The sequence below is a fragment of the Ferruginibacter paludis genome (assembly GCF_030409685.1).
Lineage (GTDB): Bacteria > Bacteroidota > Bacteroidia > Chitinophagales > Chitinophagaceae > Ferruginibacter > Ferruginibacter paludis.
Window position 1 is genome coordinate 461,373 of record NZ_JAUFQJ010000004.1, and the last position, 230,686, is coordinate 692,058.

Annotated in this window: 171 protein-coding genes and 2 tRNA genes (2 of these 173 only partly in view); 63 read left to right on the plus strand and 110 right to left on the minus strand. The window is 42.3% G+C overall.

What is annotated here, in order from left to right; genetic code table 11:
• On the plus strand, positions 1 to 467 hold the end of the coding sequence (locus QWZ08_RS07705; RefSeq protein WP_290336740.1) for a CHAT domain-containing protein. Its footprint begins 2,302 nt before the window's first position; 467 of the gene's 2,769 nt are visible here — the last part of the coding sequence; its start codon lies off the left edge, out of view; it ends in the stop codon at positions 465 to 467.
• A 26-nt stretch (positions 468 to 493) separates the two neighbouring features.
• On the opposite strand, the gene QWZ08_RS07710 is transcribed toward QWZ08_RS07705, so the two are convergent.
• Both QWZ08_RS07710 and QWZ08_RS07715 read right to left on the minus strand, forming a co-directional pair.
• Positions 494 to 1,471, minus strand: a complete 978-nt coding sequence (locus QWZ08_RS07710) for a Gfo/Idh/MocA family protein (RefSeq protein ID WP_290336741.1) — start codon at positions 1,469 to 1,471, stop codon at positions 494 to 496.
• Between the two features lie 29 nt (positions 1,472 to 1,500).
• Positions 1,501 to 1,989 carry a GNAT family N-acetyltransferase gene (locus QWZ08_RS07715; RefSeq protein WP_290336743.1) on the minus strand — a complete coding sequence of 163 codons (489 nt, stop codon included), beginning with the start codon at positions 1,987 to 1,989 and terminating at the stop codon, positions 1,501 to 1,503.
• A gap of 37 nt (positions 1,990 to 2,026) precedes the next feature.
• On the opposite strand from QWZ08_RS07715, the gene QWZ08_RS07720 reads away from it, so the two are divergent.
• From QWZ08_RS07720 to QWZ08_RS07765, 10 genes are all read left to right on the plus strand, one after another.
• The gene (locus tag QWZ08_RS07720; RefSeq protein ID WP_290336744.1) at positions 2,027 to 2,152 is read left to right on the plus strand and encodes a hypothetical protein; all 126 of its coding nucleotides are present in this window, start codon (positions 2,027 to 2,029) and stop codon (positions 2,150 to 2,152) included.
• 89 nt (positions 2,153 to 2,241) lie between these two features.
• Complete coding sequence (locus QWZ08_RS07725) at positions 2,242 to 3,012, plus strand: MlaE family ABC transporter permease (RefSeq protein WP_290336745.1); 771 nt, start codon at positions 2,242 to 2,244, stop codon at positions 3,010 to 3,012.
• Between the two features lies 1 nt (position 3,013).
• Positions 3,014 to 3,793, plus strand: a complete 780-nt coding sequence (locus QWZ08_RS07730; protein ID WP_290336746.1) for an ABC transporter ATP-binding protein — start codon at positions 3,014 to 3,016, stop codon at positions 3,791 to 3,793.
• A gap of 4 nt (positions 3,794 to 3,797) precedes the next feature.
• Positions 3,798 to 4,805, plus strand: a complete 1,008-nt coding sequence (locus QWZ08_RS07735; RefSeq protein WP_290336747.1) for an MlaD family protein — start codon at positions 3,798 to 3,800, stop codon at positions 4,803 to 4,805.
• A gap of 132 nt (positions 4,806 to 4,937) precedes the next feature.
• The gene (locus tag QWZ08_RS07740; RefSeq protein WP_290336750.1) at positions 4,938 to 5,678 is read left to right on the plus strand and encodes an outer membrane lipoprotein-sorting protein; all 741 of its coding nucleotides are present in this window, start codon (positions 4,938 to 4,940) and stop codon (positions 5,676 to 5,678) included.
• A 2-nt stretch (positions 5,679 to 5,680) separates the two neighbouring features.
• Complete coding sequence (locus tag QWZ08_RS07745; protein WP_290336751.1) at positions 5,681 to 6,898, plus strand: ABC transporter permease; 1,218 nt, start codon at positions 5,681 to 5,683, stop codon at positions 6,896 to 6,898.
• Between the two features lie 188 nt (positions 6,899 to 7,086).
• Complete coding sequence (locus tag QWZ08_RS07750) at positions 7,087 to 8,301, plus strand: ABC transporter permease (RefSeq protein WP_290336752.1); 1,215 nt, start codon at positions 7,087 to 7,089, stop codon at positions 8,299 to 8,301.
• An 11-nt stretch (positions 8,302 to 8,312) separates the two neighbouring features.
• Positions 8,313 to 9,038, plus strand: coding sequence for an ABC transporter ATP-binding protein (locus QWZ08_RS07755; RefSeq protein ID WP_290336753.1), 726 nt, complete (start codon positions 8,313 to 8,315; stop codon positions 9,036 to 9,038).
• Positions 9,035 to 10,189, plus strand: coding sequence for a hypothetical protein (locus tag QWZ08_RS07760; RefSeq protein WP_290336755.1), 1,155 nt, complete (start codon positions 9,035 to 9,037; stop codon positions 10,187 to 10,189). The genes QWZ08_RS07755 and QWZ08_RS07760 overlap by 4 nt, the downstream gene beginning before the upstream one ends.
• A 294-nt stretch (positions 10,190 to 10,483) precedes the next feature.
• Positions 10,484 to 11,947 (plus strand): coiled-coil domain-containing protein, encoded by a 1,464-nt coding sequence (locus QWZ08_RS07765; RefSeq protein ID WP_290336756.1) that lies wholly within the window; start codon positions 10,484 to 10,486, stop codon positions 11,945 to 11,947.
• 37 nt (positions 11,948 to 11,984) lie between these two features.
• Here QWZ08_RS07765 and QWZ08_RS07770 read toward each other — a convergent pair whose 3' ends face one another.
• Positions 11,985 to 12,242, minus strand: coding sequence for a hypothetical protein (locus QWZ08_RS07770; RefSeq protein ID WP_290336757.1), 258 nt, complete (start codon positions 12,240 to 12,242; stop codon positions 11,985 to 11,987).
• A gap of 65 nt (positions 12,243 to 12,307) precedes the next feature.
• Complete coding sequence (locus QWZ08_RS07775) at positions 12,308 to 12,601, minus strand: hypothetical protein (protein ID WP_290336758.1); 294 nt, start codon at positions 12,599 to 12,601, stop codon at positions 12,308 to 12,310.
• Positions 12,602 to 12,885: 284 nt separating this feature from the next.
• Between QWZ08_RS07775 and QWZ08_RS07780 the strand changes: the two genes are divergently transcribed.
• A complete protein-coding gene (locus QWZ08_RS07780) occupies positions 12,886 to 15,525 on the plus strand; it encodes a zinc-dependent metalloprotease (protein WP_290336759.1) in 2,640 nt (879 codons plus the stop codon).
• Between the two features lie 946 nt (positions 15,526 to 16,471).
• On the opposite strand, the gene QWZ08_RS07785 is transcribed toward QWZ08_RS07780, so the two are convergent.
• Positions 16,472 to 18,880 (minus strand): glycoside hydrolase family 9 protein, encoded by a 2,409-nt coding sequence (locus QWZ08_RS07785; protein ID WP_290336760.1) that lies wholly within the window; start codon positions 18,878 to 18,880, stop codon positions 16,472 to 16,474.
• A 390-nt stretch (positions 18,881 to 19,270) separates the two neighbouring features.
• On the opposite strand from QWZ08_RS07785, the gene QWZ08_RS07790 reads away from it, so the two are divergent.
• Positions 19,271 to 20,446 carry a BamA/TamA family outer membrane protein gene (locus tag QWZ08_RS07790; RefSeq protein ID WP_290336761.1) on the plus strand — a complete coding sequence of 392 codons (1,176 nt, stop codon included), beginning with the start codon at positions 19,271 to 19,273 and terminating at the stop codon, positions 20,444 to 20,446.
• A gap of 156 nt (positions 20,447 to 20,602) precedes the next feature.
• Here the strand turns inward: QWZ08_RS07790 and QWZ08_RS07795 are convergent, their stop codons facing one another.
• Entirely contained in the window at positions 20,603 to 23,785 is a 3,183-nt protein-coding gene (locus tag QWZ08_RS07795; RefSeq protein ID WP_290336762.1) for a reprolysin-like metallopeptidase, read from the minus strand.
• 738 nt (positions 23,786 to 24,523) lie between these two features.
• Between QWZ08_RS07795 and QWZ08_RS07800 the strand changes: the two genes are divergently transcribed.
• Both QWZ08_RS07800 and QWZ08_RS07805 read left to right on the plus strand, forming a co-directional pair.
• Positions 24,524 to 27,505 carry a sensor histidine kinase gene (locus tag QWZ08_RS07800; RefSeq protein ID WP_290336763.1) on the plus strand — a complete coding sequence of 994 codons (2,982 nt, stop codon included), beginning with the start codon at positions 24,524 to 24,526 and terminating at the stop codon, positions 27,503 to 27,505.
• The gene (locus QWZ08_RS07805) at positions 27,502 to 28,254 is read left to right on the plus strand and encodes a LytR/AlgR family response regulator transcription factor (protein ID WP_290336764.1); all 753 of its coding nucleotides are present in this window, start codon (positions 27,502 to 27,504) and stop codon (positions 28,252 to 28,254) included. The genes QWZ08_RS07800 and QWZ08_RS07805 overlap by 4 nt, the downstream gene beginning before the upstream one ends.
• A 33-nt stretch (positions 28,255 to 28,287) precedes the next feature.
• Here QWZ08_RS07805 and QWZ08_RS07810 read toward each other — a convergent pair whose 3' ends face one another.
• Positions 28,288 to 29,442, minus strand: coding sequence for a metallophosphoesterase family protein (locus QWZ08_RS07810; protein ID WP_290336766.1), 1,155 nt, complete (start codon positions 29,440 to 29,442; stop codon positions 28,288 to 28,290).
• Positions 29,443 to 29,663: 221 nt separating this feature from the next.
• Between QWZ08_RS07810 and QWZ08_RS07815 the strand changes: the two genes are divergently transcribed.
• Positions 29,664 to 31,379, plus strand: coding sequence for a hypothetical protein (locus QWZ08_RS07815; protein WP_290336767.1), 1,716 nt, complete (start codon positions 29,664 to 29,666; stop codon positions 31,377 to 31,379).
• Positions 31,380 to 31,408: 29 nt separating this feature from the next.
• Here the strand turns inward: QWZ08_RS07815 and QWZ08_RS07820 are convergent, their stop codons facing one another.
• Entirely contained in the window at positions 31,409 to 32,671 is a 1,263-nt protein-coding gene (locus tag QWZ08_RS07820; protein WP_290336769.1) for a DUF2264 domain-containing protein, read from the minus strand.
• 105 nt (positions 32,672 to 32,776) lie between these two features.
• Between QWZ08_RS07820 and QWZ08_RS07825 the strand changes: the two genes are divergently transcribed.
• From QWZ08_RS07825 to QWZ08_RS07840, 4 genes are all read left to right on the plus strand, one after another.
• The gene (locus tag QWZ08_RS07825; protein ID WP_290336771.1) at positions 32,777 to 34,504 is read left to right on the plus strand and encodes a tetratricopeptide repeat-containing sensor histidine kinase; all 1,728 of its coding nucleotides are present in this window, start codon (positions 32,777 to 32,779) and stop codon (positions 34,502 to 34,504) included.
• Positions 34,505 to 34,564: 60 nt separating this feature from the next.
• Positions 34,565 to 35,200 (plus strand): response regulator, encoded by a 636-nt coding sequence (locus QWZ08_RS07830; RefSeq protein ID WP_290336772.1) that lies wholly within the window; start codon positions 34,565 to 34,567, stop codon positions 35,198 to 35,200.
• Between the two features lie 231 nt (positions 35,201 to 35,431).
• Entirely contained in the window at positions 35,432 to 36,193 is a 762-nt protein-coding gene (locus QWZ08_RS07835; RefSeq protein WP_290336774.1) for a hypothetical protein, read from the plus strand.
• 430 nt (positions 36,194 to 36,623) lie between these two features.
• Positions 36,624 to 38,936 (plus strand): GH92 family glycosyl hydrolase, encoded by a 2,313-nt coding sequence (locus QWZ08_RS07840; protein WP_290336776.1) that lies wholly within the window; start codon positions 36,624 to 36,626, stop codon positions 38,934 to 38,936.
• Between the two features lie 119 nt (positions 38,937 to 39,055).
• Here QWZ08_RS07840 and QWZ08_RS07845 read toward each other — a convergent pair whose 3' ends face one another.
• The 10 genes from QWZ08_RS07845 to QWZ08_RS07890 all read right to left on the minus strand — a co-directional run bounded on the left by QWZ08_RS07845 (position 39,056) and on the right by QWZ08_RS07890 (position 51,899).
• Positions 39,056 to 40,015 carry a hypothetical protein gene (locus QWZ08_RS07845; RefSeq protein ID WP_290336777.1) on the minus strand — a complete coding sequence of 320 codons (960 nt, stop codon included), beginning with the start codon at positions 40,013 to 40,015 and terminating at the stop codon, positions 39,056 to 39,058.
• Positions 40,016 to 40,141: 126 nt separating this feature from the next.
• Entirely contained in the window at positions 40,142 to 41,059 is a 918-nt protein-coding gene (locus QWZ08_RS07850; RefSeq protein ID WP_290336778.1) for an SMP-30/gluconolactonase/LRE family protein, read from the minus strand.
• A gap of 109 nt (positions 41,060 to 41,168) precedes the next feature.
• Positions 41,169 to 42,167, minus strand: coding sequence for a family 43 glycosylhydrolase (locus tag QWZ08_RS07855; RefSeq protein WP_290336779.1), 999 nt, complete (start codon positions 42,165 to 42,167; stop codon positions 41,169 to 41,171).
• Positions 42,168 to 42,187: 20 nt separating this feature from the next.
• Positions 42,188 to 43,555 carry a glycoside hydrolase family 27 protein gene (locus tag QWZ08_RS07860; protein ID WP_290336780.1) on the minus strand — a complete coding sequence of 456 codons (1,368 nt, stop codon included), beginning with the start codon at positions 43,553 to 43,555 and terminating at the stop codon, positions 42,188 to 42,190.
• Between the two features lie 38 nt (positions 43,556 to 43,593).
• A complete protein-coding gene (locus tag QWZ08_RS07865; RefSeq protein ID WP_290336781.1) occupies positions 43,594 to 45,909 on the minus strand; it encodes a PDZ domain-containing protein in 2,316 nt (771 codons plus the stop codon).
• Positions 45,910 to 46,142: 233 nt separating this feature from the next.
• Positions 46,143 to 48,623, minus strand: coding sequence for a glycoside hydrolase family 95 protein (locus QWZ08_RS07870; RefSeq protein WP_290336782.1), 2,481 nt, complete (start codon positions 48,621 to 48,623; stop codon positions 46,143 to 46,145).
• Positions 48,624 to 48,737: 114 nt separating this feature from the next.
• Positions 48,738 to 49,181 (minus strand): DinB family protein, encoded by a 444-nt coding sequence (locus QWZ08_RS07875; protein ID WP_290336784.1) that lies wholly within the window; start codon positions 49,179 to 49,181, stop codon positions 48,738 to 48,740.
• 69 nt (positions 49,182 to 49,250) lie between these two features.
• Positions 49,251 to 50,267: a zinc-binding alcohol dehydrogenase family protein gene (locus QWZ08_RS07880; RefSeq protein WP_290336786.1), complete on the minus strand. Its 1,017-nt coding sequence runs from the start codon at positions 50,265 to 50,267 to the stop codon at positions 49,251 to 49,253.
• 6 nt (positions 50,268 to 50,273) lie between these two features.
• Complete coding sequence (locus QWZ08_RS07885; RefSeq protein ID WP_290336787.1) at positions 50,274 to 51,719, minus strand: alpha-L-fucosidase; 1,446 nt, start codon at positions 51,717 to 51,719, stop codon at positions 50,274 to 50,276.
• A gap of 21 nt (positions 51,720 to 51,740) precedes the next feature.
• The gene (locus QWZ08_RS07890; RefSeq protein WP_290336788.1) at positions 51,741 to 51,899 is read right to left on the minus strand and encodes a hypothetical protein; all 159 of its coding nucleotides are present in this window, start codon (positions 51,897 to 51,899) and stop codon (positions 51,741 to 51,743) included.
• A gap of 245 nt (positions 51,900 to 52,144) precedes the next feature.
• Between QWZ08_RS07890 and QWZ08_RS07895 the strand changes: the two genes are divergently transcribed.
• Entirely contained in the window at positions 52,145 to 53,026 is an 882-nt protein-coding gene (locus QWZ08_RS07895; RefSeq protein WP_290336789.1) for an AraC family transcriptional regulator, read from the plus strand.
• Between the two features lie 279 nt (positions 53,027 to 53,305).
• On the opposite strand, the gene QWZ08_RS07900 is transcribed toward QWZ08_RS07895, so the two are convergent.
• From QWZ08_RS07900 to QWZ08_RS08035, 28 genes are all read right to left on the minus strand, one after another.
• Entirely contained in the window at positions 53,306 to 53,653 is a 348-nt protein-coding gene (locus QWZ08_RS07900) for a hypothetical protein (protein WP_290336790.1), read from the minus strand.
• A 315-nt stretch (positions 53,654 to 53,968) separates the two neighbouring features.
• Positions 53,969 to 54,745: an SGNH/GDSL hydrolase family protein gene (locus QWZ08_RS07905; protein ID WP_290336791.1), complete on the minus strand. Its 777-nt coding sequence runs from the start codon at positions 54,743 to 54,745 to the stop codon at positions 53,969 to 53,971.
• 110 nt (positions 54,746 to 54,855) lie between these two features.
• Positions 54,856 to 55,794, minus strand: a complete 939-nt coding sequence (locus QWZ08_RS07910; RefSeq protein WP_290336792.1) for an SGNH/GDSL hydrolase family protein — start codon at positions 55,792 to 55,794, stop codon at positions 54,856 to 54,858.
• A gap of 8 nt (positions 55,795 to 55,802) precedes the next feature.
• Positions 55,803 to 57,254: an alpha-L-fucosidase gene (locus QWZ08_RS07915; protein ID WP_290336793.1), complete on the minus strand. Its 1,452-nt coding sequence runs from the start codon at positions 57,252 to 57,254 to the stop codon at positions 55,803 to 55,805.
• 131 nt (positions 57,255 to 57,385) lie between these two features.
• On the minus strand, positions 57,386 to 58,729 hold the full coding sequence (locus QWZ08_RS07920) for an alpha-L-fucosidase (protein WP_290336794.1): 1,344 nt from the start codon (positions 58,727 to 58,729) through the stop codon (positions 57,386 to 57,388).
• 108 nt (positions 58,730 to 58,837) lie between these two features.
• The gene (locus tag QWZ08_RS07925; protein WP_290336795.1) at positions 58,838 to 60,199 is read right to left on the minus strand and encodes an alpha-L-fucosidase; all 1,362 of its coding nucleotides are present in this window, start codon (positions 60,197 to 60,199) and stop codon (positions 58,838 to 58,840) included.
• 398 nt (positions 60,200 to 60,597) lie between these two features.
• The gene (locus tag QWZ08_RS07930) at positions 60,598 to 62,748 is read right to left on the minus strand and encodes an FN3 associated domain-containing protein (RefSeq protein WP_290336796.1); all 2,151 of its coding nucleotides are present in this window, start codon (positions 62,746 to 62,748) and stop codon (positions 60,598 to 60,600) included.
• An 83-nt stretch (positions 62,749 to 62,831) separates the two neighbouring features.
• Positions 62,832 to 63,860 (minus strand): 6-bladed beta-propeller, encoded by a 1,029-nt coding sequence (locus QWZ08_RS07935; RefSeq protein WP_290336797.1) that lies wholly within the window; start codon positions 63,858 to 63,860, stop codon positions 62,832 to 62,834.
• Between the two features lie 262 nt (positions 63,861 to 64,122).
• Positions 64,123 to 65,571: a DUF1501 domain-containing protein gene (locus tag QWZ08_RS07940; RefSeq protein ID WP_290336798.1), complete on the minus strand. Its 1,449-nt coding sequence runs from the start codon at positions 65,569 to 65,571 to the stop codon at positions 64,123 to 64,125.
• A gap of 3 nt (positions 65,572 to 65,574) precedes the next feature.
• Positions 65,575 to 67,896: a PSD1 and planctomycete cytochrome C domain-containing protein gene (locus tag QWZ08_RS07945; RefSeq protein WP_290336799.1), complete on the minus strand. Its 2,322-nt coding sequence runs from the start codon at positions 67,894 to 67,896 to the stop codon at positions 65,575 to 65,577.
• Between the two features lie 245 nt (positions 67,897 to 68,141).
• Positions 68,142 to 68,609, minus strand: a complete 468-nt coding sequence (locus QWZ08_RS07950; RefSeq protein ID WP_290336800.1) for an SRPBCC family protein — start codon at positions 68,607 to 68,609, stop codon at positions 68,142 to 68,144.
• Positions 68,610 to 68,638: 29 nt separating this feature from the next.
• The gene (locus QWZ08_RS07955; protein ID WP_290336801.1) at positions 68,639 to 70,951 is read right to left on the minus strand and encodes a GH92 family glycosyl hydrolase; all 2,313 of its coding nucleotides are present in this window, start codon (positions 70,949 to 70,951) and stop codon (positions 68,639 to 68,641) included.
• 31 nt (positions 70,952 to 70,982) lie between these two features.
• The gene (locus tag QWZ08_RS07960) at positions 70,983 to 71,834 is read right to left on the minus strand and encodes a glycoside hydrolase family 16 protein (protein ID WP_290336802.1); all 852 of its coding nucleotides are present in this window, start codon (positions 71,832 to 71,834) and stop codon (positions 70,983 to 70,985) included.
• A gap of 93 nt (positions 71,835 to 71,927) precedes the next feature.
• On the minus strand, positions 71,928 to 73,271 hold the full coding sequence (locus QWZ08_RS07965; RefSeq protein WP_290336803.1) for an alpha-L-fucosidase: 1,344 nt from the start codon (positions 73,269 to 73,271) through the stop codon (positions 71,928 to 71,930).
• 29 nt (positions 73,272 to 73,300) lie between these two features.
• Complete coding sequence (locus QWZ08_RS07970) at positions 73,301 to 74,719, minus strand: glycoside hydrolase family 125 protein (protein WP_290336804.1); 1,419 nt, start codon at positions 74,717 to 74,719, stop codon at positions 73,301 to 73,303.
• 73 nt (positions 74,720 to 74,792) lie between these two features.
• A complete protein-coding gene (locus tag QWZ08_RS07975; protein ID WP_290336805.1) occupies positions 74,793 to 77,258 on the minus strand; it encodes a carboxylesterase family protein in 2,466 nt (821 codons plus the stop codon).
• Between the two features lie 58 nt (positions 77,259 to 77,316).
• A complete protein-coding gene (locus tag QWZ08_RS07980; RefSeq protein WP_290336806.1) occupies positions 77,317 to 78,618 on the minus strand; it encodes a vanadium-dependent haloperoxidase in 1,302 nt (433 codons plus the stop codon).
• Entirely contained in the window at positions 78,615 to 81,995 is a 3,381-nt protein-coding gene (locus QWZ08_RS07985) for a VCBS repeat-containing protein (RefSeq protein ID WP_290336807.1), read from the minus strand. Before QWZ08_RS07985 ends, QWZ08_RS07980 begins: the two co-directional genes overlap by 4 nt.
• A gap of 187 nt (positions 81,996 to 82,182) precedes the next feature.
• Positions 82,183 to 83,523: a c-type cytochrome gene (locus tag QWZ08_RS07990; RefSeq protein WP_290336808.1), complete on the minus strand. Its 1,341-nt coding sequence runs from the start codon at positions 83,521 to 83,523 to the stop codon at positions 82,183 to 82,185.
• On the minus strand, positions 83,498 to 84,094 hold the full coding sequence (locus tag QWZ08_RS07995; protein WP_290336809.1) for a redoxin family protein: 597 nt from the start codon (positions 84,092 to 84,094) through the stop codon (positions 83,498 to 83,500). The genes QWZ08_RS07990 and QWZ08_RS07995 overlap by 26 nt, the downstream gene beginning before the upstream one ends.
• A 168-nt stretch (positions 84,095 to 84,262) precedes the next feature.
• A complete protein-coding gene (locus QWZ08_RS08000) occupies positions 84,263 to 85,927 on the minus strand; it encodes a SusD/RagB family nutrient-binding outer membrane lipoprotein (protein ID WP_290336810.1) in 1,665 nt (554 codons plus the stop codon).
• 41 nt (positions 85,928 to 85,968) lie between these two features.
• The gene (locus tag QWZ08_RS08005) at positions 85,969 to 89,262 is read right to left on the minus strand and encodes a SusC/RagA family TonB-linked outer membrane protein (protein ID WP_290336811.1); all 3,294 of its coding nucleotides are present in this window, start codon (positions 89,260 to 89,262) and stop codon (positions 85,969 to 85,971) included.
• Between the two features lie 41 nt (positions 89,263 to 89,303).
• The gene (locus QWZ08_RS08010; protein WP_290336812.1) at positions 89,304 to 90,449 is read right to left on the minus strand and encodes an ROK family protein; all 1,146 of its coding nucleotides are present in this window, start codon (positions 90,447 to 90,449) and stop codon (positions 89,304 to 89,306) included.
• A 401-nt stretch (positions 90,450 to 90,850) separates the two neighbouring features.
• Entirely contained in the window at positions 90,851 to 92,083 is a 1,233-nt protein-coding gene (locus tag QWZ08_RS08015; protein WP_290336813.1) for an ROK family protein, read from the minus strand.
• 217 nt (positions 92,084 to 92,300) lie between these two features.
• Positions 92,301 to 95,108, minus strand: a complete 2,808-nt coding sequence (locus QWZ08_RS08020) for a family 78 glycoside hydrolase catalytic domain (protein ID WP_290336814.1) — start codon at positions 95,106 to 95,108, stop codon at positions 92,301 to 92,303.
• A gap of 66 nt (positions 95,109 to 95,174) precedes the next feature.
• On the minus strand, positions 95,175 to 96,959 hold the full coding sequence (locus QWZ08_RS08025) for a glycoside hydrolase family 36 protein (protein ID WP_290336815.1): 1,785 nt from the start codon (positions 96,957 to 96,959) through the stop codon (positions 95,175 to 95,177).
• A gap of 115 nt (positions 96,960 to 97,074) precedes the next feature.
• The gene (locus QWZ08_RS08030; protein WP_290336816.1) at positions 97,075 to 97,734 is read right to left on the minus strand and encodes a DUF6891 domain-containing protein; all 660 of its coding nucleotides are present in this window, start codon (positions 97,732 to 97,734) and stop codon (positions 97,075 to 97,077) included.
• A 51-nt stretch (positions 97,735 to 97,785) separates the two neighbouring features.
• On the minus strand, positions 97,786 to 99,759 hold the full coding sequence (locus QWZ08_RS08035) for a glycoside hydrolase family 97 protein (RefSeq protein ID WP_290336817.1): 1,974 nt from the start codon (positions 99,757 to 99,759) through the stop codon (positions 97,786 to 97,788).
• A 169-nt stretch (positions 99,760 to 99,928) separates the two neighbouring features.
• Here QWZ08_RS08035 and QWZ08_RS08040 point away from each other — a divergent pair, with 169 nt between their 5' ends.
• The gene (locus QWZ08_RS08040) at positions 99,929 to 100,738 is read left to right on the plus strand and encodes a M48 family metallopeptidase (protein ID WP_290336818.1); all 810 of its coding nucleotides are present in this window, start codon (positions 99,929 to 99,931) and stop codon (positions 100,736 to 100,738) included.
• A 656-nt stretch (positions 100,739 to 101,394) separates the two neighbouring features.
• Here QWZ08_RS08040 and QWZ08_RS08045 read toward each other — a convergent pair.
• The 5 genes from QWZ08_RS08045 to QWZ08_RS08065 all read right to left on the minus strand — a co-directional run bounded on the left by QWZ08_RS08045 (position 101,395) and on the right by QWZ08_RS08065 (position 106,367).
• A complete protein-coding gene (locus QWZ08_RS08045) occupies positions 101,395 to 102,387 on the minus strand; it encodes a hypothetical protein (RefSeq protein WP_290336819.1) in 993 nt (330 codons plus the stop codon).
• Positions 102,388 to 102,425: 38 nt separating this feature from the next.
• Positions 102,426 to 104,486 (minus strand): tetratricopeptide repeat protein, encoded by a 2,061-nt coding sequence (locus tag QWZ08_RS08050; RefSeq protein ID WP_290336820.1) that lies wholly within the window; start codon positions 104,484 to 104,486, stop codon positions 102,426 to 102,428.
• A gap of 42 nt (positions 104,487 to 104,528) precedes the next feature.
• Positions 104,529 to 105,200 (minus strand): hypothetical protein, encoded by a 672-nt coding sequence (locus QWZ08_RS08055; RefSeq protein ID WP_290336821.1) that lies wholly within the window; start codon positions 105,198 to 105,200, stop codon positions 104,529 to 104,531.
• Between the two features lie 208 nt (positions 105,201 to 105,408).
• Positions 105,409 to 105,876, minus strand: coding sequence for a hypothetical protein (locus QWZ08_RS08060; protein WP_290336822.1), 468 nt, complete (start codon positions 105,874 to 105,876; stop codon positions 105,409 to 105,411).
• Positions 105,873 to 106,367, minus strand: coding sequence for a hypothetical protein (locus tag QWZ08_RS08065; protein ID WP_290336824.1), 495 nt, complete (start codon positions 106,365 to 106,367; stop codon positions 105,873 to 105,875). The genes QWZ08_RS08060 and QWZ08_RS08065 overlap by 4 nt, the downstream gene beginning before the upstream one ends.
• A gap of 227 nt (positions 106,368 to 106,594) precedes the next feature.
• On the opposite strand from QWZ08_RS08065, the gene QWZ08_RS08070 reads away from it, so the two are divergent.
• Positions 106,595 to 106,894: a GNAT family N-acetyltransferase gene (locus tag QWZ08_RS08070; protein ID WP_290336825.1), complete on the plus strand. Its 300-nt coding sequence runs from the start codon at positions 106,595 to 106,597 to the stop codon at positions 106,892 to 106,894.
• Between the two features lie 668 nt (positions 106,895 to 107,562).
• Here QWZ08_RS08070 and QWZ08_RS08075 read toward each other — a convergent pair.
• From QWZ08_RS08075 to QWZ08_RS08105, 7 genes are all read right to left on the minus strand, one after another.
• Positions 107,563 to 111,048, minus strand: coding sequence for a PAS domain S-box protein (locus QWZ08_RS08075; RefSeq protein WP_290336826.1), 3,486 nt, complete (start codon positions 111,046 to 111,048; stop codon positions 107,563 to 107,565).
• A 750-nt stretch (positions 111,049 to 111,798) separates the two neighbouring features.
• Positions 111,799 to 112,371 (minus strand): sarcosine oxidase subunit gamma, encoded by a 573-nt coding sequence (locus QWZ08_RS08080; RefSeq protein WP_290336827.1) that lies wholly within the window; start codon positions 112,369 to 112,371, stop codon positions 111,799 to 111,801.
• Positions 112,372 to 112,385: 14 nt separating this feature from the next.
• On the minus strand, positions 112,386 to 115,085 hold the full coding sequence (locus tag QWZ08_RS08085; RefSeq protein ID WP_290336828.1) for a glycine cleavage T C-terminal barrel domain-containing protein: 2,700 nt from the start codon (positions 115,083 to 115,085) through the stop codon (positions 112,386 to 112,388).
• Positions 115,082 to 115,387 (minus strand): sarcosine oxidase subunit delta, encoded by a 306-nt coding sequence (locus tag QWZ08_RS08090; RefSeq protein ID WP_290336831.1) that lies wholly within the window; start codon positions 115,385 to 115,387, stop codon positions 115,082 to 115,084. Before QWZ08_RS08090 ends, QWZ08_RS08085 begins: the two co-directional genes overlap by 4 nt.
• An 11-nt stretch (positions 115,388 to 115,398) precedes the next feature.
• Entirely contained in the window at positions 115,399 to 116,664 is a 1,266-nt protein-coding gene (locus tag QWZ08_RS08095; protein WP_290336833.1) for a sarcosine oxidase subunit beta family protein, read from the minus strand.
• The gene (locus QWZ08_RS08100) at positions 116,661 to 119,084 is read right to left on the minus strand and encodes a GcvT family protein (RefSeq protein WP_290336834.1); all 2,424 of its coding nucleotides are present in this window, start codon (positions 119,082 to 119,084) and stop codon (positions 116,661 to 116,663) included. Before QWZ08_RS08100 ends, QWZ08_RS08095 begins: the two co-directional genes overlap by 4 nt.
• Entirely contained in the window at positions 119,084 to 120,298 is a 1,215-nt protein-coding gene (locus QWZ08_RS08105) for an aromatic ring-hydroxylating oxygenase subunit alpha (RefSeq protein WP_290336835.1), read from the minus strand. Before QWZ08_RS08105 ends, QWZ08_RS08100 begins: the two co-directional genes overlap by 1 nt.
• Positions 120,299 to 120,603: 305 nt before the next feature.
• On the opposite strand from QWZ08_RS08105, the gene QWZ08_RS08110 reads away from it, so the two are divergent.
• Genes QWZ08_RS08110 through betA form a run of 3 tightly spaced genes read left to right on the plus strand, consistent with a single transcriptional unit; the run spans position 120,604 to position 125,229 of the window.
• A complete protein-coding gene (locus QWZ08_RS08110; protein WP_290336837.1) occupies positions 120,604 to 122,097 on the plus strand; it encodes an amino acid permease in 1,494 nt (497 codons plus the stop codon).
• Between the two features lie 7 nt (positions 122,098 to 122,104).
• On the plus strand, positions 122,105 to 123,568 hold the full coding sequence (gene betB / locus QWZ08_RS08115; protein ID WP_290336839.1) for a betaine-aldehyde dehydrogenase: 1,464 nt from the start codon (positions 122,105 to 122,107) through the stop codon (positions 123,566 to 123,568).
• A 14-nt stretch (positions 123,569 to 123,582) separates the two neighbouring features.
• Complete coding sequence (gene betA, locus QWZ08_RS08120; protein WP_290336842.1) at positions 123,583 to 125,229, plus strand: choline dehydrogenase; 1,647 nt, start codon at positions 123,583 to 123,585, stop codon at positions 125,227 to 125,229.
• A gap of 534 nt (positions 125,230 to 125,763) precedes the next feature.
• Here the strand turns inward: betA and QWZ08_RS08125 are convergent.
• The 3 genes from QWZ08_RS08125 to QWZ08_RS08135 form a co-directional block, all read right to left on the minus strand.
• Positions 125,764 to 125,847: transfer RNA gene (locus QWZ08_RS08125), tRNA-Leu, on the minus strand.
• A 250-nt stretch (positions 125,848 to 126,097) separates the two neighbouring features.
• Positions 126,098 to 127,204, minus strand: a complete 1,107-nt coding sequence (locus tag QWZ08_RS08130; RefSeq protein ID WP_290336844.1) for a DMT family transporter — start codon at positions 127,202 to 127,204, stop codon at positions 126,098 to 126,100.
• Positions 127,170 to 127,982, minus strand: a complete 813-nt coding sequence (locus QWZ08_RS08135) for a 2,3,4,5-tetrahydropyridine-2,6-dicarboxylate N-succinyltransferase (protein ID WP_290336845.1) — start codon at positions 127,980 to 127,982, stop codon at positions 127,170 to 127,172. The genes QWZ08_RS08130 and QWZ08_RS08135 overlap by 35 nt, the downstream gene beginning before the upstream one ends.
• 273 nt (positions 127,983 to 128,255) lie before the next feature.
• On the opposite strand from QWZ08_RS08135, the gene QWZ08_RS08140 reads away from it, so the two are divergent.
• Positions 128,256 to 129,407: a glycosyltransferase family 4 protein gene (locus QWZ08_RS08140; RefSeq protein ID WP_290336846.1), complete on the plus strand. Its 1,152-nt coding sequence runs from the start codon at positions 128,256 to 128,258 to the stop codon at positions 129,405 to 129,407.
• On the plus strand, positions 129,404 to 129,976 hold the full coding sequence (locus QWZ08_RS08145; RefSeq protein ID WP_290336847.1) for an L-threonylcarbamoyladenylate synthase: 573 nt from the start codon (positions 129,404 to 129,406) through the stop codon (positions 129,974 to 129,976). Before QWZ08_RS08140 ends, QWZ08_RS08145 begins: the two co-directional genes overlap by 4 nt.
• A 1-nt stretch (position 129,977) precedes the next feature.
• On the opposite strand, the gene QWZ08_RS08150 is transcribed toward QWZ08_RS08145, so the two are convergent.
• Both QWZ08_RS08150 and QWZ08_RS08155 read right to left on the minus strand, forming a co-directional pair.
• Positions 129,978 to 130,571 (minus strand): porin family protein, encoded by a 594-nt coding sequence (locus QWZ08_RS08150; RefSeq protein WP_290336849.1) that lies wholly within the window; start codon positions 130,569 to 130,571, stop codon positions 129,978 to 129,980.
• A 78-nt stretch (positions 130,572 to 130,649) separates the two neighbouring features.
• Positions 130,650 to 131,600 carry a hypothetical protein gene (locus tag QWZ08_RS08155; protein ID WP_290336851.1) on the minus strand — a complete coding sequence of 317 codons (951 nt, stop codon included), beginning with the start codon at positions 131,598 to 131,600 and terminating at the stop codon, positions 130,650 to 130,652.
• Positions 131,601 to 131,893: 293 nt separating this feature from the next.
• Here QWZ08_RS08155 and QWZ08_RS08160 point away from each other — a divergent pair, with 293 nt between their 5' ends.
• Both QWZ08_RS08160 and QWZ08_RS08165 read left to right on the plus strand, forming a co-directional pair.
• Complete coding sequence (locus QWZ08_RS08160; RefSeq protein ID WP_290336853.1) at positions 131,894 to 133,645, plus strand: DEAD/DEAH box helicase; 1,752 nt, start codon at positions 131,894 to 131,896, stop codon at positions 133,643 to 133,645.
• Positions 133,646 to 134,000: 355 nt separating this feature from the next.
• Positions 134,001 to 136,172 (plus strand): T9SS type A sorting domain-containing protein, encoded by a 2,172-nt coding sequence (locus QWZ08_RS08165; RefSeq protein WP_290336854.1) that lies wholly within the window; start codon positions 134,001 to 134,003, stop codon positions 136,170 to 136,172.
• A 72-nt stretch (positions 136,173 to 136,244) separates the two neighbouring features.
• Here the strand turns inward: QWZ08_RS08165 and QWZ08_RS08170 are convergent, their stop codons facing one another.
• The 6 genes from QWZ08_RS08170 to QWZ08_RS08195 form a co-directional block, all read right to left on the minus strand.
• A complete protein-coding gene (locus QWZ08_RS08170) occupies positions 136,245 to 137,036 on the minus strand; it encodes a hypothetical protein (protein ID WP_290336855.1) in 792 nt (263 codons plus the stop codon).
• Positions 137,037 to 137,327: 291 nt separating this feature from the next.
• The gene (locus tag QWZ08_RS08175) at positions 137,328 to 138,734 is read right to left on the minus strand and encodes a hypothetical protein (RefSeq protein ID WP_290336856.1); all 1,407 of its coding nucleotides are present in this window, start codon (positions 138,732 to 138,734) and stop codon (positions 137,328 to 137,330) included.
• Between the two features lie 91 nt (positions 138,735 to 138,825).
• Complete coding sequence (locus QWZ08_RS08180; protein ID WP_290336858.1) at positions 138,826 to 140,181, minus strand: hypothetical protein; 1,356 nt, start codon at positions 140,179 to 140,181, stop codon at positions 138,826 to 138,828.
• A 217-nt stretch (positions 140,182 to 140,398) separates the two neighbouring features.
• On the minus strand, positions 140,399 to 142,291 hold the full coding sequence (locus QWZ08_RS08185) for a hypothetical protein (RefSeq protein ID WP_290336859.1): 1,893 nt from the start codon (positions 142,289 to 142,291) through the stop codon (positions 140,399 to 140,401).
• Positions 142,292 to 142,469: 178 nt separating this feature from the next.
• On the minus strand, positions 142,470 to 144,965 hold the full coding sequence (locus QWZ08_RS08190; RefSeq protein WP_290336861.1) for a tetratricopeptide repeat protein: 2,496 nt from the start codon (positions 144,963 to 144,965) through the stop codon (positions 142,470 to 142,472).
• A gap of 78 nt (positions 144,966 to 145,043) precedes the next feature.
• A complete protein-coding gene (locus tag QWZ08_RS08195; protein ID WP_290336863.1) occupies positions 145,044 to 146,951 on the minus strand; it encodes an OmpA family protein in 1,908 nt (635 codons plus the stop codon).
• A gap of 158 nt (positions 146,952 to 147,109) precedes the next feature.
• Between QWZ08_RS08195 and QWZ08_RS08200 the strand changes: the two genes are divergently transcribed.
• From QWZ08_RS08200 to QWZ08_RS08215, 4 genes are all read left to right on the plus strand, one after another.
• Positions 147,110 to 149,074 carry a tetratricopeptide repeat-containing sensor histidine kinase gene (locus tag QWZ08_RS08200; RefSeq protein WP_290336865.1) on the plus strand — a complete coding sequence of 655 codons (1,965 nt, stop codon included), beginning with the start codon at positions 147,110 to 147,112 and terminating at the stop codon, positions 149,072 to 149,074.
• A gap of 92 nt (positions 149,075 to 149,166) precedes the next feature.
• On the plus strand, positions 149,167 to 151,104 hold the full coding sequence (locus QWZ08_RS08205; protein WP_290336868.1) for a tetratricopeptide repeat-containing sensor histidine kinase: 1,938 nt from the start codon (positions 149,167 to 149,169) through the stop codon (positions 151,102 to 151,104).
• Between the two features lie 244 nt (positions 151,105 to 151,348).
• Positions 151,349 to 153,331 carry a tetratricopeptide repeat-containing sensor histidine kinase gene (locus QWZ08_RS08210; RefSeq protein ID WP_290336869.1) on the plus strand — a complete coding sequence of 661 codons (1,983 nt, stop codon included), beginning with the start codon at positions 151,349 to 151,351 and terminating at the stop codon, positions 153,329 to 153,331.
• Between the two features lie 35 nt (positions 153,332 to 153,366).
• Positions 153,367 to 153,984: a response regulator gene (locus QWZ08_RS08215; RefSeq protein ID WP_290336870.1), complete on the plus strand. Its 618-nt coding sequence runs from the start codon at positions 153,367 to 153,369 to the stop codon at positions 153,982 to 153,984.
• Positions 153,985 to 154,145: 161 nt separating this feature from the next.
• Here the strand turns inward: QWZ08_RS08215 and QWZ08_RS08220 are convergent, their stop codons facing one another.
• Positions 154,146 to 155,438: an MFS transporter gene (locus QWZ08_RS08220; protein WP_290336871.1), complete on the minus strand. Its 1,293-nt coding sequence runs from the start codon at positions 155,436 to 155,438 to the stop codon at positions 154,146 to 154,148.
• Between the two features lie 362 nt (positions 155,439 to 155,800).
• Positions 155,801 to 156,547: an SDR family oxidoreductase gene (locus QWZ08_RS08225; protein WP_290336872.1), complete on the minus strand. Its 747-nt coding sequence runs from the start codon at positions 156,545 to 156,547 to the stop codon at positions 155,801 to 155,803.
• A 348-nt stretch (positions 156,548 to 156,895) separates the two neighbouring features.
• Here QWZ08_RS08225 and QWZ08_RS08230 point away from each other — a divergent pair, with 348 nt between their 5' ends.
• The gene (locus QWZ08_RS08230; RefSeq protein WP_290336874.1) at positions 156,896 to 157,330 is read left to right on the plus strand and encodes a nuclear transport factor 2 family protein; all 435 of its coding nucleotides are present in this window, start codon (positions 156,896 to 156,898) and stop codon (positions 157,328 to 157,330) included.
• A gap of 76 nt (positions 157,331 to 157,406) precedes the next feature.
• Here the strand turns inward: QWZ08_RS08230 and QWZ08_RS08235 are convergent, their stop codons facing one another.
• A complete protein-coding gene (locus QWZ08_RS08235) occupies positions 157,407 to 157,616 on the minus strand; it encodes a hypothetical protein (RefSeq protein ID WP_290336876.1) in 210 nt (69 codons plus the stop codon).
• A 433-nt stretch (positions 157,617 to 158,049) separates the two neighbouring features.
• Here QWZ08_RS08235 and QWZ08_RS08240 point away from each other — a divergent pair, with 433 nt between their 5' ends.
• The 4 genes from QWZ08_RS08240 to QWZ08_RS08255 all read left to right on the plus strand — a co-directional run bounded on the left by QWZ08_RS08240 (position 158,050) and on the right by QWZ08_RS08255 (position 161,260).
• Positions 158,050 to 158,340, plus strand: a complete 291-nt coding sequence (locus QWZ08_RS08240) for an RNA polymerase sigma factor (RefSeq protein WP_290336878.1) — start codon at positions 158,050 to 158,052, stop codon at positions 158,338 to 158,340.
• A 331-nt stretch (positions 158,341 to 158,671) separates the two neighbouring features.
• The gene (locus tag QWZ08_RS08245; RefSeq protein ID WP_290336879.1) at positions 158,672 to 159,466 is read left to right on the plus strand and encodes an MlaE family ABC transporter permease; all 795 of its coding nucleotides are present in this window, start codon (positions 158,672 to 158,674) and stop codon (positions 159,464 to 159,466) included.
• A gap of 13 nt (positions 159,467 to 159,479) precedes the next feature.
• Positions 159,480 to 160,244, plus strand: a complete 765-nt coding sequence (locus QWZ08_RS08250; RefSeq protein WP_290336882.1) for an ABC transporter ATP-binding protein — start codon at positions 159,480 to 159,482, stop codon at positions 160,242 to 160,244.
• A gap of 8 nt (positions 160,245 to 160,252) precedes the next feature.
• On the plus strand, positions 160,253 to 161,260 hold the full coding sequence (locus tag QWZ08_RS08255; RefSeq protein WP_290336883.1) for an MlaD family protein: 1,008 nt from the start codon (positions 160,253 to 160,255) through the stop codon (positions 161,258 to 161,260).
• 201 nt (positions 161,261 to 161,461) lie between these two features.
• Here the strand turns inward: QWZ08_RS08255 and QWZ08_RS08260 are convergent, their stop codons facing one another.
• Positions 161,462 to 163,345, minus strand: coding sequence for a M61 family metallopeptidase (locus QWZ08_RS08260; protein WP_290336884.1), 1,884 nt, complete (start codon positions 163,343 to 163,345; stop codon positions 161,462 to 161,464).
• 280 nt (positions 163,346 to 163,625) lie between these two features.
• Between QWZ08_RS08260 and QWZ08_RS08265 the strand changes: the two genes are divergently transcribed.
• Entirely contained in the window at positions 163,626 to 164,387 is a 762-nt protein-coding gene (locus tag QWZ08_RS08265; protein WP_290336885.1) for an alpha/beta fold hydrolase, read from the plus strand.
• Between the two features lie 158 nt (positions 164,388 to 164,545).
• On the opposite strand, the gene QWZ08_RS08270 is transcribed toward QWZ08_RS08265, so the two are convergent.
• From QWZ08_RS08270 to QWZ08_RS08315, 10 genes are all read right to left on the minus strand, one after another.
• Positions 164,546 to 165,340: an ATP-binding cassette domain-containing protein gene (locus QWZ08_RS08270; RefSeq protein WP_290336886.1), complete on the minus strand. Its 795-nt coding sequence runs from the start codon at positions 165,338 to 165,340 to the stop codon at positions 164,546 to 164,548.
• A complete protein-coding gene (locus tag QWZ08_RS08275; RefSeq protein ID WP_290336888.1) occupies positions 165,337 to 166,179 on the minus strand; it encodes an ABC transporter permease in 843 nt (280 codons plus the stop codon). The genes QWZ08_RS08270 and QWZ08_RS08275 overlap by 4 nt, the downstream gene beginning before the upstream one ends.
• Before the next feature lie 161 nt (positions 166,180 to 166,340).
• Entirely contained in the window at positions 166,341 to 168,107 is a 1,767-nt protein-coding gene (locus QWZ08_RS08280; protein WP_290336889.1) for an OmpA family protein, read from the minus strand.
• 241 nt (positions 168,108 to 168,348) lie between these two features.
• On the minus strand, positions 168,349 to 169,341 hold the full coding sequence (locus QWZ08_RS08285) for a hypothetical protein (RefSeq protein ID WP_290336890.1): 993 nt from the start codon (positions 169,339 to 169,341) through the stop codon (positions 168,349 to 168,351).
• A gap of 115 nt (positions 169,342 to 169,456) precedes the next feature.
• Complete coding sequence (locus QWZ08_RS08290) at positions 169,457 to 170,077, minus strand: hypothetical protein (protein ID WP_290336892.1); 621 nt, start codon at positions 170,075 to 170,077, stop codon at positions 169,457 to 169,459.
• 114 nt (positions 170,078 to 170,191) lie between these two features.
• Complete coding sequence (locus tag QWZ08_RS08295; protein ID WP_290336894.1) at positions 170,192 to 170,383, minus strand: hypothetical protein; 192 nt, start codon at positions 170,381 to 170,383, stop codon at positions 170,192 to 170,194.
• Positions 170,384 to 171,100: 717 nt separating this feature from the next.
• Positions 171,101 to 172,417: a DUF2231 domain-containing protein gene (locus tag QWZ08_RS08300; RefSeq protein ID WP_290336895.1), complete on the minus strand. Its 1,317-nt coding sequence runs from the start codon at positions 172,415 to 172,417 to the stop codon at positions 171,101 to 171,103.
• A gap of 431 nt (positions 172,418 to 172,848) precedes the next feature.
• Complete coding sequence (locus tag QWZ08_RS08305; RefSeq protein WP_290336896.1) at positions 172,849 to 173,955, minus strand: NHL repeat-containing protein; 1,107 nt, start codon at positions 173,953 to 173,955, stop codon at positions 172,849 to 172,851.
• A gap of 742 nt (positions 173,956 to 174,697) precedes the next feature.
• Positions 174,698 to 176,224: a DUF1501 domain-containing protein gene (locus tag QWZ08_RS08310; RefSeq protein ID WP_290336897.1), complete on the minus strand. Its 1,527-nt coding sequence runs from the start codon at positions 176,222 to 176,224 to the stop codon at positions 174,698 to 174,700.
• 3 nt (positions 176,225 to 176,227) lie between these two features.
• Positions 176,228 to 179,458, minus strand: coding sequence for a DUF1553 domain-containing protein (locus QWZ08_RS08315; RefSeq protein ID WP_290336898.1), 3,231 nt, complete (start codon positions 179,456 to 179,458; stop codon positions 176,228 to 176,230).
• Between the two features lie 346 nt (positions 179,459 to 179,804).
• Here QWZ08_RS08315 and QWZ08_RS08320 point away from each other — a divergent pair, with 346 nt between their 5' ends.
• From QWZ08_RS08320 to QWZ08_RS08330, 3 genes are all read left to right on the plus strand, one after another.
• Entirely contained in the window at positions 179,805 to 180,077 is a 273-nt protein-coding gene (locus QWZ08_RS08320) for a hypothetical protein (RefSeq protein WP_290336899.1), read from the plus strand.
• Between the two features lie 12 nt (positions 180,078 to 180,089).
• Entirely contained in the window at positions 180,090 to 180,506 is a 417-nt protein-coding gene (locus QWZ08_RS08325; protein WP_290336901.1) for a PIN domain-containing protein, read from the plus strand.
• 101 nt (positions 180,507 to 180,607) lie between these two features.
• The gene (locus QWZ08_RS08330) at positions 180,608 to 181,135 is read left to right on the plus strand and encodes a hypothetical protein (RefSeq protein ID WP_290336903.1); all 528 of its coding nucleotides are present in this window, start codon (positions 180,608 to 180,610) and stop codon (positions 181,133 to 181,135) included.
• A 130-nt stretch (positions 181,136 to 181,265) separates the two neighbouring features.
• On the opposite strand, the gene QWZ08_RS08335 is transcribed toward QWZ08_RS08330, so the two are convergent.
• Entirely contained in the window at positions 181,266 to 181,433 is a 168-nt protein-coding gene (locus tag QWZ08_RS08335) for a hypothetical protein (protein WP_290336905.1), read from the minus strand.
• Between the two features lie 448 nt (positions 181,434 to 181,881).
• Positions 181,882 to 182,445 (minus strand): transposase, encoded by a 564-nt coding sequence (locus tag QWZ08_RS08340; RefSeq protein WP_290336908.1) that lies wholly within the window; start codon positions 182,443 to 182,445, stop codon positions 181,882 to 181,884.
• Between the two features lie 156 nt (positions 182,446 to 182,601).
• Between QWZ08_RS08340 and QWZ08_RS08345 the strand changes: the two genes are divergently transcribed.
• The 4 genes from QWZ08_RS08345 to QWZ08_RS08360 all read left to right on the plus strand — a co-directional run bounded on the left by QWZ08_RS08345 (position 182,602) and on the right by QWZ08_RS08360 (position 189,791).
• Positions 182,602 to 183,084, plus strand: a complete 483-nt coding sequence (locus QWZ08_RS08345) for a hypothetical protein (RefSeq protein ID WP_290336909.1) — start codon at positions 182,602 to 182,604, stop codon at positions 183,082 to 183,084.
• 600 nt (positions 183,085 to 183,684) lie between these two features.
• A complete protein-coding gene (locus QWZ08_RS08350) occupies positions 183,685 to 187,128 on the plus strand; it encodes a T9SS type A sorting domain-containing protein (RefSeq protein ID WP_290336912.1) in 3,444 nt (1,147 codons plus the stop codon).
• A 676-nt stretch (positions 187,129 to 187,804) separates the two neighbouring features.
• Entirely contained in the window at positions 187,805 to 188,830 is a 1,026-nt protein-coding gene (locus QWZ08_RS08355; protein WP_290336914.1) for an NAD(P)/FAD-dependent oxidoreductase, read from the plus strand.
• A gap of 409 nt (positions 188,831 to 189,239) precedes the next feature.
• Complete coding sequence (locus tag QWZ08_RS08360; protein ID WP_290336916.1) at positions 189,240 to 189,791, plus strand: hypothetical protein; 552 nt, start codon at positions 189,240 to 189,242, stop codon at positions 189,789 to 189,791.
• A 271-nt stretch (positions 189,792 to 190,062) separates the two neighbouring features.
• Here the strand turns inward: QWZ08_RS08360 and QWZ08_RS08365 are convergent, their stop codons facing one another.
• Together QWZ08_RS08365 and QWZ08_RS08370 are read right to left on the minus strand one after the other, a co-directional pair.
• Entirely contained in the window at positions 190,063 to 190,671 is a 609-nt protein-coding gene (locus QWZ08_RS08365; RefSeq protein WP_290336917.1) for a hypothetical protein, read from the minus strand.
• 306 nt (positions 190,672 to 190,977) lie between these two features.
• A tRNA-Ala gene (locus tag QWZ08_RS08370) sits at positions 190,978 to 191,053 on the minus strand.
• A gap of 146 nt (positions 191,054 to 191,199) precedes the next feature.
• Between QWZ08_RS08370 and QWZ08_RS08375 the strand changes: the two genes are divergently transcribed.
• The 10 genes from QWZ08_RS08375 (at position 191,200) to QWZ08_RS08420 (ending at position 201,666) form a co-directional block, all read left to right on the plus strand.
• Entirely contained in the window at positions 191,200 to 191,943 is a 744-nt protein-coding gene (locus tag QWZ08_RS08375; RefSeq protein WP_290336918.1) for an LOG family protein, read from the plus strand.
• Between the two features lie 277 nt (positions 191,944 to 192,220).
• Positions 192,221 to 194,611 carry a heavy metal translocating P-type ATPase gene (locus QWZ08_RS08380; protein WP_290337135.1) on the plus strand — a complete coding sequence of 797 codons (2,391 nt, stop codon included), beginning with the start codon at positions 192,221 to 192,223 and terminating at the stop codon, positions 194,609 to 194,611.
• A 209-nt stretch (positions 194,612 to 194,820) separates the two neighbouring features.
• Positions 194,821 to 195,000: a cbb3-type cytochrome oxidase assembly protein CcoS gene (ccoS, locus tag QWZ08_RS08385; RefSeq protein ID WP_290336919.1), complete on the plus strand. Its 180-nt coding sequence runs from the start codon at positions 194,821 to 194,823 to the stop codon at positions 194,998 to 195,000.
• 22 nt (positions 195,001 to 195,022) lie between these two features.
• Complete coding sequence (gene ccoN / locus QWZ08_RS08390) at positions 195,023 to 197,149, plus strand: cytochrome-c oxidase, cbb3-type subunit I (protein WP_290336920.1); 2,127 nt, start codon at positions 195,023 to 195,025, stop codon at positions 197,147 to 197,149.
• Between the two features lie 3 nt (positions 197,150 to 197,152).
• Positions 197,153 to 197,347 (plus strand): CcoQ/FixQ family Cbb3-type cytochrome c oxidase assembly chaperone, encoded by a 195-nt coding sequence (locus QWZ08_RS08395; protein WP_290336921.1) that lies wholly within the window; start codon positions 197,153 to 197,155, stop codon positions 197,345 to 197,347.
• 10 nt (positions 197,348 to 197,357) lie between these two features.
• Positions 197,358 to 198,524, plus strand: coding sequence for a cbb3-type cytochrome c oxidase N-terminal domain-containing protein (locus QWZ08_RS08400; protein ID WP_290336923.1), 1,167 nt, complete (start codon positions 197,358 to 197,360; stop codon positions 198,522 to 198,524).
• A gap of 2 nt (positions 198,525 to 198,526) precedes the next feature.
• Complete coding sequence (ccoG, locus tag QWZ08_RS08405) at positions 198,527 to 200,023, plus strand: cytochrome c oxidase accessory protein CcoG (protein WP_290336924.1); 1,497 nt, start codon at positions 198,527 to 198,529, stop codon at positions 200,021 to 200,023.
• Between the two features lie 48 nt (positions 200,024 to 200,071).
• The gene (locus QWZ08_RS08410) at positions 200,072 to 200,503 is read left to right on the plus strand and encodes a FixH family protein (RefSeq protein WP_290336925.1); all 432 of its coding nucleotides are present in this window, start codon (positions 200,072 to 200,074) and stop codon (positions 200,501 to 200,503) included.
• A 1-nt stretch (position 200,504) separates the two neighbouring features.
• Positions 200,505 to 201,245, plus strand: a complete 741-nt coding sequence (locus QWZ08_RS08415) for a sulfite exporter TauE/SafE family protein (protein ID WP_290336926.1) — start codon at positions 200,505 to 200,507, stop codon at positions 201,243 to 201,245.
• 40 nt (positions 201,246 to 201,285) lie between these two features.
• Positions 201,286 to 201,666 (plus strand): hypothetical protein, encoded by a 381-nt coding sequence (locus QWZ08_RS08420; protein WP_290336928.1) that lies wholly within the window; start codon positions 201,286 to 201,288, stop codon positions 201,664 to 201,666.
• Between the two features lie 3 nt (positions 201,667 to 201,669).
• Here QWZ08_RS08420 and QWZ08_RS08425 read toward each other — a convergent pair whose 3' ends face one another.
• From QWZ08_RS08425 to msrB, 5 genes are all read right to left on the minus strand, one after another.
• Complete coding sequence (locus tag QWZ08_RS08425; RefSeq protein WP_290336930.1) at positions 201,670 to 202,722, minus strand: response regulator; 1,053 nt, start codon at positions 202,720 to 202,722, stop codon at positions 201,670 to 201,672.
• Between the two features lie 36 nt (positions 202,723 to 202,758).
• Positions 202,759 to 204,027 carry a PAS domain-containing sensor histidine kinase gene (locus QWZ08_RS08430; RefSeq protein WP_290336932.1) on the minus strand — a complete coding sequence of 423 codons (1,269 nt, stop codon included), beginning with the start codon at positions 204,025 to 204,027 and terminating at the stop codon, positions 202,759 to 202,761.
• Positions 204,028 to 204,096: 69 nt separating this feature from the next.
• Positions 204,097 to 204,855: a molybdopterin-dependent oxidoreductase gene (locus QWZ08_RS08435; RefSeq protein ID WP_290336933.1), complete on the minus strand. Its 759-nt coding sequence runs from the start codon at positions 204,853 to 204,855 to the stop codon at positions 204,097 to 204,099.
• Between the two features lie 19 nt (positions 204,856 to 204,874).
• Positions 204,875 to 205,582, minus strand: coding sequence for a cytochrome b/b6 domain-containing protein (locus QWZ08_RS08440; RefSeq protein ID WP_290336935.1), 708 nt, complete (start codon positions 205,580 to 205,582; stop codon positions 204,875 to 204,877).
• Positions 205,583 to 205,781: 199 nt separating this feature from the next.
• Positions 205,782 to 206,261 carry a peptide-methionine (R)-S-oxide reductase MsrB gene (msrB, locus tag QWZ08_RS08445; protein WP_290336937.1) on the minus strand — a complete coding sequence of 160 codons (480 nt, stop codon included), beginning with the start codon at positions 206,259 to 206,261 and terminating at the stop codon, positions 205,782 to 205,784.
• 128 nt (positions 206,262 to 206,389) lie between these two features.
• Here msrB and QWZ08_RS08450 point away from each other — a divergent pair, with 128 nt between their 5' ends.
• Positions 206,390 to 206,554, plus strand: coding sequence for a DUF6728 family protein (locus QWZ08_RS08450; protein WP_290336939.1), 165 nt, complete (start codon positions 206,390 to 206,392; stop codon positions 206,552 to 206,554).
• Here QWZ08_RS08450 and lpxB read toward each other — a convergent pair.
• The 3 genes from lpxB to QWZ08_RS08465 form a co-directional block, all read right to left on the minus strand.
• Positions 206,540 to 207,676 carry a lipid-A-disaccharide synthase gene (gene lpxB / locus QWZ08_RS08455; protein ID WP_290336941.1) on the minus strand — a complete coding sequence of 379 codons (1,137 nt, stop codon included), beginning with the start codon at positions 207,674 to 207,676 and terminating at the stop codon, positions 206,540 to 206,542. The genes QWZ08_RS08450 and lpxB overlap by 15 nt on opposite strands.
• Before the next feature lie 211 nt (positions 207,677 to 207,887).
• Positions 207,888 to 210,080 carry a glutamine synthetase III family protein gene (locus QWZ08_RS08460; RefSeq protein ID WP_290336943.1) on the minus strand — a complete coding sequence of 731 codons (2,193 nt, stop codon included), beginning with the start codon at positions 210,078 to 210,080 and terminating at the stop codon, positions 207,888 to 207,890.
• A 111-nt stretch (positions 210,081 to 210,191) separates the two neighbouring features.
• The gene (locus QWZ08_RS08465) at positions 210,192 to 211,340 is read right to left on the minus strand and encodes a hypothetical protein (RefSeq protein ID WP_290336944.1); all 1,149 of its coding nucleotides are present in this window, start codon (positions 211,338 to 211,340) and stop codon (positions 210,192 to 210,194) included.
• Between the two features lie 215 nt (positions 211,341 to 211,555).
• Here QWZ08_RS08465 and purL point away from each other — a divergent pair, with 215 nt between their 5' ends.
• Positions 211,556 to 213,793 (plus strand): phosphoribosylformylglycinamidine synthase subunit PurL, encoded by a 2,238-nt coding sequence (purL, locus tag QWZ08_RS08470; protein ID WP_290336945.1) that lies wholly within the window; start codon positions 211,556 to 211,558, stop codon positions 213,791 to 213,793.
• A gap of 10 nt (positions 213,794 to 213,803) precedes the next feature.
• Entirely contained in the window at positions 213,804 to 214,598 is a 795-nt protein-coding gene (proC, locus tag QWZ08_RS08475) for a pyrroline-5-carboxylate reductase (protein ID WP_290336946.1), read from the plus strand.
• Positions 214,599 to 214,641: 43 nt separating this feature from the next.
• Here proC and QWZ08_RS08480 read toward each other — a convergent pair whose 3' ends face one another.
• The 3 genes from QWZ08_RS08480 to tgt form a co-directional block, all read right to left on the minus strand.
• Entirely contained in the window at positions 214,642 to 215,733 is a 1,092-nt protein-coding gene (locus QWZ08_RS08480; RefSeq protein WP_290336948.1) for an LptF/LptG family permease, read from the minus strand.
• A 130-nt stretch (positions 215,734 to 215,863) separates the two neighbouring features.
• Positions 215,864 to 216,574 (minus strand): OmpA family protein, encoded by a 711-nt coding sequence (locus tag QWZ08_RS08485; protein ID WP_290336949.1) that lies wholly within the window; start codon positions 216,572 to 216,574, stop codon positions 215,864 to 215,866.
• A gap of 205 nt (positions 216,575 to 216,779) precedes the next feature.
• The gene (tgt, locus tag QWZ08_RS08490; protein ID WP_290336950.1) at positions 216,780 to 217,919 is read right to left on the minus strand and encodes a tRNA guanosine(34) transglycosylase Tgt; all 1,140 of its coding nucleotides are present in this window, start codon (positions 217,917 to 217,919) and stop codon (positions 216,780 to 216,782) included.
• Between the two features lie 217 nt (positions 217,920 to 218,136).
• Here tgt and QWZ08_RS08495 point away from each other — a divergent pair, with 217 nt between their 5' ends.
• From QWZ08_RS08495 to QWZ08_RS08505, 3 genes are all read left to right on the plus strand, one after another.
• Entirely contained in the window at positions 218,137 to 219,270 is a 1,134-nt protein-coding gene (locus tag QWZ08_RS08495) for a glycosyltransferase (RefSeq protein WP_290336951.1), read from the plus strand.
• Positions 219,271 to 219,316: 46 nt separating this feature from the next.
• Complete coding sequence (rsmG, locus tag QWZ08_RS08500; protein ID WP_290336953.1) at positions 219,317 to 219,931, plus strand: 16S rRNA (guanine(527)-N(7))-methyltransferase RsmG; 615 nt, start codon at positions 219,317 to 219,319, stop codon at positions 219,929 to 219,931.
• 127 nt (positions 219,932 to 220,058) lie between these two features.
• Positions 220,059 to 220,694 (plus strand): response regulator, encoded by a 636-nt coding sequence (locus QWZ08_RS08505; protein ID WP_290336955.1) that lies wholly within the window; start codon positions 220,059 to 220,061, stop codon positions 220,692 to 220,694.
• Positions 220,695 to 220,749: 55 nt separating this feature from the next.
• Here QWZ08_RS08505 and QWZ08_RS08510 read toward each other — a convergent pair whose 3' ends face one another.
• The 12 genes from QWZ08_RS08510 to QWZ08_RS08565 all read right to left on the minus strand — a co-directional run.
• On the minus strand, positions 220,750 to 221,271 hold the full coding sequence (locus tag QWZ08_RS08510) for a GNAT family N-acetyltransferase (protein WP_290336957.1): 522 nt from the start codon (positions 221,269 to 221,271) through the stop codon (positions 220,750 to 220,752).
• Positions 221,272 to 221,293: 22 nt separating this feature from the next.
• Entirely contained in the window at positions 221,294 to 223,216 is a 1,923-nt protein-coding gene (locus QWZ08_RS08515; RefSeq protein ID WP_290336958.1) for a M1 family metallopeptidase, read from the minus strand.
• 54 nt (positions 223,217 to 223,270) lie between these two features.
• On the minus strand, positions 223,271 to 223,936 hold the full coding sequence (rsmI, locus tag QWZ08_RS08520) for a 16S rRNA (cytidine(1402)-2'-O)-methyltransferase (protein WP_290336959.1): 666 nt from the start codon (positions 223,934 to 223,936) through the stop codon (positions 223,271 to 223,273).
• A gap of 113 nt (positions 223,937 to 224,049) precedes the next feature.
• Positions 224,050 to 224,295, minus strand: a complete 246-nt coding sequence (gene purS, locus QWZ08_RS08525) for a phosphoribosylformylglycinamidine synthase subunit PurS (protein ID WP_290336960.1) — start codon at positions 224,293 to 224,295, stop codon at positions 224,050 to 224,052.
• Positions 224,292 to 225,062, minus strand: a complete 771-nt coding sequence (locus QWZ08_RS08530) for a CDP-alcohol phosphatidyltransferase family protein (protein ID WP_290336961.1) — start codon at positions 225,060 to 225,062, stop codon at positions 224,292 to 224,294. The genes purS and QWZ08_RS08530 overlap by 4 nt, the downstream gene beginning before the upstream one ends.
• Before the next feature lie 6 nt (positions 225,063 to 225,068).
• Complete coding sequence (locus tag QWZ08_RS08535) at positions 225,069 to 226,361, minus strand: aminopeptidase P family protein (protein ID WP_290336962.1); 1,293 nt, start codon at positions 226,359 to 226,361, stop codon at positions 225,069 to 225,071.
• A 139-nt stretch (positions 226,362 to 226,500) separates the two neighbouring features.
• The gene (locus QWZ08_RS08540) at positions 226,501 to 227,154 is read right to left on the minus strand and encodes a 3-oxoacid CoA-transferase subunit B (protein ID WP_290336963.1); all 654 of its coding nucleotides are present in this window, start codon (positions 227,152 to 227,154) and stop codon (positions 226,501 to 226,503) included.
• Between the two features lie 34 nt (positions 227,155 to 227,188).
• Positions 227,189 to 227,887 (minus strand): CoA transferase subunit A, encoded by a 699-nt coding sequence (locus tag QWZ08_RS08545; protein WP_290336965.1) that lies wholly within the window; start codon positions 227,885 to 227,887, stop codon positions 227,189 to 227,191.
• A gap of 19 nt (positions 227,888 to 227,906) precedes the next feature.
• Entirely contained in the window at positions 227,907 to 228,401 is a 495-nt protein-coding gene (locus tag QWZ08_RS08550) for a DUF4296 domain-containing protein (RefSeq protein ID WP_290336967.1), read from the minus strand.
• The gene (gene porD, locus QWZ08_RS08555) at positions 228,401 to 229,324 is read right to left on the minus strand and encodes a type IX secretion system protein PorD (RefSeq protein WP_494337711.1); all 924 of its coding nucleotides are present in this window, start codon (positions 229,322 to 229,324) and stop codon (positions 228,401 to 228,403) included. Before porD ends, QWZ08_RS08550 begins: the two co-directional genes overlap by 1 nt.
• Positions 229,317 to 230,510: a bifunctional phosphopantothenoylcysteine decarboxylase/phosphopantothenate--cysteine ligase CoaBC gene (gene coaBC / locus QWZ08_RS08560; protein ID WP_290336970.1), complete on the minus strand. Its 1,194-nt coding sequence runs from the start codon at positions 230,508 to 230,510 to the stop codon at positions 229,317 to 229,319. The genes porD and coaBC overlap by 8 nt, the downstream gene beginning before the upstream one ends.
• Before the next feature lie 71 nt (positions 230,511 to 230,581).
• Positions 230,582 to 230,686 carry the 3' end of a DNA-directed RNA polymerase subunit omega gene (locus QWZ08_RS08565; protein WP_290336972.1) on the minus strand. The gene runs 237 nt beyond the window's last position, so the window shows 105 of its 342 coding nt (coding positions 238-342); its start codon lies off the right edge, out of view; the stop codon is at positions 230,582 to 230,584.

Below are 230,686 nucleotides of genomic sequence, written 5' to 3' on the forward strand. Positions count from 1 at the left end.
CTTCTATGTTGTTGTCGGAACTGATTACAGACCGAAAACCTATTACGCAGCTAGTTGTGCTATCCGCCTGCGAAACGGCCAATGGAAAACTGTATGAAGGCGAAGGCATATTTAGTTTTAACCGCGGTTTTGCGGCGCTTGGTATACCGGCCGCAGTCAGCACTTTATGGTCAGTTGAAAACGAATCGACTTATAAAATCACCGAATTATTTTATAAATATTTAGCACAGGAACTGCCAACAGATATCGCGTTACAAAAAGCAAAACTGGAATTTATCAGCACCAGTACATCAAAAGAAAAAACACTGCCATATTACTGGGCCGGACCAATATTAACAGGCAAAGTGGATACGATTATCATTAAAAAAACCACACCGTGGAAAACAATTTTAATCGCAGGTATTGCGCTGCTGGCGGGCGCATTTACAACAAAAAAATACTTGTTAAATAAGAGGAACCGGGGATAGCCCAATAAAAGCAGCCAGCATGATCACTAATAGTTAACACCTGCCTGCTGCAATACTTCATCCATTATTTTACTGATGAGCAATGTTAACTGGTGTGGCACTTTAGGACTTTGAAGCAGCCCGTTATCCAGGCAATACATCACTTCTTTTATTTCATGTTCAAAGCCATTGCTTTGATGCGGCATATCAAAATCCTGCTGCGTTCCATCATTTAAATGCACCGTAATAGCAGTGGCCTTAAACCAGGGATTGTGAATTTGAATGCGGCCCTTTGTTCCGATGATCGTTGCTTCTATGGGCGTATTAAAGTCAATTGTGGAAAGCAAATGCGCTGACTCACCAGCGGGATATTGCAACAGAATACTGGCATAGGTATCCACACCGGTTTCCGCCAGTTTGAAAACCGATTTAATAACAGAAGGCTCACCGAAAATAAGTGCTGCAAGAAAGATGGGATAAATACCAATGTCCATTACTGAACCACCACCCAGGGCCTTGTCGAATAACCTGCTTGCGGGATCAAACGCCGCGAAAAAACCAAAGTCTGCCTGGAGGTATTGCGGTTCACCGATGACGCCTTCTTTGATCAAGGACAAAGTTTTTTCTATAAAAGGCATACAACGGGTCCACACACCTTCCATTAAAAACAAATTGCTTTTGGTTGCAGCAGCAATCATTTCGGCAGTTTGTTTTGGTGAAAGCGACATCGGTTTTTCGCAAAGCACCGGTTTATTATGTTGCAAACACAGCATAGTTTGATTGTAATGAAACGCGTGCGGTGTTGCGATATAAATGATGTCCACATTTGCATCCTTTACCAATGCATTGTAATCAGTAAACACAACTGAAGCATTGAATTTCGCCGCATATGCATCGGCCTTTCCGGCATCCCGGGACGCCACAGCGTACACTTCCGAACCTCCTGTTTCACTCAAAGCGGTGCAAAATTTTTCAGCAATTCTGCCTGCACCTAAAATACCCCATCGGTAATTTCTTTTTATCATAAATTTTGTATCAAAGTTGCTATTAAAATTTATAAACCTCTCAGCATCCATTTGCTGCACCCAAAGTGAACGCTGTTTCCCAACGGTCCGTCCAAATAATGGAAGCCGAATTTTTCGTACACTTTAATGGCCTGTTGCAACTCGGGCATTGTTTCAAGGTACATCTTTCTATACCCAAAGTCCCGGGCTGCATCAATACTCTTATCAATGATCATTTTACCAACACCTTTTCCGCGGGCAAATGGCAGCAGGTACATTTTTACCAGTTCGCAGGTGTCCTCCGGCAAACCCTTTGTTGGATACACTCCCCCACCGCCGGCGATTACTCCGTCGATGGATGCAATATAATACACGGATAAAGGCTGCTGAAACAACTCAAATAAATGATCGGTTTCCTCATCGTAATAAACAGTTCCCGGATGATTGGCACCAAATTCCTTCAGCGTGCTCCTGATGATTGCAGCGATGGCTGCATTGTCATTTTTTTCAATTTTTCTGATCTGTATATCCTGTTGCATAAACACTCCTCGTGTAAAAATTAAAAATGTTGATCTTATGTTTCAAATAAAGTTTCCTTTTAAAATATTGGTAAATATAGAACAACTGAAAAAAATCATTGCTGCTAATTTATACAATGATACAATTGGTTTTACGGTTAAAACCCTGCAGGCAGGGAATTGAAGAAAAGCTGATTAAGATCAATCTTTTACCTGATTAAACTATGCAGAAAATATTTTAAAAGTGAATATTTTGACAGTTCAAATTAAGTCATGGTATTGCCAGCAGAGATCCGCTCTTTTTTATCCGAGGCAGGTGAGCTTTCCAGGTTCACCGGCCGCTTCTTCAGCCAGGCATTCAGACCCCGCTACGAGTTGTACGAGTTTACCAGGCAGTGTTATTTAATCGGCTATAGTTCGCTTCCCCTGATTGGCTTAACCTCTTTTATTATGGGGCTGGTGCTTACCATGCAACTCCGTCCGTCAATGGTAGACTATGGTGTGGAATCAGAACTACCTTCCATCGTAGGCATTGCCATCGTCCGGGAGATAGGCCCGGTTATCAGCGCCTTAATATTTGCAGGAAAAATCGGCAGCAGTATCGGGGCAGAGCTGGGTTCTATGAAAGTAACAGAACAAATTGATGCCATGGAAGTGAGTGGTACCAACCCTTTTAAATACCTGGTGGTAACAAGGGTTTTTGCGGCAACCCTAATGCTGCCCGTATTGATTATCCTGGGCGATACCATTTCATTATACGGCTCCTTTCTCGGCGTAAACATCCGTGGTACTACCAGTTCGCACTTGTTCTGGACACAGGTGATAGACAGCCTTGCCTTTAGTGATGTACTACCCGCATTTATAAAAACTTACTTTTTTGGTTTTGCTGTTGGCATCATCGGCTGTTATAAAGGCTACAACAGCAGCAAGGGAACAGAAGGGGTAGGAAGATCAGCCAACTCTGCAGTGGTGGTAGCATCGGTAATGGTTTTTGTGATTGATTTATTGGCCGTACAAATAACAGACCTGCTGGGTCTTAATTAAAATGCCTGAAGAAGCAACGATAGTGCAATCAGATCAATTGATTTCAGCAGATGCTGCAAATGCTGTAAGCATTCTGCACCTGTATAAATCTTTTGGAAACAACCATGTGCTGATTGATTTTAACCTGGCAATTAAAAAGGGCGAAAGTGTGGTGGTGCTGGGCAAATCCGGTTCAGGCAAATCAGTACTGATAAAATGTATCATCGGCCTGCTGAAGCCGGATAAAGGCACCATTGCAGTATTTGGAAAAAATGTGTCGGAAATAAAAGAAGAAGAACTGGACAAACTACGTGCAAAAGTTGGTTTTCTTTTTCAAAGCAACGCCCTCTACGATTCAATGACTGTGAGGGAAAATTTGGAATTTCCATTGCGCCGCCACTGGATAAAGGTATCGCAGGCGGAAGTAAATAAAATGGTTTTGGAGGCACTGGATGATGTTGGTCTCGCACATACTGTAGATATGATGCCGGTTGAATTATCCGGCGGTATGCGGAAAAGAATTGCACTGGCAAGAACCCTTATATTAAAGCCGGAAATTATTTTGTACGACGAACCAACCACAGGCCTGGACCCGATAACAGGCAAAGAAATTATTGATTTGATGAATGATATCCAGGAGAAATACAACACTACTTCCCTCATCATTTCGCACGATATGAATTGTGTTCGGATGACCAGTGACCGGGTGGTAATTTTAGTAGAAGGTAAATGTTATGCGAATGATACCTGGGATCGGCTGCAACAAAACAAGGATCCTAAAGTGAAACAATTTTTTGAATAACGATATGCCACGAAAAAAAATAAATACAATCAAACTGGGCGCATTTGTGCTGACAGGTTTGCTGGCCCTGGTACTGCTGTTGTACATGATTGGCAAGAATCAGAATTTGTTTGGGTCTACCTATGTTTTAAAAGCCAGGTTCGAAAATATCCAGGGACTGGTTGCCGGCAATAATGTGCGTTATGCGGGCATACAAACAGGCACGGTAAAAGTTATCAATATTGTTGATGACACCACCATTGAAATAGTTATGCTCATTGAAAAGCGGATGCTGAAAATCATCCGGAAAAATGCGGTAGTATCCATCGGCACGGATGGGTTTGTGGGCAACAAAGTTGTCAACATCAGTCCTGCCCGGCAACGGTCGGATATTGCGCAGGAAGGAGATATTCTATTATCTAAAAAATCAGTCGCGACCGATGATATGCTGCAGCTGCTTTCAAAAACAAACACGGATATTTCTGTAATTGCTGCCGAATTAAAAACAACCGTGCAACGCATCAACCAAAGCGATGCTTTATGGAGTTTGCTGAATGATAAATCCATTCCGCAGAATATCAGGCTTGCTGTTGCCAATATTCGTTCGGCCACCGACAAAGCCAACAACACAGTCGCCAGCTTTCAAGCTGTAGCATCGGATATACAGCAAGGAAAAGGATCGGTAGGAACGCTTTTAAAAGATACCGTTTTTGCCGCCAACCTGAACGAGGCGATCTTAAAAATAAAATCTGTTGGCGGCCAGGCCGACTCATTGCTGTACGAAATAAGTACCATGGTAGCTGGAATAAAAGAGGATAAGGACAATGGCAATGGCACACTGCATGCACTTTTTAAAGATTCCGGCATTGTGATAAAATTAAATGCCAGCCTGGACAATATACAAAGAGGCACGGATGGTTTTAACCAGAATATGGAAGCGCTGAAACACAATTTTCTTTTCCGCGGCTTTTTTAAAAAGCAAGCCAAACAGCAGGAAAAAGAAAACAAGTTAAAGAACACCGCAAGTCAATGATTGCAGCGACCTGATTTTTTATCACTTCATTTTTATCAGCCGATTTTTATAACTAAAGTCAATGCCGCCGATGATTTCAGTCAGCATAACTGTATGCATGATGCCTTACATTAGTCTCCATAAAAGCATGCAATGAAGTTTGTACTAATCGCAATGGCCTTTTTATTTCCGCAGTTGTTACTATCGCAGGATGCCAGAGAAATTGTAAGAAAGGCAGATGAAAAAATGCGGGGTAATACCATGCAGGCCGAAATGATCATCAGAACCATCCGCCCCACCTGGAGCCGGGAGATGCAATGCAAAACCTGGATGAAGGGAAATAACCTGGCAATGATCTTGCTGCTATCGCCGGCAAAAGATAAAGGCATCGCCTTCTTAAAAAGAAAAAAAGAAGTATGGAACTGGATGCCTTCACTGGAAAGAACCATTAAGCTGCCACCCTCAATGATGAGCCAAAGCTGGATGGGTACTGACTTTACCAATGATGACCTGGTAAAGGAATCTTCTGTAGTGGAAGACTATACACATACCATTATTGGTGATAGCAGTATTGACAGCCGTTCCTGCTATATCATCCAGATGATACCCAAACCACAGGCCGCAGTGGTGTGGAGTAAAGTAATTATCTGCATTGATAAAAAAGATTTCCTGGAGTTGCACAGCCGCTTTTACGACGACGAGGGCAAACTGATTAACACCATGAACAGCTACGATATAAAAATGATGCACGACCGGCTGATCCCCACCAGGTTTGAAATGATACCGGCTGACAAGAAGGGTCAAAAAACAGAAATGATCTATAAAAATATTCAGTACAATAATCCCATTGACGATAATTTTTTCAGTACAGATAAAATGAAAACCATCAATTAATTATGTGGCTGCTGCAATTGGCATGGAAAAACATGTGGCGAAACCGCTACCGCACCCTCATCACGATGGCCGCTATTTTTTTTGCTGTTATTTTATCTGTCATTGCCAGCAGTTTAAAAGAAGGCATTTTTAATAACCTGGTAAAAAATGTGGTGAGTTTTTATACCGGCTATGCGCAGGTACACAAACGGGGCTATTGGAACGAACAAATACTCGACAACAGTTTTGAAACTGCTCCTGCAACAGAACAAAAAATTTTGCGGCAGAAAAATGTTGCCGGCATCACTCCCCGCCTGGAATCATTCGCACTGGTTTCGTCCGGCGATGTTACCAAAGGAAGCCTTGTAGCAGGCATTGACGTTGAAAAGGAAACTGCCATCACCGGGTTAAAAGACAAGCTGGTACAAGGTATTTATTTAAAAAGCACTGATACCGCTATACTGCTGGCCCAGGGACTTGCAGAACGGCTGAAATTAAAAGTTGCAGATACGGCCGTACTGATTGGCCAGGGGTATCACGGAGCCACTGCCGCTGGTAAATATGTTGTAAAGGGCATTGTAAAATTTGGTTCGCCGGAGCTGAATGATAAAGCGCTGTTTATGCCGCTGGCTGCCGCACAGGACTTTTACAGTGCCTATGGTATGGTAACTTCCTATGTGCTTTCGTTTAACAATACAGCTGCGGCAGAGGCTTCAGTTATAGCCATGCGATCATCGATGGACAGCAGCTATGAAGTGATGAGCTGGGGCGATATGATCCCGGATATTAAACAGCATATTACTGCAGACAGCAATAACATGAAGTATGTACAGGGCATTTTATACATGCTGATTTGCTTTGGCATTTTCGGCACGCTGCTGATGATGATGGTAGAAAGAAAATTTGAAATAGGCATGCTGGTAGCCATTGGTATGAAGAAAATAAAACTCATGGTGCTGCTGACTGTTGAATCTATACTAACCGTATTTGCCGGCTGTATCATCGGCCTGCTGGTCAGCATTCCGGTTATATACTATTTAAACAGGCATCCGTTGCGGATTGGTGGCGAAACGGCCAAAGCATATGAACGCTTTGGGTTTGAGGCCATTTTCCCCACTTCAACCGATGCTGCCATTTTCATCAACCAGGGATTGGTAGTGATTGCAATGGGGTTGCTTATTTCGCTTTACCCGGTGTATAAAGTAATCCGGCTGAACCCAGTTGCCGCAATGAAAAAATAAAAAAATGATGTAACCGGTTGTTGTATTGCTATTAAACACTTGTCGCACTCTTGTACAGCAGGTTCTTATTGAGCTTTCCCCCCGGGGCACAAAGCGCAAAAAGTACAAGTGAGCCGATAGCTATCAGCTGACACAACGATGATCATCAGCATTATAAATACCGGTTAAAAAAAATAAAAAATAACAAAATGATTTTTATAATGGCCTGGCGCAATATCTGGCGCAATAAAATGCGGAGCATTGTAATCATCCTTTCAATAGCTATTGGATTATTTGCAGGCATCGCAGTGCTGGCCTTGTACAAAGGCATGATGAAAAGCCGTGTACGTGCGGTGATTGACGCGGAGGTGGGGCACCTGCAATTGCACAACAGGCATTTTAAAAAAGACTTTGAGCCGGCTTTTGTTATACCCGGTGGTGTTGCTGTTTTAAAATCCATTACGGCAATGGCCGGCGTTAAATCAGCTGCGCCAAGAAGCATTACCAATGGCATGCTCGCTACCACCACCGGCAGCGCCGGCGTACAAATCAATGGTATTGTGCCACACCTTGAATACGCCACTTCGCAACTGAAAAATAAAATCATTGAGGGCAAGCCATTTGATACTGCGAAGCAAAATGAAGTGATGATTGGTAAAAAACTGGCCACCAAAATGAAAGTCAAAACCAGGTCGAAACTGGTGCTGACCTTTACTGATACTTCGGGCAATATTGTATCCGCCGCTTTTAAAGTTGCAGCAATTTATCAAAGCGATAACGCCCCGCTGGATGAAAGAAATGTATACGTCACCATGACCGACCTGAATGCATTACTCTCCATTGGCAATGCTTTTCATGAAATAGCGGTGCTGCTGAACAACGACAACGAAGTAAAAAACATGCTGCAACAATTACAAAATAAATTTCCTGTTTGCCAGGTAGAATCGTGGCAGGAAATTTCTCCCGAAACGGATCTGCTGGTGAAAACCACCGACCAGTATTCTTATATCATCATGGTCATTATCATGTTTGCGCTGGCGTTTGGCATCATCAACACCATGCTGATGGCCATACTGGAACGCACAAGGGAAATCGGCATGATGATGGCGCTGGGCACCAGCAAAATAAAAATATTCAACCTTGTATTGCTGGAGACTTTCTTTTTAACACTCGCCGGCACACCTGCAGGGTTGCTGGTGGGCTGGCTGCTTACGGGTTACTACACTAAACATGGGCTCGACCTATCGGGCATGGGCCGCGACATGATGAGCAGCTTCGGTTTTAACACCATGATTTACCCTGAATTTCCCTGGGATAAATTAACCGGTATCCTGCTGATTGTTTTCTGCACCGCCATCCTGTCCTGTTTGTTTCCGGCCATCAAGGCATTGCAATTAAAACCTGTTGACGCATTAAGAAATTAAAAGCAACCTATATGAACACGGTAATAGACGCACATAATATCAGTAAAGTATATAACCCCACCACCATACCGGTGTACGCGGTAAATAACGTTCACCTGCATTTGCAAAAAGGAGAATTCACCGCACTTGTAGGCCCTTCGGGTTCAGGTAAAACAACCTTACTGAATATGATTGGCGGGCTGGACCGGCCTGATGAAGGAAACATTTTTATCAATGGTATTGATATTACAAAACTATCGGCAAACGAGCTGATCAGTTTCCGCTTGCAAAATATAGGCTTTGTCTTTCAGTCTTTCAACCTGATACCGGTATTAACCGCAAAGGAGAATGTGGAGTTTATTATGCAATTGCAAAAAGCCAGTAAACAGCAGCGGGAAGAAAGAGTAAAAACACTGTTTGCCCAGATAGGTTTGCAGGATAAACTCAACGAACGGCCTTCCAGGCTGTCTGGCGGACAACAACAGCGGGTGGCTGTGGCAAGGGCGCTGGCCTCCCGGCCGCAGTTTGTTTTAGCAGATGAACCTACCGCAAACCTGGATACAAAATCTGCTTTTAACCTGCTGGATATTATGGCCAGGTTAAACAGGGAAGAAAATATTACTTTTCTTTTTTCTACGCACGACCAGCGGGTGATCGACAGGGCCAGGCGGGTGATTACCCTGGTTGATGGAAGGATCGTACAGGACACCGCCGAGGTATCTACCCAACATGAAGAAGCAGCTGCTGTAAAAACATGATCAAACACTTAACCATATTTTTCTGCTGCTTTGCTGTATTGCAGGCGTCCGGCCAGGACACGGCTACCCTTCCCAAAAAATTAACCATCAATGGTTATATCAAAAATTTGCAAACCCTTAGTTTTGACCAAAATTTCGATCACCTTATTTCAGGTAACCTGCTACACAACCGCCTGAATGTAAAGTGGAAACCATCCGGCAAATTAACGGCTGTAACAGAAATACGTAGCCGCCTTTTTTGGGGAGAACAAGTAAAGGTTACGCCGGGATTTGCAGCACAACTGCGGAACGACAATGAAAAACTAAACCTCCAGCAAGTGTGGATTGATAAACCTTCCCTGGTTTTGCATACAAACGTAGAACGGCTGTATGCAGACTGGAGCAATGAAAAATGGAATATACGGTTAGGAAGGCAGCGGATCAACTGGGGCATTACCACCAACTGGAATCCAAATGATATTTTTAATACTTATAACTTCCTGGATTTTGATTACGAAGAACGCCCCGGCATTGATGGCGCAAAAATAGAACATACTTTCAGCAGCGGACTTAAAACAGCATTGGCATACACCAATACCGGTAAAAAAGAGGGCACTGTAGCCGCCATAAAATATGCGGTTAATAAATGGAACTATGATATGCAGCTGATTACCGGCTGGTATAAAAATCATCCTACTATTGGGGCAGGCTGGGCTGGCCCTGTTAAAGATGCCGGTTTTAAAGGTGAGGCTCAATATTTTTTTGCCGGCGGGGATTCTGCCGGTCACTTCAACATTTCGCTGGAGGCCGATTACATGTTTAAGAAAGGCTGGTATGCAAATATTGGTGTGCTTTACAACAGCCAGGGTTTGTATCAGCCCGTCTCCAACTGGCAAATTATTAATCTTAAGCTATCCCCGGAAAACCTGATGCCAACCAAATGGAATATCCTGGCTACCACCAACAAAACATTTACACCTTTGCTTTCTGCCAATATCAGTTTGCTGTTTGCGCCCGGCACCAACCTGCTCATTTTATTTCCGGCGGTGCAATATAACCTGGCTGCCAACCTCGATGTAAACCTGGTGTGGCAATCTTTTTTTGTGCAGCAAGCACAACATTTTGAAGCAGAAAATCACCAGTGCTTTTTACGGTTTAAATGGAGTTTTTGACCGGAAGATAAAAAATAAACGCATGCCCGTTATACCCCCAAAGAGCAGCGGATATTGTTAAGTTTCGTGCAGGTATTTGCGTTACTGCTGCGCTATGTTACTCGCCACATCCAATTTCCCCGTTGCAGCCGGATAGTATTTATTCCGCGGAGGCTCCAGATAATTAGTTGCAGATATTTCATTGAGGAGCATTACACCCACGGGTACAATTACAGAATTTGTCAGTACTATTTTTGAATTCGGAACTGTTGATAGCCTACATTTACATCCGCAGCAATGCAAAAAAATATGCACATGGACGGTAATCTTGATAATCTTAAACGACTGCTCGAAAGCATCAAAACAATTGGCTTTTGGGACCGGCTTTTTGGCTGGAGAAAAATCAACAATCAATTGATGGATGCAGCTGCCGACCTGCAAAAACTGGTTTCAAATAATGATAATTTAAAAGCCGGTCTTTACAACCTCGAAGCAGTTAACAACGGGCTTAACAAAGACCTGGCAATTAAAATTGAGTTGCTTATAAAAAACAATGCAGAGGTGGAAAGACTGCATTCAACAGCCCAAACTTTAAACAGTACCATATCCAGTTTTACCGCCGACCTTTCTGCCGCCAAAGAAAATATAAAAGGCCAGGAAGCACAGATCAATCAGCTTTATACAGACAATGCACTGTTAACAGAAAAGAACAGTCAGTTACATGCCGAAAACAAAAGACTGACCGAAAATGCCGGAACCAACACACAGACAATTTCAGCCCTCGCCCAACGAAAGAATGAGATAGAGATTGAACTGGCTGAAATAAAAAAAGATATACAACATGTACAGCTTGAATTAAGTGAAGTAAAAAAACAAAACATACAACTCAGCAGTGATGAAGCCTTCCGGCAACAACACCATTCCAGTTCACTGGCATCGCTGACAAAAATTCAGGACCAAATACAAACAGAACGCAGCAGGGAAATTGAAGAAAGAAATAGTAAAGCAATTGAACACATCAGGCAATTAAAAGAAACCTGGAACCGGCACCAGGATAGCGCAAAGAATAGCATCAAATCCATCTGCCAGAAGCATACGGTGCAGTATATAGAAAAAGTGCCGTTTAAAGGTGAGCCAGATAATACCTTACTGATATGTGATGAATACATTGTTTTTGACGCCAAGAGCCCGGGCAGCGATGATCTTTCAAACTTCTCCAACTACTTAAAAGACCAGGCTGAAAAAGCAAATAAATATGCCAAACAGGAATTGGTGAAATCGGATATCTTTTTTGTTGTGCCCTCCAATACGCTCGACTTTCTAAATACGTTCGTTTACCGGCATGGCGATCATAATGTGTACATCATTTCTGCTGATGCTTTGGAGCCGGTAGTGCTGGCATTAAAGAAGATTGAAGAATACGAATTTGCAGAGCAATTAAGTCCGGAAGACAGGGAAAATATTTGCCGGGTGCTGGGCCGTTTTGCACATCTCTCAAAAAGAAGAATACAGGTGGATAGTTTTTTTGCAAAACAATTTATAGAGCTGGCCTACAAATGCGAAACTGATTTACCAAAAGATATACTGGACAGTGTAATTGAATTTGAAAAGGCGGAGAAGCTAAATCCACCGCAGGAGAAAAGGATAAAATCAATCCCTATTGCTGAGCTGGAGAGTGAACATAAAAAAATTAAACAGGAAGCGGAAAGCAAAGGCATATTGATGGAAGATGAAAATATTTTTACAAGCATTAATGAACTGCCATTGTACAAAAAATAAAAGAACTTCACCACCTAAAAAGTGTAATCAACTGGTATTAAAACCGCCTGCCCAACACAAGCGACAAGTGAGAAATATTATCTCCGTTGGTATCTATTTGAAAACCCGCCATTGTTCCCAGTTGCAGCCGGTTTCTAAATGTGTAATTGTATTGCAGCTGAAGGCTTGCGCCGGCAGCATATGTTCTTTGTGGTGTGGTATTTACAATATACAGTACCGGCATTGGCAGTCCTGTACCGGCAGGATAAAGTATCCCCAACTGATCAAAATAGGAGGACGATTGAAGCCTTACCAACCCGCCAGCCTTCAGTTGAAATTCGTGCCGGCTGGTGCGAATGAAACTATAGCCTGCCAGACATTCTATTTGAAAACCGGCAGTCGTATACCTGAATGATCCGTCGTTTGTGTGCCCCGTGGATCAGTATAATAAAGCGGCTCTGCCCCGTCATGAATCGTGCCTCCCAATGCAATTGTCCAGGAAAGTTTCTTACGGAAGTATTTTTCGTATGCGACAGCAAAGCTCACTCCCTTATTATCACCGGTACTATGGGTACTGCGTCCGGCAGCAATTTCAATGGTGTGTTCAGGAAGTTTTATTTGTGCAACCAAAGTATTTGAAACAAACAGCAGGGCGAGGAATAACAATGTTTTCATATTTTATTTTTTGCAGGTTTGAATTATCACGTAATGATGAAAGCTGCTAATCAACACGTTACTTTTTATATTGTTGATATTACAACATATTGAAGATAAGGCGTTCTTTTAATGAAGATACAAGGTTATGTTATTAGTGCCTTTTTTATCCACATTAACACAATAAAAACATTGCTTTTCTGCTTTACCATCTATATTAGTAACTGTTCTTTATTCTACAAAATATATCGTGCATCATTTGCGGCAATTGAATTGTGATGAACGATTAAAACCTATAACCAGGCATGGGAAAGTTGTACAGTAATAAGTTAATTGCAGGCGTTATTTGTTGCGTTCTTTTTACATCCTGCTCATTGGTAAGAAAAAACAGCGGCCGGTCGCAAAGCACGGCTTCTTTCGAAATAAAAACGGACCCCTACTATCAACCCAAAAAGAAATCTTTTTTTGAAAACCTGCTCAAACAGGGCACTGCCAATAAAGGCCTTTGTAACATCTATAAAAAAGACGACCGCTTCTATTTTGAAATACCCGACTCGCTTTTTGAAAAAGACATCCTGGTTGTGAACCGCATTGCCAGGGCAGCTGCACAGGTAAGGCCCGATCATGAATACGCAGGTTATGGGGCCGACCAGATTGGTGAAAACGTAATCCAGTTTTATAAAGGCACCAACAATAAAATATTTATCAAAAAGATTGATTATTCCGGCAGCCGTGCTGCGGACTCCAGTGATAACGGTATGTTCAGGGCCGTATCCAATTCCAACCTGTCTCCTATTATGGCGGCCTTTGATATCAAAGGTTATGGGCCCGACTCTTCCAGTGTACTGGTTGATATGACAGATTATATCAACAACGACAACGAACTTTTTTTCTTCAGCGGTCAGCAAAAAAGGCTGTATAGTTTAGGCGGCCTGCAAAACGATAAATCGTATGTGCAGGGTGTTTCTTCCTTTCCGCTGAACATAGAAATAAAAACCGTAAAAACTTTTTCAAACGGTAATTCGGGTATGGCGCAGTCTATGCCCTATTTAACGTATGAGCTCAATACCTCCATGGTGCTGCTGCCAAAAATACCCATGAAGGCCAGGGCGGTGGATGAAAGGGTTGGTTATTTTGGAAGAGGTTATGTTGATTTTGACATTCCTCATCCGCAGGGCTTCAATGGCACCTGGCTGGTAACCCGCTGGAGGCTGGAGCCTAAAGAAGAAGACCTGGAAAAATATTACCGGGGCGAATTGGTAGAACCCAAAAAACCCATAGTTTACTATATAGACCCGGCCACGCCCAAAAAGTGGGTGCCGTATTTAATACAGGGTGTAAATGCCTGGCAAAAAGCGTTTGAAAAAGCTGGCTTTAAAAACGCCATTTATGCACAGGAAGCACCGTTAAACGATCCTGAGTGGAGCCTCGAAGATTCGAGACACAGTGCCATTGTTTACAAAGCTTCCTGGGTACAAAACGCCAGCGGACCAAACGTAAATGATCCACGCACGGGCGAGATACTTGAAACGCATATCAACTGGTATCATAACATCACCGAAATTCTGCATGACTGGTATTTTATACAGGCTTCACCAAGCGACACGGCCGCCCGCAAAATGATTTTGAGCGACAGCCTGATGGGTAAATTAATAACGTTTGTCTGCAGTCACGAAGTAGGCCATACGCTTGGGCTGGCGCATAATTTTGCTTCTTCTGCCACCGTGCCGGTTGATAGTCTGCGTAGCAAAAACTGGGTGGATTCCAATGGCATTTGCCCTTCCATTATGGATTACGCCCGTTTTAATTACGTGGCCCAACCCGAAGATTGTATGACCGAACAGGAACTCATTCCCCGCATCGGCGCCTATGATGAATGGGCCATTGACTGGGGCTACCGATGGTTACCGCCTATGAAAAACGCAGCCGCAGAAAAAGAGTATTTAAATCAATGGGTAATAAAAAAGCTGGAAGACTCTTCATTATTATACGCCTACAGCGGCTCCAGTTGCCAGGCAGAAGATTTGGGTGACGATGCCGTGAAGGCAGGAAAATACGGCATTAAAAATTTAAAACAGATACTACCCCAATTACTAAACTGGGCAAAGTTGCCAGACGAAAATTATGACGCCGCCGGTAAAATGGAAGATCAGCTGATGTACCAGTATAAACGCTATTTATCGCATGTGAGCCAAAGTATTGGTGGCCGTTATTTAACGCCCAAAACCGTGGAGCAAAAAGGCAATGTGGTAGACTACGCAGACCGCAGCAAACAAAAGGCGGCCGTTAATTTTTTGCAGGAAGAATTATTTAAAACACCCAGCTGGCTATTCAATAAACAATTGTATGCAGCAACCGGTGGTGCAGGTTATATGGATGTGCTGAACATTCAGAAAGATGTATTGAATGAAATCATGTCGCCCCGTATCATCAACCGCATGATTTATTTGCAGGCATTACAACCGTCCAAAGCCTACACGCCCAACCAGTTTTTTACCGATCTTGAAACCGGCATATGGTCAGAGTTAACCACCAATAAACCAGTTGATCTGTACCGCAGGAATTTACAAAAAGCTTATGTGGCGCAGTTATTAAGCCTGCAGGATGGTATAGAATCAGCCCAGGGCAATAGTTATGCTGCTGATTTGGGCATGATCGATTTACTATCTGTTTTAAAAGCGCATAAAGCACAATTGGCAAAAAAGATTGACAGTGCCTTATCAATGTGCAAAGACGAAGAAACAAAGTGGCATCTGGCAGATATAGCAGGCAGAATCAAAAGCAGTTCAGCAATCGGTTCGCAAAACTCCACCCGCCCGGCCAGCAACAACGCATTCAATCAACAATCTTTACAAGATGCCATGCGGGATGAGATTCCCACACTTGAACAAAAAATGCAGGCAAAGCAAACCAATTGCTGGGGCAGAATGGATCAAGAAAAATAATTGTCCGGGCCAAGAAGTTTTGTGGTTCTGTGTAGGCGTCGCACTCTTGTACAGTTGTTTTTTATTGCGGCTTTGGCGTTCGGATTTAACAAGTCCTCCTTTATTTGATAAATTCTTTAATCGCAACTTCAGCCGACTTTCTTTTGATGTTGGCTCTTGTTAATTTATTGCTTTCGCCTCCACAGCCAGCGGGCTGCCTAACTGGAACGCCGCTGCTTTGCTTCTTTCAAAAAAATGATCCGCCGCGGCGGATTTTTTTAGTTCCGGCAATCCGGAACCGTTGCAAAAGAGGCGGCTTATCCATTACTGTTTTCAGCCCGAGCCAGTAACTTGTAAGCTTCTACAGTTAGCCCGGCAGCAATTTGTACTTAAGCCGTAACAAGTCCAACAATAGAATTACTAAAGCTGAAACCACTTTGCACAAAAGCTACACAAAGCTGCAAGCCAGCAACGGGCTGTATTCGTTGCTGGCTTGACTTTTTTTTGTTACTTTTTTTGTGTCAAGACAAAAAAAGTAAAGTAAGGATCAACAATTAAATAAATATCTGCAAGTTAAATACAGAATAAATCCAGCTGGCGCAGGGCTCTGACAGTAAGTCCTCAAAATCGTTGAGCCAATCAAATTCCGACGATTAAAAAGACACTTCCCATCTCAGCAAAAGCCGCTGTTGTGTCTCATGACCAACAGCCGGAACGTTGAATCGCCAATTACGTTGAATTCGCCTTATACTTGATAATTTAGATTCGCAATATTAGAATGCCCGCACATTATTGAACATATCATCTTGCGCAGCTTCGGTTGTTGGTCAGGAGACACAACAACGGCGCCCGAGGGACATGGAAATTATTTGAATTGATGAGCTAATACCAACAACGGCAAAAAAAATTGTGGCATAGCGGTATATTTTCGGTAGTTGATTATGAGTACTAAAGTAGGGCTTTGTTTTTAATCCTTCAAAATCGCTGCCACCAACCACATCACACCGGCTGTAGTATGCGTCCATATCTCTTTGTACGTAGCGTTTACCTGCATGGGCATGTAAGGCTGGTCTTCATTTTCAAAGGTTTCAATTCCTACCGGTACGGCTCCTGCTACGTCGCCGGCATAGGCTCCATACAGGGGCGGATAGTCATAGCCATCACCATAAATAGTACTCATGGCAAAAGGATTATAACCGACAATATATTCCAGTTGCCTCGTAGCTATCTTTTTTAATTCGGGATCACCTAATACACCGGATAAAAGAAAAGCTGCTTTGGCTTTTCCCATCAGCACCGCATGAAAGCCACGGAACTGGTATGCCACCGGAAAACGGCGCAGGTAAAAATTGCCACCCAATGGAATACCATTTTTTACCTGTGCATTGTACTCTTCCATCGAAGGCATGCCCACCTGGTCACCTTCATGATAAATACCTGTGAAATCGGCGTTGTTTAATTCATAGACAGCGGCAGGCAAAATACCGTAAGGTGATGCCAGCTTTGCAATAGCATGCAGGTAGTCTGCATAGGCCTGGCAGGAAGCTTTCCATGCAACCGCATCCGCATGTTGTGGTGCATCGGTCAGCAACATGGTCAGCCCTTGTATCATCAGCTCTTCATTGCTGCGATGAAAAAATTCCAATATGCGTTTCTTTTGTCTCGATTCATAAAAAAATCCATGCAGCGGTACTGACCAATCAGTACGTCTTCCTTTTTGCTGGCAATCCATCACAACATGCGCATACTGAACTGCCCAATCCAGGTAACGTTGTTCCTTTGTGAGGCGGTACAAATGCATGGCAGATACCGTTGCCTGCGCATACAATTCTGTTTCATTTTTACTGGTTGCAAACATGCCCAGCATATCATTGGCAAAAGTAAAATCTTCAATGGCACTATTGCGGCACCAGCGTGCAAATACCGTGTCGGTCTCTTTGTAAAATGGAACGGCCATGGCACAGTAAGAAGCTGCGATAAAATTATCAAACGGGTTGTTGGTAGCCTTGCCTTCAATATCATCTTTGGTGCCGGCGATGTTATCCGTCCAGATACCAATGATCAATCCGCCTTCGCGGTAGCCATCGCCAAAACGCGTGCTTATTGTCCAGTTCAACCCCCAGCGTGCTTCTTCCAGCAGGCGCTCATACAATTGCTTGTTTTTGTTTTTAACCGAAGCTGCCAGTTGCAGCATCGCCATGCCACCACGGGCGGTGTTCCCCACGCCCTGTGTTAAATCTGCTGCATCATGCCAGCCGCCATTCACTGCTATTTTTCTTCCATCAGGATGAACACAAAAAACATCCTGGTGACAGGCCTGGTGAATGCCGGGTTGGTCGTAACCACATCTTTCTGCATAAAAGAAATTGAGTGTATGCCATGCCGTCGCCAGCCAGGCATCATCGCCGATTGCAAAGGGTTTGGTTTGGCGGTTGCCTGTCTTCAGTGTGTAATATCCGGGAGTATTAAACGAGCTGAAATCCAGCTGCACAAAACCACTATCCATTTTTTTCCCTTCTCCTTTAAACATCACTTTATTTTTTTCATTGAGCAGCTGAAAAGTAGTGCCGGTGGTATTTTGCACCAGTGCCTGTTTGGACGCATTGCTTGTATAACCACTATGACTATAAGCAATTGCATCTTTCCTCAAAGTAAAACCCCTGCTGTTTTCAGGCTCCACTTTTTCTATGCGCATATCATCCACATATAATTTCAATTTATCAGCAGCACCTTTTGGTGAACCTGTCAGCATTATGTTGACAGAAAAACCGGTTACCGAATCACGGTATAAATCGGGCATTTCCCAAACAATGCGATGCCATTTGCCGGGATAGATTGTTTCAAAATGCTGACCTTCAAAACGGCCGGGCGTGGGCATGATATGTTTACCACCGTTGTATAAAGTACAGCCTACAAAAACAGAATAGAAGCCCGGCGCATCGGCATATACCCAAACAGAAAAGCGGTTGAAGCCGGTTAAATTTTCTCCATTTAAAGGCCGGATCATTTCTGCAGAAGCATAACTTCTGTTGGTTGGATTTTTTATGGCAAGAGAAGCAGGCGTTTCCAGCACGATGCTGCCGCTTGCTGATTTTGTAATATCATGATTGATATGGATTGTACCAGGTCCATTAATCTTTAACGCATAAAAGTCATCAGCCAATGGTAAAATCCTGGATTGTTCCACCGGCTTTTTTAACCACCTGGTCAGCCCCGCATTGGCAGGGTCATTTTTCATAACCGTCTTCAGGTATTGACTTTCCTCCAGTTGTTTTTGTAAAGCAGGATCCTGGGCGGTTGCTTTTTTGGCAGTTAAAATAAAACAGCATTGAAATAGAAACAGGATCCGAAGAAATTGATGTACAGGTAAATTCATAATAAAAAATTGGTTGTAAAGATCATCGTTTTTGATAACTATTTACTGAATTAAACAACCATGAAAACTGTGCTTGCCACAAGGATTTACCGGCACAAATAATTAGTTTGAAATTTACGGAAGTCAGGACAGAGAGTTTAGCCTCCGCCAGGCCCGGTCGTTTTGGTTTAAAATTTGTTTTTTGCTATTGCGATGAACGAAAATAAAATAATAGATAAGCAGATATTAATATCCCCAAACCGTAATTCTGTACGTTTAGTTGTGATGCCAATAGCAGTGTTATTAATGCTGCTATGCAGCAGCAACTATAGTTACAGCCAATCGATGCCTGTTGATATAGTGAAGGTGGATTCGTTACACCATCCGGAATTAAAACCTGAATTTACAGTTATGAAACCAGTGAGTGAATATGATGTAGCTGACCTGGGTCGGGACATTTTTTACCCAAAGGGGAAGCTGAAGGTAAATAATAAGAAACCATCGGGCATAACGGTGATACCCAATATTGCAGCCAACCCTACTATTGGTTTTCAGATAGGCATTAAGGCAGTGGCCGGCAGAAAACTGGGACTTGATCCTGCCACTTTTATGTCGGTGGCCGCTACATCCATTTCCATTACAACCAAAGGCATCATCTATTTTTATATCAACCACAATATCTACACGCCGGGTAACAAATGGAACCTGCAGGGCAGCCTTGTGACAGCTAAAAGTGTAACACCTGATTTTGGATTGGGCATCGGCGAGGGCTCCGGTAAAACCGACGCTGATTTAGTGCTGAGTAACCCTACCCGAAAGGGGTATGTGCTGCATTCGCTGTATTTTAACTTCAGGGAAAAAGTGTATAAAGAAATACAAAAAAATCTCTTTGTTGGGGCAGGCGTTTCGTTCGAAATAAGAAAAAATATTGAAGACAGGTTACATGGTGCTACAGCCTTAACACCCTACAATATTTACAGCGACCAACATGGCTTTAACCGCGATCATTACAGTTCCAACGGCCTTTTATTGAATGTACAATATACTACCCGGGACAACCAGAACCGTGCCTATAAAGGCATGTATGCCGATGCAGGTTTTCGGTTAAATCAAACCTGGCTGGGCAGTTCAAAAAATGCATTGCAATTTTTAACGGACTTTAGAAAATACTTCTCCCTTTCATCCAATCACCCGGAGCATGTGTTGGCATTCTGGAACTGGGGGTCCTATTTAGTTAGCGGCGTACTACCTTACCTTGAGATAGCTGGTACGGGAAAAGATGCCGGATTCAGAAGTGGCCGTGGTTATACTGTTGCCTATTTCAAAGGCACGCAATACAATTACTCCGAAATGGAATACCGTTTCCCGATAACCAATAACAAGTTTTTAAGCGGCGTTGGTTTTTTCAATATGCAAACCGCCAACGATGCATTCGGTACAAAATTATTTGAGCGATGGCAACCCGGCGGTGGCGCTGGTTTACGGGTACTGTTCAATAAACACACCCGTACCAATCTCTGTTTGGATTATGCGTTTGGCAAATACGGTTCAAAAGGGTTTTTCCTGGGCTTGAATGAAGCATTTTAAATTATAACAATTAACGTGAAAGTCAATTACCTGATGATCGACCATTTTATACAAACTACTTTTCACAATTTCATCGTTTTAAAAAAATAACCCCGGAAGCAATGCATGCCAGCCGGGGTTAAAAAACCGACGATTCAAATCATAGAGATTTGCTGCCTACCTTTTCATGGTCTTAATCAATTTCATTTGCTGATGTTGTTTGCCTTGTATTAACTGTACAAAATAACCGCCCGGTGCATAACCCGATCCAATACTGGTTGTTGAATTGGCATTCACGGTTTTTATTTCCAGTAGTCTGCCATACACGTCGGTTACTTTCATTACAACTTTTTCTGTTGAATTATTACTCTTTACCACCACATTAAAAATGCCCGTGCCGGGATTTGGAAATACCTTGCCTTCAAGACCCGCAACATTTTCCTGCGCCGGTAAAATTCTTACCACCGCGAGGCTGTTATCATGATTGACAATCACATGTGTCGAGTCCATGCTTTTATTTCCGCAGTCGTCGGTTGCTGTAATGAAGATGGTATAAATCCGGCCATTACCTGTCCCGGCTCTTTCAGCCCGGATAGATACCTGGTGGTTATCCTGCACAATCCAATCGGGGGCAGTATCGCCATCACCTGTGCCATTCACCGGCTCATTGCTTGCAACCTTTAGTGCAGTCGTTACTTTTGCAGGCGGTGAACAGTTGTCCACAGCTGTGTACCCAATGAGCACTTTATTCATTTTATGATCGGGAGGCCATAAAGAGGAAGGCGTAGCAGTAATGTTAGCAATTACCGGTGCAGTTGTATCCTTAACAGTAATAAGCTGGTTGTGACTGGTTGAATTGCCACAATCATCTGTCAGTGTCCATTTCCTGGTAATGGTTTCGTTACCAACACAACTGCCTGGTACAGGTGCTCCATCTGTAAATACGGCATTCAGGGTATGGTCACAATTATCTGCTTCATCCGTAACGTCTCCTGTAACACTTACAGTAACATTCTGATTGCAATTCGCATCTTTATAAATAGTAATAGCTGGTGGTGCTGTAAAAGTAGGCGGAGTTTTGTCGGTTACCGTAATGGTTTGGTTATGAACAGTAGTATTGCCACAGTCATCTGTAAGTGTCCATTTCCGGGTCATGATTAATTCGCCTTCGCAAGTACCGTTAGCGACTGCATCAGTGAAAGTAGCATTGAGCGTAGCATCGCAGTTATCTGCTTCATTGGTTACATCACCTGTTGTTGCAACCGGCACAGTGTAATTACAGTTGGCATCTTTAAATATTGTTACATTGGGCGGAGCAGTAAAAGTGGGCGGTATATTATCTCCCGTGGTAAAATTGACGTTTGAAATATCGAAGAAAACATTGCCAATGGCTTCTACTTTTATGCGGGCCTGGTTGCTGATTGTGCATGGTATTGTAACGGGGGCCGAGCCATTATTGGGAGTACTTGCAACCAGCACAGTTGGAAAAGTATTTCCGCCATCTGAAGACATCAGTATTTTTACATTGGCAACATTTACAGGTGCCACATTGGTATTGGCAACATCCCATGTAACCGTATGTACCCCCGGGCACCAGGCAACGGCCGTGTTCGGCGATGTTACCACAAATGGGCCTGAGGCACCGTCTACATTCAAAGAAACCGAAGCATATGCGACTCCACCACCACCGGCCCTGTTATCACGGGCAGTAAGCCTGAAATTTAAAGTACGGGTATAGCCGGGCAATATCTCCCCCAGGGTTTGTGTGTTATTGAGTATATCTGACAATTTAGGAAACGTTCGGGTAGGCAAATTACCCGGCGGAAAAAATCTGAATATGGGTGCATTGCCACTGGGTGAGTTGGGAGCTCCTGCCGGCCCCAGGTCGAACTCTTCGTATTCAAAAGTCAGTGGGTCACCGTCGGGATCAGACCCTGAACCGGTTAAAGTAAAAGGCGTACTTTTTGGAATGGTAAATCCACCGGGGCCGGCATTTACAGCAGGTGCATTGTTACCTGTAGGCGTTGCAACACCGCAGGCACTCGCCGTGCCTGTAGAAGTGTATGCCACGATATCATCAAAACTTTTAGACGCAAAAAAAGCATCACTGTGTGGCTGCAAGTCATCACTGCCGCATATACCGGCATAACTCATTATGGTGGTTCCACTGCCGGGTTCATAGGCTGAGCCCGCCGCATATTGCCCCGCCGAACAGGAACCCTGGGTACCATTCCAGGTATGCGGGCAGTTAAACTGGTGCCCCATTTCATGTGCTACATAATCAATATCAAAAGGATCTCCCACAGGGCTGCTGTTACCTGTAACACCATACGCTTTAAGGGAATTATTACAAACAGAATTATTTACGGCACAACCGCCGGCGCTCATGGCAAACAAATGGCCAATATCGTAGTTGGCGCTTCCGGTAACGGCGTCAATATTGGTTTGGTTCTGCGGACGAAGATCACATGCACCTGATGCCGTGTATGGGTCGCCCGCTGCGGTAAGATAAATCAATGCATCATCGCCCGCTATGATATTCATATGTACCGATACTTCTTTTTCATACACACCATTCACGCGGTTCATGGTAGTCACCATTGCCGCCAGTGCAAGCGCTTTGGTACCCCCTTGAAATGTAGTATAATTATGATCTGCAGCCAATGCAAGCCTGTAAGTATGTAACTGCGTGCCTGATGAAACCAGTTCTTTGCCTGCATAATCTGGTACTTTTTTTTGCGGGGCTGATTTCATCTTAAGTATATCCTCTCCGGATGCCTCTTCTGAAAAATTTTTACGGCCGGCCGGCACAAAATCTTTTTTATAATAACTGATGTAGTTAGCCACGTCTCCTTTGCTGTAAGGATCGATAAAGACAGTACCTTTTGGTGATAGAATCATGGCATGAAAACCTTTGGGTGTCCAGTCAAAACGAACCGTCGCCGCAGGATCTTCAATGCCCTGGCCCGAGTAGGTTTTTATTTCCGGGTATTTTTTCATCAGCGCAGGTTCCATAACAGGCGATTCCACTACCCTAAAATTTTGATACGATCCGTCGGGCATTGGCAGGGTGATCGTTTTGCCTGAATTACGAATTGCAACGCTGCTTTCCATCGGAAGTGATTTTAACAGACTTTTCAGTGTTGACTGATTCAGTGCGACTGTTCTGTAAACACGGGGTACAATCATGCGGGCACCCTGTGCAGCCCTTATTTTTGTTTCTGCAACATCCGACCATAAGGATTTTTGCTGTGCGGATGCAGGTGTACTTATAAAGATCATGAGAACGATGGCGGGCAAACATGATTTTAGCCCGTGCTGCAGTATTGACTTTTTTGAAAATAAAAATTCTGATTGCATAATTAGAATAGTTTAGAATGACCAATTTTTGATTAATTAAAAACGTACAGAATGATTACCAGGGGAAGCTGTAAGATGTGCGATCTACGAGTGTCAAGATATAGTATTCAAATACCAAATGCAATAGTTCTTAATAAATATCCTGAATTTATTTTTTAATGCAACTCAATACCCGTAAGGGTTACATCAAATTACCACTCTTAAAAATCTTATAAACTACCTGCAATGGAGTACTTCAGCATAATATAAATTTGGACCAATTATTTTTTTTACCAGATACATGTCAAATGCTACCGGTTATAAAAAAAGGCAGGTGATCGTTTTTATACGAACGCCCTGTCAGGATGAATTTACTTTAGCCGGTAGAAATTGCGGTCAAGGCAGGAAGGGCAAATCAATCAATACAATTTTTCATTTCCTGCCCGGGGGCAAAAATGAAAAATTGATTGTGTGAGTGTAAGTTGGATGAAAATTATCGGCAACATAGGGTCCAGGGAGTAACCTGTAATCGTTTAGTATTACATGTGTACATCCCCGGAAATATTGTTAGTAGTACAAATCAGGTTGGTAAATCAAATATAGCACTCAGATTAAACTGAAATACTCTCAGTTTTTATTTGTCATTTATTAACAATATCCGTACAGGTTTTGTACATAACCGCAATAATTAGTCAGGCAGGTTTCATGCTGATAAAAAATTCTGCAGCAGAAATAATTTTGCATGTTATCTTTAAATGAATGAAGTGCTATTTAATCCTCATTTGCTGCCTTGCATTTAACATTGCTCCACTTAACCTGTCTGCACAAGAAAAGGAATATATCTTTAAAAACTTTACCCAGGAAGAAGGATTACCAAGCAATGAAGCCTACTATATTTTTGAAGATTCCAGGCATTATATATGGATAGCCACCGATCTCGGCGTAGTAAGGTTTAATGGTAAAAAAATCGAACAGTTTGACTTGCCTGATAAGGTTGTTTTTAAAATTAAAGAAGACAGTAAAGGCAGGATATGGTTCTTTTCACACACTGCTCAATTGGCTTATTTTGAAAATGAAAAAATACATCCGTACAAGTTCAACGCTGAGATCAGGAGCCGGATTAAAAAAATAGAAATTATAGAGGCATATGTAGACAGTGCTGATAACATTACGCTTAATTCAAGTATTGATTCCAATTACGTTATATCTGCGTCTGGCCATATTACTTCATATAATTACGCTATTGTTCAACATATCTCAACTGAATTTAAGCTTAACTATTTAAGTGAAAAAAACTATTCTGTTCAAAAAACAATTTCTGGAGCATGGGGCTCTGACACTTTGCTTCTGCATATAAATAATGGCTCCAAGGTTACCTCCTATACAATTCCAGTGAAATTCCCTCCCACTCCGCACTATGGAGTTGTTGCCAATAATAAAAAGGAAATATATTTTTTTGGCGGAAAAACATTGATAAAACTAAAACAGGACGGTTCATATGTGTTTCAACAGATGGCAAATGACATCCTTAGCCTGCGATTGGATTCAGGTAATCTTTGGGTTGGCATGAGAAAGGGCGGAGCTTTACTATTGGATGCCTCTTCATTGCAGGCAACTGAAACTATGGTATTCACTAATAAAAGCGTCTCTTCCATCCAGTTGGATTATGAGGGTGGGCTTTGGTTATCAACTTTGGAAAACGGCGTCTTTTATATTAAAAACACACAAATAATTCACGCCAAAATCGATAGCAAAGAAAATCCTGAAATACTAAGAATGTTGAATGTTAATGATAGTATGCTGATTTATGCCAATTCATCAGGTATATTTAAATTTAATAAAATGAAAAGCTATCCCTTATGGAAGCTCAAAAATTATTCGACAACAGATTTGCTTATAGATAAAAAAGTACTATACTATTTGGGCGGGGTGTTTATTAGAAGAAATATATTTAAATCAACTGACCCTTACTTTCGATACTTTTATTTGTTAGCCTCAACCGCAGAAGGAATCTTAAAAAAAAATACAATAATTTACTCAGACGGCAACTCGGTAGAGAAATATAAAAGCAGTTTCGATCCTGATAAAAAATTAATCTCTGTTATTGATACCAATTACCTGCTTTTTGGTAAACAAATTTTAGATAAACCATCTAAACTATTCTTTGACATCTATTCAAACATTTGGGCAGGTAACAATGATGGCCTGTATAAATCTAATAGTGGTAATGATACATTAATAAAGTTCAAAGAATCGTCGCCACTTTTAAGTAACGGCGTAAACTGCATCAGGCAAATGCAAAATGGCATAATGATACTTGGCATACGCCAGGGTGGAATCGCCTTACTAAAAGATACAAACATCATCGGTACGATTACTGAATCAACCGGACTGCCAAGCAATAAAATTAAATACATATTACCCATCGGAAATAAATTATGGGTGGCAACAGCAAAAGGAATTTCAGTTATAGTGATTACTGGCTATAATCCTTTAAAATATACCATTACCCAAATAGGAAAAAACGATGGCTTTTTCAATCTAACGATCAATCAGCTGATAAAATATAAAGACAATATAGTTGCTGCTACAAGTAGCGGACTGTATTTTATTAACGAACCCGACAAATTTTTGGATAAAGTTCTGCCCGTAATTCCTTTTTATATTACTTCTGTAAGCACCAGTAGTACCGATACAAGCGCTGTAAATGCCATCAGCCTGCCATATTCAAAAAACAGGTTGCTGATAAAATACAGCGCCGTAAGTTTTAATGTGGCAGATGAAATCAGCTATCTATACCGGCTCGATAACTCAGATAGTACCTGGTCTGCCACAACTAATAATGAATTGCTGATAGACAATCTTAAACCGGGCACTTACAACTTTCAGATTAAAGCGGTTGCCTTGCACCAGAAAAGAAGCTCTGAAATTATAACACTAAAAATTACGATTGAAAAACCATGGTGGCAGAATAACTGGCTCAGGTTAATTTTAGCCATCTTACTGCCTTTGTTAGTCTATATCTACTTTAGAAAAAGAATAGAAAAAATAAGAAGAGAAGAAAAAAGAAAAACTACTTTATATGGAAGGATACATGAACTGGAACAGGCTGCCTTTCGCTCACAAATGAATCCGCATTTTATTTTTAACTGTCTTACTTCTATACAGCAGTTAATACTTAAGGGAAACAAAATGGAAGCAAGTGAATACCTTGTAAAATTCTCCCGTCTCATCCGGAAAACCATGGATCTGTCGCTTGTTCCTTTTATTACAATTAACGGTGAAATAGAATACCTTACTGAATATTTGATGCTGGAGCAACTAAGAATGCCGGGCCAGTTTACTTATAAACTGACAGTTGCAAACATTGATGAGCCGGATAAAATGCAAATACCGAACATGATGCTGCAACCATTAATAGAAAACAGCATCAGGCATGGAATTAAACCCCTGGAAAACAGGAAAGGGATGCTAACTGTTCATTTTGAATTGAACCATGAATTTGTAAAATGTACTGTTACGGACAATGGTGTGGGCAGAGACAACATCAACGATTTTAAAAATAATCTGTATGCTGAACATAAAAGTCACGGACTGGATATCATCAAAAAAAGACTGTCTGTGATTACCGAAATCAACCAGTTGGAAATGGAATTTGAAATTAAAGATTTGCACCTGGATAATGGCCTTTCCGCAGGTACACAAGTTATTATACAATTGCCATATAAATATAAAACATGATAAAGGCGGTACACATTGAAGATGAACCAAGAAACATCGAACTACTGGAAACGATGATACAACAGCATTGTGCTGATGATGTGACATTGATTGGCAATGCAAAGAATATACCCGATGCAATCAAACTGATAAACAGGCTTAAACCCGACCTGGTATACCTTGATATTGAACTAAACAAAGGCAATGCGTTTGAGCTGCTGGATCAGTTACCCGATATCGATTTCCAGGTGATATTTATTACTGCTTATAATGAATATGCTGTAAAAGCATTTCGCCACAACGCGGTAGATTATTTATTAAAACCCATCAGTATTGCCGAGTTGCAAGAGGCCACTGCAAAGGCTATTGTAAAAATAAATTCCTTATCCGTTAACACCGACATTCTTAAAGTGCTAAAAGACCTTAAATCAAATTTTAGTCATAATAAGATAGGCTTACCGGTTACCGATGGCGTTATTTTTATCAATAAAGATGAAATAGTAAGTTGCGAAGCAAAGGGAAGTTATACCCTCGTATCGCTGGAAAATAAAAAGAAAATAACCTGTAGCAAAACACTGAAGGAACTGGAACAACTTTTACCCGAATCTAATTTTATAAGGGTGCACAATTCATGGGTGATAAATACCCAGTTTTTAAAAAAATACTACAAAGGTAAAAACAGTTACATGGAAATGGAAGACGGCAGCACCGTAGCCATCTCCTTTAGAAAAAAGGGCGAAATTTTATCGTTTTTAAAACATCTGGAATAAAGCTAATTTTTATCAAACATGCCATGCTATTGCCTAATCTCCTGTCTGCTTATACGTAAGTTTTTTACCCGGTGTTACGCTAAATCTTTCAACCACATGCGCATCTGCTGCTTTGTCTGTTGTATACTCGTGTGCGATGGAAAAATATTCACCTGTTAACTGCGGGCCATGCTCTTTCCTTTCAATCACCAATTTTAAAAATCCATGTTTATTATCACAATAGTTAGCAAGTACAACATTTTTAAACAAAGGATGATCACCCGAAAACTGTGGATTATCCAATGTAGCCACAGGATGCAATTCATCATATCCACCGGCACCGGCCACTATATAGGTAGTAGTAAACCCATCAGGATAGGTTTTCAGAAACCGCTGGTAACTGTGCACATGTCCGCTAAAAACCGCATCTGGTCTAACGCCTGTTTGAAAAAATGTTTCTTCCAAAAATTCAATCATGGCAATACTTGAACTATGGTTAATATCCGCTGAATAAGGTGAGTGATGCATACAAACGATCAGCATTTTGTCTGGATGTTGCTTACCGGCAGTAACTAACTCTTCAGCAAACCAGGTACATTGTTCTTTGGTAACAATTCCATATTTAGGCACATTAGTATATAACCCGATGATAGTTGCCAGTGGTGTTTCCATCGTCCAGTAAATATTGGGTTGCGTCATACCTGGCCGGTCTTTTATCAAACTAAAATCAACAGGCTGTTGCACCGGTGAACAAAACACTTTTACAAAAGGCTCCAGGCTTTTATAAGGCTGTACAGCGGCCGGATTCACATCACTATCGTGGTTGCCGGGTATCGCAAAAATTGGCGCTGGATATTGTTGGTAGGGAATAAAAAACTGCCGGTCATATTCTGTTACCTCCCCGTGATTATATACTACATCTCCCAGGTGATAAAGAAATTGAGGCGGTTGATTTTCAGATTCCGCACATTGAAGCGCCATCGCATTGGCCACCAGACGGGTAAACTCCGGGTTGCGTAAGCTACCCGTATCCCCCACCATGTGAAATATAATTTTTTCGCTATGGATATCCGGGATAATACTTTTGATATCGAGGTGAAACGGGTATACCCCAACAGGCCCGGGCAGTGGCTTAAATTTATAACTATCATCTGGTTGATCTTTTTTATACACCGGGGTTTTATACCGGCTACTCCTGTCTGTACTCATGCCGTAAAGTAACGAAAAACACCAACGAAAAAAACGGATGAGAAAAATTTCAACATTGCATACAGAAAAACGATCCCCCGCGTTCTATAATCCCGCAAAGTTGTAGCGAATACAAATTGCCAGCTGCTTTACACCACATGCGGAGGAGCTTTGTGTAAAGCTGCTGTTTACGCTGCGTTTGCAGCAAAAATATTTTTATCTTCAATACAAATTGACTCTGTATGAAAAACGTATTATTCACGCCCGTACTTATACTTTGCGTGCTGGCACTTGTAGCAGGCAAAGCTTTTTACAAACCCGTTGCCGCTGCCGCTGAAAAACATGATGTCATTTCCTGCGGTTTTCCTGCAACCGGTGTAACGGCCGGGGATAATGGCAAATTTATTTCACTGTTGCCGGGATGGGGACATTACAGTTATGCTATCAGCACCACCAATGACAGTGCCCAAATATATTTTAACCAGGGACTTAACTTTTATTACAGCTATCATTTCAGGGAGGCATTGGCTTCTTTTAAAGAAGCCACCCGTTTTGATAACAATTGTGCCATGGCTTATTGGGGCCAGGCCCTTGCCATGGGGCCTTACTACAATAATAATTATTATAAGATGGGTAATGAGGTACCGGCTGTATTGAAAGATATGAACAAACATATGCCTGGTGCAAGTGAGAAAGAAAGAGAATTAATTAAGGCTATGCAACTAAGATACTCTGCCGATACAAGCAACTCAGACAGGCCTCAGCTGGACAGCAATTATGCGGCAGCTTTGCACGCACTGGTAAAGCAGTTTAGAAGCGATGATGATATCAAAGCCCTGTATGTAGATGCAGTTATGCTGCAACATAAATGGGATTTCTGGAACAATGATGGCACGCCAAAAAGCTGGACGCAGGAGCTGGTAAACCTTTGTGAAGGTATTATACAGCGGCAACGTTTGCACCCTGCTGCACTGCACTATTATATTCATCTTACTGAAGCCTCGCATGAGCCGCAACTGGCCCTGCGCAGTGCGGAAATATTAAAAGATGCCATGCCCGGTGTGGCACATATGGTACATATGGCTACACATATGTACCAGCGCAACGGCCTTTTTGCAAAAGGTGTTTCAGTAAACGAAGATGCCAATACGGCAAACAACACAATAGATGATCTGGCACCCAATTTACACATCGGTAAAAACAATATGGTGCATGTGTATGCAGTTCAGTCATTTTGTGCAATCAATGCAGGAATGTACAGCAAGGCGGTGCCGTTGTACCAAAGAGCAAAAAACAGGATGCTGGCACTGGCAACAGGTATTGATAAAGATCCGCATAGCCAGGAAGTGTTGATGCTGCCGGTACTGGCCATGGTTCGGATGGGAAAATGGGAGCAGATATTAGCCACACCCAAACCAAACGAAAACTGGAAATACGCAATGATACTGGATGATTTTGCAAGGGGATTATCAGAGGTGCACAACAAGAATATAGCTGCCGCCCGGCAATTGCTGGATCATCTGCAGACAGGCATGCAGGATACGATGCTGGCTATCCGTTCAATACCTTTTAACGCACCCGTACAAATGGCCCGCATAGCAGCCGGAATATTAAAAGGTGAAATTGATTATGCGCAAGGAAATACCAACGATGCCATCAACGCCTTGAGAACCGCTGTAGAAGAAGAGGACAAGCTCATTTACCGCGAACCTCAGGAATGGGTGCTGCCTGCAAGACAATACCTGGGTGCGTATCTTTTAAAAATGAAGCAACCTGCCGCTGCAGACAAAGTATACCGGGAAGATCTGCTTGCCAACCCCAACAACGGCTGGTCGCTGCTTGGCTTGTACCAAAGCCTGTTGGCAGAAGGTAAAAAAAACGAGGCTGTACTTTATAAAGACAGTTATATTGCGGCTTTTAAGGATGCAGATATTATGCCGTCAGCTTCTGTATATTGAGGTGGATGGAGGATACTGCTAGTATTATTTCATTCCACGGCGTGGTCCGCAGGTACATCCTGGCCTGACCATATTTTTACTGATGTCCAGGGTACAGCAGGTGTATTCCAAAAATTATCTGTTGCAGGCAATCCTAAAGGTAAAAATATTTGCGTGCAGAGATACTCACTGCCGGTGTTGATATAACCTTCTGCCAGCCCAGGTTGCGAACCGCATAGCCCAATATTGAGCCAGCCTTTTTCAGTAAATGTTGCAGGCGCATCCAATGTTTTTTTAATAACCGCTGTTAACGCACACCGTATTTGTGCCGGACTTAATTCTGCAGGCAGCTGTTTGTTGTAAGCCATATTGGCAAGATGATGAAAGGCACCGCCACGGTAAGTGATGGATCTTCCCGTCACCGGAAAACTCCCGTCTGTATTAATCATTCTTTCCTGCACCACGGCATAACGCCGGGCTATTTTTTGCAGTGTTGGTGCAAGGGCCTGATAACTGCTGTCTTTTTTATTTACCACATCAACAATGCATTGCAGGTAAGGCTGAATAACATAACTGTTATAATAATCCAAATGAAATTGCATGCCATCCGAAAACATGCCATCACCTGTATACCAATGGCTGGCAAATTCTTTTACTGCATAATCAATCCGCATTTTATCATAGGGCAACTGATACCTGCAAAAGAAAGTTTCAATCATGGCACTAAACAACAACCAGTTACTGTAATATGGTACGGTGTTGCGGGTTGATAGAAAAGCTGCTTGTAGGTTGTGCTTTGTAGCAGCATCTGCCTGTTGCCATAACCAGGGGCAGCGGATTAAAGCCAACGACAAAAAAGAGGCATCTACCAACGACTGTGTGCCGGTAAACAACAGGAAATCTTTTGCCGTTGGGTTCACTGCATTCGTCAATGCCTGTGACGCCAGCTGCCTGAATTCATTCTGCAACTTTTTTTCTTCTGCATCGCATTCCTGCAACTGAAGCCAGGGCGCTATTCCGCAAAGTGTTCTGCCAAATGCTTCAAGGTACGCTGCTTCAGTTCTGGCTTTTTTATTATCCACTTTTTCTGACAATACCACCGGCATATTTTCTTTTAAGGTATTGCCGGCGAGATTGACTAAAACAGGCCGAGCGATTTTATCCAGGTAACCAAGCCAGAGCTTTCTGTCTGTAACGGGTAACGGAGAATTAGTTTGGGCTGCCATGCTTTTTACGAAAAAAATCACGATGGATAAAAATACTACCCGTATCATCGTTTTGTAATTTGATAAATTATACCTGCTATATGCCATTGTATGTTTTTTTATTGCTACTATATGTTTTATGTAAAGGCGTTGCTTGTTTTCTACAACTGAGAAGAAACTGGGTTTATGTGTATATTGTTATTACATTTATACATGAACATTGCAAAAAGCAATACAGGCTTCGGCTTCATCTTTCTTCTTTTTTATGCAGCCGGGTATGCTCAAAATAGTGAAACCGATTCCTTAAAAAAATTATTACAAACGCAAAAGCAAGATACCAATAAAGTAAACCTGCTGTCAGAAATCAGCTTTGTTTCTTTGGCTTCGCTTCCGGACACTGCTGTATTGTATGCGCAACAGGCATTGCGTTTAGCAGAAAACCTGCGGTATCAACCCGGTGTTCTGAATGCAGCATTATCGCTGACAGACGCTTATACAACTACCGGCAATTACCCAATGGCAATCGATTTTGGCTTTAAGGCGCTTGCCCTTGCAAAAGAAACAAACCTGCCACTCAACATGATTTGGGCCAATGCACGACTGGCCCAATGCTACTATTACCTGGATGACTACAGTACCAGCTTGCAATACGACCGCAATATTTTTACAATTGTTGACAACTCTTTTCCTGATAGTATTGCATTTATCTGTACCGATCTTTCCCGCGTGTTTGATGGAATGAATCAACCAGATTCTGCATTACTTTATGCTCAAAAAAGCTTTAAACAGATTAAGGCATGGCATTATGAAGGATGGTATACAGTAATATATCCAGTGCTGGGAAATGCATTTGCTGGTATGGGCTTGTATGATTCAGCACTTATCTATTACAGAACGGGTATACCCGTCGCCGTAAAAAATAATGCCACCACAGATATTATTGATAGCTACAACGGCATTGCCAAAGTGTATAAGGCAAAAGCCAACCCCGATTCCGCCATTTGGTATGCCAATAAAGTATTTGCAGAAAAAACAGCCATCTCTTATCCCATTGGTTTGCTTAAGGCTGCCAACCTGCTAGCCGAAATGTATGAATTAAAAAAAAATCCGGACAGTACATTAAAATACCTGCGACAAGCAATAAGCATAAAGGATAGCTTATTCAACCATAACAAAACAGTCGCTATTCAAAATCTTGTTTATAAAGAGCAGGAAAAACAGCAGGCCATTACCGCTTCCAGGTTAAAATTGCAAAACCAGTTTTGGTTATTCCTTTTGCTGGCAGGGGCCGTTGCCGCAGTGACGATTGCGGTGATCATCTTAAAAAATAAACGGCAACAGCAACTGCAGGACATGCGTAATAGTATTGCAGATGATTTGCACGATGACATTGGTTCAACGCTTAGCAGCATTAGCATTATGAGCGAACTGGCAAAAAACAAATCACCGGAAGCTGCATCATTGCTGAATTCTATTGGGGAAAGCGCATTGAGCATTCAGGAGAACATGAGTGATATTGTGTGGGCGGTGAATCCCAAAAATGACCGTTTTGAAAACATAGTGCAACGCATGAACCAGTTTGCTTCAGAAATGCTTGATACAAATAATACACAGCTGGATTTTTCAACTTCACCGGATCTTATGGCTTCCAAACTCACGATGGAGCAACGCAAAAACTTGTATCTTTTTTTTAAAGAAGCAGTTAATAACGCAGCAAAATATGCACATGCCAAAAATGTATGGATCAACATAGGTAAAAAAGAACATCATATAAAAATGATTATCCGTGATAATGGAAAGGGCTTTGATACGTCGCAACAATACGATGGTAACGGAATGAGCAGTTTGAGAAAACGAGCGGCAGATTTAAATGCCTCACTGAAAATCCGTTCTATAATAAACGAAGGAACTGAAGTACAAATTAGTTTTAAAATCACCTGATCAGGTAAGGGTAGTTGATTAAATAGAAGCATTTCTTTACGAACGATATATACAAGCGGGATGGAAATTAAGGTAGCAATATTTGAAGACAATAAAAAACTTAGGGAGAGTTTGAAAGAGCTGATCAACACTGCAGGTATGGTGTGTACCGGTGCGTTTCCGGATGCCGCCAATCTTATCCGCAACATTACGTTTTCCATGCCGGATGTTGTATTGATGGACATACACATGCCGGGCATCTCCGGAATAGAAGCCGTACAAATAATCAAAGAAAAATTTCCTGCTGTACGGATCCTGATGCAGACGGTGTTTGAAGACGATGATAAGATATTTGCTGCTATCTGTGCAGGTGCATCCGGTTATATGCTGAAGAAAACAACACCGCAAAAAATGCTGGAAGCTGTTGAAGAAACTTACCAGGGTGGCGCTGCCATGAGCCCTTCTGTTGCCGGCAAGGTACTGCAGATGTTCCGGTCGCAATCCAGTATTGCAAAACATGAATTTATTCAGTTGTCTGAAAGGGAAAAAGAAATTTTAGGCCTGTTGGTAAACGGCAAATCTTACAAAGCAATTGCAGCAGCATGTTTTATTTCTGCCGATACTGTAAGTACCCATGTGAGGCACATCTACGAAAAATTGCACGTACATTCCAAAAGTGAAGCCGTTGCAAAAGCCATCAAACAAAAATTAGTTTAATTGTTTTCTTTCTTATCATCGCCGGCAACGTATTAATAAGTGTTGTTGATAAGCGCTCCGAAATTATCAGGGGCTATTCAATTTCAATCTACAACTATCCGCTCCTTTCAATTATTCCTTTTTTCCTCATCAACAATCAGTAAAATCACCAATTCAGGTGATTGTCGGCATACGGCTGATGCCGGTACCTTTGGCCATTACTATTTCAACCACTGTCTAAAATAGTGTTTCATGAACCAATGCACTACGGGATCGAATGAGGGTAATGTTGTACAATTAAAGCATGATAACAAAGTAGTAACAGCATCCGCACAAAGAGGTAAGTATTTTTTTGTGATAATGGCATCTATTTTCCCTGTCATTTCACTTATTGGTTTTATCCCCAGCTACGTTGCCATGAATGCAGGAGAATTCAACATTCACTGGTCTGCGCATGTGCACGGTGCTTTAATGGTTAGCTGGCTGATAGTTTATATCCTCCAAAGCTGGCTGGCTTTAAAGGGCAACTTTAAATTCCACCGTGCACTGGGCTTATATGCCGCAGGGCTTGGTATCATTATCTGGTGTTCTATGGGCGTTGCATCTGCCCATGCGCTGATAGGCAACGCGGTTCCGGCAGATAGCTTTCTGTTTGATATTTTGCTGGTACAATTATACATTATGCAGGTATTTGGGTTCTTCTTTACCTGGGGCATTCTGGTAAGAAAAAACGGCCCGGCCCACAAGCGGTTGCTCTTTTTAGCAACACTGGTGCTAATGCAGGCTGCCATCGATCGCATGCCCTGGTTGCAAGCCGGCGCCTGGCCCTTTATCTGCCTGGATCTGATGCTTATTCCGCTTTTTATTTACGACTGGATTACACTAAAACGCATTCATCCTGTTACATGGACCGGCCTGCTGGTTTACATCGCTGCGCAGGTGGCCGTTACTACCACATTTGGTTCACCGGCATGGCATACGTTCTGGTTTAATTTGGTGAGTAGATTTTATTAAACAAGTGAGCAGGCTAGCGTTCCGCACAACCTCGACACATTGTTCAAAATAGTTGATTTTTGCTCGTCCTCATAGTTAAAAAATTACCCCGTTTTATACGGCAGCATTATCAACATCGAATTTGCCTAAAAGGAATCCATTGCAGGCGACCGAAGCTCTTTTGCATTTGAATTTTACAGCAATTGGTTCAACATTGCAATTGTATTTTGCCCAGCCTTTTCCGCCGGGATAAATGAATTCTAAACCAGGATCCGCATAGATTTTTATAACCCGCCGGCAGGTTCCTGCATTCAACAATAACTTTTGAAGTATCAGAAAATTAAGTCAATTTTAGCCGGACGATTTATATCTCTTTATCAGAAACATATATTTCTCTAAAACGAACTTCATAAATTTAAACCACTTGATATACTTGCTCCTCCGGCTAATTATGAAAAAAATATCTCTACCAGCAAACAGGGTCTTATTGATTTTTTGTCTTGCCGCATTCCTGCTTCCGGCAACAACCTTGTGCCAGCAACACAAGCTGCCGCCACAAAAACAACCTGTTGATTACGTAAATATTTTCACCGGTACTTCCAATGCCCGCTGGATGCTGGGGCCCTATGCAAGTGTGCCTTATGGTATGATACAACTCGGACCGGATAACCAGGATGCAGGCTGGATGAGCGGCTACGATTATTCTATTGCAAACGTCACCGGCTTTAGTCACCTGCATGCGTATAACATGGCAGGGTTAATGATTATGCCTGCAGTGCAGGACTTCACCAATACGCCCGGATCTGCAACAAGTCCTTATCGTGGCGCAGGCGCAGGCTTTCATTCCCGCATTGAAAAGCAAACGGAAAAAGCTTCACCTGGTTATTATTCCTGCTTTTTGTATGATGCGGATTGCCTGGCAGAGATGACTGCTTCCACGCATTGCGGCTTTCACCAATACACGTTTGCTAAAAATGAAGAAGCCCGTATTTTACTCAGCCTGCTTTTTCCCACGGAGATGAACGCGGGGGTAAGTAATGGAATTATCCATAAAGTAAATGATAGTTTGGTAGAAGGATCGGTGGATATCAACAATGACCAGTACACACTTTATTTCTCCATCCAGTTCAGTAAACCATTTAAATCTTTGAATGGCTGGCTGGGCAATAAAATCCAAAAAGATGTCGCAGCGATTTCCGGCGATGGCAACGTTGGCGGCTTTGTAAACTTTGATGTACGCGATAAAGAATCCATTCAATTAAAGGTGGGCTTATCACTGGTGGATTTGGCCGGTGCAAGGAATAACCTGGCCACCGAAATGGATGGCTTTGGCTGGAACTTTACAACGGCAAGGCTTGCTGCCAGGAATCAATGGAATAATTTGTTGTCGAAAATTACTGTAGAAGGAGATGAAGCGAACAAGGCAAAATTCTACACCAACTTATACAGAAGCTTTTCAAAACAAACCTGGAGCGATGCTGACGGCAGGTACCGGGATCCTAAAGAACTCATTCAGCAGTTACCGGCCAACGGTAAAATGTATGGCGGCGATGCTTTCTGGAATTCTTACTGGAATTATAATTTCCTGCTCTCCACCATTGCACCTGATATGATGAACAATTGGGTAAAGACAGAACTGGAGTTGTTTGATAAAACCGGCTGGACGAGTGATGGCCCCACGGGTTTGGAACATACCGGTATCATGGAAGTTACACACGAAATTGCGCTGATGGTAGCCGCGTATCAAAAGGGCATTCGCAACTACGACCTGGATAAATTTTACAAGGCCATCATTCACAATGCAAAAGAGCAGGGAGGACGAACAGAAAAATCAGGCACAGCAGGCATGGAAAAGCTGGATTACTTTACCCGCCTGGGTTACGTGCCTTATGAAATTGAACGCTCCTCCCGTACGCTGGATTATGCGTACACCTTTTATTGCACTGCACAACTTGCCCTTGCATTGGGCAAGCAGGATGATTATGCGTATTGCATGAAGCTGTCACAAAACTGGAAAAACCAGTTTCATCCGGAATTAAAATGGCAGGTACCAAAAGATTCCATGGGCAACTGGGAAAAAAATTATGATCCGTTTAATGGCAAAAACTGGATTGAAGGAAATGGCTGGCAATACACCTGGTATGTTCCGCACGATGTACCCGGATTGATAGAAATGATGGGTAAAGATCTTTTTAATCAGCGGCTGGAAGAAGGATTTAAAAAAGCAGCAAAACATAATTATACTGCTTATGCATTCGACCGGCACCAGGACAGCAGTTTTGAATATTATGTCAATCATGGTAACGAAGAAAATATGCAGGCGGCCTGGTTGTTTAACTATTCGGGTAAACCCTGGTTAACACAATTATACACCCGAAAAATAATAGATGCCTTTTATGGAATGACGCCTTATAAAGGTTGGGAAGGCGATGAAGATGAGGGGCAGATGTCTGGCTGGTTTGTAAATACCGCCATGGGATTTTTTGAGATGACCGGTGGTGTGGAGAAAGATTCAAAAGTAATGTTGACCGCTCCCTTGTTTGATAAGACAACTATCTGGCTGGATCAAGAATATCACGCAGGTAAAAAATTTGAAATCATTACTCAAAACAATTCAGCCAAAAATATCTACATACAATCCGTAACGCTGAACGGTAAAAAAATTAATGAGCCCTGGATTTATTTTAGCGATATTACTAAAGGTGGAAAGCTGGTGTATTTGTTGGGTGATAAACCAAATTATGGATGGGGAGTTAAACGATAATGGATACAAACATTTTTTAATACTGAATTTTCGGTAAAAATCCCGGGAGTTATTTTCTATTCATTAACGCTATTTCCACCAAAGAAACGTAAACCCTTAAAATTAGGCAGATTAAATCTTTAAGTTATCAAGGATTGGTCTATGATATTCTTTAATTCAAAGTTTCCATTTTGGTCAACAAGAGATTGCATTAGTGGCATGCATGAAATATTGTAAAAATTTGATGAACTTTTTATTATTTCGTAAAGAACTACGGCATCAAGTTTCAAGTATCCACTATCAACAATTTCTTTGGTCAAAACAATATTGATTCCATGATTTTCAGTTGTTGCACTTGAATATAAAATACCGGTTTCTTCACCATAATATTTTCTAATGGCAAAGTAAAAAGCATTTGTTAATAGATAGTTACTATCTGTATCATTTACCTTACCGGCACATTGCGAGAAATATCCATAAAACATTCTACACTTGACTTGATCCTCCTCGTTAAAAGCTGAGTCAAGAAATTGATCAAAATGATAAATAATGTTTCTCATGTGAACACTTTTTTTTAAAGCTTCATCAAAAAATGCTAGTGCAACCAGTTTAATATGTTTTTGCACTATCCATTTACCAATTGTAAAAGACTTATGCTGCCAATTACTTTCTTCGTCAAATATTTCTTTACAAGTTTCAGTTATAGTTGTTAACGCGCCATTTACATTTGGACCACTAATTGGTGCCGTACAATAAAACATAGCCTCATTTGCTCTATTAAATCTTCCAAGACTAATAACCTCAGGCTTTGTAGAATTATAACTTATTTCTGATTTAGTTGTAAATAGGTTTGAAATATTTTCTCTTGCCCGTAACACAAATGTGTCATCATATTTGTGTAATGGCAATGGCAATCTACTAATCAGGTCATAACATACCGTCTCTAAAAAAAGGGACGAAGGATTTAATTTTTTAACCTCATTTTTTAAGGAATCTACCAATGACTCAATAGTTTCAAAGGATGTGTTGATTTTCATTTTCAAATCCTTTCCGTCCTTTACTAAATCTTCAAGAGAAAAAAACTCATACTTATTTTCCATAGTAGTAAATTATCCATTCATTTCGTCAATCCTTCCAGAGTCTACAGTTACAATAATAAAATGTTTCCAATGCAAAGTCAGCAATTCAAGCATCAGAAAAAAGTTATATAAGAAATCAGCCTGCACTCACTCCTCCCCGTTCACAGCCATCTGCAAAGTATACACCGATTCAGAAGCAGTGATCAGCAGCAAGTCACGACGTTGACCACCGAAGCATAGGTTGCCTACCCATTTGGAAGGCACAGGTATGTTGCCCAATTTTACGCCTTGCGCATTGTACACGGTTACGCCCACACCAGCGAGATAAATATTGCCTTCCCTGTCAATCGTCATCCCGTCGGAGCCCTGGGCTGCAAAGAGTTGGCGGTTGGATAAACTACCGTCTGCATTAATTTGGTAGCGCCAGGTTTTATTATCGTTGATGTCGGCCACATACAGCGTCTTACCATCTGCCTTGCCTACAATGCCATTGGGCTGTATCAATGTGCTATCAACGATCACGGCTTTGCGGCTTCCTTTTGGCAGGTAGTACACATAACAACCTTTCATGTCGGGTTTCTTTCGTTGCCAGTAATCACGTTGATAATAGGGATCGGTAAAATAAATACCGCCTTTTTTATCCACCCACAAATCATTGGGACCGTTTAATTTCTGGCCTTCAAAATTATCCAGCAATACGGTTACCTTCTTTTTCAGCGTAATGGCACGCAGTTCGTTCTGTTCATCGGCACAGGCAACGATGCGTTGCTGTTTATCAAAATACAAACCATTGGCACGGCCGGTCTTGTCCATAAACAAAGACAGCTTTCCATTGATATCATATTTCCATATTTTATCATTGGGCTGATCGGTAAAATAGATATCGCCCTTTTTATCCACCGCCGGGCCTTCGGCAAATGCAAATTGCTGTGGCAGTTTTACCAGTGTGGCTCCGGGCTTTACTACCGGAATGGAATTGAGTGTTGCATCCGTACTTTGCTGACCAAACGCCGTAAAAGTTAACAATGCGACAAACGTAAAAAGCAGGTATTTTTTAGTGTACATCTTTTATAAAATGAATTTTATTTGATACAGTAAATATCGGGTAAACTTAAACCAATAAAAAAGGATGTCTTTAAAATTGTTACGCTACCAGCCATTTATTTTCTTACAATCACTTTATTAATTTCTTCACGCCACCTGGTTTTACTTTTAGAATATTTCCATTGGCATCAAATTGCAGGCTGTCAATACACAATTGCCTTAGCACATAGGCTTTATTTTGCGGATGAATACGGTGGTATAAAATATAATCCTGTCCCTTAACGGTAAACACGGTATGGTGGCCGGGGCCATAAGTTGTACTGTCGTTTGATGTGGATAATATTGGATCATTTACCCCAGCTGTAAACGGGCCAAAGGGCGTGTCGCCTGTGGCATATCCAACCTGGTAGGTAGCATCAATGGCTTTACCTTCTGAAAACATCAGGTAGTATTTTCCTTTTCGTTTTATCATGTGCGGTGCTTCAAAATAATGGGGCGGCGTTACCTCTTTTGGCAAGCCGTCAAACGTTACCATATCCTGCTTTAGTTTTACTGCCATACAGTGGCCATTCACCCAGTTAAATCCAGAGCCCCAGTACAAATAACCAGCACCATCGGTATCCATAAACACATCCGCATCTATGTTGTGTACTTCGGGATAATCATTTTTTGCAACCAGCGGCGAATTATCCGCCTTTAAATTTTTCCATGGGCCAAGGGGCTTGTTGCTCACCCCTGCCCACACTTCACTGCCTACGGAAACATACATATAAAACTTTCCACCGGGGCCTTTTGTTACCGAAGGTGCCCAAACCTTTGAATCGCCGGAAGTTGGACTGGTACAGGCTTTTTTGGTGGGCCAGTTAATATGGCGGCGGATAAATTTTTTAAAATTGTTGGTTTCAAATACCGCTACTTCATCGCCGCCCCATGGATCAATGGTGGCATAAATAAAATAAGTATCGCCTTCTTTTACAATGGTTGGGTCTGCAAAATAGCCGGGCAGTATCGGGTTGGAAATAAAATTTTTATTGGTTTGTGCAGTAACAATAAACGCAGCGCTGCAAAAAATTACAGCAAATATTGCTGTATAATAATACCTGCGTTTGGTTATTTGTTGGTTGATCATTTTGGATTGTTCTTTAAAATTTATTTAACTGTTAACCGCAACAACACCGATGCATGCGGATTTAATTTTTGTGTGTACTTTTTCTTAAATGAACCAAGGTCAGTCTTCTTCCATAAATCTCTCACCCCAACACTGCCCTTTAATTTAAGAGAAGCTAAATCAAGTACAACGTCATGCGCATTGTCGCCGATGTTAAAAAGACCGACATACAAATCTTTACTGCCTTGTACATTGGATACCCAGATCATACTGCCATCCTGCTTGTACAACTGCTTTGGGTTTTCGCCTTGTTGGTTTACCGCAAGCACTTCGGCATTTGTAAATAATTTCAGTTCCAGTTCCCGGTTGTCCGGCATGTTACCGCCCAGCATTAAGGGCGAACGATAAATGCACCAGAAATTCATGTGCGTATACAATTCATCTTCTGTAAAACGGCTGTATCGCTCAGGGCCAACAGGGCCACGCTTGGAAAGTTTGCCAATCTGTATCATGTCACAATCCGGCCAGTGCCCCGGACCGCCAGTGCCTTCCCAGCTTTTGGCGTAATTGAACATGTGTAACACCATCTCCCAGTTGTCCCAGAAATCATCGGCCATGCGCCACATGCTGGCATGTTTGGTTACATGATCTTTTGCCGATAAAGCCGTTTCGCCGGGCGAAATACTTAACGGCATCGGCCTGCCGGAAGCTGCAATGGCTTTCTCATACCCTTCTATTTCAGCAGTACGATAAGGCCTTGAGATATCATCTACTTTTATAAAATCAACACCCCAGGAAGCATACAATTGAAGTATTGAATTCAGGTATTCCTGTGCGCCCGGCTTGCTCATATTCAAGCCATACATGTGGTTCATCCAGGGGCAGGTAGAGCTGGTGTCAGCAATCATATCCGCCGTGATGCCGTTGGTACCCATCACCGGGGATTTTGCCCACACAGCCTGCCGTGGAATACCCCGCATAACATGAATACCAAATTTTAACCCGAGTGCATGCACATAATCGCCCAATGGTTTAAAACCGTTGCCACCAAAAGCAGAAGGAAATTTCGTTGGTTGCGGCATCAGCCTTCCCCATTTGTCCATCGTTAACCAGGGCACGTAAGATCCATCTTCCAGTTGCTTTTGAAAAGGATTGCCAATGGTGCTGCCTACAGGATTATCATAACTCCATAAAAAATCCACCACTACATATTGCCAGCCGTATTGTTTTAAATTGTTGGCCACATAATCTGCGTTGGCTTTTACCTCATCTTCATGCACCGCCGAACCAAAACAGTTGTAACTGTTCCAGCCCATGGGCGGGGTTTGTGCCACCTGGCAGTTAGCAGTGGTATACAGTGCGAGCAAAATTATAATTGCCATCCAAACTTTTGTTCCGTAAATTTTCATGTGTTGTTTATTCTTTTGTTATTGGCTATCCGGTGTTACTATTTAAAATAAATGGTGATCTTTTTTTCTGCCTGGTTGCGGATGATGGTGCATTCCGCACTCCCCATCCATTTAATATTTTGATAGGTTTGCAATAAATCGCTGATGGCTTTGAGAGGTGTGTTATCCAATTTAATTATTACATCCCCTTTTTGCAAATTACTTTTTGTTGCAAGGGCTTTTTCAGGTAACTCTACCAGCATGGCGCCATGATTGTCGTGCATGCCTGCAGCAGAACGTTCACCCAATGTTTCAATATTTTTAAAGCGTGCACCCAACCATTCAATGGTACTTACCTTTCCGGATGCAATATCGGTAAACAATGGCTTGATTGCTGGAGATGCTGCTTTCTTTTTCAATGCAGGTGATGTTACTCCCACATTGTCGTCAACGTTTTTAAAGCCGGTTTTGAATGCGGCAGAACCTGCCTTGATTGTATAATTGCCAACTGCGGCATTCACAAATTGAGCATTTCCTGCAAGACTATTTTTATCAAGACCTAACTGTTGAGCTTTTTCTAATCCGCCTTTGGCAAGAAAGAAATTATAGTTAATGGATTTACCCCAGTTGTTCATTAAAATGGGCGCATAGGCAGTGCTGACAATGTTGTGTTCAAAAATATCGCCGCTGTTTTTTAACCATACGTGCGGATGAAAAGTATTGTTGATGATAATATTATTGGTTACAGTACGATGATAGCCTTCCCGCAATTTCAATCCGCCATTTAAACAAATATTATTATAGATAAGGTAATTGCTGCTGCCATCATCCAGGTCGATATCCCAGCCATGATCGCATTGAAAACGATTGTTGCGAAGGATGTTTGGTACAATCACATCCAGCAATTCTATGCCCGGCCTTGCTGCTACTATACTATCAATAACAGAACGGTCCGGGCTCCAGAACCTGTCACGCCCCCAGGAATTAAAAGCGCCGTGGTCGCCGGTTTCCAGCACGGTATTGAATACATCATTGAACTCAATCACATGACCGCCCCAGCAACCGTCACCGATGTTGATACCCGACCGGGGTGTGTTGTAAATGGTATTGTGACTAACGGTGATGCATGCCGCCATGTCGATTTCAACACCAGCCACCTGTTTTTCAATCGTGCCGATATGGTGAATTAAATTATCCTGCACCAAACAGTACTGCGGGTAATCAGTTGATTTTGGACCCGGCGTAAAATCCATTTCATTCCAGGGAACAGACAACTCGTATCTGAAAGCCGGCGATCGCACTGCAGCTGGATTACCAACAAATACCACCCCACTGGCTCCAATATCACGGATTTCGTTGTGGTGTATGGAATCGTTTTTATTGTAATTGCTTAGCAAGATGGCATTACCTCCAAGTCCGGAAAAACTGCAGTTGGTGATGTGGATATTTTCTGTTCCGTCAAGCAGGATTGCGCCGCCGCGATAGATTGTCCAGTCGCTGCGCAACAAGGGTTCTTTCGTTTGCATAAAGCTGCGGCTGGTAGCAGTAAACGCAATATTTTGAATAGCAATATTTTTTACCGGTTGATGAGCATTGCCCATGATGTGCAGTAAATCGGTTAGATGACTTACTTCAAACTGGGCCTTTTCAACAACGGCTCCGCGTGGTGGATAGCAATACAATATTTGTGCATTGTTATCGTACCACCATTCGCCAGGCGCATCCAATTCTTCCACAATATTTTCTACAAAACGATATTGAGGATGCATGGGTGCAGGCCGGTTGTTTTGCCAGCCGCCTTCGTAACTCAGTTTACCGTCATTTGTTTTACCGGTAATTAAATAATGAAAATCGCCCCACTCGCCCTCGTGCAACGCATGAATAAATCCGCCTTGTGGGTGTTGCCAGTTGCGTACTCTTTCGTCGCTGATGGCATCGGCAGCGGTACCATTAAATACCCTTGCAGTGGAATCATAATTTGGATAACGGGCCATTGGCAGGTTCTTTCCATTCATCAACAATCTGTCGGGCTTTTCATTTAACACGATGTGCGATTGAAGTATGCCATTTTTATACGGCTGCCATTTCGGTGTAATTTTTTGTGCACCACTAATGGTAACTTGTTCATTTTTATAACCGCGGATGGTAAGGGAATGTGCCTGATAAGAAGCTGCCGTTATGCCAATGGTTTTATCCAGGTAATATACGCCTTTTCTTATTTCAATCACTACGTCTTTACCAGTTAGCGTTATGGCTTTAGCTATCGCTGCCGCAGGCGATTGAAATGGTTGGGTGATTGTTCCGGAGTTAGTATCGTTGCCATTTAATGCTACCAATAATTTTATTTGCCCGCTACAATTAAAAATGCATTGCATGAAAATTATTAGTAAGCAATTTCTTTTGATCATACGATTTGTGGCTGACAGTTACATTTTATTAAGGTGATGTAAAATCTGCGCAAACCTATAGGATTTTGTTGATACATTCTTCTCGTCACAACTTGCTTAAATCCTATAGGTTTATGGTGAGCCCGCAGATTCATTTTGAGAATGTCTTCGCAATCACCTGAAACATTTAATGGAAAGTAAAATCCTCATGATATTTTGTATTATTTTTTACCTCCGGGCACAATAACATAACTTTTGCCTTTTTCTGAATTGAAAGATAAATAGTAGCCATTATTATCTGCAACAGATTTTGCGGCAATACCCTCAATACTAAAGGGAATCGCAGCTCTTACTTTACAACTGCCACCAGTATTTGATTTGATCACCCCACCGGTTAACGAATGATTTTTCCAGTTGATGGACACTTCAAAATTGCCTCTTGCTTTTAAACCTTTAATGCTACCCTGTTGCCAGGCGTCGGGCAAGGCAGGCAATAGATGCAGTTCGCCTAAATGGCTTTGCAGCAACATTTCGCTGATGCCGGAAATACCACCAAAATTACCATCAATCTGGAAAGGCGGGTGTGCATCAAACAGGTTGACATATGAGCCGCCGCCATTGGCGTAATTGGTACCATCCTGGCCGGTGAGGTGCAACAATTTCCCGATCATTAAATAGGCATGGTTGCCATCCAGCAAACGAGCCCAGAAATTGATTTTCCAGGCAAGACTCCAGCCCGTGCCGGCGTCGCCCCTCAGCTCTAATGTCTTCTTTGCAGCGTTGGCCAGGTCGGGCGTTAGCACCGGTGATATCTGGTTGCCGGGATATAATCCAAACAGGTGCGAAACGTGGCGGTGGTGCGGATCTACATCTTCCCAATCTTTATACCATTCCTGTAAGTTTCCTTTTTTACCGATGTGAAAAGGATACAACTTTTCTTTTTTTGCCATCAACAGGTTTCTATATTCAGTATCTTCATTCAGTTCTTTAGACGCATCAATCAGGTTACTGAATAAGTCGCGGATGATGGACATGTCCATAGTGGTTGCAATAGAAGCAGCACCTTCTTTTCCCTTGTCGTCAATAAAACTATTCTCAGGCGAAAATGACGGTGCGGTTACCAGGTAGCCATCTTTGTCTTCTACCAAAAAACTAAGACAAAATTCAGCCGCTCCCTTCATCAACGGGTAAGCATATTCTTTCAAAAATTTTTTATCCTTTGTAAAGCTGTAATGCGTCCATAAATGTTGCGATAACCAGGGTGAACCCATCGTCCAGTTGGCCCACATGGGGTCGCCTTTGCCAATATCCCCTACCGGGTTGGTGAGCGCCCATATATCACTGTTGTGATGCAAAGCCCAACCCTTAGTATGATAAAATTCCTTTGATGTTATCTTTCCCGTAGTAGCAACATTGCCGATAAAATCCATCAGGGGTAAATGCATCTCCGAAAGATTAGTTACTTCGGCTGGCCAGTAATTCATTTGTACATTGATGTTGGTGGTATAGTTGCTGCTCCATGGTGGTTGCAGTTCCTTGTTCCAGATGCCCTGCAAATTAGCGGGTACACCCGGCGTGCGGGAACAACTGATGAGCAGATAGCGGCCATATTGAAAATACAACGTTTCAAAAGAAGGATCTTTAGCGCCTTCGGTGTACCCCAGTAAACGCTCGTCCGTTGGCAAGGCTGCGTTTTTATTATTCACCGGCGTAGCCAATGTAAAATTTACCCGGTTAAAAAAATGATGGTAGTCGGACTGGTGGCGGTTGAGCAGCAATGTCCAGTTCTTTTTTGCAGCGCCTGTTAAATAGTTTGTCGCAATTTTATCTTCATCCTTTCCTTCTGAATCCGGGCATTTATCAAACCCGTTAAAACTGGTTGCTGCAGACAATAGGATCAATACATCCGTACCATTTTTAATAGAGATGCCCTTTTCATCTGTGGTGATGGCAGCCTCTTTGCTGATGGCTTTCACCCGCCATTCAAAGCGCATGCCCCTGCAACCAGCAGGATCAATTTCATCCACCGCATTTTCAGTACCTACATATACAGGTTGAATATGTGAAGGCACTTTTCCCTTCATCGCAATTTCATTGTTGCTGATGATGGATTGCTGGTATTTCAATAAGCCGCCCGTACCAATGGTGAAATTTAGCTGCCCCGGTTTACTGGCTGTTAAATGAATGGCAATTACCTGGTCGGCCCCGGAGCTGATAATTTGCCGCGTGAAAACCGTACCGTCCGCGGTATACCGGGTGGTGGCGATCGCATCGCTGATATTGAGGTCACGGTAATAACCGGTAATGTTACTGTCTTTTAATTGCTGATGAATTTTTAAATCGCCCAGCGGCAGGTAGCTCTCTGAGTAGTACCCCTGCATGCCTTTGGCATATTGATAAGCACTGTCATAATGCTCGCCGTTGAACAAGGCCTGTCTTGCCTTTAATAAATTGTCATAGGCACCGGGGTTCACATTGGTCCTTACCGGCCCACCTGCCCACAAGGTGGCTTCATTTAATTGAATCAGTTCATTGGCCGCACCGCCAAATATCATGGCGCCCAAACGCCCATTGCCGATGGGTAAGGCTTCCGTCCATTTTTTAGCCGGTTGTTTATACCATAACTTTTCACCCGGCTGTGCCTTCAATCCATCAGCAACAGCAAGCAATACAATGCAGCTAACAAGCAATCGTTTTATCATCCTTTTCTTTTTTCTGTGTAAGACAACGTTCGTTTATATGTTCTTCAAATACAATGAAGACCTGTCAAAAATAACCAACTATGTGGTGATGTAAAATATTCCTTTCAGCTGTTGCTATCTTTTCCAAAAGATATAATCGGTAAGTGGCGGATCAATTCCCGCCTGCCTTAATTCCAAAGCGATCTGCCCCCGGTGATAAGTAGAATGGTTTATTACCTGGAAAAGTATTGTCTTTATACTGTTGGTAAAAGGGGCACCTTTAGAAGTAGTATAACCTATCATCTCTTCCAGATCACGGCTGTTTAATATCCGCACGCTATGATCGATATTTTCCCGGTTAATCTTTCCAAAGTCACTGGCAGTGTGTAGTTGCCATATGCCGTAGTGCACTTCGCTTTTGGTAATCCTGGCGTTCCACACGTGATGGGCATTCAGCAGGTGGCTAAACAGCCTTATTACATTGGCAGGTATTTTTTCCCCCTGGCTACCGATCAAATCAATCAATTGCTGATTGGTGTCGTTACTATATTGAAAAAGTTCTGTAAAAAAGTTTTCCATTGTACATTATGTTGATGCGATATATTATTCGCCTTTAAATATACAACACCGGTCACGATAATTGCACGCCTACTCCATTTCCACCATGGCTTTAATAACCCCTGTAGCCGGTATCAGCCAACTGTTAAACACTTCTTTTACTTCCGAAAACTTCGCCCGGTGCTTAATATAATTGGCCGGATTTACCAGGCCACTTTTCATCGCTGCCATTACCGTTTCAAAATCTTTTCGGGTGGCATTGCGGCTGCTCATTAAAGTAGATTCCCGTTTATGAAATTCGGGATGACTGAAACTAATCTCGTCCTTTTGCAGGCCGATTAGGACAAACCTGCCGCCGTGCGCCAGGTACTGCAAGGCATTGTTGATGGCCTGGCGGTTGCCGGTCGCGTCAATTACCACCGTTGGCATGTCGTTGTTCGTGATGGCTTTCAGTCTTTGTATCACATTGTCTGATGCAGCATTGATGGTATGTTCAATGCCCAATTTCTCCCGGCAAAACTGCAGCCGCTGGTCGTTGATATCGAGTGCTATTACCGTAGCCCCTGCAATCCGGGCAAATTCCATGGTACCCAAACCTATAGGGCCGGCACCAATCACCAACACAAATTCTCCCGCCGCTATGTTTGCCCTGCGCACGCCGTGGGCGCCAATGGCCAGCGGTTCAACCAATGCCAGCTCATCATAACTTAATCCATTGCTTTTTAACAGTGAATAAGATGGCACTGATACATACTCCGCCATACCCCCATCGCTGTGTACGCCAAATACGTTGATTTGTGTGCAACAATTGGGCTTGCCGTTGCGACAGGCAATGCAGCTACCGCAGTTGAAATAAGGAATGATGGTGATGGCTTCACCCGGCACAAATCCTTCGGCACCATCAGCTTCAATTAAATCTCCCGACAGTTCGTGCCCTAAAATTCTCGGGTAAGAAAAATAAGGCTGGGTTCCTTCAAAGGCATGCAGGTCGGTACCGCAAATGCCAATTCGTTTTATTTGTACAATGGCGTGGCCGGGTGTTAATACCGGTGGCACCATTTCTTTATAGTCAAAAGCTCCGGGTTCAGTGCATACCAATGCTGTCATGAAATGCTATTTTTTTAAATTTATTTTATACGTTACCGCGTTTTGCGATGGATAATTTTTGGATGGCTTAATTACCAACGCATCGGCTTGCTGCGACCAGGAAACTTTTTCGGTACTGCCTACCATTTCTACGGATGCGATGGTACCATTGCCGGCTTTTACCCCCAATGCTTTTACGATGGTGTTGGTTGTGGGTAATCCCATGGCTATGGCATACAAAATGTCTCCCTTGGTAGTAAACCGGATATCCTGTGCAGTGAATGGCTTTTTCTGATCTGCAAAACTTCCACTCGCAGATTCTGTGGGGCCTTCGCCAAATATTTTCCAGGGACGGGTGCCGTAAATAGCTTCCCCGTTTACTTCCAGCCATTTGCCTGTACCGAGTAAGGTTTGTGTCTCTTCATCGGTGATGGTACCATCCGGGCGTGGCCCGATGTTCAGCAACAGGTTACCATTTTTGCTGACAATATCTATCAGGTTAGTGATAACATATTTGGCGTCTTTAAAGGTATTGCCCGCCGCATAGCCCCAGGAGTTGTTGCCGATGGCATCATCCGTTTGCCAGGCCAGTTGCCGGATACCCGCCAGTTTACCCCGCTCCAAATCAAGCACGGCAGTTCCATCCGGGTATGAAATATTTTTATAGTTTACCACCACCCCTTTGTTCCATTCAAGCCCTTTGTTGTAGTAGGAAGCAGCAAACGATTTACGGTAAGGATCCATGGCGGGTTGCTCTATCCACCAATCAAACCAAAACAATTGCGGCTGGTAATTATTCACCAGCTCTGTGTTGCGCAGCAACCAGTCATTCATGTATTCCGCAGAAGGTGTCTCATTTTCTTCCCTTGCCGGGCCGTAAAAGTCACTGAACTTATCATCCAGCACATCCGATGGAAACTTGCGGCCACCATTCATAAAAAACCAGTGTTCTATCCGGTGAGAAGACAATCCAAAAACCAATCCCTGCTTTTTTATTTCCGCTGCCAGTTCACCAATCACATCTCTTTTGGGACCCATTTCAAAAGCATTCCATTTAGAGTAGGCCGTTTTATACATGGCGAAGCCGTCATGGTGTTCCGCTACCGGTACCACATATTTTGCACCTGCTTTTTTGAAAAGTTCCACCCACTGCTGCGGGTTAAATTTTTCTGCTTTAAACAGGGGGATAAAATCCTTGTACCCAAATTTTTCCTGGCTGCCATAAGTGGCTACATGATGTTTGAATTCGTCTGATCCCTGCTGATACATTTGCCTCGGATACCATTCAGACGCAAAGGCAGGTACCGAGTAAACACCCCAGTGAATGAAGATGCCGAACTTGGCATCGCGAAACCAGTCAGGCGTGGTGTATTTTTTTAACGATTCCCAGGTTGCCTGGTATTTTTCCTGTGCCTGTAATGTGGTGGTAACGCAGCAAAACAGTAGTACGAAAAATAAAAAAAACTTTCTCATGCACTTATTCTTTTTAGATTATTAAAACAGTTGATTGAATGATTGCTGAATACCTGCCAGTGTTTGTGAAAGCTTCCCCTGCGTAAGACATACCCGGACACCCGCACATAAACGCAGGCTGCTATTGTCGCACAAAAGGCAGGCGCCCAGGTATGCACTACTTGTAAATTGGTTTTTCATTAAGTACAATTTATTTCCGGTGATTTTACACTACAAAAAGGAAAAGATGAAAAGGTAAAATATTGCTACTCCCGGCAAATTTCCTTTTTTTACAATCGTCGTCGCCCCCGTCAGTAAATGGAGGCATTCTTTATGGCATCGTGTTTAAAGTGTAAACTTACTTTTAAGCATTGATTTATCCTGCCATTTTATTTTCAAAGACTGATGGTATATTACCCTAACTTAGTTGCCTGTTACTGCAATGTATGAAACCAACTTTACGCCAGATTACCACCACCCCCGAAGCTTCTTTTCTAGTACGGAAAGATGTAGGCGAAAGCATGCTCAACAACTGGCACTATCACCCGGAAGTTGAATTGTTGTACATTAAAAAAAGTTCAGGCACCTGGCTGATCGGCGACCATATTGGTAATTTTGACAATGGTGATATGGTTTTGATTGGCGCCAATTTACCGCATTGCTTCCGGCACGAGTATCCTCACATCAATAAAAAAGGAATTGCACCTGGCGAATCTATCTGCATCAAGTTTGTACCCGATATTTTCGGCAGCACTTTTTTACAGCTGCCGGAAACCAAGGCCATCAGGCAGCTGTTATCCAAATGCAATACAGGATTAAAAATAACAGGTAAAGCAAAAAACAGTCTGCCCCTGACGATTGAAAAAATGTTGACCGCTACTCCCGGGATGAAACTGGCTTACCTGCTTTTTTTGTTAGAAGAAATTGCAACCAGCAAAGAATACCTTCCCTTGTCCTCTGCAGGGTTTATGCTATCGGCGGGTGATACCAATAAGGATAAAATAAAGCTGGTGTTTGAATACACGTTTAATCGCTACAACGAAAAAATAAGCCTGCCGCAAGTGGCAGCTATATTGAACATGACGACACCTTCGTTTTGCCGCTACTTTAAAAGCAAAACCAATAAAACCTATATCCAGTTTCTGATGGAAGTGAGAATAGGCTTCGCCTGCAGGCTGTTGGTGGAAGATGAAAAAAATGTATCGGAAGTATGTTATGAATGCGGATACAACAACCTGTCGCACTTTAACAAGCAATTTAAAACCATTACTAAAAAAACGCCACTGGGATATAGAGGGGATTATTTAAAGATGAAGATGGGGAGTTAGTGGGTGAGATTAAATCATGGGGCCGGCACCACAAAACTGAAAACGTCCAGGTCGAGTCTCTGCACTGGTTATGATGCCTTACAATTCTTTACATGCTGCTGGACTTGCCGACCTATCAGTACGGTACCATCAGATTGCCATAGACAATTTTATTGGTAATGCGAGCACTTTTCCTTGTTAGTCGTCGAGTCCTGCAACCATTGCTGGTTGCGAACTTCAGTAACTTGGGCAGAGACTCGCCCGGGAAATCACTGGATGGAGGCCCGAAGCGGAAAAAAATTATTTATATCTGACTGCTTGTACTGTCAAACCAGGCTGTTTAAAAAAAAGCAATGTGTCTCTAATTGGATTTCTAATCACATGAATGTTTTCAAACTTTGCTTGATTTTCCGGAAGATTAATAATCATGTCATCACCTACGATTTTATAGGAATAAGCTTTTGAGTGTTCAAAATAATAAATAGAATCCTTCCTAATTTCCCACACAGGCCTGCTGTCGCTGGCCCCTCCCCATTTCCCTATAAGTGTATTATTGACAGAGTCTTCAAAACTGATTTTTTGATTTTGTTTTCCATTTTCAATACAAGAAGAGAAAAACAAAATCGAAATTAAATATACAAGTTTCATAATCTGTTTGCTTTTTATAATTACTTAGGATAAATATAATCAGGGGTACTTTATGGACAGGAAAAGTATCCGTCGCCGGCTCCGTACTTGGCTCTATTTTGCCATTACCAAGCACCTTGTCTGTATATCCAGTTTGTCTGTCATAAATTATGGCACTCTTTTTTACCAAACTGGGTTAAGAACTTCGTCCTGGGGTTTTCACGGCATACACCACAAGTAGCTGTTAACTTCCGTGAAACCCCGACCTTGAATACGTTTGGAAGCTAAAACCTTCAAGATGGAGTTTGCTGACAAAACCACTAAGAAAAAAATCGATTATCTGATGAACTTTAATTTTCTGCTCACTTGCTTTGTCCATTCCCTCGCCATCAACTCATGCCCTGCAGGCATTGGGTGTATGCCATCCCATATCCAGTAATCAGCCGGAGCTTTTGACAAAGCTTTATCAAAGGCAGTTTGAAATTCAACAAACACGGCGTTGAATTCTTTGCTTAGCTTCTTCGCAATTACCCGACGTTGTTTCATTTCTGCTGAATACTCGTCCCACCTTTCTTTTATTCTACCCACAGGCAAAATAAATGGCTCGCCAATTACGAGCTGTGTATCGGGCAAAGCTTGTTTTGTTTGTTGTAAAAGTTGGCGGTAATCCTGTTCAAACTGGCCGGCGGTAAAATATTTGTCTCCATGCATGAGTGCATCCACATCATTGATGCCCACTAAAATGCTCAGCAGGTTGGGTTGTATATCGATGGTGTCGGTTTGCCAGCGTGCTGCCAGGTCGGGCACTTTGTTGCCGCTGATGCCGCGGTTAAAAAAATGAAATCCTTTCGAAGGAAAATCATACCAAAGCTTGCTTGCAATGATATACTGGTAACCATGCCCCATCACGTGGTTCCAGTCTTTGTCCCTGGTGCGGTTACCATCTGTTATAGAATCGCCCTGGAATAAAAAAGTAAAGCCATCGCAATCTTTATTGGTATTGGTTATAAGGGGTGATGCAAAGATGGTTGTAGCGGGTAACATAGCCAACGCTCCGAGGCTTGCTGCCTGCTTTAAAAAGTTTCTGCGCTTGCATGCTGCTTCATTGCTCATTGGATATATTTTAAGTACAACAATTTTATTTCTTTCGGCATTTAATTATGGAAGATGACGACCTCGTTTTATAAAGGCCTTTTATTCCAGGCTGGTGTACCTGTTTCCCATTATTTTTTGCCTGGAATCAATACTTCAACTGCTGACAGCATCGATGCTGCTTTTGCCTGCGCTTCTCTCAAAGGCAATCCGGTGGCCATTCCCGGGCGGGTGTGTTTGGTTGCCGTGAGCCAGGCATCCCTTAACATGTTCTGTCTTTCTGCAACAAGCGCCAGTAGTTTTTTTGCATCCCCTGATTGTTGCAGGCTTGTTGTTATACTGACCGATGAAGCAACTGTTTTAAAACCCAGAAACAATAAAATTTGTTGGGCCATTATCCAATGCCCTGTTTCATCGGGATGCACCCCGTCTTGTGCCAGTGCAAAATTTGCATCCAGTTTGCGGTGCTCCTCAAGGTATTTTTTCATTGGATAATGAATATCAATTACCTGCCATCTGGATGAATGTATTTTACTCAACAACCAATCTGAATAGGTGTCCAGCACTTTTGTATAGCCAATACTTTTACCTTTTACTTCATCATAATCCGGTGGCGTTAAGTGCACGATTCTTGCTCCTGCTTTCACCACTTCGTCATGCAGCCAGTTGATACCCTCTTTAAATTTTTGAAACCTTACGGAATCCAAAGGCATATAGATACCATCATTCATTCCATAACAAGCGAATACCAAATCGGGCTTTGTTTGCTGCAATACACGATGCAGCCGCTCATGTAAATCCGGTCGTGGAAATTTTCCATCCGCATGCCCCGGCTCGGATAAGCCGGATACTGTTTCACTTGGCAAACCAACATTGATGATTTCGAAATGTCGCCCCGGATACTGAACCCGCAGGTACGCTTCCACATCGTTTACATACATGCCAGCCCACGTAATGCTGTTACCGATAAACAAGATTTTTCTTGTTGTCTTGTTAATCACCTGCGCAGTTGCCATCGTATATACAAGACTTAAACAACACCATACAATAATCGCATTAAGCTTCTTCATTTTTTAATTTACAAGGCATTTTTTATTTGTAACACAAATAACTCAGCGGCTACCTCGCCGGGTTTTAACGCAGACAGATCAACGATGGTATCCTGCCCCACCTGTTTAATTTTTAGTGATTTAGTACTTCCTAAAATAGAAACGGAAGCTCCTGCGGCTACTTTAAAATTGCGCAGTTTTATTTGCGGTTTGTAGCTGGGTATAATGCAAAATAAGTTCCTGCCTTTGGTAGTAAAAAAAGCTTCTACATTGGCATAATCCTTTTTTGGTTTTACCAGCTCTGCAATACTGTAACCCGCCATAAAAGCCTCGCCTTTCTTCTCTGGCTTTTTGCCGTCGCTCCATTCGTACGGTTGTTTATATGCTTTGGTGCCGTAGATCGCTTCGCCGTTTGTTTGCAACCATGCGCCCATGTCTTCCAGGCGCTGCTGCATAATTACTGGTATGCGGCCATCGGCTGTAGGCCCGATATCCAATAACAGGTTACCGCCTCTTGATACAATATCTGCCAGCATCAAAATCAGGTCGTGACTGCTTTTATAATCTTCTAATTTTTCATTGCGGTTATAGCCATACGAGTGGCCAATTCCCTGGCTTTCTTCCCAGATAACACTGGCATCCATTCCACTTCCATACTCTGATGTGGAGTAAGTAGCTCCGGTATTTTTGCTGCGGGTATTGTTGCCCCAGCGGTCATCTACCACTACTTCTTTTGCTACCGGAGATTCATTGAATAACCAGGCCAGTAGCTCTTCACTTTTCCATGCTGTGTCAGATAATTCCCATTCGCCATCAGAGAAAATTACAGACGGTTTGTATTTTGTTACGAGGTCTTTAAACTGTGGTATCATGTGTTCTGATACATATCTTTTTTTATCCGTTAACCACAAAGGATTGAACCATTCATACAGGGAATAGTAGTAGCCCATTTTTAACCCGGACTTTCTTACAGCTGTACTCAGGTCGCCAAGCAAATCGCGTTTAGGCGTGCCTGTTACTGCATTCCAGGGCCGGTTCCAGTCGCGGTCAGCTTCAGCACTGTTCCATAAACAATAACCTTCATGGTGTTTGGAAGTTAACACTACATATTTAGCACCCGATTTTTTGAACACATCCGCCCATTGATCCGGGTTGAACATCTCCGCTTTAAATTGTTTTTCAAATTGCGGGTAGGTAAAATCAGCTCCATAATTTTTATTGTGAAAGGCAGTGAAGTTGCTATCCTTTTCCTGCAGGCGATACCAGTACCACTCCGCATAACTATCGCCGCTGTTGGGTATTACAGGCGCATAAGCAGGCACCGCATACACGCCCCAATGAATAAAAATGCCAAACTTATCCTGCTGAAACCATTCGGGCATTTTGCGGGTATTAAGCGAAGCCCAGTTGGGTTGAAAGGTTTGCGCAAAGACCGTGCAAAAGGCAAACAGCGTAAAAATCAAAAAGTGTATTTTTTTCATCTTCATTTTTATTTAAAGCGTGTTATTGTGAATTGTCAATAGTCAATGGTCGATAGTCAATGGTCAGCGTTAGCATTAGCTCCGCTCACTCACTATTCACTATTGACCACTCACCACTCACTACTGACCATTCACTTTATCACCGGTATTTGTTCCGCATTTTTATCCAGCTCCAGCACTATAACTGAACTTACAGCATCAGGCAATTCTTTGGGTAAATCAATGATTATGGGCGAAGCTGTTTCCTGTTTAAAAGTGACTGCGGGGCCATTCAGGAAATGCGCTTTTATAATTTTTATTCCCGGTAAAAGCGGCAGTTCCGGTGTGGCTGCTTTTCTTTCAAAAATATGCAGGTAAATGATGTTGCCTTTTCTTGTTGCAGCATAAGTTTCATTGGGATAATAAGGACCGCCCTTTGTACCATAAATGGAAGCACCATATTTTTTCAACCAACCGCCCATCTCCTTCAAACGGTTTACCTGCCTGGCTTCCATCCTGCCATCCATCATCGGACCCACATTAAAAAGCAGGTTGCCATTGCCGCCAGCGGTTTTGACCAGTGTCTGTAAACATTGCTTCAGCGACTTCATTTCATCATTTGGTTTCCATGCCCATTGGTTACAAATGGTGATGCAGCTTTCCCAAGGATCGTCCATATTCAATGCACCCACTTTTTGTTCCGGCGTGAGATAATCGCCTACAGACTCTGATGAAAAAGCAATGTGCTCACCTTTGCCCAACCGGTTGTTGATGATTACATTTTTATCAAGACTCTTAATGTACTGGTAAACATCCACTGCATATTCCTTTGTCCAGGGCTTTTCCCAGTTGCCATCAAACCAGAGCATGTAGGGTTTGTATTGTGTAATCAGTTCCTTTAATTCTTTCTTAATTGTACCAACAAAACGGGGCATATTACCGGGTACATTTTTGGTTGAATCGTGCGGACTGTGCACCGGGTAATCCGCATCGTGCCAGTCTAACACCGTGAAATAAATACAAAAGGCAATGCCCTGCTTTTTGCAAGCCGCGGCAAGCTCACCCACAATATCTTTTTTGAAAGGCGTATGCATGATGTTGTAGTCAGAGGCTGCTGTAGGCCATTCGCAAAAGCCATCATGGTGTTTGGCGGTGATGGTGACATATTTCATTCCAGCATCTTTCGCAGCTTTTACCCAGGCATCTGCATTAAATAATACCGGGTTAAATTCTTTATAGAGGTTGTCATATTCTTCAGTAGCTACTTCACTTCCGCGGCTCCAGCCAATCTCTGTACCACGTAAACTCACCGGGCCAAAATGTATGAACATGCCAAAACGCTTGTCCATAAAACCATCAATAACTGCTTTAGAAGTTTTAATGCCGGGCGCCAATTGCTGCGCTTGCACGGAGTAAAAAATCATTGAAAGAACAACAGCTAAACCAGCCATTGCAAGCGTTCGCTTGTTGTTCCCGTGTTGTCTTGCTGTTAGCATGGCTGAAAATATTTTATTATGACGGCAGCATTTGAAATGTAACGCTGTCGCTTTGTAATTAAGATAAATAAATCCGGGCTTGTTTACTTGGACAATAAAATCAGTCAATCAATTCACAGTTAATTCCACCACCGGAATTTCGTACACAGGCTTTTTCTCAGGCAATGTTAACAGGATGTCATTGCCTTGTTCCATCATCTTCAGCTCCGAATTATCATGCAGAAACTGGGCATATTTTATCTTGCCTTTGTAACCCGTCAACAATAATTTACCATCGGTGGGATAGTCAAACAAATGCACGTACAGGCGTTTTGCAGCTGCGTTGTAGGTTAGTTTATCATTTGAAGGAACCTGGTAAGTGTCAGGTGCAAAGCTGCAATAGTAAATAGATTTGTTGTTGGCATGCATCCAATGCGAAAGACTGTCCAGTGCGTTGTTGGCGCGGTAATCAAATTCGCCCCTGGCAGTTGGACCAACATTTAAAATCAGGTTGCCGCCATTGCTGGTGGAACTGATCAGCAGGTCGAGCAACTGGTGGTGTGTCTTCCATGAGTTTTCGTCACGGTAATAACCCCATGAGCCGGAGAACGTCTGGCAGGTTTCCCATGTTTTGCCTTTGTATTTTGCAAGCTCTTCCGGGCTTACCTGTTCGGGTGTATCAAAGTCTTCACCGTCAGCATAATCGCCCAGGTCAAGCCGGTTGTCTACAATAATGCCTGGCTGCAGTTTTCTTATTTGCTTTATCAGCGCTACGGAATTCCAGTCATTTTTGCCCTTACCATATTTTTCCGGATAAGAAAAATCAAGCCAGAGAATATCAATTTTACCATAGTTTGACAACAGTTCCGTTACCTGGTTATACAGGTAAGTGCGGTACTTCGCCATATCTCTTCCCTTGTTCAATCTTGCGTAAGCCGTATCGCTGTCGGTAAGCGGCCGTTGCGGATGTACTTTGTCAATTGGAAAATCAGGATGATGCCAATCGATCAGTGAATAATAAAAACCAATCTTTATTCCTTCTGCTCTAAAAGCATCTACATACTCTTTTACAAGGTCTCTTTTTGCGGCAGTTTTGGTGGCTTTGTAATCGGTGTATTTGCTGTCGAACAAACAAAAACCTTCATGATGTTTCGTGGTGAGTACGGCGTATTTCATACCCGCTGCTTTTGCTTCCTTCGCCCATTTTTTAGGTTCAAAAAGATCGGGATTAAACTCATCAAAATATTTTTGGTAGGTTTCGTTGGTAATGCGTTCCTGGTTTTTCACCCACTCATGCCTGGCAGGCAACGAATACAAACCCCAGTGAATAAACATGCCGAAACGGGCGTCTGTCCACCATTGCATGCGTATTACTTTTTGCGCCGGTGTTTCATTGCTGAGGGATGGTTTGGTTTGAGCATTGATTGGATTGGCAACTGTTGATAGCAATACTAACAACACATAGAAGGCAATGGGTAATAGTTTTTTCATGCAGTTTAATTTAATATTTTTTTAAGAAATGATTGACGATATCTTTTCATTACTTAATGCCGTTCAGCTAGAAGTAGTAACAGCACCAATCCCTGTAGTCAAACGAGTCGTATTGTGGCTTGGAAAGTTAAACACTTCAAATAAATACAAAGATCTTTTCTATTTGAATAGTCGCCTCCTCAGCCGGCGGGCTGCGTAACTGGAACGCCGCTGCTTTTGCTTCTTTCGAAAATTTGCTTCGCATTTTTCAAATTCCGGCAAGCCGGAAACGTAGCAAAAGAGGCGGCTTATCCAGTTACTGTTTTCAACTCGAAGAACGATTGAAGAGTCTTCTTTTTCTGCCAGTTTAACACAAAGAATAAAAGCTTTTCAAATTAAAGACCTACTACAATATTCACTTAATTTAAAAAAATCTCATCCACAAAAATCCAACCCTTATCACCCTTGCCCCGATGCCAGAGTGGTAATTTGGGAACAGGTACAACTACCACTTTTATGTACTTTTCTTTCACCGCTTCAAATGCCAGGTCGTACCCTTTTAAATAAGCAGGCGCCACCTTATCCGGCTGCGTTGGATTTATTTTTTTCAATAGACGGAGATGGGCCAAATCATTGCCAGCCCAGACTTCCAGCTGTTGTGGCGGCATAATATAGCCATCGATATTGATCAAACTGCTGACTGTAACCGAAGAAATAGTTTTGAGCGTATCAAAATATAAAATGGCTTGCATAGGTGCACCCCGATAACCGATCCATTTACCGCTTCCCTGGTTCAGATCACCTTTCTGTGCATCAGACAATATTGTAGCCGGCATCGATTTATACGGCACGTCCGCCGAAGCTTGTATAAAACGAATGGAATCAATTTTAAAACCGGCTTTGTAAAAAGTTTTCTCTACTATATCGCTGCTGATCCATCCTGTTTTATAAGCCTTTGCTTTTACTGTAATATTTTTATCGAGCATTACATCTCCTTTATAAACAGGTGACGAAATGCTATCAGGATCTTTACCGTCCGTAGTGTACCGGATAGTAACGCCTCTTACAAAATGTTTTAGTTTCAAAGGCGTAGGTTGTAACAGCACCTGTTCTTCATTTTCAACCATTGGTTTGTTTAATTTTATAACAATGGTATCACCTGTAAAGCCCGTTTCTATTTTGGTACTTTTAAATTGCTTTTCAATTGCTGCTAAATTTTCAGACTGTGCCGGTGTGCTCCAAATGTACAACTGGCTTAGTTTTGGTAAAGAGGTCAATACATTTAAGCTGGCGGCATTTACACCTGTACCGGATAACGACAACTGTTTTAACTCTTTCAGTGCACCCAGTGCTTTTAAACCTTTTCCTTTAATATTGGTGAATGATAAATTAAGTTTACGGAGGTTGGTGAATTGGGCGATAGTTGCCAAATCATCATCCTGCACAGGCATTTTATTTAAGTTAAGCGTAACGATCTGTTCTTTTACCGCCAGCAATTCTTTCAGTTGCTCCGGCTTAAATTGTGCCGCACCAAAAAACTGTACACCCAATGCAGGCGAGCCTAAAGACAATGGTGCCACCAGCCGGTAATTATTGCGCAGTTCTTTTATTTTGTTTTCATCCGCAGGTTTAAAAGTATAGTCGTCTGTTTCGATTGTGTTAAATAAAGCCGTGGCTATCGTGCGGAGTGTATCCGTTGCCGGTAATGCCGCAACTTTGGCTGTGTCGTTGGCACCCATTTTTAACCAGTGATATAAAATGCTGATCTCATCACCCGTCAGCTGCGGTTTGCCAAGTGGTGGCATGTGCTTTTTATTTTCTTCCGGCAGGTGGATCCGGTTCATCAGCAATCCCAAATCGGGTTGCGTCATATCCCATAAGGCGCCATCCTTACCACCTTTTTTTAATGCCGAAAATGATGCCATCACCAGTTCGCCCTTTGCTTTTTGAGGGTTGTGACAACTGACACATTTGGCTTTAAAAATCGGCTGCACCATGTTGGCATAGACAAAGGCGTCTTCAAATAATACGGGGGCTTGCTCCTGGTCTTTTGAAACCGGCGCCAGTATAAAGTTATCTCCGTGGGTTATATCTGCACCAAGGTGACCGGTAATGATAACAGATGCAACCCCAACTACAGAAGCCATTACCAGTATAGCTTTGCTGCGTCTTACGCTGTTACGGAAATTATACCAGCCAAGTGATAATAACGAAACGATGATACCGCCCCATTTATGCCAGGCCACGACTTCCTGCGTATAACCGTTTTCTTTCGAGAGTAATAATCCCATCAACGCACTGATGACAGAAGTGATGGAAGCCAGCAATAACAGACCATCGCCAATGGATTCCTGTTCAGTTGAGGATGATTTTTTTAAGCGGGCAACCACTTCCCAAAAAATGCATAGCAGGAATAACACAATGGGAAAATGCAGCAGCAAGGGATGCATGCGGCCGATGGTTTGCACCCACGGTGGAACAATTAATCCCTTCTCAAAAATTAATAAAAATACCAGCAGGCAATTGAATGCAAAACTGGTATTGTACAAAATGGTTTTCCACCGCTGCATATTTTTTATTCAATTTTATTCTTCTTACAATACAGTGCCCTACTGCTTTTTGCAGTTATTTTAAATCAAAAAAGAAACGTGCTTTATACAACCGGGGATAACTTATAAGGATATACTTTACCCGAATTCCATTGTGCGATGTACAGATTTTCTTCATCATCTATACATACATCATGAGGATAATCAAAATATTTGGTGGCCTGTTTCATCTCCTGTAGTTTGTTGTCGATATACATCGGTTCGCTGCCACCAAGGTTAGATACAACCTTAAAATTTTTGTCCAGTATCGTTACGAAGCCTGATTGTTTCCAGAGGTTTGAATTGCTTTGCAACACCGCAGAGTATAAGTATTCTCCTTTGATCACCGGGCGGCAAACCCATGCGCCGGGCAGCGGAATGGTATCTATATATTCGCCATTGAAAGTATATCTTTTAAAGGCATTCTGCTGACGGGAGGTTACCAGTAAACAAGGCTTTCTCGCATCCCTGTTATCAATGCAAACTCCATGTGCGTTCAGTAAATGTTTCGGTTCATCACCCCTGCCACCAAAATGGCTGATGTAGCGCCCGCTTGCATCGTAGCGGATGATGAAATCTTTTCCATATCCATCGGCTACATAAATATCGCCATTGGCAGCAATGGCAGTCTCTGTTGGAACGTATTCTTCTGCCTTGGTATATTGTCCTGTTTCTTTGGGATAATTCAGCGTGAGCAGCACCCGTCCATCCAGGGTGGTTTTAATTACCTGGTGGCGGTTGTTATCGCAGATAAACAATACTTCCGTTCCATTTTCATTGAAGATGGTGAGCCCGTGTGCACCGGGATATTCGCTTCCCCAGGTGTTTAGTAATTTGCCTCCTTTATCATAAATAAGCACATTGTTTTTTATTTCATTGGTGAGCAAAATAATCCGGCCCTTGCTGTCCTGCACCATTTCATGGCAATCATTTACCGGGTTGCGTGCCACATCCGCCTGACTCCAATGGTTGTTGAGGCGATAGCGTTTGTTGCCCTGGCCAAGCACAGGATCATCATAAAAAGCCTGGGATGGCTGCATGATAAGTCCGGCTGCTGCGATGGAAGAAGTTTTGATAAATGTTCTGCGGTGCATATGGGTTATTTTTATGAGGTTAATTTTATTAAGCAATCTTACCAACCCCGTCAGCGGTTAAAAACCCTGACGGCGTTTGTTGAATAATATTCAATTAAGCGGTATAGGTTTCAAACAAAAGTCTTTTAAAGTCTTCACTAATCGGCTGTTCCTTCCTCAACGCCGACGGGGCTGAAAGCCGCCGACGTGGTTATGTTACCCCCACCCTCCGTCCGTTCACTCCCGGTCTGACCTGCGGTGCCGACCGGGAGTGAACGGAGTGCTACGCCACGATCCCCTTGACCACATTACCAGCCACATCCGTTAACCGGTATCGTCTGCCCAAATGTTTAAAGGTTAGCTTTTCATGATCAATGCCCATCAGGTGCAATACCGTAGCATGAAAATCATTTACATGCACCGGATCTTTGATGACGTTATATCCAAACTCATCTGTTTCGCCGTATACGCCGGGCTTTACGCCACCGCCTGCCATCCAGATGGTAAAGCACCTTGGATGATGATCGCGGCCGTAATTTAATTTTTCCAGTTTGCCCTGGCAATAATTCGTGCGGCCAAATTCTCCACCCCAGATAATGAGGGTTTCGTCAAGGAGGCCCCGTTGTTTTAAATCGGTAATCAATGCTGCCGAGGCCTGGTCGGTATCCATACACTGACCCTTGATTTCGTTGGGTAAACCACCGTGGCTATCCCAACCCTGGTGATACAATTGCACAAAGCGAACACCACTCTCAGATAATTTTCTTGCCAGCAAACAGTTGGCGGCATAGGTGCCGGGTATCAGGCAATCCGGACCGTATAGTTTTACAATATCTTCAGGTTCTTTGCTAACATCTGTAATTTCAGGAACCGCTGTTTGCATGCGGTAAGCCATTTCATATTGTTGTACTTTGGCGTTGATCTCGGGGTCGCCAGACTCCTGGAATGTTTGCGCATTCAGCTCTTCCAGCTTATCCAGCATCTTTCTTCTGTCTGCTTTATCAATACTTTCGGGATTGTTAAGATACAACACCGGGTTATCGCCACTGCTGAACTGCACGCCCTGGTGAACAGAATCTAAAAATCCATTGCTCCATAACTTTGAATATACGCCCTGTCCATTGCCTTTGCCTTTTGACAACAGCACACAAAAGGCAGGCAGGTTTTTATTCTCGCTACCTAAGCCGTAACTAAGCCAGGAGCCCATGCTGGGGCGGTTACCCACCTGTGCACCGGTTTGAAAAAAGGTAAGTGCCGGGTCATGATTGATGGCTTCGGTATGCATGCTTTTTACAAAACATAAATCATCCACAACCTTAGAAGTATAAGGCAACAATTCACTGATCCATGCCTTGGCCTCACCATACTGGTTGAACCTGAAAGCAGTGCCAGCCAAAGGAAATTTCTTCTGGTCTGCCGTCATACCTGTAAGACGCTGGCCCATGCGGATGGACGCAGGAAGATCCTGGCCAAACATTTCGTTCAGCTTCGGTTTGTAATCAAACAAATCCAGTTGGGAAGGTGCTCCATTCTGAAAAAGATAGATGATCCTTTTTGCTTTGGGCGCAAAATTGGGCAGGCCGGCCAGCAACATTTCTTCATCGCTTTTGGCACCGAATAAATCCGGTATCAACAACGATCCCAATGCTACACTACCAATGCCTAAGCTCATTCTTGACAGAAACTTACGCCGGTTCATACCCAGCCCATGTTCCAGAATACGTTTATCCATAACTTATGTTTTTATAATGGCCTCTTCCATATTGTACATCATACTGATTGTCTTCATCAATGCAGCCGTTGTATTGGCTTCCACATTTTTATCCTGCGGATATTCACCGGCATTTAAAGTTGTATTTGCATTCAGTTGCTTCTGCTGAAATTGTTTCAACTGGTCATCAAAATAAGATTTCAGGATGTCCATTTCTTTGGTACCAGCTGTTCTGCAAATGATACGGTGAAACGCTTTTTTTATCTTTTCTTCCGGTAATGATTTTTCTTCCATCAGCTTTTGTGCAAATACCCTTGAAGCTTCCAGTACGGTGGGATCATTCATCATCATCAATGCCTGCAGAGGCGTATTGGTTTGGGTACGTTTTACTTCGCACTGGTCACGGTTACTGGCATCGAATAAAATCATGCTGGGCGGTGGAACAGTTAATTTTATAAAAGTATACATGCCTCGCCGGTACAGCGCTTCACCTTTATCCTGTTTGTAAGTGGCCAGCTCTCCCCTGCCCGAACTTGCCATCTCCCAAAGGCCTTTTGTTTGGTAAGGCTTTACACTTGGGCCGCCGATTTTATCTACCAGCAAGCCGCTGCTGGCGAGTATAATGTCCCGTACAAATTCTGCTTTTACTTTCATGCGGGGTGCACGGCTAAGCCAGATATTTTCCGGATCCTTTTTATAGTTTTCATCTTTTACTTTGCCTGACTGTCGGTAGGTCGCAGATGATACAATTTGCTTGACGAGTCGCTTTACGTCCCAGCCATGTTCCATAAAATCTACCGACAGCCAATCGAGCAATTCCGGGTGTGTGGGCAGTTCGCCCTGCATACCGAAATCACCCGCTGTTTTTACAATACCACGGCCAAAAATTTCCTGCCAGATATGATTTACAAAAACCCTTGCCGTAAGCGGATTGTTCTGGCTCACCGTCCAGGCTGCCAGACCGAGGCGGTTACGTGGTGTGGCTACTGTATCAAAGGGCATTACCGCTTTTATTGCAGAAGGCATTACTTCTATTGTTGGCTGATCGTACACACCGCGGTTGAGGATATATGTTTTACGCATGGTATCCCGTTCGCCCATCACAGACACTGTCATGGCACCCGTATCTTTTTTATTGATAAACGTGAGCACGCTTCTAGCCTCTGAATCGCTGATATTTAAAATAGGATTTTTTGCAGGCTTTGAAACCGATACATCGCCTTCGTAGCCTACCTCTTTCGTGTTATTAAAAAAGGCAAATAACTGGTAATATTCTTTTTGAGAAATGGGATCGTATTTATGATCGTGGCACTGGGCGCACTCTGCTGTTAAACCTAAAATGCCTTTGGTGTAGGTTTTGGTTTTATCCAGAATATAGCTGATGCGGTATTCTTCCGGCACAACTCCTCCCTCTTCCGTGTATTTGTGGTTACGGAAAAATGCGGTAGCCAATACTTCTTCCTTATTGGCTTTGGGCAACATATCACCCGCTATTTGCCAGGTAAGAAATGTATTGTAGGGAAGGTTTTCATTAAAGGCATGAATCACCCAATCCCTCCAGGCCCACTGTGTTCTTACATTATCATCCTGGTAACCATAGCTGTCTGCGTAGCGTGCGATATCCAGCCAGTGTACCGCCATTTTTTCTCCGTATTCAGGCCGGCTCAATAAAGTATCTATCAGCACATCATACGCATTGGCGTTTTTATTGGCCATAAAATCATCCATCATTTTTTCTGTTGGTGGTAGGCCCGTTAAATCCAATGACAGTCTTTTTAATAACCTTTCTTTATCCGCTTCTTCATTCATGGAAACGCCCGCAGCTTCCTGTTTCGCAATGATAAAATTGTCAATTTCATTTTTTACAACTTCTTTATTTTTGACTGCAGGAACCGGTGCCTTAACAGGTTTTACAAAAGCCCAATGCGGCTCGTATTTAGCACCTTCGCTGATCCATTTTTTAAACAGGGCAATTTCATGGGCTGATAAAACACCGAGGTGAGAAGATGGTGTTGGCATCTGGTAACCAGTATCCAAACTGGAGATGCGTTTATATACTTCTGATTCTTCCGGCTTAAACGGAACAAATGCAAAAGCGCCTTTGGTTTCCTTCAACGGTTTGAATGCAGAGTCAGGAATATCAAGCCGCAAACCGGCTTCTCTTTTATTTACATCCGGACCATGACATTTAAAACATTTATCAGATAAGATCGGGCGGATATGAAAGTTGTAACTCACCTTATCCGGCATTGTTCCGGCAATGCTGCTGTTATTATTCATACAGGCCAGCCAGCCGACAACAGTTATAATTAATAAGGCAAATACGCCCAATATTTTAAATTTCATACAGCTTACTTTTACAATTCAATCTTTTATTCGTCAATATAATTCAACTCAAATAAATCAACTGTTCAGTGGCCGGTATGGCGTACCGGCGGTGGCGTTTAATAAAGCAATCATTTGTCAATAATAACACTAATATATCCTTAAGGTTTCCTTTCTATTAACCAAGTCTGCCTTAATTTTAATATTCGATTTTAAAGTCAGACATTAACCCCGCAGCTAATGAAAGCTATTGCAACTTGAAGACTTTACAAACCATATGTCTGAGATCGTTCAATTTCCACATTTCTTTTCAAATCAACCAACCGCTGTTTCACGTTCTTTTGTAAGTTACGTTTTATTAAAATTGTTGCCAAATTGAAAGGAAACCGGAGTGAAAAGGAATATAAAAATATCACCTCCGTTTTGTTGTCACTTATTTTCCTGAAGGTCCAGGATCCCAGGAAGGATGCAAATAGAAAAGGCCCCCGGGTCATTTTAATGGCTGTCACCAGGGGCCTGTTAAATGTAATGTATTCCGTCACCATACCCATGCCGTTTTTAGCTACGCAAAATGCCCTCGCTCCTTTACCCGCGTGCTCCGCGCCTTCTATCAGATCCGCCTTTTTTAAAAAGGTATCCCATTGCAGCCGTTTGCGGTAATCCTGGGTAAAGTCAAAAATTGTTACTGCATTCTCGTCAATGATTATCTTTTCCGAAAATTTTATTGCATGCATTTGGCTTGTTTGCCCGGCTATTCAGCTGGTTACTTTTTGTCTTTTGAAAAAGAATAAGGTGCATCTGCCTCCTTAATTCCTCTTTGTTTATTCGGGGTGGCACCCATCAAAAACTGCAGGGTTCCACCCTTCTGTAAATCGAAATGGCTCAGCCAGTTTTGACCAATTGTTTTGCCATTTAACTGCAGGTTTTGCACATACAAATTTTGTTCGCTGTTGGCTGGTGCATTGATCTGTAACAGTTTGCCGTTCTCTAATTTTACAGACAGTTTTTTAAATAAGGGTGCTCCCAATACATACTGGTCGGTACCCGGACAAACAGGATAAAAACCCATAGCGGAGAATACATACCAGGCGGAGGTTTGACCATTGTCTTCATCACCACAATAACCATCAGGTGTAGGCTTGTACAGTTTATTCAGCGACTCTCTTATCCAGTATTGTGTTTTCCAGGGCTGGCCGGCATAATTATATAAATAGATGAAATGCTGTATGGGCTGATTGCCGTGTGCATATTGTCCCATGTTCATGATCTGCATTTCACGGATTTCATGAATGGTGCCCCCGTAATAACTGTCATCAAAAACCGGTGGCATTACAAAAACAGAATCCAGCATTTTTATAAACGATTCCTTTCCGCCCATGAGTGTTTTTAATCTTTCAATATCATGAAAAACGCTCCAGCTGTAATGCCAGCTATTGCCTTCTGTAAATGCATCGCCCCATTTAAAAGGACTGAACGGTTTTTCAAAAGCACCATCCTTATTTTTTCCCCGCATCAGGTTGGTTTCTTTATCAAAAAGATTATTAAAATTCTGGCTGCGTTTTGCGAAGAGGTCAATTTCGCTTTGCGGGCGTTTCAATGCTTTTGCCAGCTGATAAATACTAAAATCATCAAAGGCATATTCAAGTGTACGGGCAGCATTTTCGTTGATCTTTACATCGTATGGAACATAGCCCAGTTCATTGTAATATTTAACACCCGTGCGGCCTGTGCCTTGCGGACCTTCATTCTCCGCGCCATGCAACAGCGCCTGGTACAAAGTATGGATATCATAACCACGAAGGCCTTTTACATAAGCATCGGCTACAATAGAAGCGGAATTGTTACCCACCATCACGTTACGGTAGCCGGGGCTTGACCACTCGGGTAAAAAACCACCTTCTTTGTAACTGTTGATCAAGCCTTCCTGCATCTCTTTATTTACAGATTGAAATACCAGATTTAAAAATGGATACAGTGCCCGGAAGGTATCCCAGAAACCAGTGCCAGCGTACAGATACCCCGGCAAGGTGTTACCGTTGTAAGGACTATAATGAACTATTTTTCCTGACGCATCCACTTCGTATTGCTTTTGAGGAAACTGCATGGTTCGGTAAAGACAGCTGTAGAAAGTTCTTGTCTGGTCAACCGTGCCACCTTCTGCAATCAGCCTGCCCATTTGCTTATTCCATATATCGCGGGCTTTTTGTTTGGTAGCATCAAAAGAATCTTTACCTAATTCGTGTGTAAGATTTTGTTCCGCCTGTTCAAAACTGATAAATGAGGAAGCCACTTTTACATTCACTTTTTCGCCTTTGCCAGTTTTAAAACCGATGATGGCACCGGCATGATTGGCCGTTAACTCCAATGTATCTTTTACCAGGTTACCATCCCGCCAGGATTGCGCAATAGAAAACTCCTTATCAAAAATAACCACAAAATAATTTTTAAAATTCTGCGGAACACCACCGCTGTTGCGGGTTGTGTAGCCAATTATTTTTCTCTCCGAAGGAATTATTTTGATGTACGATCCTTTATTAAACGCATCTACCACAATAAAAGCACTATCCGTTTGGGGATAGGTAAACCTGAATTGGGCTGCCCTTTCTGTTGGTGTTATTTCTGTTGTTACATCCGCGTCAGCGAGGTAAACGCTGTAGTAATAGGGCTTCACAATTTCCGCTTTATGAGAAAACCAACTTGCCCTGTCGTTCTGGTTAAACTTTAATTTACCGGTTACAGGCATAATGGAAAATTGTCCATAATCGTTCATCCAGGGTGATGGCTGGTGGGTTTGTTTAAAGCCGCGGATCTTATCTGCCCCATAAGTATACTGCCATCCGTCGCCCATCATACCCGTTTGAGGCACCCAATAGTTCATACCCCATGGAACAGAAATGGCGGGATAAGTATTGCCATTGGAAAGATCCGGTTTAGAGTCGGTGCCCATTAATGGGTTTACCCAATCCACCGGGTCAGTTACTTTTGTTACTGTCTGTCCAACACCTCTGGTTGCTATACTAAAGCAAATCAACAACAAACCCGCCTTTACTACACTATACCTGCTTACATTATCCATACTATATTTTAGTTTTTTTATACCTGTTATATTAATGCTTCTTTTTATAGAATCTTACATAGTCTACTACAAATTGTTGCGGCAAAACCGCATCGTCAATCGGGCCGGGCCACTCTGCACCCATGGCCAGGTTAAGCAATAAATAAAATGGTTTTCTGAATGGGTTGTTATTTCCCTTGCCGGCAGAATCAATTACAAAATGATGATACAACTGATCATCAAAATAAATATCCATGGCATCTTTGTCCCATTCCAAAGCATATACATGAAAATCATTTTGCAAAGCTGTGGAGGTTGTTTTGCTGCCACTTGAACGGTGACCAGTTGCAGCAGATGAATCAGCAAAATGAATGGTACCATAAATATCCTGCGGATGATTGCCGATAAATTCCATGATGTCAATTTCGCCGGCACCCGGCCAGCCAATTCTTTCCCGGTCAATGCCCAGCATCCAGATGGCAGGCCAGATTCCGCCCCCATGCGGCAGTTTTGCTTTTACTTCAATACGCCCATACTGCCATTCGGCCTTTTGGTTGGTGTTGATACTTGCAGAAGTGTACTGTGTCAGCGAATCTTTTTGTGACCAGTTATTGGAGCCCTTCACGTAATCACTATTGGAATAGGTTTCTTTTTTACCGGTAATAGTTAGCACACCATTTTGCACCCAGGCATTTTCGCTTCGGGCATTGGTATAATATTGCTGCTCCTGGTTGCGCACATGCCCGTTTTCGTAATTCCATTTGTTTGGATCGGGCAGGCCTTTGTAATTAAACTCTTCCCGCCAAACCAGCTTCCAGCCTTTCTTTTGCTGTGCATTGGCATTGGCAGCAACACAACAAATAACAAGGACAAAATAAAATTGTATAGTGAATTGATTTTTCATAACTGTATTAAAAAAGCCGAAATCAAAGTACGCAAATACCAGCTTAAGAGTTGTATTCAATACTGATCATTTGCTATTCATAACTGAATAAGTTTAATTCAACCCACCCTGGCCACGGTATAATCTTACCGGCTTATCCAATGTAAGTTTAAGCACGGTCATGTATTCGTCCCGGACATTTTCAGGCACATTGATAAACACCAACCCTGGCACCGGGCTCCAGGAAATTTTGCCCACCACTTTAGGTTGTAAATGGGTTGAAGTACCAAGCACCTGTATATCTTTGATGTCATTCACCAGGCCTTTTACCATTACATTGCCCGCTGTTTGTGCTGGTAAAAAAAGATACAATGTGGTTGAATCTTTGGTGATGGTCGTTGGTCCGTAAAAGTGGCCCTGCGGTAGACCGGCAAGGGTATTAAAAATAGCTTCGCCGTTCTTCTTATTCCACTTACCCAGTTCTTTTAAAATATGCACCTGTTCTTCGGGTATGGTACCATCTGCTTTCGGGCCGATGTCCAGCAACAGGTTTCCACCGTTACTCACTGCATCCACAAAAATGGTGATTATTTCAAAAGGTGTTTTGTAAGCGGTATCATCGGGATGATAACCCCAGTTATTATTGGTTGTCATGCACAGTTCCCACCAGTTATACTTTGGTTTGCTAACCGGAAAATTTTGTTCAGGTGTTTCATAATCACCATAGCCCTGCAGCCTGCCATTGATGATGGCATTAGGTTGTATCGCCAGTATTTGTTTCCGTACATCGGCTGACTGCCATTCATCGGCGCTCTTTTCCCAGTCGCCGTCAAACCACCACAGGTCAGGCTTATAGGCCGTGTTGATTTCATTGATCTGGCTTTGAAAAAAATGCTGAAAGCGTTTCCATCGCTCCGGTTGTTCTGCAATTTTATAGCGGTTGGTATCCTTCATAAAACCCGGGTAGTCGGGATGACTCCAATCCAATAAAGAAAAATAAGCGCCTCTTTTAATGCCCTGTTCATCCAGTGCTTTATAAAATGGCCCCAGCACATCCCGCTTTGCAGGAGTATTATTCACCACACTTAAATGTTTTTGTCTGGTGGGCCACAAAGCCATACCATCATGGTGTTTGGTGGTGATGACCGCATACCTTGCGCCCGTTGCTTTTATCAGACCTGCCCATGCCTGCGGATCATATTTCGATGCGGTAAATCCCTTCATTTGTTTGATGTAATCTGCGTAGCTTATTTTTTTATTGTAGAAGCTCCAGCTTTCATCAACACCATTTACAGAATACATGCCCCAGTGAATAAAGATGCCCAGTTTGGCATCAGCAAACCATTGCATTTTACTGCGGATAGAATCCGGATTTATTTTTTGCTGTGCGTTTGTATTCGTAAAAAACAATAACAAGGCAAGCGAAATACAAAATGTATAAAAGCATTTTTTTATCATGTCGGTCAGCAGTTTTTAATTAAAAATCATTACGTTAATAAATGTGGCTTTGCCTGGTACACTTCCCACAACAATTCGCCAAAAATAGTATTGGCCCAGGCAAACCATTTGCGGGTAAAATTATTGGCATCATCTTTTTGGAAAGACTCATGCATAAAACCAGTACTGCCATGCGTTTTACGCAGCATCTCAATACAGTGCTTAATTTCCGTATCATTGTTACTGGTTAATCCACGCATAATGATGCTTAGCGGCCATATCATATTCATGCCTGCATGCGGACCGCCAATACCTTCCGCAGCTTTGCCTTTAAAGAAGAAAGGATTATTGCTGGATAACAATAATTTACGGGTGTTGATATAAACGGGATCGGTATTTTTAACCGCATTTAAATATGGCAGCGATAATAGGCTCGGTACATTCGCATCATCCATTAAATTAAAACTTCCAAAACCATTTACTTCATACGCATAAATTTTTCCGTATTGCGGATGATTGATGACAGCGTATTGCTGCAACGCTTTGTCTACTTCGCTTGCGAGGGCTGTCAACTCATTCGCCAAACCATCATCTTTAAAAATTTGTTTTACCATGATGGATGCCTGCCTTAAACTTACTACCGCAAAAAAGTTGGAGGGAATGAGGAAAGGAAAAACAGTTGCATCATCACTGGGGCGAAACATAGAACAGATCAACCCAACAGGTTTTACCGGGTAACCATAGCCGCCCAGCGGAACGCCATCTGTAGCCCAGGCGGTAGTGCGTTGAAATGTGTAAGTACCGTTGCCTGTTTTGCGTTGTTGTTCTTTAAATGTTTTTAAAATTAATTGAATGGCGTTTTTCCACTGCCCGTTAAAAGGAGTTGTATCGCCGGTTTCTTTCCAGTAATTATATGCCAGCCGGATGGGATAACAAAGCGAATCAATTTCCCACTTCCGTTCGTGTATGCCGGGTTGCATCGTGGTAAGATCACTCTTCCATTCACTCACTTTATTTTCGTCTTTATAAAAAGCATTGGCATAGGGATCTTTTAAAATGCATTTTACCTGGCGGTTGATAACGCCGGTAACTAACTCCTGTAGTTCTTTATCTTTTTTCACAAATGCCAGGTAGGGCCAAACCTGTGCCGTACTGTCCCGCATCCACATGGCATCAATATCGCCGGTAATAACATAGGTATCAGGATTACCATCCACCATTTCAAAGTCAACCGTTGTATCCAGCGTGTTGGGAAAACAGTTTCCAAACAACCAGCCAAGTTCCTTATTTTTTACTTTCGATTGAAATTCAGTAATGGCAGCTTCCACCGCTTTGCTGTGAAATTTTCTTTTGTCATACGGTATTCTTACTACGGGAAATGCAGGATCAGCTTGTGCGAAAGAAAAATTTTTCATCATTAGTCCGGCGCTTAATAAACCGGCACTTTTAATAAATTCGTTGCGTTTCATACTTATTTTTTAAATGCTTTTTAGGTTAACTATCGAATTAGTTTTATTGAGGCCGGAGCAATGACAGTGCATATTACTGCTGCAATTTGAATTCTTCGCTATCCAATTTCCATTCATTATTAAAAAAACCTGCCATTTTCACAGCGTGTGCACCTGACTGCAGCATATCAATATTATAGATCATAAAATCAGGAAAGCCACTTGCTCCCGCAAAATACTGATTTGCTGAGGCAGCCTGCATCCCTTTCAAGCCAGTTCCGCTTATTACAGCTACTGAAGTTATAAAAGAACTCTTTACCGGCCATACAAAATAAGCACCAAGGTCGCCGCCTCTCCACACTTTGTTGCCTGCAGTAATTTTATTTTTTTCCACCAGGATCGGGCAATCATTCAGCAATTCTTTCCAGGCTGAGTTTGTATTGCTGTTACCAAAAAGTACAATGCCCCTGTCCTTGTATTTCGTTAACGAATATGCTTTATCTGCTATCACATCAACTGCTCCATTGCCACGGTAATACCAGGTTTCTGCATCATACCTGGCTTTATTTAAACTCCATTCGTTTTCTTGCTTATCACCAGCAGTACCATATACAAATACCATATTGTGATTGAACGCTTCCTTAAAGGTACCATACCGGTGCGGTCCCTTCTCATTTAAAGATGGCGCTGCTCCTGCTACCCATTTGTTCTGCCTTAATTCCAGTATAATACTATCGTTGGCTGATACCGTAGTGTATTTTATAGTATCCGACTTATCAAGGCTGATACTGACTGTTGTGTTAGCGCCCAAATCTTTGAGACTGAATTGCAGCATGTGTATATTTTTTGTGGACCCGGTTATCTTATTGTGCCTTCTGTCACGAACCAATTTTAAATTACTGTACTGCAGCGGATGTTGCTGCTGAAGGATAGAAGCCCAGCGATAAGTGGAGGAAATACCAGGACTGGAAGTGGTAAAATCAATTTGATTAACGGCAGTATCAGCCAGCCTGGTATGCCATTTAAAAAAATCAAACAATGGCTTCCAGTCAACACTCTGGTCACCAAACCAATGCTCGCCGCCTGAATATTCATAGTAGTTGAAATCAGGATGAAAAGCTGCCAGCAACTTTTTCATTTGCCGGGCATAATTTACAGAAACAACTTTATCGGAATCGCCGTGCAAGATATAAACACCAAATGGTTTATAGTTATTGGCAAGGCTGATCACATCACTCTGGTTGCCCGCCCGCAGTAACATTTGTTCAAAAATATCTTTACTGCTGTCCGGAATTTTTCCATCCGCAGAGCCATAATCTTTTAAGGTTGGATAACCTGAACAGGGTGCAATAGCCGCCCAGTTGCCGGGATAAGCAGCACCTAAAAACCAGGTACCATGTCCGCCCATGGAGTGACCGGTGAGATAGATACGTTGTGGATCTGGCTTAAATTTTTCTTTGGCAAGATTGAGTACTTCCAGTGCATCCAGCCTGCCCCAGTCTTCCCAGTTAAAACCCCGCGGACGCCGGTTAGTGGCTGCTACCAGTGTTCCCCAATCTTTGGATTGGTATGCTTTTGCCTGGCCTATTGCTTCCACACCTGCACCATGAACAGATAAAAACAAGGCTGCATTATCCTTTGTTCCGTTTAATTGAGGTGTAACTGAATAGTATTGCAAACTGCCATCCACCTGGCTTCTAAAAGTAGTGCTGTATTTTGCTGATGAATCTACTGCTTCAAGGATGAATTGCTTTTCATCAACCGATTTATTTTTATTCTGAAGGGTTATACTACAATCATATTTGCCTGTGCTGCTTATGTCTCTGGCATCAAAATTAAAAATCACTTTTCTTGATGACATCGCCGGTATTACCGGTGTATTGGTGAGCAAAGTTTTACCGGATACGATTGATTTTAACTGGTAATTTTTTAAGTCCTGCAAACCGGAATTAATGATCACCACAGCTCCCTGCAAAACACCATTTTGCTTATTCAGAACCACATGCGGCATAGTAGAATCTGCGGTACTGATCATTACAGGTTTTTCAGGAAAGATGATAGCAGCACTTGTTTGAAAGTAAGTGCGCACATACAATTCATTCAGCCCCTTTTTTAGTGTAACCGGAATGTACAGCCAACCTGCGCCATACGGATCACCTGCATGCAATACACCATTAAAATATACGGCGCTATTGCCCTTAATGTTCAGCAGCACATTTTGGTGACGCTTTGCAGTATAAGTTAAATACAGGTATCCGCCCGCGCCGAAACGCCTGCTTTTGAAAACGCCGGCACTGTCTGCGGCTATTGCTGTCCATGTTATTCGATTTGTTGCACTATCCTGCTTAGCTGTTGTTAAAGCCTGGGGCTTTTGTAAAGTCTGGTTATATAACTGCCAGGCCACCGTGTCAATATAAAGCGCTTCACGGCCGTAATGATGTACACCATTTACAAACAAGCCTTTTGTAAATACATAAGTTTGCTGTCCACTTGCAAACTGGTAACCGAATAACAAAATCAATAAAATACTTTTATTCATCATCGTTTTTTTAACCTTCATTGCAACTATTATTGATTCTAATATTTTTTTTAATCTTCTGAATTCTCACCTTCCAACATCATTGCATTTTAATTTTCCCTGTGATCCACTCACCTAAATTGTTCCCCTGTTTTTGTCCGTTTTCAATGGCTGCCCTGTAATGGATACCACCGTACAAACGCGAAATAGCCGCTTCGTTACAAGCTTCTGAAAAGGAATTAAAATGCTTTACAGGTAACCCAAACTCAACTTCGGTATCATCGTCAAAACCGATTGCTTTACCAAAGAAATGGTTGAGCACAGTAGCTGCTGCGGTTGATATAACACTGTGACCGCTGGTGTATTCAGGGAAGGGTGGAGTTTGTAACAATGGCCGCCAGCTTTCATCCATGTATTTGTTGATATAAGTCTCCGGGCGAATAATATTGCTCCTGTACTTTTCATCCCAGCAAATTATAAATCCGTCAAATAATGCAATGGCCGTAAGCGAATATGCTGCAGCTGCTTTCATCATCGTAGCATTGGTACTGCGGCACACAACGCCGGCTATAGACATCCAATGACCACCCGGTGATATTTTTTTTGTTGCAAAATTCAGGTGGCCTTCGGTGGTCACGGCAAAAGGGTTGCAATCCCAAAAGCTGGCAATGGCAATATGTTGGGCAGATAAATGGCGGGTTGTATCATACACTTCCAATACCTGCCGGTAAAATGAACTGTTGGTATCCTTACTGAAAGGCAACGGAAGCTCAGGGCGGAACTGGCTGGCAGAATCCAGTACCAGTGGCCTTATCCGGTTCCAGTTAGGTTCAACCGCCGCCATGTACACCGGCGGTGTCGGCATCCATTTGCCTTCCTGTTTTAAATAATTATAACGCCTTAAACTTCTCGTTTCTTTATACTTGTCTTTTGCCGCCCATTGCATAACAGCACTGGCTACCTGCTGACCATACAATACTGAAGCATCATATTCCTGCCTGCTTATTTTTTTATTTTTATACCATTGCAAAATTTGAGTGATGGAATCCTGCAGGAGGGCTTCTGAAAAAACAAGATTTTTACCAGTGATTAAAAAAGCATTTACCGCCGCAAGAGAAGCACAGATCTTATATTTACAAACCGGTATTTCGGGAAAAGAATTCAGCTGCGTGTACATGGAACGATACGCTTTATTTTGTTTTACCAACACTTCGTATGCGGCGATATTGGTGTAGGCATAGATGCGGCTGGCAACCGGCGGAGAAAAAATATCGTGTATGATAACATCTGTTAAAGCCTTTTGTGCCCGGTGTAATGGCGTCGCATCTGTTTCCCATGCCCTGGTTTGCGCATTGGACAGGTACGGCATTAATAATACTATGATCACTATTAATTTTCTCATTTACCTGTTGCTTTTAAAACCTGCACGGTGTCATTATTTTTAGCCACTATAATGAGTGTTTCACCTGATTTATTTTTTATAGCAGTCATGGCCCTGACATCCCCATCAATGTAAACACCGGACAGTGGCGGATCGATGACCGAAAAATGTTGGTTACCCATACCTTTCATCAACAGGCCAAGACTTGCATCTGACCGGCCCAACTGAACACGATAAGAGAAATAATTACCTCCCGATAAAATATCTTTTTTTCCGTCGCCATCAAAATCAACAGGTGTCAATCCAAATATTTTCGATTCCTGTGCCTTCAGCGGCAAAGGCTTAAAGGAAAAATTGTTATGCCCATCATTGTATAAAACACCTGAAGCCAGTTCATCGCAGTAAAGCACCCGTGCCTGCCGAATCTTTTCTTTGGAAAAGATATCGTTGATGGTAGCATCTGCATAATCTTTGTACTTAATGTATTTTTTCTTGAGGGGCGAAACCTGGTCAAGTAATTCATCCCTGGAGGCCATGGGATAACTTTTGCCCTGGATATAATAACACATCACCGGGTCAAGGGTGCCATTATCATCAAAGTCGTTTACATACAATTGCAACGGTTGCTCTTTACTGGTTTTTGAAAACTGATCGTTGTAGCCGCAGTTACCCAATAAAAAATCTACGTCCCCGTCGCCGTCAATATCAGTGGCTGTAAGCGCCGACCACATGCCATTCAGATTTTTTAATCCCGATGCAAGTGAAATATCTTCCAGGTTTCCTTTGTTATTATTAAAGAGCATTACGGGCATCCAGTCTCCGGCAATAACCAGCTCCGGAAAATGATCATTGTTAATGTCGACCCATTGTGCAACAGTAACCATTCCGGATTTTTGCAATGCCGGGCAGATTGAAGCGGTAACATCAGTAAAACGAACAACTCCATGTTGGGTATCGTTGCGCAACAAGTAACTTTCTGAAGGTAACGGAAATGAGCCCGGCACTCCCCTGCCACCTACAAACAAATCGAGGTCGCCATCATTATCAAAATCTCCCACTGCAATAGCTTGTTTGCTGCTGAGCATGGCAGGCAGTGCATCTATATTTTTGACGAAGTTTCCTTTACCGTCATTGATGTATAACCTGTCAGCATATTCGGGCGACTGATCCGCATACTCGTTGCCGCCACTTACCACGTACAAATCCAGGTCACCATCTTTATCGGCATCGAAAAAAACAGCGTTTACATCTTCACTTGCTGAATCATTTATCCAGGCCTGTTGCGGGGCTTCCACAAATATATCATTCTCCTTTTGCAGGTAAAGAATGCCCGCCTGGCCTATCGCTCCACCAATAAAAATATCTTCCAGCCCGTCGCCGTTTACATCCCCTTTCGCTAATGCAGGCCCTTGTTTTGATAACTGGTATGGCAGCAATACTTCGTCTTTAAAATCGATAAAGTTGTTTTCAATATGTTTAAAACGGATGCCCGATTTCTCCGTGATATCGGTAAACATTTTTGGAACAACAATTCCTGGTTCAACTTTCTTTATGGAAGCTTCCGATTGTTTTAATTCAATTACTGTATCCGTTTTTACATCCGTAAAAATGTTTGCTTTACCATCGGGCCATTCAACTGCAAGTTGCCTGATCGTATCGTTAAGCGGAAAGCCAAATAAGAGTTCCTGCGCAACTGTTGACTGGTAACTTCTCACCGGGTATAACTCGAGGTATTGTTTTGTACTGCTTGTTGTGAGGGTTGCTTTTGCGCCATACGCTTTTGTGTTTACCCCATCTCCTTTAAACCGAAGTTTGATGAAATGCGCCGGCATTATTTCATGGGCATTGTTTCGATACACCATCGCAGGCTCATTATTATTACACACAACCAAATCGAGGTCGCCATCATTATCCAGATCAGCATAAACGGCTGCGTTGGAAATAGTAGGTTTGCTGATACCCCAGTCAATGGTTTTATTTGAAAAACTTAAATCGTGGTTATTTTTAAAAATGTAATTGCTTAATTTATTGGAGGGCATCAGCTTAACCAGGTCGTAGGTTTGGTAATTTAAGTTGCCCGATTTTAACGCCGCGGCTTTGGCATCTGCTACGGAGTATTTTAAAAAATCCATGTCGGTAAAATCACGGAGATAACCGTTGCTTACAAAAATATCTTTCCAGCCATCGTTGTCAAAATCAGCCAGTAAACCACTCCAGCTCCAGTCTGTGTTTGATACACCGGCCATTTGCCCTATCTCACTAAAACGAAGGTTACCCTTGTTATCAACACCTTCATTTAACTGAAGCATGTTGCGCATTTGCTGATGATGGTAACCGCTGTCGAGCAGCAGATGATACTGATCGTATTCATCCGGCCCTTTCAGCAATTTCTGCCGGTGATTATCTTCGGGTAACATATCCAGTGTAAACACGTCGGGCCTTCCATCGTTGTTATAGTCGGCAATATCCGCTCCCATAGCGTATTTGGAGATATGAGCGAACGATTTAGCCAAAGATTCGGTAAAACTTCCATCTTTATTATTGACGTAAAAACAATCTTTTTCTGTGTAATCGCTGGTGGTATAAATATCCGGCCAGCCATCATTATTCAAGTCACTGATGGTTACACTTAAGCCAAAATTGAGTGCGTTATTTACAATCCCCGCTTGTAAAGTAACATCTGTAAAATGCATATTGCCTTTGGCGTCGCGGTCATTTCTAAATAAGCGGTTACCAAAACTAAAGTCGGGAGTTGACCGTATCTTCTTTGTATTGATAAACGGATTGTAAGTATGGTTGCTATGATTCAGCAGAAACATATCAAGGTCTCCATCTTTATCATAATCAAAAAAAGCTGCCTGCGTAGATTGAGTGCCCGGTGCATTTAATCCGTAATCCCTGGCCATCTCTTTAAAATAAGGAAGCCCGTCTTTCAAACCCTGGTTAATAAATAATTCATTGCAAAGTTTTTCGGGGTCATCATACTTACCCGAATGGCAAACGTAAATATCCATTAATCCATCACCGTTTACATCTGCAATGCTTACGCCAGTGCGCCAGGTACCGTTGCCTGCAACGGCTGCAGAGGCAGTAATATCAGCAAATTTAAAATTGCCTTTGTTTAAAAAAAGTTTGTTAGCGGTAGTGTTCCCGGAAAAGAAAATATCGTTCAGCCCGTCGTTATTAAAATCGCCAACGCCCACCCCTGCGCCATTGTAGAGGTATTCGTAGCGCATTACATTTAAAGAATCATCCTCCTCTATCGAATTTAAAAAAGATATTCCTGTCTCCTTTTCGTTCATCAATGAAAACAAGCTTGTTTTTTTTTGTTGTGCAAACAAGGTATTGGAGCAGGCTGATAAAAGCAAAAAAGCTATAAAGGGCAATGTTTGCTTCATTAATTAATCATATTGGTTATCTTATAAAATTGCATACTCAATTTGTTGTATAAAATATTGTCCGGGCCGGGAAGCCTTGTGGTACATTCTTGCATCGCCCTCTTGTACCACATCAACCTGTTGTACTTTAGCCTGCTGACTTGTGCTCCTTGTCGGCTGATGATCCGTTTTTTGTTATGCAGCAATGCTATTCCAATTCTATTTTTTCATCTCCTTCTTCGTAAGGCAAATACACCATTAGCAAAGTCAGCATTTCATCTGTTGATATCATGGAGCTTTCTGAAAAAACGGTGCGGGGCGGATTACGCGGATTTGCCGGGTTTTCGGCAGTGTTGTCGTAGGTTCCTTCAATATGCATCACAGAACCTTTTGGCACTTTCAGCAAATGTTTTAACCGGTAAATTTCCTGCCAGCGAAAATCCCATTCCGGGATAGACACGAGCTTACTTGTATCTCCTTCCTGCGAAACAAGGTAGGCTTTAAAACTTTTGCCGATGTAATGCATATGCGGCCAAACATACATGATAGATACATCCGCGCCAGGGTTAGTAACTTCCAACGTGAATGATTTTTTTTCGTTGGCCTTAATATAAAAAATCGGCGTTATCTGTTTTTCACCAATGCCACCCGAACCAAAACTGATCACCTTAACCTGTCTTGTAACAGGTGTTTTTTTGAAAAAAAGATTTACCTGTGAAAAACTTTTTTCATCCACTGCGCTGGGTGCAAAATGAACGGTTAAAAGGATCACACCACGCTTTGGCATTATCCATCCAAACTCTTTTGGATAATACTCGTAAGTTGTACCGGGTATCCATCCGCCATAATAAGTCATTACTTTTTTATAAGGCCTGTATTGATCCAGTTTAGTATGATCATCTTCCGATAAATTTACAGTAGCATCCGTTTTATAAATATTGATAGAAGTATCTGCTACGTCATGTATGGCATAGTTGGCATGATGAATCAGCTTTTTATTATTACTGTAAAACTCGATGGCTTCAATGTTTTCAGCATCTTTTAATTCAAAAGGAATTTTAAAAATAGCGAAACGTTCTTTGTTATCTCCCCTTACTAAAAAACTGTCAGCCATTTTTAAAACCATGTCGGGCTTGCGGCTATATGTTGTAAAACTCGTAAACTCAGGCGTTGCAGCCACCTGCTTTACTTTCGTTCCCTGCGGCGCTTTATTATCTATCCATTGCACCAGTAAACTAATTTCTTTTTGAGACAATGATCTGTCATTTGCAAAATGTACATAGCTATTGTCTGCCTTCCATGGCGGCATATAACCACTTTGCACAACATCTTTTATAAAAGACACTCTTTTGCTTACATCTTCGTAACCCAACAACGAAAAGGGTGCGCCGCCGCCGGGATGGTGGCATGGGGCGCATTTGGTTTGAACAATGGGAGCAATGTCATTGTAGTAAGTTAACTGCTGAGCCTGTAGTATAGAACTATTCAGCAAAAATAAAACCAGGTATAAAAAGTTTTTCATTTTAGTAATCATTGATTCTGCACCCATACGCTTTTGTTTTTTTGATAGTTACGTCTGCAGGCTGCAGGCTTTGTTCTATGGCATTCTTTACATAATGTTTTGAAGCCAATATTTTCTTTTTACCGAGGCCCTGCACCCAGTCATCAATAGCGCCGGTATAAATAAGATTGCCTTTGTTATCCAGCAAAATGGCCTGCGGTGTTACAGTTGCATTTAAATAACGGGTTAATGACAGTTTTGTGTCAATTAATATATTGAATGTGGTAAGATACTTATTTTGAAAAGCCATCACATCTTTTGAAGAATACGCATTGCCGGAAACAATGCCGTACACGGCAACGCGGTCTTTAAATTGTTCGTGAAGCTGGTTTATTGTCTTGGTATAATTCTGACAGAGTGGACATTCCGGTGATAAAAAAATAAACAGGGAAAGTGCTTTATCATCCAGGTGAATGACCGTATTTTTTTGAAGGCTGATATCTGTTAAGTCGCAAGAACCGACTTGATTAAAAATGGTAAGGGAATCTTTAGTTAGCTGCGCATGCAGACTATAGGTGGTAAAAATCAGGCACAATATTGTAAGTGGTCTTGTAAGCATGTTTTGACAACCATTTTATAACACAATTTAATTTATCTCTGTGACTAAGTTAAGAAATGATACAGACTGTAATTGTTAAATGAAACGGAATAGTGATACACTGATTTCAAAGAGTATAAAAAGATAACTCCAGGCAAAACATGCGGCCTGGAGTTATCTGAATAAAATTTATTTTTTATCCCACCAAACACGACCGTACAGGTCATCTATAGCGGTTCCAAAATCAGGGTCTGCTTTCATATTATCCAAAGCAGCCTGTTTGTTTGTTGCATTTAAATCACTTGTAGACGGAGCGCTGATTGCGGCTCTTCTTGGGATCTGGTAAAGAGTACCATCAATCATTATATTTTCATTAGCCAAAGCGGTTGTTGCATTTGGATAGCCCGTTCTTTTATACAGCGCCCATGCTTCGTTGGGTTGCTTAAAGAAGTTAATATAGGATTGTATTGCAATTTGCTCCAATGCTTTCGGAGCACTATACATAATTGCGGGAGAAGCTTTATAAGCTGTCAGTTCACCAGCCGTTACTGCTGTGTAATCTTCCAGCTTAGCGTCTGCAGCTGCCTTATCATAGAAAGATATTGAAGCATCGATACCGGCATAATACAAAGCCTGGGCATCTTCAGTAGTAATACCTTTTGCGGCTAATTCAGCACGCATAAACAATTCATCCGCATAAGAAATTAAAGGAAAGAAATTTTTTCCTGTACCGCCACCGTTTGCAGGCTGAAACATTCTCCATTGCAAATAAGAAACCGTATCCAGTGCCAGGTTATCATCTACCTTCTTTTGCACAAACCAGGAGCTTACGGTTTTTACAACGTCTGGGCTTACCGGTGCTCCTACGTACTGCCTTGCACTTACAATAGTACCTGCAGGATATAGTCCTTTGGCAATGGCTGCATTCATATTAGCCTGTGTATAATTGTTCTTTTTATAAAACAGGCGCAAGCGTGGATCGCTTTGTGCGAACATAAAATCCACCGTTGGCTTCGGAGCCCTGAATTCGTCAGGAGCCCAGTTGCCGCCGGCAGTAAAACTTACATCAGCATAAAACACCCAGCCCTCTGCATTGCTTGTCATCAGGTTGGATGCATCTGCAATTACTTCCTTAACAATCGCTGTAGCTGTGGCTTCGTCTCTCTTCATCAGGCGCATTGCCATTCTTAAACGAAGAGCTGAAGCAGCCTTTGCCCATAGAGCCACATCGCCGTGAAAATAAAGATCATTTTTACCAAGACTTACCTGTGCTGTAGCTGGCGGAGCTTTCAACAAAGCAATCACTTCCTTTAAGCGCTTATCCCACAAGGCGTATAATTCCTGCTGCGTTTCATATTTAGGAGTAAGGGTGCCACCATACCGTGCCTGGAAAGCTTCTGTATAAGGTAAGCTTCCGTTTATATCTGAAACGTAGAAAGCATAATATATCTTGGGAATATCAGCGATGGCATTTATCTGATCGTACTTTGGTTTTTCTGCATCGGGCAATTTGCTGATCAAAACCTGTACATCCGTTAAGACAGATCCCAGCGTTGGATAAAATACTCCATAACGCGAATTAAAATTACCCACGGTTTTCAGTGTTACTGAGCCATTTCCTGCGTTAGCAGTGGATTGTTGAGTCCAGAACATGATGCGGCGGTAGTTATCATAAAATTGCTCAAAATCTTGCCCATGGGCCTGGATGGCAGCATTTAGAAACTGCTCTTCCGGTTTAATGGAATATAGTACACCAGGGTCGGTGTTTAATTCGACAAATGCCGATTTTTTACAACTACCCAATGCCAGGGAAACAGCCAGGATAGCTAAGTATGAATATTTATAAAATTTCATTTTTATTAAAATTTAAATTATTAAAAGATATTGCCTGCGAATTAAAAACCTGCGAGCAACGATACCGCCATTTGACGCTGGTAAGGTCCACCGCCAGTTTCAGCAAATGCGCCGGGGCGGCTTGAATAAATTGATTCCGGATATATATGATCCTTGGTGGTAGTATATAAGTAAATAATATTTCTACCTGAAACATTTAACCGAAGTCTGTTGATTTTTAATTTACTGATAGTACTTTTTGGAAAGTCATAACCAAAAGAAACCTCACGCAATGCAACCCAGGTATTATCAAAAACAGAATATTCACGGATACCTGTGCCCCAGCTTGCTATACCTTCGTAATAATCCAAAGCTGCAATTGGCTTTTTAAGTCCCTTGCTAACAGCATCAGCATAAGTTAATCCACTTACATCAATATTATTAATGATGGTGTTTTTCCCAAAAACGCCTTCTGGTATAATACCATCATTGCGCTGAACACCATTGGCGTCAGTATAGGCTATACCACCGTGTTCTGCATCACGACCAAATAAAGTACTTTGATAGTTACCATATTCAGATCCATACTGATGAGTTGTTGAAGCGATCTTTCCACCCACTTTCGCATCTACCTGTATAAACAGGCTGAAGCTTTTATACCTGAATTCGTTGATGTTGCTAACCAGGTATTTTTCCATTGCAGAACCAAGAATTTTTTCTCCCTGTCCGTAGGCACCAGAGCGCCAGTAAGTTCCATCCTGCTGCAATAATTTTTGGTTTGTTTGTGGATCTCTGGCATAGGCATAAGTACTTACAATAGTACCAAAATCTTCACCTACTTTGGCTACCGAACGAACGTCGTTTCCGAAAGCCAGGTCAAGGTCTCTGCTGTCTGTACCAGGATAAAGCGCTATGATCTTATTCCGGTTACGGGTAAAGTTTACCGTAGTGGTCCACTCAAAATGCTTTGTGCGGACTGGCACTCCGGACAATAATATTTCTACGCCCTTGTTCTGAATATTACCTGCATTAATTAAACGGCTGTCAATACCACTTTCTGGCGGCGCATTTAACTGTATGGTTTCATTCTTGGTGTTCTTTTTATAGGCAGCAACATCAATCCTTAAACGGTTATTAAAAAAACGAAGATCCACGCCTATTTCGGTTTCAAAAGCTCTTAAAGGTACCAGGTTGAGGTTACCAAGACTATTGCTCTGAAAGCCGTAACGGGGAACAGATGTGGCGCCAAGGTCTGTATAGTTGCCATTTAAAACATAGTTTCCACTGGACGTAGTGTAAATTCCTGTACCGGCTCCGGTAATACCATAACTGGCTCTTAATTTACCGAAAGAAAGAAAATCAAATTGTTTTTTATCTTTCAGCAATTCTGTAAATAACCATGAAGCACCAATTGACGGATAATTATAAACATAAGTGCCATGACCGTCAGGATAAGTTAAGGTAGAGTTCCAGTCACTTCTAAAACTACCTGACAATGTCAGCATTTCTTTCCAGGTTATATCACCATAGGTATACAACGCATCCAGCCTGCTTTGCGGGTATTTGCCTCCACTCACGTCTAACGCATTTTTACTATTGGAAAGTGCAAAAATATCGGCATTCTTAAAGCCTCCATTAGTATTTGCAGATAATTGCGTACCACCAAGTCCGCGTTGTGTTTCACCACCAGCCGACAGGCTGAATTCCAGATTGTTTGTAATCTTCCTTGTTGCAGTCAATAAGGCCTGTAATCTGGCGTCTTTTCTGTTTGAAGTATACAAAGCATATCGTCCAAAATTGTTGCTGTTAAAGCCGGCTCCATCGCCACGTTCTTTAGTTTCCTGGTTAACATCATAACTATTCACGTTACCCCGCATCAGCAAGCTTAACCATGGCGTTATGTTGGCAGTTATATCAAGATTTGCCAAAAGACTATTTTCCTTTTGAGCAACATTGGTTTGGTAAATACTCCACATGTCATCAGTGATAGATCCACGCAAATAAGGAGATTTTTGCACGCGGCCGCCATTTACAGCATCAATATAATTTGCGAATAGATTGTCTATAGGAAAGTTGCGTGAATTTGAGTAGGCGAGTCTGTATAATAAACTTCCCTGACCACCTTGCTGCATTGGATTTTTAGAAACAGTTGCGGCATAATTAATAGAAAAATCCATGTTAATTAATTTGCCCACTTTTTGGGTAGCTCTCAACGCAAAACTATTCCTGTCAAACTTATTAGTAGATACGATGCCCTGCTCAGCTGATTTTGTATAAGAAAAACGCACGGTGGTTTTATCGTTGCCGCCTTCAACAGACACATTGGTGTTATTAATTAAACCTGTCTGGTAAAGGTCCTTCATGTTATTTGGCTTATAAACACGGGTTACTCCATCCGCATCAATAACAGTCTGTCCGGCGAACTTTGGACCAAAACTATAATAGGGAGCATAATCATCATTGGGAATAATATCTTTTCCATCTGAATTTTTTGCAAAAGTCGGGCTGTTACCGCCACCATATTCATTTTGAAAATCAGGAAGTCTGTACACTTTATTCCAGGTAGTTGTTTGATTAAGCGTGACACCCAGGCCCGGCCTTGCCTTACCCTTTTTTGTTGTAATCAATATTACGCCGCTTAATGCCTGTGATCCGTATAAAGCACTCGCTGCAGATCCTTTCAATACAGTCATGCTTTCATAATCGTCGGGATTAAGATTTTTCATCTGGTTACCAAAGTCCCTGTTATCGCCCCACGAATCAGCACCTGATGCGCCCGGTTGAATCAATACTCCATCAATAACATATAAAGGCATGGTATTGCCGCTAAGGCTTGAATTACCCCTGATACGGATACGTGAACTTGATGAAGGTCCGCCTGCACCCTGATTGACCATAACGCCTGCAATTTTACCTTGCAAAGAGTTTACTACGTTCACAGTGCCTGCCCTTGCAAGTTCAGCTCCACCTACTGATTGTATAGCATAAGGAACTTTCAGAGAACTCGTTCTTGTACCGAAACCTGTTATCACAACTTCGTTCAATTTGCCAACCGCACCTGATAATTCTACAGTCAAATAATCTTCCTTACCAACATTAACCTGCTTAGTAGTATATCCAACACTACTGAAAATCAATACCGCATCAGAAACTGGTACCGATATTTTAAAATTCCCCCTGGAATCCGCTGCTGCATTCGATTTAGTTCCACTTAAATTAATCGATACGCCCGGAATTGCATTACCGGCACTGTCCCTGACTGAGCCCGTAATAGTTTTTCTCTGTTGGCCTAAAACAGTACCGCAGCAAATGCATAAGAGCAGAAGCGGCAGTAAGTGTGAAATCGTTTTTTTCATGTTGTGTTGTTTTGCTTTAAATAATAAAAAATTGGGTATTTCTATAGTTGACTAAGTTCAAATCCAGTTGTTTCTTCTTTTAAAAACGATATCTCGTTATAATTTTCCATCACCAGGGCCGCCGCACCGATCAGTTGAGCTTCCAGCCCCAGGTCAGAAATTTCTATGTTCGTATTTTGAAAAAGCCGGCGAATACAGTGTTCATTCAACGCCTGCTGAATGGGAGCTTCCCATATTTTCCCTGCCGCCGATCCCCTGCCACTTAGAATTATTTTTTGCGGATTTAAAAGGTGAATTAATACTGCTACACCTTTCCCTATATTATATCCTGCCTTTGAAAAAAGTTCGATGGTAAACTGATCTCCTTCCTGCACAGCTTTTATAAGCTCCTGATAAGCCGTCTCATGATTTTCCAATGAAAGGGTATTTAACCTTGAAACCCGGCCAGAATTTATTCCTTCTATCGCCCGTTCTTTAATCAGCAGAAGCGAGGTTTCTGTTTCGAGGCAACCCGCTTTTCCGCACCAGCACAATTTTCCATTTAAAAACAGCGGAATGTGACTGAACTCACCTGCAAACCCTTCATGCCCCCGGTAAAGTGCTCCATTTAAAATCAGCCCCAGACCAACTCCCCAGCCAATATTTATTACCATTGCGTTCCGGGCGCCTTTAGCGGCCCCAAATCTCAGCTCAGCCAATGCTATCAGGCTTGAATCATTATCAATAAATACAGGCAGGCCCAATTGAAAAGCCATATGTTTTGTAATACTTTCATTATCAGGAAGCGATAAAAAAGAATAATTGATGCCTTTTTTTACGTCTATAAAGCCAGGCATACCAATGCCAATGCCTATAAACTTTTCCTTTGGTATACCGGAAGTGTCAATTGCGCCGGCAATTTTATCTATCAGCACCTGAAGCGCTGAACGGGTCTCCGTTAATGATAAAAAAATCCTGGTCACGGATGATACCAAATGATTTTGCATATCTATTACCGCAATTTTAGTAACAAACTGATCCATTGCTACCGCAACCATGTACATTACATTTCTCTGAATGGCATAGGTCAAAGGGCGTCTTCCACCGGAAGAAACAGCATACCCAGTCTCTGTTACCAAATTGTCAGCAACGAGTTCCTCGATCAACTTCTGTGTAAGTGGAAAACTTTTCTCTATTATGATACTCAAATCTACACAAGACAGATTCTCCTGAAAATACAACTGCTTTAATATGTCATTTTTACATACTGTCCTTTTTTCCGTCATATAATAATAGCAGCGATGTCCTGGTTAATTTTTTGTTATTAAAATAAAGATATACAAACTTGTTAAATAATTAAAAAAGTTTTCAAATCTATTTAATTATTTTACAAATCGAGCTATTGCCAAGGTAAATTGTGTGGAAGTTGATTTGTGGAAGGCCATGTGGAGTTGCAGGGCGGCAGGATGCCCGTCGGTTATTAAGTGATGACCGAAGTTGCTTGCTGGAATATAAAGGAGCGTTATACCATTGCTTAAGTGAGGGAATCCTTGACTACTCTTTGCACACGTAATCTGGTTGATAACCTGCACTCAGGGTCATCACCATGTTATTTTACCTTCAAATGATCTGGTTGTTTCGGAAACGGGTGAATTTTCATTCCCGGAATATGCTCATAATTTTCCATCACCAGCGCAGCAGCGCCAATTAATTCGGCCTGTTTTCCCAGCGTGGAAATTTCAATGTTGGTGCTTTCATACAAACGATAAATACAATGTTCATTCAAAGCCTGTTGTATCGGAGCCTGCCATATCTGCCCGGCTGCGGAGCCTCTGCCACTCAGCACAATTGTTTTAGGATTCAGCAGGTGAATCAATACTGCTACGCCTTTTCCAATGTTATATCCTGCTTTTGAAAAAAGTTCAATGGCAAACTGGTCGCCACTTTTTACGGCTTCGATGATGGCGTCAAAATCCTGCTCCAGGTCATCTCCCTGCAGCGAACTCAGTTTAGAAATCCGGCCCGCTTTAATTCCTTCCCTTGCCTGTTCTACAATCAGCAATAAAGAGGTTTCTGTTTCAAGACAGCCTGTTTTACCACAGCTGCACAATTTGCCGTTTAAAAATAACGGGATGTGACTGAACTCTCCGGCAAAACCTTCATGCCCGCGAAAGAGTTCGCCATTTAAAATAAGGCCAAGACCAATACCCCAGGCAATGTTAATCACCATGGCATTGCTTACTCCCCTTGCTGCACCAAAGCGTAATTCGGCGAGGGCAACCAAGCTGCTGTCGTTATCAATAAATACAGGCACTTTTATTTTTTCGCTGATATGCCGGGTGATACTTTTAAAATTGGGCAATTGCATGAAGGTGTAATTCACCCCTTTTTTTACATCTACAAAACCGGGCATGCCGATACCAACACCAACAAATTTTTCTTTGGATATGCCAGACTTGTCCATCACGTATTGTATCCTCTCAATCAATATCTGCAATGCTTCGGGGTTGTCGGGCAACGGCAGCACAACTTTTTCAATGGGAGAAACAAAATTGTTTTCCATATCCATCACAGCAATTTTTGTAACAAATTGGTCCATGGCGACAGATACCAGGTACATCACATCTTTCTGCAATGTATACGTCAGTGGTCGACGACCGCCGGTGGAAGCTGCGTAACCTGATTCAACCACGAGGTTTTGAGCTAGTAAATCTTCCAGTAGCTTGGCTGTAACAGGGAAACTTTTATCAATTTTAAAACAAAGATCAGCGCAGGACAAGCTATCCTGGAAATACAGTTCTTTTAAAATTTTATTGCGGGATAATTTCTTTTTCTCAGTCATTGTGGCTTGGTAAAAAATCGGTGTAAGAAAATGATAGTATGAATAACTAAAGGTAGAAAAAACATCTTAAATATTTAAAGAAGTTGCGTTTCTCACAAAGAGAACAAAGGATACAAAGCACGCAAAGAATTTTTTGGACAGCCAATAAAATATATGAGTACTGTGTTATAAATAAGTTGCATCCGTTGAATTCGCAGCATCCGTTGTGTGAATCATTCTATTTTACTTCAAACTCATAATCGCCGGAACCTACGCTGATTTTTGCTACTCCTTCGCTGTAGAAAATTTGTTTGCCTGCCACCGGCAGCTGGTTATTATAAATGGTTGCGCCTTTAGCCGCTGGCAGATAAATATTGGCCGTTGTATTAACCGGTATCTGTACATGCAGTAAAAAATTTTTGCCATTCTTTTTCCAATCTGTTGTAATCCATCCGTAAGGTGAATGAAAACTTCCTTTGGCTGTAATGATATCACCAACCGGCTGGGGACGGATCTTTATTTTTTGAAAAGCTACCGAGCTTTCTTCCTGGTCGATGCCAGCCAGACCGCTGTAAAACCATTCCATAATATGCCCCAGCATTAAATGATTATTGGATACATCTTCCAGTGCGGGCCAGGATTCGGTTAAGGCCGTGGCGCCTTTCTTCAGCTGAAAACCATAGCCCGGTACATCATCGCGGTTGTTCATATCAAATAACAACTGCGATGCGCCGCCTTTATCCAATGCGTTTACCAGGTAATGAAATCCGATATCACCTGCCGTCAATGCCTTATTGCCTGCATAAATAGAATCTACCAGATTTTTAATTACCGCCTTCTTATTCTTTTCATTTACCAGGCCAACACTAAAAGGCATGGCCATAGCCGTTTGGCTGCCTGTTGAATACACATTGGTTTTACTGTTAAAAAACTTTTTGTTGAAAGAGGTCTTGATGGAAGCTGCCAGTGCTGCATATTTTGTTGCATCGCTTTGCTCATTCAGCAAGGTGGCCATTTTACTTACCAGTGTGGCGTCATAATAAAATATAGAAGTAGCAGTGACCGTTTTTGGAGTCAACTGCGATTCACCTGGCGGGTTGGGACCATAATCGTACCAATCGCCAAGGCCATGCGATAACAAGTAATCCGTTGACTTGCTCTGCTGGTAATCCACATATTTTTTTGCCATGGCATAAGCCTTTTGCAGAATATCTTTATCGCCATACCATTCGTACAATAACCAGGGAAGTATCACTGAACTGCTGCCCCACTCCGGCGAATCCAGGAAGCCTCCTTCAAACACAACATACTCCGGTGCGATATCCGGCACAAAGCCTTCGGGGTATTGAGCGTCCATCAGGTCGTGCACCAGCTTTCGGTATAAATGGTACACATCATGGTTATAATGAATAGAATTGCCCATCAGGTAATCCTGCTCCAGCCAGCTCAGTTTTTCGCGATGCGGACAATCGGTAACGATGCTTTGCATATTGCTTTTAATCGCCCAGTTAATCAGCGTATAAATGCGGTTAAATAATGGATTGCTGCATTCAAAATCACCATTCACCGGATTGCTGTTTCTGTTGTGTAAAGAAGTAAGCTGTACAATTACCGGCAACCCCGTAACGTTAGTCAAATTATCCGTCACTGCACCATCCACCTGGACATACCTGAAACCGTAATAGGTAAATTTAGGTTGCCATATTTCTTCCCCATCGCTTTTCATTGTATAAGTAAAATAGAAAGGATCGCCGGTAGCGGATTGATTGGCGAGTTGATTTTTATTGATCAGTTCAGCCGGAATTAATTTGACCTGTTGCCCTTTTCTTCCTTTTATTTTCAACCGGATAATACCCGAAATATTCTGACCAAAATCGTACAACAGTGTATTGGCCGAAGGTTGTACAACTTTCTTTACAGTAAATGAATCCATCAATGCAACCGGATAATCCTGTTCGGGTGACAGCTGCCCTTTAGGCGCCTTTATTAACAGCGGTCTCATCCATTTTGAATCATCAAATGCAGCCTTGTTCCATCCTTCCTGCTCCATCCTGGCATCATAATCTTCGCCGCCATAAATACTGCTGAAAGTAATGGGTGAAGGCGATGTTTTCCAGGTCGCATCAGATACGATGTCCTCGATTGCGCCATCATCATAAGTAATTTTCAGGCGGCAAATCATGGTAGGCATGCCAAATGCATCTACTATTTTAAAATATCTTTCCCTGTTGATATTATAAAAACCGTTGCCCACAATTGCCCCGATGGCATTCTTGCCGCTGACTAATTGGGATGTAACATCAAACGTGTTATATAAAATAGTTTTATCAAAATAAGTCCAGCCGGGTGCCAAAAAAGCGGTGCCCGTTTTGTCGCCGTTAATACTCAGTTCATACTGGCCCAGTCCGGTAACAAACAGCAAAGCCGTTTTTATTTTTTTGCTGATGGCAAAGGATTTTCTAAACAGCGGTACTACGGGACGTTGCAGGCATTTGTTACCCAGCGTTTCTGCATAAGGCTCATGTATGCCCGGCACCGTGCGCATCGAATCGTTTAATTCCTCATAGCCGATCCATTTTGCATTTGACCAGTCCTTTGTTGAAAACAAGCCGGTAATAAACTGCTGATCGCTACTCCAGCCGGAGCTATGATTATTGTTATCCCATACCTGCAGTTTCCAGAAATACAATTGGGCTGGTTGCAACGGCTGGCCCTTGTAATCAACTAAAACTGATTGTCTGCTTTTTACAATATCGGAATTGTATACATCATAGTCGCCCTGGGCAAGCTTGCTTTTTGATGAAGCAATCACGAGCTGGTAAGCTGTTTGATACTGATTGTGTTCAGTTGAAGACAGTTCCCATCCGAAGCGTAATTTTTGCAACACAACACCTGCCGGGTTGACTTTATTTTCACACAATGCACTTGTGATTTTTATCTGGGATTTGCTGTGTAGAAAGCAGGATAGCAATATCAGCAACAATTCAATTTTTTGACGCCAAAAATTTTTGTTGATAAAAATGGGACTTGTTATATTTTTTTTCATACCGTGTTGATGTATTGTGGTTCAATTTTTTTGTTGCGATTGAATTGCCTGAATGATCAAATGTGTTTATAAAAACTTTAGCTGATACACTTTACCGCTGTGTGCAGGCAACGTGTCTTTCCATTCGCTTTCATACACACCTTTCTTTTCATCAGTCCAGTAATCTTTTATTTGATAAGCTTTTGACAGCGGCACAGTAAACTTTTTTACCTGGTCATCTTTATTTAATAAAATAAGAAAGGTTGCTTCCGGAGTTTTCAACCAGCCAACATCCAGCGCCGGATTGAACAAGGCGCTCGTCTTTTTTGGCGGCAACATCTTTTTCAAAATGGCTAATCTTTCCGGCGTAATGATGGTAAGATCGTCGCCGCTTAGCACCAGGCCGCCTGTTGCAAACAACAACGATGCGTGGTACATAAATTCATTTGACGGTAAATTACCGGTAAGCAAAACACAATCCGGATCATTCCACCATAAGCGCCCGTTTTGCCAGCTGCGCAATAAATTTTCATCGCCGGTGGCAGAAAAAGTGTTCCAGTCACGACTGATATCGTTGGAACTTCGGGAACCGTTGATCAGTCCAATAGAAGGCCACAGCGGATGATTGCAACCTAAAATAAAAGCATTGCCAGCGCCCTTTAAGATAGCCTTCATTCCGCTGCGGTAGGCGGTTACACGTGTAGCGGTTTTATCATAATACAGACCACCGGGCAAGGCACCCCAAAAGTTAGCATCGAGTTTAAAATAAGTGCATCCCCATTGCGCTGACATGGTTTTGAACACATGGGTAAGATGCGCCTGTACTGCAGGGTTGGTGGCGTCCAGTGCATACCAGGGTGCCAAACGCCAGCCACCAAAAGTTACTTTGTCACTGCGCAAAGGTTTACCCAAACTATCTTTTACCAGCCAGTCCGGATGCTCCTTAAATACCCTGGAATTGCTGTCGCAGATAAAAGGCGCAACCCAAATGGCGGGTTCAAATCCTGCGGTTTTAATTTCTTTTAAAACTGCCTGTATGCTGTTGCCAAATGCGTTGCCCGTTTCAAGCCAGTCGCCCATATGCGGCTGGTAGCCATCATCCAGCTGGATGTATTTTAACTGCGGAATATTTTGCTTAATGTAAGTAAGATGATCTGTGATATTTTTTGCTGTTACATCCGGCCCAAAGCAATACCAGGAACACCAGCCTGCAGGAATATTACTTTGCAGCCGCGGATGAAAATGATTGATACGGCTTGCAAATGCTGATGTAAGTGCATTATTATTTTTTGCAGTGAGTATAGAAAATTCCTCGAGTCTTACAGAAGCGCCCGGTTTTAATAACGTATTTTCCATGTCCATGACTACTTTAACCGTATCGGCAGAAAGATAAAACTTGCCGATATATCGAAAGGATGAGTTGAAGCCCATCAGCATCGGTTCGCTGTTAGCGGGCTGCACTACCAGCATGTTATAAACGGCTTTGTAGCCTGCAGGCTGTGGCAATTTATAATGACCATTGTCATCATAACCGCCGACCAGTTTTGGCGATGCCAGTGTACCGCGGTACTGGCTCAGCATTTGAAAACCTTCAGCATATATTGCTGTCTCGGGCTTAAATAAATGATTCGCCTGGAACAGTACTGCTTCTTTTAAATTAAGATTACCTACGCCAGTATTGGTTATTGTTGTGTTACAAAAGGTGCCCTGCCATGTGCGGGTAATTTTTACATTTGTGGCAACGCTGCCATCTTGCAGTAACACATATGAGTCACTTTGTTTAATTGCCGAAACGATGTTATTCTGAGCCGTTACAGTAAACAGGCAAGCACAAAACAATTGCACCAAAATAATAAAGAAGAAGTATTTCATTGGCTGAATATATTTCAAAAAAATGATTTGGAAAGAGGTAAGGGTGAATAAATTGCGGTATTAAAAGTAAACTACTTGCTTATTCATCATTTGACTTTCGCGACTTTAAGGTTGATCACCAAAATTTCCAAAATGGTTTCCCGGCATTTTGTTTCTTTGTTAAAATACTTATTACCCTTTGCGTTCCCCAATCTTCATTATCCGGTGTTTTTTGCCATGTAATATTTTTTATTTCAATTCTTTGGTCCACTGTGCCGGGCCAGCTTATTTCAAAATTATTTTTTTGAAATGCCGTTACGATCCTGTTTGCAACATCCAGTGCTTCTCTGTCATTTTGTGCCGGGCTGTCAAAACCTAAAAGCAAATTCCTGCACTCCGGATCGATCGCCCTGCCTAGATCCTGCTCGTGGTAATAACAGAAACCAAATGCGTTAATCCCCAGTTCACGTAGCTCTTCAATGGCTTCCATGCAATCCGCTTCGCCATCCTGCTTCGTGTACCCAGCTTTATGCAGACAGACTATTTTTTGTTCAATTAATTCATCAAACACTTTTACCAGTCTGTCAAAATCAGTTGGCCTTTTCCAATTCAAGCTTTGTTTTTGATGCACATTATATTTTTCTGCGATGATCAGTCTGAGCCATTCTTCATCAAAATCATCTTCATTATAAAACATATCCCTGATGCTGTCAAAAAGTTGCAGTTCATTTTCAAATCCAAACTGAATGTCCATATGCAGTTGTTCTGTTACCTCGTCTTTGATATCTTGTGTCACCTTGTAATAATTAAATTTATTTTCAGATGATGTGCCGGCTCTTTCTGGCTATTATTGTTTCAATAATCTTACAAAAAATCCACCGCCGGGCGCCAGGTGAAAATGCATGGTATCTTTCTTTTTCACCACTTCATCCGCCAAAATATAATCCGCGGCATAACGTTCTGCATTAACGCCGTCTTTGCAAATAGTAGCTTTATAGTTGCCCTCTGCGAGAAAATCAAACTTAAGATCGATGTCCCTGGCTGACCAATCGGTCATGGCACCGATGTACCAATCGGAACCTTTTTGTCTTGCAGTAACAATGTATTCACCTGCTTTACCGTCAATGATATTCGTTTCATCCCATGTAGTGGGCAGGCTCCCCATCAGTTCTGTAAAAGCAGGTTCCAGCCAAGCTTGTGAAGGATTACCGCCGAATATCTGCATCGGGTTATCATACACCGCAAACATGGCCAGCTGGTGGCTTCTTGTTCCCTGCGTCATCACCATGCCTTCAATATTGCGAAATTGTTTTTGTGTGGTGTTGTTAAACACCAGTGGCTCATAATCCAGCGAGCCAGCCAGCATCCGGGTGTATGGGAGCGTTACATCATGCGGTGGCGTAGTTTTGTTACTCCACATATTATATTCAGATCCCTGCACACCTTCTCTTGTAATATTGTTTGGGTAAGTGCGGTTAAAGCCCTTCTGTGGATAAGCGCCGTGGTACATGATCATGATCTTATGATCGGCGCAGGCCTTTGCAATGCGGGCATAAAAGTTCACCGTCTTCTGGTCATCCCGGTCAATAAAATCAGTCATGATAAAATCCACACCCCATTTATTAAACCTGTCCAGGGCGCTGTCCAATTGCCTGTCGAGCGTGTATGCCAGCGTCCACATATTGATCTTTATTCCCTTCTCATGGGCGTACTGAATGATGCTGTCCATATTAATATCAGGGTTGGTTTTAAACAGGTCCAGGTTATCACTCCAGCCGGCATCCATCATAATTCTTGTAAAGCCAAAACGTTTGGCAAAATCAATGTAATATTTATAAGAAGCCGTATTAATGCCCGTCTTAAAATTGACGTTAAACAGGTTGATATTGATGGTCCATTCATCAGTTGATTTACCGGGCTTTATCCAGCTTGCATCTTCTATCCTGGAGGGTGAACCAAGCCGGTAAACAATATCATTGGAAGGCAGTTGTTTGTCTTCTTCGGCAATGATCAGCACCCGCCAGGGAAAACTGCGGCTACCTTTTGTTTTGGCAATATAATCGGCCCGCTTTGTCACGAGCGCCTGCGGATACCCGCCTTCGGTAAGCTTTTCTTCCAGCGGATATTTTGCAAACACCCCTTTTAAAATAGCACCGTTACTGCCATTTAAAAACATGCCCGGGTAATCATCCAGGTCAGATTCTGTGATGGCAATTTTTGGATTGGTTGCAGGCACCAGCAGCACGGGGGTGTAAGCCATTTCATCGGGCGCAATAGAATCCAGCTTCCGCAAAGGATACTGTTCTTCAAAACTGGTATGGAAAATATCCGCATCATCCCGCTTGTGTATGCCGGGAAAAAACGCGGCCGGACTTCCGGGAAAATGAAATTCTGCGACTTCATTTTCTATGGTAATGGAATCTTTAAACTGTGTAATAAAACGATAAGCTACGCCATCATCATACACCCTGAACAATACTTTATAGGGTTGTTTAAATTGAATAGATAGTTCATTGTATACATCCCGGATGATCTTTCTTTTTTCCGGCACAGGTGAAATAATTTGCTGCGCTTCTTTTTTAAAGGAAGTGGATTTAATACTGTTATTGACTGAAAAGCTTTTTCCGTTGGCAAGTAACAGATCCATCAGCGAAGGCGCAACAATTAAATTGCCTTTGTGATATACGCTATATGCCAGGTTTTTCTGCAACCAAATTTTTACACAAATATTTCCGTTGGGCGAGCAAACGGATAAGGTATCTGTACAACGGGCACTGATGAGTAAGGAAACAAAAATGGCGGCAAGCAATAACTTTTTCATTGATAAATATTTTCAGTATGGCAATTTGAATCGTTAAGATAAATCATTCTTGTATAAAACAAGCGTTGGTTTAAACATCCGTCAAAGCCTGGTTACGCCGACGAATAATTCACCTTTTTAGGGGATCAGCAAATGAGGAAAACAAATCTACCTTTTCAAAAATTTAATCATGAAATATTGTATGCAAATTGTCACCGCAACTTTATTGTGTTGTATTGCTTTTACTGCCTGTAAAACGGTACCGGTTACCGGTCGCAAACAATTAAACCTGGTACCCAATTCTATGATACAGGCGCTGGCATTTTCTGAATACGATTCTGTTGTAAAAGCAAGTCCTACTTTAATGCAAACCGACGACCGTGCGCAAATGGTAACCCGCGTTGGTGGACGGATACAGCAGGCTGTGGAATCTTACCTGCAACAAAATAATATGAGCAAAGAAGTCAAAAATTTTAAGTGGGAATTCAATACTATTAACCAGAATATTGTCAACGCCTGGTGCATGCCGGGTGGCAAAGTAGTAGTGTACACCGGACTGCTGCCCGTAACGCAAAACGAAACTGCCCTGGCGGTAGTTATGGGCCACGAAATTGCCCATGCCATTGCAAGACATGGCAATGAAAGAATGAGCGAGGGTTTGCTGATCAGTCTCGGAGGGTTGGTACTGGAAGATGCGCTCAAAAATAAAAAGCAGCAAACACAATTGCTTTTTTTAGGATTGTACGTGGTTGGCTCCAACCTGGCGCTGGCATTACCTAACAGCCGCATGCAGGAAAGTGAGGCCGATAAACTGGGCCTGATATTTATGAGTATAGCAGGCTATAATCCCGAAGAAGCTATTCCCTTCTGGCAGCGAATGGCATCCGTAAACAACAATAAAACACCCGAATTTTTATCTACTCATCCCAGCGATGCTACCAGGATAAAAAAATTATCAGTGTTGATTCCGGGAATTAAAATGCATTACTTCAAAAATTAAGCTCCAGTTATTTAAACCTATATCGCGGCTGGTGCTTCCATAATTGCAAAACAGTTAAGCAAACAGCAGAACAAAAAAACAGTGCTATCTTCAGATAAGACAAACCGACATGTTATATGCCCAACCAAAAAATTATTTTCCCGGAGAAATTTTCGCCTTCCAATTCCCCGGTATTTTGCATAACTAAATTGAAATAAATGCAACACCAGAGAAAGTTTGGTTTTGGCTAACCAACGCAGCTACCTGGCATGACTCGTATTTCAATGCATCAAAAGTGAAATTGGTTAATTAGTCCGACGGGCATCTTATATCAAATACAAAATTTACCTGGAAAACATTTGGTGCCAACCTCAATAGCGAAGTACGGGAATTTGTACCTATTGAACACCTGGCCTGGGATGCAAAAGGGGGGCATCCTGGCTGATCATACCGGCAACAAACGGATGCAAAGTAATTACTGAAGAAACGCAGTATGGTTTGCTTTGCTGGCTTGGCAAATTATTTATGCCAAACCGCATGTACAAGTATCATCCCTTTTGGTTAGAAGGTTTAAAGCGTAAAGCCGAAAATGAATAATGAAAACTGGCTTGTTGCTTCCTGATAAATTAAGCTTACAACGAATGCCTTGTTTCCTGAATCCAATAATATTTAGCGCTTTATTTTCCCAGCATAGTTTTTAGAGTTGCAAAATCAATCGCCTTTTTTATATTGGCAATATTTTCTTCAAATACTTCATCTCCTGTTGATATTTTATATTTTGCAGTAAAAAATTGAGGGGATGATTTAGGCAACTTTTTATGATAGTAATCCAGGTTGGGTTTAATGGCAATAAAAGAACCTTTTGTTCCCTCGTCTACAAATTTTTCAAATCTTTCCTCCTCGTTCCACATGCAAATGGCAGGCTGGTTCAGTTCAGCCTCAGGTCTTTCCAGATAGTCATTTATGTTTTTTATAAACTTATTGTTATACTCTTTTTCACCAGGACTTTCTTTTATTGCCCTGTCCAGTCTTTTTAGTTGTATCTGTAAATACTCTTTACGGCTCAAGTAATAAAACGGAAGTGTATCATTATAAGTAATCAGCCAACTGGATTCTTTTATTTCATGTGCGGTACCGGCGTCACCTACTACTTCTTCACCCATAAACCAGGCTCCGTCTTTTTTTTGTGGCCTCTGTTTAAGTTTTAAATAACCCCTGAAATCATCACTCGGAAGAGTCGCAGCGTACAACTCGCCCGCCCCGGAAAGCGACAACGCGTTGGCAGTAATATTCACATTTGTTGCGCTTGCAATCGCTACTGTATATTTTGATTTATCAGCACTTTTGGTATCGCATAAATAAGGAAGAATATACATGGCAAACTGATAGGGATCTGCGATCCATTTGGTTTCTGTCGACATGTCTTTTTCAAATACATTACTATAAGAAACCTCACAGCCCGTTGGCTTATAATCAACCGAAAGCTTTTTGCGGATAGCTGCCAGTACTGCCTTTTCTTTTACCAAATCAGCAGCAGTAACGTTATGAATAGAACCTTGTGGGCCGGCTTTCCACCTTCCTGCTTTTTTCGCCAGTATTTCCGGGGTACAATCCTGGGCCGAGGATGAAACCGCACAAAAAATCATGCAGCATATTAGTGTATATTTCATTTTAGAAATTTTATTATTCAGCGATCTATTGATTGAATTTACCGGACATCCAGCCCCTGCAATGCACCGTTACCGGTAAGTGAAGGGCCACTGTTTACGCCGGCCCTGGCTTCTACTCCGGCAACATTTTGCCCTGCCACATTTATATTGCCCCCCAGTTTGCCCACTAAGTCCGTTTTACCATTCTCTCCCACTTCAACTCCCACTGCTGCAGTCGCTTCCAGCTCAGCAGAAACAGGACCTTTACCAACACTTACACTTTTGCTGGCCCCTACAAAAACACTTCCCGAGAAGCGCTCTGTTTCATCATTCTTTTTCATCTTAATCTCTATACCTCCGCAGTTAAATTCACCAATAAGGTGGCTGCATTTAGAGGTAATGGTAAAGCAACCAAGGTCAGTTGTACTAATGTATTTACAGGCCACATCATCAAAGTTCTGTAGTGAATCCTGTTTGGATTCTTCCTCTTTGTCTGCATACTTACAGTTTTCATTTGCATTTCTAAAAGACACAATCTGCCTGCTGATTTGGGTAAGCCAGCTTATTTGTGCTGCCACGGTTGTCCATGCATATTCATCGGGCCACTGCGTATATTTCCGGTAGTATAAAAGATTATCAGTCTGCCGGCTAACATAATTTAAATATACCCTTTCCTTTTGTTCCATCAGGGTATTGGCGTCATTCAAAAATTTGTTCCTGATCGTATTTTCATCCTTACACGCTGCTTCAAATGGATTGGGTTTTCCTTCTCCAAACTGATCATCATATTTTTTGTGAAATACAGACAGTTCTTCACTTTCAATTCGCTGCAGATCGTCAATAGTTGCATTCGCATTTATTACAGGTGTTAGTTCGCTGGCAAATACATAATTGTTCACCGCATCAATTCCCTTTACCATGGGTGCCAGTTTTACAAATGCTTTATAAGCCATCTCTGGCAAAGGCGTTGCACCGGAGCCGGTTTGGCTGGCGTCAAGCAACGCTGCTTTGCGCAGTTGTTGCTGATCGGTCATCTCTTTTTCAAGCATAGCCTGCTGGCTTTGCAACTCGCTGATTTTGGCATTGCATTCTTCTTTAAATATTGCCCACAAGGGCTCCAGCACTTTACTGTCTTCCACATTTTTTGGATACGCCGGCCAGCGGAATTTGGATAAGCCCAGTTCATCTTTCGGCATGGGCGCATCCCAGTCCACATCATCACTTTTTAACTGGTAACCCAATTTATCAAGCTTATTGGCTTTTGCTATACTAAATCCTTTTTTTATACTGCGCTTAGCGGCTTCTATTGCTCCAGTTGTATTACCCTTACTTTCTTCTATCAGGCATTTTGTAAAATTTGCCTGTGGATGAAAAGCATAGATACGGATGGCACTATCAATAAATTTATTTGCCTTTTCCATATCTCCCAAACCAAACCATGCCTGGCCAAGATTATTGTAAATAGTGCTATTTTGTGGATAGTGTTTATTCAGGTTATTAAGTATCGGAATTGCCAATGGTTCTGCACCAAGGGAAGTTAGTACAGCGGCATAATTATTAAGGTCATCCGCCGATGCCGATTTTTTGCAGGCAATACCGAGAAGGTAAAGCGCCAGCATGGGTTTTTCTTCTGTCAACACTGCCACGGCAGCCTGGCCAATTGCATTGGGAGCATTATTGTTTTGAGTTATCAACTGCACAATTTCATCTGCTCTCTCCTTGTATTCCGGATGGAGTTTACCGGTTATTTGTGAATGTATCTTGCCAATATATGCAGGCATTTCTTCATCATTAATAGTCCGCGATGTTGCGATTGCAATTCTTGCCAAATCCTTTTTTGGTACAATCCTGCTGCCGTCATCCATCCCTTTGTTTATCTGACCATCACTGATTCCGGAAACAGTTTTTTTTGCTGATTTTATATCAGGTATTTTAACACCCGTACCGTTCAACAACTTTGTGTCTTCAGGACTCATGCCATTCATCGACTTTTGCATTTCCTGCATCATATCACTCATTTCTTTTTGAGTGGGAGGTTTCTCTTTTGGTTTGGGTTTGGTTTGCGTAAAAACCGAAACCGATAACAACAGAAGGATGAATGCAAGCAAGTATTTTTTCATACAAATAATTTTTATTGAAGCCGGATTAAATTATCAGCTGCACTACTGCCACTCCTGGATATTTGCTGACAGCGGGTTAAAGTTTTGATCGGTTGTGCAGACCATTGCTTTATATTTTCCATCCAAAAATCCGGCGGCATTGGAAAACGAAATATTTTTTGTACCCATCGAAGGATGAAGTTTTCCGTTTTGATCCCTGAACTCAAGTGTGCAACTTATATTGTCTATTTTCCATGCATCCAGAAAAATATTGGCTAAATAAGTTATCCTTAGTTCAACTCCGCTGGTTTGTAAATTGCTTAAACTTAATTTGTCATCCGGCGCAATTTTACCTAACCCCAGTTCTGTATTACTGTTTACGGCCATTTCATTTACAGTACCAATTTTATATAACCTTCCCGGCGCAGACATGGCGTTAAAAAACTCGCCCTTCTTCCATATTTCAATATATACCTGGGAGGGAAATTCCTTATTATCACTACCGGTTTTTATATTAACCCTTACAGCAGATAAAGTATACACAAGAGTAGTTTGATCGCCCTCAGGGGTTTCTTTATTTATTGCAGGTGCCGGAGCCGGTGGAGGCACCGGGTTAGTTTTAATAATTTTTGTTGCTGGTCTCACAATTACGTTTTTTTCAACCCGCGGTGTTAATTGAGCTGTTGCGACCGTAATAGAAAATACGGTAAGTGAAAGAAAGAATAATTTTTTCATTGTAGTTTTTTTGTAATTATGAAATTATATCCGGGCATTTTTTTTAGCAGGATAAGATCAATCCGGTTATTATTTTATAAAATTACTGTTGGTGCCTGCATATTCGTATCCTGTAAAAACGGGATTTTCAGACTGCATCAATTATTATTGTACATGCCAGGATGCAATCACAGAGTGGATTTCGGTATCAGTGATTGAGATGATAAGCCTATTTAAAATCGCCACCAATAATATTGGTAACATTTGCCACCTGTTCAATCACTCTTTTCAGCAGCACGTTACTGGTGCCCGATTTATACAAATCAGCTCTCAGGCTGACTGAATTATCTTCACCACTGATGCAAATTTTGACTACATCAAACTGGTTGTTTTGTTGCAGCAGATATTTGTATTTTGTAGAATCAATCTTTCCCGGCAATGCTTCTGACAGGTCTGTAAAAACGATAATCAAATCGCTTATTGACTGTATCAATACTTTATACGACACTATATTTTCACCGCCATACGGAATAACAGCCAGGCTGTCGTTTACCATATTATATGGCAACCCCGAACCGGCTAATAATTTTTCCAATGCTGATACGGCCTTCTTTACAGGCAGTTTGGTTTTGGTTTGAGAAAAGGCCATGCCTGAAACAAGCAGCAGCATAAATACAAGAGGTAGTTGTTTTTTCATTGTTGTTTTTTAAAATGTATGTTTCGTGAAAATTGTTGTACCGGATTCTTGAAAATGGGATCACTCATCTCAAACACTGCACAGGTGGTTATTGAATCTTTTCTGAAAGAGTTCAGCATCACCACGCACTTCTTTTTATTCTGATAAAAATTGCCAATCGCCAAAGTAGATACCCATCCATCCCACACCTGTTCCGTCATTATCCTGGCCGGTTTTTTATTGGCTTTATTCAACCGCTTTACAACCTGTTCATTCCACTGGCTGATAATACCGGTCATTGCATCCCTTTTTGCAGGAAGACTTTTATACAGCGTAATTGTACAAAAATTGATGCTGGTACTTGTCATATTAAATTGTACCCTGGATGGTAACTCACTTTTTATAAAAACCTCAGGTGTCTGGTAAGTGAATACATCAAAGCTATTGGTTTGCGCAACGGCCTGAATGGTGTAATTTAAGAGTACAAGGTAAAGCAGGATGGAACGTTTCATGCAATGATTTTTATTACCGCAATTTGGACAGCATAAAAGTGGGCTTAATTCAGCATATCCTTTATCCCGTAAAAAAGGGATAATTTTTTTATCAGAAAGCAAGTAAAAAAAACGGGATACCTCTGCCCATTAGAAAGGTTTTGGTTGTATGCTGGTAGCAAAGTTTTTAATTACTTTATGAAAAAAATTGTTGCTGCAGGGCTTTATCTTTGCAGAAACAGGTATATATGAGCAACGAAATAAAAATCATCAACAACGAAAAGAGCCTTCACTTTGAAACCCTTTTAAGCAACGGTGAATTTGCGTTTATTGAATACCGCTGGCACAACGGCAATTTGGTATTTATGCATACACTGGTACCCGAAGGCTTTGAAGGAAAGGGTATTGCTGCCGCGTTGGCCCGGTTTGCCCTGGAATATGCAAAAGAAAAACAATTCAAAATAGTGGTGTACTGTCCTTATGTAAATGCATATTTAAAAAAGCATACAGAATACCAGTTTCTTGTCACAAAAAATGAGGTGCAATAATGCGTATCCAACATAATTAAAGCTTGCTTTATTTTTGTCGTAATACAAACCTTCATAGTTATTTTTCGCTATGGAAAAAAGAGAGTTTTAAATACCTTCTCATTTTTATTATTGAGGTTTTCACCTGAGAAAGTTTTCATTGTCAGGCAATTAACAAAAAGAAGTTTTACCAGTTTCCGGGATGTTACTCATTTGTTATTGAGGATGCTGATGAGCTCCTTTTAAAAACCTACCTTTATATTTATCCATCTTAAAAATTGCTGCTATACATATGAAAGAAGACTCACTACAACTCACCATTTTAAAATGGATAGTCAGAACCTCCGTAATCTCCCTTGCATTACTGGCTGGTTATTTTGCCTTTACCATGGCAGGGAATTAATGTGGCTTGGGGACCGGTAAAAGTTTCGCATTTGTGAAAGCATGGGCGTTTGTTGGATACATTCAACATTGATGGAGGTAAATAAATTTGCAGGAGTTGCAGCATTCATGGCATGCACGAAGGCAGCCTTTTGCTGGACAGAGCGTTCGAAACGCTGTATCCATTTAAAACTATTTAATATTCGCATTGGGGTTCAAAATGCCGATCTGGCAATTAAAAAAAATCATTTTCACTCATCTGCTTTTCCATTTTTTTTACAGATCGATGTAGTCTTAATTCGGCGCTACTACTTTTTTATGGTAAAATAAAATACGCTTCCTTTTCCCTCTTCAGATTGTACCCATATCTTTCCACTATGTTGTTCAACAATTTTTTTACAAGTGGCAAGGCCCATGCCAGTACCGGCATATTGCTGTTTAGTATGCAGTCGTTTAAACAGCTGAAAAATTTCTGCCTGGTGATTTTGGGGGATGCCAATTCCATTATCCTGTATTGCAAATTCATAATTTCGGCTCGTTTCTCTTGCGGAGATTGTTATAAGTGGTTTAATTCCAGGATGCTGGTATTTAACAGCATTGGAAATCAGGTTTTGAAAAAGCAATACCAGCGGCGTTCTCATGCCATAAATACCTGGCAACGGCTGTACGGTTACCTGTGCCTCTTTTTCCTCCAGTACTGCATGTTGTAAAGCTAATATTCCCTTCAGAAGTTCGTTGGTATCGATTGCTTCCCTGATGGTTTCATTGCTTCCTATCCTTGCGTAGGTAAGCAGCTGTTTTACCATTTCAGTCATTCTTTCAGAACCATCGATTGCATAATCAATGTATTTTTTTGCTTTGGTATCCAGCTGGCCTGCATAATTATCCCGCAACAGCAGCATAAAAGAACGTATCATTCGCAGTGGCTCCTGTAAGTCGTGTGAGGCAATAAATGCAAACTGCTCCAGCTCCGAATTTTTCTCTAGTAACGCCTTCCTTGCGTCCACAATATCTTGTATTGGCCGTCCCTCCGAAACAATGGCAATTACTTTTCCATCGTCATCAAAAAGCGGTTTCAGGTTGAAGAGAATATGTATAGGCTTACCATTTCCACTCACAATTTTAAGTTCGTATTCCAGGAATTCACCTTGTGCCGCACGTGCAATTTTACCCTTCAGTTTTTCCTTCTCCTCAGCAGAAGTTTCCCCCCAATAGCAATCCCATAATTTTCTATTGATCACCATTTCGGGCTTTACACCAGAAAAACGTAAAATGGTTTCATTGGCTTCCAGCAGTGTACCATCGGGTGCCAGAAAACCGATGAATGAAAATGTGGAATTGAAAATTCCTTTAAACCGTCTTTCGCTGAAAGCCAGCAATTGTTCTGCCTGTTTACGTTCCGTTATATCATGCAACGCCATAACGGCACCGGAAACTACGCCATTGGCATCTTTTATCTGGTGCCCGTTAGCGCTTAAAATACGGGCAATGCCATTTTTAGGAATTATGGCTATCTCTACATTATTAATCTCTCCTTCAACCAGTGTTCTATGAAGTGGCGCCTCTTCCTCTGTCAGCATGGTAACCCCGTCGGGTTGATAGAGCTGGTAAAAGTCTGCCATATTATTGAAGGCTGTATATTCTGCGGGTAAACCGCACAACTCCCTGGTAGCTTTATTTAATAAAATTTTTACCCCGTTGGCATCACAGGCTACTACGCCCACATTAATGGTGTTCAGCACCGTTTCAATAAAAGCCTGCTTTTCCTGTAAGGCTTCAAAAATATTTTTGCGGGCAGTAATGTCAATATGAATTCCAAACATTTTTAAAGGCTTACCCTCTGCTGTAAAGCTGATCACCTTACCCCGGTCCAATACCCATACCCATTGTCCGTTCTTATGTTTCATCCGGTATTCGCAATCATAATATTCTGTTTCCCTGTTAAAACAAGCTTTTATCAGCTGGTTCGATATCGCTCTGTCAACAGGATGCGTCAGCTTTGTCCAGGTATATTTATTAACAGGCTGCAACTCTTCAAGCGTATAGCCCAGCATGCCGGCCCAGCGTTCATTGTATATTGTTTCTCCTGTCTGTATATTCCATTCCCACACTGCGGCATTGGTACCTTCTATTACATTAGCCAACGTTTCTTTTTCTTCAACAAGCGAATGCTCCGCAGCTTTTCTTTCACTGATATTTTCAATCTGACTAATCAGGTGTTGAGGTAACCCTTCGCTACCCTTCACCAATGAGACACTCAGGTTGATCCAGATAATAGCCCCGGTTTTGGTATAATAGCGCTTCTCCAGTTTATAATTTTCTATTTCCCCGGTAATCAGCTGGTTTACCAACCCGAGATCAGCTTTTAAATCTTCCGGATGCGTAATTTGCTGAAAGTTCATTGCCAGCAATTCATCCTGCGTATAGCCAAGCATGTTGCACAGGCTTTTATTTACCCTTAACCATCGCCCCTGCAAACCCACCAGTGCCATGCCTATAGAAGCGAATTCAAAAGCCGACTCGAATTCGTCCTTTCTTAAACGCAATTCATTTTCTACTTTTTTTATTGAAGAAATATCGATTGCAGACATACTTGCCCGCATCTGCCCTTCTCTGTCACGAAAAAGAGCAGAGGAATAGAGTAACGGAAAGCGTTCTCCATTTTTTCGGATACCGGTCAGTTCGCCCTGTATCCTCCCATATTCATTTCTTTGTTGAGCAAGCAGCGCAAATTTCGGATCATCAACGTCAATTATATCTCTTCTTTCCAGTGTTTTCAACACTTCCGGTGAATAACCAAATATACCAGCAGCGGCTTCATTGCAATCAAGTATGGTGCCGGTAGAAGGATCAGTTAAAAAAGCAGCTGTTAATGAATTTTCTATAATGGACCGGTATTTTCTTTCACTTCCTTCCAATAGTTCCTGCTGCTCTTTTTGCACTTGTATGTCCTGGAAAGTGCCAAATATCCGCACGCACTTTCCATCTTCAAATACCGGTTCTCCTTTTGCCCGCACCCAGCGCACCGTTCCCGCTTGTTGAACAACCTGTAATTCTTCATCATAAGAAACATTGTGGAGTATAGCCTCATGTACACAACGGCTGATGGTATCGCGGCTTTGGCCTTCCTTGTAAAAATCAACAGCGGTTTGCAAATCGGGAATATAACTATCTGGCACTCCATGAATCTGCCTGGTAGTTGCCGACCAGTAAAGGGATTGATTTACAATGTCCAGCTGCCATGCTCCGATGCGTGCCACCTGACTGGTTTGTTCTAATAGCCCGTTTGTTTTTAACACACCGGCAACCCGCTCCTCCAGCGTTCCAATTTTTTCCCGATTGATTATTTCAAGTGCTGCCTGGCGGGCAAGCGTTTCCAGCAGTAGAATTTGCTGGTTTGATAGTTGTATTACCCGGCTGGCGATAACTGACAGCGCACCCAATACATTTCCCTCCTTATCATTCAGAGGGATAGCGGTATAAGCAACCACAACAGCCTGCGCTACCAATGGACTGTCCGAAAAACGGGCTTCGCAACGGGTATCGCTCAGGTTGCAGGCAGTGTTACTTTCTATGCAGAACGTGCTAAAAATATCGTCTTCAAATAGTGCCGGAGGAATATTCCCCTGGTATGAAACAATGGCCGTATTACCATTATTCAAAAGTGTGATATAGGTTACACAATCCGGGCACACGAATGCTGCCAGGCTTGTAATACCATCAAAAAAAGCATCCTTTTTACCTTCAAATAAACTGACTGTTTGATTGGCTGAAAATGCGGCCGGTGATTCCATATTTTTGACATAATAAGCAGTATTTTACCGCCTGCTATTAACTCTGTTGGCTGAGAAAGAAAATGGAAGATACGCGACTTAGTAAAACTGTATCAACAGACTGCTATACGATTTTATTGGTTCGCCCGGCCTGAAGCAAACAATATTTATTATTGCCGCACCGGTTGGATCTTGGATTTTTTGCCTCAGAAATCAGACAATACTGCAAATTAATTGATACCTGATCTAAGGAGTTAGAAAATCTTCTAATGGAGCTTAGTAGATTCGCTACAAATAATTCGGGAATAGAAAATGGTGGCGACTTGATGGAGGAGTAAGCAAATTGTGCTACAATATTTACGCTCAATGGTACCCGATAGCTTTTCTTCCACCGATTAATCCCGGCGAATGGAATTCCTTTCCCTGGCGGGTAATAGTTGATTTTATACAATGCATCAGTAGAATCTTACTAATTAAAAGTAATCGTAGCTAAAACTATCAGCTTCAAGAACTTTAATGAGCTTCCTGATTATGATTATTGAATGCCACCTGGAATTTCATTGTGATATTTGGCTAATCAGCATAATTGAAAAAGCGAAAAAAGAAGACTGCCGTTTCACCATTCATACAATAGAGTTGCTGATGGTTCGCATCTTATGGCATTGTTGGGTTGGCGTATGCTCTGCATTATTTTGTACTCTTTGTAATAATGAGCTACTCAAAGCCCCTGGCTCGAAATATTCCGCGGCCAAATCCGCCAGAAGAATTTATTTATGCCAATATCCACTCCCCCGCTGCATCTGCCAGCGCCTTCCACAAGTGCAAAGCGAATGAGCTTCTGACCATTACCCTATACCGGAACGGAGCCATGTGCCAGACGATCACCGGCGCCTTTGCCGTGAGGCCCTGGGAGACACTTGAAACTGGAAAATATTTTTCGCGGAGATCCTGCTCCCAAAGATGGGCAAGCACTTCACGGGCATTAGGTCCTTCCAGTTCAATGGTGGTTCGCTGGCCGCTGACATCCGTTACGCTGAAATGATAGTCGTTGTTCAACCGCAGCGGTGACAGCTTCTGCTCAGCTTCCTGGTATCCAACAATCAGCCACCAGTCGGGTGCAAGACAGAGGGCATGCGCTTCGCCTCCACCCGGTATTGTAGCCGTCTGGGTCTCACCTGGTTTTCCCGGCAGCTCCATTCCCAATGCTTCGATTACTGCCGCATGGGTGGAGGTTTCTGGTGCCACACGAAGATCGGTGGTATACAATCCCGGAATTTCAGCAATGGATACCATTGTAACGGTTCCTACGTTTATTCCTTTCAGCGGACTTTGTTTGATAATCATAATTCGGTTTTCGGTTAGTCTCTCCGGAGATTCTCTTTATCAATAAATACAGCGTCACAGATGGTAGCCCGCAACCCTTTTTTTCCGATGGGAACGGCCACCACTTCGCCCATTCGGTTCAGTCCATTGGCTATAAGCGCCAATGCAAACGCATGTCCCAGTGTTGGTGAATAATAGGAACTCGTAACAAAACCGGTGTGGTTAGTTTTACCCTGCTCATCTGGCTTTGCATCCAGTGCGGTAATGTAGGCTCCTTCAGGTAGTACTTCGTCCCCCTGTTCCGGCAACAGGCCTACCAGCTGCGGTCTTCCTGCTTGCTGCAGGTAGGGCAATTGCAGAGAGCGCTTTCCGATGAATTCCTTCTTCTTAGATACGATCCACGACATGTTGAGGTCATGCGGTGTTTGTGTTCCGTCCGTATCCTGTCCCATGATAACGTAACCCTTTTCCGCCCGCAATACGTGCATGGTCTCTGTTCCATAAGCGGTCAGATCGTAGGGACGTCCCAGCGACCACAATCGTTCCCAGATAGAACGGGCATCACTCCAGTCAACGTTGATTTCAAACGCCAGTTCTCCTGAAAAAGAAATTCGGGCAATACGCACCGTTGTTCCATCGATCGTTGCCATACGGCTATGCATAAAGGGAAATGCTTCTTTGGAAAGATCAACATTTGTTACCAATTCCTGCAGCAATTGCCTGCTTTTCGGGCCCACCAATGCGATCGTGGAAATATGCTCGGTAACCGAAGTGCAATACACTTTGAGCTCAGGCCATTCGGTTTGCAGCCACTCTTCCAGCCACGCAAGTACCCCCGCAGCGCCTCCTGTAGTAGTGGTCATTAGGTAGTGATTTTTCCCGAGGCGGGTGGCGACGCCATCGTCAAAAGCGATGCCATCTGCCTTGCACATCAATCCATAACGGCACTGTCCTTCGGGCAATGTAGAAAACATATTGGTATAAATGCGGTCAAGAAAAACACCGGCATCCTGTCCCTGGATATCAATTTTTCCAAGCGTGGAGGCATCCATGACAGCAACGCCCTCCCTTGCCGCCACACATTCCCGCCGAACGGCATCGTCCATGCTTTCTCCTTGCTTAGGAAAGTACCAGGGGCGTTTCCATTGTCCCACGTCTTCGAAGACTGCACCGGCTTCAACATGCCATGGATGAATTGGTGTAATACGGATGGGATCGGACAACGGTCCACGTTCCCGTCCGGCCAATGCAGCGAACGGCACCGGCACATACGGTGGCCTGAAAGAAAGGGTACCCACATCAGCAGGCGACAGAACGGAGTTTCCGCCCTGGGCTGTAGCATTCAATTGGCAAAGTGCACCGATAGTGAGCATGCCGCTGGTTTTGCCCTGGTCGTGTGCTGTACCGATGGTTGTGTATCGTTTGATGTGTTCAATGCTGTGCAAGCCTGCCCCTACCGCACGGCGCAACTCGTGCAAGGTTGCATCCCGTTGCAGGTCGATGTATGCGTTACGGGCCTGCTCATCATCCAATGCAGGACCAAAGAATACCGCTGGATCATCGTCGCCGCCGAAATCGCCGGCCAGCATACCGGCAGTTTGGAGCTGGTTAATTGCATGATTTACCAGGAACGCCGCATGTTTCGCACTCCACGTCGGCTTGATGCCGATGTGGGTGGCCAGGTCAACGATTGGGGTCCAGCCTCCTGAAACGGCCAACAGATCAGCGGTTGTTTCAACTATTTCGTTTGTATTGAGGTCTCGTAGAATGACGCTTTGCAAAGCCGCTTCTGCATTGGCTGTAGTGTCAAGAACAGTCGTACGAAGGCGGACCGGAATCCCCGCCGCTTTTGCTGCATCAACACTTGCACCCTGTGCATCGGGCCGCACATCATAGATAGCATGCACATGCACACCAGCCTGGTGAAGCCTGAGAGCATCACGATATCCCTGGTTGTCGACCGTAACAACAACGGCACGTTTAAAGATTCGCACTCCATGCAAGGCAACATAAGTTGCAGCCGCATGAGAGAGCATGATGCCGGGCCTGTCATTATTGGCGAAGATTAACGGGCGCTGGAATGCACCGGGTGCCAGCACTACCCTGTCGGCACGAATATGCCATACCCTGATGCGGGCACGGTTAAGCGGAGCTGCATCTCCAAGATGATCGCTTCGCCGTTCAACAGCTACAATATAGTTCTGGTCATACAATCCAGTTGCAGTGCACCTGGGTATATAAGTAAGATTTTTATGTACAAGAATATCCTTCAGCGGTGATGGTAATTCCATACCTAGGTGCCGGAGATGTCCTCCGGGTCCCGGCTGGTCGTCAATCAACAACACTTCATGTCCTGCCCGAAGTGCTTCATCCGCCGCTTTCAATCCGGCAACACCGGCTCCTATCACCAGTGTATCAACATAACGGTTGGCCTTGTCGTACCTTGCCTCATCGGGTAGTTCAGGCAGTGCGCCTATGCCGGTAAGGCTGCGTGCAGCAAGGCCTTCCGCCATCTCAATCACCGTGGCTGGGCGCATTGATTCCTGCGTACCAGATACCAGTTGAACAAGCGCATTGGGTTCTTCCACACCCAATCCAACCACGCCGCGTGGACGTCCATGATAAGTACTGTTGGTTATTGTTAGCAAGCCGCTGCGCAATAAGGCAGCCGCCATCGGCTCGCCTTGTTGTCCCTTGTAAATATTGTCGTCAAAAATGAATGAAATTTCGCTCATACCTTCTGGCCCTCCTGCCCGATGTTACCGGGCGATTTTGGTTGTTCAGTAAAAGGAAGGTATGCCGGTCCGATCTCATGCGTGACAGTATTGCGCCATAAGTTGAACCAGCGGCCACAGCCGGCAAAGTGCACCCACCGCTCGGCAAGCCAGCCCTTGGGATTAGCCCGGATGTGCAGGTATTTCGCCCAGTCACTGTCGGCCAGGGCATTGGGATCGGGGTAAGCTACGCCGGCCTCGGCTCCGTAATGGAACTCGGTTTCGTTGCGCAGGCCGCAGTGGGGACAAGGAATATACAACATAAAATATTTTTTTAGTGAGCAACGCCTGCTGCTCCGTGTTCGTCAATCAAATGCCCCGTTACAAAGCGATCAAGTGCAAATGGCTTATTCAATTCATGTGGAGCTCCGTTTGCTATTGTGTGAGCCATTACCCAGCCGGAACCGGGCGTGGCCTTGAACCCACCAGTTCCCCATCCTGCATTGATAAACAGGTTTTCTACCGGGGTAAGGCCGATGATTGGCGATGCATCCGGACAGACATCAACTATACCTCCCCAGGTCCGCAGCACCTGTGCACGGGAAAAAATAGGAAACAATTCCAGCGCTGCCGCTAACTGGTGTTCAATTACATGAAAGCCGCCACGCTGTGCATAAGAGTTGAAGGCGTCAGTACCTGCACCCATTACCAACTCACCCTTATGGGCCTGGCTTACATACACATGAACGGCGCCGCTCATCACCACGGTGTTGAGCACCTGTTCCAGCAGCGGACTTACCAGCGCCTGCAATGGCCGGCTCTGGATGGGAACGGGGAATCCGGCGAGATTGGCCAGCACCGATGAATGACCCGCTGCAACCATACCCACCTTGCCGGCTGCAATCGTGCCCTGGGAAGTGTGTACTCCCTGCACCTTATTGTTCCTGATATCAAAGCCTGTTACCTCGGTGCCCTGGATGATATCCACCCCGAGATCACTCGCTGCCTTTGCATAACCCCAGGCTACCCAATCGTGTTTGGCGATACCGCCACGTGGTTGGTAGGTGGCACCATGCACAGGATAGCGCACATCTTCGCTGATATTGATGATGGGCACCAGTTTCTTCACCTCTTCCGGAGTGAGCCATTCACTGTCGATACCGTTGAGGGCGTTTGCATATAGATTGCGTTTTTTCGAACGCACATCGCTAACGGAATGTGCAAGCGTCAATACGCCCCGTTGGCTGAAGAACATTTCATAACCGAGGTCTTCCTCCAGCGTCTCCCATAATTTCAGGGAGTGCTCATAGATAGATGCCGATTCGTCCCACAAATAATTTGAGCGGATTATGGTGGTATTACGTGCCGTATTGCCGCCGGCAAGCCAGCCCTTCTCCACAACGGCAATATTGGTGAGGCCATGATTTTTTGCCAGGTAATAAGCGGTTGCCAGTCCGTGACCACCACCTCCAACGATGACGATATCGTATGCTTTCTTCCGCTTCACCGACTTCCACAATTGCGGAGGTTGCTCAGGCAAAGCGGCTGCCCGTCTACGCCCTATTATGCCCGGGGCTAATATATCGTTCGTATTCGTCATGATTTTAATCTTGTCATTTGTGGGTCGTACTGCGGATCCTCTCCAACGGTGGCCGGGTAATCATTTTGGAAATATCGGATAGAAAGGCTTGTACCCTGATTGCTCAATGCTGCAGGCACCCACGCATAAGCCAGTTGCTTACCAATGGTATGACCAAAATAGGCACTGGTAACATAACCCACCGGCTTGCCGTGATGCAGTACAGGTTCTTTGCCCAACACCACATGCTGAGGGTTTTCAAGGATCAGGCATACCAACCGCCTGTTCAGTGCATCTTTATCTATTGCATTGAAAGCCTCCGCTCCTTTGTATCCTCCTCCCTTGCGAACGGCAAAGGACAGCCCTGCCTCATGCGGATTGTGCTCACTGTTCATATCTGTCCCGTAACTGCGGTATCCTTTTTCAAGGCGCATGGAATTAAATGCCCCACGACCGGCTGCAATCAATCCGAATTCCTTTCCTGCCTGCCAAAGGGTATCCCATAATTTTAATGCAAAATCGGCCGTAGTGTAAATTTCATATCCAAGTTCACCAACGTAAGATAGCCTGGCAAGCATCACGGGTACATGCCCGAGATAGGTGCTCTTTAGTTTAAAGTAACCGAGTGCCCCATTGCTCAAATCATCTCTTGTTAAAGACTGGGCGAGTGCCCGCGCCTTAGGTCCGAAGAGCCCCAGGCCAACAGTGCCGGCAGTCACGTCCCGCACATGCACGGTATCTGGTGCCAGTTGTTTCAGGTAATTGATATCAGTATTGCTGTTCACGCCAATAAAAAAGTCATGCTCACCACGCCGCATTACAGTGATGTCGCTTAGCATGCCAGCCTTATCATTCAGCAGCAGGCAATAGGTGATGGAGCCCGGCTTCTTGCGCAGGTTACCTGTTGTCATTTGCTCCAAAAACTCTAATGAACCTTTACCGGTGACTTCAATACGTTTTAAGGTAGTGATATCGAAAAGCCCAACGCTTTCCCTTACCGAGCAAACCTCAGCACCAATGATTGGCGACCAGAATTTTGAACTCCATTCATCCCGTGATGGACTTTTGAAATGATCGACCAAACCGGCATTGGCTTCGTACCATTGCGGCCGCTCATAACCGGCAGCTTCAAGAAAGAAGCCGCCAAGTTCTTGTTGACGCTGATAAAAACCGGTGGTGCGTAGCGGACGAGGCGACTCCATTGGCTGCAGGGGATGCAGCAGGTCGTAGACCTCAACAAAGTTTTGCGCACCCCGTTCTTCAATATGTTGTGCACCCAACTGATGGGCATCAAAGCGGTTAACATCGCATTCATGCACGGCCAGTGTTGGATGGCCATTCACGATCCACTCAGCCATCGCCCGTGCCACACCGCATGCATGGGTGACCCATACAGCCTCTGCAACCCAAAAACCTTTCAAGCCTGACCACTCACCCATCAAGGGGAAATTGTCAACAGTAAAGGAAAACAAACCATTCATCGATTCAGCAATATCGGTATCCTTCAGCGAAGGAATGACTTCTATCGAACGCTCCATAGCACCCTTCCAATCTTCAGGAGTAAATGGCACCTGGCTGGGCATTACTTCAGCAAGCTCAGCCGGAAGGATGTCCTGAGCCTTGACAGCAAGTGGCCGGTGTCCGTACCAGCCAACAGCAAGACTCTGTCCCCGCTGCCTGAAATAAAGATCCGAACCCTGGTGACGCAACACAGGCAATTCGGCTTCCGTTTTATAAGAAGCCAGTTCAGGCATCGGCACCGTGTAACATAGCTGGTGCGCCAGCGGCTGAATAGCTTTTGACATGCCCACCATCGCTCCGATCTTCGGCCCCCATATTCCAGCACAGGAAACAACGATATCCGCCGGGAATGTTCCCTGCGTAGTTTGAACACCAGTGACGTGGCCATCGACCTGATCAATCGCTGTGACTTCGCAACTATCAATATAACGGGCGCCGCGGCTGATAGCCCGCTCCCCCATTACTTCATCGGCCAATACTGCCCGTGCGATGCCATCATCGGGCACATACAATGCACCGAGCAATTTATCACGAACCAACAAAGGATGCAATTTCAATGCTTCGTCGGGAGATATTACCTGCGCATTAATCCCGGCAGACAGGGCCAGGCCGGCCCTGCGGTGAAGCTCAGCCAGGCGTTCAGGCGTAGTGGCAATCTCCAGGCTACCCACCTTAAGAAAACAGGTGTCGTCACTATGCTGAAGGCTGTATAATTTTTCGACCGTCTGGCGGGCGAACTGCGCCATGGTACGTGATCCATTGGTCTGGAAAACAACACCAGGGGCATGCGATGTAGAGCCGCCGGGCTTCCAGAGCTTGCCTTTTTCAATAACGGTGATATCACAATATCCCCGTTCCGTGAGCTCGTCGGCCAATGAACAACCAACAATACCGGCTCCTATAATTATAATTTTTGGCATCAGTGTGTGGTGTTTTCGGTGAGTTGATCACTGTACCAGGAAAGAAACTGCTTTACGAGGTATTCCTCGTCGGCCAGTGGACCGGGCTTGTAGCCACCGGAGCATATGCCGCGGTAAGCGCCTTCTGCCAGGCGCTGATCCTGTGCATTGGTCGCAGTCCAAACATTTGTCAGGTCATCAATATTATAATCCACACCTTCCACCGCATCGGCAGCAACGAGCCATTTGGTGCGCACCAGCGTCTTATCTACCGAAAGCGGGAAGACTGAAAAAGTAACGATGTGGTCGGTCAAAAAGTGATTCCAGGAATTTGGATGCGTCCATAAAGAAAGTCCACTTCCTTCCGGCCGTTTAAAATTGCCGAGGAGTTTTTTGCAGGCGTGTTCTGGTTTAAGGGTATGGGATATACATTGATTGGCAAGTGGTAGCCGAACCGTACGAAACCACAATCCATCAGGAAACTCTATCAATTCAAAAGGAAGACCAAGGCTTTCCCACTCTCTTTCTTTTTGCTGAAGCGCTTCCTGGAAGCGTCGTTCATCGGCTTGTATATTATCCTTGTCCAACCCCTTTCCAAAACCAGAGCTGTACAATGGCACCAACAGTTCAGGGTGATTGCTGGAACAATGCAAACACTCCCTGTTATTTTCAATAACAAGCTTCCAGTTACAAGCTTCTATTATATCCTTCTGGCAGGCAATTTTGGTTTTAGCTACTTCGTATGGGGCGAGATAAGGACTAAGCCTGCTTTTCACTATTTCGATATCAGGGGGTGCTGGCGAGGTAAGGCATACATAAATTAGCCCCCCGATCACGCTTACTTCTATCGGATTGAGTCCGAAATCTTCGATCGGAAAACCATCCTCCATACCGCGGGCATGTATCAGCTTTCCGTCAAGACCGTAAGTCCAGTTGTGATAAGGGCAGATGAGCCGGCGACAGTTGCCTTTTTCACCGGTAACCAGTTCATGACCGCGATGCCGGCATACATTGTAGAATCCCCGCACCTCACCGTTTTCTGACCGTTGCAGAAAAAAAGACCGCTTTCCTATTTTCAAAGCAACGTAATCGCCTGCTTTCGGAATGTCGGCTTCACAAGCCACATAAATCCACCGGCTGTAGAAAATCTTTTCAAGTTCGGCTTCGAAAATGTCAGTACTTGTGTAATACTGCACAGGTAAAGTAAAGTTTGAATCAATTCCGGTTAAGGACATAGACGTATTTTTTATCATTTAGAGTTAGTCCGCAACTAAGTTAAAAAATAAAGGTAACACGGTGATATTTTTTATAGTATGGAGTAAAATCCTTTATCGCAATTAAAAAATAAGGGCTAGGTGGTGATTTTTTTATAAATTGGAGTCAGATCCAATAATTAAGTCGGAGCAAAAAAGCAGCTGTCATTCAATATTCATGAAGAAAACAACCAACAAAATCAGGATGGAACTGGCAACTTATACACCAGGCATCCTTGATCATTAAAATTTACAATTTACCAAAACCAATCACCTGCAATTCATATATGAATGAAACGCCCGCTAACGATAATAACGACCTGGCCAGTTTTGGTTACCGGCAGGAATTAAAGCGTTCCATGGGGAGCTTCTCCAGTTTTGCTGCAGGCTTTTCTTATATTTCTATTCTTACCGGTCTTTTCCAGATGTTTCATTTGGGGTATGGCGTTGCAGGGCCGGGATTTTTCTGGACCTGGCCATTTGTATTGGTTGGTCAGTTGCTGGTGGCGCTCTGCTTTGCAGAACTGGCTTCCAGGTTTCCCTTATCCGGCGGGGTGTATCAGTGGGCAAAGTTTACCGGTAACTCTTTTCTTGGCTGGATGACTGGCTGGATTTACCTGGCCTGCCTGATTGTTACGATTGCCGCCGTGGCCATGGCACTGCAGGTAAGTTTACCCCAGATTTCAAATTCCTTCCAGGTTATTGGAAACTCCAATGATGCAAAATCCGTTGCGGTGAACGCCATTGTACTGGGGTCTGTGCTGATTATTATTAGTACCGTCGTCAATGCCAGGGGTATTAAGCTGCTGGCGCTGATTAACAATATTGGTGTATTTACCGAACTGATTGGCATTGTATTGCTGATCGTTTTGCTGTTTTTAAACAGGGTAAGATCCCCTATCGACGCGGTTGTTCACATTAAAAATGCCGGATCTGCCTTCAACGCATTTCCGGGTCTGAAGATTTTTTTTGCAGCTACTGCCTTAACAGCCTCCTATGTATTATATGGTTTTGACACGGCCGGAACATTGGCCGAAGAAACACATGATCCAAGAAAAAAAGCACCCCGCGCCATCCTGCAGGCCTTGCTTGCCGCCGGATTTGCCGGATTACTTGTATTACTGCTTGCATTAATGGCGGTGCCGGATTTTAACATGCCGGATTTGGGAAATATAAACGGAGGGCTACCCATGCTGGTGAAATCTGTGTTGGGTGAAACGACCGGCCGCCTTTTTCTATGCAATGTTATTTTTGCCATCGTTGTATGCACTTTTGCAGTTCATTCAGGAGCCGTAAGACTGATGTTCGCTATGGGACGTGACGGCTACCTGCCCTTTAGTAAATCCTTATCGCATGTTTCCGCAAAAACCCAGACGCCGGTTTTGGCTACCCTGCTTTGTGGATTAGCGGCAATCATTATCCTGGCAGTCAACCTGCAATTTCCAAAAGTATTTGAGCTGGTAACTTCTATCGCTATATTGTGGGCTAACCTTGCTTACTGGATAGTGGTGGCACTTCAACTAAGAAACAGGATTATATTAACCCGTAACGGAGGGGATGCAGACGCAAGGTTTAGTTTAGGCAAATGGGGATTCCCGGTGAATATCCTGGCGCTTGTCTGGAGCAGTTTTATGGTGATCAATGTGTCGTGGCCCCGTACGGCAACCTATGGTGAAGGATGGTATAACCAGTATGCAGCATGGATATACACAGCGGGGTTGATTTGCCTTGGTGTGTTGATTTATAATTACAGGCTTAATAAAAAACAACAAATTCCTTAACAAGAATATGGAGTATACTCAGTTTATAGATGGCGCATTAACTACCAACACAAACAGGGAATCCTGGGTAAACTACAATCCGGCTGACAACAATCCGCTGGGAACCGTTTACCAGGCAAACGAAGAAGATATTGAAGCAGCCGTAGCTTCCTCCCAAAAGGCATTTCAAATCTGGCGAACCAGGACCGGGGCAGAACGTGGCCGGGTGCTGGTAAAAACAGCAGAGATATTAAGATCGAGGTTAGAAAAAATTGCGTTGCTGGAAACGCAGGATGTTGGAAAGCCCCTTTCGGAATCGCTGGTGGTGGATGTTAGTTCGGCTGCAGATGCCCTGGAATATTTTGGAGGAATGGCTGCAACCATACACGGCGATTTTGTTGATTTAAAAAACGCCTTTGGATACACCCGTCCTGAGCCTTTGGGTATTTGTGCGGGCATTGGTGCATGGAACTATCCTATCCAGATTGCTGCCTGGAAAGCCGCACCGGCACTGGCCTGCGGCAATTCGATGATTTTTAAACCCTCCGAACTCACCCCGGCCACGGCACTCGAATTGGCGCAGGCATTTATGGACGCCGGCGCCTCGCCTGGTTTGTTTAATGTAGTGCAGGGTGATGGCCGGGTTGGCGCTATGCTAACAGCTCATCCAGGTATTGCAAAAATCTCACTGACAGGTTCAGTGGCTACCGGTAAAAAAATATTTGCCGGCGCCGCAAGCCAACTAAAAAAAGTTACCCTTGAACTGGGTGGAAAGTCTCCTTTAATTGTTTTTGAAGATGCAGATATCCCCAATGCGGTATCAGCGGCCTTGCTGGCCAATTTTTATACACAGGGTGAAGTTTGTTCGAATGGAACCAGGGTATTTGTGCAGCGTAAAATATACGACTCCTTTTTGTCGCAGCTCAGGGAGCGCACAGAAAGAATAAAAGTGGGCGACCCGGCAGATACTGATACCCAAATGGGCGCCTTGATTAGTAAAGCCCACCTGGAAAAAGTAATCGGGTTTATTGATGCTGGAAAAGCTGCAGGTGCAACATTACTTACCGGAGGTATACGACCTGAAAAAGATTTTAAAGGGCGCGATATCCGTTTCGGTAATTTCCTTACACCCACAATTTTTACGGATTGCGAGGATGCCATGGAAATCTGCAAAGAAGAGATTTTTGGCCCTGTGCTTTGTATACTCTGCTTTGACTCCGAAGAAGAAGTAATTGCAAGGGCAAATGACTCCGCTTACGGACTGGCAGCAGGTGTATTTACGAATGACATCAAACGCGGCCACCGGGTAATTCATCAAATACAGGCAGGTACCTGCTGGATCAATAATTATAACATCACTCCTATTGAACTGCCTTTTGGTGGGTATAAACAATCCGGACTTGGCCGGGAGAATAGCCTTGCTGCCATTCAACAGTATACGCAGCTAAAAAGTGTGTATGTAGAATTAGGAAATGTTGACGCTCCTTATTAAATGTATAAATAGCAATGGATAAAATTTTTGACACAATCATTATCGGAGGCGGATCTGCAGGCTGCGTGCTGGCAAACCGGCTAAGTGAAAACCCGGATCATAAGGTGCTGGTGCTAGAGGCGGGAAGAACGGATGCCTGGTGGGATATTTTTATTCATATGCCCGCTGCGCTTACCTACCCGATTGGCAGTAAATTTTATGACTGGCAATACAAGTCGGAGCCTGAGCCATTCATGAATAACCGCCAGGTATATCACGCCCGTGGAAAACTGCTGGGTGGTTCCAGTTCCATTAATGGAATGATCTTTATTCGTGGTAATGCCATGGACTATGAAAAGTGGGCAAAGGATCCGGGAATGGAAACATGGGATTATGCCCATTGTCTCCCCTATTTTAAAAAGTCTGAAAACAGAACCGCCGGAGTAAACGCCTTTCGTGGTGGCGATGGTCCACTGTATCTTGAGACCGGGCCTGCCACCAATCCCTTGTTTAAAGGATTTTTTGATTCGGCCAAACAGGCAGGCTATCCGCTCACAGACGATGTCAACGGATTTCAGCAGGAAGGTTTTGGCAAGTTCGACCGCAACATAAAAAACGGAAAGCGTTGGTCTGCTTCAGATGCATACCTGCATCCTGTTCTGGGAAAACGAAAAAACCTGGAAGTAATCTGCGGTGCACTCACCACCAAAATTCTGTTCTCTGGTAAACGTGCTGTCGGCGTGGAATATTTAAAAGGAGATAGTTTGCACAGGGTTACAGCAGGTGAAATTATTTGCTGTGGAGGAGCCATTAATTCTCCGCAGGTGCTGCAGTTATCTGGAATCGGCAATCCTCAAACGTTGAAGGCTGCAGGGGTTGAAACGCTGCACGACTTGCCTGGTGTGGGAGAGAATTTACAGGATCACCTGGAAGTGTATATCCAATACAGCTGCAAAAAACCGGTCAGCGTATACCCGGCATTGAAATGGTATAACAAACCCTGGGTTGGCCTTCAGTGGTTGTTGTTTAAAAAAGGTCCTGCTTCAACCAATCACTTTGAGGGTGGAGGGTTTATCAGAAGCAATGATACAGTTGCTTACCCTAATCTTCAGTTTCACTTTTTGCCGGTTGCCATCCGATATGATGGCACGTCTCCATCAGGAGGACATGGTTACCAGGTGCATGTCGGGCCAATGAATTCTGATGCCCGTGGATCAATAAAAATAAAGTCATCAGACCCAAAAGAAAAACCAGCTATCCTGTTTAATTATCTCTCCACAGACCAGGACAGAAAGGAATGGGTAGAGGCCATCCGCTGCGCACGAAAAATTCTGAATCAACCAGCGATGGATGAATTTAATGGTGGGGAACTTTCACCGGGACCTACCGTTGACACAGATGAACAAATACTGGATTGGGTGCGCCGGGATGCAGAGACAGCCTTGCATCCATCCTGCACCTGCCGCATGGGTACAGATAAAATGTCTGTTGTAGATCCACTCACTTTGCGGGTACATGGTATTGACGGTTTGAGAGTAGTAGATGGAAGTGTAATGCCGTATGTAACGAATGGTAATTTGTATGCTCCGATTATGATGATCGCAGAAAAGGCGGCGGATATTATTTTGGGTAACCAACCGCTTGCACCGGAGAAAGTTGATTTTTACAGGAAGGCAGATTAACCTATGGCACGACTTTTCCAGGTATAGTTTGTTTTAATTAATGATAGAAAAAAAAACATGATCAGTGAAAACACGCCGACCATTGGACTGGGCTAATTCAGAAATTTAGAAAAAACCAATTAATTGTCATTTTCAGTTCCCAGTCTAAAAGACAAAGCACAGAATTCGTGGAAGTGCACTAAATCCTTTCCCTATTGGTCACAAAAATTAATGAATTTTACTCTATCCGACTAACTCTGATCACCAAACCGATCATCATCTAAAATAAAAATAGCTGACATCGTTATGGTAGAAGTTCTCAACTTTTTAAAAGCCGTGATGGCAAGATTCTAACTTCATCAATCGTTCCTTCTTCCCCCTTATGAAGTGTAAGATTCAAAAGATCAAAGTTTCAACCTAAAAAAGCCGGGATGAATGTATTCGAGCTTTTAACTGTTTGACTTTTTAGCTGTCATCAAAAAAGTACCCTAGATGAAAAGTTTATCGCAACAAAAACCCGCTCTGGAAGCGGGTTCTAAGTTTGTAGTTTTTGGGTGCCCAGAACAGGATTCGAACCTGCACATCCTTGCGAACGCTGCCACCTGAAGGCAGTGCGTCTACCAATTTCGCCATCTGGGCATAATCATTCAGGGCTGCAAATATATAGAACAATATGTTATCTGCCCAAAAGCTTATTATAAAATATCAAGTTTTTTCTTATCCGCGACCACCCTGATTTTCTAAACCCTTTACCTATAAAAATCAAAGCATACAAGGCAAATCTTTCAAATTAACGGCGGCGTTGTATGTTTCAATCGCTGCACGCATGCGAAATTTTTAAAAGAGATACAGGGTAATATATTCGTTTAAGCCAGAGCGCTTTCTAAGATCAAACAACTATATCACGTACTTTCCACCCTGTTAATAAAACCCCTGCAATCACCAGCATGGTACCAATTACCTGCTCAAAAAAAATGCGTTCACCTAAAATGAAATGTGCCTGTAAAATGGTGCTAACAGGGCCAATACTGGATATGATGGCCACATTATTGGACCCAATCTTTTTCATCGCATTGGAAACTAAAAAACCGGGTATTACGGTAGCTATAATTGCCAGTAAAAATCCATACCCCCAAAATGAATTTCCGGCTGGCATATTGTTGTAATTGCCTGCTATAAGAAAATGCAAAAAAACACCTGCCGTTGAAGCCAGCATGGCATAAGACGTAAACCTGGTAGCCCCTACCAGCGGAATAATTTTGCCACTCCCTACCAGGTAAACAGCAAAAGTGATGGCACAAATAAATATCAATATACTACCCAATAAAAAATGAGCATTATCATAATCCACCCCCAACTCGCCGGCATAAGCAATGGCAATACCAGCATAAGTAAGTGCCAGCGCTATTTTTTGAATGCCTGATATTTTTTGTTTAAAAATGGCCGCATTGATGAGCAACACAAAACTTGGATACAGAAAAAGAATTAACCGCTCGAGGCCGGCGCTGATATATTGCAATCCAATAAAATCAAATAAACTACTCAGGTAATAGCCAAATATTCCCAGCCCGATAATACGCAGCCATTGTTGAGGTGTAATAGTTACATTTTCTTTTTTATTACCCGACAAAATAGCCGCACCGATAAAAAACGGAAGTGCAAAAACCATCCGTAACATAAGCAAAGTCAATGCATCGGTATGCGTATCGGCAAAAGCTTTTTTAACAATGATGGCTTTGGTAGAAAACAGGATGGAGCCTGCGAAAGCAAGCATAAATCCGGTGACAGGGATGGAGGAGCTATCATTTTTAGGTGTCATAATTAAACAACTCAGCCCCGTAAAGGGGCTGGTGTATTTTATATTTTTTAAACTTCCATCATTTAAAATCCTGTTTGGTAAAATGCCTGGAATAACTGCTGTTACAAACCCGGAATATTGCCGGGCAATGCCTTTTAAAACGCTAAACTGACACATTAAAATCTCGTAGTGCATCATTTAAACTTGTCTTTAAATCAGTGGAAGGTTTACGCTGTCCGATGATCAATGCACAACCAACACCATACTCGCCTGCAGGAAATTTTTTGTTGTAGGTGCCGGGTATTACCACGCTCCTTGCTGGTACGATACCTTTCATTTCTTTTGGCTCACTGCCGCTTACATCAATGATTTTAGTGGATTGTGTCAGCACAACGTTGGCACCGAGCACGGCTTCTTTTTCCACCCGAACACCTTCCACTACAATACAACGGCTGCCAATAAAACAACCATCTTCAATAATTACCGGGCTTGCCTGCAATGGCTCCAGTACGCCGCCAATACCCACGCCTCCACTCAAGTGTACGCCTTTGCCTATTTGTGCGCAACTACCTACCGTTGCCCAGGTATCTACCATCGTACCTTCATCTACATAGGCGCCAATGTTTACATAGCTTGGCATCAGTACTACATTTTTAGCCAGGTAAGCACCATATCTTGCAACTGCATGTGGAACCGCTCTAACTCCCAGTGCCGCATACCCGCTCTTTAGTTTCATCTTATCATAAAATTCAAATGGCGGTAAATTAAAAGTCTGCATTTGCTGAATGCCAAAATACATCAGTATGGCCTGCTTTACCCATTCGTTCACCTGCCACCCGTTTTCTGTTGGCGAAGCAGTTCTTAACCTGCCCTTGTCTACTTCTTCAATGATGGTTCTTACTGCGTCGGCGTATTTTTCTTCCTTAAGCAGTTCCCTGTTTGCCCAGGCCGCCAGTATACATTCTTTTTGTTCCATTGTAATGTGTTGCTTTTTTCGGTTATATGATTGTTCTTCCGGTTGTTGAAAGCAGTTGTACTAATGTAGTCTGCTATATGAAATTTGCCGGGCTGCGCAAGATACAAAAAGATTAAAAGGGAGGGCGTTGAATTTGAAACTAATTATACAAGGCTTATAACTGTCGATAACCGATAGTCAATAGTCAATAGTGAGACACTCACTACTGACTACTCTCTACTTATCGAAGGGTTTATTTATCTTGCGTTTCCATTCACAAGGCAGTATATAATTATGAATATAGGTTATGACGGCAAAAGAGCATATCAAAATAAAACAGGCCTGGGTAATTATATCCGTTCGCTGATTGCAATTTTGACACAGCATTACCCGCAACACCAGTACACTTTATTTGCACCAAAAAAAACGGATCTGTTTGATGTGGCTGCTTTCAAAAATGTGAGTGCCATTTTTCCGGAAAGCTTTCCAGGAAAACAGTTTCCGGGTTGGTGGCGGAGGCGGGGCATGGTGAAAACAATCGCCGGATCATCCATCGATATTTATCATGGCGTAAGCAATGAATTGCCGCTGCATATTGAACGAACCGGTGTAAAAACGGCCGTTACCATTCATGATATCATTTTCGAGCGCTTTCCGGAAACATACAATTTTGATGAACGCTATGTACACCGTCATAAAATAAAACAGGCCTGCAAAGCGGCCGATACAGTTATCGCTATCAGCGAACAAACAAAGGCTGATTTGATTAATTTCTATAAGGTGCCGCAGGAAAAAATAGCTATCTGTTACCAGAGTTGTAACCCTATTTTTCAGCAAACCATTTCAGATGCACAAAAAGCAATTGTAAAAAAAAGATACCAGTTACCAGGCGAGTATTTTTTATTTGTCAGTTCCATTGCACCACGAAAAAACCTGGTTGTGATCTGCAAGGCCATGATATTGCTGAAAGACAAATTGGATATTCCTTTGGTAGTAATTGGCAATGGTAAAAAAGAAAAAGAAGAAGTAAGAAAACTGATGCACGAAAACGGCATGGCCAATCGTCTGATTTTGCTCAACGAATTACCTGCTTCCAAAGCGTTGGAATTTACAACAGCAGCTGACTTTCCGGCAATTTACCAGCAGGCATTGGCATTGATATACCCCTCTATTTTTGAGGGCTTTGGTGCACCATTGCTGGAGGCTTTGTGGAGCGGCTTACCGGTGATCAGCAGCAATACCAGCAGTTTGCCCGAAGTGGGTGGTGACGCTGCTTTATATTTTTCACCAGGTGATACAGAGCAGTTGGCCCACTACATGCTGCAGGTTGCAAGCGACAGTGAACTCGCTGGCACTTTACGCAGCAAAGGTTTTGAACAGGCACAATTATTTACAACAGAAAAATACGCTGACAGTATTATGAAAGTGTATAAGCAAATACTATGATAGATTTTTCATCCGATATCAGCAATTGCATCACCGTGATGCAAAATGGCGGCATCATTTTATATCCTACTGATACTATCTGGGGCATTGGATGTGATGCCACTAATGAAGAAGCGGTAGCTAAAATTTTTGCGCTTAAGAAAAGAGCAGAAGAAAAAAGTATGATCATTTTGCTGGCAGAAGATAAAGATATCATTCAGTATATAACGCAACCGGATCTGGCCGTAATTGATTACCTGCAAACTGTAACCAAACCTACTACGGTAATTTATGAAGGTGCCACCGGGCTGGCAGAGAATGTAATCAGCAGCGATGGCAGTGTCGCGATACGCATCACCCGTGACCCGTTTTGCAGGCACCTGATTAAGAGATTTAAAAAACCGGTCGTCTCTACTTCTGCCAACGTTAGCGGCTTTCCGTCACCTGCTACTTTTGCCGCTATCAGTGACGAAATAAAAAACGGTGTTGACTATATAGTACAACACCGCCAGGATGATTTGTTAGCTGCCGCACCTTCGGCCATTATCAAATGGAATAAGGATGCTACAGTGACTGTTTTAAGAAGTTAGACTAAAAAAATGTAAGGCCTATACCAGCCTGAATACTCTGGCTTCGCCATTTGTCTTTGTTGTCGATATCATTAATGTTCGACAGACCAACCGCGTATCTTCCATAGACTCTGAAATTACCAAAATGTAACTGTACACCAGCCAGCATGCTGAGATCGCCTTTTTTAAAAGCATCTTTGCCATTCTGTACTAGTTTTTCGTTCTGGTTAATTAAGACGCCAAACTGCGGCCCGGCCTGTATTGCAAAGAATTTGCTCAGTTTATAATCCAGTAAAACAGGAATGCTTAAATAACTCAATTTGATATTGGAGATTTTGCTGGAATTTATATTACTGTAAATTTTACTTAACTGGCTGCTTGTATCGGTATTGATTTGGTTAAACAATACTTCAGGCTGCAGCGAAAATTTCTTGCCCAATCCTATTTCAGCAAAGCCGCCGACATGGTATCCATAATTAAATTGTTCGCTGAAGGATTTACCGGAAATCTTGTTAATGTTGGTACCAACCTTAACACCCAAATGAACACTTTGAGCGTTAGCTGCTGCGGTAAAAATTAGCGCAGCCATTGCGAGGAATAAGAGTTTTATTTTCATGGTTTTTTAGTTTTAATTTGTGTATCCAACGATATGCCAATCCAAATGTTACTGAGATAATTATTTGTTAATGAATGTTTACTGAAAGGAGTACCGAAAAGTCACCGTAAAATAATCCGCCCACCGGTTGTCTGTTGTTTTGGGCAAATAATAGTCAATGTACATTTCCGGTTCAACAGAAAATTTACCTGTTCCATAACTTGTGTTCAAACTAAAGCCAAGTGACTCCGGCTGAAATTTAGTGTTCTCTAATTTTGGCAATCTGCCTTTTTTATTTAAAAAACTGAGCAGGTTGGGTGCATTGGTTGTATGGTGTAACACCTGCCTGCTTTTACCCAAATTTAACAGCAGTGAAGGGGTGATCGTAATGCCATCTGACCTACTAAAAATTTCGTCCCATTCAAATTCATGCGAAACAGCAGGCACTAAAGTAAAGGATGTAAGTTTACTGTTTATGGAATCATAGAGCAGTCTTACCCTTTTAACTTCCCCATATTCACCACCGGAAAAATCAAGGGCTAAACCTGGCCTCAGCCAGGTTTTTTTGTACAGATAAGCGGCATACAAATCATTGTGTACGGGTGAAGCATAAGATGAAAAAATATCGCTAACAAAAGTATGGGTGTATGCGATGGTAAAATCCACTTTAGTATTTTCCGGCAATTCGTACCCGGCGGCGGCTGAATATTCATTCACGCCAAATCCATGTTTACTGTCATTTAATAAATTGACCGTGCCGGCAACATACAGCCCGCTTTTATGATGATAGGTAAGCGACGGCGAAAAAATGATTGTATTAACAGGTGTAAGCTTTGAATTGAGTACATTGTTCTGTACATTGAATATCCTGTTGCCAATGCCCAGGTTTACCGAAATAAAACTGCCAGCAGACTTTGCGTCGTCCAAAATATCCATCAGATCCTGTAAAATTGCAGTCGAGTCTTTATTGTCTATAGCCGGAGGTTTTGTTTGAGCGAAGTTTTTAGCAAAACAGCACAGAAAACTAATAAGCAGTAATATTTTTTGCATTGACTGACAGGTGTTTTTGTTACCGGGTACTTCGACTTATGAAAAACCGGTTGGTTTAAAACGGTGTATGTGGACTGATAATGTTATTTTACGGCTATAGCAACGTAACACCATTGATTTAATTGCACTTCGGTAGCTTAAAAACATTACCTTTGCAAAATTATTTATAACGAGTATTGCATGAAATGCCCGAAAGGCTGTTGAGATTAAAAATTACTTTAACGTTTAAACACTGAATTAAGTAGCGAAACAACAGGCGAATAGCATATCATGTAAACCAAAAAAAAATTTACATGAATGCATTTGAAGCCTTAGGCTTAAACGAACAATTAGTACAGGCAATTTCAGACCTCGGTTTTGACACTCCTACTCCCATCCAGGAGCAAGCGATCCCCATTTTATTATCAGGTACCACCGATTTTGTAGGTCTGGCACAAACAGGAACCGGTAAAACAGCGGCTTTTGGTCTTCCGTTGTTGCACCTGATCAACATTTCAGAAAGACATCCGCAGGCATTGATAGTATGCCCAACAAGGGAATTGTGTTTACAGATAACCAATGACCTGGCTACTTTTACAAAACATACCAAAGGACTTTTTACTGAAGCTGTTTATGGTGGTGCTTCTATCACCATGCAGATAAGAAATTTAAAAAGAGGTGTACACATTGTTGTAGCAACCCCCGGCAGACTGATTGACCTGATTGAAAGAAAAGCGATTGATCTGCAAAAAGTAAAATATGTGGTGTTGGATGAAGCAGATGAAATGCTGAACATGGGCTTTAGAGATGATATTGATTTTGTATTGAAAAATACCATCAACCGCGAAAGCATCTGGCTGTTCAGCGCTACCATGCCACCAGAAGTAAGGGCCATTGCCAAAAACTTTATGACCACACCCAAGGAAATTACGGTTGGTAAAAAGAACAGTGGTAATGTAAATATTGATCACCAGTTTTTTGTTGTAGCAGCCCAGCAGCGGTACGAAACATTAAAACGTTACATCGATTTTAACCCCGGTATGTACGGCATTATTTTTACCCGTACCAAACTGGATGCACAGGACATTGCTGAAAAATTGGTCAGGGAAGGATATGAAATTGAAGCGCTGCACGGTGACCTTACCCAACAGCAAAGAGACAAGGTAATGGGGCGTTTTCGCCAGAAGCATTTACAGCTATTGATAGCAACCGACGTGGCGGCAAGAGGTATTGATGTGGATGGTATTACGCATGTAATTAACTATGAGTTACCAGATGATATGGAAGTATACACGCACAGAAGCGGTCGTACTGCCAGAGCCGGTAAAACAGGTATTTGTATTTCTATCTGCCACAGCAGGGAAAGTTATAAAATCAAGCAACTGGAACGCATGGTGAATGCCATCTTTCATAAGCTGGATGTACCAAGTGGTAAAGATGTTTGCCGCAAACAGTTTTTTCATTTCATGGATAAATTAATGCAGGCAGATATTTCTAACGGGGATTATGAAACCTACATGGCTGACCTGCAGGAAAAATTTGCAGACATCAGCAAGGAAGAAGTGTTGCAAAGAGTTGCAGCATTGGAGTTCAACCACTTTTTAAAGTATTATGAAAATGCACCTGACCTAAATTCCAACATCAGAAATTCCGATATCAGGGGTGGCGACAGAAGAGAGACAGGCAACAGGGAAAGCGGCAACAGGGATGGCAGCAGAAGAGAAAGAGGTAATTTTCAACATGACAGTGGCTACACAAGATTATTTGTAAACCTAGGTACCAAAGATGGTTTTTACAAAGCCAGTTTTTTACAGTTTATTTTAGATGAAAGCAATTTAAACAAGGAAGTACTGGGCCGCATTGATATGAAAGAAATGAACAGCTGGGTTGAAGTGGATAAAGCGGCGGCCAGCCAGATGATAAAAAGCATAGATGGAAAGAAACACAATGGCAGACAGGTAAGAATGAATGAAGCAGATGGCGGTTTCAAAAGACCCCCGGCATTTGAAGGTAAAAGCGATCGCACGGAAGGAAGAAAAAGAATTCCGTTAAAGGAGAAAAGATAATATCTACCAAACATATTACAGGGCTGCTCAAACCAAGAGCAGCCTTTTTTATTATCAATCGATAAAGAGTTTAAAAATAGCTGCCACTAAAGATCAGCCAGGAATGCTATCAAAGGAATAAATGGCTGCAAAAAGAAAAATAACGATTTAGCTTTATACTTTTGGTGTTGCTTTTTTAAGATGCAAACTGGCAGAAATAATTCACTGTTTTACTACCCGGTGATGCTAACTTTTTTTGAAAAATAATTTTAACCAAGCTCCAAAATATATAAATCTCTTTATTCATTAAACGATTTTATAATAATTTATCCGCTACTTTTGTGACCTCTCTTAAACACTAAAATCTTTGTTTGCTATGGAAAAACTTTACTCCATTGTGTGCCCTTTGTACACCAAAAAATTGATTGCACTTTCATTATTTTTTGCCCTGGTGTCTCTTACCACGCTGGCACAAATCCGGCCATTCGGCTTTGTGTATTCTGAAAATCTGAAGGGTGGTACTGCGCTATTTGGTAACACTTTAATGAATGCGGTTAACCCCAACCCTACTGTTGATCTAACAGCCATGAATGGCAACAGCCTGGATGGCAACAGTATTTATGACAATGGTACCAGCGATATGCAATATGCAGATATCGATGGTAATTCAGGTGACGGAGCTGGTACAAGAAATTCTTCGTCGGCAGATTTAATTTTACCCGGCGGTGCAAATACTATTAAATTGGCAAGGCTTTATTGGGGTGGAAGGGCCGCTACTGCTGACTTCGATATGAATGCAGCAGCCAATCAAACCATCAAAATAAGAAAAGGAACCAGTGGAAGTTACCAGCAATTCGCCGCAGCCCAAATTGACAGGGTGTATCAGAACACGGGCACCTCTACAGAATTTTGCCGGTACCAGGCTTATGTGGATATTACCGCCCTTATTCAGTCGCAGGGCGCCGGCACCTATACGGTGGGCGATGGTGCATTTTCTACTGGTATTATTGATGCCTTTGGCAATTATGGCGCCTGGAGTATTGTTGTGGTGTACGAAAATCCTGCTTTAAACTTTAACAGCGTTCGTGTATACGATGCGTTTGAACAGGTATATGCTGGTGGAAGTGTTACCGAAAATACCGTTACATTAACGGGATTAAATATTCCTTCAGGTAGCCTGACTGCTGCTGATGCCCGTCTTGGGTTAATGGGCTGGGAAGGCGATTCAAGATACCCCGGTGATTTTTTTAAGATCAATGGTGTTGTCTTCAGCAATGCCCTAAACCCGGCAGATAATCCCTGGAATGGTACCATCACTAATAATGGTGCACACGTTACTACCAAAAACCCCAACTACACGGACCAGTTTGGAATTGATATTGACGAATCCGATGTAGGTATTGGCTACGGCATCCAGCCGGATGATCGAAGCATTACGCTGGAATTAGGCACCACAGATGACCAGTTTTTTTGTGGTATTATAACATTTGTGGTTAAAACAAAAGACCAGCCTGCCATACATCTTGCCAATACGGTAACCGATGCCAACAATAGCGGTACAGCAGAACCTGGTGAAGTTTTAACCTATAAACTAAAGGGTAACAATATCAGCAGCTTCAATGCACTTGCTGTTATTTTAAAAGATTCTTTACCGTCAACCGTAACCTATGTCAGCAATTCGCTGATGGTAAATTATGGCACCGGTATCGCTGCAGGACTTAAAACGGATGCAGCCGATAGCGATATTGCTGAGTATGATGCGGCCAGCAATACCATTAGCTTCCGTGTTGGCACGGGGGCCGATTCCTTTTCCGGAGGCTCGGTTGCTCCGGCGGATTCTTTTGAAGTACAATTCCAGGTGATTGTAAACAACCCCGGCTCAGGAACACCTCCGGCAATTGTAAACGTTGGCAGGCTCACTTCTAATGTGTCAGGCGAATTTTATTCAGACGATGCTACCGCTATTATAAATCCGGCGTCCGTGTTGCCGGTTACTTTAACTTTCTTTACTGCGGAACTATCGCCAAATAAACAGGTAAAACTAACCTGGAATACTTCGATGGAATTAAACAGTCAGTCATTTACAGTTGAAAGAAGTACCAATGGTGCCAGCTTTAAAGCAGTGGCAACCAAACCCGCTTCAGGTAATTCTTCCACCCCGCTCACTTATTTTACAACGGATGACGTTAGCGCTGTTACAGCGCCATTTGCGTACTACCGGTTGCTGCAAACAGATATCAATGGCAGATCGGCTGTATCTAAAGTGGTCGCTGTAAGATTATCTAAAACCAGTGGGGCTTTTAACGTATCACCAAATCCTTTCCGTAACACAGCCCGTATCAGTATTGACTGGGATAAAAATGAAACGACGGTTGTAAAGGTATTTAGTGTTACCGGTACCACGGTTGTCGTAAAAAGTATCGCAATGAAAAAAGGCACTAACTATTTTGTGCTGGATGAATTAGCTGCATTACCATCCGGTAACTACATTGTTGAATTTACGACAGCGTCCGGAAAACTAAACAGGCAGATCATTAAACAAAAATAATTGTACGTCCATCATAAAAAAAACTGCCACTCAAAAGAGCGGCAGTTTTTTTATAAATCCTATCCGGTGATATTACTTCCCAAATCTTCTTCCAACAATCAATTTAAATACCTGCTGGTTGCTACCCGGTGTAAGTCCGAATAAAAAACCAGTCTGCATTTCCCATTTCGAACTGCTGTATAAATCAAAAATGGGACCCAGCAAATGCTCTTCCGTTGTAAGCGGAAATATTTTTTTAAATGTGCCGAGCGTAGCGTAGTATTCTATACCGAGTCCAAATTTTTGGTGTACATTATACACTGTTTTAAATTGTGGCCCAACACCAAAAAATTTATCGGGACCTGTAAGATTAAATGCTACGTTGGGGTTCAATGAAAAATACAAGTTGCCAAAACTCTTATCGATGATGGGCCGCAACTCTCCATCCATCACATAAGGGCTGTTTGCATCCTGCCTTATATAACCAAGTTCCAGCGAAATACTGGCACCTACCTTCCATCCCCAGCTTTCAGGTATAGTAAACCTGGGCCTGATATGATTGCCTAAAAAAACATATTTGCCGTTGGGTGCGATGCCGGTAAAAGTATACAAGCCCATCTCCCAGTCTTTTCCCAGGCCACGGGTTATCTCCAGTGTTTCAAATATCCATCTGGCAGAAGAAGGGTCGGGCAATCCTTTCATTCCATTGAAAGTATAGTTCTGGTGTAGTTCAACAAACGTAACCTGCTTTGGAGTGATGCCCGATGCGTACACCTGAATTTCATTATCTGCCTGGGCCAGTAACAACGCAGGTAGCATTAAAAATGCAACGGGTAGTATGTACATTAATTTTTTAATGAGCCCGCTGCTGAAGCGTTTTTTCATTCTCTCCTTTTTCATACTTGCTATTCCTTTGTCATTAAATATTCACACTTACTTTTTCGGCGCAGTTTTTTAACTGACGTAAGTTAGCAGGAATAATTATTTTTTTGCAAAAGGAAATTAAGTAATCAACTAAAGAAGGTTAATAGTGCCTGATTAACCAGCCCTTAACAAGAGGAATTATAAGGTTACCGGTCTTCGGTTGCATGCAATCCATACTTGTTTTTCTGTGCAATTACAGGGAAAATTTTTTATGAAGATTATGCGCATAGTCTTTGTTTTAGGTAAATGATTCTATTTAGCTAGTCCATATTTTGTGTAGATACCCGACCCCGGAGATTGTGCATCCAGCAGGTTTAATATTCTGGCGCCTTTAATGCAAGACCAGAAGGCATTGTAGGTTTTAGGTCCACTTTCAATTTTTGAACAATGTATCTGCCAGTTGTGAACCACGGTTAACTGGCCCGCTGATTTTACTTCAGTAAATTTGGCATTGCCTGCCATACCATTTACCACCAGTAATTTCCAGTTGTAAGTACCAGCATTTCCAAAAACAAATTCTTCATTGGACTGATTCATGTGCATGCCGGCATAGTCCCCGGTATACACGTTGTACAATTGTTGTATACCGGTAAAGTCACTGGTCCATTTTCCTTTAAAATCAGAGGTGGCCACTGCGAACTTGTTATAAGATTTCATATTTGCCAGCGGGTTCATCAGGTCACTGTTACTATCCCATTTTATAGTTTCAGGATCAAATTTGTATTGCTGAATGAAGGTATTTTTATCTGGTGTAATAAATTCTATCCAGCCTTCTCCCTGCCGGAATAGCAAAACAAATACTTCTTTACCCGTTTTATTTTCTGTGGCATAGCCCATGCCCAGGTAAGGCCTGTTAAACGTAGCGATATAAGTGGTTTTGTAATTTTTAAGATTACTGTATCGTGGTGCTACCAGAATATTCCATGCGGCATTGGTGAGCGGTTCGGGGTCGGCAGGAAAAATGGTGCCTTCTTTTGGATAGTGCAACAGTACTTTAGTATTTCCTTTGGTTACTGCTACCCAATCTTCCTGCACGGTACCTACCCAGCCATCATCAAAATTGGTAGTAGTAAACGCATAGCCACCAGCGTTAGCATTTGTATTGCCAGGCGTTGAAGTTGTAGTAACAGTGCCGGCATTAGATGCCGCATCAGCAGGAGTTTTCTCTACTACCGTTTTATTCAATTCAATTGACCCGAGCAGTGCAGCAATATCATTTGTATAACGTTGTTTGTTTGTAACGGCCATAATAGCAATTGACTTTCCATAACCCGTAAAAGTTGTAAGCAATACCATGGCCGGTGCCTTATTAAAAATAAATTTACCGGCACCACTTTTTATTTTCCATCCGTCGGCTTCAACCGCACTATCTCCGTGTGGAGCTTCTTCTATTTTATAAGGACGTGCTGCCAGTTCCGTCCAGGATTCATTAAAATCTGTTTCGATAGCGCCTTTGCTTTCGGTGCTTCTGTAAACACCTATCTGGCACCAGCTGGTATCTTTTTTATTGGTGATCGTATAAACAACCAGGTTGACTTTGGTTTCTTTTTTCCAGCCTTTAGGGGCTGTATAAGTGGTAGCATCAAAGGTTTCTTTAAGCTGCGCTGCGACAATATTTGCAATTAACTGAAGACAAATAATTGATACTACAAATTTCATTTTCTAATTTTTTAAGTGGTCCCCTTTTAAAGGAAAGTTAGTCTTCGAAAAAGTAAAAAAGAGGTGCATTGCTTACTACAATGATGCCACCTTAATTGGCTTTGCCAAATGCATTGTAGCCTCCATATGATTTGTCCTGCAGCCATAATACCCGGGCGTCTTTTGAACAGGCGAAGTAGGCATTGAAGCTTTTAGGTTTACCTTCCATATCAGAAAAATCAATTTGCCATGGATTTGTCACGGTAAACTTTCCGCTTGCTTTTGCAGTTTGAAATTTAACGCTGCCAACAAAGCCGCTGGCAACACCAATATCCCATTTGTATGTATTGCTGGCACCAAATTCGAATTTTTGTGCGGAAGCATGTGTATCTGCGCCTGTACTGGCACCTGTGTAGGCATTTACATATTGCGTCATGCCCGAAAAACTATTTGTCCAGGTTCCGGTTAAATCACTGGCACCAATTGCAAACCGGTTGTATCCCGCCATTCGCTCTACTTTATCCCAGGTTTCTTCACTATTGTATTTTCCGAATTCTTTTTCAAAAGTTGGTCTGTCGGGCGCAATAAATTCAAGATGGGTACCACTGCCATTGCCATAGTGTTTCTTAAAAAACACTACATACACTTTTTTGCCGGTTGAAGCTTCCGTTAAATCTGCATCAGCAAATTCGATAGATTGCCAACTGATGTGTGGTTTAAAATTCATGTTGGCTGCAGCACTGTACCGTGGGGCTACCAAAATATTCCAGGCATTTTTTTCTGCCACCATTATGTCTGAATTGTAGGCATCAGCCTGTGGATGTTTGTAGTGCAGCAATATCCTGATATTACCTTTTGTCACCTCCACCCAATCTTCTTTTTCCACGCTTGTCCAGCCATCGTCAAAATTGGTTGTATTGAACCCGAAACCAGATCCTTTACTACCAATATTGTTCTGTACTGGATCATTCACGCCAGTGTCGTTTTGTTTAGATTCAAAAGGTGGCTTTTTCAAATCCAGTGATGCAAGAAAGGTTTGTATATCATTGCCATAGGTTTTGCTATTCGAACTGACAACAATGCTTACGCACTTACCAAAGCCGCTCATGGTCATCAATAAAGCCATTGAATTGGCTTTATTAAAAATAAATTTACCGCCTCCTATTTTTATTTTCCAGCCTTCCGCTTCATACACCGTGTCTGTTACTGGTGGCTCTTTTACGTCATAACCTTTTACTACAAATTCATTCCATTCGCTGTCAAAATCCTTTTCAATACTACCTTTACTTGCAGTACTTTTTGTAACATTTATTACGCACCAGGTGCTGGTTTTAGCGTCGGTAACAGTGTAACTCGTGAGGTAATCTTTCACTTCTTTTTTCCATCCCTTTAAAGGCGTGTATTTAACAATGTCAAATGAGTCCTGTTGTGCAACAGCTTTATTTACCAATGTGCTAAAGAGGATCAATGGTATACTAAGTAATTTTATTATTGTGTTGAACCAAATACAATTAACGGTGCTTTTCCTTACAACGTTACTAATTGCTGTAGGTTTCAATTTCCGACGGTCTTGATGGCGATAGTTATTTAAATATCCTGTTGGCACTGATGCTGGTGACATAAAAATTATTTTCCCAAATGTAGCCACCGGTTGCAAACAGCATTATCCTGTAAAAAGGGGAATTTTATTGCCTGGTGATCTTAATGTTACTGATGTACACATTCATATGATCTGCGTCATCGGTAGTGTTATTCCAGAAAACAGTATTGAATTTTGTACCGGGTTGCAAACCGCAGGTACTGCACTTGCCACCGTAGGGTGTTTTAAAATCGGTGCTTACCGCTACTGCTTTATTATTAATGAGAACAGACAGTAAATTGTCCTTAACGACCACTGATACATGAATGGTTGTTTTTTTATCGGTGAATTCACGCAGGGGATATTCATACACCAGCTCATCCGTTAAAGTGCTACTCTTTACCGGCCGGGTAGCATTCAGCCTCACCCTTACAATACCCCGGTAATTGTTGTTATTATAATCAGCTTCGTTACCGGAAGCGATTTCAACAGTTACCCTCGTGCCGTTGCCGCCTGTTATTTCCACTCCATCTTCGGTTGCCCCCCGGGTGTTTAAAGACAGCATAGCTGCTCCGCCGGTACGGGAAGAAAAGTCCCCGTCGGTTGACAGGTCATATTCTAATGTAAAATTTTCCGGCAACGGCTTTTTTAATAAGGATGGGTTTACAGGCGTACCATAGCCCAGCTTTAACCATTTACCAGGATGATCTTTAAGTGCAGTGACCAAAGCATGTTTACCATATCTTTTAAAATACCAATTAACAGGGTCTCCTCCTTCGTTAGCGGATGAAAAATCGTCGAAGAAAAATGCATCAGGGTATCGGGCTGAATTAGTGGCTACAGGATTGATGGCTGCAGCATTTTTCTTTCTGTATCCATCCAGTCTTGCTTTTAATTGTTCTTCGTTAGCAGGTTTGTATGCAATGCCTTTTACTTTTTCCGGATCAAAGAAATAGTTGTAAATGTAATCATAATTTAAATTTTGGGTAATGGCTGTATACATTTCATACAACTGGTTTCCGTTTTCTTTTGTGTTGTACCCAAACCAAACAGCAATCCACTGCGGCTGTGCTGTTTTGCATTGCTTCATTATGTTTGCCGGAACTTTGTACAGCGGAAAATATTGTTTCCTGCTCTTTTCAATATCACTAATAGCGAAAGGATCCATGTCTCCAAAAAAATCGCCAATGATGGTGGGTTGCATGTTGTGTAAAACGGCAGGTTCATTCAGCCGATTGTTATATTTTTCTTTCCATTTGTGTATGGCATTGCGGTAACGGTCCATTTCTTTTTGCTCGTACCCGTAAGCTTCTTCCCGGCTTTTTGAATCTGACCATTTGCTATTGATTTCATCTTTTTTATTTTGAAATTCTTTATCCAGGGAGGCTTCTGAAGCATCAAGGTATTCTCCCTTGGTTACTTCCACAAAAGGAAGTTTGTTGTTGGGAGCAAGAAAAACACTGTGCACTTCATTGATACGGGTAATGTATTTGTACACATTGAGATGAATTTTCGGATCGGCATCTTTATACTTTTCCCAGTCAAAATAACCGTCCGGTGGCCAGGTAAAATAGTAATCGCCGCCGCCATTCAAAAATTTAACTGCATAACTTGCCGGGATATTATTAACAGAAATACCGAAGGGCGTGTTCTCTTCATCAATGGGTTTAAAATGGCCTTTTTCATCCAGGTATTCTTTTGAAAAACTTACATTCCATACCATAAAATATACACCGTATCGCAGGCTGAGATTTTGCCGGGTAGATGTTCCAAGTCCACCAACTGGTGTATAACTTTTTTTCATCCACTCCACTATTTTATCATCAATTTCAATGCGTTTTTTTTGTACCGGGTCATTCGTCGGTTTTATTTTATTGTCGAAATGGTTATTGTCCCACCAGCCAATCACGCTGTCTTGTATGCGTTGTTCAGCAGTCAATTGACCAAATGAGCTTTTGCAAATTGTTACTACCAATAAAGTAAGAACTACTTTTTTCATACAATGCTTTTATTCCTTTATTATTTTTTGCTGATAAAATACTTTTTTATTGTGGGCATCAAATCTACCACGTAAAAATTGCAGTGACTGCATCTGCGGCACTGCCTTTTTAAAAGCCCCGTATATAAGTTACATCGCAAATCCTGCCGGTTTTAAAATTATCAAAACGCCTGAATTATCAATTGAAAATATTTTTGCCTGCTACAGGTGCGGCCGGTGCCTGCAGACCAGAACTTAATGAAGGGCGAAGCCCATTTTCCTGTATATCTTTTAATACTGCAGGCGTATTTTCCATTTCATCCACCAGCTGCATAATTTTATCCATATCCTGTTTAAACAAACGCTTTTCATCCATCTGGTCCATTTCCTTCATAATTTTTTCAATATTGTTTTCCCGCTCTTTCATTTCTGAATAGTCATCCATTTTGTTAACTTCTTCCATCATTTTATCAAGCGATTTTTTAAATGCTTCCTGTCCGGCAATTTTTTGTTCCAGGGCCTTGATTTGTTCAATCACCTGTTCATATGCATCCAGCTCTTTTACTTTTTTCATCATCCTTTCCATCTCCTTCTTAAAAATATCTTTAGATGATTGCACATTATCACAACTGGAATGCATCATTTTTTTCAACAGGTCATTGCTGATCATATCTTTTAGATTGGGCAGCGGCGTAAGTTCATCCAGCCCATCAGACGGTTTAGGGCGGTTATTGATTTTCTTCAACATATCCGTCAGCCTGTTATCGATGGCTCTATTAACGGCGGCGTCAGTTGGTACTGGTGTATTGCCATTTTTAGCATTGATTCTTTTAAGCGCACCCAGTAAACCATTGTCAACCGCTTTATCAACATCCGCAGCCGATGGCGTCATAGTTCCATCGGCAGTCTTTGCGGTGAAGCTATTACCAGGCTCTGCAATGGAGTTATTGCCTGCACCATAAGCAATGGATGCATTAGGCACTTTTACCGCAGGATTCTTTTTTACATCCAGGCTATTGTTATCAAAGTTTTTTACCGAATTGGACAATTGCTGCCATTCGTTACCGGTAGGAATGCTTACCACTGCCGGGCAATAAAAGTTGGGCACCTCTGGCATTGGCACATCCATTTTACCGTCGCTGTTTTGCGAAACACAACTTTTGGCGATGGCTTGCTGCGCACTGAGTGCATCACTGTAAAAACCTTTCAATGCGCCGGCCCAGCCAATACACTCCGATAGCACTGCATTTTTGGGATTGCCCGCTACATAACATGACCAGGTACAAAAAGCGTTCAGCCACATCCGGAATTCTTCTATGCGCTGTGCATGAAACGCTCTGACGCGAGGATTGGCATATTGCAGAAATTCATTGTTCTTCCGGTCGAAATCAGGACATTTATCATCATTGTTCGATTTGTCCCGGATTTTTCGTTGTTCTTCAATGTCCTTTTGCAATGCTTCAGCTTGTTGTTGTTTTTCTTCGCTCCATTGCTTCATGTAATAAAATAATATTTTTTCCACAATCACGGCCGACTTGCTCATCATGTTCAAACCCTTGATCGTTTCTTCCCCCATAGTCTTCACAAATGCATCTTCCCCCTTTTCCGTGAGTTTATCCATTTCACGGCCTGCAGCATCCGCCATCGCCTTTATTTTACCATCCAGCGTTTCAAGCATTTCCCCATAACTATTAATGATGCGGCTATCATTCTCATAGCCGTTTACATTGTCTGAAAAATCAGGAATTTTAATCCAGTCTTTGGGGAAATATTCATAAATGGTGATGGCCTTTTTGATTTTATCAAAATCAATTTTTTCTATTTTATCCTGGCCGTTATTGTTGTTGAGTAACTTTTCAGTAAAAGGATTGAGATTCGATTTCAACGATTCAACATAGGCATCATTGGCTTTGATAGGGTCGCCAAAAAGTTCTTCCATCAGGCCACCACAAAGCATTGCTTCTGTATTAGCGGGATTGATGCGTATCGCCATACCGGAGTAAATGCGTGCACTGTCTGTTTCGCCTAACCCCAGCCAGGCATAAGCCATATTGTTTAACACAGTGGTGTTGGAAGGCATGTCATCCGCTAACTTATTCAAAACAGGGATCGCCTGTTCCGGATAACCATATTGCGTAAGCAACGCTGCCAGGTTGTTCTGCGCATTCAGGTTGCGTGCATCGGCCTGTACAGATTTTGCTGCGAGGGCCATTGCTGCCTGCGGGTGCCCCTGTAACATGCACAATACTGCTGCATTTTCCAGTTGTGCAGATGTACTTGCTTTTGCAATGACAGACCTGATGATCGCAATTTCAGCAGCATCGCCTTTAGCAATTAGTTTACTATAAAGGTTGCCGGCATAGGGAGCAATTTCTGTTGATGATAGTTTTTTCTTTGGCAGAACAGCAGCTTTTGTTACATCCCGTTTGGGCAGCAATTGTTTGTTGCTGCTAAAATCGGTATAGTCCGCTGTTTTGGCGTTTTGATCCATTAGCGTTGGCATGATGCCTCCCATCATCTTTTTCATTTGCGCTTTTTCTTCCGGGCTCATATCTTTCATGGCGTCATCCATCAGCTTGTTCATATCCGGTTGCCCGGGCTGACTTTTTGTGGATTTAGCCTTTGGCCGTGGTTGTGCAAATGAAACCTCAAATACCAATAACAGAATGCCACTAAGCAGCAAATATTTTTTCATAACAATGATTGATTAAATTATTCTACGACAATACAGGTCGTTGTATATAAAAGCAAGCACTCCCGAACAAAACCTCCATCAATACACCGGGATATCCGTAAACGTGCCTTTCATTTCCCCGGCAAAACCATTGGTGAAAGTTTCCTGTTCTGCGTCACCAATTTTAACAGGCTTTAATCCTTCAATGGCATTGCCCATTACAAAATAACCGCTGGCTTTCCCATCCGCAATTTTTTCAATTACCAGCTTGCAATTTTCTGACGGAGCAGGCAGATGTCTTGCTAATGCAGCATCTACAAACTTCGACATATGCCCCTCGGCGATATAAGGTGAGAATGCTTTGATGTATGGTTTTTGAGCACTACCATAATACAGCACGGCTTCTGTATTTGTAATGGCAGGATATTTTTTGGTGCCATACATGGGCTTTTTCTTATTGACTTCATCAAAAAAATAGCTATCCGTTTTCAGGTTTTCGCCTACTGGTTTAAAATGAATTTTTAAAAAATTCTCCTTACTGTTGCCTTCTTCTTTACTCGCCACCAGGGCATAACCGTTATCTTCCTTCATGATCTGTGTATAAGGTAAATTGACGCTGAGTACCTTACTTTGTAAGTGAAGACCATTTATTCCTGCGGCAGTACTGCCGGTACTTTTCGCAGCCGGAGTTTTGGCCGGTTCTTTTGCTGCGTTACCCGAAGTGGATACTACCCCTGCGGGCTTTTCATATTTGTCAGCTGCTGCATTAAAAATAAATTCTATCCGCCTGTTCTGGGCTTTGCCTTCGGCAGAATTGTTTCCGGCAATGGGTTGTGTTTCGCCGCGGCCTTCCGTAGTTAATTTACTTTCATCAATGCCGTATTCTTTTGTCAGAATGTCTTTTACTGTTTCGGCACGTTGTTGCGATAATTTCAGGTTAGATGCATCGTCGCCATCACTATCAGTATGTCCTATTATTTTCACCGGGCTGGTAGCGTCTTTTATAACTTTACTTACATCCAGTAAAGCACCCATGCTTTCAGGTTTCATATTGGCTGTGCCGGTATAAAATAACAGGTTGCTGATTAATTTTCCCTGCGCAAATTCAGCCCTTGTATCAGGTACTTCTTTTGCCACGCGGATATTGCTGAGGTAATAGTCTGACGGATCATTTACATGAAAAGCAAATGCCAGTTGGTTTGGCAAAAAAGCTTCATCCACTGCATTCATATCATACAGTTTCCTGGTGTTCCACCACATGCGGAAACGCTTACCCTGCACACACATGCTGATATGCACCGGTACTGTATTGGTATAAGGCAGATTATCGGAAAATGCCTCTGATAATTTTGTACCCGATGAACTTGTATTTTCATCCCTGTACAAACCAGTACGACAGTTTTTACCGCCATTATCTGTTTTGTTCCAGAATGAAATACAGTGAGCACCATTCAGGTTCAAATTTTTTTCATCGCTCACAATATTTCCACCGGTATTCAGTAACATCATCCAGTAGTCATGCGACTGACCATTGTCTACCAGCAACAAATCAAACTCCACGGTAAAATTGTTACCCCAGCTTTGTACTTTGTTACGGCTTAACTGTACTGAACCCCGGGCATTCATTTTTAACCAGTTGCCTTCCAGCCCATCCAGTTTCACCAGTTCGGCCATGCTGCTGGTTACCCAACCATTGGGTGTTTCGCCAATATTGTCCTGCGCAAAATTATCGAAGTACACAATTTTTTTACCGGGCACAAAATCAAATTTGCTGTACACTTTTAAATCGGGTGTACCACTGGTTGTTTTGGCTTCGGTGGATTTTTCATTACCTGCAGATGCAGTCGTGGAACTGGTTTCGGTAGGTCCGCTCGGTTTGTTTTCGGTTGGTTGATTGATTGTTTTATTGACCGCCTGCTCTGCTTTTTGCTTCAACTTTTTTAAAAATTGCGCCTGTGTTTGAAAAGCCGCTAACGTTAGCATTAGTACTGTAATAAAGATTTTCATCGTTTAAATTTTTATGATGTAAATATGGTACAGGATCATAGATGCACACATCATGTAAAAACAGGATTTTTTGCGCTTCGACAAAATCGCTGACAAAAAATCGTGATTTAAATCAGGTGTTTAGTTTATTTGTGCTACTTAAAACGCGTGTCCATTTTATGAGATCCATTATTTCACTGTTATTTGGCCTTATTCCTTTTTTAGGAATTGCCCAGAAAAATGAGTTTGACAGCATTTGCAACCTGATAAAAACTGAAAAAAATGATACCAACAAAGTAAGGTTGCTGGTACTCCTGGCAAATAAGGTAAAACAAAATGATACTACGGAGGCCTGGCAATGTGAAAAACAAATCGAATTATTGGCTGCTGCAAAAAATAATGAATTTTTTCTTGCGCAGTCTTACTTTATATCTGCGTCCATTCAATTGTTCACCGCTCCATTCACTGCTGCCAGTAATTATGAAAAAGCCATCAACATATTTTTACAATACCCTGATAATTCAAGGGCAAAAATATCCTTAGGTGCAGCCTATATTAATATGGGTATGTTTCATAGCAATAACAATGATTATACAACTGCCATTGACTATTATCTAAAGTCAGAAGCTATTTACCTGAAAGAAAATCCTGCCCATAGTAACCTTGCCATACTATACAGCAATATTGCCCTCACTTTCGGCTTTCTTAATAAGTATGATGAAAGTATCGGGTACAGTCGTAAAGGGTTGGATTTTGCAAGAAAAAGTAAGGATAAGCAATACCTGCTAAATTCCTTGTACGCGTATGCAAACAATTTAATCAATGCAAAAAGAGAAGAAGCGAAAGCCTTGTTATTGCTGGATTCTGCCCAGGCATTGGCACTTGAACTCAACAATAAATCTACTTACTTTGACTGTGAATTTAATAAAGCCAGGTGCGCTTTTAATGGCGCAGCGTATCAAAAAGGCATTGAGCTGTATACCCATTGCCTTGCACTGGCAAGGGAAAATAATTTCATTGGAGCCATTGGTAATATGTTTATCAATATTGCAGCTGGTGAACTTGAACTAAAAAGAATAAAGCAAGCGGCTGCTCACCTGGATTCATCAGCAAAATATATTGATTTTGCTACCAACTCGAATGCAAAACAAATGTACTTCGAAAATTATGCAGCAGTTTTCAGGCAATTGGGCAATACCGATAAAGCCTTTGCGTATAAGGACTCAGCAGACAATATCAGGGAATCATTGTACCAGGCAGACAATATCAGGCAAATTGAATTTACGCAGGCGAGGTATAATTATGAAAGAAAGGAAAAAGAAGTCGTGCAACTTGAAGCCGGCAGAAAAATACAGGCGCTGGTCATTCACCAAAAAAACACCTTGAACTATATTGCAGTAGGTTTTGCCATTACCTTGTTGATGCTGTCACTGCTCGCTTATCGCAATTACCGGCAAAAACAAAAACTTCAACAACAGCGTATTGCAGAACTTGAAACACAGCAACAACTAACCGCCACAGAAGCGGTATTAAAGGGCGAAGAGCAGGAACGAACAAGACTGGCCAAAGACCTGCATGATGGGCTTGGTGGCATGTTGAGTGGTATAAAATATTCCTTTAATAGTATGAAGGGAAATTTAGTAATGACGCCCGAAACTAACAAAGCCTTTGAACGCAGCCTGGATATGCTGGATAGTTCTATACAAGAAATGCGCCGCGTAGCCCATAACATGATGCCCGAAACGTTGGTAAAATTTGGCCTGGATGCAGCTTTAAAAGATTTCTGCAGCGATATCAACCAAAGCGGAGCGTTGCAGCTTAATTACCAATCCATCGGTTTAAACAATGTCCCTATTGATCAAACTACTGCCATTACTATTTACCGCATTGTACAGGAGCTTGTCAACAATACATTGAAGCATGCGGCTGCTTCAACCGCTATTGTACAGGTCACCAAATCAACCGGAGAATTATCTGTAACTGTTGAAGACGATGGTAAAGGGTTTGATGCAGCGATTTTAAACCAGGCAAAAGGAATTGGCTGGAGCAATATTCAAAACCGGGTTGACTTTTTAAAGGGAAAACTGGATATTCATTCGCAGCCGGGAAGAGGTACTTCTGTTTTGATTGAATTAAGTGTATAGCATACTTTTTTCGTAGCAATACAAAATCCTGTAAAAAGGGGAGTTAAATTGCGTGTTACTATTAGTTTATTTGCATAACTCCCATCAATAGTATGATGCAAAAAACTATTTTATCAGCCGTATTTTTTATGATGCCTGTTGTGCATTTTGCCCAGCAGCATTCTGCGAAAGATAGCTTACTGCATTTATTGGCAACCACTAAAACTGATACAACAAAGGCCAATCTTTATTTTGCTGTAGCCGAACAATATGAAAATGCTACACCGGATTCTGCCAGGTACTATATTTCGCTTGGAAGTGAACTGAGCAAAAAAATAAGCTATAAAAAAGGCATACTGAAATCTTACCGGTTGCTTTCATACGTACTTTCCTACCAGTCAAAATTCGATTCGGTAATCTATTTTAATAAACTGGCGCTGGATATGGCGCGTGCTGATAAAGACTCTTTTAATATCGGTGTATCATTGTTTAATATCGGTAGTACGTACCGGTTTATGTCGGAGCTGGATAGCGCCGTTCAATATATTTTAGCAGGTGCAAAAATTTTGGAGGGCAAAGGATACACCAATATTGAAAGTACCATCAATGATGGGTTGCAAGCGTTGTACTTGACCCTGGGCAAATATGACCTGTCCATTATGTATGGCGAAAAGGCGGTGGCCCTCGCACGGCAGGTAAATGACCAGGCACAACTGGCGAATGCGCTCACCAACCTAGGATTGTCCTATGCAGATCAACGCAAAACCGTAGAAGCAAAAAAATTATTTAACGAAGCGTTGACCGTAGCCAAAGCGAACAACAATAAATCAATTGAGGCGATGACACTGAATAACCTGAGTGATATCGCGATAAGAGAAAATGACTTTGAAAAATTAAAAATATATGGCGATAGAAGCACAGCGCTGGCCACCGAATTGCAGGATGACGGCACCTTGCTGGGGGCAAAATTATCATTGGCAGTTTATTATTTAACCCGAAAAGAATACGACAAGGCAAAAACGTTGGCTGAAGAAGCCCTGGGTTTTGCACAAGCCCAAAACTTGCTGGAAGGAAAAGCCACCACCCTGCAAATGCTTTCGGCTATTGCGTTTGCCATGCAGGATTATAAAAAAGGTTTTCAATATTACTACGAGCGGGAGGATGCGCAGGCAAAAGCCTTCACAGAATCGATGCAACAAAAAGAAGCCAACCTCCGCATAAAATATGAAACCGAAAAAAAAGACAACCAGATAAAACTGCAACAGGCACAAATTCAAAAAAAGAATACGCTTAACTATTTATTGATTGGAAGCGCCGCGGCCCTGCTGGTGATTTCTTTACTCAGTTACCACACCTACAGGCAAAAGCAAAAATTACAACAGCAACGCATTGCTGAACTGGAAACGCAACAACAACTCACCGCTACAGAAGCTGTACTAAAAGGCGAAGAGCAGGAAAGAACAAGACTGGCCAAAGACCTGCACGATGGTTTAGGCGGCATGCTGAGTGGCATAAAATTTTCAATGAACACTATGAAAGGAAACTTAATTATGACGCCTGATAATGCACAGGCTTTTGAACGCAGCATGGATATGCTGGATAGTTCTATAAAAGAAATGCGCAGGGTGGCCCACAACCTGATGCCCGAAGCGCTGGTAAAATTTGGCCTGGATACAGCGTTGAAGGATTTTTGCAACAGCATCAATCAAACAGGGGCTTTAAAAGTGTCCTTTCAATCCATCGGGCTTGAGCATGAATTTATTGACCAAACAACCGCCATTACCGTTTACCGCATTATACAGGAACTGATTAACAATACCATTAAGCACGCCGCCGCAACACAGGCCATTGTACAATTAAGCAAAAGCAATGACATGCTATCAGTTACCGTAGAAGATGACGGAAAAGGATTTGATACCACCATTTTAAAAGGCACCAAAGGCATTGGCTGGAGCAATATTCAAAGCCGGGTTGATTTTATGAAAGGTAAGCTGGATGTGCAATCCGAACCGGGCAATGGCACTTCGGTAATGATTGAACTGGCTGTTTAATTTTCATCGCCCGATCATCAAATCCCATAAAAATAGTGCACTGCCGTTCGGCCTGGTACATCCAAACCTACTTTCACCAGTATAGTTTCCCCTATTTAAATGGCCACTTAACTGCCCGTATTAAAATAAACTGTTTCTTTACTGTAAGGCTTATCACCTTACATTTGATAACCATGCCGGCGCAGGACGTTCTTTTAATTTCAATAAAAACCAATGTCTTCTTTTTAAGAAACTATTTGCAACAATGAAATGTGTTCTATTTACCTTCTTTCTTTTTTTATCAGCAATTCCTGCCGTTGTACGCAGTCAGCAGTACAATAAAGACAGCATACAAAATATTATCAACAATATCCGGAAACAGCCGGTGGATACATCCAATCTCAGGCAATTGAGAGAATTGGGACATACTCTTTTTGATGAAGACAGCGCCCTGTCAAAACAAATTCTGGATGAATCGCTGGCTAAAAGTATTACACTTGGCGACAGGGATGCCATTACCAACAGTTACAGGATGCTTGGCCTTTGGTACAGTAATTTTAATTTTAAAGACAAAGCGATGGAACTGCACCAGGCATCGCTGAATTCTGCCAAAATAAATCACCATTTATACCTGATGGCGGGCGCCTATTTTAATATGGGCAATATTAAATACTGGAAAGGCCAGTACGATAGCTGTATCGACTACTACCTTAAAACAGCGGCCTTGTATGATGACCCTAAAATTTTTGAGGACAAATCGCTACAACAAAAAATGGTGGAGAAAAGAAAGTCTGATGTGTATTGCAACATGAGTGCTGTGTTTAACACCTTAAAAAATTTGCCAAAGGCAGATGAGTATATTGATAAAGCACTGGCCATTGCTGAACGACAGCAAAACAATGCCGCCTTTGCATTTTATATACAGCAAAAGGCTGACAACTATTTCGAAAACGGGCAAGCGGAAAAAGCGCTTCGCACCCGCCAAAAATATTTACCGCAAATGGAACAGGGTATTTTGCCAAAAACTTTTTTGCAGGGCGCTTACCAGAATATTGCCCAGGATTATTTGGTATTGGGCAAAACAGATTCTTCCAAAATATTTGCCACCAAAAGCCTGGAAACCGCTACCGGCCTGCGCATACCCGATGGTGTTGCAGCGTCCAACTGGTTGCTGGGACGCATTGCATTAAAAGAAAAACAATTTTCAGTGGCAGAAAGTTACCTGGACAAAAGCCGGGCATATTTGTTAGAAAGTGAAAACCCTACGGATAAAAGAGACTACTATGATGTAATGCGGCAACTGATGTTTGCCGAAGGAAAGTATAAAGAAGCGTATGCCTTTTTTGAAAATTACATTGCCGCCAACGACAGTATTATGAACGGCGAAAGAACCCGGCAGTTTAATGAACGGGAAGCCCGCTACCAATCAGAAAAAAAAGATGACCAGATAAAAATACAGCAGGCATCCATTGCACAAAAAAATACCATCAATTATTTGTTGGGTGGTGCTGCACTTGCCCTGCTAACGATAGGTATGTTGATGGTGCGTAACTACCGGCACCAGCAAACCATTCAACAACAACGCATCAACGACCTGGAAACAGAAAAACAATTAACCGCCACGGAGGCGGTGCTAAAAGGCGAAGAGCAGGAAAGAACAAGGCTGGCTAAAGATTTGCATGATGGATTGGGAGGTATGCTAAGTGGCATAAAATACTCCATGAATACGGTAAAGGGAAATTTAATTATGACGCCTGATAATGCGCAGGCTTTTGAACGAAGCATGGATATGCTGGACAGCTCCATAAAGGAAATGCGGCGGGTGGCGCACAACCTGATGCCGGAAGCATTGGTTAAATTTGGTTTGGATACGGCATTAAAAGATTTTTGCAATGACATTAACCTGAGTGGCGCTTTAAAAGTAAACTACCAGTCCATCGGTCTTGAAGCGGCAGTCATTGATCAGACGACCTCCATCACTATTTACCGGGTAATACAGGAGCTGATTAATAACGCTATCAAACATGCTGCTGCAACCCAGGCCATTGTACAGCTTAGTAAATCCAACGAACGCTTATCGGTAACGGTGGAAGATAATGGAAAAGGGTTTGATCCGTCAATCTTAAAAAATGCTAAAGGGATCGGCTGGAGCAATATTGAAAGCAGGATTGATTTTATGAAAGGGAAAGTGGATATACAATCAGCACCCGGCGATGGCACTTCTGTACTGATTGAATTACCTGTATAGTAAATTAAATATTTCGTGCAACGATAAAAAATAACATGGCAATAAAAGTCTTTATCACCGACGATCATTACATGGTAATTGAGGGTATCCGTTCTTTATTACAAAATGAAAAAGGCATTGAATGGGCAGGCCATGCATCCAACGCGGCCTCCTGCATGGCTTTTTTACAAAAACAGCAACCCGATGTTATTTTAATGGACATCAGTATGCCTGATAAAAGTGGCATAGATTTATGCAAAGAGGTAAAAGAAAAATATCCCGGCATTTTTATAATTGGGTTGAGTACGTTTAACCAGGAAAGTTTTATACAAAAAATGATGGACAACGGCGCTTCCGGATACGTACTAAAAAACGCTACGCAGCAGGAACTGATGGAAGCCATTGAAACCGTGGTAAAAGGCAAAACCTATTTCAGTCATGAGGCAGCCCAGGCTCTTATTCAACATACAGACAGCAGCAAACCCATATTAACACGAAGAGAAAAAGAAGTACTGCTGTTAATTGCCGAAGGAATGACGAATAATGAAATAGCCAAGCAACTTTTTATCAGCACTGCAACGGTAGATACCCACCGCAAAAATTTACTTGCCAAAACAGATGCAAAAAACACGGCCTCTCTTGTAAGGATAGCTACACAGTTGAATTTAATTTAGCGCCTGCTTATTAAAAGATAATGGAATCTTTTCCTATCAGCATCGCTTCCTCCTTCTTAATAAAAAATAGTACACTAAAATATGCACCAGGCATCAGCAATTCAAAAATGCCATGAAATGTAGCCTGCCGTCAAAGCGTGAAAATGCTGATGACTACAAAATCAATCTGCCATACTGGTAGTATCCTGCATCGATTTCCTCGCAAACAACAACGCCACCAAAGTAAGCGCCGCCGTTACAGAAAGGTAATAACCAACATAAGGAAGCCCGTAGGTTTTTGCCAGCTTGGTACCGAGGTAAGGTGCCAGTGATGCACCCAAAATACCTGCCAGTGTAAAGGCAAGCGAAGCCCCGGTATAGCGCACAGTTGGAGGAAAAATCTCCGCCAGCGCAGTGCCGATCGGGCCATAGGTTAGTCCCATCAAAAAAAGCCCGATAGAAAGAAAGCTTACTATTAATGGCCAGCTTCCGGCACTGAACAACACCGAAAAGAATAAGCCGAAAACAATGATGCAAACACTGGCGATGATCAGCATATTACCCCGCCCATACCGATCGGCTATTACCGCAGATAGCGGTATGGCCAAGGCAAAAAACAACATGGCAATCATCTGGGCGCTCAGGAAACTGGCCCGGTCATAGTGCAATGCGGAAGTTCCCCAGCTGAGTGCAAATACTGTCATCAGGTAAAAAAGCAGGAAGGTGGTAACGGCCACCAATGTTCCCAACACAAGTACCCTTGTATGTTTAACCAGCACTTCTTTAACGGGGATTTTAATCCTTTCATTATTTTCAATCACTTTCACAAATTCCGGTGTTTCTGTAATTTTTAGGCGCACGTAGAGCCCCACAAATACCAGCAGGGCGCTTGCAATAAAAGGTATGCGCCAGCCAAAGTCAAAAAATTGCTGATCTGTCAATACTTTACCCAATACCAGGAAGGTGCCGCTGGAAAGCAAAAAGCCAATGGGAGCACCCAGTTGAGGAAACATACCATACCAGGCCTTTTTACCGGGCGGTGCATTTTCAGTTGCCAGTAATACTGCCCCGCCCCATTCGCCACCTAACCCCAGGCCTTGCCCGAAGCGAAATAAGGCCAGTAAAATAGGTGCAGCAATACCAATGGATTGATAGGTTGGCAACAATCCAATCGCTACCGTTGATGGGCCCATCGTCATCAATGCGGCTACGAGCGTAGCTTTACGACCAATCCGATCCCCGAAATGGCCAAACAATGCCGCACCAATTGGCCTTGCAAAAAAGGCCAGGGCAAAAGTGGCCAGCGATTCCAGCGTGCTGGTTGTAGGATCACTGCCCGGGAAAAAAAGTTTTGGAAACACCAATACCGCCGCCGTGGCGTATATATAAAAATCAAAAAATTCTATCGTGGTGCCAACAAGACTGGCAATCAATATTCGGCTGGCACTATTGCCCGAAGGTTTTATTTCATTCATATAACAGTTGAGTTTCGGTTAATTTAACGGAGCGGCAATTTAAGTTATTCGGTTTAAATTGGCTGCCACCACTACCAGTTATTACAATGCTTTTACAGAACATCAGCACTACCACATTGAAATAGTAAGAAAAAAATATTGGTCCGGCCTAAGAAGCCTTGTGGATCATCGTTGCATCGCCCTCTTGTACCTTTACAGCTATGGGGTACAGGGTTGCACTGGTAATGATAATTTCGTACATAATCTTTACAGCACATATTAAAGTGATGTGCCATAATTAAATAAATCAATGATGTTTGTGTTAAACGATGATTCGATAAAGCTTACAGAACAAAAATTACAGCAGCGTCTGAAGGATTTTTTTACCTGCCACCTGAAACATCCAGCAATGCGCCGGTGATATACGAAGCTTCGTCAGATAATAACCAAAGAATGGTACTGGCAACTTCTTCCGGTTGCCCTGCCCGCTTCATTGGCAGCTGCGCTTTTATGCGGTCTACCCGGCCCGGCTCTCCCGCCTTACCATGAATGCCGGTATCAATAATTCCAGGGCGTACCGCATTCACCCGTATTTTATCATCTGCCAATTCTTTGGATAAACCCAATGTGAAGGTATCAATGGCACCCTTGGTGGCCGCATAATCTATAAATTCAAAAGGAGCTCCGTGTTTAACAGCCGTAGAAGAAACATTTACGATAGTACCGCCCGTGCCATTTACCTTTACAGCCATGCGTTTGATAGCTTCCCTGGCGCATACAAAACTGCCGATTACATTGGTGGCAAATATTTTATGCAGCCGTGCAGCAGACATGTCAACCAGTTTTTGCTGGGATTCAATGATGCCGGCATTGTTTACCAATGCGGTTAACGGTCCAACTTGCCGGTCTATTGCAAGAAACATATTTTCCACTGCAGCTTCATCCGAAACATCTGCCTGGAAAGCAAATGCTTCTCCACCTTCCTCCCGTATAGCGGTCACGATCTTATTTGCTGCAGCATGATTTTGCCTGTAGTTGATACATACCGTAGATCCCCTCCGGGCCGCCAGGTAAGCGGTGGCTGCACCAATACCATCACTTCCCCCGGTTATTAAAATAATATTTTTCATTGATTTACTTTTTTGATTGGAGTACAATTATCGGATTGTAAAAATACAGCGAACCGACTTCACTCCATCAGGATGCTTTTAAATTTACTTCGCAGGCGAGCCCTTGCACGGAGTCGCAAATACTTGCAGCCAGCATCACCCTGCCGCGACTCGCCTTAGAAATAGTTTACTGCCCTAATTACATTACTATTCCCTACCTGCCACAGGTCAGGCATAATGTATAAATTAGCCTTTTGTTTATTAACTTCATATAGTTAACAATCTTCGGATGGAATTTCTGGTCTGGCAAGATAAATATCTGACATACCGGCAATCCTTATACGTTGCACAAACTTATAAAAACATATTATGGTAACATTTTCAATTCGCGATGAAATCGTTGAAGTAATCAACAAACTGTTTGTATATACAGACATGCAGGAATGGGAGAAATTACAGGACGAAATTTTCTCCAACGACGTGCTTTTTGATATGTCATCAATGGGTGGCGAAAGAGCTGAAACTACTTCCAAAGAAATATGCAAAACCTGGAAGAAAGGCTTTACCGGAATTGATGCAATCAATCATCTTGCAGGCAACTACCTCGTACAGATACACGACACGGTAGCTACCGTTTTTGCCTATGCAACCGCCACACATTACAAAGCATCTGCCACCAACGGCAACACAAGAGAGTTTGTTGGCACCTATAATATCAGTTTATTAAAACATGGAGTTGGTTGGCGGATTTATGAATTTAAATACAATTTGAAATTCACAACTGGTAATATTGATTTGAGTTAGCGTCCACACCCAACCATACAATAAAAAAAGACCTTATAAAAAGGTCTTAAAAAAAACTCGAAGCTGTTTCTACTGTTTAAATAAAACGAATGGTATTTCTTCTGTGAGCGAATGTTCTGCTCGCTGATTTTTTGTTTCTTGCAATGTTCCAGAGATCTACTACTTTAAGGGAAGTTTTGCCCGTCATATCCACGTTTGTTGCAATGGTTTCTTTCACTTCAGTAACCAGGGCTTTCATTGATTCATTGTCTACGGGAACATAAGACGTTACTTGATTGGTTGTCATTTTCTTGTTTTTTAGGGTTTATACAATTAATTATTCCTACGAGCGCCGGTACGGCAATGAAAGAAGTTGGTGGGGTTACATATTCACTGCTACTGTCGTCATAGGGAATGCAAATGTAGACCTTGATTGGACGGGTGTAAAACAATGTTTGTGTTGCTTACCTGACACCTAAGCTGGCAAATATTTCTGCTTTAACTTGTTATCCAATAAGTTACACACTTAAGTACCATGATGGCCAACAACGAAATCGCATACGGTAATACGGCCGTACCAAGGGTCGTATGGAATTAAAAAGCGCTTTTCTATTCCATTTACCACGGGCTTCCTTCAAAGAATAATTTAGCCCGGCATAAAATGTCACCTGGAAGCCGGCATTGCCTTCTGGCATACAAAAAAGGAAAACACACCCGAAAAATGGGAAAGCATTTTACAGTTGTATAACCAGTTGCTGCAATTGCAATACTCGCCTGTCGCAGCATTGAACAGAACATATGCATTATCTAAAACCAACGGAAAAGTGGCAGCCATCATTGAAGCTGAGAAATTGCAGCTCACAGACAACCACTTTTATTTTTCCTTATTGGGGCATTTGTACACTGGCGTTGATAATTTAAAAGCAATGCAGCATTTTGAAACAGCGTTAAAATTAACTGGGTCACCTTCAGACAAAATAACCATAACCAAAAATTTAGACAGACTTAAAGAGAAGAAATGCGACCATTAAAAACTGGCTGAGAATTTTCTCTTGATGCGAAGCCTACGAATATATCTTCCGGTAACTTATCCAATGATTATAATCATGTTTATCCAGCCATAGTTCTGCCAACGAACAAACTGGGGAATATTTTATACACAACCAAAATTGTCAGGCTTAAAGATTGCCTTTGTCTTACATAATAAGACGGTATCTCTTTTTCTTATACCCTAGATATACAATCAATAGATTGATTGCTGAATTTGGCACAGCCATTGTCAGGCCTATAATGTTCAGCGCTATAAAATTGATCAATTGTTAGTCACTGCTGCTTTACTTATATTGAAATCTACCGGTTATAATGGAAATTGCAACAACCAAGAAAGAAAAATATTATCTGTCAAAAGGAATAGACGGCTTCTTCATCAGCGCTTCAAAAACATTTCGTTTTGTATTTAATTATTTTATCGAACTTTTCCGGCCACCGTATGAGTTTGGCGAAATTGTAAAGCAATGTTATAAGGTAGGCTGCGATTCGCTTCCGTTGATATCCCTTACCGGCTTTATCATCGGCATTGTATTCACCAAACAATCGCGTCCTTCGCTGAGTGATTTTGGTGCTACCTCCTGGTTGCCTTCCCTTATTGGCATCGCAGTTTTCAGGGCACTTGCCCCACTCGTGACTGCCTTAATTTGCGCCGGTAAAGTAGGCTCCAGTATTGGCGCTGAACTTGGTGCCATGAAAGTAACGGAACAGATTGAAGCGATGGATGTGTCAGCATCCAAACCATATAAATATTTGGTTTTTACAAGGGTAACGGCCTGCGTTTTTATGATGCCATTGCTGATGTTGTACACCTCCTTTGTCGCCTTGTTGGGTTCCTACATCAATGTACAAACCAACGAACATACCAGCCTGGCAACTTTTATAGCCAACGCATTTGATAAGATTAATTTCCTGGATTTAAAAGCCTCAGTTATTAAGGCGGTTGTCTTTGGCTTTACCATTGGTATGGTAGCCTGTTACAAGGGATTTACCACAACACGTGGCACCGAAGGTGTGGGCAAAGCGGCCAACGCAGCGGTGGTAACTGCCATGTATCTAATTTTTATTGAAGAACTGATGATAGTGCAGATAGTGGGCTGGTTCAGGTAACAAAAAATATGCAATGGAAATAAACGATACAACAGGCAAAGAAATAGTGATTGATATTAAAGAGCTCTATAAATCTTTTGGTGACAATCATGTATTGCGGGGTGTGAATTTAGAAGTAGACAGGGGCGAAAATGTGGTAGTGCTTGGCAGGTCGGGTACGGGCAAATCAGTACTGATAAAAATCATTTGCGGCTTGCTTACACAGGACGAAGGCTCGGTAATAGTATTGGGTGAAGATGTAAAAAATTTAAGAGCCAGGGAGTTGGAAGCGCTGAGATTAAAAGTAGGCTTCTCTTTTCAGATGAGTGCGTTATATGACAGCATGACGGTAAAAGAAAACATCGCTTTTCCATTGATGCGCAATTTTAAACACCTTACCAAAGCAGAGGTAAAGAAACGGGTGGATGAAGTACTGGATGCCGTATCACTGATCAAAAGCAGGGATCAATACCCCGCTGAACTTTCGGGCGGACAAAAGAAAAGAATCGGCATTGCCAGAACGTTGGTGTTGCGGCCGGAAATTATGTTATACGACGAACCAACAGCAGGTCTGGATCCAATTTCCAGCATAGAAATAAACAGCCTCATCAATAGTATAAAAAAAGAATTTGGTGTTTCTTCCATCATCATCACACACGACCTGGTTTGCGCCAAAGTAACCGGCGACCGGTTGGTAATGATGTTTGATGGCGTGGTACAAAAGCAGGGCACCTTTGAGCAAGTATTTGATTCGAATGATGAAAGAATAAAAAGTTTTTACGAATACAACTTTACATAAAAAAGAATATGGCAAACAAAAAAGGTTTAAACGCGGTGCTTACAGGTGTATTTGTTATCGCAGGCATAGCCATCTTAGTGGCTGGTGTTTTTATTATCGGTGGTAAAGATAAATCGTTCAAAAAAACGGTGCTTGTCAATGCTGTTTTTGCAGATGTAAACGGGTTGGCAAAGGGCAGCAATGTTTGGTATGCCGGCGTAAAAGTAGGTGTGGTAAAAAAAGTAAGTTTTATAGACAATGGGGTGCTGGTAAGCTTTTCTATTGAAGAAGATGTGCAGCAAAAAATTCGCACTGATAGTAAAGTAAAACTAAGCACCGATGGTTTGATAGGCAATAAAATTTTGGTGTTGTATGGCGGTACTGCCGCTGCGCCGGAGATTGTATCGGGCAATACACTACAAGTAGAAACTGCGCTTGGCACAGAAGAGATGATGGCGACTTTACAGGGCAATAATAAAAACCTGCTGGAGATTACCAACGATTTAAAAGTAGTAAGCAAATCACTCGCAGAAGGCAAAGGCACGATAGGGAAATTGTTGAATGACCAAACGATTGGCAACAGCCTGCAATCTGCCATGAACACTTTAAACAGGGCTGGTAACAATGCACAGGTGCTCACTTCAAACATGGCCGAGTTTTCAAAAAAGCTGAATGATAAAGGTCATTTTATGAATGACCTGGCAACAGATACTACCATTGTAGCCTCGTTAAGACAAACGGCCGCACAATTGAACCAGGCATCACAAAGTGCCAATGCGGTGGTTGAAAGTTTAAATGCGACTACGGCCAAACTCAACAGCAATAAAAGCCCCGCAGGCGTGTTGCTGAACGACCCGGCGGCAGCCGCCAACATTCAGCGTACACTGGCCAACCTGCAATCGGGCACAAAAAAACTGGATGAAAATATGGAGGCTTTACAGCATAATTTTTTGCTGCGTGGGTTCTTTAAAAAACGGGCTAAGGCAGAAGAGAAGGCCCTGAAAGATTCAATGGAAAATAGTACGCTCATCAAATAATTCCGCACAGGAAAATTTTATTTTAATCGTGCTTTTTCATGACAACATTAAAAATAATGCAGCAACTTTTCAGGCATACTGTATAGGCATATCATCGCCAACCGTCATACATCATTTATAAAAAAGCCTTATTGAAACAGTATGCTGAATCAATAAGGCTCGCCTATACCGGTCATTTCCTCGTGATCAATTAAATGAATACTAACGTTCGGCATTTGCAGCCCCGGCAGCGGCGTGTCCGTTCAGCCAAACATTGCGTATGCGTAACTGTTCGGCAGTTGGATTACTCATAAAGCGAAGCACATGCTTGCGCTTTTTTTCGACTTTTGCCATGGTCCCCTGCAACAGTTGTTCTTCGGCTTGCCCCTGGGCATTCAACCGCTTCACTTTTACTTTCATAACATCTCCCTCTTTGGCGTTTTTGAACAGGCCGCTGATCCTCGTTTCCAGATTTTTGGCATTCACCAGTGAATCATTCAGGCTGATCAATATATCGCCTTCTTTATATCCCAGCTTCCTTCCAACTTCATTCAAATCTTTTATGCCAACCTTTATCATGCCGTCAGGTGTATCATTTAGCATTACTCCACCCAGCGTAAAATCTTTATAATCTTCTGAAGGAATATAGTCTACCCCTGCCATGGCAAAATAAGTTTCATACGGAATGGGAGTTCCGCCCTCCACATGATTTTTAAAGAAAGTGCCTAACTCGGGGTAAGTTAGTTTTACGATGACGCTGAACAGCGAATCATCTTCAAAATATTTATCCTTGCCGTACAGCACACCTAAGTCATGCTTTAATTGTCTGAGACCATATTGCGCATTGGATAACTGCAGCAGGTATAAATCAATGCAGTTATTGATCAGCGCACCTTTCATGTATACATTGCCATACTGATCAGCATATTTACCTGCACTTTGTTTACTCAGTTCTGTAAACGACAAACTGTCGTTCATCGCTTCTCTTGAATAATTAATTTTCTGCGACATATTCTCCAGAAACTTTTCCGGCGTGATGATGCCTGACCATGCCTGCATGTTCTGCGAAAAATATTCCGTGCTTCCTTCGTACAACCAAAGGTGTTTACTCAACACTGTTTCATTAAAATTGAACTGTCTTACTTCTTTGGAACAAATGGTAAGCGGTGTAACGATGTGAAAAAATTCATGCGCTGCAACACTTACCCAGCCACCCACAGCCTGCTTTTCAGGTTCTTCATTCAGGCTGTAAAAAGATGAATAGGAATGCTCCCATGCACCCGTTGCATACGACTTGGGTTGCTCGCCATTGAAGTAAAAAATGAAGGCGTATTTTTCAACCGGCAACTTTCCGCCCAGATAATCTTTGGCGCCCAGCAATAAGGTTTGCATGTGCGCCGCAATAAATTTAGCAGTGGCCATTTTGTGCGGCGAGTAAACGGCAACCAGTACATCTGTTTTGCCTACCTTAATGGTTGCGGTATCCGGCAACGAATACATGATGGGTGAATCGTACAGGTGATCTGCATTGGCACAGGTAAAAACATCCGTACTGCTGTTGGTTGATGTAGGTACCAAACCTGTGGCGGCGTAAAAACCCGCCGGTTTGGTAAACGACAGGTTAAAGCCCAGCTGCTTCATTCCTTCAAAATAACCGAACAGGCCGGGCGTATTTAAGATGAAATTCTTACCGGCTTCAAAGCTGGTGCCGCACATGGAGTACACTTTATTATCGATCGTAGCGTCCCAGGTATCTTCTACTGTATAATCGACTTTATAGATCTGCGCAGCGTTTTTAATCGTCCACCCGTTATCACCATATTTTTCAAGCGGCAATGCTTTTCCTGCTTTATTAAATGCACGGAGGTTTTGTACATACTTGCCATAGTTGCTGTTCATGTAAGTACCCGGAACAATTTTAGGCAGGTAGAAATGAATTTCCTTTTGCGTAATGGCAGGGGCAATGAGCTCCACCTGCAGTTTGTCATCTGTTAGTTTGGTAAGGTCCACACTGTACTGGTAAACCTGCTGAGCTGCTGCCGATGCGCCAAATAATATGATCATTAAAGCCGTTACCAGGCTATTTTTCAGGAAAGATGTTATCATGTTAAAAAAAATTTGTTGCGCAAAGAAAGCTGTTTATTCGTTTGCCGGTTATATAAAATTTAATCCCCAAAGATGCAGTTGAAATTTTAATTTACATCGCCATTCATCAATCTTAATAAAAACAAAGCCGCCGGCACAGCTTTATCGTCCAACATAATCAGCTTGCCATAAATCTCTTGTACACATTTGAACAACGCTTTCCATACCTGTTAATTATCCTTCAGCGCCAACTTAAATTTTTGTTGTTAACTTCAAGGCTATATTTAAATAAAACGCTGTTATGAAAAATTGCCTTACTTTATTATTGCTCCTGATTTCTTTGGGTGCATATCAACCTTCCTTTTCACAGACCTCTGCCAAACCCGTATACGTCATTGTCCATGGCGCCTGGGGCGGCAGCTGGGCATTTAAAAAAGTAGATTCACTACTCAGGGAACAAGGCTGTATTGTTTACCGGCCCTCTTTAACCGGGCAGGGAGAAAGAGTACATCTGGCAACAACGGATGTCGGCTTGATGACCCACATCAAAGATGTAGTGAACATGATACTGTTTGAAGATTTGCATGATGTAATCCTGGTTGGGCATAGCTACGGCGGCATGGTAGTAACCGGTGTGGCAGACAGTCTGCCCGGCAGAATTAAAAAATTGATTTACCTCGATGCAATGGTACCGGAAAACGGAGAAAGCGTACTGAGCATACAGGGTCCCCGTGCAGACAGGTTAAAACAAATGACCGTGAATGGTTTCGTGGTTCCATCCTGGGTACCCGCTGGCAAATTACCACCCAAAGATGTGCCGCATCCTTTCAAAACTTTGTCAGACACCATCACCCTTACCAATGCCTTGAGATTAAAAATCCCTACAACGTATATCCTTACCGTAGAAAAAGGAAAGGAAGCAAAGGATGATGATTTTGCTTCGCAAGCCGAACGGGCAAAGCAAAAGCACTGGCCGGTGTTGCAACTGGAAGCGGATCACAATCCGCAGTGGTCTGCGCCGGAGGCGCTGGTGAGTATACTTAAGAAAGTTGGGAGTAAGTGATGGTGTTTACCTCAGCTGCAATTTGATATTTATAAATAATTGAATCAGCAGTGCAGGCGAATAATTCACTTGCTATTATGATACTGTTTTATATAACATCCTTAAAAAAGGCAACCCCCTTCTGCTTTCGCAAAAGAGGGAATGCCAGCTTTCAACAACTACAAACAAGCTTTTATTTCTTCCACAGTATCGATGAAAGCCTTTTCTTTTTTGATGTCTTTTTTCCAGGCCAGGTCTCTTTCAACCAGGTCAATTTCTTTTTTTATGGTGGCACCGGACTTACCCGCTTCGTTGCCCATGATGAGCACGGTATCTGAAATGGCGACGGATGTTGTGATATCATGGGAGACAATGATGAGCGTTTTCAGTTCATCTGAAACAGATACCTGCAGCAACAAGTCTGTAACATTATCCAACACGCATACATCCAGCCCGGAGAAGGGTTCATCCAGTAATAAAAAGTCAGACCCTTTAAGCAACTGCTGAATAATGCTTGCCCGCTGACGTTGACCGCCTGATAATTGCTGCGGGTATTTTTTAAGCTCAGCTTCCAGGTGAAACGACCTTGCGTATTGTTCAATCATGGTCGTTTCATTGCGTTTTAAGGCGCTGTTTTTTTGAGCCGCCAGCAGCAGGGATTGATACACAGTTCTCCATTCAAACAAATAATAGTTTTGAAAAATCACCCCCATATCGCCAGCTTGTACCCTTTGCCCGTTGTGGATGGTTACCGAACCTCCGGTTGGTTGCTGCAAACCAGACAGTATTTTAAACAACTGTGTTTTGCCAATACCACTTCTGCCAATGAGCGAAATCACCTGGCCCTGCTGCATACCCGGGCGAATAATGTCTTTGATACAAAAATTGATATCTCTTAAAATAATATTGCCGTCGTACTGCAGGCTCACATTATTTGCCTGCAGCAGTGTTTTATCTTTTATATGTGTTGTCATGATGTTGCTTGTTTTAATTTACTGTGAGGAAATAACCAATGGCGCATGCTGCCGAGTAAAAAATCGAAGCAGAGGCCGATTAAAAAAATCACGAGCTGTAACGCGATTACGTTGGTGAGGTCATTGTATTTGTTGTATTTTATCAACAATGAACCGATGCCCCCTTCGCTCATGCTCAATCCTTCCACCATGGTGATCATTAACCAAGAGATGGCAAAGTTTTGCCGCAGGATTTCGAACACCTGGTCGGCCTTGCCCACGATGATGACTTCGTACAATGTTTGCCAGTTGTTATAGCCAAGTGTTTTACACAACTCATATTCCTGCTTATCAATATTGAGTATCACAGCTAAAAATGATGTGGTAAAAAAAGGAACAATACCAAAGACCAATAACGATAATTTTAACGCACTGCCGTCTTTGGTGAGCAGGGTAAAAATGAAGATCAAACCAGTTAAGGTGAGGTACCTGCACTTTACAATAAACTGTGCGATGCTTTTAAAAAAAGGTATCACGGATGCATAGGCAAAAAACAACGTAATGAGGATGGAATACAACATGGCTTTAAGTGTAAGCACCAGGCTTACCAGCATGTTATCCAGCAGCAATTTTGTAGTGAGTAATTTGCCAAAGGCACTGGCAACATTGCCGGGCTTGGGTATTAAACCATTTGATGTGGTATGCCAGACCAGCAACGTAATCAGTACCTGCAGCACGATCATGATGGCCACGTTCTGCCTGCTGAGTTTGCCAAAGGGTGTAAATATTTGTCTGAACCCGGAAAAAGAAAAAGCAACAGGCGCTGTTTTTTCCAGGGGTTTATCAATGATTGCTTCCATTTGTTTGTAGTGTTTGTGTTGGAGGGCGCTGATGTTGTAACAATGGTACAAGTGTGCGACGCAACGATGTTTAATAGTTATTCTAAAGCCCGGTTCATCATTTTTTTAAAAGAAAGATGACTGGTTAGTCACCTTTCTTTTTTAGAACCGGCAATGCTGCATTACTCACCCAGCACAATTTCAACACGACGGTTTTTACTTTTACCGGTTTCGGAAGTATTGTCTGCAATTGGTTTGGCAGCACCATAGCCTTTGGCTTCTACGCGGTTAGCATTAAGGCCTTTCTTCAACAGGTAAGCCTGTACAGCCTGCGCTCTCTTTTGTGAAAGCGGTATATTGACTGCATCTGAGCCGTTGTTGTCTGTATGACCGTATACACCAATCTTCAAACCTTCCGCTACTACAGCTGATTCAAAAATTTCATCCAGCAATTTGTACGAAACGGCTTTAATGCTGGCAGAGCCGGTTTCAAAAGCTATGCTGTAGCTCTTTGAAGACACTGCCGAAGTGATCTCGCTGGCATAGTTGGTTTGTATGGCCTTACCCTGCAACAGCTCGGGGTGGTTGGATAACACGCTTAACAAAAAGCTTTTGTCAACCGCCTTTTCATACGGTAAAAAAGTAGGCATCAGCGACGGGTACATTTTAACCATCAGGTTACCGAACGTGTTGTACACCGCTTTGTAACGGTCAACCTTGTCGTCACCCATTCCGAATGTATTGGCCATATCTGCCAGGTTAAACACGGTAGAACCACCGAGGCTAACCATCTGTCCCTGCAAATCTTTTTCTTCCACGCCGTTGTAATATTTTAACCAGTAAGCCGCATCTTTTTCCTGGTACACTTCCGCACTCACTTTAGCCGCAAATGCTTTTGCTTCATTAAAAGAGCGCACCTGGTCGCCGGCCTGTGCCAGGGCAATGATCATGTTCTCAATATCAGTTCTGTGATCGTTGGCCCATTTTTTTATGGCGATGGTTTGGTTCGGCATCTGGCTTGCATACTGCCTGGTGTTGGCAATGGTTACCAGTCCGCCTTTTTTGGTAGCGATGTTGACATCACCGGGTGTCCAGGTGGCAACTCCGTCAACCCCTACCGTTGTATCACGACCGGTTGTTTTACCATTTTCCACCACCTTTCTTTTTTCACTGTATCCTGTAATGTACTTGTTGGGCGCATCCAGGAAATCATTTGCCGCAATGATGTTGATGGCAGTTCCATCGTAAGTGGTTTCATCGGGGTTTACCTTTAAACCGTTGTCACCAGCCCATTTCAGCAGTATGTTGATGTCGCCATCCCTGAGCACGCCGGCCACACATTTACCAATAGCATTTTTTGGATCCAGCTTCCAGCTGGCCGGTGCCATTACCTGGTCTTCACCAAAAGATTTACCGTGTGCAACTGGTATAATGACGGGTTGATATTCTGCACCCAATGGTTCCAGTTCCTTTGCAAGCGAAGTCATAAAGGCCGGCATACCGTCACCCATAAATGTAATCAGCACGCCCGGTGTATTGGGGTTGCTTTTATAATCGCTGGCAAATTTTACAAGGTCTGCCATCTGCCGGTTACAATCATCCTGGCGAACATAAGTGATGTCCAGGTGGGCAGCATCAAAGAAAGAATTTTTTGTAGTGCGTACGCCGCCGTTGGCATACATGCCGCTGAACTGGCTGTTCCAGGCCATGCGTTCCCAGTTAATTTGGGTACCACCATTTACCGCTTTGTCTGCAGATGGCAAAGGCAACAATACTGCGTTGCTGCTTAAGGAAGCTTCCGGCACATCGGGCAGTGTTACCTTGCCCAGGTCAACTGATTTGCCTGCCTCTTTGGGGCGGCCCTGGTACCACTTTACACTGAATATTCCGGCAGTTACAATGGCTGCGATAATAAATAATTTTCCGGCTGGTTTTAATTTGACTGACATAATTGTATGTTTTATAGTTGTTGTTTAAAATTGTTTGTTTGTTTTCGGGCAATAGTTTGTACTCCGGCTGCCTCCCCGTTGTGCCGCCTTTGTTCAATGCAATATTTTTTTTGGAGCGAACTGCTGAAGCATTGTTCAACATCGTTGTGTCACTCACCTATACATTTCTTTCCTTGTGCAGCCCCTTCAATTCGTTGTGGCCTGCTTTTGCTGTGTTCCTTTATTGCTGCTGGGGTATTACCTAATCCAATAAGCCCCTGTACCTGTCTGTTACATTTACATCTTTCAACCTTCCGCTGTTGCTGTTATTTTGCAACGCATTATTGGTGTAGTTAAAATCTTTGTTCAGGTCAAAATGATTGATGAGTTCAATAGCCTGTGCAGATTTTGCTTTATCCTCCAGTACCTTATCATCCATAAACCTGCTGGTAACATCGATGGCACTTTTAATGTGCCCAATCTTTTCACCGATCTGTTGTTTCAATATTGCCAAAGCTTTTTCCGCGTCCTGGTTCAGTTCATCATCGCCTTTAAACGCTTTCATAGCGCTGGTTACAGCCGACAAGCCCGTGGTTACTGAATAGTACAAATCCTTTTTTGCTTCCAGGTCAAGCTTTGCATCTTCCAGCATAATTCCGCTTTCTTCATACGCAGTATCCGAGAATTTGATCAGCTTGTTCAGGTCGCCTACGATGGGTGTAACATTGTTGATGTACTCCTGGCAACGCAGCACATTGTTGGCATACAGGTCCACTTGTTTGGACTGATTTTTTTCCTGCTGCAGAATTTTTACTTTCTGTACATTCAGTTGCAACTCTTTCTCTTTACTGCCTAATTTGTCCATCAATTCACTTTGCTTTCCTTTCAGCCTGGCAGATTGCTGGTACAATGTGTTCCTGTCTTTATAACCCTGTTCAATTTTCAATTGCAGGATGTTGAAAGGGTTTAATTCAATCGCCAGCCCCACGGTGTAGTTGGCAATGAACTCAGAAAAATACCGCAGCGCACGCCAGAACTTTTTGTTGGTAACAATCATGAGCAGGAAGGCCAGTATTGCTCCGCCGATCACCAGGTTGACCATGTTCCAGGTAACGGTTACCAGCCAGGGCAACACGAATGTGAGGAAGCCATAGGCTAGTCCTGCAAAAAGCGATATCCCTACCACGGTGGTGGCCACGTTTTTGGGTTCAGCAAACCACCCCGGTTTTTTTGTTTGGCTAATTGTGTTGATCATCTTGTTTGTTTTTAGCAGCCCATCCCAACCTTCTTGATGGAAGGAAGTGAAGAGCGTTGTTATAATTGTTGTTGTTTGTTTTATTTACTGATTGTTCATTTTTCGCCAGTTCTGTTTATAGGATGTACTGCTTTATTTTTTCAATATCAGCCAGTATCTCCTGCCTCATTTTTTCAGCAGATATTTTGTATCCGCCCGTGTTGCTTTCGATCTTGTCTTCATTTTCTTTTACTTCTATCTGCAGCAACTGCACCTGGTTTTGCAGGTCCATCATTTCCCGGCTTAGTTGTTCCATGCGTTGTTGCTTTTGCTGTATCTCCTGTTGCTTTGCCTGCACTTTTTCATTCAGTGCCGCATCCACTGTGGCATTAAAACTGGCCGCATCTGTTTCCAGTATTTTTAAATAGGCGGCTGCCGTATCTAACAACTTGCCCTTATCCAGCCCCTGCACACCCAGGCCCGCAAAAGCCGCACTGTACCTGGCTTTTTCATCGGCGATGGCGATCATGGCTTGGGTCATTTTTACAAACTCATAATAATCAGGACCAGGCAGGTTTGCCTCGCTGAACAGTTTATCAAAATACTGTTCAAATTTTTCTGTAGTAGTGGAAGGCAATGGCCGGACCATCGCTACCGGTGTGGAATAGATTTGTTTTTCTCCCGGCTTTATAACAGCTTTCTCTTCGGCTGTTACTTCCACAAATGCAGAAAGAATTTTTTTACCAAAACTTGCCATAGTTGTTTGTTTTTTAGTTGTTAAATACGCTTGTTTGTATTACCACACGGGCATAGCACGGCCTGTGTAACTTTCATTACCTTTTAAAGCCTGCCTGATCGGGGCAAATAATTTTTAGTATAGATTGGATTGTAAACCGATCCTCACCAGGGGAATGCCTGTGTCCGCATTCTGCTGTGATGAATCCTGCTGCACAGAAGTGTTGCGCTGCTGTTTATTATTATTGTCACAATGATGTTGTTGCAGCAACAACATTGCACACATACCTATTGCAATACCGGTTAGTACCAGTTTACTTTTTTTCATCGTTGAAAATGATTGTTGGTTGAGAACAATTTCACCTGCCTGTTTCACAGACCGGGTGGAAGTGATTCCGATTAAAATCTTTACTGTTTGGAGACGTTTACAGGCTGGAGATTTCCGGTGGATTTTCCCTTTGTCTTACAAGGGTGAAAAGCTGTTCCAGAAATTTGTTGTACATATTTGTTGGAGTGATACTCCTGTTTGATTTGATGGAGTAAAGATATATCGCCGCCGGATACTGATGAAGACCATTCGATACAAACGGAATTTCTACTTTCACAAGCGGTAAAAAAACGATCTCAAATGGTGTGTTAAGGTCTGTTCGCTGGCAATATAGCGGGATTAGTGGCAATATAAATATTTAAACGATGTTGCAAATTTTTGACTCTGTAATTTTCGCAGTTTCTGAACACGTCAAATATGCACTTTTCGACAGTTAAAAAGGGCATAACAGCTGTTCAGCCAATAAGCAGAACGGTAAATGCGGGTAATTGTGTTAATTGCATTGTGGTGATGAGTGGTAAGATTGCTGAACTAAGGGTATTGATCATTTTAGTGAGCTGGTTTTTATAATCCGGCAAAAGTGGAGATCAGCGGTGAATAAGAATTAAGTTTTTCCAAAAGCAACGAGGCTGTAATTTGCGGCATGAATGCCTTCACTAATTATTGAAACCCACAACCAGCATAAGCAGACGTACTTGCCGCCTTCTGACGCTGGCGCTACTTCCCTCCCCCATTCCAATTATACACCCGCTTCAACGAACTCATTGATTTCAATTTCTCCAACCCTGCTGCCGTAACACCCGTTTCATTCAGGTTCAGTGCCTCGAGGTGTTGCAGACCGCTGAGCTGATTCACAATGCCATCTGTCAGGGGATTTTTTTCCAGCCGCAGTTTTTCGAGGTTGGTCATCAACGGTAAAAAATCAAGACTGGCATCGGTGCAATTGTTATGCGACAGGTTTAACCATACGATGTTTTTGGCAACGGCTTTCAAATTGCTTTTCATGTTACTCAATGGTTGCGTAGCGCCCGCAGGCAATGTAACGTCCAGCATCACTGGGTTGTGCGACATGATGCGTACCTGCATCCCCTTGCTGCGCAGGCTATCCAGCTGACCTTGATCAACCGTTTTGGGGATATCCGGGTTAACTTGCGGGCCATTGCTTTCCGCCACTTCACCGGCATCGCCCAACCCCAGCAAAGCCGCTACGTTGGGTTTGATGGCTTCGGCATCTTTCAGACCAGCCATTTTTACACCGGCTGCTGCATTGCCTTTTTCTATCCACCATTTAATCAGCGCCACTTCCTGTTTAGTAAAGGGTGTTTTACCATCGGCGGGCATAAATTTTTCATTGGAAGGATCCATTGTGATGCGCTGGTACAATTCACTTCCCTGCAGGTTACCACCTACTACCGCGGCCCTGCTTTTACCACCTTTCAGCAAGGCGGCGAGTGATTGTACTGACAACTGCCCCTTCAGTTTTCCCGAAGCATGACATTGCCCGCAGCGTTTGATCAGCAGGGGCTGCACCACATCTTCAAACAACAGAGCTTCCTCCACCGAGACAGGCTTTTTTCTTTCGCCACCCTGCAACACATTCATCGATAAATAGTCGCTGCCATGCGTCAAATTACCTCCCTGGTGACCAGTGTAGGTCATCAAAAAAAACAGCCCCACAAAAACAACGGACAATATTTTTTCAGGAATAGGTAACCTGCTGCTGATTTTTTTAGTCGTCAATAAAAACAACAGCCCCGAAAGAATGGCTACTGCGATGCCGGTAAGTTTGTGCCGGTTTAGTTGAACATATTCATAATCGCCCGACAGGGATAATAAATACCCCAGCACACAGGCAGCTGTTGCGGTAATGAAACCAAACAACAAAGTAATAGATACGGCCGTTTTAAGGTATTTGAACCTGTTCGAATAAGACATCAGTTCAAACACCACAGCCAACAGTAAAAAACCGATCGGCAGGTGTACAACCATCGGGTGAAGCCTACCCATAAAAGTGGTGATATCCAGCAAAATCATACAGTAAATATTTTAAACATGGGCATCTTTTTAAGTTGAATCAATCTCTTCTTTCTTTTATTAACAACAAGTAAAATGGTAAAGCTGCGAAGCCTATAATCTAGTCATAACAATACTTTTTACTCTTCAAACGGCCTCGAATAAAAAGTGCTAGAAATTTTCAACACGAGCCGTTAAAAAATCAAGGCTGTCTGAGCACGCATACACTTCAGCGCATTATACTCTGCGAGCGAGTTCCTTGATTTTAGGCTTGTGTTGAAAATTTCAGCCGTTTTATTCGCAGCCTTGATTTTTTTTGTTTCTTTTTTTTATCAAGAAAAAAAAGAAAGCAGAGACTAACTACGAATTGCAGGTTATACAACCACTTCACATAAATACAAAGATCTTTTCTATTCGAATAGTCACCTTTACTCCCGAACAAGCAACATCATTTAAACCCGTGTTAATTTGATAGGAGTAGTATGATTAGCATTCCACTGGCAGATGTACAAATTTTTATCTTCATCCACACACACATCATGACAATGCTGAAACACTTTTTCAGGTGCCTGTAACGTGGGCTGCAGCACATTGTTTTTATACACCGGCGAATTGCCACCGGGGCATGACACCACCTGGTTTTTGCCATCCAGTATCGTAACAAAACCAGTGTTGGCATTGCGTTTTCCGGCAGTGTCTTTCGACCAGCAAACGCCCGAATAAATATTTTCACCATCCGGTACTGCACGGCAAACATACATGCCCGGCGTATCTACCCGCTGTATAAATTTGCCGTCCATAGAAAAAAGCTTAAAGCAATTTTCTTCTCTCGATGTGATGATCAACGCCGGCTTATTTTTATCCCTCGTGTCAATCGCCACACCATGTGCGTTGGATAAATTGTGTTCGGGGTTGGCATTGTTATGTCCGCCGAAATGTCGGATGTACTGGCCTTTGCTGTTGTATTGAATGATGTAATCGGAGCCATAACCATCGGCGACATAAATATCACCGTTCGGTGCCACGGCAGTTTCCGTTGGCATAAAAGGTTCGTTGTCTTTATAAATACCAATGGTACGCGGATGCCCGATCGCAAACAGGATGCGGCCGTTGATATCTGTTTTCACCACCTGCCCGGCCTGGCTTTTCCAGTTGCCTGTTCTGTCCTGGAACCAGCCACAATCCACGATCAGTAAAAAATCTTCGCCCCCTTCTTTTGAAATGGTCAGCCCATGACCACCGGGCCATGAGGTGCCCCAGGCATCCAGCAACTTCCCCGACTTATCAAACACCAAAATATTATTGTGCGTATCATCGCCCAGCATAATCAGGCGCCCCTTGCTGTCCTGCACCATTTCATGACAGTTAAAAACAGGATTGCTGTTGGCACTGATTTTGGCCCAGTCCTTATCTACTTTGTACTTGTAGCCTCCGTGCCCAATCAACGGCTCTTCCGGCTTCAGCCCTTTGTGCAAAATAGCAAATGCGGTACTTGTTTTAGCCACCGCAATGGCCGAAGCCATCGACGAATTCCTGATAAATTTTCTTCTGGAAAGCATATGGTTATTTTTTGTGTGTTGTATTTCTTGTTAGATTTCTACTTATAAAACTATTTGTTTGCAGCAACATTCGCTTTTTCAAAAGTCTATTTAATAAATTGACAAAAGCTTGCCTTACAAAGTTTTTTCTATTCGAATAGTCGCCTCCACAGCCGGCGGGGCTGCGTAACTGCAACGCCGCTGCTTTTGCTTCTTTCAAAAAAATATTGCTTCGCATTTTTTTGAATTCCGGCAAGCCGGAACCGAACCAAAAGATGCGGCTTATGCAGTTACTGTGTCCAACTCGAAGAACGATTTGAAGAGCCTTTCACTTTCTGTCACTTTCTATCAGGTTTAACAATGAACTGTAACAACAACACATACTCTTCAAACGGCCTCGAATAAAAAGTGCTAGAAATTTTCAACACGAGCCGTTAAGCAATCAAGGCTGTCTGAGCACGCATACAATTCAAAGTATTATATTCTTCGAGCGAGTTCCTTGATTGTAGGCTTGTGTTGAAAATTTCAGCCGTTTTATTCGCAGCCTTGATTTTTTTTGTTTCTTTTTTTTATCAAGAAAAAAAAGAAAGCAGAGACTAACTACGAATTGCAGGTTATACAACCACTTCACATAAATACAAAGATCTTTTCTATTCGAATAGTCGCATCCTAATCAGGCGAGGCCGCATAATTGCATCGCATCAGCTTTTGCCTTTCAGTTTTGCCTTTTTACTTTCTAATTTTTACTTTTTAATTTTATTCCTCAAGCCAAAACATCCCTAACCACCTTCCCCTGCACATCAGTAAGCCTGAACCGCCTTCCCTGGAACTTGTAGGTGAATCGTTCATGATCAATACCCATGATGTTCAGCAATGTGGCCTGGAAATCGTGCACATGCACCGGATCTTTAATGATGTTATAACTGAAGTCATCCGTTTCGCCGTAACTGATACCGTGCTTTACACCTGCACCCGCCATCCACATGGTAAAGCAACGGGGATGATGATCGCGACCATAATTATCCGGTTGTAATTTGCCCTGCGAATACACCGTGCGGCCAAACTCACCGCCCCAAACCACCAGTGTATCTTCCAGCAAGCCCCGCCTTTTTAAATCTTTAATAAGCGCTGCTGTAGCCTGGTCGGTGTCTTTGCATTGTTTGGCCATGCCTGCAGGCAAGCCGCCATGGTGATCCCAGCCCTGGTGATACAGCTGTACAAACTTCACGTCCTTCTCCAACAGTTTACGGGCAAGGATGCAGTTAGCCGCATAAGTGCCGGGGTCCTTACTATCCGGACCATAGAGGTCAAATATTTCCTGTGGCTCATCAGAAATGTCCATTACTTCCGGTACCGATGTTTGCATGCGGTACGCCATTTCATATTGCTTGATTCGGGCCTCCACTTCAGGATCGGCGTTGACTTCGTTTTGATATTTATTGAGTGTTGTAAGATAGTCCAGCATCTCCTTACGGTCGGCACCGTCATAACCTTCCGGGTTGTCGAGAAACAGTACGGGATCTTTTCCGGCCCTGAACTGCACGCCCTGGTACTCCGACGCTAAAAAACCATTGCCCCACAATCTTGCATACAGCGGCTGATCTTTCACCGCGTTTTTAGACACGAGTACAATAAAGGAAGGCAGGTTTTCATTATCCGATCCCAGCCCGTAACTGATCCACGAACCGATAGAAGGCCGCCCCGGCAACTGGTTGCCCGTTTGAAAAAAGGTAATGGCAGGATCATGATTGATGGCTTCTGAATTCACTGTTTTAATGATGCACAAATCATCTACCACTTCAGCCGTATGCGGCAGTAATTCGCTCACCCAGGTTTGCGAAGCGCCGTGCTGGTTGAATTTATAAATAGAAGGCACCAGCGGCAGAATACTCTGGTTGGCGCTCATGCTCGTTAAGCGCTGGCCCTGACGCACAGAATCCGGCAAAGGCTGACCAAACATATTTACCAGTTTCGGTTTATAGTCAAAAGTCTCCAGTTGCGAAGGACCACCCGCCATAAACAAATACACAATTCGTTTGGCCCTTGGCGCAAAATGCGGAATGGCTTTTAAAATTTCTGCCTGCAGGTCATCTTCAGCAATACCTGTCGTTGGCTTGGCATTACTCGCTGATTTTCCAAACAAGCCATTGCCCAGCAAAGATCCCAGTGCCACCGCACCAATCCCCATAGAGGTTTTGGTAAGAAAATTACGCCGGTCCCAGTTGCGTTTCAATTGCTCCAGTTCGGGCAAATGCGGTTTAAATTCGTCGTGATGATGATGTTCACTCATAGCTTATCTTTTTGTAATCGCGGCATCTGAATTTAAAATAACACTGGCCACCACAGCATTCGCTGCCACCGTGGCCGCATCCATATTTTTATTTACCACGTACTGCCCGGCTGCCAGCCAGCCCTTTGCTTTACGGGGGTCTTTTTTAAATTTATCCAGCTGGTCAGCTTGCAACTTTTGCAACAGCGCCAGTTCTTTTTCATCCGGTACCACACCAGTTAATTTCCGGTAGATTTTTTTTATGCCGTCCGCAACGTTCGCATCCTTGCTGAGCTGTTCCCCCAGCACTTTGGAAGCTTCCACAAAAGTGGGATCGTTCAGCGTAACCAATGCCTGCAAGGGCGTGTTCGTTGGCTGGCGCCGCACCACGCAATAACTGCGGGAGCTGCCATCAAAGGTAGACAGCGTTGGGTTGGGCACTGAACGTTTTACAATCACATACAAACTGCGCCGGTACACCGCAGCACCGGAGTCAGCCTGGTAACTGGTATTGTTGATCTCCCACAAACCCGGCGGCTGGTAAGGCTTTACACTCTTGCCACCAATGGCGGCATTCAGCAATCCGCTTGCCAGCAAGGCATTGTCCCGCATCATTTCCGCACTCAGCCTTACAGCCGGGCCATGCGATAGCAAACGGTTGGCAGGGTCTTTTGCTTTCGCCTCCGCACTGGCAACAGACGATTGCCGGTAAGTAGCACTCATCACAATCAGCTTGTTTAATTTTTTTACATCCCAGCCCGATTCTATAAAATTAACCGCCAGCCAATCCAGCAGTTCGGGGTGACTTGGTAGCTCGCCCTGGTTGCCAAAATCTTCCGTTGTTTTTACCAGCCCTGTGCCAAAAAAGTTTTGCCAGTAACGGTTAACGGCTACCCTTGCCGTAAGTGGATGTTTCGGGTCCGTCATCCATAGCGCCAGGCCGTAGCGGTTGCGGGGCAGGTTGGGTGCAAAAGGTAAAATTGAAGCCGGTGTATTAGCAGTCACTTCATCTCCAGGTGCATCATAATTACCTCTTAATAAAATATGCGTTTTACGCGGCTGCGGCATTTCCTGCATCACCATCAGCTCCGGAATATTTTCGGTGGAGTCTGCCAGCCGGTTGCGCAACTGCTGCAATTTTTTTTGTTCTGCCTGCAGACCGGGATGTACAGCAGTTAAATAATAAGCCTTTAAAACAGCCGTTTCATCCGGCAACAATTGCTGCGGCAATTTACCTGCAACCGAAGCCCAGCTGGACTGCCCGGTCAACACCTTTACTTCAAAACCTGTGAGTGCCCGGTTATAGACCGTTACATCATCTACCTTGCCGCCTTTAAAACCAAGGCCTCTGTCCCACGCTCCTACCTGTAGCCCCGGCTGGTCGTTGCCATTGATTAAAATATCTTTTGCCAGTTGGTCCATGGTGGTTTCCATCGGCGCTTCGTTGCCATCGAGGTATAATTTTACGCCATCCGCTTTGCTGCTGCCATCATAGGTTACCGTCACCGCAATCCATTTTTCTCTTGGCAAAGCCGCTTTGGTAACTTTTGTAATGGCGTTGCTTGGGGCTGCATGCGATAGATTCATTTCCAGCCGGTCGTTTTTAAAATACAAATGATAGCCGCGGTAATTGTACAAACGCTCGGCAACACATTTATGAAAAATCACGCCCTCCTTAAAATTTGGCGGAATAAAAATATCCAGGTGAATCGTAAACGGGTCCGCCTTGCGGAACACGCCCACCGGTTTTACATCCAGCCACTCATCACCGCCCAACGCCAGCGCCTTGCCGTTATCGCGACGTTCAAATACCGGCGGCTCGCCCTTCTCATAACCGAGGCCCCGCTTCATGTTACCGGCAACTTTGCCCGGCACCATATTTTTTAAAGAACCATCATCAAACACATAACGGGCCTGTAAACCTGCCTGTGGAATTTTTTGTTGCTGCAAAGTCGCATAGCTTTTTGCCTGCAGCCACTTGTCAAAATCAGCGCCGGCATCGCCGGTGGTGGCTGCAATGGTTTGTTGTTCCGCCGCAATGGTATCGTTGATAAAACGCAGCAGGTTTTCTTTTTCTTTATTCGGTAATAAGATAGTCGGCGAAGGCATGGTGCCATCAAAAGAAATCTGCCCGGCTTCTTTTACGTTGTTAAAAAAGCTGAAGAGTTCGTAATAATTTTTTTGAGAGATGGGGTCAAACTTATGATCGTGACAGCGGGCGCAGCCTACCGTAAGCCCCATCATGCCTACGCCCGTGGTGTTCACCCGGTCCACCACGTACTCCGCTTTAAACTCGTCTTCAATAATCCCGCCTTCCAGGTTTTGCTGGTGCATGCGGTTAAAGGCAGTGGCAATCAGCATCTCTTTTGTCGGGTGCGGCATCAGGTCGCCGGCCAGTTGCCATTGTAGAAATTTGTTGTACGGAAAATTGGTATTGAACGCATCAATCACCCAATCGCGGTAAGGCGATACATCCCTCACCGCATCCACGGTATAGCCATGCGAATCCGCAAAGCGGGCAAGGTCCAGCCAGTCCACTGCCATTTTTTCGCCATAGTGCGGCGACTGCAATAAGCGGTCCACCTGCTTTTCGTAAGCATTGGCCGAAGCATCGTTTATAAAAGCATCCAGCTCTTCCGTCGTCGGTGGCAGGCCCGTTAAATCCAGCGAAAGTCTTCTTAACAACAGCGCCTTATCCGCTTCGGCCGAAGGCTTCATTTTTTCCTGCTCCAGTTTTTGTGCAATGAAATGATCGATGGGGTTAATGGCCCAACGATCGCCTCCTGCCGAAGGTACTGCTGGTTTTTCCGGCGCCACAAAAGCCCAGTGCGGTTTGTATTGGGCGCCCTGTTCAATCCATTTTACCAGGATGGCTTTTTCGGTAGCCGATAAACTCAGGTGAGATTTCTGCGAAGGCATTTTGTATTCCGGGTCGCCTGACACAATGCGGTGAAACAGCTCACTGCCCTGCAGGCTGCCGGGCTCAATGGCCACCTTACCCGGACTTTCGGGCAATGCGGCGTAAGCGAAGGAAGCAATATCCAGCCGAAGGCCGGCTTTTTGTTTGGCCTTATCCGGCCCGTGACAGCTAAAGCATTTATCCGACAGCACCGGTTTTACGTGCAGGTTATAATCAATCTTGTCGGGCAGTTCCTTGTAGGCCGCCGCCACGTCTTTCGGCAAACCCGGCGAGCAAGACCATAACTGACCAACCGCCAGCAACAACAATAATACATACACAGTACAGCAACGCATTCGCACAAAATTTAAGCGGAAAAATTTAGCTTGTCTAAGTTAAGCAGTTAAATTTAAATACGCACAATGGGTGGAAGGTGGGCATAAAGAAAGCAAAAATATTGGTCCGGGCTGAGAAGCTATGTGGAACATCGTTGCGTCGCCCTCTTGTGCTTTTGTGGCTTTTGGGAGCGGGTGGACGTTTATTTCGGTAATATTTAGGTTGCTCAAAAAAACAATCCAAAATGTATAATAGTAATAGACAGATTTTCTCCATTGCCGTTTTTAAGCAATGCCATTTCTATTATATATTTACAAAACTGGGTATAAGCAATAATCAGCGCATTCACAAACAAAGACATTAATCATGGAATCCTTCGAAATTGTACCAATAAGAATTAACTCTCTTAAAAAGTTAAGAGACTTTATTATTGACAATGACTTAGGTGAAGATGACACAATTATATTAAATCAGGACAATTTTGACAGTATAGTTATTGACCATCGAACTACCTATGGGGAAAGTATTAACATGCCATTTATTTTTCTTGGAATTTTAGTTAAAGAAGATCGAATATATGACGTACAAAGGCGGCAAGTCGGGATTATAAAAAATACAAACTTAGAAGATGATGATTGATTAATTTGCATTATGACTCAAAATATTTTTTTGGATTCAAATATTTTATATTCAAATCCATTCTTTACTGAAACATTTGGAAGGCTGCTCCTTAACTTAAGTGAACATAAGAAAATCAAATTATTTATCTCAACGGTTTCATTAGAAGAAACTAAAAATAATTATATAAAAGTAATTTCTGAAAAAACAGATCTGATTCAGAAAGAGTGGCTTAAAATTAGCAAGGTTAGTAATTCAAAAAGTACACTTGATCTACCCAAATTAGAAGTTTACAAGCAGAAATTTGATAACTTTTATAATGAGCAAATTGAAAAGGGCTCTTTAACTGTCATCGCTTATAAAAATAATATTCTACCCGAACTAGTACACAGATCGATTAACAGAATTAAGCCCTTTACCGAAAAAAACAAGAGTTTAGAGATGCAATAATTTGGCTTTCCTATATAAATCACATAGCGGAAAATGACTTAACTAACAATGTTTTAATTACAAATAATAAGCTGGACTTTTGGGACATAGAAAAGAAAAATTTGCACCCCCATTTATTAAAAGATGCTTCTGAAATGCTGGTTTATTCTGGCTTTGAAGATTTTTTCACAAATGATTCTACAATCCATAAAATTACTCAAGAGGCAGAGTTTAAAAAGTGGCTGGATAATACTGATTTAGACGCTGCTGCCCTAACCCATATGCTAAAAACCGAACTATGGCAACAAATTAAACTGAGTATTTCCGAAAAAACTGATAAACTTAATCCCAATAAATATTTTAAAAATATTGATGGAGTCTATTTTGAATATTATTATCAAAGAGATGAACTAAAATTGATAAGCTTCAATATTCAACCTGTTTCAAGTTTTGCTTTAATTTCATGCATTGTTGAAATGGAAGCTATTGCCGTAATTTATCCGAGAGAATATTATTGGCAAAAAGAAAAATTGAATTTTTCTTTCATTATAAAAATTTCATTTAATTTAGATATGCACAAAAAGATTTCGCTAAACCAAATAGAAAATGTTACTATAATGCCAAGGCAAGTTTCTGAAAGCAAATCGTAAATGCCTGCCTTCTTCTGTCCCGGCGGGGTTTTCACAGCAAGCACTAACGTTAATAACGCAGCTCCCGTGAAACCCCGACGTTGAATACACGACATCAATACAAGCGGCCACTCTCCCATTAGTAGTAGCGCTACAAATCCAGGTAATGCAAAGGCCGGTGATGTCTTACCAATTGTATTTCATAAAATGAAGCGCTGCTGTGCTCATACTCAACGAAATCCTTTGCCAGCATCCATTTTCCGCTAACAGGATTGTTGTGGATATAGTTAATTTTCTTCTGTCCCGGCGGGGTTTTCACAGCAAGCACTAACGTTAGTAACACAGCTTCCGTGAAACCCCGACGCTGAATACACGACATCAATACAAGCGGCCACTCAGCCAATAGCAGAAGCTCTACAAATCCAAATAATGCAAAGGCCGGCGATGTCTTACCAATTGTATTTCATAAAACGAAGCGCTGCTATGTTCATGCTCAACAAAATCCTTTGCCAGTATCAACTTCCCGCTGAAAAGGTATCGCTATGTTTTAATTTTATTGCCACAAGATAAAGCTAACAAAAACGAAGAGCGGGTGCAAGCGAATTGTATATTTGCTCAGCGTCGGGGGGGCACGGTAAGCGCTTTATAATCCTGTCCCGGCGGGGTTTTCACAGCAAGCACCAACGTCAATAACACAGCCTCCGTGAAACCCCGACGTTGAATACACTGCGTCTATAAAAGAGGCCACTTCCTAAACAAATACCTCCCTACAAATCCAGATAATGCAAAGGCCGGTGATGCCTGACAAATTGTATTTCATAAAACGAAGCGCTGCTATGTTCATATTCAACGAAATCCTTTGCCAGCATCCACTTTCCGCTCACCGGATTGTTGTGGATGTAGTTAATTTTCTGTATCAGAAAAGCGTGTGTAATAATTGCTTTGCCATCAAAAGAATCTTTAAAAACTTTGTGTAACTGACCCTTTCTTCTTTCCCTTTCTGTCACCAGTTTTTCTAACCTCGCAAGCAGACTGGTATTTCCTGCCTGCTCCAGCCGGTTAATTATTTCGTATGCAATAAATCTTTTACCATTTGCAACAATGGTATTCAAATTAAAATGTTCGTCATGAAAATGCAGGATAACATGCAGGTGATTGGGCATGATCACATAAGCAACCACATCCCCATTGTGTTCCTTTTTTAAAATATCAAACCATTTATAGACCATGTCATACCCATTCACTATTTCAAATAAAGAAATCCATTCCACACAGGTGAACGTAACAAAATAAGTAGAAAAAGTATCGCTGTGTTTTAATTTTATTGCCATAAGATAAAGCTAACAAAAAGGAAGAGCGGGTGCAAGCGAATTCTATATTTGCTTAGCGTCGGGGTTTCACGGTAAGTACTTTATAATTGTTGATAAACGCTGTGAAAACCCCGCCGGTACAGAATAAATATATATTTAAAGTGTTAGCGAAATTTTATGGGCAGACAAATTCAAATATGTAGTACCGACAATGACAATCTTGTATTTGAACATTTCCTAAAACATAATTTCAATTGCGTCTTTTTTCAATCTTCCGCTCCAACCATCGAAGAATTAATAATTGAATCTTTTAAAGCAACAAGTTATCCATTCAGTTCGCAAATCTTCATCTGGAATAGAGCATTTCCTTGGACACCAGAATACGGGCAGGCAAAAACACAAAAAGAGAGCTATTACCTTGCAAATACTGCGAACGCTCCGTTAATTGAATTTTCTAAGACTATTCCTAACCATAATGAAAAGGGTCGTATTTATTGGACAAAGTTTTTTACAGCAGGACCTATCCTTTACAACATTACAGAATTTGAAAAATTTTATACAACCGTAACTCAATGGGTAATAAAAAATGCCAGGGGGAAAGTAAAATACGCCGGCATCAACACATATTATTTTGAAGATGCCTGGAAAAGTAAAAAATAAAATCGTCTACCCCTGCGGGCATTCACAGCAAGCACTAACGTTAATAACGCAGCTTCCGTGAAACCCCGATGTTGAATACAATGCATCAACGCAGGCGGCCAATTAATAAACCGCGGAGATTACAAATCCAAATAATGAAGTGGCCGGTAATGCCTTGCTAATTGTATTTTATAAAATGAAGCGCTGCCATCAATTAAGCTAACAAAAATGGAGACCGGGTGAAATCTAAAGGAAAATTAAGCGGCGTCGGGGTTTCACGCAAAATACATTATAATTGTTGATGAAGGCGGTGAAAACCTCGCCTAATAGCAAGACAGCTTTTCCCGAACATTCAGCACCATGGCTTTTGAACACAGCGCCTTCAGGTGGTTTATACCCGGTCTGTACAGCGTATGTCACAGATCTAATACCATCTTTTATACAACATTAAAAAAAACTGACCATCCTTTTCATTCATGCTCCAACGGACCTTGGTGGGGGCGCCAAAAAATTGCTTTGAATTACAAATATTCGTATTTTTAATAATCCACTTATCTGACTGCAATAAATTCCTTCTTAAATCCATAGCCGTTAAAATATCTTTCACCACAAAAGTCTACAATGAAACGGCTATTTGTCACCATTGCATGCCTGTCAATCTTTGCAAGCCTTCATGCGCAGGGAATTACATTATTGTACAAAAATAACAGGGGCTGGAACGATTCGCTTAGCTGGATACAAATTAACCCACCCGCCGGCCAAATGCCTATTCAAAGAGTACCAACCGAAAACGATGATGTCGTTTTCAGTTTTTCTATGTCCGGCATTTCTTCAGTTGGTTTTGAAACTGATGCTGCCAACCCCGGTTTCAATGTTGGCGGAAGCAGCCCAAATGGACCCAGCCGCTGCCGAAGTATGCATGTTAGCAATACCAATATATCTTTTTACCCCGTTAATTTTATCGACTACGGTGCAATTGTAAATGTTTATACCTCCAATGGAGGTTTTGTAATACTTGATTCCAACACTAATCTTGATAAGGGAATTTTTGAGTTACACGGAGGCAATCCTGCAATAGCAGACCTGCAAATTATAAACAGCAATTTTGGTATTTTAACTGATTTCACAGACTTTGCGGATATATATATGGACGCTAATAGCAAAGCCAGACTGGTGGGCAGTACTTATGGTGGGATGAGCTTTGGCGGCGGATCGTTATATGCGGAAAACAGCACCATTAATACTGATGAATTTAGGTTGGGCGATAATTCTACCGATACCATTTTAAACAGCACAATTGAGGATGTCGGCCTTTGCGGATGTTTAACTTTTCTGATTGGCAAAAATGCAAATTTTGTTTCCAGTAATGTAACCGTAAAATCTAATTCCAACCTTTCATTTGGCACTTCAGGTTCTATCCTCAATGGCAACGTTAGTTCGCTTTCTTACGGTGGTGGCTACTTTAGTTTTTTGCAGGAAGATCCTGCTAATCCCCTGCCAAATATTATCAATGGCAACCTTACCGTTTCAGAAAATGAAGCCCTGGGGTTTAATGGCGACGTAAAAATTTCCGGAGATATTATTTTCCATGTCATTGACCAATTCTACGACGGACCGTCTTTTGTAGCACCTGTAGTCATTAATGGTCAGCATGCTTTTGATGTTGGTGGGGTTATTAATTACGGGGGAAATAATCTCACTATTACCGGTTGTGCAAATAACTATTGCCATTATAAATTGGAATTTTTTGGAAATACCAACAGCAATATTTCATGGCCGGGAGGTTTCCCGGTTGACACACTTATTATAAATAAAACGGGGTGCGCTAAAGTAACCATTGACAGTTCGTTATACGTTTCAGGAGCTACGAGAATTGAGCGTGGCCAGCTGGTACTTAATCCCAATGATAGCATACCCTACAAATTTGTCTGTGCAGGCAATCTGGATATAGCTCAGGGCGGAGGTTTGTTTTTGCGAAAGGATGCCAATGGTGTAGTAGCCAACATGGCCTTCGGAGGAACTCTGGTTGATCACAATTCTGTAAAAGATTCTACCTGTGCGGGCCTCAGCAATCCTTACAATGGAATCATTACAACGCCTCTGAACCAGCAAATAACCTTATTGTATCATAAGGATAAGGGCTGGAACGATTCACTTAGCTGGATACAAATTAACCCGCCCGCCGGCCAGGCGCCCATTCAAAGGGTACCAACTGAAAACGACGATGTGGTTATCAGTTATGCTATGTCCGGCATTGCTGCTGTTAATTTTGAAACTAATAATATCAACCCCGATTTTAATGTTGGTGGAAGTAGCCCTAACGGCCCAAGCCGCTGCCGAAGCATGCATATAAGCAATACGACGATATCCATTGACAATCCTGCTATTGTTGATGGAGCGCCTACTGTAAATATATATACCTCCAATGGCGGCTTTGTGAAAATTGATTCCGGCTCTAACATGCTGCATGGCCATTTTCAACTGCATGGGGGTAACAAGGCAATTACCGATCTGGAAATTTTGAACAGCACTTACGGCGTTTTATTTTCACATGCTGACTGGACCGGTATTAAATGGGATGCTGACGCAAGGATAAAATTGGTGGGCAGTAACCTTGGCGGTTTTGCTTTCTTTGGTGACTCAAGTGGAAATATATTTATTGATGGCTGTACCATTGAAACTACTAATTTTCATTTAGGTGATCATTCTACGGCTACACTTTTAAACAGCACAGTTACCAATAACGGGAATAATGTTTCTATGGTTTTTTTTATTGGAAAAAACTCAACTTTTGTTTCCGCTAAAGACACTGTTCGTTCATACGGGCCACTGGCCTTTACCACATCAGGCTCGCAACTAAATGGAAATGTTAGCGCATGCTCGATTCCCGCTGTGTTAGATTTTTTGCAGGAAGACCCTGCCAATCCGCTCCCCAATATTATCAATGGCAATCTTTCTGCCGCTGAACTTAATACAACAATGGGAATAAGTGGTGACCTGAAAATTTCCGGCAACATATCGGGTTTTTCAGATTATGCTGTTGGTTCATCCACCCCCGTATTGGTCAATGGCCAGGAAGTATTTGATATGGGTGGTGTTACTAATTATGGAGGTACAACGGCAATCAGTAATTGTGCGAATAATTTTTGCCACTTTAAATTGGAACTCTTCGGAAATACAAACAGTAGAATCACATGGAATACGGGTTTTCCTGTTGACACACTTATTATAAACAAAACGGGTTGCGCAAAAGTAACCATTGACAGTTCTTTATACGTTTCAGGTGCCACAAGAATTGAGAGCGGACAACTGGTACTTAATCCCAATGATAACCATCCCTACAAATTTGTTTGTGCAGGCAATGTAGATATAGCGCAGGGCGGAGGTTTGTTCCTGCGAAAGGATGCCAATGGTGTAGTAGCCAATATGGCTGTAAAAGGCACTTTGGTGGATCATAATGCATCTGCAGACTCTACTTGTGCGGGCCTCAGCAATCCATACAACGGAATCATTTCTGCAGGCACATCTGCTTTGCCCGATTCCCTGTTTAATTTTATTGGCAGTTACCAGAATAAAACGGTCATCCTTAGCTGGAGCACAATAGGAGAAATCAATACGAAATATTTTACCATTGAGAAAAGTTTTGACCAGGCAACATTTCTTCCAGTTGGAAATATTACTGCATCTGGAAATCCAGGTGAAAGTGATTACCAGTTTACAGACCATTTATCATTAAAAGCGATGAACTATTACCGGTTAAAAATTGTAAACGCTGACAGCCTTTTTACATACAGTAAAATAATAGCAGTTGCAGCGCCGGTAAGCGATAAAATTATTATTTTCCCCAACCCTGCAAAAGATAAAATAACCATCAGGCTGGTTAATGTATCCGCGACAACAGATATCGTTATTGCTGACGAAAGAGGAATGATTGTAAAGAAATTGCAATTAGCAGCTGGAATCCTGGAGACTTCTGTCAACATTGCTGATTTGCAACCGGGAGTATATTCTATTTCCTTTCAATCGGGCCAGACAAAAAGTATACAGCAATTTGTAAAGTTATAAAACAGTATTCTCAGGATTTGAGTAATATCCGGATGCATTATTTTTCATTCCATCCCGGCGGGCAATGTCATTAAGTGAAGGTTTTTAAAAAGCTGGTTTAAAGCTAGTATTATGTTTTGAACTTACTCTTTGAAGGCCCATTTTTTCGTAGTCGTTCAAAGGTGCTTTTCTTTCCGGTAAAATATTTTGAGTAAAATAATCATGTAATTCCCGCAGAACATTTGCTGCATGTACAGTTTCTGTCACATTCTTTAATTAAAGACCTTATTGGCAGCAAATTCTTTTTGCCGAGATGAGGTACAACGGCAAGCCCGAACGTTGCTACAACTTCTTTATATTTTAACAGTACTTTCATAGAATCAGACAGACGTAAAACGCTATCGAATGCAATTGGTTGTACGACCTCAAAATAAAAAATGGAATTTCCGACGAAAGGATAGGACTGCTGATCATTAAAAATGAAAACATTATTGAAATGCCCGACGTTATCGTTAGAGAACAAGGAAAGCAAAAAGTGGGAGTTCTGTCACGGCGCGGCTTTCACACTAAATTCCAAAAAGTAAATCTGTAATAAAAGATTCAGAAAATCCCAACTCAAATATTCAGAACCGTAAACCCAGGATTTATTTAAAGGCTTTAAAGTATTGAAGACCGTTTATTTCACCACCTTTGCCCCATGCAGCAGTTTGATACTTTAATAGTGGGCCAGGGCATTGCCGGTTCGCTGGTGGCATACCAACTGCACAAACAACACCGGACATTCAGGGTGTTGGATCAAGGCCATGGCAGCAGTGCCAGCAGGGTTGCGGCTGGTATGTTCACGCCTGTTTCCGGCAAAAGAAAAACCATTCACAAGGCGTTTTTTGACCGGCTCAAAATGGCCGTTGAAACGTACAGGGAAATAGAATTGCTGCTGGGAAAACGCATCCTGCATATAGAAAATGTATACCAGTTGTTTGAAGACGAAGCAGAAAAAAAATTGCTTGCCGGTAAAATGCTGTTACCGGAATACAAGGATGTTTTTGTGAAGGAAGTACCAGCACCAGATGGCATCAACAAAGGGCTGGGTGGAATTATCATCAAATATTCCGGCTGGGTTGACTGCCCGTTATTCATAGCAAGCTTCCGGCAATGGCTGCACAATAGTGAACTGTTAATTGCTGAACTCCTTGATTATTCATCCCTGCAAACAAACAGTGCCTTCTTTCAATACAATGGCCTGCAATTCCAAAACATAGTTTTTTGTGAAGGCTTTCGTGCTGTTGGTAATCCTTTTTTTAATGAACCCATGATTCCCTGCAAAGGCGATATTATCAGCATTGCTGCAGGCGGCAACAACACAAGCGGCATCATCAAAAAAAATGCATTTTATATGTTGCCTGCGATGGATGGTATGAGCAAGGTGGGTGCCACCTTTAAATGGCACAACAGTGATGAGGCTTTGTATGAAACGGACCGGGATCAACTGGAACAGGCAGCAACTGCCATGCTGGATGGCGCCGGTTGTAAAACCATACACCATCAATCAGCCATCAGGGCCACCACACCGGGCCAGCAGGTAATTGCCAAACAGCATCCTACCATAAAAAACATGTTTATGCTGAACGGGCTGGGTACAAAAGGAATCCTGGTCGGGCCTTGCTATGCGGCACAACTGGTACAGACCATACCGGAGGCTAATCCGTCCGGCAACCCATTTTAATTTTGTTTCAACTGATTTTTTATAGCTACGCTAAAAACAATAATACACCTTCCGCTATGTCCTGGCATTAATAATTTGAGCAAGGCACCCCAGAATAAATTCCACATCAACCCGGGTTAAAAATCAATAAACACAGATCCACCTGGTGTTTCACAAAACTTATATTAAAAACAACACAACGCAGGTGATTCAGAATGAGTAACAATCTTATTTTTGCCCGGACATTATAAAGTATTTTTGGATGGTAGCACACAACCTTAACGCAGCACTATTTTTATTAAAGATGTCATAAATAAAAAACTGATCTGTGAAACCTATTTATAAAATATCACTGACTCTATTTTCGATCGCCCTATTTATAAACGCCTGTAAAAAACAAGCGCCCGTTTGCACAGGTAATTGTGAGACAATGAATGCAAACGGAAGTGTGATCAATAAACTGACCAACACCGTTGCGGCCGGTGTTCCGGTTTCACTAAGCTGGGTAAAATTTGTTGGCGTCTTTTCTCAAAGCGAAATAATTGCTACCGTAAATTCCAAAGCCGATGGTTCATTTAACTTTACCTCAAACATTGACACGACCTACTTTTCCAAAGGCTATTTTCTTTCAGTAAGTGTTGGCAAAAGCAACGACTATATAATACTGGGATATTCAGGCAACATTGAAACAAGGACCTATTCTTTTGACCAAAACGCTTTTCAGCATAAACAATTTGAAGTTTACAAAAAAGCAACGCTTAAAATAAGATTACACAGAACATTCAATGATACTTTTAAGAGTTATGCAATAACACACGCTAATGTAACGGAAGATTATTTATATGATTATAATGTGCAATCGCCACAAGAAGTAATTGACAGAAACACCAGCGAAATCAATGTTGAGACAGTTGCTGATGTTTATACAAAAAATCAATACGATAAAAACGTTTGCAAATGGTACATCCACTGTAACACTTGATTCTGTTAAATGCACCACCAGTGCGCCGGGCATTTATGAGGTTACTTTCTGAAGCGCAACCTGCGACAAAAGGGCTTTGGGCAATTGGGGTTAGCTGGAAAAAATAATTAAATGCAGTACATATCCACGCGCTATATCGGCAGTGAGCACTTTGGCCCGACCCTTTCTCGAAGTATTCAATAATAACGCAACATCCAAAAAATCTACCTGTTAAATTCCCTGCATCTATAGAATGGTACTCCCCTTTTACCAGCTACCTAAAAAGTCCAGCTCATTCACCTGCTTTAACAATCCTATCTGGCTCTTTACTTATGGCAGCTTTATGCAGTACAATTTTTTCACCTGCTATATCTACACTTAATTCTACCCAGCCATTATAGCATTTACCATTTTCGTTAACCTGGTAAGGAAGATAATTATGCAGTGCATTTTTCCAGTGCCCTTCCCAAACATCGGGTGCGGTAAAAGAAATGATCTTCTGCACAAGCAAAATGGATGACAATTCAAACCAATGATATCCATTAAAATCTTCCGGTACAATTGATTGCCCATTTTTCATAACAGGCACTTCTTCATTATCATTGACAGGCAGGTTTATTTTTATATTACTTGTTATTAAAAACTGCAGTTTATCCACCTGGTAAACCGGATCACCAACCAGTAAGGTTGTGAAAGCAAGGTCCGGACGGCTATCATGATTTACGTCCATAAAAAAGCCGGGTGTATTCGCTTTAATTTCCCTGTTATTAAGATTAAAATACTCCATTTCCGGGCGGGGTACAGCCGGTGTATCTTTCGTTTCCTTTTTGCACGACACCAGGGTTAACATAACCACAATACAGCACAAAGTTGGCAGGCCGGAAGAAAATTTGCTTTGCATCAATAAATTTTACCCAAAAGTATTTTTCAAATTACAAAGATCATTGGGTCAAATGCATTAATTGATGAATTACGAAGATCAATTGTTAAAATCAGCTACCAGTTCTGCGGGCATTCACAGCACACACAAATAGACAACGGGGAAACTGAACCAAGGGGAGATTCTTTAAAAAGAAGGCGCCCTTTGGGTTAAAGCAAAAGGTATAATTCGAAGTGCTCAATTAACCGTGATTGCTTCCAGCATGCACAATTCATCGCACTCAGAAAAATAAAAAAGGTGACTATACAATAGCCACCCACATGTTTCTGGTGGAGAATACCGGATTCGAACCGGTGACCTCTTGCATGCCATGCAAGCGCTCTACCAACTGAGCTAATTCCCCAAACGGATTGCAAATATATATGCATTGTCAGTTGCTTCAAAATCATTTTTTTATGGATAGATGAATTGAGCCAGCTAGCAGACGTATCTGGTCACTTTTTTGCCGCCACAAAAAAAACCAGTAGGTTTGACCCCCAATTGAAAAAGATGATGGAAGAAGAAAAGAAGGCAGCTGTAAAAGCGGAGATTAAGTTTTTGGCAGGACCCCAAAACCGGTGGAAAGAGCTGCAGTTTGCAATAAAAGTACTGTTTGAATTTATAAAGGGTTTCAGGGCACTCCATTTTGTGGGGCCTTGCGTTACCGTATTTGGTTCAGCCCGTTTTAAGGATGGGCACCCCTATTTTGAAAAAACAGAAGAACTGGCGGCCCGTATTGCGCAGCTGGGGTTTACGATAATGACCGGTGGAGGTCCGGGTATTATGGAAGCGGCCAACAAAGGGGCGAAAGAGGCCGGCGGCCGCAGTGTTGGCTGCAACATTGTACTGCCGCACGAACAACAGCACAATGCTTACCTGGATAAATGGGTGAACATAAAATACTTTTTTGTACGTAAAACACTGCTGCTAAAATACTCCTACGCATTTGTAGTAATGCCAGGTGGCTTTGGAACTATGGATGAATATTTTGAAGCCCTGACGCTGATACAAACCAGGATGATCAGTGAATTTCCGATCGTTATTTTTGATACCAAGTTTCATGCTGACCTGATTGAGCACATAAATTTAATGAAAAGAGAACTGACCATTTCGCCCGAAGACACCAGCCTGTTTCTGGTGACGGACTCTGTTGATGAGGCGGTAGCCTACATTCAAAAAAACAGCATTGCCAAATTCAACCTTCAGCCGGAAAAGCCCAAACGTCCATTCAGGTGGCTCGGCGAAAAGGCCTGAAGGAGGGGATGGTGAGCGGCGGATCGTAATTGTGAATAATAAGTTAGCACAACACTTCATAAATCAGATCATTCGCTACCATTGCCTATTGACGATCGATTATTGACAATCGACCGGTTGACTACTGCCCATTCACCACTCCACTCACTATCATGACAACGATCATCTCATTGCTGACGTATGTCACCTTCTTAAAAAAAAACTTACCTCAATTTTGTAGCGTTCTTTTTTTAACAAGCTGAATATAAAAAGTATAAAACCGAAAACCGACATAGTAATAAGCTGCTTCCATTGCGGGGAACAATGTGAAGAAATTATAGAAGCAGATCACAAATCATTTTGCTGCGAGGGATGCAAACAAGTATACCTGCTGCTAAATGAAAATAATCTCTGCACGTACTATAATTTCGACAAAAACCCCGGCATAAAAGCCAAAGGCAAATTTGTGAGTGAACGTTTTGCTTACCTTGATGATATCCCAACGGTAAACAAGCTGGTACAGTTCAGCAGTGGCACGCAAACCAATGTAACTTTCAGCCTGCCGCAAATGCATTGTTCCAGCTGTGTTTTTTTACTGGAAAACCTGCACCGCATTGAGCCGGGCGTTACTAAGTCGCAGGTTAACTTTCAACGTAAGGAAGTGTTTATCATTTTCAACCCTTTAACAATTTCATTGCGCAAAGTGGTTGAACTGCTGGCTTTTATTGGCTATGAACCGGATATCAGTTTAAAAGACAGCACACAAAAAAAAGCGGTGACTTATAATAAAAAACAAATTTATCACATCGGCATTGCCGGCTTTTGTTTTGCCAATATTATGATGCTTAGTTTCCCGGAATACTTTTCTTCGGGCAATATTGAGCAGGCAGGCTTAAAAGCCACTTTTACCTGGCTTAATTTATTTTTATCCCTACCGGTATTGCTGTTCAGTGCTTCCTCTATTTTTATTTCAGCCTGGAAAGGGCTGCGGCAAAAATTTTTAAACATTGATGCTCCCATCGCATTGGCCATCATCGTTACTTTCAGCAGAAGCTATTATGAAATCATTACCGGCCATGGTGCAGGCTACCTGGATTCGGGCACCGGCATTGTATTTTTTATGCTGGTGGGCAGATGGTTTCAGAATAAAACCTACGACTCATTTGCTTTCGACAGGGATTATAAATCTTATTTTCCGCTGGGCGTTACTGTGATACAAAATAATACCGAAAAAAATATCCCAGTTACACAGTTAAAAAAAGATGACCGTATCATTATCCGCAACGGAGAAATGATACCGGCTGACGCTATGCTGCTAACAGGAAACGCCAGCGTGGATTACAGTTTTGTAAGTGGAGAAAGTAGTCCCATACAAAAATATATGGGCGAACTGATTTATGCCGGAGGCAAGCAATGCGGCGCAGCTATTGAATTACAAATCATCAACGAAGTATCGCAGAGCTATATCACGCAGTTATGGAACAACGATGTTTTTAAGCATAAAAAAAATAAGGAGCAATCTTTTATTCATCCCTGGAGCCGGTATTTTACCCTCGCCCTGTTTTCGGTAGCCATTATTACAGCCATTTACTGGTCCATTGCAGATACGTCGAAACTTTTGCCTGCTGTAACGGCAGTACTTATTGTTGCCTGCCCTTGTTCCCTTTTACTGTCCGCTACGTTTACCTACGGCAATATGCTGCGCATTTTTGGCAAGCATAAGCTATTTCTAAAAAATGCTGCTGTTATAGAAAGCATGGCAAAGGCAGATACACTTATTTTTGACAAGACAGGCACCCTTACACAAAACCACGCCTCTGCACTGCAATATAACGGCACACCACTCAGCAAAAAAGAGTTGGCTACGGTGCAGGCGCTCACCCGGCAGTCAGCACATCCCTTAAGTAAAATTATTACAGACAACCTGGGTAATGTAAATGATGGGCAATTACTGACTGTAAACGGATTTAAGGAATTTGCAGGTAAGGGCATTGAAGCCGTGGTGAATGACATGCCGGTAAAAATTGGGTCCGCTGCCTTTGTAGATGAATTATACAATACGGATAACTACGGGAGTGGATCGCAAATTCACGTGCAGTTTAATAAGGTACACATGGGAGCCTTTACCATCAGCAACCAGTATCGTCCACGTATTAAGCAAGCTGTTACTGAATTACAGCAAAAAGGCTATGAGCTGCACCTGCTTTCCGGCGACAATGACACCGAGAAAAATACCCTTACCAAACTGTTTGGAAAAGATGCCGATATCCGTTTTAATCAATCGCCCCAAAATAAATTGGATACGGTACAGCAATTACAATCGCTGCATAAAAATGTATTAATGTTTGGCGATGGCTTAAACGATGCCGGCGCCCTGATGCAAAGTGATACAGGCATTGCCGTTAGCGACAGTACCACGCAATTTTCACCAGCCTGCGATGCCATTATTGATGGCAGTAAAGTAGGGCTGGCACCCCGGTTCCTGGCTTATGCCAGGGCAGGCAAAAAGATTGTGGCGGCCAGTTTTATACTTTCTATCATCTACAATTTTGTTGGTTTATCATTTGCTGTACAAGGCACGCTGGCCCCAATTGTAGCGGCCATCCTGATGCCTGCCAGCAGTATCAGCATTGTGTTGCTGGTTACCCTGCTTTCATCACTGGTTGCAAAAAAAATCGGGTTGAAATAATTACAGCCTTTACCAGCCCGGAGGCCGGGTAAAATCATCCATTTTTTATAGGCGGCTATAGCAAAAACGCAGGTCTTTTTCAAACTCATTCAATGGGTACTGTTTTGTGTTATACTGCCTTATGACGAATATCACCCTCCCCTTGTGGCTGCATCATATATTTTGGTACACCGCCATAATAAATTTGCTCCAAATAAATTATAACACCATTGAGTGCATTATTTGTATTAATCGGAATCAGCATTGTTGTAGCAGGAAGCTTTTTAGCTGCCTTTTTGTGGAGCGTTAACAAGGGCCAGTTTGAAGATGATTACACGCCATCTGTAAGAATGCTTTTTGATGATGAGCTGAAAGAAGCAGCTGCAACAGAAACTCCAATAAAAAAATAAATCAAAACAATAAAACAATCATATGCAGGTAGAAAAATTTTATTATGACAACAGGACTGTAAAAAACTTTGCATACGCTACCATTTTATGGGGAGTAGTAGGGATGCTTGCAGGTTTGTATGTAGCACTTCAACTGGTGTTTCCGGCACTTAATTTTACCCAGTACGGATCATTCGGCAGGCTGCGTCCGTTGCATACCAATGCTGTAATTTTTGCCTTTGTCGGCAACGGTATGTTTATGGGTATTTACTATTCTTTACAGCGCTTGTGTAAAGCACGTATGTTTAGTGACACCCTAAGCAAAATACATTTCTGGGGATGGCAACTGATTATTGTTGCAGCCGCTATTACCCTGCCAATGGGCATTACAGCCAGCAAAGAATATGCTGAACTGGAGTGGCCGATTGATATTGCCATCACCTTAATATGGGTGGTATTTGGCATCAACATGTTTGGTACCATTATTAAAAGAAGGGAAAAACATTTGTATGTCGCCATCTGGTTTTACATCGCCACATTTGTTACCGTAGCGGTACTGCACATTGTAAATTCAATGGAGCTGCCTATCAGTTTAACAAAGAGCTATTCGTTATATGCAGGCGTGCAGGACGCCCTGGTACAATGGTGGTACGGTCATAACGCAGTAGCTTTCTTTTTAACAACACCTTACCTGGGTTTGATGTATTATTTTATGCCGAAGGCCGCTAACCGGCCGGTGTATTCTTACAAACTATCTATTATACATTTCTGGGCTTTGATATTTTTATACATCTGGGCTGGTCCGCATCATTTGTTATATACTGCTTTACCTAACTGGGCGCAGTCGCTGGGTGTTGTATTCAGCGCCATGCTTATCTTTCCAAGCTGGGGAGGTATGATCAATGGTTTACTGACACTGCGTGGTGCATGGGATAAAGTGCGGGACGATGTTATTTTAAAATTCATGGTGGTAGCTGTTACAGCATATGGTATGGCCACTTTTGAAGGCCCGATGCTATCGCTTAAAAGTATCAGCGCTATCAGTCACTATACAGACTGGATTGTTGCCCACGTACACGTAGGCGCCCTGGGCTGGAATGGTATGTTAACCTTTGGTATTTTATACTGGTTAATTCCCCGGCTGTTTAATACACCATTGTACTCTAAAAAAATAGCCAACCGTCATTTCTGGCTTGGTACATTGGGTATTGTATTTTACGCTGTACCCATGTACTGGGCTGGTTTTACACAAAGCAGTATGTGGAAACAATTTACAGACGCAGGACAGTTGAAATACACTTTTCTTGAAACTGTAACTTATATGAAACCATTTTACGCCATGCGTTCTTTGGGCGGCACATTGTATTTAATTGGAGCCTTATTTATGGTGTATAATCTTTACAAAACAGTTAGGGCAGGTAAGCTGGTTGCTGATGAAGCTGCAGAAGCCGCACCGCTGGAAAAAGAATATGTAAAACATGCAGGCGAACACTGGCACAGGGCTTTTGAAAGAAAACCTGTACAGTTTATGATTATTAGTTTGGTAGTAATACTGATTGGTGGCGCAGTAGAAATGATTCCAACATTCATGATCAAATCAAATGTACCAACCATCGCGTCTGTTAAACCTTATACCCCGCTTGAGTTACAGGGACGTGATATCTATGTAAGAGAAGGCTGTTACCTGTGCCACTCACAAATGATAAGGCCGTTCCGCAGCGAAACAGAACGCTATGGTGAATATTCAAAAGCCGGCGAATTTATTTATGATCATCCATTTCAATGGGGCAGTAAAAGAACAGGCCCCGATTTAGCAAGAGAAGGCACTGGTAATCTTAAGAAAACAAATGGCTGGCACTTCCGTCACTTCAGGGAGCCCTCTTCAATGAGTGAAGGATCTATTATGCCGCCTTACGCATTTATGCTAGAACAAAACCTTGATACATCTACTACCAGAGCGAAAATAAATGCCATGATAACACTGGGTGTGCCGTACGAAAAAGGATTTGCTGATGTGGCCAATGCCAACCTGATGGAACAGGCAAAGGGCATTGCTGATAACCTGAGAACAGACAGCATCCGGGTTTCGCCCAATAAAGAAGTGATCGCCCTTATCTCCTACATACAGCGTTTAGGAAAGGATATTAGTAACGAACCAAAAAATAAATAAGCCATGTTTAAATTCATAAAACAGTATGCCGAAAAAATAGATCACGCATCCATTTACCCAATGATTTCATTGCTTATTTTTTCCCTATTCTTTGTGGTATTGCTGGTATTGGTTAAAAAAATGGATAAAGAAAGAATCAACATATTATCGAACATACCATTAGACGAAGAAGCAGCAACAACAACATCAACCATTTAAACAACACCGTATGTTTTTACAAAATTTTAAATATAAAAAACTGGGCGCTACAGCAATATTTATTACTGCCAGCCTTACTATGCTGGCGCAGGATGCTGCAGCGGCCAAAACAGTTCCTTCAGAAAATAATTTGCTGGCGATTTTACTATCGGCTACAGCCATTGTATTGGCTTTCGTTATCTGGGGTATGGGCCAGGCGCTGGTAGCCCTCTCCCGTCAGCTGATGGAAAAAAATAAAAATAATAAGGCTACGGCTGCTGCTTCCATGCTGGTGGTATTGTCTTTGCTGTCGCAGACTGTGCTGGCACAAACAGATGCGGCTGCTGAAAATGTAAAAGTTGTTACCAACTATGGCGGTATATCTGCCCATACCTTTTATCTGTTTGTTGGTGTAATAGCAACAGAGATCGCGGCCATCCTGTTTCTCGTATTTTCTATCAGAAGAATTTATAGTGAACTGATACCGGAAAAAGCTGCAGCAGCTGTAAAGGAATCCAAACTGGCTGCTATATGGGCTAATCTTGACAAAAAATTATTTACCAAAGCAATACCTGTTGAACAGGAAGCGGATCATTTACTGGATCATAACTATGATGGGATCCAGGAACTGGACAACGCATTGCCACCATGGTGGAAATATGGCTTCATCATCACTATAGGTTTTGCATTTGTTTACTTGTTGAATTTTCATGTATTTGGGAATGGTAAAAATCCTACCGAAGAATACCAGGCTGAAATGGAAAACGCCCAAATTGCCAAAGAAGCATACGAAGCAAAAAACAAAGACAGGATTGACGAAGCCCATGTACCGATGGCCAACGCCGCAGGTATACAAAATGGTAAAACCAATTTTTTAGCCAACTGTGTGGCTTGCCACGGAGCCAATGGTGAAGGTGGCGTAGGACCCAACCTTACCGATGACTACTGGCTGCACAAAGGATCTTTGAATGATGTATACAACACCATCAAAAAAGGATATCCTGATAAAGGAATGCAATCGTGGGCAACAAAATTTAACCCCAAGGAAATGAGTGAGCTGGCAAGTTTTGTAAAAACATTACATGGCACAAAACCTGCTAACGGCAAAGCCCCGCAGGGAGATTTGTTTTCTGAAACAGCCGCAGGCAGCGACTCTGTAAAAACAACTTTGCCAGATAGTACTATTATTAAAAAATAACAATGTCTCCTGTACAAAATACGTTGCCAATGTCCGATGAATCCTTCAGGGATTCTGTAGCTACAATTACCAAAGATGGAAAACGAAATTATATCCATCCCAAAAAACCAAAAGGCAAACTTTATAATCTACGTACCTGGTTCAGCATATTTTACCTGGCAGTATTTTTTAGCCTGCCGTTTATTAAGGTAAATGGAGCGCCATTTTTAATGATCAACATTCTTGAACGCAAATTCATTTTATTCGGTCTTATTTTTTGGCCGCAGGACTTTTTTATTTTCGGTATCGGCATGGTGACGTTCATTGTTTTTGTGATTTTATTTACGGTAGTGTTCGGAAGAATTTTTTGCGGCTGGGCTTGCCCGCAAACAATTTTTATGGAGATGGTGTTCAGGAAGATTGAATACTGGATTGACGGTGATGCTACGCAGCAAAAGCAACTGGCAGCAAGCGCCTGGAACGGAAAAAAAATCAGGAAAAGGGTTTTTAAATTCATTGTATTCTTCCTGATATCTTTTCTGATTGCCAATTTTTTCCTGGCTTACCTCATCAGCATGGATGAGCTGATCGCCAATATTACCAACCCGGCTGCGCATGTGGCTACGCTGATTTCGTTGCTGACATTTACTACCGTTTTCTTTTTTGTATACTGGTGGTTTAGGGAACAGGCTTGTATTGTGGTTTGCCCCTATGGCCGTTTACAGGGCGTGTTGCTTGACAGAAATTCAATCGTTGTTGCCTACGATCATTTGAGAGGAGAGCCCCGTGGCAAGCTTTCAAAACACAAAGCGGAGCATGAAGCAGCACACGAAACCTGTAACAGCTGCAAAAGTGGTGGTTCCTGCAGCAGCACTCCTGAAGTAATTGTACCGGCAGTAACAGCAGATTGTATAGATTGCTTTGCATGCGTACGGGTTTGCCCCACAGGTATAGATATACGCAACGGCACACAACTGGAATGCATTAATTGCACGGCATGTATAGACGCCTGTGACGCTATCATGACCAGTATCAACCGGCCCACAGGTTTGGTTAGGTATGCTTCTGAAAACAGTATCACGGAAGGCGTGCAGCTTAAGTTCAGCAGCAGGATAAAAGCGTACACTGCAGTACTGGCCCTGCTGATATCCTTACTGGTATTTTTACTGGCGAGCCGAACAGACCTGGATGCAAGACTGATGCGCACTTCCGGTATGACCTATACCTCTTTACCTGATGGGCGTATTGAAAACCTGTACAGTTTAAAGCTTGCCAATAAAACGCACAAGGATATTGCCATTAGTTTAAAACTGGAGAATTTGCTTGGAGACATTACCATGGTAGGCAGCAGCAACCTGGTAGTAAAACATGAAGATTACAGCAACGTACAATTTTTTGTAAGGCTTACCAGGGGCCAGGTAAAAAACTGGAAAACGCCTGTACAGATTGGATTATATGAAGGCGACAAAAAAATAAAAACAATTACTGCCAAATTTATCGGACCTGAAGTGTACGAATAAACCGCAGATCAAATTATCATAAGTAACATTCCTTTAAAATAATAACACATGAACTGGGGACATAAAATAATAATAGTGTATGCTGTATTTGTTGCCGGAATGTTATTTCTTGCTTTCAAATCATCCAGGCAAAATACGGACCTTGTAACAGAAGATTACTATGCAAAAGAATTAGTGTACCAGCAAAAGATTGATGAAGTAAAACGCACTGCCTTATTATCCGCACCTGTAACGGTATCGGTTACCAAACATGAAATTGTCATCACTTTTCCAAAAGATTTTGATACCAAAAAAATTACGGGACAAGCTGAATTGTACTGTCCTTCTGATGAAAAGAAAGATAAGACACAGGGCTTTTCAGTAACGGACAGCACTGTAAAAATGGCGTTACCTGGTAGCTATCATGGCCTGCACTATGTTAAAATAGATTGGGCTGTTGACGGGGTAAATTATTATTACGAAGAGAAAATATTTATTTAAAATGGCAACAGTATTTTTTGCAGCACTTACACTGGGGATGATAGGAAGCTTTCATTGCATTGGTATGTGCGGCCCGCTGGCATTTTCATTGCCATTGAAAAACAACAGCGATTTTGCAAAATTTACCGGATCGCTACTGTATAACGGCGGAAGAATACTTACCTACAGTGGCTTAGGTATGTTGTTTGGTTTAGCAGGCAAAAGTTTTTCCCTGTTTGGTTTTCAACAATGGTTATCAGTTATTGTGGGCATTACCATTTTGTTTTTTCTTGTAGCGCCTAAAAAATGGCTGACTGCAAAAAGTACCGAGACCCTTTTTGCAAAATACAATTATAAAATACGCTTTGCATTGGGCCAACTCTTTTTCAAAAAAAATTACGCTTCCCTTTTTGCTATTGGTGTACTGAATGGTTTATTGCCCTGTGGCTTAATTTATATGGCCATCGCCGGAGCCATCGCTTATGCATCACCTTTTGAAAGTGCGTTTTTTATGGCTTCGTTCGGTTTGGGCACTTTACCCGTAATGTGGAGTGTGAGTTTTTTTGGCAATTATATTGGCATTGAAGTTCGCAAAAAAATACGGAGTGCTTACCCGGTATTAATGGCAATGATGGCATGTCTGTTGATTTTGCGGGGCATGGGACTGGGGATTCCGTATGTCAGCCCCTCAGCAAATGATAAAGATCACCAGGTAGAAATGTGTTACCCGGCAAAAGTGGGCACAACTGCCACTATTAAATGAATAAGTAGTGTTACATGTAATAAATTATAAAAAAGATATAATGACGGGGTCTAAGAAAACAGAGCAATTTTTACATGAAAATATAACGTGGAAACGCTTGCTCGATTTTTTTATCCAGGAAAACAGCTTCTTAAAAACCAGGTTGAGCGAAGTAGTTGACAAGGAGACAGATAAATCCCTGATAGCAGAAGCGGAACATTTTCAAACCGAATTTATCTTAAAAGACGAATACATACACGATATTGAACACGATATAAAAGACCAGGAAAAAAGTCTGAAGAATTTGCTTACCCAAAAAACCGCTCCGGATTATAAAACCTGCAAAAAGCAGGACAAGTTGCGCAACGAAATGGCTTACCTGGAAAAAGAATTTTCACACCTGAAGACGCAGTTCAATAAATACCTGCTTTCGCTGGTATAGCATTTAGTTCAATAGGGCTGCGAGCCGCTTTTCATCAAGGATGATTATGGCTCCTTCTTTAATATCAATTAATTTTTCGCTTTTAAAATCGCTGAGTGTACGTATAATGGACTCTGTGGCAGTTCCCGCTATATGAGCAAGATCTTCCCTTGAAATGTACATAGAAAAATGCCCCTGGTCGTCTTTTGTGTATTTCTTCTGCAACAGAACCAGTGCTTCGGCCACCCGCTTTCGCAATGAATTATAGGCAATGCCCACCAGCTGTTCCTCACGGTCGGTAACACTCTGGGCAAGCATTTGAATAAACTGGCGGGCTACTTCTTTATTTGCCCTTAATAACTTCTCAAAATCCTGGCGGTCTATTATAGACAGTGTTGCATCTTCTATTACCTCAGCGGCTTCCTTATAAATACCCCCTTCTAAAATAGCCGTGTACCCTACATAATCACCTTCTCCGAAAAGCCCTACCGTTAGCTCTTTCCCATCATCATTGGTTTTAAAAGTTTTTACCTTTCCTTTTTGGATGTAAAACAATTTCACAGGGTGGTTCCCTTCATCATAAATCAATCTCTTCTTTTTGTAAAAATTAATAGCGCTGTTGGTAACCAGTTCTTCCAGTGCTTTAAGATTTCCTGCTTCCTCCACTGCCGGCTGGACGGAAGCAGGATCAAATTTTTTATGCAGCAGGGCTGCTTTTTTAAGGCGGCTTTCAATAGCTGTCAACAATTCTATATCGCTAAAAGGTTTTGTAATATAATCATCAGCCCCCATTTCCATCCCCTTTCTAAAATCTCCCCGCTCGGATTTTGCGGTTAAAAAAATAAAAGGAATATTTTTTAAACTTTCATTTTTGCGTAACAAATGCAATACGCCATAGCCATCCAATACCGGCATCATGATATCACAGATAATCAGGTCTGGAATATTTCCCAACGCCATTTCAACGCCCTGTTTGCCATTAGCCGCAGTATCTACCTTATAATTTGCCAGCTCAAGAATCTCGGCTGTATTTTCTCTTATCTCGTCATTGTCTTCTATCAGTAGTACTCGGCGCATAGTAAGTTTAAGATTTAGTCAATGCAAGATAAAGAGTTATGTCAAATTTGCAGCATTCACGTCAAAAGAAATACAAAAGGAAGTGCCTTTTTCCAACTCACTTTTACATTCAATATTTCCGTTCATCAGTTCAACATACTTTTCAACAATATGCAGTCCCAAACCGGTTCCCTGGATATTGGTTGCATTGGTTCCCCGGAAAAAACGTTCAAATAAATGAATTTTATCTTCCTGCGAAATACCAATACCACTATCCGTAACTTCCAGGAACAACTGCTTTTCAGTCAGTTCACTATTTACCCTTATAAAGCCTTTTTCAGGGGTGAATTTTATTGCATTGGATAGCAAATTGATCAGCACATTTCGCAACAGGGAAGGGTCCAGTACCAAGGTTTCGCTACCCTGGTGCTGGTAAATAATTTGTTGACCTGTTTTTACAATACCCCGCATTTCGCTGCATATAGAACCGATGAGATCTTTGATATTAAACTGAGAATAATGCGCAGCCAGTTTACCGTCTTCAATTTTACCTATGGAGAGGAAATCGTTTAAGATATCAGTCAGGTTGCTTACCGCCGATTTGATACGGTTGATGTGTTTGTCCCGTTTATCCTGCTCGTCTTCTTTTACATATTTTGACACCAGCGATGCTGATGAAAGAATGGTGCTTAGCGGCGTACGAAACTCATGCGATGCCATGGACACAAACCTGCTTTTAAGATCGCCCAGTTCTTTTTCCTTACTAAGCGACTTCATTAATTCTTCTTTCGAAACTTCCAGCTCATTCAGCGTTTCCTGCAACTGGCTTGTGCGCAATACTACCTGCTGTTCCAGGTCATTGTTAAATTCCTCTATCTTCTTATTGATCAATGCCAGCTGCTCTTTTTGGTGAATGGTGGCATTTTCTATTTCCTTTCTTTTGGTAATATCACTTATAAATGCAATTACAAAAGACTCTCCGCCGGCCTCGTAATTATTTAAACTCACTTCCACCGGAAACTCTGAGCCGTCTTTTCTTGCTGCAAATAAATCCATCCCGATTCCCATCGGCCTCCTTTCCGGCTGGGCTATGTATTCATTTCTGTCGTTCACATGCGTAGCGTGAAAACGCTTTGGAATAAGAATTTCCATTGTTTTACCTATCACCTCCGAAGAGTTGCTGTAACCGAATTGTGAAAGCAGGAATGAATTGGCAAGGATAATTTCGCCCCGCTGGTTTACCACCAATATGCCTAACGAGGCATACTCAAACAGCGCTTCAAACTTAATTTTTTCTACTGCTAACTTTAGGTCATCAACGGCCATTGGAACTGATTATTTGTGCAAAATTAACCTATCCTTTTCTCACAGGGTTAGAAAATAAAAATGCAATGATCATAATCCCGAATAATAATCATATCCCTTTTCATACCAGTAATCTTTCGGTCTGCTGTTACTGAAAAAGATTGTGCCGATCCTTTTTAAATGTTTGATACCGTACTTTACAGGAATAATCAGGCGCAGGGGGTAACCCTGGTTCATTGGCAAAGGTTTGCCGTTCATTTCGTAACAAAGTATAGTTTGCGGATGTAAAATACTTTTTGTATCGATGCCTACATAATACTTTTTATCCGGGGTATTAAGACCTACATACTGCATATCACTTTGGCCTGAAAGATTGTACTTCTTTACAAAATCACTGAATTTAACACCGCCCCAATGCGTTACCTGGCTCCAGCCTTCAATACATTTAAAATCAAAGATGATATCCGTTTTAGGCATTGCCTTTATTTCGTCCAGCGTAATAAATAATGTGTCACCAGGGGATTTTACCACCTGCAGTTTCCATGCGGCGGCATCAAAGTCATCACCCAAACCGTCATCGCCATTCACCCTTACTTTTGGTGCAGCGTAATAAATCGGGTAAGTTTTGCTGATGTTACCGGGGCTGTAAATAAAATTGCTGAACAACTTTTCATTACCATTCAGCACTGCACGCAAAGGCCGGGGTACGCTGTTATCTTCCGGCTGATGATTCAGCCAGCGCCAACCCGCAATCGTGGCAGCTATCAGTAAAAAGAAAACCGCGAAAGCACCAATGGTTCTGTTGCGCACATATTTGGCAGAAACTATTTTTTCACTTTTGTTTGTCATAACATTAAACGGTTTGTGTTTATACTGATGGCGGCTCTTCTGTTGATTTTTCTTCCGTTGCCTGCATCTTGGGTAAGTCACCAATCACATCAAAGCCTGTCACCATGGACCTGAAATTGTTCCAGCCTGCCAGCAATACCTGCACAATGTGCACCACAAAAAACAGCGTAAATAAAATAGTGAGGGTAAAATGTTCTATGCGTGCCCACTCGTACCCACCCAGCATAGCGCAGAGCCTTTTAAATTGAACGGGTTTATAAATCGCCAGCCCGGTAATCAGTGAGCCCAGGCCCATAATAATAACTGAGGTATAGGCCACCCGTTGTGCGGCATTGTATTTTTTTTGTGACGGCAACCCTTTGCGGATATGTAAATCATGAAGCACTACCTGCCAGCTTTCTTTCAGTGATTTTTTATTGGGGAAGATTAGCTTCCACTCGCCGGAAAAAAACAGGTAACAAACATACAGCAAACCATTGATGGCAAAAAGCCACATAAATACAAAATGAAAACTCATCCCCTCGGCCAGCCGAAAAGGAATATTAAGCGCCTTGTTAAATGAGTCAGGAAAAAATTTAAGTACAGTTGTGTTACCCCATCCGACACGATATACGTCGTTCGCCCAATAAATTAATAAGCCGCTCCAGATCATAACAGCCAGCACAGGAAAATTAATCCAGTGGAACCAGCGAATGGCCAGCGGATGCTTTTGTACAATTCTTTTCATCTTAAACAATGTAAGGTAATTCAGCGATTTTTTTATTTACCTTTCACACGTTGAGACATTTTATTTTTATTGATAGCTCATAAACCCTGAAAGTTTATTCACCTCCGGAAACATTTTAGCGAGCATGGAGTTGAGACTTCGTGTAATCTTACAGCTTTGTAAGCAATGTTGGAAAACCTCACCTTCAATATGGTCTGAGTTATTTTTTTGTAAAATTTAATGCAACAGAATTGATACAGTAACGCAAACCTGTGGGTTTGGGGCCATCGTTAAATACATGCCCTAAATGTGCACCACACCTGCTGCAGGTAACTTTTGTACGATCCATTCCGTAAGTATTATCCGACTCATCCAAAATGCTGGCTTTGCTGACCGGCTGGTAAAAGCTGGGCCAGCCGGTACCGCTTTCAAACTTGGTATCACTGCTGAAAAGTTCCTGCCCGCAGCAGATACAACTATAAGTTCCTTTGTCATGATTGTCCCAGTATTTACCGGTAAAAGCCTGTTCTGTTCCCTCTTTGCGGGTAACGGCATAGGCAGTCGAACTCAACTGCTTTTTCCACTCTTCATCTGTTTTTGTAACGGCAAATTTTTTACCTGCGGATGTATTGTTGGTTTTTGTCTGGGCATTGCAGGCGCTGAATAAAAATGCGATGGCAACAATAAATATGTTCTTCATAATAAAATGGTTATAAATTTAATAAAAGATACGAAAGAAGCTGCTTTAGGGTTGACGGTAAAACAAACGTTTAACATTTTTAACAAAATAAAGTTTCAAATGTTATCTTGATAACTAAATTTACAAGTATGGGAGTGTGGAACCAGGTTGCGCAATATTTATACCTGAAGAAAAAAGATCCGGATGCGCCGAAAAATTTTGCAGTAAAGTTTATGCACGGTATTAACCGGATATCTATCCTGCTGTTTTTGCTGGCTATGATTATATTGGCATTTAAATTATTGCGGCATTAGGTAAGTGTAAATACTTTTTGCCGCATTGGCGGAAGCATTACCACCCTTACTGAGTAAGGATTTTAGCGAGGTATAGTCTTTCTGCAGCTGCTGTTTTTTCGCCATGTCTGATAAAATCTTTTTTAATTCTGTTGTTATATTCGTTACGGTAAGTTCGTCCTGGATCAGTTCCCTGACCACTTCTTTATTCATGATAAGATTTACCAGGCAGATGTATTTTATTTTGATCAGCCACTTTGCTATTTGAAAAGAAACGGCGCTGCCTTTATAGCAAACTACTTCCGGTACTTCAAATAAGGCTGTTTCTAAAGTGGCGGTTCCACTGGTAACCAACGCTGCTTTTGCAACGCTAAGCAATTCATATGTTTTATTTACTACTGATGACACATTTTTATAAGGGGCCAGCAAATCATGATAAAAGCCTTCTTCCAGGCCGGGCGCTTTAGCCACCACAAAATGATAATCGGGAAAGTCTGCCGCAACCTGCAGCATGATGGGTAGCTTTTTTAAAATCTCCTGCTTACGGCTGCCTGGTAAAAGCGCAATAATATTAACACCTTTATTTGGAAAGGAAGCGGCCTTATAAACACTGGCTTCGCCAGCATGTTGTACCTTAAACTCATCTATCACTTGTACAAGGGGATGGCCAACATACTCTACTTCATAATTCCATTTTTTATAAAATTCTTTTTCAAATGGCAATATGACAAGCATTTTATCTACCGATTTTTTTATGCCTTTAACCCTGCTCTCCTTCCATGCCCATACCTGCGGAGAAATATAATAGATAACGTGGATGCCCTGTTTTTTGGCCCATTCAGCAATGCGCAAATTAAATCCCGGATAGTCAATCAATATCAGCGCATCCGGCTTAAAGGCAAGAATATCTTTTTTACAAAAATCCAAATTCTTAAAAATGGTAGGCAGGTTTTTAATAACTTCTGCAAAGCCCATAAAAGCCAGGTCCCTGTAATGCTTTACCAGCCTGGCTCCTGCGGCTTCCATCTTATTGCCACCCCAGCAGCGAATACTGGCTTTGCTATCCAGCAGCAGTAATTCTTTTATAAGATTACTGCCATGCAGATCGCCGCTTGCTTCGCCCGCTATAATGTAGTATTGCATAGTTGTGAAATTCTGTTGCAAATTAACCTATAGCATTTACAAAAAAACTGATTCCTTAATTAAGCAACAATATTTTATACACGTTATTTTATGGAGATAAACCGTTTCTTCGAAATAAAAAAACCCGGTCACAAATGTGATCCGGGTCATTTACGATTGCTTGCCAGCTATTTTATAAATCTTACCCCTAAGGGATGAAGATTCAGGTTGTTTATCTTAAGAACAACATTTCCCTGTACTTAGGCAATGTCCAGTAAGCATCATCAACCAGCAATTCCAGTTTATCTACATGATAACGGATTTCGTCAAAATGCCTTCCTTTGATATCATCGCAGTAAGCAATGGCTTTATCCCTGGTATCTGTAATTTTATTGGCTTTTTTTCTTGCTTCTATCATATCTCTTACGCTAGTGCTCATCGCGTTAATATGATTGCTGATTTCTTCCAGGATACTTAGCTGGTTGGAGTAAGAAGCAGGAGGTAAACCAGCAGCCTTTAAGCCGTTAATATTTTCAATCAATATATTCTGGTATTTTACCGACGATGGCAAAATTACTGAAGTAGCCAACTCACCCATTGTTCTTGCTTCAATCTGTACTTTTTTAATGTACGCTTCCAGCATGATTTCGTGACGTGCTTCCAGTTCAGCATGCGTGTATATTTCGTTGCTTGCAAACAGGTTTTTCGATAAATCTGTAAGGTAGGCATCCAGCGCAAGCGGAGTAGTTTTTACATTTGGTAAACCTCTCCTTTCAGCTTCAGCAGCCCATTCGTCGCTGTAACCGTCGCCTTCAAACAATACAGTTTTACTTTCAACAATGTATTTTTGAATTACCTGCATGATGGCGATTTCTTTCTTATCCCCTTTTTCGATATGTGCATCAACGTCTTTTTTAAACTGCTTCAATGTTTCAGCAACAATTGAATTTAAAACAGTCATGGCGTTGGCACAGTTGGCCGCAGAACCTACCGCACGAAACTCAAACTTATTACCGGTAAAGGCAAAAGGAGAAGTACGGTTTCTGTCGGTGTTATCCAGCATCAGTTCGGGAATCGTTTTATGAATATCCAGTTTCAGCATAGCCTCATCCTGTTCATCAAACTTACCACCAACACGGGTTTCAACCTGGTTCAATACTTCAGTTAAGTATTTACCAATGAATATAGAAATGATTGCTGGTGGTGCCTCGTTGGCGCCCAAACGATGGTCGTTACCTGCACTTGCAATTGATGCTCTTAATAATGCAGCATAGTCATGTACCGCTTTGATGGTGTTAACGAAGAACGTTAAAAACATCAGGTTGGTTTTTGGAGTTTTACCAGGTGCTAATAAGTTTACACCGGTATCAGTCGCAATGCTCCAGTTATTGTGTTTACCACTACCGTTGATACCGGCAAATGGCTTTTCATGCAACAATACAATCAGGCCATGACGTTTAGCTACCCTTGTCATCACATCCATCAATAACGTGTTGTGATCAACCGCCAGGTTAGCTTCTTCAAAAATAGGCGCACACTCAAATTGTGAAGGGGCAACCTCATTGTGCCGTGTACGTAATGGAATTCCTAATTTGTAAGACTCCTGTTCGTAATCTCTCATGAAGGCGTAAATCCTTTCAGGAATAGCACCGAAATAATGATCCTCCAGCTGCTGTCCTTTTGCAGGTGCATGGCCGAAAACAGTACGACCTGTCATTACAATGTCAGGGCGGGCATTTACCATGCCTGCGTCAATTACAAAATATTCCTGTTCCCATCCTAATGTAGCGGTTACCTTAGTTACGTTTTTATCAAAATACTGACAAACATCAACAGCAGCTTTATCCAAGGCTACCAAAGCTTTAATCAACGGGGTTTTAGCATCCAGTGATTCGCCTGTATAACTAACGAAAATTGTAGGAATGCACAATGTTTTACCATTGCCGATCTCCATAATGAATGGTGGTGAAGATGGATCCCATGCAGTATAACCACGGGCTTCAAAAGTGGCCCTTAAACCGCCGGATGGAAAAGAAGAAGCATCGGGTTCCTGCTGAATTAATGCAGCACCTTCAAATTCTTCGATCGGTGTACCGTCTCCTTTTAATGTAAAGAAAGAGTCATGTTTTTCTGCGGAAAGATCTGTTAGCGGCTGAAACCAGTGTGTGTAATGTGTAACACCTTTGCTTTCTGCCCAGGCTCTTAAACCGTTCGCAATCTGGCTCCCCATATTACGATCAATTTTTTTACCGCTTTTTATAGAAGCCAGTAAACTTTTGTATGCTTCATCGCTCAAAAACTGGCGGGCAGTTTTATGAGTAAATACATTTTCACCGAAAATCCCGGTAATTTTTGTAGATGCTTTTACAGTAACATCCTGGCCCGTTGCCAAATTGTCAATTGCTTTAAAACGAAGTGATTGCATTATTTTTTAGATTTAGAACCTGCAAAATAGGCTTTAAATTCGAAATACGTGAACCAAATCTCAGAAACTTTAGATTTTTTATCAAAAAAATGCAAAAAACAAAATATGCAATTATTTAAATATTTGAAATGAACTTTTGATTTTAACCCAGTCTACGGCGCAGATAAGAGGGGTTAATATAAAAGGAAGGAAAGTGGACCGGTAGCGGACAATGGCGCCAATTACCGGGATGGTGTATCCAATAATAAGCAATACTGAAAACCCGAAAAAATATCCAAAAAAGATAAAAGGATCTTTATCAATTGTTTTATTTCTATAAAAAATAAATAACAGTACTAGTAACTGATAGCAAAAAAGCTCTATCGCCAAAGGAATTAACGAACCGGATAAATGAATGTCCGAAAAAGCTGGCCTCAGCAATACGTGATTCAATGCCTGCGGACTATTTAGGAGGAATCCCCTGAAGTTGGGCGGAAGTGAATCTACTTTAATATAAGTAGCCGCTGCGGGAAGATGATTAAAAGCCCATTGCTTATTGGTTACTTTTTCAGGCAAATTTAAAGCTGGTGCCAGCAAGCCTGCACTAAAAAAGAGGATGGCGCCTGCTATATAAATAATAATAAAGGTTTTCAGCGCAGGGTATTTTTTAACCACGCAAACAATCCAGGCAAAAGCGGCCGGTAAAAAAGCCAGCGAAACATAATTGCGCTGCAAAAACATCAGGATAAGGGCCAAAAAAATGTACAATACCCTCTTCAAAGTAAACCCTGATATATGTATCGCCTGGTAAATATTGAAAACAGCTATACCAATCGTAGCCAGTATGATACCATCCTTGTGAATAGTGCTGCTAAAAAATAATAGGGAGGGTAGTAAAAAACAGGTAACTACCAATAGATATTGTCTGCCGGGATAAACAGTGTTAAAAACGCGGTGCAATCCTATTGCACCAAAAAAGATAGCAGCGTTATAAAAAATTACATTTACATAATAATAACCAAAGGTAAAAATATCGCAGATAGATAAAAATTTAATGATGAGGTTACTGGTCAAATCATTCCAGTAAGAATTTGTTGAGCTAAACATGCCAGCATACCCCGTACTGTAGCCCGATTGAAACATGTTGGTAAAATACTCGCCGGGATGTGTAAAAAGCAGGTGATATTCCAGCAGGCCCTCTTTATGAAATATAGCCGTATCAGCTTCGCTGCTAATACGCAACAGTATCCAGGCATGCACACAACCCGTTACTACTTTCAAAATAAATAAACTGATTATAATTTTTGCAGACAGCCCGGAATTAAGAATGAAACGGCTTTTGGTTAACAGCCATGAAAAAAGCAGCAGATAAATCAAAAATAAAACATAGCTCAACCGTTCATTTTTTTAATGTGGGAAGTTAGTTAAAATAATAAATATTCATTGTAAGCTGAAAAAGAAATACTGGTTGTACTTTCGCACTTTCTACAACAATTATGGAAATAACAGTTTCAACCGCCAACGAACTTCGCCTTACGGCAGAAGAATTTGAACTGATCAAGCAAAAGATCGGTCGCACTCCAAACTTTAATGAGCTGTGTTGCTTCAGCGCCATGTGGAGCGAGCATTGCAGTTATAAAAACTCCATCAAGTGGTTAAAAACACTGCCACGTGACGGTGAAAAAATGCTGGTAAAAGCAGGTGAAGAAAATGCAGGCCTGATGGATATCGGCGACGGCTACGGCGTGGTATTTAAAATTGAAAGTCATAATCACCCCAGTGCCATTGAACCCTTCCAGGGTGCAGCAACAGGTGTGGGCGGTATTCACCGCGATATTTTTACCATGGGTGCAAGGCCCATCGCTTCTTTAAATTCCTTGCGGTTCGGCAATTTGGCAGAAGCTAAAACGCAACATTTACTGGCTGGTGTTGTACATGGTATTGGTCATTACGGCAACTGCTTTGGCGTACCAACAGTAGGTGGCGAAATATATTTTGAAGATTGTTATCATACCAACCCGCTGGTGAATGCCATGAGTGTGGGTATACTAAAAAATGGTACCACTATTTCTGCTACGGCAGAAGGAAAAGGCAATCCAGTTTTTTTTGTAGGAAGTGCCACTGGTAAAGATGGTATTGGCGGAGCATCTTTTGCATCTGCTAATATTACGGCCGACAGTGCTGAAGATTTGCCGGCTGTTCAGGTAGGTGATCCTTTCCAGGAAAAGAAGTTACTGGAAGCATGTTTGGCAGTGATAAAAACCGGCGCTATTGTAGGCATGCAGGATATGGGTGCAGCAGGTATTATTTGCTCTACCGCTGAAATGAGTGCAAAAGGAAACTCCGGCATGCGGATAGATCTGGACAAAGTGCCGATGCGCCAGCAGAACATGAAAACCTGGGAACTGCTGTTGAGTGAAAGCCAGGAGCGTATGCTGATGGTGGTACAAAAAGGCAAGGAAGCAGCCGTGCTGGAAGTATTTGAAAAGTGGGATTTACCCTGCAGCGAAATAGGTGAAGTTACCGATGACGGTCTGCTGAAATTTTATATGAACGGTGTACTGGAAGCTGAACTACCAGCACAGGAACTGGTTTTGGGAGGCGGTGCACCACAATATGAAAGAGAATATAAAGAACCGGAATACCTGCAAAAAGTAAATGCTTTCGATGCTGGCTCCATCGCTGTTCCTGCCGACTTGAAAGCCATTGCAGAACAACTGATTCAAATACCGAATATAGCCAGCAAGCGCTGGGTTTATACACAATATGATAGTATGGTAGGCGCCGGTACGGCAAGTACCAATGCACCAAGTGACGCTGCGATTGTTGTGGCAAAACCAACCAACAAAGCATTAGCGCTTACAACAGATTGCAACAGCCGTTACACATTCGCAGATCCTTACAAAGGAGCTATGATAGCCGTAGCAGAAGCCGCCCGCAATATCGTTTGCAGTGGTGGTGAACCGCTGGGTGTTACTAATTGCTTAAACTTTGGCAACCCCTATAACCCCGAAGTATACTACCAGTTTGTGAATGCTATCAAGGGCATGGGAGCTGCCTGTATAAAATTCAATACGCCGGTAACCGGTGGCAACGTAAGTTTTTACAACCAGGCGCCGGAAGGCGCTGTGTACCCTACCCCTACAATTGGTATGGTGGGCGTGTTAGACAGTGCTGATGATAAAATGACGATGAATTTTAAAACTGCTGGTGATGTTATTTATATGATCGGGATTAGCAGGAATGATATCAATTCTTCAGAATACCTGCATAAAATTCATGGAGTAGAATTTAGCCCGGCACCACATTTTGAACTGGACGAAGAATTCGCTTTACAACAAGGTATACAGCAACTTATCAAGGAAAAATTGGTCTTGTCTGCACATGATGTCAGCGAAGGCGGCTTGTTTGTAACGCTTACTGAAAGCGGATTTCACAATGATCTGGGATATAGCATTGCCACAAAAGAAGGCATTCGTAAAGACGCTTATCTTTTTGGTGAAGCGCAAAGCCGCGTTGTAGTTTCTATTGCTGCAGACAAATCAGCTGCAGTTGAATCTTTATTGACAGGCGCAGCAATTGGTTTTGAAAAGATAGGAACAGTAACAGCCGGAGACATAATAGTTGACGGAGAAAATTGGGGCAGTATCGCCAGCTGGAAACATAAATATGATAACGCTATCGGTAGCTTGCTGGCGGGCCATGAAAGTGAACAGGCTTTAACTGCCTTATAAAATAAATCCCATGAGCAAAAAAATTGCCATTATCGGCGGAGGAAATTTAGGAACCGCAATTGCCGAAGGGTTGATCAAAAGCAAATTTTGTAAACCTGCGGATATAACGATTACAAAAAGAAACCTGACCACTTTAAAAGAACTGGAAGGTAAAGGTGTACAGGTTACCAGCGATAACGCTGCAGCGGTTCGCGGCAGCGAATTGGTAATTCTTGCCATCAAACCTTTCCAGGTAAGCGATGTGGTAAACGGTTTTAAAAAAGAACTCACCGGCAAACATATGCTGGTATCTGTTGTAACCGGTGTTGCTACCAGCGATATCGAAAGCATTATCAAAAAGAAATTACCGGTCTTCCGGGCCATGCCCAATACAGCCATCGCCATTCAGGAAAGCATCACCTGCATCAGCGTTAGCAATGCCACGGATGTACAGGCTGCTTACGTAAAAGACTTGTTTACCAACCTCGGCAAAGTGGCCATGATCGATGAAAAATTAATGGATGCTGCCACCGTGCTTGGTGCCTGCGGTACTGCCTTTGCCATGCGGTACATTCGCGCCAATATACAAGGCGGTATTGAAATTGGTTTTGATGCGGTTACGGCCAACCTGATTGCTGCACAAACCGTGAAAGGAGCTGCGGAATTACTACTGCAGAAGGGCACGCATCCAGAGCAGGAAATTGATAAGGTAACTACGCCAAAAGGCTGTACCATCGCCGGTTTAAACGAAATGGAACACCAGGGTTTCAGTTCTTCTTTAATAAAAGGTATTGCTACCAGTTACAATAAAATCGTAAAGGGATAAAATACTTTGGTTTCTAACTACAAAATAAAAAGAAAAGGAATTGTTATCGGGCCGCCCTGCGATAAAGATAGTAGGCTATAAAACCAAAAACTATATTTGGCACCCATGCCGCAAGGAGTGGCGTGAAATTTCCTTTGGTAGCAAACACCAGCGCAAAGCGCCCGAATAAAATATATAAAACGCTTAGTAAAACGCCTACGGCTAAATGAAAGCCGCTTCCGCCCCTCACTTTACGGGAGGAGAGCGATACGCCGATAATAGTTAAAATAATCACAGAAGCCGGAATGGCATCCCTGCTGTATCGCTCCACCAGCAAAGAATTAATATCTTCAGACCCCCTTATTTTTTCCATTTTTATCATGTAGTTCAATTCGGGGGTTGCCAAACGATCTTTTAGATATTCATCCCGGCGCAGGTCCATCGGTTTAAAATTGTATCCTACCAAAAGCGATGTATTATGTCTCAAACTTTCTTTATCACCTTCAAATGTTCTTTGCTCTACATTAGTGAGTTTCCATTTTCTCGTGGCAGTATCCCAGCTGATATTTTCGCAACGTAAATTGTACACCAATTCATTTTTCTTAAATTCCTGTATAAAAAAATTGGAGCCGGTCTTACTAGTCGTGTCATAACTACGCAAACCAGCATAAGTGTTGGCATCCATCCGAAAATAGAAGTTCTGCATAAAGGCTTTATTTTCATTTCCGCCAAAATTTACATCTATATATTTTGCCTGAAAAACGCCCCATTTGGTATTGGCATTCGGCAGTACAAACTGGTATGCAAGCCACAATATGCCCGCCAGCAAAAAACTACCAATCCAATAGGGAACCAAAAAACGCCTGAAACTTACGCCACTGCTAAGGATAGCAATTACTTCTGAGCGGTCGGCCATTTTTGCCGTAAAAAATATTACTGCAATAAAAACAAATAAAGGAAACAACATGGCGTCAATACGCGGAATAAAACCAAAATGATAATCCCTGATAATGATCCAAAGCGGCAATCCCGACTTATGAAAATCATCCGTTTTTTCGCTGGTATCAATCACCACCACTATTACTGTAAATAGTATGAGGCAAAAAACAAAAGTGGTTAAAAAATTTTTTAGTATAAACTTATCTAGCTTTTTCATTTCGGTTGGCGCAAAACTAACTTAAAACCAGCAGGCAGTAAAATGCAGGTAGTAAAGTTTTGTGAAATATTATCGGCATAAAAAAAAGGAACAGCAATTAAGCTGCTCCTTTTAAAAATGCATTGGTTATTTACTCAATTATTTTCACTTCGGTCCGGCGATTGAGCGCCCTGCCTTCAGCAGTTGTATTTTCAGCAATTGGTACCGTCATCCCATAGCCTTTGGAAGTAACTCTTTCCGGTGCAATACCCTTGGTTAAAAGATAAGCCCTTACTGTATTTGCACGGTTGCCAGATAAAATCATATTCGCATCCGGCTTTCCTACATTGTCGGTGTGCCCGCCCACTTCAATTTTTTCATCCTCTTTTCTTTTCAGGTATTCTACCAGTTCATCCAGTACTGTATAAGCTTCGGGTTGCAACGTGGCTTTGCCAGTTTCAAATGTACAATTATCCAGCACAAAAGATTTCGGCGCCTCAAACTGTATATCCACGTTAAAAGGGTTTTTGTAGTACTGGTTATCTTTTAAGGCAGGTATATCAAGTACATTGTAACTGGTAGAATCATGAAACCCTAAAATATAAATATCATATTTGCTTCCGTTGGGAAGCCGCAGAGAAAATTTGCCCGTAGAATCTGATAGCCCCTGGAACTCAGTTCCGTTGGCACGGCTTTTAAAAACCACTATTTCACTGGCAAGCAGGTTACCACTTTTTGCATCTGAGATCGTAACATTTACCGGTGCATCTTTAGGCAAATTCATTGGCGCCGCCGGCACTTGTGCCATCACAGCAAAAGGAATTGCCATTGCTATCAGTAAATAATAAAATTGTTTTGCCATCCTGAAGTTGATTTGATTATCCTTTAAAGATAATTTTTTTGGTATACGCTTCCAAAAACTCAATTATTGTGTTACATACCCTGTTTTTTTACAACTCAATTACAATTTCTTTTGGTCCGGGCTAAGAAGCAATGTGGTGCATTGTTGCATCGCCCTCTTATACCGCATTGCAAATATTAGCTTTTATTAAAGCGGGTCTGGACAATTATAGCCGGTGCTGCAATTGTACAACCATGGCTTCTTTCCAGCTTTTAAAATCGCCCGCTGCAATATGCTTGCGGGCCTCGGTTACCAGCCAGAGATAAAATGCAAGGTTATGCACACTTGCAATTGTAAGACCAAGGTATTCTTTAGATTTCATTAAATGCCTTAAATAACTTTTTGTGTAGTAGTTGCTCATTTCGCAATCAATACCATCATCAATGGGTAAAAAGTCTTTTTCCCATTTCTTATTGTCGATATTGATAATGCCCTTGCTGGTAAATAACATGGCGTTGCGCCCATTGCGGGTAGGCATTACGCAGTCAAACATATCAACCCCCAGAGCTATACATTCCAGTATATTCCAGGGAGTGCCCACGCCCATCAGGTAACGCGGTTTTTGTACTGGTAAAATATCGCAGCAATGCTCAGTAAATTCATACATCATTTCCATTGGTTCGCCCACGCTTAGTCCGCCAATTGCATTGCCTGTCGCATTTTGCGAGGCGATAAATTCCGCCGATGCCGTTCGCAAATCTTTATAAATGCTGCCTTGTATAATAGGGAATAAATTCTGCGTATAGCCGTATCTGTCTGGTGTTTCATTGAAACGGGTAAAGCACCGTTGCAACCAGCGATGTGTGAGTTCCATACTTTTTTTTGCATAGGCATATTCACTTGGGTAAGGCGGACATTCGTCAAAAGCCATAATAATATCTCCGCCTATAATACGTTGAATGTCCATTACTTTTTCCGGGCTAAACAAATGTTTGCTGCCATCAATATGGCTCTGAAACAAAGCACCTTCTTCAGTCAATTTCCTGTTATTGGCCAGCGAGAAAACCTGGTAACCGCCGCTGTCGGTTAATATGGGTTTATGCCAGCCGTTAAACTGGTGCAACCCGCCTGCAGCTTCCAGTACTTCCAGGCCTGGCCGCAGATATAAATGATAAGTATTGCCCAAAATAATCTGCGCTTTTACCTCGGTGTTTAATTGTTGCTGCGTTACTGCTTTTACACTGCCAGCTGTACCAACGGGCATAAAGATGGGTGTTAATATTTCTCCATGATCTGTTGTTATTCTTCCTGTCCTCGCTTTTGTTGCGGAATCTGTATGCTGTAATTCAAATTGCAGTGCTGCCATAAAAAAGCCATTTTGCCCAAACTGGGTGGCAGGCAAAATTATTGTTTATTAATACATTAAATACACCACCTAATAATACGGGCTGTTTATAACTTCGTTGTATATCAACGGGCTTATACTTTTTTGGAATTTTGTAAATCCAAGGTAAAATATCGGGCGAATTATTTATCCTTGCCTGCCATGTTTCAACACTTATTTTAGTATTACTTTTGCGCTTATGAACCTTAACCAACTGTTAATGCACTGGCACGGCATTATTTTTATTATATTTTGTGCCATTGCTTTTATTCAGCTATTTTATTACCTTTTTTTCTTTACCAGGCTCGCATCCTACAAACCAACCGCCGGGCAATACATTCAAAAAAATCCGGTTTCGGTAATTATTTGTGCAAGGGATGAAGCCGCCAATCTTGCAAAAAATTTACCCGGAGCCCTGGTGCAAAAATACCCGGTTAACCATGAAGTGATTGTGGTGGATGATAACTCTTTTGATGATAGCAGGTACCTGCTGGAGGAATTTGAAAAAACGTTTCAGCAACTGCATGTTATTGAGCTGAAGCAGGAAGCAAAGATGATCACCGGAAAAAAATTTCCGTTAAGCATTGGCATTAAAACAGCCAAACACGAAATTGTTTTACTGACAGATGCCGATTGCGTACCTGCCACGGAAAACTGGATAGAAGGAATGCAGCAAACGTACGACGACAATACTGAAATTGTATTGGGTTATGGTGCCTATTACAAAAAAAAGGGGTTCTTGAATAAACTGGTGAGATGGGAAACATTCCACACCGCCCTGCAATATTTTACCTACGCCCTGGCTGGTGTTCCCTACATGGGTGTGGGCAGAAATTTGAGTTATAAAAAGACAATCTTTTTCAGGCACAAAGGCTTTTCGTCTCACAACAATATACCCAGTGGCGATGATGATCTTTTTATCAACATTGCAGCGAACAAATTCAATACAAAGATTAATATTGACCCGGAAACTTTTACGTTAAGTGAGCCGGTGAATACCTGGACCAACTGGATAAAACAAAAGAACCGCCATTACACAACAGGAAAATATTACAAGCCTTTGCACAAATTCTTATTGGGTCTTTACTCGTTTTCCCATTTTATCTTTTTCCCTTTACTGGTAGTAAGCTGCATAGTTTTCAGCTGGAAGCTGAGCCTGCTGGTATTTGCTATTCGCTTTCTAACTCAGTTATTTGTATTTTATCCTGCCATGAAAAAATTGCAGGAACAGGACCTTTATGGCTGGTTACTATTTTTTGATATCTGGATGTTTTTTCATTACCTGCTGTTTTCAGTGGCCTTAATAAAAAAACCAAAACAGGCCTGGAATTAAAAACATTTTAGCACTATAAAAATTAAGGGAATTTATCTTTTTTAACATGGATACAATCACCAACTATTTCGCCGATTTTACAGATGAGCAGCTGCAGCAATTTGCCGCTTTGAAAGATTTGTATAAAGAATGGAACGAAAAAATCAATGTCATTTCCCGCAAGGATATTGATAATTTTTACGAGCACCATGTATTGCATTCTCTCGCAATAGCAACCCAGTTTGAGTTTAAAGCTGGCAGTGAAATTATGGATCTCGGCAGTGGTGGCGGATTTCCGGGCGTACCGTTGGCTATTTTTTTTCCCGATACTCAATTTCACCTGGTAGACAGCATCAATAAAAAATTAAAAGTGGCTAATGAAATTGCCGCTGCTATTGGTCTTAAAAACCTGTCAGTACAACATACAAGGGCAGAAGATATTAAGAACAGAAAATTTGATGTAGTGGTATCGAGGGCAGTAGCTCCGTTAAAAGATTTATGGTGGTGGTCAAAACCACTTTTAAAAAAGGGAGTATCGCCTAATGGGCTTATTTGCCTTAAGGGAGGAGACCTTACGCAAGAGATATCTGAAAGCAAATGCAGGCCAAGGGTTTGGGAAATTGATAAAATTTTTACTGAACCTTTCTTTAAAGAAAAATTTTTACTGCATGTTCCGTTATAATAATTGAATGCATAAATCCATTTAAAAAAGACAAATTGTATCAATACCGGAAATGCTTCGCAACCTGCAAAAAAACTACCACTTTAGGGTATGGAATTGTATGATTTTTTAGCAACCTTTGTGATCGATGAATATATCTGTAGCAATAGTAGAAGACAACAATGATATCCGGCAGGCGCTGGAGCAAATCATTACTATGGCTGAAGGATGTTCTTTGGCCGGCTCCTGCATTAACGGTGAAGAAGCCCTTGTAAAAATCCCCATTTTGAATCCGGAAATTGTTTTAATGGACATTAACCTGGGTGGAATGAACGGGATAGAATGCGTGAAAATTTTGAAAGAAAAATACCCGCAGATTCTTTTTATGATGTGCACGGTATATGAGGAAGACGAGAAAATTTTTGAGGCATTGAGTGCAGGGGCAAGTGGTTATGTGCTGAAGAAAACCACGCCCGACAAGTTATTAAACGCCATTAAAGAATTAAGTGAAGGTGGTGCGCCGATGAGCAGCCAGATTGCAAGTAAGGTTGTTGCTGCATTTAAGAATAAACCTACGGTGGCTGTTACAAATGATTCGCTGGACACACTATCAAAAAGAGAAGTAGAAATATTGATTGCTTTATCCAAAGGCTTGCTGTATAAAGAAATTGGAGAAGAATTATTTATCAGTTCGCAAACAGTGCGCAAACATGTTTACCACATTTACGAAAAGCTGCATGTAGGCAACCGGATACAGGCTGTAAATAAATACTTTGGGCGATAAGAAATTTCACAGCCCTTTTACAACCAGTTGAGCCTCCGTAACAGGAGGTTTTTTATTACAGGAACTTCCAGAACCAGTTATCTGTTTGTGGTGTATTGCCGATGGGGAAATCATGCCTGTGGCCAGAGTCTGCAAAGCCATATTTACCATAAAATTTTTGCGCCCGCATGTTGTGCTCCCAAACACCCAGCCACAAACATTTGTATTGGTGTTTGATTGCGTAATCCTGGTAAAAATCCATTAACTGCTGCGCTATTTTTTTCCCGTGAAACTCTTTTATAACATACAACCTTTTCAGCTCAAGCGATTTCCATTTTTTTACTTCTGCCCAGCTGCTGTAATCTTCCATAAAACGGATATATCCAACGGGCTCTCCGTTTACTTCTGCAAAAAAAAACATATCCCTTTCATCACTCAGTTCAGCCTGAACCTGAGGCAGGTTATAATATTGTTCCAAGTAAAGCTGCATGTCTTCTTCCGTGCAGGTGCCGGTAAAAGTATCATAAAATGTTTGCCTCGCAATTTTAGCCATCACCGGTGCATCCTGTAATAAAATTCTCCTGATAGTTATCTCCATAATCAAATGTGTAATTAAAAATTTACCAGTGCAATTCCAGCATATTGTTTTTCTGATCCACATCCGCCATTCGTTTGGTTGGATCTATTTCTATCTTTTTTATATCCATCAAACGGCGTTTAAATTCGATCGTATAGGTAGGATGTGTCCACCGCCATTCTCCATCCACAATTCTTGGTGCCTTATCCTCTGCAGGCTTTTCTCCAAACATCAGGTTTAGAGGAATGTAGTGCTGTTCGGTTGTTCCATCTTTAAATGTAAGCTGTAAATCAATCGGCATGGGCATTTGACCAATACGACGCAGTCTTATTTTTGAAATACCATTTTCTTCCCACAAACTGTCAATTGAATAGTCAATTTTTTTGGTAGTGCTGCACCAGTATTCTTTGTACCAATCCAGTTTAAGGCCGCTGACATTTTCTGCAATTTGTATAAAATCAGCTGCGTTTGGATGTTTAAAGTGCCATTGTTTATAATACTCAAGCAAAATTTTATCTCTTGTTGCAGCGCTGGTAATGTAGCCCAGCTGTTCAAGAAATACAGCTCCTTTACTATAGGCAGCATTGCTGTAACCAACATTGGTGTTAAAGTGATCGGCGTGCGTTGTGAGCGGTTCTTCCCAATCGCTTCTAGCAATAAAATAATACGCCCGGTAATTGTTATAATGCTCTAGTGGCAGCAAGGCTGCTGCTGAATCAAGTGATTTAATAAAGGCCGGATTAGAAGCGTTTTTTACCCTCGTAACTTTCTCCCGGTAGTAGCCTTCCACCAGGTCACTTGCAAACTCGGTAAAGCCTTCATCCATCCAGGCATACAGGCTTTCATTGGTGCCCAGCATCATCTGGTACCAGCTGTGCATCCATTCATGAAAAACAGTACCCAGACTTGGTCCACTAAGCAAGGTGCCCATCGGATATTCCATACCGCCGTCTCCACCATGAATAAATGAATATTGCGGATAAGGATACTTTCCAAATTTACTTTCCATAAAAGGCAATACCGTTACAGCTGCATTGGCAACCGTTTCCCATGCCTCATCATTGGCCGCATCATTTTCTTTATACTTGTAGAGCACATTGAGTACAGGCCCACCGTTTGGCATTTTACGCACCAGGTGTTTGTATTCCGGGTCGGCAGCCCACATAAAATCATGTACATTATTTGCAACAAAATGCCAGCTACGTTTGGGCTTTGCCGTAGGCTTCAGCTCGGAACCTGCAACATCATATCCCCAGCCAATTTCAGCTGCATTTACTAGTATACCGCTGCCGCCTAATTTGTAGTTTTTATCAATATTAATCGTCACGTCAAAATCGCCCCAAACCCCATAAAATTCCCTTGCCACATAGGGCGTAGGATGCCAGCCTTCATAATCATACTCACACAATTTCGGGTACCATTGGCTCATGCTGTACCGCACACCTGTCGTCGGATTATCTCTTCCACTTCGCCTTACCTGCAATGGAATTTGTGCTTCAAATTCCATATCAAAAACAACTGAGCTTTTAGGTGCGATTGGCTTGGTAAGATTTACTTGCAGAATTGTTTCGTGATATTTAAATGGCTGAGCGATGCCATTCATTTTCAAAGAGATAATTTTCTGGTAACCAATTTCAGCTGGTGTTAATTTGCTGATACGGTCTTTTACCCTGCCATCCCAATCCGGTCTTCCGTTTACCAACGTTTTACCCAACTCCCTGCTGCGCACATCCATGCTGCTGTTGGGTTGAAAAGCATTGAAATAAAGATGATAAAATACTCTCTTCAGTACATCCGGAGAATTGTTAGTGTATACCAGTTTTTGTTTACCAGTGAATTGGTTGCTTACATCATCCACATCCACGGTCATTGTATATTTTACACGCTGCTGCCATCTGTCTGCTTGTGCAACCAGGGTTATATTTCCTATGATAAACAACAACATCAAAACAAAAATTTTCTTCATACTCATTTGATTTTAAAGTAAATTTCAACAGGCAGCAATTGCAATTATTTATACTCATTGAACACCCTGAACCACAATTACTATTTCCCCCTTTACAGGCTTGCTGTTAAAATGATCGTGTACCTCTTGTAATGTTCCCCGCTTATTTTCTTCAAATTTTTTAGTCAGTTCACGGCTAACACAACAAAGCCGGTCAGCGCCAAAATATTCAATAAAGTCATGCAGGGTTTTTACCAACCGCATGGGACTTTCATAAAATACCATCGTGCGTTCTTCCAACGCCATCTTTTTTAAGAATGTTTGTCTTCCTTTTTTCAATGGTAAAAATCCTTCGAAACAGAAACTGGTAATGGGCAATCCGCTGTTTACAAGTGCCGGCACAAAGGCGGTGGCACCTGGTAAACATTCCACTTTTATGTCTTGCTTTACACATTCCCTCACCAACAAAAAAGCTGGGTCGCTGATACCTGGTGTGCCCGCATCTGTAAGCAGGGCCATTGTTTTGCCGGCCTGCAATTGCTCAGCGAGGTGGTGAATAATTTTATGCTCATTGTGCTGATGGTATGGTGTAAGCGGCTTATGAATTTGGTAATGCTGTAGCAGTACCGATGAAGTACGGGTGTCTTCCGCCAGTATTAAATCAACCGATTTTAACACCTCAATCGCCCTGAAAGTTATATCAGCCAGGTTACCGATGGGCGTGGGAACAATGTAAAGCATATTTTTTTGATGTGCTGATTTGCTAATCTGATAAAGTGCAGCTATATCAGCTGCAACGGCTTGCGCTCTTAGAAAGATGCTTGTAATAGCAGGTTAGTAAATCCGCCAATTTGCTATTTGATTTCTACCTCAAACATTTCCATTACCTGGTTAGCCAATAATTTCTTTGCCGCTTCTTCGGCTATCTGCGCAGCAGCATCTGCGCTGTCTGCTTCTACCTGGAGGGTAATATTTTTTCCAATGCGAACATCCTTGATACCATTCAGTCCAAGATTTGCAAGCCCGCCCATTACGGCCTTTCCCTGCGGATCTAACAATTCTTTTAGCGGCATTACTTTTACCTGTGCAGTGAAGATCATGTTGTAGTTTTATTTTTGAGCGCCAAAGATAAAATAATGTAAGCAATGAAAACAACCGGTACGGCAAGCCATTTCAATAAAACTGCGGAAATCAGTGTAATTGCTATCAATATTATTTTAGGCATATTATTTTTTACCGTGTAATCTTTAAACTTCATAGCCATTATCGGTAGTTTGCTTACCATTAGCCAACTAAGCAAAATGATAAGAGCGTATAAAAACCATTTATTTAATATCACGTTATATACGGCGTCCGAATTGCTGTACCAGTATATTAAAGGTAATGAGGCTACTACTAAACCTGCAGCTGGTATTGGCACCCCTTTAAAACCGTAGGCCTGGGAGGTATCGATATTAAATCTTGCGAGCCGGTAGGCACCGGCGCAGGTGAAAATGAATGCCGGCAGTAATAATAAAATGGAGGCTTCTATACCATCTGCATCTTTTATATATCCCATCCGTAAAAATTGGTAAAGTATAATGCCGGGTGCCACGCCAAAACTTGCCATATCCGCCAGCGAATCCAATTGCTTGCCCATCTCAGAACAAATATTGAGCGCACGGGCAACAAAGCCATCTAAAAAATCAACTACAGCCGCAATGGCTATAAACAAAGAGGCTAAACAAATATTCTCTTTTAATTTTATAAACTGCTCCCCTTCCTTTGTGTACACAACATCGATTCCATTTTGCAAAGCAAAAACAATCGCTATACAACCAAAGAATAAATTGAGCAGGGTAAATAAATTGGAAATGTGTTTTTTCATTGCTGGTTATCGCTTTTTCATCAATGATTCAATCTCATCAACTGTTATTGGAATATTTTTCATCAGGTCTTTATTACCATTCTTTGTGATCCAGAAATTGTTCTCGATGCGCACGCCCATCTGTTCTTCCTCGATATAAATACCTGGTTCAATTGTAAATACCATTCCGGCTTTTATGGGCGCTGTCCGGGTGCCGAGGTCGTGCACATCTATGCCCAGGTGATGTGAAATGCCATGGTACAAATACTTGCGGTACGCCCTGTTATCCGGATCTTCATTTTTGATATCCGATTTTTTAAGCAGACCGATCTTTTGAAAAATACTGGTCGCTTCTGCTCCCACCTTATCAGTATAGTCAACAATGCTTATGCCCGGTTTTAGAATAGAGGCTGCAAAATGGTGTAAATGTAAACAGGCATTGTAGACTATTTTTTGCCGTTTGGTAAACTTGCCATTTACAGGTACCGTCCTGGTCAGGTCTGCGCAATAATTTCCGTAGCCTGCACCAAAATCCATCAGCACCATGTCTCCGTCTTTGCATTCCCTGTTGTTTTCTACATAATGCAACGTTCTCGCCCTGTCGCCGCTTGCTATAATGGAGCTATAAGCTTCGCCAGTTGCCCGTTGCGATAAAAATGAATGCACTATTTCGGCTTCAATTTCATATTCCATAACACCTGGTTTTATAAAGCCGAGCAGGCGCCTGAAGGCAACTTCGGTGATGTCGATTGCTTTTTGTATCACCTCCACTTCGAGTACTGTCTTAACCGCCCGCAGGTCTTTTAATATAACAGCACTTCGTTTATATTGGTGTAACGGGTAACGTGACCGCATCATTTCTGCGTAGCGATAATCTCTTACCGGTACCAGGTTGGCCTTACGATCATTCTCATTTGTATTAAGGTAGATCAAATCTGCTAAATGTATCCATGGTTGCAATACTCCATCCAATACATCTAACCAAACGATGGTGGTAATTCCCGAGATGGCGGTTGCTTCTTTCACTCTTAACCTGTGCCCATCCCATTTTTCTTTCAATTCGTTTGGCCTTACCAGCACCAGTACTTCCCGGTATTTAGGATCGGGATTATCCGGAAATAAAATCAACATGGTATCTTCCTGCTCTATGCCAGTAAGCCAAACCAGGTCTGCATTTTGTTTGAACCGGTGAACGGCATCGCCATTGTAAGGCAATTCATCATTGCTGTTAAAAATTGCGATGGCATTTTTATCCATTCTTTCCACAAAACGCTTTCTGTTTTGAATAAAAATGCCGGCATTTAAAGGAAGGTATTTCATGAAATATTTTTTACCGCTTGCAATATACATTTTTAAAGCCTTGCGTAAAAAACAGGTTTATTGCATAGCAGTCAGGCAAAGAAAAATAGTGGTTACTGAAAGTAATCTTATATCAAACAGCTACTTATTTTTGAACCCGTCATAGTTGCATTTCCGGTATTTCATGATCGACTATAAGCCGGCCGGCAGTTTTGGCGATGATTTCCTTTACGCTTACACCGGGCGCTCTTTCCATTAATCTGAACCCGGCCGGAGTTATGTCCAATACTGCAAGATCTGTAACAATTTTTTTTACGCAGCCAATACCTGTCAGTGGCAAAACACAATGAGGAAGTAATTTTGATTCTCCTTTTGGATTGGTATGCATCATGGCAACAATGATATTTTTTGCACTTGCTACGAGGTCCATAGCACCGCCCATACCTTTCACCATCTTGCCAGGTATTTTCCAATTGGCGATATCACCTGTATCACTTACTTCCATCGCCCCTAAAATAGTAAGGTCAACCTTGCCTGCCCGTATCATTCCAAAACTCATTGCACTGTCAAAAAAAGAAGAACCTGCTACCGTTGTAATTGTTTGTTTGCCGGCATTGATCAGGTCAGGATCTTCCTGGCCTTCAAACGGAAAGGGTCCCATACCCAATAGCCCGTTTTCACTTTGTAACACTACTTTTATATTTTCAGGGATATAATTAGCGACCAGTGTGGGGATACCGATGCCGAGGTTAACGTAGTAGCCGTCTTTCAATTCTTTTGCCAGCCTTTGCGCTATCTGATTTTTATCAAGCATACAATTAATTTGCTGTTGAAGGAATGCATAAGTATCAGGATAATTTTCTTACTGTGCGTTGTTCTATTCTTTTTTCATAATTAATCCCTTTAAAAATACGATGTACATAAATGCCGGGCGTATGCACCTGGTTTGGATCCAATTCACCTGCAGGTACCAATTCCTCCACTTCTGCGATGGTTATCTTACCAGCCATCGCCATCAGCGGATTAAAATTACGGGCAGTTTCTTTAAAAATCAGGTTGCCTTCTGTATCGCCTTTCCAGGCTTTTATAAAAGCGAAGTCTGCTTCAAAAGCATATTCAAGCAAGTATTCTTTATTATTAAATGTTCGTACTTCTTTTCCAATGGCTACTTCGGTACCAACACCGGCTGGCGTAAAGATCGCCGGCATTCCATACCCGGCCGCCATACACCTGGTGGCCAGTGTACCCTGGGGTATTAACTCTACTTCCAGTTCTCCGCTAAGCAGCTGTCTTTCGAATTCGGCATTTTCGCCCACATAAGACGATATCATTTTCCTTACGAGCTTTCTTTGCAATAGCAATCCAATACCAAAGTCGTCTACACCGGCATTGTTGGCAATACAAGTTAAATTTTTTGTGCCCTTTTGCACCAGCGCTGCAATACAATTTTCGGGAATACCACATAAACCAAACCCACCAAACATGGCTGTTGCTCCATCAAAAACATCATTTAGGGCTTCGGCTGCGTTGGCGTACACTTTTTCCATAACAATCATTTTAGTGAGATTACTTTATCGGGACGGGTCGAAAAATATGGGTTTCAGTTTTTGCTGAATCAGAAACCGGGGTGCTGGAATATTTCACCCCAGGTATTGGAAGTATCGGCGGAGGTGGCGGCAAGGGCATTAAGGAAAAAGGCTCCGTGGCAGGTCGCTTGGCGTAGAGAGTGGAGTACTTCTCTCTTTCGCCTCTTAACGTGATACTGTCAAGCAATACACCCATCAATTGTGTATGCGCATTATAATACTGGTAACTATCATAAAAAATTTTCTCGTTTATATGATGTGCTGCAAACACCTGCTGCTGAAGTTTTGCGTTTTCAAGCGCCGCGTTTTTCATGCTATCTTTTTTTATAAACTGAGTGGTATATGTTTCAGCACGGATCACATCCCAAAAGACATCCTGCATTTTATCGGGTGTCAGAATCCCGGATGGCAGTCCTCCATTGGTGTTGCAGCCTGCAAACCAAATCGAAAATAATATCAGTACCGCTATTTTCATTACTTCAATTCATCTTTATACCTCGCCGCATTGGTCATATCCATTTTTTGTAATAGCTCAGATGCCCTGGCCTTATCCTGAGGAGGTGCTTTAGCGAAAATTTTGATCAATTCATTTGCTTTTCCCTGGAAGAAGAACTGGCTGATCATAGTTGTGGAATTGTCAGCATTAAAACTACTTAGCAGGTTTAATACATTTAGCATTTCTGACCGGGCCTCAGCTTCGTTTTCAACCATTTTATCTGCTGCCTTTCTATAGTAGCCATAATAAATATCGTGCATGATGGCATAACGGCTATTCTCCATATTTTCAACAAGCCAATACCTGTTGCGGCGACCATCAAAAGCTTTCCAGCCTGAAATACCCCTGGCTTCCGGAGCGTTATTAACAATGTTTTGCGCCTTTAAAAAATAGGGTGAACCTCCACGCAATGCATAGGAATCATAGTCGAATCCTAAAACCATATAAGCATAATAAGCAAATACTGCTGTGAGGTTTGACACTAACCCATCTGACCCCGACACCCTGTTTTCATTAAATTCCAATTGTTGAAACTCTACATATTTAAAAGTAATATCGGCATCCTGGTAATTGATGATAGGAGACAAGTAAGAAGAGTTAAACACAGGTCTGCCCGCCTGTATAGTCAACGAAGCAGTGTACACATTCGCATCGGTGCCAGGTTGCAGATTTAATAAAAAGTTACAGTCAATTTTTTCATTTACTAAAAAATTATCCCCCGTCCATTTATGATTATTTAGAAAAGTATTTAATGCTGTTTGCAGTGTTTGAAAAGTGCTCTTATTTACATTGGTGCCAACCCTGCTGCTGTTAACGGTTACCCGGGCATTCAATTCCTGGGCTACGGCTATATAACCAGTTAGCATAAAAAATAACAGTAATTTTATTTTGTTATTAAGCATAGTACAAATGAATAATGGTATTTACAATATCAACTGCTACTTCCTTTTTTGATTTGGTATCAAAATGCTGTTCCCCTCCATTTTTATCAAAAATAGTTATTTTGTTAGTGTCGCCGCTAAAACCAGCGCCGCTGTCATTCAGTGAATTTAGTACTATTAAATCAGCATTTTTTTCTGCGAGTTTTTTCAATGCATTATTTCTTTCATCAGTTGTCTCCAGCGCAAACCCGGCCAATAATTGCCCCTCTTTTTTTATGGTGCCTAAATGCTTTAAAATATCTTTTGTCTTTTTCAATTCAACAGAAAATATGTCTTCGCTTTTTTTAATCTTATCTGTTGCAATATTGACAGGTGTATAGTCCGCAACTGCGGCACTCATCACTGCAATATCTGTGTGGTCAAAAACGGACATACATGCGTTAAACATTTCTTCTGCTGATTTTACCCGTATTACTTGTAAACCGGCTGGTATTTCTTCACCTGATGGGCCGAGTATCAGTGTTACGACGGCACCTCTTTTTTTACATTCTGCAGCAATGGCAATACCCATTTTGCCCGATGAATGATTGCCGATAAACCGAACGGGGTCCAGCGCCTCATAGGTTGGACCGGCCGTTACCAGGATTTTCTTTTCTAACAGCTGGTTCTGACCGAAAAAAAAAGCTTCCAATCTTTTTAAAATGGTTTCAGGTTCTGCCATTCGCCCGTCACCTGTTAAACCACTTGCGAGTTCACCATTTTCAACCGGTATTACCGCATTGCCGAACCCCTGAATTATTTGCAGATTATTTTTCGTCGAAGCGTGATGCCACATATCTTCATCCATTGCCGGCACCGCTATTACAGGGCAGGTTGCAGAAAGATAAACCGCGGTAAATAAGTTATCGCAAATCCCGTGGGCCATTTTAGCCAATGTATTGCAGCTCAGGGGTGCAACCAGCATAACATCAGCCCATCTGCCCAACATTACGTGATTGCTCCAGGAATTATTCTCTGCCAAATCTGACAATACCTGATTTTTAGACAAAGTAGATAAAGTAAGTGCAGAAACAAAGTTCATGGCTGCAGGCGTCATCACAATTTTCACTTCGGCGCCGGCTTTAATTAACAGGCGCACCAATGCGGCAGTTTTGTATGCAGCAATACTTCCCGTTATACCCAGTAAAATTTTTTTATTTTTCAACATAAAAAAAAGACGGCTGTTGCCGTCCTTAAAAATAAAACTTCTTATTTAACATTAATAAACAAAGCCAAAAATTAACTAAATAAATCCTCCTCATTTTTACGGAAGTAAATTTTATCTTCCATAAATTCCTGCGATGCAAGCAGTGCCGGATTAGGCATTCTTTCGTATGCCTTTGA

Excerpts from the sequence above, each read along its gene's own strand:
- QWZ08_RS07710 (WP_290336741.1), bottom strand. The coding sequence starts at position 1,471 with ATGATAAAAAGAAATTACCGATGGGGTATTTTAGGTGCAGGCAGAATT.
- QWZ08_RS07715 (WP_290336743.1), bottom strand. The coding sequence starts at position 1,989 with ATGCAACAGGATATACAGATCAGAAAAATTGAAAAAAATGACAATGCA.
- QWZ08_RS07720 (WP_290336744.1), top strand. The coding sequence starts at position 2,027 with ATGTTTCAAATAAAGTTTCCTTTTAAAATATTGGTAAATATAGAACAA.
- QWZ08_RS07725 (WP_290336745.1), top strand. The coding sequence starts at position 2,242 with ATGGTATTGCCAGCAGAGATCCGCTCTTTTTTATCCGAGGCAGGTGAG.
- QWZ08_RS07730 (WP_290336746.1), top strand. The coding sequence starts at position 3,014 with ATGCCTGAAGAAGCAACGATAGTGCAATCAGATCAATTGATTTCAGCA.
- QWZ08_RS07735 (WP_290336747.1), top strand. The coding sequence starts at position 3,798 with ATGCCACGAAAAAAAATAAATACAATCAAACTGGGCGCATTTGTGCTG.
- QWZ08_RS07740 (WP_290336750.1), top strand. The coding sequence starts at position 4,938 with ATGAAGTTTGTACTAATCGCAATGGCCTTTTTATTTCCGCAGTTGTTA.
- QWZ08_RS07745 (WP_290336751.1), top strand. The coding sequence starts at position 5,681 with ATGTGGCTGCTGCAATTGGCATGGAAAAACATGTGGCGAAACCGCTAC.
- QWZ08_RS07750 (WP_290336752.1), top strand. The coding sequence starts at position 7,087 with ATGATTTTTATAATGGCCTGGCGCAATATCTGGCGCAATAAAATGCGG.
- QWZ08_RS07755 (WP_290336753.1), top strand. The coding sequence starts at position 8,313 with ATGAACACGGTAATAGACGCACATAATATCAGTAAAGTATATAACCCC.
- QWZ08_RS07760 (WP_290336755.1), top strand. The coding sequence starts at position 9,035 with ATGATCAAACACTTAACCATATTTTTCTGCTGCTTTGCTGTATTGCAG.
- QWZ08_RS07765 (WP_290336756.1), top strand. The coding sequence starts at position 10,484 with ATGGACGGTAATCTTGATAATCTTAAACGACTGCTCGAAAGCATCAAA.
- QWZ08_RS07775 (WP_290336758.1), bottom strand. The coding sequence starts at position 12,601 with ATGAAAACATTGTTATTCCTCGCCCTGCTGTTTGTTTCAAATACTTTG.
- QWZ08_RS07780 (WP_290336759.1), top strand. The coding sequence starts at position 12,886 with ATGGGAAAGTTGTACAGTAATAAGTTAATTGCAGGCGTTATTTGTTGC.
- QWZ08_RS07785 (WP_290336760.1), bottom strand. The coding sequence starts at position 18,880 with ATGAATTTACCTGTACATCAATTTCTTCGGATCCTGTTTCTATTTCAA.
- QWZ08_RS07790 (WP_290336761.1), top strand. The coding sequence starts at position 19,271 with ATGAAACCAGTGAGTGAATATGATGTAGCTGACCTGGGTCGGGACATT.
- QWZ08_RS07795 (WP_290336762.1), bottom strand. The coding sequence starts at position 23,785 with ATGCAATCAGAATTTTTATTTTCAAAAAAGTCAATACTGCAGCACGGG.
- QWZ08_RS07800 (WP_290336763.1), top strand. The coding sequence starts at position 24,524 with ATGAAGTGCTATTTAATCCTCATTTGCTGCCTTGCATTTAACATTGCT.
- QWZ08_RS07805 (WP_290336764.1), top strand. The coding sequence starts at position 27,502 with ATGATAAAGGCGGTACACATTGAAGATGAACCAAGAAACATCGAACTA.
- QWZ08_RS07810 (WP_290336766.1), bottom strand. The coding sequence starts at position 29,442 with ATGAGTACAGACAGGAGTAGCCGGTATAAAACCCCGGTGTATAAAAAA.
- QWZ08_RS07815 (WP_290336767.1), top strand. The coding sequence starts at position 29,664 with ATGAAAAACGTATTATTCACGCCCGTACTTATACTTTGCGTGCTGGCA.
- QWZ08_RS07820 (WP_290336769.1), bottom strand. The coding sequence starts at position 32,671 with ATGGCATATAGCAGGTATAATTTATCAAATTACAAAACGATGATACGG.
- QWZ08_RS07825 (WP_290336771.1), top strand. The coding sequence starts at position 32,777 with ATGAACATTGCAAAAAGCAATACAGGCTTCGGCTTCATCTTTCTTCTT.
- QWZ08_RS07830 (WP_290336772.1), top strand. The coding sequence starts at position 34,565 with ATGGAAATTAAGGTAGCAATATTTGAAGACAATAAAAAACTTAGGGAG.
- QWZ08_RS07835 (WP_290336774.1), top strand. The coding sequence starts at position 35,432 with ATGAACCAATGCACTACGGGATCGAATGAGGGTAATGTTGTACAATTA.
- QWZ08_RS07840 (WP_290336776.1), top strand. The coding sequence starts at position 36,624 with ATGAAAAAAATATCTCTACCAGCAAACAGGGTCTTATTGATTTTTTGT.
- QWZ08_RS07845 (WP_290336777.1), bottom strand. The coding sequence starts at position 40,015 with ATGGAAAATAAGTATGAGTTTTTTTCTCTTGAAGATTTAGTAAAGGAC.
- QWZ08_RS07850 (WP_290336778.1), bottom strand. The coding sequence starts at position 41,059 with ATGTACACTAAAAAATACCTGCTTTTTACGTTTGTCGCATTGTTAACT.
- QWZ08_RS07855 (WP_290336779.1), bottom strand. The coding sequence starts at position 42,167 with ATGATCAACCAACAAATAACCAAACGCAGGTATTATTATACAGCAATA.
- QWZ08_RS07860 (WP_290336780.1), bottom strand. The coding sequence starts at position 43,555 with ATGAAAATTTACGGAACAAAAGTTTGGATGGCAATTATAATTTTGCTC.
- QWZ08_RS07865 (WP_290336781.1), bottom strand. The coding sequence starts at position 45,909 with ATGCAATGCATTTTTAATTGTAGCGGGCAAATAAAATTATTGGTAGCA.
- QWZ08_RS07870 (WP_290336782.1), bottom strand. The coding sequence starts at position 48,623 with ATGATAAAACGATTGCTTGTTAGCTGCATTGTATTGCTTGCTGTTGCT.
- QWZ08_RS07875 (WP_290336784.1), bottom strand. The coding sequence starts at position 49,181 with ATGGAAAACTTTTTTACAGAACTTTTTCAATATAGTAACGACACCAAT.
- QWZ08_RS07880 (WP_290336786.1), bottom strand. The coding sequence starts at position 50,267 with ATGACAGCATTGGTATGCACTGAACCCGGAGCTTTTGACTATAAAGAA.
- QWZ08_RS07885 (WP_290336787.1), bottom strand. The coding sequence starts at position 51,719 with ATGAGAAAGTTTTTTTTATTTTTCGTACTACTGTTTTGCTGCGTTACC.
- QWZ08_RS07890 (WP_290336788.1), bottom strand. The coding sequence starts at position 51,899 with ATGAAAAACCAATTTACAAGTAGTGCATACCTGGGCGCCTGCCTTTTG.
- QWZ08_RS07895 (WP_290336789.1), top strand. The coding sequence starts at position 52,145 with ATGAAACCAACTTTACGCCAGATTACCACCACCCCCGAAGCTTCTTTT.
- QWZ08_RS07900 (WP_290336790.1), bottom strand. The coding sequence starts at position 53,653 with ATGAAACTTGTATATTTAATTTCGATTTTGTTTTTCTCTTCTTGTATT.
- QWZ08_RS07905 (WP_290336791.1), bottom strand. The coding sequence starts at position 54,745 with ATGAGCAATGAAGCAGCATGCAAGCGCAGAAACTTTTTAAAGCAGGCA.
- QWZ08_RS07910 (WP_290336792.1), bottom strand. The coding sequence starts at position 55,794 with ATGAAGAAGCTTAATGCGATTATTGTATGGTGTTGTTTAAGTCTTGTA.
- QWZ08_RS07915 (WP_290336793.1), bottom strand. The coding sequence starts at position 57,254 with ATGAAAAAAATACACTTTTTGATTTTTACGCTGTTTGCCTTTTGCACG.
- QWZ08_RS07920 (WP_290336794.1), bottom strand. The coding sequence starts at position 58,729 with ATGCTAACAGCAAGACAACACGGGAACAACAAGCGAACGCTTGCAATG.
- QWZ08_RS07925 (WP_290336795.1), bottom strand. The coding sequence starts at position 60,199 with ATGAAAAAACTATTACCCATTGCCTTCTATGTGTTGTTAGTATTGCTA.
- QWZ08_RS07930 (WP_290336796.1), bottom strand. The coding sequence starts at position 62,748 with ATGCAGCGGTGGAAAACCATTTTGTACAATACCAGTTTTGCATTCAAT.
- QWZ08_RS07935 (WP_290336797.1), bottom strand. The coding sequence starts at position 63,860 with ATGCACCGCAGAACATTTATCAAAACTTCTTCCATCGCAGCAGCCGGA.
- QWZ08_RS07940 (WP_290336798.1), bottom strand. The coding sequence starts at position 65,571 with ATGGATAAACGTATTCTGGAACATGGGCTGGGTATGAACCGGCGTAAG.
- QWZ08_RS07945 (WP_290336799.1), bottom strand. The coding sequence starts at position 67,896 with ATGAAATTTAAAATATTGGGCGTATTTGCCTTATTAATTATAACTGTT.
- QWZ08_RS07950 (WP_290336800.1), bottom strand. The coding sequence starts at position 68,609 with ATGCATGCAATAAAATTTTCGGAAAAGATAATCATTGACGAGAATGCA.
- QWZ08_RS07955 (WP_290336801.1), bottom strand. The coding sequence starts at position 70,951 with ATGGATAATGTAAGCAGGTATAGTGTAGTAAAGGCGGGTTTGTTGTTG.
- QWZ08_RS07960 (WP_290336802.1), bottom strand. The coding sequence starts at position 71,834 with ATGAAAAATCAATTCACTATACAATTTTATTTTGTCCTTGTTATTTGT.
- QWZ08_RS07965 (WP_290336803.1), bottom strand. The coding sequence starts at position 73,271 with ATGATAAAAAAATGCTTTTATACATTTTGTATTTCGCTTGCCTTGTTA.
- QWZ08_RS07970 (WP_290336804.1), bottom strand. The coding sequence starts at position 74,719 with ATGAAACGCAACGAATTTATTAAAAGTGCCGGTTTATTAAGCGCCGGA.
- QWZ08_RS07975 (WP_290336805.1), bottom strand. The coding sequence starts at position 77,258 with ATGAAGGTTAAAAAAACGATGATGAATAAAAGTATTTTATTGATTTTG.
- QWZ08_RS07980 (WP_290336806.1), bottom strand. The coding sequence starts at position 78,618 with ATGAGAAAATTAATAGTGATCATAGTATTATTAATGCCGTACCTGTCC.
- QWZ08_RS07985 (WP_290336807.1), bottom strand. The coding sequence starts at position 81,995 with ATGAAGCAAACATTGCCCTTTATAGCTTTTTTGCTTTTATCAGCCTGC.
- QWZ08_RS07990 (WP_290336808.1), bottom strand. The coding sequence starts at position 83,523 with ATGGGTGCAGAATCAATGATTACTAAAATGAAAAACTTTTTATACCTG.
- QWZ08_RS07995 (WP_290336809.1), bottom strand. The coding sequence starts at position 84,094 with ATGCTTACAAGACCACTTACAATATTGTGCCTGATTTTTACCACCTAT.
- QWZ08_RS08000 (WP_290336810.1), bottom strand. The coding sequence starts at position 85,927 with ATGAAATTTTATAAATATTCATACTTAGCTATCCTGGCTGTTTCCCTG.
- QWZ08_RS08005 (WP_290336811.1), bottom strand. The coding sequence starts at position 89,262 with ATGAAAAAAACGATTTCACACTTACTGCCGCTTCTGCTCTTATGCATT.
- QWZ08_RS08015 (WP_290336813.1), bottom strand. The coding sequence starts at position 92,083 with ATGACTGAGAAAAAGAAATTATCCCGCAATAAAATTTTAAAAGAACTG.
- QWZ08_RS08020 (WP_290336814.1), bottom strand. The coding sequence starts at position 95,108 with ATGAAAAAAAATATAACAAGTCCCATTTTTATCAACAAAAATTTTTGG.
- QWZ08_RS08025 (WP_290336815.1), bottom strand. The coding sequence starts at position 96,959 with ATGAAATACTTCTTCTTTATTATTTTGGTGCAATTGTTTTGTGCTTGC.
- QWZ08_RS08035 (WP_290336817.1), bottom strand. The coding sequence starts at position 99,759 with ATGAAAAAGTTATTGCTTGCCGCCATTTTTGTTTCCTTACTCATCAGT.
- QWZ08_RS08040 (WP_290336818.1), top strand. The coding sequence starts at position 99,929 with ATGAAATATTGTATGCAAATTGTCACCGCAACTTTATTGTGTTGTATT.
- QWZ08_RS08045 (WP_290336819.1), bottom strand. The coding sequence starts at position 102,387 with ATGAAATATACACTAATATGCTGCATGATTTTTTGTGCGGTTTCATCC.
- QWZ08_RS08050 (WP_290336820.1), bottom strand. The coding sequence starts at position 104,486 with ATGAAAAAATACTTGCTTGCATTCATCCTTCTGTTGTTATCGGTTTCG.
- QWZ08_RS08055 (WP_290336821.1), bottom strand. The coding sequence starts at position 105,200 with ATGAAAAAATTATTCTTTCTTTCACTTACCGTATTTTCTATTACGGTC.
- QWZ08_RS08060 (WP_290336822.1), bottom strand. The coding sequence starts at position 105,876 with ATGAAAAAACAACTACCTCTTGTATTTATGCTGCTGCTTGTTTCAGGC.
- QWZ08_RS08065 (WP_290336824.1), bottom strand. The coding sequence starts at position 106,367 with ATGAAACGTTCCATCCTGCTTTACCTTGTACTCTTAAATTACACCATT.
- QWZ08_RS08070 (WP_290336825.1), top strand. The coding sequence starts at position 106,595 with ATGAGCAACGAAATAAAAATCATCAACAACGAAAAGAGCCTTCACTTT.
- QWZ08_RS08075 (WP_290336826.1), bottom strand. The coding sequence starts at position 111,048 with ATGGAATCACCGGCCGCATTTTCAGCCAATCAAACAGTCAGTTTATTT.
- QWZ08_RS08080 (WP_290336827.1), bottom strand. The coding sequence starts at position 112,371 with ATGATTATCAAACAAAGTCCGCTGAAAGGAATAAACGTAGGAACCGTT.
- QWZ08_RS08085 (WP_290336828.1), bottom strand. The coding sequence starts at position 115,085 with ATGAGCGAAATTTCATTCATTTTTGACGACAATATTTACAAGGGACAA.
- QWZ08_RS08090 (WP_290336831.1), bottom strand. The coding sequence starts at position 115,387 with ATGTTGTATATTCCTTGTCCCCACTGCGGCCTGCGCAACGAAACCGAG.
- QWZ08_RS08095 (WP_290336833.1), bottom strand. The coding sequence starts at position 116,664 with ATGACGAATACGAACGATATATTAGCCCCGGGCATAATAGGGCGTAGA.
- QWZ08_RS08100 (WP_290336834.1), bottom strand. The coding sequence starts at position 119,084 with ATGCCAAAAATTATAATTATAGGAGCCGGTATTGTTGGTTGTTCATTG.
- QWZ08_RS08105 (WP_290336835.1), bottom strand. The coding sequence starts at position 120,298 with ATGTCCTTAACCGGAATTGATTCAAACTTTACTTTACCTGTGCAGTAT.
- QWZ08_RS08110 (WP_290336837.1), top strand. The coding sequence starts at position 120,604 with ATGAATGAAACGCCCGCTAACGATAATAACGACCTGGCCAGTTTTGGT.
- betB (WP_290336839.1), top strand. The coding sequence starts at position 122,105 with ATGGAGTATACTCAGTTTATAGATGGCGCATTAACTACCAACACAAAC.
- betA (WP_290336842.1), top strand. The coding sequence starts at position 123,583 with ATGGATAAAATTTTTGACACAATCATTATCGGAGGCGGATCTGCAGGC.
- QWZ08_RS08130 (WP_290336844.1), bottom strand. The coding sequence starts at position 127,204 with ATGATGCACTACGAGATTTTAATGTGTCAGTTTAGCGTTTTAAAAGGC.
- QWZ08_RS08135 (WP_290336845.1), bottom strand. The coding sequence starts at position 127,982 with ATGGAACAAAAAGAATGTATACTGGCGGCCTGGGCAAACAGGGAACTG.
- QWZ08_RS08140 (WP_290336846.1), top strand. The coding sequence starts at position 128,256 with ATGAATATAGGTTATGACGGCAAAAGAGCATATCAAAATAAAACAGGC.
- QWZ08_RS08145 (WP_290336847.1), top strand. The coding sequence starts at position 129,404 with ATGATAGATTTTTCATCCGATATCAGCAATTGCATCACCGTGATGCAA.
- QWZ08_RS08150 (WP_290336849.1), bottom strand. The coding sequence starts at position 130,571 with ATGAAAATAAAACTCTTATTCCTCGCAATGGCTGCGCTAATTTTTACC.
- QWZ08_RS08155 (WP_290336851.1), bottom strand. The coding sequence starts at position 131,600 with ATGCAAAAAATATTACTGCTTATTAGTTTTCTGTGCTGTTTTGCTAAA.
- QWZ08_RS08160 (WP_290336853.1), top strand. The coding sequence starts at position 131,894 with ATGAATGCATTTGAAGCCTTAGGCTTAAACGAACAATTAGTACAGGCA.
- QWZ08_RS08165 (WP_290336854.1), top strand. The coding sequence starts at position 134,001 with ATGGAAAAACTTTACTCCATTGTGTGCCCTTTGTACACCAAAAAATTG.
- QWZ08_RS08170 (WP_290336855.1), bottom strand. The coding sequence starts at position 137,036 with ATGAAAAAACGCTTCAGCAGCGGGCTCATTAAAAAATTAATGTACATA.
- QWZ08_RS08175 (WP_290336856.1), bottom strand. The coding sequence starts at position 138,734 with ATGAAATTTGTAGTATCAATTATTTGTCTTCAGTTAATTGCAAATATT.
- QWZ08_RS08185 (WP_290336859.1), bottom strand. The coding sequence starts at position 142,291 with ATGAAAAAAGTAGTTCTTACTTTATTGGTAGTAACAATTTGCAAAAGC.
- QWZ08_RS08190 (WP_290336861.1), bottom strand. The coding sequence starts at position 144,965 with ATGAAAAAATATTTGCTGCTTAGTGGCATTCTGTTATTGGTATTTGAG.
- QWZ08_RS08195 (WP_290336863.1), bottom strand. The coding sequence starts at position 146,951 with ATGAAAATCTTTATTACAGTACTAATGCTAACGTTAGCGGCTTTTCAA.
- QWZ08_RS08200 (WP_290336865.1), top strand. The coding sequence starts at position 147,110 with ATGAGATCCATTATTTCACTGTTATTTGGCCTTATTCCTTTTTTAGGA.
- QWZ08_RS08205 (WP_290336868.1), top strand. The coding sequence starts at position 149,167 with ATGATGCAAAAAACTATTTTATCAGCCGTATTTTTTATGATGCCTGTT.
- QWZ08_RS08210 (WP_290336869.1), top strand. The coding sequence starts at position 151,349 with ATGAAATGTGTTCTATTTACCTTCTTTCTTTTTTTATCAGCAATTCCT.
- QWZ08_RS08215 (WP_290336870.1), top strand. The coding sequence starts at position 153,367 with ATGGCAATAAAAGTCTTTATCACCGACGATCATTACATGGTAATTGAG.
- QWZ08_RS08220 (WP_290336871.1), bottom strand. The coding sequence starts at position 155,438 with ATGAATGAAATAAAACCTTCGGGCAATAGTGCCAGCCGAATATTGATT.
- QWZ08_RS08225 (WP_290336872.1), bottom strand. The coding sequence starts at position 156,547 with ATGAAAAATATTATTTTAATAACCGGGGGAAGTGATGGTATTGGTGCA.
- QWZ08_RS08230 (WP_290336874.1), top strand. The coding sequence starts at position 156,896 with ATGGTAACATTTTCAATTCGCGATGAAATCGTTGAAGTAATCAACAAA.
- QWZ08_RS08235 (WP_290336876.1), bottom strand. The coding sequence starts at position 157,616 with ATGACAACCAATCAAGTAACGTCTTATGTTCCCGTAGACAATGAATCA.
- QWZ08_RS08245 (WP_290336879.1), top strand. The coding sequence starts at position 158,672 with ATGGAAATTGCAACAACCAAGAAAGAAAAATATTATCTGTCAAAAGGA.
- QWZ08_RS08250 (WP_290336882.1), top strand. The coding sequence starts at position 159,480 with ATGGAAATAAACGATACAACAGGCAAAGAAATAGTGATTGATATTAAA.
- QWZ08_RS08255 (WP_290336883.1), top strand. The coding sequence starts at position 160,253 with ATGGCAAACAAAAAAGGTTTAAACGCGGTGCTTACAGGTGTATTTGTT.
- QWZ08_RS08260 (WP_290336884.1), bottom strand. The coding sequence starts at position 163,345 with ATGATAACATCTTTCCTGAAAAATAGCCTGGTAACGGCTTTAATGATC.
- QWZ08_RS08265 (WP_290336885.1), top strand. The coding sequence starts at position 163,626 with ATGAAAAATTGCCTTACTTTATTATTGCTCCTGATTTCTTTGGGTGCA.
- QWZ08_RS08270 (WP_290336886.1), bottom strand. The coding sequence starts at position 165,340 with ATGACAACACATATAAAAGATAAAACACTGCTGCAGGCAAATAATGTG.
- QWZ08_RS08275 (WP_290336888.1), bottom strand. The coding sequence starts at position 166,179 with ATGGAAGCAATCATTGATAAACCCCTGGAAAAAACAGCGCCTGTTGCT.
- QWZ08_RS08280 (WP_290336889.1), bottom strand. The coding sequence starts at position 168,107 with ATGTCAGTCAAATTAAAACCAGCCGGAAAATTATTTATTATCGCAGCC.
- QWZ08_RS08285 (WP_290336890.1), bottom strand. The coding sequence starts at position 169,341 with ATGATCAACACAATTAGCCAAACAAAAAAACCGGGGTGGTTTGCTGAA.
- QWZ08_RS08290 (WP_290336892.1), bottom strand. The coding sequence starts at position 170,077 with ATGGCAAGTTTTGGTAAAAAAATTCTTTCTGCATTTGTGGAAGTAACA.
- QWZ08_RS08295 (WP_290336894.1), bottom strand. The coding sequence starts at position 170,383 with ATGAAAAAAAGTAAACTGGTACTAACCGGTATTGCAATAGGTATGTGT.
- QWZ08_RS08300 (WP_290336895.1), bottom strand. The coding sequence starts at position 172,417 with ATGATTTTGCTGGATATCACCACTTTTATGGGTAGGCTTCACCCGATG.
- QWZ08_RS08305 (WP_290336896.1), bottom strand. The coding sequence starts at position 173,955 with ATGCTTTCCAGAAGAAAATTTATCAGGAATTCGTCGATGGCTTCGGCC.
- QWZ08_RS08310 (WP_290336897.1), bottom strand. The coding sequence starts at position 176,224 with ATGAGTGAACATCATCATCACGACGAATTTAAACCGCATTTGCCCGAA.
- QWZ08_RS08315 (WP_290336898.1), bottom strand. The coding sequence starts at position 179,458 with ATGCGTTGCTGTACTGTGTATGTATTATTGTTGTTGCTGGCGGTTGGT.
- QWZ08_RS08320 (WP_290336899.1), top strand. The coding sequence starts at position 179,805 with ATGGAATCCTTCGAAATTGTACCAATAAGAATTAACTCTCTTAAAAAG.
- QWZ08_RS08325 (WP_290336901.1), top strand. The coding sequence starts at position 180,090 with ATGACTCAAAATATTTTTTTGGATTCAAATATTTTATATTCAAATCCA.
- QWZ08_RS08340 (WP_290336908.1), bottom strand. The coding sequence starts at position 182,445 with ATGGCAATAAAATTAAAACACAGCGATACTTTTTCTACTTATTTTGTT.
- QWZ08_RS08345 (WP_290336909.1), top strand. The coding sequence starts at position 182,602 with ATGGGCAGACAAATTCAAATATGTAGTACCGACAATGACAATCTTGTA.
- QWZ08_RS08350 (WP_290336912.1), top strand. The coding sequence starts at position 183,685 with ATGAAACGGCTATTTGTCACCATTGCATGCCTGTCAATCTTTGCAAGC.
- QWZ08_RS08355 (WP_290336914.1), top strand. The coding sequence starts at position 187,805 with ATGCAGCAGTTTGATACTTTAATAGTGGGCCAGGGCATTGCCGGTTCG.
- QWZ08_RS08360 (WP_290336916.1), top strand. The coding sequence starts at position 189,240 with ATGAATGCAAACGGAAGTGTGATCAATAAACTGACCAACACCGTTGCG.
- QWZ08_RS08365 (WP_290336917.1), bottom strand. The coding sequence starts at position 190,671 with ATGCAAAGCAAATTTTCTTCCGGCCTGCCAACTTTGTGCTGTATTGTG.
- QWZ08_RS08375 (WP_290336918.1), top strand. The coding sequence starts at position 191,200 with ATGATGGAAGAAGAAAAGAAGGCAGCTGTAAAAGCGGAGATTAAGTTT.
- ccoN (WP_290336920.1), top strand. The coding sequence starts at position 195,023 with ATGCAGGTAGAAAAATTTTATTATGACAACAGGACTGTAAAAAACTTT.
- QWZ08_RS08395 (WP_290336921.1), top strand. The coding sequence starts at position 197,153 with ATGTTTAAATTCATAAAACAGTATGCCGAAAAAATAGATCACGCATCC.
- QWZ08_RS08400 (WP_290336923.1), top strand. The coding sequence starts at position 197,358 with ATGTTTTTACAAAATTTTAAATATAAAAAACTGGGCGCTACAGCAATA.
- ccoG (WP_290336924.1), top strand. The coding sequence starts at position 198,527 with ATGTCTCCTGTACAAAATACGTTGCCAATGTCCGATGAATCCTTCAGG.
- QWZ08_RS08410 (WP_290336925.1), top strand. The coding sequence starts at position 200,072 with ATGAACTGGGGACATAAAATAATAATAGTGTATGCTGTATTTGTTGCC.
- QWZ08_RS08415 (WP_290336926.1), top strand. The coding sequence starts at position 200,505 with ATGGCAACAGTATTTTTTGCAGCACTTACACTGGGGATGATAGGAAGC.
- QWZ08_RS08420 (WP_290336928.1), top strand. The coding sequence starts at position 201,286 with ATGACGGGGTCTAAGAAAACAGAGCAATTTTTACATGAAAATATAACG.
- QWZ08_RS08425 (WP_290336930.1), bottom strand. The coding sequence starts at position 202,722 with ATGCGCCGAGTACTACTGATAGAAGACAATGACGAGATAAGAGAAAAT.
- QWZ08_RS08430 (WP_290336932.1), bottom strand. The coding sequence starts at position 204,027 with ATGGCCGTTGATGACCTAAAGTTAGCAGTAGAAAAAATTAAGTTTGAA.
- QWZ08_RS08435 (WP_290336933.1), bottom strand. The coding sequence starts at position 204,855 with ATGACAAACAAAAGTGAAAAAATAGTTTCTGCCAAATATGTGCGCAAC.
- QWZ08_RS08440 (WP_290336935.1), bottom strand. The coding sequence starts at position 205,582 with ATGAAAAGAATTGTACAAAAGCATCCGCTGGCCATTCGCTGGTTCCAC.
- msrB (WP_290336937.1), bottom strand. The coding sequence starts at position 206,261 with ATGAAGAACATATTTATTGTTGCCATCGCATTTTTATTCAGCGCCTGC.
- QWZ08_RS08450 (WP_290336939.1), top strand. The coding sequence starts at position 206,390 with ATGGGAGTGTGGAACCAGGTTGCGCAATATTTATACCTGAAGAAAAAA.
- lpxB (WP_290336941.1), bottom strand. The coding sequence starts at position 207,676 with ATGCAATACTACATTATAGCGGGCGAAGCAAGCGGCGATCTGCATGGC.
- QWZ08_RS08460 (WP_290336943.1), bottom strand. The coding sequence starts at position 210,080 with ATGCAATCACTTCGTTTTAAAGCAATTGACAATTTGGCAACGGGCCAG.
- purL (WP_290336945.1), top strand. The coding sequence starts at position 211,556 with ATGGAAATAACAGTTTCAACCGCCAACGAACTTCGCCTTACGGCAGAA.
- proC (WP_290336946.1), top strand. The coding sequence starts at position 213,804 with ATGAGCAAAAAAATTGCCATTATCGGCGGAGGAAATTTAGGAACCGCA.
- QWZ08_RS08480 (WP_290336948.1), bottom strand. The coding sequence starts at position 215,733 with ATGAAAAAGCTAGATAAGTTTATACTAAAAAATTTTTTAACCACTTTT.
- QWZ08_RS08485 (WP_290336949.1), bottom strand. The coding sequence starts at position 216,574 with ATGGCAAAACAATTTTATTATTTACTGATAGCAATGGCAATTCCTTTT.
- tgt (WP_290336950.1), bottom strand. The coding sequence starts at position 217,919 with ATGGCAGCACTGCAATTTGAATTACAGCATACAGATTCCGCAACAAAA.
- QWZ08_RS08495 (WP_290336951.1), top strand. The coding sequence starts at position 218,137 with ATGAACCTTAACCAACTGTTAATGCACTGGCACGGCATTATTTTTATT.
- rsmG (WP_290336953.1), top strand. The coding sequence starts at position 219,317 with ATGGATACAATCACCAACTATTTCGCCGATTTTACAGATGAGCAGCTG.
- QWZ08_RS08505 (WP_290336955.1), top strand. The coding sequence starts at position 220,059 with ATGAATATATCTGTAGCAATAGTAGAAGACAACAATGATATCCGGCAG.
- QWZ08_RS08510 (WP_290336957.1), bottom strand. The coding sequence starts at position 221,271 with ATGGAGATAACTATCAGGAGAATTTTATTACAGGATGCACCGGTGATG.
- QWZ08_RS08515 (WP_290336958.1), bottom strand. The coding sequence starts at position 223,216 with ATGAAGAAAATTTTTGTTTTGATGTTGTTGTTTATCATAGGAAATATA.
- rsmI (WP_290336959.1), bottom strand. The coding sequence starts at position 223,936 with ATGCTTTACATTGTTCCCACGCCCATCGGTAACCTGGCTGATATAACT.
- purS (WP_290336960.1), bottom strand. The coding sequence starts at position 224,295 with ATGATCTTCACTGCACAGGTAAAAGTAATGCCGCTAAAAGAATTGTTA.
- QWZ08_RS08530 (WP_290336961.1), bottom strand. The coding sequence starts at position 225,062 with ATGAAAAAACACATTTCCAATTTATTTACCCTGCTCAATTTATTCTTT.
- QWZ08_RS08535 (WP_290336962.1), bottom strand. The coding sequence starts at position 226,361 with ATGAAATACCTTCCTTTAAATGCCGGCATTTTTATTCAAAACAGAAAG.
- QWZ08_RS08540 (WP_290336963.1), bottom strand. The coding sequence starts at position 227,154 with ATGCTTGATAAAAATCAGATAGCGCAAAGGCTGGCAAAAGAATTGAAA.
- QWZ08_RS08545 (WP_290336965.1), bottom strand. The coding sequence starts at position 227,887 with ATGGAAAAAGTGTACGCCAACGCAGCCGAAGCCCTAAATGATGTTTTT.
- QWZ08_RS08550 (WP_290336967.1), bottom strand. The coding sequence starts at position 228,401 with ATGAAAATAGCGGTACTGATATTATTTTCGATTTGGTTTGCAGGCTGC.
- porD (WP_494337711.1), bottom strand. The coding sequence starts at position 229,324 with ATGCTTAATAACAAAATAAAATTACTGTTATTTTTTATGCTAACTGGT.
- coaBC (WP_290336970.1), bottom strand. The coding sequence starts at position 230,510 with ATGTTGAAAAATAAAAAAATTTTACTGGGTATAACGGGAAGTATTGCT.